At 69.7% G+C, this 226276-nt stretch carries 227 protein-coding genes, 1 tRNA gene and 1 riboswitch (2 of these 229 cut by a window edge); of the genes, 71 read left to right on the top strand and 157 right to left on the bottom strand.

The genetic code is table 11. From position 1 onward, the window contains the following. From QRN40_RS11990 to pstB, 5 genes are all read left to right on the top strand, one after another. On the top strand, positions 1 to 490 hold the 3' portion of the coding sequence (locus QRN40_RS11990; protein ID WP_285115873.1) for an NUDIX hydrolase. 449 nt of this gene lie to the left of the window's left edge; only the last 490 of its 939 coding nucleotides appear in the window; its start codon lies beyond the left edge, outside the window; the stop codon is at positions 488 to 490. Between the two features lie 155 nt (positions 491 to 645). Next, a complete protein-coding gene (gene pstS / locus QRN40_RS11985) occupies positions 646 to 1740 on the top strand; it encodes a phosphate ABC transporter substrate-binding protein PstS (RefSeq protein ID WP_285115872.1) in 1095 nt (364 codons plus the stop codon). 99 nt (positions 1741 to 1839) lie between these two features. Then, positions 1840 to 2787, top strand: a complete 948-nt coding sequence (pstC, locus tag QRN40_RS11980; protein WP_285115871.1) for a phosphate ABC transporter permease subunit PstC — start codon at positions 1840 to 1842, stop codon at positions 2785 to 2787. Further along, the gene (gene pstA, locus QRN40_RS11975) at positions 2787 to 3881 is read left to right on the top strand and encodes a phosphate ABC transporter permease PstA (protein ID WP_285115870.1); all 1095 of its coding nucleotides are present in this window, start codon (positions 2787 to 2789) and stop codon (positions 3879 to 3881) included. Before pstC ends, pstA begins: the two co-directional genes overlap by 1 nt. Positions 3882 to 3915: 34 nt before the next feature. Further along, entirely contained in the window at positions 3916 to 4695 is a 780-nt protein-coding gene (pstB, locus tag QRN40_RS11970) for a phosphate ABC transporter ATP-binding protein PstB (protein ID WP_285115868.1), read from the top strand. A gap of 119 nt (positions 4696 to 4814) precedes the next feature. Here the strand turns inward: pstB and QRN40_RS11965 are convergent, their stop codons facing one another. From QRN40_RS11965 to QRN40_RS11955, 3 genes are all read right to left on the bottom strand, one after another. Further along, the gene (locus QRN40_RS11965) at positions 4815 to 5609 is read right to left on the bottom strand and encodes an anti-sigma factor (protein WP_285115866.1); all 795 of its coding nucleotides are present in this window, start codon (positions 5607 to 5609) and stop codon (positions 4815 to 4817) included. Continuing rightward, positions 5606 to 6184: an ECF RNA polymerase sigma factor SigK gene (gene sigK / locus QRN40_RS11960; RefSeq protein ID WP_285115865.1), complete on the bottom strand. Its 579-nt coding sequence runs from the start codon at positions 6182 to 6184 to the stop codon at positions 5606 to 5608. Before sigK ends, QRN40_RS11965 begins: the two co-directional genes overlap by 4 nt. 219 nt (positions 6185 to 6403) lie before the next feature. Beyond that, entirely contained in the window at positions 6404 to 7033 is a 630-nt protein-coding gene (locus QRN40_RS11955) for a DNA-directed RNA polymerase subunit beta (protein ID WP_285115864.1), read from the bottom strand. A gap of 57 nt (positions 7034 to 7090) precedes the next feature. On the opposite strand from QRN40_RS11955, the gene QRN40_RS11950 reads away from it, so the two are divergent. Beyond that, a tRNA-Lys gene (locus QRN40_RS11950) sits at positions 7091 to 7163 on the top strand. 299 nt (positions 7164 to 7462) lie between these two features. On the opposite strand, the gene QRN40_RS11945 is transcribed toward QRN40_RS11950, so the two are convergent. Continuing rightward, the gene (locus QRN40_RS11945) at positions 7463 to 8740 is read right to left on the bottom strand and encodes a chloride channel protein (protein WP_285115863.1); all 1278 of its coding nucleotides are present in this window, start codon (positions 8738 to 8740) and stop codon (positions 7463 to 7465) included. Between the two features lie 196 nt (positions 8741 to 8936). On the opposite strand from QRN40_RS11945, the gene QRN40_RS11940 reads away from it, so the two are divergent. Continuing rightward, positions 8937 to 9398: a transporter gene (locus QRN40_RS11940; RefSeq protein WP_285115862.1), complete on the top strand. Its 462-nt coding sequence runs from the start codon at positions 8937 to 8939 to the stop codon at positions 9396 to 9398. A gap of 16 nt (positions 9399 to 9414) precedes the next feature. Here the strand turns inward: QRN40_RS11940 and QRN40_RS11935 are convergent, their stop codons facing one another. Further along, positions 9415 to 10026 (bottom strand): DUF4232 domain-containing protein, encoded by a 612-nt coding sequence (locus QRN40_RS11935; RefSeq protein WP_285115861.1) that lies wholly within the window; start codon positions 10024 to 10026, stop codon positions 9415 to 9417. A 108-nt stretch (positions 10027 to 10134) separates the two neighbouring features. Here QRN40_RS11935 and QRN40_RS11930 point away from each other — a divergent pair, with 108 nt between their 5' ends. Continuing rightward, entirely contained in the window at positions 10135 to 11229 is a 1095-nt protein-coding gene (locus QRN40_RS11930; RefSeq protein ID WP_285115860.1) for a calcium:cation antiporter, read from the top strand. Positions 11230 to 11267: 38 nt separating this feature from the next. On the opposite strand, the gene QRN40_RS11925 is transcribed toward QRN40_RS11930, so the two are convergent. Beyond that, positions 11268 to 11846, bottom strand: a complete 579-nt coding sequence (locus QRN40_RS11925) for a TetR/AcrR family transcriptional regulator (RefSeq protein ID WP_285115859.1) — start codon at positions 11844 to 11846, stop codon at positions 11268 to 11270. A gap of 91 nt (positions 11847 to 11937) precedes the next feature. Between QRN40_RS11925 and QRN40_RS11920 the strand changes: the two genes are divergently transcribed. Then, the gene (locus QRN40_RS11920; RefSeq protein WP_285115858.1) at positions 11938 to 12642 is read left to right on the top strand and encodes an SDR family oxidoreductase; all 705 of its coding nucleotides are present in this window, start codon (positions 11938 to 11940) and stop codon (positions 12640 to 12642) included. Here QRN40_RS11920 and QRN40_RS11915 read toward each other — a convergent pair. Together QRN40_RS11915 and QRN40_RS11910 are read right to left on the bottom strand one after the other, a co-directional pair. Beyond that, the gene (locus tag QRN40_RS11915) at positions 12621 to 13556 is read right to left on the bottom strand and encodes an aldose 1-epimerase family protein (protein ID WP_285115857.1); all 936 of its coding nucleotides are present in this window, start codon (positions 13554 to 13556) and stop codon (positions 12621 to 12623) included. The genes QRN40_RS11920 and QRN40_RS11915 overlap by 22 nt on opposite strands. Positions 13557 to 13572: 16 nt before the next feature. Beyond that, entirely contained in the window at positions 13573 to 14358 is a 786-nt protein-coding gene (locus QRN40_RS11910) for a DeoR/GlpR family DNA-binding transcription regulator (protein WP_285115856.1), read from the bottom strand. Between the two features lie 81 nt (positions 14359 to 14439). Between QRN40_RS11910 and galT the strand changes: the two genes are divergently transcribed. The 3 genes from galT (at position 14440) to QRN40_RS11895 (ending at position 17725) form a co-directional block, all read left to right on the top strand. Beyond that, on the top strand, positions 14440 to 15657 hold the full coding sequence (galT, locus tag QRN40_RS11905; RefSeq protein ID WP_285115855.1) for a galactose-1-phosphate uridylyltransferase: 1218 nt from the start codon (positions 14440 to 14442) through the stop codon (positions 15655 to 15657). Further along, positions 15654 to 16814, top strand: coding sequence for a galactokinase (gene galK / locus QRN40_RS11900; protein ID WP_285115854.1), 1161 nt, complete (start codon positions 15654 to 15656; stop codon positions 16812 to 16814). The genes galT and galK overlap by 4 nt, the downstream gene beginning before the upstream one ends. 104 nt (positions 16815 to 16918) lie before the next feature. Then, entirely contained in the window at positions 16919 to 17725 is an 807-nt protein-coding gene (locus QRN40_RS11895) for an MBL fold metallo-hydrolase (protein WP_285115853.1), read from the top strand. Between the two features lie 3 nt (positions 17726 to 17728). Here the strand turns inward: QRN40_RS11895 and QRN40_RS11890 are convergent, their stop codons facing one another. The 3 genes from QRN40_RS11890 to glyA all read right to left on the bottom strand — a co-directional run bounded on the left by QRN40_RS11890 (position 17729) and on the right by glyA (position 20527). Continuing rightward, entirely contained in the window at positions 17729 to 18229 is a 501-nt protein-coding gene (locus QRN40_RS11890; RefSeq protein ID WP_502878914.1) for a YbaK/EbsC family protein, read from the bottom strand. Then, positions 18226 to 19107 (bottom strand): bifunctional methylenetetrahydrofolate dehydrogenase/methenyltetrahydrofolate cyclohydrolase, encoded by an 882-nt coding sequence (locus tag QRN40_RS11885; RefSeq protein ID WP_285115852.1) that lies wholly within the window; start codon positions 19105 to 19107, stop codon positions 18226 to 18228. Before QRN40_RS11885 ends, QRN40_RS11890 begins: the two co-directional genes overlap by 4 nt. Before the next feature lie 94 nt (positions 19108 to 19201). Then, positions 19202 to 20527 (bottom strand): serine hydroxymethyltransferase, encoded by a 1326-nt coding sequence (gene glyA, locus QRN40_RS11880; protein WP_285115850.1) that lies wholly within the window; start codon positions 20525 to 20527, stop codon positions 19202 to 19204. A 32-nt stretch (positions 20528 to 20559) separates the two neighbouring features. After that, positions 20560 to 20658: riboswitch (ZMP/ZTP riboswitch) on the bottom strand. 133 nt (positions 20659 to 20791) lie between these two features. On the opposite strand from glyA, the gene QRN40_RS11875 reads away from it, so the two are divergent. Further along, positions 20792 to 22309, top strand: a complete 1518-nt coding sequence (locus tag QRN40_RS11875; RefSeq protein ID WP_285115848.1) for a beta-N-acetylhexosaminidase — start codon at positions 20792 to 20794, stop codon at positions 22307 to 22309. A 28-nt stretch (positions 22310 to 22337) separates the two neighbouring features. On the opposite strand, the gene QRN40_RS11870 is transcribed toward QRN40_RS11875, so the two are convergent. The 4 genes from QRN40_RS11870 to QRN40_RS11855 all read right to left on the bottom strand — a co-directional run bounded on the left by QRN40_RS11870 (position 22338) and on the right by QRN40_RS11855 (position 26839). Beyond that, complete coding sequence (locus QRN40_RS11870) at positions 22338 to 23582, bottom strand: glycosyltransferase family protein (protein ID WP_285115847.1); 1245 nt, start codon at positions 23580 to 23582, stop codon at positions 22338 to 22340. A 159-nt stretch (positions 23583 to 23741) separates the two neighbouring features. Next, on the bottom strand, positions 23742 to 24635 hold the full coding sequence (locus QRN40_RS11865) for a carbohydrate ABC transporter permease (RefSeq protein ID WP_285115846.1): 894 nt from the start codon (positions 24633 to 24635) through the stop codon (positions 23742 to 23744). Beyond that, positions 24632 to 25588: a carbohydrate ABC transporter permease gene (locus tag QRN40_RS11860; RefSeq protein ID WP_285115845.1), complete on the bottom strand. Its 957-nt coding sequence runs from the start codon at positions 25586 to 25588 to the stop codon at positions 24632 to 24634. The genes QRN40_RS11865 and QRN40_RS11860 overlap by 4 nt, the downstream gene beginning before the upstream one ends. Before the next feature lie 6 nt (positions 25589 to 25594). Continuing rightward, complete coding sequence (locus QRN40_RS11855; RefSeq protein WP_285115844.1) at positions 25595 to 26839, bottom strand: extracellular solute-binding protein; 1245 nt, start codon at positions 26837 to 26839, stop codon at positions 25595 to 25597. A gap of 358 nt (positions 26840 to 27197) precedes the next feature. Between QRN40_RS11855 and QRN40_RS11850 the strand changes: the two genes are divergently transcribed. Genes QRN40_RS11850 through nagA (QRN40_RS11825) form a run of 6 tightly spaced genes read left to right on the top strand, consistent with a single transcriptional unit; the run spans position 27198 to position 32879 of the window. Further along, entirely contained in the window at positions 27198 to 28076 is an 879-nt protein-coding gene (locus tag QRN40_RS11850) for an SIS domain-containing protein (protein ID WP_285117485.1), read from the top strand. Between the two features lie 59 nt (positions 28077 to 28135). Next, a complete protein-coding gene (locus QRN40_RS11845; RefSeq protein ID WP_285117484.1) occupies positions 28136 to 29125 on the top strand; it encodes an ROK family protein in 990 nt (329 codons plus the stop codon). Beyond that, entirely contained in the window at positions 29122 to 30033 is a 912-nt protein-coding gene (locus QRN40_RS11840; RefSeq protein WP_285115843.1) for a 1-phosphofructokinase family hexose kinase, read from the top strand. Before QRN40_RS11845 ends, QRN40_RS11840 begins: the two co-directional genes overlap by 4 nt. 49 nt (positions 30034 to 30082) lie before the next feature. Then, positions 30083 to 30943, top strand: a complete 861-nt coding sequence (locus tag QRN40_RS11835) for a class II fructose-bisphosphate aldolase (protein ID WP_285115842.1) — start codon at positions 30083 to 30085, stop codon at positions 30941 to 30943. Further along, positions 30940 to 31725, top strand: a complete 786-nt coding sequence (locus QRN40_RS11830) for a DeoR/GlpR family DNA-binding transcription regulator (RefSeq protein WP_285115841.1) — start codon at positions 30940 to 30942, stop codon at positions 31723 to 31725. Before QRN40_RS11835 ends, QRN40_RS11830 begins: the two co-directional genes overlap by 4 nt. Continuing rightward, on the top strand, positions 31722 to 32879 hold the full coding sequence (gene nagA, locus QRN40_RS11825; RefSeq protein ID WP_285115840.1) for an N-acetylglucosamine-6-phosphate deacetylase: 1158 nt from the start codon (positions 31722 to 31724) through the stop codon (positions 32877 to 32879). Before QRN40_RS11830 ends, nagA (QRN40_RS11825) begins: the two co-directional genes overlap by 4 nt. A 7-nt stretch (positions 32880 to 32886) precedes the next feature. Here the strand turns inward: nagA (QRN40_RS11825) and QRN40_RS11820 are convergent, their stop codons facing one another. The 3 genes from QRN40_RS11820 to QRN40_RS11810 form a co-directional block, all read right to left on the bottom strand. After that, the gene (locus QRN40_RS11820) at positions 32887 to 34122 is read right to left on the bottom strand and encodes an MFS transporter (protein WP_285115839.1); all 1236 of its coding nucleotides are present in this window, start codon (positions 34120 to 34122) and stop codon (positions 32887 to 32889) included. A 141-nt stretch (positions 34123 to 34263) separates the two neighbouring features. Continuing rightward, positions 34264 to 34812 (bottom strand): cysteine hydrolase family protein, encoded by a 549-nt coding sequence (locus tag QRN40_RS11815; RefSeq protein ID WP_285115838.1) that lies wholly within the window; start codon positions 34810 to 34812, stop codon positions 34264 to 34266. Further along, a complete protein-coding gene (locus tag QRN40_RS11810) occupies positions 34809 to 36320 on the bottom strand; it encodes a purine-cytosine permease family protein (protein ID WP_285115837.1) in 1512 nt (503 codons plus the stop codon). Before QRN40_RS11810 ends, QRN40_RS11815 begins: the two co-directional genes overlap by 4 nt. A 100-nt stretch (positions 36321 to 36420) precedes the next feature. Between QRN40_RS11810 and purU the strand changes: the two genes are divergently transcribed. From purU to nagA (QRN40_RS11795), 3 genes are read left to right on the top strand one after another with little or no spacing between them, the layout of a single operon-like run. Then, positions 36421 to 37284, top strand: coding sequence for a formyltetrahydrofolate deformylase (gene purU, locus QRN40_RS11805; protein ID WP_285115836.1), 864 nt, complete (start codon positions 36421 to 36423; stop codon positions 37282 to 37284). Positions 37285 to 37343: 59 nt separating this feature from the next. Beyond that, positions 37344 to 37706, top strand: coding sequence for a YrdB family protein (locus QRN40_RS11800; protein WP_285115835.1), 363 nt, complete (start codon positions 37344 to 37346; stop codon positions 37704 to 37706). Further along, the gene (gene nagA, locus QRN40_RS11795) at positions 37703 to 38866 is read left to right on the top strand and encodes an N-acetylglucosamine-6-phosphate deacetylase (RefSeq protein ID WP_285115834.1); all 1164 of its coding nucleotides are present in this window, start codon (positions 37703 to 37705) and stop codon (positions 38864 to 38866) included. The genes QRN40_RS11800 and nagA (QRN40_RS11795) overlap by 4 nt, the downstream gene beginning before the upstream one ends. Positions 38867 to 38881: 15 nt before the next feature. Here the strand turns inward: nagA (QRN40_RS11795) and nagB are convergent, their stop codons facing one another. The 8 genes from nagB to QRN40_RS11755 all read right to left on the bottom strand — a co-directional run bounded on the left by nagB (position 38882) and on the right by QRN40_RS11755 (position 47654). Next, complete coding sequence (gene nagB / locus QRN40_RS11790) at positions 38882 to 39667, bottom strand: glucosamine-6-phosphate deaminase (RefSeq protein WP_285115833.1); 786 nt, start codon at positions 39665 to 39667, stop codon at positions 38882 to 38884. Further along, positions 39667 to 40563, bottom strand: a complete 897-nt coding sequence (locus QRN40_RS11785) for an ROK family protein (RefSeq protein WP_285115832.1) — start codon at positions 40561 to 40563, stop codon at positions 39667 to 39669. The genes nagB and QRN40_RS11785 overlap by 1 nt, the downstream gene beginning before the upstream one ends. After that, positions 40560 to 42137, bottom strand: coding sequence for a beta-N-acetylhexosaminidase (nagZ, locus tag QRN40_RS11780; RefSeq protein WP_285115831.1), 1578 nt, complete (start codon positions 42135 to 42137; stop codon positions 40560 to 40562). Before nagZ ends, QRN40_RS11785 begins: the two co-directional genes overlap by 4 nt. Beyond that, positions 42134 to 43042 (bottom strand): carbohydrate ABC transporter permease, encoded by a 909-nt coding sequence (locus tag QRN40_RS11775; RefSeq protein ID WP_502878913.1) that lies wholly within the window; start codon positions 43040 to 43042, stop codon positions 42134 to 42136. The genes nagZ and QRN40_RS11775 overlap by 4 nt, the downstream gene beginning before the upstream one ends. After that, positions 43039 to 43995, bottom strand: a complete 957-nt coding sequence (locus QRN40_RS11770; protein WP_285115830.1) for a carbohydrate ABC transporter permease — start codon at positions 43993 to 43995, stop codon at positions 43039 to 43041. Before QRN40_RS11770 ends, QRN40_RS11775 begins: the two co-directional genes overlap by 4 nt. A gap of 94 nt (positions 43996 to 44089) precedes the next feature. After that, positions 44090 to 45442, bottom strand: coding sequence for an extracellular solute-binding protein (locus QRN40_RS11765; RefSeq protein ID WP_285115829.1), 1353 nt, complete (start codon positions 45440 to 45442; stop codon positions 44090 to 44092). A gap of 80 nt (positions 45443 to 45522) precedes the next feature. After that, positions 45523 to 46707 carry an ROK family transcriptional regulator gene (locus QRN40_RS11760; protein WP_285115828.1) on the bottom strand — a complete coding sequence of 395 codons (1185 nt, stop codon included), beginning with the start codon at positions 46705 to 46707 and terminating at the stop codon, positions 45523 to 45525. 71 nt (positions 46708 to 46778) lie between these two features. Then, positions 46779 to 47654, bottom strand: a complete 876-nt coding sequence (locus QRN40_RS11755; protein WP_285115827.1) for a serine hydrolase domain-containing protein — start codon at positions 47652 to 47654, stop codon at positions 46779 to 46781. A 64-nt stretch (positions 47655 to 47718) separates the two neighbouring features. Between QRN40_RS11755 and QRN40_RS11750 the strand changes: the two genes are divergently transcribed. Continuing rightward, on the top strand, positions 47719 to 48510 hold the full coding sequence (locus QRN40_RS11750; RefSeq protein ID WP_285115826.1) for an SDR family NAD(P)-dependent oxidoreductase: 792 nt from the start codon (positions 47719 to 47721) through the stop codon (positions 48508 to 48510). A 95-nt stretch (positions 48511 to 48605) separates the two neighbouring features. On the opposite strand, the gene QRN40_RS11745 is transcribed toward QRN40_RS11750, so the two are convergent. Beyond that, entirely contained in the window at positions 48606 to 49820 is a 1215-nt protein-coding gene (locus QRN40_RS11745) for an NADP-dependent isocitrate dehydrogenase (RefSeq protein ID WP_285115825.1), read from the bottom strand. Between the two features lie 146 nt (positions 49821 to 49966). On the opposite strand from QRN40_RS11745, the gene QRN40_RS11740 reads away from it, so the two are divergent. From QRN40_RS11740 to QRN40_RS11730, 3 genes are read left to right on the top strand one after another with little or no spacing between them, the layout of a single operon-like run. Next, positions 49967 to 50419 carry a GNAT family N-acetyltransferase gene (locus QRN40_RS11740; RefSeq protein WP_285115824.1) on the top strand — a complete coding sequence of 151 codons (453 nt, stop codon included), beginning with the start codon at positions 49967 to 49969 and terminating at the stop codon, positions 50417 to 50419. Then, positions 50416 to 50796, top strand: coding sequence for an MGMT family protein (locus tag QRN40_RS11735; protein WP_285115823.1), 381 nt, complete (start codon positions 50416 to 50418; stop codon positions 50794 to 50796). Before QRN40_RS11740 ends, QRN40_RS11735 begins: the two co-directional genes overlap by 4 nt. A gap of 60 nt (positions 50797 to 50856) precedes the next feature. Continuing rightward, on the top strand, positions 50857 to 51279 hold the full coding sequence (locus QRN40_RS11730) for a hypothetical protein (protein ID WP_285115822.1): 423 nt from the start codon (positions 50857 to 50859) through the stop codon (positions 51277 to 51279). A gap of 28 nt (positions 51280 to 51307) precedes the next feature. On the opposite strand, the gene QRN40_RS11725 is transcribed toward QRN40_RS11730, so the two are convergent. The 5 genes from QRN40_RS11725 to QRN40_RS11705 form a co-directional block, all read right to left on the bottom strand. Then, positions 51308 to 51607, bottom strand: a complete 300-nt coding sequence (locus QRN40_RS11725) for a hypothetical protein (protein ID WP_285115821.1) — start codon at positions 51605 to 51607, stop codon at positions 51308 to 51310. 2 nt (positions 51608 to 51609) lie between these two features. Next, the gene (locus QRN40_RS11720) at positions 51610 to 52773 is read right to left on the bottom strand and encodes an inorganic phosphate transporter (protein WP_285115820.1); all 1164 of its coding nucleotides are present in this window, start codon (positions 52771 to 52773) and stop codon (positions 51610 to 51612) included. A 119-nt stretch (positions 52774 to 52892) separates the two neighbouring features. After that, the gene (locus tag QRN40_RS11715) at positions 52893 to 54707 is read right to left on the bottom strand and encodes a histidine kinase (protein WP_285115819.1); all 1815 of its coding nucleotides are present in this window, start codon (positions 54705 to 54707) and stop codon (positions 52893 to 52895) included. A 34-nt stretch (positions 54708 to 54741) separates the two neighbouring features. Further along, positions 54742 to 55425, bottom strand: coding sequence for a LuxR C-terminal-related transcriptional regulator (locus tag QRN40_RS11710; RefSeq protein WP_285115818.1), 684 nt, complete (start codon positions 55423 to 55425; stop codon positions 54742 to 54744). Between the two features lie 4 nt (positions 55426 to 55429). Further along, a complete protein-coding gene (locus tag QRN40_RS11705; protein ID WP_285115817.1) occupies positions 55430 to 55777 on the bottom strand; it encodes a response regulator in 348 nt (115 codons plus the stop codon). A gap of 182 nt (positions 55778 to 55959) precedes the next feature. Between QRN40_RS11705 and QRN40_RS11700 the strand changes: the two genes are divergently transcribed. Further along, entirely contained in the window at positions 55960 to 56835 is an 876-nt protein-coding gene (locus QRN40_RS11700; RefSeq protein WP_285115816.1) for a type III PLP-dependent enzyme domain-containing protein, read from the top strand. An 87-nt stretch (positions 56836 to 56922) separates the two neighbouring features. Here QRN40_RS11700 and QRN40_RS11695 read toward each other — a convergent pair whose 3' ends face one another. The 10 genes from QRN40_RS11695 to sucC all read right to left on the bottom strand — a co-directional run bounded on the left by QRN40_RS11695 (position 56923) and on the right by sucC (position 70553). Continuing rightward, complete coding sequence (locus tag QRN40_RS11695) at positions 56923 to 58737, bottom strand: ABC transporter ATP-binding protein (protein WP_285115815.1); 1815 nt, start codon at positions 58735 to 58737, stop codon at positions 56923 to 56925. Then, complete coding sequence (locus tag QRN40_RS11690) at positions 58734 to 60572, bottom strand: ABC transporter ATP-binding protein (protein ID WP_285115814.1); 1839 nt, start codon at positions 60570 to 60572, stop codon at positions 58734 to 58736. Before QRN40_RS11690 ends, QRN40_RS11695 begins: the two co-directional genes overlap by 4 nt. Positions 60573 to 61008: 436 nt before the next feature. Beyond that, positions 61009 to 62208 (bottom strand): dimethylargininase, encoded by a 1200-nt coding sequence (gene ddaH / locus QRN40_RS11685; protein ID WP_285115813.1) that lies wholly within the window; start codon positions 62206 to 62208, stop codon positions 61009 to 61011. 23 nt (positions 62209 to 62231) lie between these two features. After that, positions 62232 to 63287 (bottom strand): Glu/Leu/Phe/Val dehydrogenase family protein, encoded by a 1056-nt coding sequence (locus tag QRN40_RS11680; protein ID WP_285115812.1) that lies wholly within the window; start codon positions 63285 to 63287, stop codon positions 62232 to 62234. Between the two features lie 104 nt (positions 63288 to 63391). Continuing rightward, a complete protein-coding gene (gene purH / locus QRN40_RS11675) occupies positions 63392 to 64972 on the bottom strand; it encodes a bifunctional phosphoribosylaminoimidazolecarboxamide formyltransferase/IMP cyclohydrolase (protein ID WP_285115811.1) in 1581 nt (526 codons plus the stop codon). Beyond that, entirely contained in the window at positions 64969 to 65562 is a 594-nt protein-coding gene (gene purN / locus QRN40_RS11670; RefSeq protein ID WP_285115810.1) for a phosphoribosylglycinamide formyltransferase, read from the bottom strand. Before purN ends, purH begins: the two co-directional genes overlap by 4 nt. Positions 65563 to 65594: 32 nt before the next feature. Then, entirely contained in the window at positions 65595 to 66893 is a 1299-nt protein-coding gene (locus QRN40_RS11665; protein ID WP_285115809.1) for a cell division protein PerM, read from the bottom strand. Positions 66894 to 66948: 55 nt separating this feature from the next. Next, positions 66949 to 68334, bottom strand: coding sequence for a bZIP transcription factor (locus QRN40_RS11660; RefSeq protein ID WP_285115808.1), 1386 nt, complete (start codon positions 68332 to 68334; stop codon positions 66949 to 66951). 150 nt (positions 68335 to 68484) lie between these two features. Beyond that, positions 68485 to 69372 (bottom strand): succinate--CoA ligase subunit alpha, encoded by an 888-nt coding sequence (gene sucD, locus QRN40_RS11655; protein ID WP_285115807.1) that lies wholly within the window; start codon positions 69370 to 69372, stop codon positions 68485 to 68487. A 17-nt stretch (positions 69373 to 69389) separates the two neighbouring features. Further along, positions 69390 to 70553: an ADP-forming succinate--CoA ligase subunit beta gene (gene sucC, locus QRN40_RS11650; protein WP_285115806.1), complete on the bottom strand. Its 1164-nt coding sequence runs from the start codon at positions 70551 to 70553 to the stop codon at positions 69390 to 69392. A gap of 235 nt (positions 70554 to 70788) precedes the next feature. Between sucC and QRN40_RS11645 the strand changes: the two genes are divergently transcribed. Both QRN40_RS11645 and QRN40_RS11640 read left to right on the top strand, forming a co-directional pair. Beyond that, the gene (locus QRN40_RS11645; protein WP_285115805.1) at positions 70789 to 72381 is read left to right on the top strand and encodes a hypothetical protein; all 1593 of its coding nucleotides are present in this window, start codon (positions 70789 to 70791) and stop codon (positions 72379 to 72381) included. A gap of 48 nt (positions 72382 to 72429) precedes the next feature. Then, positions 72430 to 73275, top strand: a complete 846-nt coding sequence (locus QRN40_RS11640; RefSeq protein ID WP_285115804.1) for an oxygenase MpaB family protein — start codon at positions 72430 to 72432, stop codon at positions 73273 to 73275. On the opposite strand, the gene QRN40_RS11635 is transcribed toward QRN40_RS11640, so the two are convergent. From QRN40_RS11635 to QRN40_RS11625, 3 genes are all read right to left on the bottom strand, one after another. After that, positions 73272 to 74318 (bottom strand): FUSC family protein, encoded by a 1047-nt coding sequence (locus QRN40_RS11635; RefSeq protein ID WP_285115803.1) that lies wholly within the window; start codon positions 74316 to 74318, stop codon positions 73272 to 73274. The genes QRN40_RS11640 and QRN40_RS11635 overlap by 4 nt on opposite strands. Continuing rightward, positions 74315 to 76840, bottom strand: coding sequence for an ATP-dependent helicase (locus QRN40_RS11630; protein WP_285115802.1), 2526 nt, complete (start codon positions 76838 to 76840; stop codon positions 74315 to 74317). The genes QRN40_RS11635 and QRN40_RS11630 overlap by 4 nt, the downstream gene beginning before the upstream one ends. A gap of 91 nt (positions 76841 to 76931) precedes the next feature. Further along, a complete protein-coding gene (locus QRN40_RS11625; RefSeq protein ID WP_285115801.1) occupies positions 76932 to 77999 on the bottom strand; it encodes a glycerophosphodiester phosphodiesterase family protein in 1068 nt (355 codons plus the stop codon). Positions 78000 to 78062: 63 nt separating this feature from the next. On the opposite strand from QRN40_RS11625, the gene QRN40_RS11620 reads away from it, so the two are divergent. Then, on the top strand, positions 78063 to 78608 hold the full coding sequence (locus QRN40_RS11620) for a hypothetical protein (RefSeq protein WP_285115800.1): 546 nt from the start codon (positions 78063 to 78065) through the stop codon (positions 78606 to 78608). A gap of 38 nt (positions 78609 to 78646) precedes the next feature. After that, on the top strand, positions 78647 to 79438 hold the full coding sequence (locus QRN40_RS11615) for a Bax inhibitor-1/YccA family protein (protein ID WP_285115799.1): 792 nt from the start codon (positions 78647 to 78649) through the stop codon (positions 79436 to 79438). A gap of 66 nt (positions 79439 to 79504) precedes the next feature. Here QRN40_RS11615 and QRN40_RS11610 read toward each other — a convergent pair whose 3' ends face one another. Then, on the bottom strand, positions 79505 to 81337 hold the full coding sequence (locus tag QRN40_RS11610) for a DUF4012 domain-containing protein (protein ID WP_285115798.1): 1833 nt from the start codon (positions 81335 to 81337) through the stop codon (positions 79505 to 79507). Between the two features lie 235 nt (positions 81338 to 81572). On the opposite strand from QRN40_RS11610, the gene QRN40_RS11605 reads away from it, so the two are divergent. The 4 genes from QRN40_RS11605 to QRN40_RS11590 all read left to right on the top strand — a co-directional run bounded on the left by QRN40_RS11605 (position 81573) and on the right by QRN40_RS11590 (position 86660). Then, positions 81573 to 82841: a nucleotide sugar dehydrogenase gene (locus tag QRN40_RS11605; RefSeq protein ID WP_285115797.1), complete on the top strand. Its 1269-nt coding sequence runs from the start codon at positions 81573 to 81575 to the stop codon at positions 82839 to 82841. A 101-nt stretch (positions 82842 to 82942) separates the two neighbouring features. Further along, a complete protein-coding gene (locus QRN40_RS11600) occupies positions 82943 to 84358 on the top strand; it encodes a hypothetical protein (protein ID WP_285115796.1) in 1416 nt (471 codons plus the stop codon). Continuing rightward, on the top strand, positions 84355 to 85578 hold the full coding sequence (locus QRN40_RS11595) for an MATE family efflux transporter (RefSeq protein ID WP_285115795.1): 1224 nt from the start codon (positions 84355 to 84357) through the stop codon (positions 85576 to 85578). Before QRN40_RS11600 ends, QRN40_RS11595 begins: the two co-directional genes overlap by 4 nt. Positions 85579 to 85586: 8 nt before the next feature. Continuing rightward, a complete protein-coding gene (locus QRN40_RS11590; RefSeq protein ID WP_285115794.1) occupies positions 85587 to 86660 on the top strand; it encodes a glycosyltransferase in 1074 nt (357 codons plus the stop codon). Here the strand turns inward: QRN40_RS11590 and QRN40_RS11585 are convergent. The 13 genes from QRN40_RS11585 to QRN40_RS11525 all read right to left on the bottom strand — a co-directional run bounded on the left by QRN40_RS11585 (position 86627) and on the right by QRN40_RS11525 (position 101193). Further along, positions 86627 to 87793 carry a glycosyltransferase family 4 protein gene (locus tag QRN40_RS11585; RefSeq protein WP_285115793.1) on the bottom strand — a complete coding sequence of 389 codons (1167 nt, stop codon included), beginning with the start codon at positions 87791 to 87793 and terminating at the stop codon, positions 86627 to 86629. The genes QRN40_RS11590 and QRN40_RS11585 overlap by 34 nt on opposite strands. After that, positions 87790 to 88731 carry an NAD-dependent epimerase/dehydratase family protein gene (locus QRN40_RS11580; protein WP_285115792.1) on the bottom strand — a complete coding sequence of 314 codons (942 nt, stop codon included), beginning with the start codon at positions 88729 to 88731 and terminating at the stop codon, positions 87790 to 87792. Before QRN40_RS11580 ends, QRN40_RS11585 begins: the two co-directional genes overlap by 4 nt. A 13-nt stretch (positions 88732 to 88744) precedes the next feature. Further along, complete coding sequence (locus QRN40_RS11575) at positions 88745 to 89383, bottom strand: acetyltransferase (protein ID WP_285115791.1); 639 nt, start codon at positions 89381 to 89383, stop codon at positions 88745 to 88747. Continuing rightward, a complete protein-coding gene (locus tag QRN40_RS11570; RefSeq protein WP_285115790.1) occupies positions 89380 to 89997 on the bottom strand; it encodes a sugar transferase in 618 nt (205 codons plus the stop codon). Before QRN40_RS11570 ends, QRN40_RS11575 begins: the two co-directional genes overlap by 4 nt. Continuing rightward, the gene (locus QRN40_RS11565) at positions 89994 to 91139 is read right to left on the bottom strand and encodes a DegT/DnrJ/EryC1/StrS family aminotransferase (protein ID WP_285115789.1); all 1146 of its coding nucleotides are present in this window, start codon (positions 91137 to 91139) and stop codon (positions 89994 to 89996) included. Before QRN40_RS11565 ends, QRN40_RS11570 begins: the two co-directional genes overlap by 4 nt. Then, on the bottom strand, positions 91136 to 93001 hold the full coding sequence (locus tag QRN40_RS11560) for a polysaccharide biosynthesis protein (protein ID WP_285115788.1): 1866 nt from the start codon (positions 92999 to 93001) through the stop codon (positions 91136 to 91138). The genes QRN40_RS11565 and QRN40_RS11560 overlap by 4 nt, the downstream gene beginning before the upstream one ends. Before the next feature lie 164 nt (positions 93002 to 93165). Continuing rightward, positions 93166 to 94713 (bottom strand): glutamine-hydrolyzing GMP synthase, encoded by a 1548-nt coding sequence (gene guaA / locus QRN40_RS11555; RefSeq protein WP_285115787.1) that lies wholly within the window; start codon positions 94711 to 94713, stop codon positions 93166 to 93168. Positions 94714 to 94804: 91 nt separating this feature from the next. Further along, positions 94805 to 95254: a DUF3817 domain-containing protein gene (locus tag QRN40_RS11550; protein ID WP_285115786.1), complete on the bottom strand. Its 450-nt coding sequence runs from the start codon at positions 95252 to 95254 to the stop codon at positions 94805 to 94807. Between the two features lie 4 nt (positions 95255 to 95258). Continuing rightward, the gene (locus QRN40_RS11545) at positions 95259 to 96059 is read right to left on the bottom strand and encodes an SURF1 family cytochrome oxidase biogenesis protein (protein WP_285115785.1); all 801 of its coding nucleotides are present in this window, start codon (positions 96057 to 96059) and stop codon (positions 95259 to 95261) included. A 56-nt stretch (positions 96060 to 96115) separates the two neighbouring features. Continuing rightward, complete coding sequence (locus tag QRN40_RS11540) at positions 96116 to 97483, bottom strand: cation:proton antiporter (protein ID WP_285115783.1); 1368 nt, start codon at positions 97481 to 97483, stop codon at positions 96116 to 96118. A 6-nt stretch (positions 97484 to 97489) separates the two neighbouring features. Continuing rightward, entirely contained in the window at positions 97490 to 98023 is a 534-nt protein-coding gene (locus QRN40_RS11535) for a cation:proton antiporter regulatory subunit (protein ID WP_285115782.1), read from the bottom strand. 130 nt (positions 98024 to 98153) lie between these two features. Further along, complete coding sequence (locus QRN40_RS11530; protein ID WP_285115781.1) at positions 98154 to 99974, bottom strand: glycerol-3-phosphate dehydrogenase/oxidase; 1821 nt, start codon at positions 99972 to 99974, stop codon at positions 98154 to 98156. A 100-nt stretch (positions 99975 to 100074) separates the two neighbouring features. Beyond that, complete coding sequence (locus tag QRN40_RS11525; RefSeq protein WP_285117482.1) at positions 100075 to 101193, bottom strand: GuaB3 family IMP dehydrogenase-related protein; 1119 nt, start codon at positions 101191 to 101193, stop codon at positions 100075 to 100077. A 70-nt stretch (positions 101194 to 101263) separates the two neighbouring features. On the opposite strand from QRN40_RS11525, the gene QRN40_RS11520 reads away from it, so the two are divergent. Continuing rightward, positions 101264 to 102424 (top strand): MalY/PatB family protein, encoded by a 1161-nt coding sequence (locus QRN40_RS11520; RefSeq protein WP_285115780.1) that lies wholly within the window; start codon positions 101264 to 101266, stop codon positions 102422 to 102424. Here QRN40_RS11520 and QRN40_RS11515 read toward each other — a convergent pair. The 4 genes from QRN40_RS11515 to groES all read right to left on the bottom strand — a co-directional run bounded on the left by QRN40_RS11515 (position 102408) and on the right by groES (position 106735). Next, entirely contained in the window at positions 102408 to 103679 is a 1272-nt protein-coding gene (locus tag QRN40_RS11515; RefSeq protein ID WP_285115778.1) for an Ig-like domain-containing protein, read from the bottom strand. The genes QRN40_RS11520 and QRN40_RS11515 overlap by 17 nt on opposite strands. Before the next feature lie 35 nt (positions 103680 to 103714). Further along, positions 103715 to 105217, bottom strand: coding sequence for an IMP dehydrogenase (gene guaB / locus QRN40_RS11510; RefSeq protein WP_285115777.1), 1503 nt, complete (start codon positions 105215 to 105217; stop codon positions 103715 to 103717). 84 nt (positions 105218 to 105301) lie between these two features. Continuing rightward, positions 105302 to 106246, bottom strand: coding sequence for an EamA family transporter RarD (rarD, locus tag QRN40_RS11505; protein WP_285115776.1), 945 nt, complete (start codon positions 106244 to 106246; stop codon positions 105302 to 105304). A 192-nt stretch (positions 106247 to 106438) separates the two neighbouring features. Continuing rightward, positions 106439 to 106735, bottom strand: a complete 297-nt coding sequence (gene groES, locus QRN40_RS11500) for a co-chaperone GroES (protein WP_285115775.1) — start codon at positions 106733 to 106735, stop codon at positions 106439 to 106441. A gap of 133 nt (positions 106736 to 106868) precedes the next feature. Between groES and QRN40_RS11495 the strand changes: the two genes are divergently transcribed. Further along, positions 106869 to 108056 carry a class I SAM-dependent methyltransferase gene (locus tag QRN40_RS11495; protein WP_285115774.1) on the top strand — a complete coding sequence of 396 codons (1188 nt, stop codon included), beginning with the start codon at positions 106869 to 106871 and terminating at the stop codon, positions 108054 to 108056. A gap of 26 nt (positions 108057 to 108082) precedes the next feature. Here the strand turns inward: QRN40_RS11495 and QRN40_RS11490 are convergent, their stop codons facing one another. From QRN40_RS11490 to glmS, 8 genes are all read right to left on the bottom strand, one after another. Further along, positions 108083 to 108673, bottom strand: a complete 591-nt coding sequence (locus QRN40_RS11490; RefSeq protein ID WP_285115773.1) for a DUF4190 domain-containing protein — start codon at positions 108671 to 108673, stop codon at positions 108083 to 108085. A 123-nt stretch (positions 108674 to 108796) separates the two neighbouring features. Continuing rightward, on the bottom strand, positions 108797 to 109879 hold the full coding sequence (gene tsaD / locus QRN40_RS11485) for a tRNA (adenosine(37)-N6)-threonylcarbamoyltransferase complex transferase subunit TsaD (protein ID WP_285115771.1): 1083 nt from the start codon (positions 109877 to 109879) through the stop codon (positions 108797 to 108799). Continuing rightward, complete coding sequence (gene rimI / locus QRN40_RS11480) at positions 109876 to 110310, bottom strand: ribosomal protein S18-alanine N-acetyltransferase (protein ID WP_502878938.1); 435 nt, start codon at positions 110308 to 110310, stop codon at positions 109876 to 109878. The genes tsaD and rimI overlap by 4 nt, the downstream gene beginning before the upstream one ends. Before the next feature lie 62 nt (positions 110311 to 110372). Further along, the gene (tsaB, locus tag QRN40_RS11475; protein WP_285115769.1) at positions 110373 to 110993 is read right to left on the bottom strand and encodes a tRNA (adenosine(37)-N6)-threonylcarbamoyltransferase complex dimerization subunit type 1 TsaB; all 621 of its coding nucleotides are present in this window, start codon (positions 110991 to 110993) and stop codon (positions 110373 to 110375) included. A 9-nt stretch (positions 110994 to 111002) separates the two neighbouring features. Next, positions 111003 to 111557 (bottom strand): tRNA (adenosine(37)-N6)-threonylcarbamoyltransferase complex ATPase subunit type 1 TsaE, encoded by a 555-nt coding sequence (gene tsaE / locus QRN40_RS11470; RefSeq protein WP_285115768.1) that lies wholly within the window; start codon positions 111555 to 111557, stop codon positions 111003 to 111005. Beyond that, positions 111554 to 112675 (bottom strand): alanine racemase, encoded by a 1122-nt coding sequence (alr, locus tag QRN40_RS11465; RefSeq protein WP_285115767.1) that lies wholly within the window; start codon positions 112673 to 112675, stop codon positions 111554 to 111556. Before alr ends, tsaE begins: the two co-directional genes overlap by 4 nt. Then, entirely contained in the window at positions 112672 to 113028 is a 357-nt protein-coding gene (locus QRN40_RS11460; RefSeq protein ID WP_285115766.1) for a holo-ACP synthase, read from the bottom strand. Before QRN40_RS11460 ends, alr begins: the two co-directional genes overlap by 4 nt. Before the next feature lie 4 nt (positions 113029 to 113032). Next, positions 113033 to 114883, bottom strand: a complete 1851-nt coding sequence (gene glmS, locus QRN40_RS11455) for a glutamine--fructose-6-phosphate transaminase (isomerizing) (RefSeq protein ID WP_285115764.1) — start codon at positions 114881 to 114883, stop codon at positions 113033 to 113035. A 63-nt stretch (positions 114884 to 114946) separates the two neighbouring features. On the opposite strand from glmS, the gene coaA reads away from it, so the two are divergent. Beyond that, positions 114947 to 115885 carry a type I pantothenate kinase gene (gene coaA, locus QRN40_RS11450; protein ID WP_285115763.1) on the top strand — a complete coding sequence of 313 codons (939 nt, stop codon included), beginning with the start codon at positions 114947 to 114949 and terminating at the stop codon, positions 115883 to 115885. Positions 115886 to 115980: 95 nt separating this feature from the next. Beyond that, positions 115981 to 116289, top strand: coding sequence for a helix-turn-helix domain-containing protein (locus QRN40_RS11445; RefSeq protein ID WP_285115762.1), 309 nt, complete (start codon positions 115981 to 115983; stop codon positions 116287 to 116289). Between the two features lie 93 nt (positions 116290 to 116382). Here the strand turns inward: QRN40_RS11445 and glmM are convergent, their stop codons facing one another. The 38 genes from glmM to rpsL all read right to left on the bottom strand — a co-directional run bounded on the left by glmM (position 116383) and on the right by rpsL (position 141986). Beyond that, a complete protein-coding gene (glmM, locus tag QRN40_RS11440; protein WP_285115761.1) occupies positions 116383 to 117744 on the bottom strand; it encodes a phosphoglucosamine mutase in 1362 nt (453 codons plus the stop codon). Positions 117745 to 117771: 27 nt separating this feature from the next. Beyond that, positions 117772 to 118269 (bottom strand): 30S ribosomal protein S9, encoded by a 498-nt coding sequence (gene rpsI / locus QRN40_RS11435; RefSeq protein WP_285115760.1) that lies wholly within the window; start codon positions 118267 to 118269, stop codon positions 117772 to 117774. A 55-nt stretch (positions 118270 to 118324) separates the two neighbouring features. Continuing rightward, positions 118325 to 118771: a 50S ribosomal protein L13 gene (gene rplM / locus QRN40_RS11430; protein ID WP_285115759.1), complete on the bottom strand. Its 447-nt coding sequence runs from the start codon at positions 118769 to 118771 to the stop codon at positions 118325 to 118327. Between the two features lie 175 nt (positions 118772 to 118946). Continuing rightward, positions 118947 to 119816, bottom strand: coding sequence for a tRNA pseudouridine(38-40) synthase TruA (truA, locus tag QRN40_RS11425; protein ID WP_285115758.1), 870 nt, complete (start codon positions 119814 to 119816; stop codon positions 118947 to 118949). Then, complete coding sequence (locus QRN40_RS11420) at positions 119806 to 120840, bottom strand: GNAT family N-acetyltransferase (protein ID WP_285115757.1); 1035 nt, start codon at positions 120838 to 120840, stop codon at positions 119806 to 119808. The genes truA and QRN40_RS11420 overlap by 11 nt, the downstream gene beginning before the upstream one ends. An 84-nt stretch (positions 120841 to 120924) precedes the next feature. Further along, the gene (gene rplQ, locus QRN40_RS11415) at positions 120925 to 121497 is read right to left on the bottom strand and encodes a 50S ribosomal protein L17 (RefSeq protein WP_285115756.1); all 573 of its coding nucleotides are present in this window, start codon (positions 121495 to 121497) and stop codon (positions 120925 to 120927) included. A 54-nt stretch (positions 121498 to 121551) separates the two neighbouring features. Further along, a complete protein-coding gene (locus tag QRN40_RS11410) occupies positions 121552 to 122550 on the bottom strand; it encodes a DNA-directed RNA polymerase subunit alpha (RefSeq protein WP_018191943.1) in 999 nt (332 codons plus the stop codon). Positions 122551 to 122673: 123 nt separating this feature from the next. Next, positions 122674 to 123072, bottom strand: coding sequence for a 30S ribosomal protein S11 (gene rpsK / locus QRN40_RS11405; protein WP_018191944.1), 399 nt, complete (start codon positions 123070 to 123072; stop codon positions 122674 to 122676). Between the two features lie 38 nt (positions 123073 to 123110). Further along, positions 123111 to 123485, bottom strand: a complete 375-nt coding sequence (gene rpsM / locus QRN40_RS11400) for a 30S ribosomal protein S13 (protein WP_285115754.1) — start codon at positions 123483 to 123485, stop codon at positions 123111 to 123113. Between the two features lie 140 nt (positions 123486 to 123625). After that, positions 123626 to 123739 (bottom strand): 50S ribosomal protein L36, encoded by a 114-nt coding sequence (rpmJ, locus tag QRN40_RS11395; RefSeq protein WP_018191946.1) that lies wholly within the window; start codon positions 123737 to 123739, stop codon positions 123626 to 123628. A gap of 80 nt (positions 123740 to 123819) precedes the next feature. Beyond that, positions 123820 to 124041, bottom strand: coding sequence for a translation initiation factor IF-1 (gene infA, locus QRN40_RS11390; protein ID WP_011186713.1), 222 nt, complete (start codon positions 124039 to 124041; stop codon positions 123820 to 123822). A 172-nt stretch (positions 124042 to 124213) separates the two neighbouring features. Beyond that, positions 124214 to 125044 carry a type I methionyl aminopeptidase gene (gene map / locus QRN40_RS11385; protein ID WP_285115750.1) on the bottom strand — a complete coding sequence of 277 codons (831 nt, stop codon included), beginning with the start codon at positions 125042 to 125044 and terminating at the stop codon, positions 124214 to 124216. 15 nt (positions 125045 to 125059) lie between these two features. After that, the gene (locus QRN40_RS11380; RefSeq protein WP_285115749.1) at positions 125060 to 125674 is read right to left on the bottom strand and encodes an adenylate kinase; all 615 of its coding nucleotides are present in this window, start codon (positions 125672 to 125674) and stop codon (positions 125060 to 125062) included. After that, positions 125671 to 126993, bottom strand: a complete 1323-nt coding sequence (gene secY / locus QRN40_RS11375) for a preprotein translocase subunit SecY (RefSeq protein ID WP_285115748.1) — start codon at positions 126991 to 126993, stop codon at positions 125671 to 125673. The genes QRN40_RS11380 and secY overlap by 4 nt, the downstream gene beginning before the upstream one ends. A 75-nt stretch (positions 126994 to 127068) precedes the next feature. Then, on the bottom strand, positions 127069 to 127752 hold the full coding sequence (rplO, locus tag QRN40_RS11370; RefSeq protein ID WP_285115747.1) for a 50S ribosomal protein L15: 684 nt from the start codon (positions 127750 to 127752) through the stop codon (positions 127069 to 127071). Beyond that, positions 127752 to 127937 (bottom strand): 50S ribosomal protein L30, encoded by a 186-nt coding sequence (rpmD, locus tag QRN40_RS11365; RefSeq protein ID WP_064109770.1) that lies wholly within the window; start codon positions 127935 to 127937, stop codon positions 127752 to 127754. Before rpmD ends, rplO begins: the two co-directional genes overlap by 1 nt. Then, positions 127937 to 128650 carry a 30S ribosomal protein S5 gene (gene rpsE, locus QRN40_RS11360; RefSeq protein WP_018191952.1) on the bottom strand — a complete coding sequence of 238 codons (714 nt, stop codon included), beginning with the start codon at positions 128648 to 128650 and terminating at the stop codon, positions 127937 to 127939. The genes rpmD and rpsE overlap by 1 nt, the downstream gene beginning before the upstream one ends. Then, entirely contained in the window at positions 128647 to 129018 is a 372-nt protein-coding gene (rplR, locus tag QRN40_RS11355) for a 50S ribosomal protein L18 (protein ID WP_285115746.1), read from the bottom strand. The genes rpsE and rplR overlap by 4 nt, the downstream gene beginning before the upstream one ends. A gap of 2 nt (positions 129019 to 129020) precedes the next feature. After that, a complete protein-coding gene (rplF, locus tag QRN40_RS11350; protein WP_285115744.1) occupies positions 129021 to 129557 on the bottom strand; it encodes a 50S ribosomal protein L6 in 537 nt (178 codons plus the stop codon). A 6-nt stretch (positions 129558 to 129563) separates the two neighbouring features. After that, entirely contained in the window at positions 129564 to 129962 is a 399-nt protein-coding gene (gene rpsH / locus QRN40_RS11345) for a 30S ribosomal protein S8 (protein WP_285115743.1), read from the bottom strand. A gap of 98 nt (positions 129963 to 130060) precedes the next feature. After that, complete coding sequence (rplE, locus tag QRN40_RS11340) at positions 130061 to 130648, bottom strand: 50S ribosomal protein L5 (RefSeq protein WP_285115742.1); 588 nt, start codon at positions 130646 to 130648, stop codon at positions 130061 to 130063. After that, positions 130648 to 131007: a 50S ribosomal protein L24 gene (gene rplX / locus QRN40_RS11335; RefSeq protein ID WP_285115741.1), complete on the bottom strand. Its 360-nt coding sequence runs from the start codon at positions 131005 to 131007 to the stop codon at positions 130648 to 130650. Before rplX ends, rplE begins: the two co-directional genes overlap by 1 nt. Before the next feature lie 3 nt (positions 131008 to 131010). Further along, positions 131011 to 131379, bottom strand: coding sequence for a 50S ribosomal protein L14 (gene rplN, locus QRN40_RS11330; protein WP_021759574.1), 369 nt, complete (start codon positions 131377 to 131379; stop codon positions 131011 to 131013). Continuing rightward, positions 131376 to 131681, bottom strand: coding sequence for a 30S ribosomal protein S17 (rpsQ, locus tag QRN40_RS11325; RefSeq protein WP_285115740.1), 306 nt, complete (start codon positions 131679 to 131681; stop codon positions 131376 to 131378). Before rpsQ ends, rplN begins: the two co-directional genes overlap by 4 nt. Continuing rightward, on the bottom strand, positions 131681 to 132013 hold the full coding sequence (gene rpmC / locus QRN40_RS11320; protein WP_285115739.1) for a 50S ribosomal protein L29: 333 nt from the start codon (positions 132011 to 132013) through the stop codon (positions 131681 to 131683). The genes rpsQ and rpmC overlap by 1 nt, the downstream gene beginning before the upstream one ends. Next, a complete protein-coding gene (gene rplP / locus QRN40_RS11315) occupies positions 132013 to 132432 on the bottom strand; it encodes a 50S ribosomal protein L16 (RefSeq protein ID WP_018191961.1) in 420 nt (139 codons plus the stop codon). Before rplP ends, rpmC begins: the two co-directional genes overlap by 1 nt. Before the next feature lie 2 nt (positions 132433 to 132434). Next, positions 132435 to 133202 carry a 30S ribosomal protein S3 gene (gene rpsC, locus QRN40_RS11310; RefSeq protein ID WP_285115738.1) on the bottom strand — a complete coding sequence of 256 codons (768 nt, stop codon included), beginning with the start codon at positions 133200 to 133202 and terminating at the stop codon, positions 132435 to 132437. Further along, positions 133202 to 133594, bottom strand: coding sequence for a 50S ribosomal protein L22 (gene rplV, locus QRN40_RS11305; RefSeq protein WP_285115736.1), 393 nt, complete (start codon positions 133592 to 133594; stop codon positions 133202 to 133204). Before rplV ends, rpsC begins: the two co-directional genes overlap by 1 nt. Before the next feature lie 25 nt (positions 133595 to 133619). Further along, on the bottom strand, positions 133620 to 133901 hold the full coding sequence (rpsS, locus tag QRN40_RS11300; protein WP_018191964.1) for a 30S ribosomal protein S19: 282 nt from the start codon (positions 133899 to 133901) through the stop codon (positions 133620 to 133622). A 12-nt stretch (positions 133902 to 133913) separates the two neighbouring features. Then, positions 133914 to 134753 (bottom strand): 50S ribosomal protein L2, encoded by an 840-nt coding sequence (rplB, locus tag QRN40_RS11295; protein WP_285115735.1) that lies wholly within the window; start codon positions 134751 to 134753, stop codon positions 133914 to 133916. A 24-nt stretch (positions 134754 to 134777) separates the two neighbouring features. After that, on the bottom strand, positions 134778 to 135077 hold the full coding sequence (rplW, locus tag QRN40_RS11290; RefSeq protein WP_285115734.1) for a 50S ribosomal protein L23: 300 nt from the start codon (positions 135075 to 135077) through the stop codon (positions 134778 to 134780). After that, complete coding sequence (rplD, locus tag QRN40_RS11285) at positions 135077 to 135727, bottom strand: 50S ribosomal protein L4 (RefSeq protein WP_285115733.1); 651 nt, start codon at positions 135725 to 135727, stop codon at positions 135077 to 135079. The genes rplW and rplD overlap by 1 nt, the downstream gene beginning before the upstream one ends. Before the next feature lie 4 nt (positions 135728 to 135731). After that, positions 135732 to 136391, bottom strand: a complete 660-nt coding sequence (gene rplC / locus QRN40_RS11280; protein ID WP_285115732.1) for a 50S ribosomal protein L3 — start codon at positions 136389 to 136391, stop codon at positions 135732 to 135734. Positions 136392 to 136405: 14 nt separating this feature from the next. After that, the gene (gene rpsJ / locus QRN40_RS11275; protein WP_018191969.1) at positions 136406 to 136714 is read right to left on the bottom strand and encodes a 30S ribosomal protein S10; all 309 of its coding nucleotides are present in this window, start codon (positions 136712 to 136714) and stop codon (positions 136406 to 136408) included. A gap of 900 nt (positions 136715 to 137614) precedes the next feature. After that, on the bottom strand, positions 137615 to 138808 hold the full coding sequence (tuf, locus tag QRN40_RS11270) for an elongation factor Tu (protein WP_285115731.1): 1194 nt from the start codon (positions 138806 to 138808) through the stop codon (positions 137615 to 137617). A 115-nt stretch (positions 138809 to 138923) separates the two neighbouring features. Then, complete coding sequence (fusA, locus tag QRN40_RS11265; protein ID WP_285115730.1) at positions 138924 to 141038, bottom strand: elongation factor G; 2115 nt, start codon at positions 141036 to 141038, stop codon at positions 138924 to 138926. A gap of 103 nt (positions 141039 to 141141) precedes the next feature. Further along, positions 141142 to 141612 carry a 30S ribosomal protein S7 gene (gene rpsG, locus QRN40_RS11260; protein WP_090035893.1) on the bottom strand — a complete coding sequence of 157 codons (471 nt, stop codon included), beginning with the start codon at positions 141610 to 141612 and terminating at the stop codon, positions 141142 to 141144. Beyond that, positions 141612 to 141986 carry a 30S ribosomal protein S12 gene (gene rpsL, locus QRN40_RS11255; protein ID WP_011186743.1) on the bottom strand — a complete coding sequence of 125 codons (375 nt, stop codon included), beginning with the start codon at positions 141984 to 141986 and terminating at the stop codon, positions 141612 to 141614. Before rpsL ends, rpsG begins: the two co-directional genes overlap by 1 nt. 451 nt (positions 141987 to 142437) lie before the next feature. Between rpsL and QRN40_RS11250 the strand changes: the two genes are divergently transcribed. Then, entirely contained in the window at positions 142438 to 146955 is a 4518-nt protein-coding gene (locus QRN40_RS11250; protein ID WP_285115725.1) for a type VII secretion EssC family protein, read from the top strand. Between the two features lie 6 nt (positions 146956 to 146961). Here the strand turns inward: QRN40_RS11250 and QRN40_RS11245 are convergent, their stop codons facing one another. The 17 genes from QRN40_RS11245 to QRN40_RS11165 all read right to left on the bottom strand — a co-directional run bounded on the left by QRN40_RS11245 (position 146962) and on the right by QRN40_RS11165 (position 170548). Continuing rightward, positions 146962 to 147453: a DUF6121 family protein gene (locus QRN40_RS11245; RefSeq protein WP_285115724.1), complete on the bottom strand. Its 492-nt coding sequence runs from the start codon at positions 147451 to 147453 to the stop codon at positions 146962 to 146964. A 12-nt stretch (positions 147454 to 147465) separates the two neighbouring features. Beyond that, the gene (locus QRN40_RS11240; protein ID WP_285115723.1) at positions 147466 to 148629 is read right to left on the bottom strand and encodes a cation:proton antiporter; all 1164 of its coding nucleotides are present in this window, start codon (positions 148627 to 148629) and stop codon (positions 147466 to 147468) included. A 90-nt stretch (positions 148630 to 148719) separates the two neighbouring features. After that, positions 148720 to 149481, bottom strand: coding sequence for a hypothetical protein (locus tag QRN40_RS11235; RefSeq protein ID WP_285115722.1), 762 nt, complete (start codon positions 149479 to 149481; stop codon positions 148720 to 148722). Positions 149482 to 149483: 2 nt separating this feature from the next. Further along, complete coding sequence (locus tag QRN40_RS11230) at positions 149484 to 150194, bottom strand: hypothetical protein (protein WP_285115721.1); 711 nt, start codon at positions 150192 to 150194, stop codon at positions 149484 to 149486. After that, positions 150191 to 151240, bottom strand: a complete 1050-nt coding sequence (gene pilM / locus QRN40_RS11225) for a type IV pilus assembly protein PilM (protein WP_285115720.1) — start codon at positions 151238 to 151240, stop codon at positions 150191 to 150193. The genes QRN40_RS11230 and pilM overlap by 4 nt, the downstream gene beginning before the upstream one ends. A gap of 21 nt (positions 151241 to 151261) precedes the next feature. Further along, a complete protein-coding gene (locus tag QRN40_RS11220; protein ID WP_285115719.1) occupies positions 151262 to 152113 on the bottom strand; it encodes a prepilin peptidase in 852 nt (283 codons plus the stop codon). Next, complete coding sequence (locus tag QRN40_RS11215; protein ID WP_285115718.1) at positions 152110 to 153867, bottom strand: hypothetical protein; 1758 nt, start codon at positions 153865 to 153867, stop codon at positions 152110 to 152112. Before QRN40_RS11215 ends, QRN40_RS11220 begins: the two co-directional genes overlap by 4 nt. Then, positions 153864 to 154598, bottom strand: a complete 735-nt coding sequence (locus QRN40_RS11210) for a type IV pilus modification PilV family protein (protein ID WP_285115717.1) — start codon at positions 154596 to 154598, stop codon at positions 153864 to 153866. The genes QRN40_RS11215 and QRN40_RS11210 overlap by 4 nt, the downstream gene beginning before the upstream one ends. Continuing rightward, positions 154598 to 155989, bottom strand: a complete 1392-nt coding sequence (locus tag QRN40_RS11205; protein WP_285115716.1) for a prepilin-type N-terminal cleavage/methylation domain-containing protein — start codon at positions 155987 to 155989, stop codon at positions 154598 to 154600. Before QRN40_RS11205 ends, QRN40_RS11210 begins: the two co-directional genes overlap by 1 nt. A 114-nt stretch (positions 155990 to 156103) precedes the next feature. Then, entirely contained in the window at positions 156104 to 156532 is a 429-nt protein-coding gene (locus QRN40_RS11200) for a type II secretion system protein (RefSeq protein WP_285115715.1), read from the bottom strand. A 178-nt stretch (positions 156533 to 156710) separates the two neighbouring features. After that, positions 156711 to 157937, bottom strand: coding sequence for a type II secretion system F family protein (locus QRN40_RS11195; RefSeq protein ID WP_285115714.1), 1227 nt, complete (start codon positions 157935 to 157937; stop codon positions 156711 to 156713). After that, complete coding sequence (locus QRN40_RS11190; protein ID WP_285115713.1) at positions 157937 to 159499, bottom strand: type IV pilus twitching motility protein PilT; 1563 nt, start codon at positions 159497 to 159499, stop codon at positions 157937 to 157939. Before QRN40_RS11190 ends, QRN40_RS11195 begins: the two co-directional genes overlap by 1 nt. An 8-nt stretch (positions 159500 to 159507) precedes the next feature. Continuing rightward, on the bottom strand, positions 159508 to 161169 hold the full coding sequence (locus QRN40_RS11185; protein ID WP_285115712.1) for a GspE/PulE family protein: 1662 nt from the start codon (positions 161167 to 161169) through the stop codon (positions 159508 to 159510). A 265-nt stretch (positions 161170 to 161434) separates the two neighbouring features. Then, the gene (locus tag QRN40_RS11180) at positions 161435 to 161659 is read right to left on the bottom strand and encodes a hypothetical protein (protein ID WP_285115711.1); all 225 of its coding nucleotides are present in this window, start codon (positions 161657 to 161659) and stop codon (positions 161435 to 161437) included. Positions 161660 to 161770: 111 nt separating this feature from the next. Beyond that, the gene (gene rpoC, locus QRN40_RS11175) at positions 161771 to 165646 is read right to left on the bottom strand and encodes a DNA-directed RNA polymerase subunit beta' (protein ID WP_285115710.1); all 3876 of its coding nucleotides are present in this window, start codon (positions 165644 to 165646) and stop codon (positions 161771 to 161773) included. 48 nt (positions 165647 to 165694) lie between these two features. Next, positions 165695 to 169192: a DNA-directed RNA polymerase subunit beta gene (gene rpoB, locus QRN40_RS11170; RefSeq protein ID WP_285115709.1), complete on the bottom strand. Its 3498-nt coding sequence runs from the start codon at positions 169190 to 169192 to the stop codon at positions 165695 to 165697. Between the two features lie 285 nt (positions 169193 to 169477). Further along, complete coding sequence (locus QRN40_RS11165; RefSeq protein WP_285115708.1) at positions 169478 to 170548, bottom strand: SDR family oxidoreductase; 1071 nt, start codon at positions 170546 to 170548, stop codon at positions 169478 to 169480. A 57-nt stretch (positions 170549 to 170605) separates the two neighbouring features. Between QRN40_RS11165 and QRN40_RS11160 the strand changes: the two genes are divergently transcribed. Beyond that, positions 170606 to 171487, top strand: coding sequence for a spermidine synthase (locus QRN40_RS11160; RefSeq protein WP_285115707.1), 882 nt, complete (start codon positions 170606 to 170608; stop codon positions 171485 to 171487). Between the two features lie 28 nt (positions 171488 to 171515). On the opposite strand, the gene QRN40_RS11155 is transcribed toward QRN40_RS11160, so the two are convergent. The 4 genes from QRN40_RS11155 to QRN40_RS11140 are packed head-to-tail and all read right to left on the bottom strand — an operon-like array spanning position 171516 to position 174545. After that, on the bottom strand, positions 171516 to 172421 hold the full coding sequence (locus QRN40_RS11155) for a 5-oxoprolinase subunit C family protein (RefSeq protein ID WP_285115706.1): 906 nt from the start codon (positions 172419 to 172421) through the stop codon (positions 171516 to 171518). Beyond that, a complete protein-coding gene (locus QRN40_RS11150) occupies positions 172418 to 173035 on the bottom strand; it encodes a 5-oxoprolinase subunit B family protein (RefSeq protein ID WP_285115705.1) in 618 nt (205 codons plus the stop codon). The genes QRN40_RS11155 and QRN40_RS11150 overlap by 4 nt, the downstream gene beginning before the upstream one ends. Beyond that, positions 173032 to 173790 carry a LamB/YcsF family protein gene (locus QRN40_RS11145; protein ID WP_285115704.1) on the bottom strand — a complete coding sequence of 253 codons (759 nt, stop codon included), beginning with the start codon at positions 173788 to 173790 and terminating at the stop codon, positions 173032 to 173034. Before QRN40_RS11145 ends, QRN40_RS11150 begins: the two co-directional genes overlap by 4 nt. After that, complete coding sequence (locus tag QRN40_RS11140; protein WP_285115703.1) at positions 173787 to 174545, bottom strand: CGNR zinc finger domain-containing protein; 759 nt, start codon at positions 174543 to 174545, stop codon at positions 173787 to 173789. The genes QRN40_RS11145 and QRN40_RS11140 overlap by 4 nt, the downstream gene beginning before the upstream one ends. Positions 174546 to 174642: 97 nt before the next feature. Between QRN40_RS11140 and QRN40_RS11135 the strand changes: the two genes are divergently transcribed. Next, entirely contained in the window at positions 174643 to 175251 is a 609-nt protein-coding gene (locus QRN40_RS11135) for a GNAT family N-acetyltransferase (RefSeq protein ID WP_285115702.1), read from the top strand. A 4-nt stretch (positions 175252 to 175255) separates the two neighbouring features. Here QRN40_RS11135 and QRN40_RS11130 read toward each other — a convergent pair whose 3' ends face one another. From QRN40_RS11130 to QRN40_RS11105, 6 genes are all read right to left on the bottom strand, one after another. Beyond that, positions 175256 to 175753: a SprT-like domain-containing protein gene (locus QRN40_RS11130; protein WP_285115700.1), complete on the bottom strand. Its 498-nt coding sequence runs from the start codon at positions 175751 to 175753 to the stop codon at positions 175256 to 175258. Positions 175754 to 175801: 48 nt separating this feature from the next. Then, on the bottom strand, positions 175802 to 176332 hold the full coding sequence (locus tag QRN40_RS11125) for a hypothetical protein (protein WP_285115699.1): 531 nt from the start codon (positions 176330 to 176332) through the stop codon (positions 175802 to 175804). Between the two features lie 83 nt (positions 176333 to 176415). Next, positions 176416 to 177582 (bottom strand): PQQ-dependent sugar dehydrogenase, encoded by a 1167-nt coding sequence (locus tag QRN40_RS11120; RefSeq protein ID WP_285115698.1) that lies wholly within the window; start codon positions 177580 to 177582, stop codon positions 176416 to 176418. A 15-nt stretch (positions 177583 to 177597) separates the two neighbouring features. After that, complete coding sequence (locus QRN40_RS11115; RefSeq protein WP_285115697.1) at positions 177598 to 177900, bottom strand: DUF427 domain-containing protein; 303 nt, start codon at positions 177898 to 177900, stop codon at positions 177598 to 177600. Between the two features lie 42 nt (positions 177901 to 177942). After that, positions 177943 to 178539, bottom strand: coding sequence for a 2-phosphosulfolactate phosphatase (locus QRN40_RS11110; protein ID WP_285115696.1), 597 nt, complete (start codon positions 178537 to 178539; stop codon positions 177943 to 177945). Further along, positions 178536 to 179033: an EVE domain-containing protein gene (locus QRN40_RS11105; RefSeq protein WP_285115695.1), complete on the bottom strand. Its 498-nt coding sequence runs from the start codon at positions 179031 to 179033 to the stop codon at positions 178536 to 178538. The genes QRN40_RS11110 and QRN40_RS11105 overlap by 4 nt, the downstream gene beginning before the upstream one ends. Before the next feature lie 99 nt (positions 179034 to 179132). Here QRN40_RS11105 and QRN40_RS11100 point away from each other — a divergent pair, with 99 nt between their 5' ends. Genes QRN40_RS11100 through QRN40_RS11085 form a run of 4 tightly spaced genes read left to right on the top strand, consistent with a single transcriptional unit; the run spans position 179133 to position 182054 of the window. Beyond that, positions 179133 to 179456 carry a YciI family protein gene (locus tag QRN40_RS11100; protein WP_285115694.1) on the top strand — a complete coding sequence of 108 codons (324 nt, stop codon included), beginning with the start codon at positions 179133 to 179135 and terminating at the stop codon, positions 179454 to 179456. Further along, positions 179453 to 180754 carry an RNA polymerase sigma factor gene (locus QRN40_RS11095; protein ID WP_285115692.1) on the top strand — a complete coding sequence of 434 codons (1302 nt, stop codon included), beginning with the start codon at positions 179453 to 179455 and terminating at the stop codon, positions 180752 to 180754. The genes QRN40_RS11100 and QRN40_RS11095 overlap by 4 nt, the downstream gene beginning before the upstream one ends. 50 nt (positions 180755 to 180804) lie before the next feature. Further along, positions 180805 to 181374, top strand: coding sequence for a hypothetical protein (locus QRN40_RS11090; protein ID WP_285115691.1), 570 nt, complete (start codon positions 180805 to 180807; stop codon positions 181372 to 181374). Then, complete coding sequence (locus tag QRN40_RS11085) at positions 181371 to 182054, top strand: DUF1684 domain-containing protein (RefSeq protein WP_285115690.1); 684 nt, start codon at positions 181371 to 181373, stop codon at positions 182052 to 182054. The genes QRN40_RS11090 and QRN40_RS11085 overlap by 4 nt, the downstream gene beginning before the upstream one ends. An 87-nt stretch (positions 182055 to 182141) precedes the next feature. On the opposite strand, the gene QRN40_RS11080 is transcribed toward QRN40_RS11085, so the two are convergent. Further along, complete coding sequence (locus tag QRN40_RS11080; protein ID WP_285115688.1) at positions 182142 to 184373, bottom strand: HelD family protein; 2232 nt, start codon at positions 184371 to 184373, stop codon at positions 182142 to 182144. Positions 184374 to 184643: 270 nt separating this feature from the next. On the opposite strand from QRN40_RS11080, the gene QRN40_RS11075 reads away from it, so the two are divergent. Next, positions 184644 to 186281 carry a DEAD/DEAH box helicase gene (locus tag QRN40_RS11075; RefSeq protein WP_285115686.1) on the top strand — a complete coding sequence of 546 codons (1638 nt, stop codon included), beginning with the start codon at positions 184644 to 184646 and terminating at the stop codon, positions 186279 to 186281. 331 nt (positions 186282 to 186612) lie between these two features. Here QRN40_RS11075 and QRN40_RS11070 read toward each other — a convergent pair whose 3' ends face one another. From QRN40_RS11070 to QRN40_RS11060, 3 genes are all read right to left on the bottom strand, one after another. Further along, complete coding sequence (locus tag QRN40_RS11070) at positions 186613 to 187197, bottom strand: TetR/AcrR family transcriptional regulator (RefSeq protein WP_285115685.1); 585 nt, start codon at positions 187195 to 187197, stop codon at positions 186613 to 186615. Continuing rightward, entirely contained in the window at positions 187190 to 188053 is an 864-nt protein-coding gene (locus QRN40_RS11065) for an alpha/beta fold hydrolase (protein ID WP_285115684.1), read from the bottom strand. The genes QRN40_RS11070 and QRN40_RS11065 overlap by 8 nt, the downstream gene beginning before the upstream one ends. 75 nt (positions 188054 to 188128) lie before the next feature. Next, on the bottom strand, positions 188129 to 188710 hold the full coding sequence (locus QRN40_RS11060; RefSeq protein WP_285115683.1) for an NUDIX hydrolase family protein: 582 nt from the start codon (positions 188708 to 188710) through the stop codon (positions 188129 to 188131). A 115-nt stretch (positions 188711 to 188825) separates the two neighbouring features. On the opposite strand from QRN40_RS11060, the gene QRN40_RS11055 reads away from it, so the two are divergent. The 3 genes from QRN40_RS11055 (at position 188826) to QRN40_RS11045 (ending at position 195146) form a co-directional block, all read left to right on the top strand. Beyond that, on the top strand, positions 188826 to 189476 hold the full coding sequence (locus tag QRN40_RS11055; protein ID WP_285115682.1) for an alpha/beta hydrolase: 651 nt from the start codon (positions 188826 to 188828) through the stop codon (positions 189474 to 189476). Positions 189477 to 189539: 63 nt separating this feature from the next. After that, positions 189540 to 194285, top strand: a complete 4746-nt coding sequence (locus QRN40_RS11050) for an ATP-dependent helicase (RefSeq protein WP_285115681.1) — start codon at positions 189540 to 189542, stop codon at positions 194283 to 194285. An 84-nt stretch (positions 194286 to 194369) separates the two neighbouring features. After that, positions 194370 to 195146, top strand: coding sequence for a DNA-formamidopyrimidine glycosylase family protein (locus tag QRN40_RS11045; RefSeq protein ID WP_285115680.1), 777 nt, complete (start codon positions 194370 to 194372; stop codon positions 195144 to 195146). A gap of 40 nt (positions 195147 to 195186) precedes the next feature. Here the strand turns inward: QRN40_RS11045 and QRN40_RS11040 are convergent, their stop codons facing one another. Further along, a complete protein-coding gene (locus QRN40_RS11040) occupies positions 195187 to 195783 on the bottom strand; it encodes an NADPH-dependent FMN reductase (protein ID WP_285115679.1) in 597 nt (198 codons plus the stop codon). A gap of 79 nt (positions 195784 to 195862) precedes the next feature. Here QRN40_RS11040 and QRN40_RS11035 point away from each other — a divergent pair, with 79 nt between their 5' ends. From QRN40_RS11035 to QRN40_RS11025, 3 genes are all read left to right on the top strand, one after another. After that, positions 195863 to 196408, top strand: coding sequence for a hypothetical protein (locus tag QRN40_RS11035; RefSeq protein WP_285115678.1), 546 nt, complete (start codon positions 195863 to 195865; stop codon positions 196406 to 196408). 40 nt (positions 196409 to 196448) lie between these two features. Further along, on the top strand, positions 196449 to 196955 hold the full coding sequence (locus QRN40_RS11030; protein WP_285115677.1) for a MarR family winged helix-turn-helix transcriptional regulator: 507 nt from the start codon (positions 196449 to 196451) through the stop codon (positions 196953 to 196955). Between the two features lie 130 nt (positions 196956 to 197085). Continuing rightward, positions 197086 to 198849 (top strand): LCP family protein, encoded by a 1764-nt coding sequence (locus QRN40_RS11025; RefSeq protein ID WP_285115676.1) that lies wholly within the window; start codon positions 197086 to 197088, stop codon positions 198847 to 198849. A 22-nt stretch (positions 198850 to 198871) separates the two neighbouring features. Here the strand turns inward: QRN40_RS11025 and poxB are convergent, their stop codons facing one another. Then, on the bottom strand, positions 198872 to 200605 hold the full coding sequence (poxB, locus tag QRN40_RS11020; RefSeq protein WP_285115675.1) for a ubiquinone-dependent pyruvate dehydrogenase: 1734 nt from the start codon (positions 200603 to 200605) through the stop codon (positions 198872 to 198874). 104 nt (positions 200606 to 200709) lie between these two features. Between poxB and QRN40_RS11015 the strand changes: the two genes are divergently transcribed. Both QRN40_RS11015 and QRN40_RS11010 read left to right on the top strand, forming a co-directional pair. Beyond that, the gene (locus QRN40_RS11015) at positions 200710 to 201339 is read left to right on the top strand and encodes a ScbR family autoregulator-binding transcription factor (protein WP_285115674.1); all 630 of its coding nucleotides are present in this window, start codon (positions 200710 to 200712) and stop codon (positions 201337 to 201339) included. 234 nt (positions 201340 to 201573) lie between these two features. After that, on the top strand, positions 201574 to 201954 hold the full coding sequence (locus tag QRN40_RS11010) for a DUF3566 domain-containing protein (protein ID WP_285115673.1): 381 nt from the start codon (positions 201574 to 201576) through the stop codon (positions 201952 to 201954). On the opposite strand, the gene QRN40_RS11005 is transcribed toward QRN40_RS11010, so the two are convergent. Beyond that, the gene (locus tag QRN40_RS11005) at positions 201935 to 202492 is read right to left on the bottom strand and encodes a TetR/AcrR family transcriptional regulator C-terminal domain-containing protein (protein WP_285117481.1); all 558 of its coding nucleotides are present in this window, start codon (positions 202490 to 202492) and stop codon (positions 201935 to 201937) included. The two genes, QRN40_RS11010 and QRN40_RS11005, sit on opposite strands and share 20 nt — an antisense overlap. Before the next feature lie 116 nt (positions 202493 to 202608). Between QRN40_RS11005 and QRN40_RS11000 the strand changes: the two genes are divergently transcribed. From QRN40_RS11000 to QRN40_RS10985, 4 genes are read left to right on the top strand one after another with little or no spacing between them, the layout of a single operon-like run. Beyond that, positions 202609 to 203268, top strand: a complete 660-nt coding sequence (locus tag QRN40_RS11000) for a biotin transporter BioY (protein WP_285115672.1) — start codon at positions 202609 to 202611, stop codon at positions 203266 to 203268. After that, positions 203265 to 203957: an energy-coupling factor ABC transporter ATP-binding protein gene (locus QRN40_RS10995; protein WP_285115671.1), complete on the top strand. Its 693-nt coding sequence runs from the start codon at positions 203265 to 203267 to the stop codon at positions 203955 to 203957. Before QRN40_RS11000 ends, QRN40_RS10995 begins: the two co-directional genes overlap by 4 nt. Next, positions 203951 to 204562, top strand: a complete 612-nt coding sequence (locus QRN40_RS10990) for an energy-coupling factor transporter transmembrane component T (RefSeq protein ID WP_285115670.1) — start codon at positions 203951 to 203953, stop codon at positions 204560 to 204562. Before QRN40_RS10995 ends, QRN40_RS10990 begins: the two co-directional genes overlap by 7 nt. Continuing rightward, positions 204559 to 204879, top strand: a complete 321-nt coding sequence (locus QRN40_RS10985; protein ID WP_285115669.1) for a CHY zinc finger protein — start codon at positions 204559 to 204561, stop codon at positions 204877 to 204879. Before QRN40_RS10990 ends, QRN40_RS10985 begins: the two co-directional genes overlap by 4 nt. A gap of 222 nt (positions 204880 to 205101) precedes the next feature. On the opposite strand, the gene QRN40_RS10980 is transcribed toward QRN40_RS10985, so the two are convergent. Next, the gene (locus QRN40_RS10980) at positions 205102 to 209877 is read right to left on the bottom strand and encodes an ExeM/NucH family extracellular endonuclease (protein WP_285115667.1); all 4776 of its coding nucleotides are present in this window, start codon (positions 209875 to 209877) and stop codon (positions 205102 to 205104) included. 165 nt (positions 209878 to 210042) lie between these two features. On the opposite strand from QRN40_RS10980, the gene QRN40_RS10975 reads away from it, so the two are divergent. Together QRN40_RS10975 and QRN40_RS10970 are read left to right on the top strand one after the other, a co-directional pair. Next, the gene (locus QRN40_RS10975; RefSeq protein WP_285115666.1) at positions 210043 to 210918 is read left to right on the top strand and encodes a LysR family transcriptional regulator; all 876 of its coding nucleotides are present in this window, start codon (positions 210043 to 210045) and stop codon (positions 210916 to 210918) included. A gap of 115 nt (positions 210919 to 211033) precedes the next feature. Further along, on the top strand, positions 211034 to 211519 hold the full coding sequence (locus QRN40_RS10970; protein ID WP_285115665.1) for a DUF805 domain-containing protein: 486 nt from the start codon (positions 211034 to 211036) through the stop codon (positions 211517 to 211519). A 19-nt stretch (positions 211520 to 211538) separates the two neighbouring features. Here QRN40_RS10970 and QRN40_RS10965 read toward each other — a convergent pair whose 3' ends face one another. After that, a complete protein-coding gene (locus QRN40_RS10965; RefSeq protein ID WP_285115664.1) occupies positions 211539 to 212018 on the bottom strand; it encodes a nucleoside/nucleotide kinase family protein in 480 nt (159 codons plus the stop codon). A gap of 153 nt (positions 212019 to 212171) precedes the next feature. Here QRN40_RS10965 and QRN40_RS10960 point away from each other — a divergent pair, with 153 nt between their 5' ends. The 3 genes from QRN40_RS10960 to QRN40_RS10950 all read left to right on the top strand — a co-directional run bounded on the left by QRN40_RS10960 (position 212172) and on the right by QRN40_RS10950 (position 213995). Further along, positions 212172 to 213341 carry a toxic anion resistance protein gene (locus tag QRN40_RS10960; RefSeq protein ID WP_285115663.1) on the top strand — a complete coding sequence of 390 codons (1170 nt, stop codon included), beginning with the start codon at positions 212172 to 212174 and terminating at the stop codon, positions 213339 to 213341. 9 nt (positions 213342 to 213350) lie between these two features. Next, positions 213351 to 213728 (top strand): DUF2200 domain-containing protein, encoded by a 378-nt coding sequence (locus QRN40_RS10955; protein WP_285115662.1) that lies wholly within the window; start codon positions 213351 to 213353, stop codon positions 213726 to 213728. A gap of 93 nt (positions 213729 to 213821) precedes the next feature. Next, entirely contained in the window at positions 213822 to 213995 is a 174-nt protein-coding gene (locus QRN40_RS10950) for a hypothetical protein (RefSeq protein WP_285115661.1), read from the top strand. A 10-nt stretch (positions 213996 to 214005) separates the two neighbouring features. Here the strand turns inward: QRN40_RS10950 and QRN40_RS10945 are convergent, their stop codons facing one another. The 7 genes from QRN40_RS10945 to QRN40_RS10915 all read right to left on the bottom strand — a co-directional run bounded on the left by QRN40_RS10945 (position 214006) and on the right by QRN40_RS10915 (position 218998). Next, positions 214006 to 214416, bottom strand: a complete 411-nt coding sequence (locus QRN40_RS10945) for an ATP-binding protein (protein WP_285115660.1) — start codon at positions 214414 to 214416, stop codon at positions 214006 to 214008. After that, positions 214409 to 214741 carry an STAS domain-containing protein gene (locus tag QRN40_RS10940; RefSeq protein WP_285115658.1) on the bottom strand — a complete coding sequence of 111 codons (333 nt, stop codon included), beginning with the start codon at positions 214739 to 214741 and terminating at the stop codon, positions 214409 to 214411. The genes QRN40_RS10945 and QRN40_RS10940 overlap by 8 nt, the downstream gene beginning before the upstream one ends. Next, positions 214741 to 215916, bottom strand: coding sequence for a PP2C family protein-serine/threonine phosphatase (locus tag QRN40_RS10935; RefSeq protein WP_285115657.1), 1176 nt, complete (start codon positions 215914 to 215916; stop codon positions 214741 to 214743). The genes QRN40_RS10940 and QRN40_RS10935 overlap by 1 nt, the downstream gene beginning before the upstream one ends. Before the next feature lie 56 nt (positions 215917 to 215972). Next, entirely contained in the window at positions 215973 to 216638 is a 666-nt protein-coding gene (locus QRN40_RS10930) for a class I SAM-dependent methyltransferase (protein WP_285115656.1), read from the bottom strand. 63 nt (positions 216639 to 216701) lie between these two features. Then, entirely contained in the window at positions 216702 to 217739 is a 1038-nt protein-coding gene (locus tag QRN40_RS10925; RefSeq protein ID WP_285115655.1) for an alpha/beta fold hydrolase, read from the bottom strand. 48 nt (positions 217740 to 217787) lie between these two features. Continuing rightward, the gene (locus QRN40_RS10920; protein ID WP_285115654.1) at positions 217788 to 218855 is read right to left on the bottom strand and encodes an NAD(P)H-dependent flavin oxidoreductase; all 1068 of its coding nucleotides are present in this window, start codon (positions 218853 to 218855) and stop codon (positions 217788 to 217790) included. A gap of 14 nt (positions 218856 to 218869) precedes the next feature. Further along, a complete protein-coding gene (locus QRN40_RS10915; protein WP_285115653.1) occupies positions 218870 to 218998 on the bottom strand; it encodes a hypothetical protein in 129 nt (42 codons plus the stop codon). A gap of 243 nt (positions 218999 to 219241) precedes the next feature. Between QRN40_RS10915 and QRN40_RS10910 the strand changes: the two genes are divergently transcribed. The 4 genes from QRN40_RS10910 to QRN40_RS10895 all read left to right on the top strand — a co-directional run bounded on the left by QRN40_RS10910 (position 219242) and on the right by QRN40_RS10895 (position 221148). Continuing rightward, the gene (locus tag QRN40_RS10910) at positions 219242 to 219529 is read left to right on the top strand and encodes a hypothetical protein (RefSeq protein ID WP_285115652.1); all 288 of its coding nucleotides are present in this window, start codon (positions 219242 to 219244) and stop codon (positions 219527 to 219529) included. 4 nt (positions 219530 to 219533) lie between these two features. After that, entirely contained in the window at positions 219534 to 219800 is a 267-nt protein-coding gene (locus QRN40_RS10905; protein ID WP_285115651.1) for a LapA family protein, read from the top strand. A 63-nt stretch (positions 219801 to 219863) separates the two neighbouring features. Next, positions 219864 to 220406: a sigma-70 family RNA polymerase sigma factor gene (locus tag QRN40_RS10900; protein ID WP_285115650.1), complete on the top strand. Its 543-nt coding sequence runs from the start codon at positions 219864 to 219866 to the stop codon at positions 220404 to 220406. Further along, positions 220396 to 221148, top strand: a complete 753-nt coding sequence (locus tag QRN40_RS10895; RefSeq protein ID WP_285115649.1) for an anti-sigma factor — start codon at positions 220396 to 220398, stop codon at positions 221146 to 221148. Before QRN40_RS10900 ends, QRN40_RS10895 begins: the two co-directional genes overlap by 11 nt. Positions 221149 to 221188: 40 nt before the next feature. On the opposite strand, the gene QRN40_RS10890 is transcribed toward QRN40_RS10895, so the two are convergent. From QRN40_RS10890 to QRN40_RS10875, 4 genes are all read right to left on the bottom strand, one after another. Then, complete coding sequence (locus tag QRN40_RS10890) at positions 221189 to 221422, bottom strand: hypothetical protein (RefSeq protein WP_285115648.1); 234 nt, start codon at positions 221420 to 221422, stop codon at positions 221189 to 221191. Then, the gene (locus QRN40_RS10885) at positions 221419 to 221838 is read right to left on the bottom strand and encodes a hypothetical protein (protein ID WP_285115646.1); all 420 of its coding nucleotides are present in this window, start codon (positions 221836 to 221838) and stop codon (positions 221419 to 221421) included. The genes QRN40_RS10890 and QRN40_RS10885 overlap by 4 nt, the downstream gene beginning before the upstream one ends. Positions 221839 to 221847: 9 nt before the next feature. Continuing rightward, complete coding sequence (locus QRN40_RS10880; RefSeq protein ID WP_285115645.1) at positions 221848 to 222582, bottom strand: DUF4397 domain-containing protein; 735 nt, start codon at positions 222580 to 222582, stop codon at positions 221848 to 221850. A 99-nt stretch (positions 222583 to 222681) separates the two neighbouring features. Next, entirely contained in the window at positions 222682 to 223707 is a 1026-nt protein-coding gene (locus QRN40_RS10875; RefSeq protein WP_285115644.1) for an SLAC1 family transporter, read from the bottom strand. Positions 223708 to 223918: 211 nt separating this feature from the next. Here QRN40_RS10875 and QRN40_RS10870 point away from each other — a divergent pair, with 211 nt between their 5' ends. From QRN40_RS10870 to QRN40_RS10860, 3 genes are all read left to right on the top strand, one after another. Beyond that, on the top strand, positions 223919 to 224650 hold the full coding sequence (locus QRN40_RS10870) for an alpha/beta fold hydrolase (RefSeq protein ID WP_285115643.1): 732 nt from the start codon (positions 223919 to 223921) through the stop codon (positions 224648 to 224650). Continuing rightward, entirely contained in the window at positions 224650 to 225012 is a 363-nt protein-coding gene (locus QRN40_RS10865) for a cupin domain-containing protein (RefSeq protein WP_285115642.1), read from the top strand. The genes QRN40_RS10870 and QRN40_RS10865 overlap by 1 nt, the downstream gene beginning before the upstream one ends. A gap of 157 nt (positions 225013 to 225169) precedes the next feature. Next, complete coding sequence (locus QRN40_RS10860) at positions 225170 to 225994, top strand: alpha/beta fold hydrolase (RefSeq protein ID WP_285115641.1); 825 nt, start codon at positions 225170 to 225172, stop codon at positions 225992 to 225994. 63 nt (positions 225995 to 226057) lie between these two features. On the opposite strand, the gene QRN40_RS10855 is transcribed toward QRN40_RS10860, so the two are convergent. Further along, a protein-coding gene (locus tag QRN40_RS10855; RefSeq protein ID WP_285115640.1) for a metallophosphoesterase family protein crosses the window boundary here: on the bottom strand, positions 226058 to 226276 show its final stretch. 969 nt of this gene lie beyond the right edge of the window; only the last 219 of its 1188 coding nucleotides appear in the window; the start codon falls outside the window, past its right edge — the gene reads right to left on this strand; its stop codon occupies positions 226058 to 226060.

Raw genomic sequence — 226276 nt, 5'->3', positions numbered from 1 at the left:
CCGGCACGGCAAGGCAGCGCCTCGGGAGCGGTGGGACGGCTCGGATGCCGCCCGGCCGCTCACCGAGCGCGGCGTCAAGCAGGCCGCCGCCGACGTCGCGACCCTCGAGGCGTGGCGCCCCAAGCGAATCGTCACGAGCGACGCCGTCCGCTGCGTGACCACGGTCGCGCCGCTGGCCGCGGCCACGGGGATCAAGCCGGTCCGAGACCATGGCATCAGCCAGGAGGCCTACGAGGAGGGCCAGGGCGACGTGCGCAGCGTTGTCGGCAAGCGCATCCGCTCCCGCAAGACCGCCGTGCTGTGCAGCCACGGCCCGGTCCTCCCGGAGATCATGCGCGAGATCGCCCTCGCCACGGGGACGATGCCCGGCGCCTATCTGAACGACGCGGCCGACCTCGAGACCGGAGGGTTCTCGGTCGTCCATCTCTCCGCGACGAATCCCGCCTCGGGGATCATCACGATCGAGACGTACGCGCCCGCCGAGGCGTGAGTTGCGCGGATTCACAGGACCACAGGACGAAGAGAACACCCGGCGTTAACCTTCCGTTTACCGCTGCGGGGGACTCTGGACAGACATCGGGAATAGCGTCACACGCGGGTCGCACCGGCCCCGTCCTGTTGTTACTGATCCCCGAAGGGACAACTGTGAAACTCAAGCGCATCGGCGCTCCCGTGGCTCTCCTTGCCGCCGCCGCCATCTCTCTCACCGCGTGTGCGGCGAACGAAGGCAGCACTCCGTCGACCACGACGGCAAAGGCCTCCAACCTCTCCGGCACGTTGAACGGCATCGGCTCGTCCGCCCAGGGCGCGGCGCAGACCGTCTGGGCCGCCGGCTTCCAGCAGGCCAACCCGAAGGTCACCATCAACTACGACCCGCAGGGCTCCGGCGCGGGCCGCAAGAGCTTCATCTCGGGTGCCGCGGACTTCGCCGGCTCGGACGCCGCGCTGAAGGACGAGGAGCTCGCCTCCACGTTCGCCGGCTGCGCCGCCAACAGCAAGGGCATCGACCTCCCGGTCTACATCTCCCCGATCGCCATCGCGTACAACGTGGACGGCGTGAAGGACCTCAAGCTGGACGCCGCGACCATCGCCGGCATCTTCTCGGGCAAGATCACCACCTGGGACGACGCCAAGATCAAGGACCAGAACTCGGGCGCCACGCTCCCGTCGGCCCCGATCACGGTCGTGCACCGCTCCGACGACTCGGGCACCACGCAGAACTTCACCGACTACCTCGCGGCGAACGCCCCCGACGTCTGGACCGCTCCGGCCGGACAGACCTTCCCGTTCCAGGTCGGTGACGCAGCCAAGGGCACCTCGGGTGTCGCGGACGCCACCAAGAACGCGAAGAACTCGATCACCTACATCGACGAGTCGGGCTCGGCGGGCCTCAGCATCGCCCAGCTCAAGGTCGGCGACAACTACGAGAAGATCAGCGCCGACGGTGCTGCCGCCGTGGTCGCCGCCTCCCCGATCGCCGACGGTCGCGAGGCCAACGACCTGGCGATCAAGATCAACCGCAAGGACACCTCCAAGGGCGCCTGGCCGCTCGTGCTGGTCTCCTACGTGATCGCCTGCCAGCAGTACAAGGACGCCAGCAAGGCGGAGCTGGTCAAGGGCTACGTCGACTACATCATCTCGGGCGACGCCCAGAAGGCCGCCGCAGAGCAGGCCGGCTCGGCCCCGCTGTCGAGCGACCTGTCCGACAAGGTCTCCAAGGCCGCGGCCAGCATCAAGTAACAACGGACCGCTCGGCCTGGGCTGCACCACAGCCCGGGCCGAGCGGCGCTTCCGTCCTCAGCCGCCCTCGCGGGCGCACCCGATGAGAGAAAGCAAGGAATGACCGCCGGAACCGCAGGAGCCATCAGGCCGAAGGCGAAGGTCCGCCTCGGCGACCGCGTCTTCTCCAGCAGCACGATCGTCGCGGGGTCCCTGATCCTCGCCACCCTGGCCGCTGTTGCGATCTTCCTGGTCGTCCAGAGCATCCCGGCCCTCTTCGCCGGCGCCGGCGAGCTCCCCAACAACGCCACGAACTTCTGGTCCTGGGTGTGGCCGCTCGTCTTCGGCACCATCTGGGCCGCCATCATCGCCCTCCTCATCGCGACGCCGCTCTCTCTCGGTATCGCCCTCTTCATCTCGCACTACGCGCCCCGCCGGGTCGCCTCGGTGCTGGGCTACATCATCGACCTCCTCGCGGCCGTTCCGTCGGTCGTCTTCGGCCTCTGGGGCATCGCGACGCTCTCCTCGTTCGTCCAGCCGTTCTACGTCTGGCTGGGCGACAACCTCGGCTGGATCCCCCTCTTCGCCCCGCCGGTCTCCGGCACCGGGCGCACCATCCTCACCGCCGGACTCGTCCTGGCCGTCATGGTCATCCCGATCATGACCGCGATCTGCCGAGAGATCTTCCTGCAGACCCCGCGCCTCCACGAGGAAGCCGCCCTCGCCCTCGGTGCGACCCGCTGGGAGATGGTGAAGATGGCCGTGCTGCCCTTCGCCCGCAGCGGGATCATCTCGGCCGCGATGCTCGGCCTCGGCCGCGCCCTCGGCGAGACGCTCGCCATCGCGATGGTGCTGTCGCCGGCCCTGATCGTCAAGATCGCGGTGCTGCAGGCGCAGAGCCCGAACACGATCGCGGCGAACATCGCCCTGCAGTTCCCCGAGGCGACCGGCATCGGCGTGAACGCGCTCATCGCCTCCGGCCTCGTGCTGTTCGTGGTGACGCTGCTCATCAACATGCTCGCCCGCTACATCGTCAGCCGCCGCAAGGCCTTCTCTGGAGCGAACTGATGGCCACCACGACCGCGACCGCCGCCCCGCGTCCCCTCGCGAACTCCTACACCGCCGGCAAGCTGCCCGGCTGGGCACCGTGGACGATGCTCGTCGCCTCCTGGGTCGTCTTCGTGGCGATCTTCGCCATGCTCGCGGCGAGCGGAGCCACCAAGGACTTCAACATCGTCGGCGCCGTGTTCTTCGGAACGGTGCTGTTCGACATCGCGATCTACACCACCTCCCTGCTGGTCGAGGGGCGCCGCAAGGCGGCGGACCGGCTGGTCACCTCGCTGGTGGCCACCGCGTTCATCATCGCGCTGCTCCCGCTCATCTCGCTCGGCTGGACGGTGGTCGCCCAGGGCCTCGCGCGCTTCGACATCGCGTTCTTCTCCGAGTCGATGCGCAACGTGATCGGTGACGGCGGCGGCGCCCTCCACGCCATCGTCGGAACCCTCGAGATCACCCTCATGGCTGCGGTCATCTCCGTCCCGATCGGCCTGCTGACCTCGATCTACCTCGTGGAGTACGGGCGCGGGATGCTCGCACGCGGCATCACGTTCTTCGTCGACGTCATGACGGGCATCCCGTCGATCGTCGCCGGACTCTTCGCCTACGCGCTGTTCGCCCTGTTCTTCGGCCCGGGCATCCGCAACGGCTTCATGGGCGCCGTCGCGCTGTCGGTCCTGATGATCCCCGTGGTCGTCCGCTCCTGCGAGGAGATCCTCCGGATCGTCCCCAACGAACTGCGCGAGGCATCCCTCGCCCTGGGCGTCCCGAAGTGGCTGACGGTGCTCAAGGTCGTCCTGCCGACGTCGATCGCCGGCATCGTGACCGGTGTCATGCTCGCGATCGCCCGCGTCATCGGCGAGACGGCTCCCCTGCTGATCGTCGCCGGCTTCACCACCAGCATGAACTACGACCTCTTCAACGACCGGATGATGACGCTCCCGGTGTTCGTGTACACGCAGTACACGCAGGCGGCCGGGCTGCACGCGCAGGCCTCCATCGACCGGGCCTGGACCGGGGCGCTCGCCCTGATCATCATCGTGATGCTCCTGAACCTGGTCGGCCGCATCATCGCCAAGGTCTTCGCTCCCAAGTACGGCCGCTGACCCGCGACCGCCACCCGAAAAGTCAAGGAAAAAAGTGTCCAAGCGCATCGAAGTCAACGACCTCAACGTCTACTACGGCAACTTCCGTGCCGTCGAAGGCGTGTCGCTCACCATCGAGCCCCGCACCGTCACCGCATTCATCGGTCCGTCGGGATGCGGCAAGTCGACGTTCCTCCGCACGCTGAACCGCATGCACGAGGTCATCCCCGGCGCGTACGTCGAGGGCGAGGTGCTCATCGACGGCAACAACCTCTACGGTGCCGGCGTCGACCCGGTGCTGGTGCGCCGTCAGGTCGGCATGGTCTTCCAGCGGCCCAACCCGTTCCCGACGATGAGCATCCGCGACAACGTCCTCGCCGGCGTGAAGCTGAACAACCGGCGGATGTCGAAGAACGAGGCCGACGAGCTGGTCGAGTCGTCGCTCCAGGGTGCCAACCTGTGGAACGAGGTCAAGGACCGCCTGAACCTCCCGGGCTCCGGCCTTTCGGGCGGCCAGCAGCAGCGTCTCTGCATCGCCCGCGCGATCGCTGTCTCCCCCGACGTCCTGCTGATGGACGAGCCGTGCTCGGCGCTCGACCCGATCTCCACCCTCGCGATCGAGGACCTGATCGAGGAGCTCAAGAACGATTACACGATCGTGATCGTGACGCACAACATGCAGCAGGCGTCGCGCGTCTCGGACCGCACCGCGTTCTTCAACATCGCGGGCACCGGCAAGCCGGGCAAGCTCATCGAGTACAACGACACGAACCAGATCTTCTCCAACCCGACCGTCCAGGCCACCGAGGACTACGTCTCCGGCCGCTTCGGTTGATCCGCCTCGGGCCCGATGCGTCGGGCCCGCGAGCACAGGGAAAATGCCGCCTCAGCACGTGCTGGGGCGGCATTTTTCCTGTGCTCGGGGGCTAGTCGGCGGGGCCGGTCGGGGGCCTGCTAGGAGGCGATGGTGACGAGGGGCTGGGTCGTCGGCTTGTCGGAGCCGCCGCGCGGCTCGACGGTCACGCCGACGGTGTCGCCTGCGGCCATGTCGCCGGTCAGGACGCGCCAGCTCGATCCGGAGGCGGCAGGGTCCAGGGTCCCGGCGGGGATCGCGGTTCCGTCGCGCATGTACCAGAGCTCGTACGTCTTGTTGTCCGGGAGGGCCGGGAGGTCGTTGGCAACGAGGGCGGAGCGCCCGAGCTCGCCCGACCACACGAGGGTGGCTGTTCCGCCGCCGGCGACCTCCGCGGTCGCTCTCTGAGCGTCCGGCGCTGCGTTGATCTCCGCCAGCGCGGACGCCTGCTGCGATTGGTAGGAATTGGTGCCCGAGAGGGTCGAGCCCACGAACGCTCCGCCGACGAACAGGACCACGGCTGCAGCGGCGGCGGCCAGGATCAGCCCCGGGCGCTGGAACCAGCGGCGCTGCGCGGCGCGCTCGGCACGGCCGGGCTGCGCGGCCGCAGGAGCCTGCTGCTCCGGCAGCGGGTCGGGCTGTTCTTCGACGCTCTGTTCTCCGACGCTCTGTTCTCCGACGCTCGACGCCGCATCCTGAGCCGGCAACTGCGGGGTGTCCGCAAGCCGGGCGAACAGAGCGGCCTTCAGTTCGGGGCGCGGTTCGACCGGTTCACTCGAGAGGGCGAGCTGGGCCGCGACGTCTTCGAACACGCGAGCCTCCTGCTCATCGTCCGCCCCGAGGCGGTAGCCGAGGCGTGCGTCGTCGTGCGCGCTCAGGCGCTCGTCGTCGGTCATGTCGTCACCCCCAGTTCCTCTCGCAGCCGTATCATCGCATCGCGCAGCCGAGTCTTGGCTGTGCCTAGCGGGATCCCCAACTCCGCTGCGACCTCCGACTGGCTCAGACCGCCGTAGTAGGCCAGGGTGACGGCTCGGCGTTGCGGCTCACTCAGTTTCGCCATCGCCACCTCCACCCTCTCGTGCTCCACACGAACCTCCACTGTCTCGGCCACCTGGTCGTAGGCGGTCGGCAGATCACGGATGCCCACGGCCGTATCCCGGTCGCGCGACGCCTGGGAGGCGCGGATCCGGTCCACGGCGCGCCGGTGTGCCATCGTCATGATCCACGTCTGCGCTCGACCCTTATTCGGATCGAAACGGGTAGCGGATTGCCACGCCTCGAGGAAGACTTCCTGGGCCACTTCCTCGGACTGGGCCGCGTCGATGAGCAGGCGACGGATGAGGCCGAGGACCCGCGACGCGGTCAGGTCGTAGAAGCGTGAGAACGCCTCCTGGTCGCCGGTCGCCGTGCGGACGAGGAGAGCGTCGAGATCGACCGCAGGGGCGTCGTCCACGTCGTCTCCGCTTCTCATCCGGTCTGCCGGCGCATCATGCGCTGTTCCTGACAGAAAAGTGCCGGGCCGCAGAACGCCTCTCGGCGCGAGGCCGCTCGGAGCGGCTAGTTTTGGAGCCCGGGGTTACTGCGGCCCGGCGACATCCAGTGTACAGGAGCGGTTCCGCGAGCGCCGGGCGTGGCGTTCGCAGCCCGAGAACGGGAAATCCGGGCATACCCGGTTGACGGCCGGCCGTGGTCAGTCGAGGGAGTCGGAGCGCCACAGCCGTGCGCACGCGGCCAGCTCCTCCGCCGTGCGCGTGAAGCGCAGCGCGCGCGTCGTGAGTTCGCTCGCGCGTTCCGGGTCGAGGACGTCGCGATCGTCGGCCACCGACGCAGCACCGGCGGCGGCGACGCGGCAGAAAGCGGCGGCACGATCGAGCGCCACGGCGAAGTCGCCCTCGAACAGCCCGCGCAGGATGCGGTCGGCCAACTCGGTGATCTCCGTCGGGCCGGTCGGGTTGGGCGCCCCCGCAACGACGGCATCGATCGACCCGAGCACCTCGCTGCCGCGCTGGTACAGGTAGGCGGTGCCCTCCGCATCCTGCCGGATCAGAAGTCGCAGCAGGTAGATGCGCCACAGGGCGCCGGGCAGGGTGCGTGGATTCGACCGCGACCACAGTTCGGCGAGCGCGTCGATGCCGTGCGCGTCGGTAAAGGCGACCAGGCGGTCCACGACCTCCGGATCCGGGTTCTCGCGGACGCGCGCCAGCAGAGCGCGCGCCGTCTCGTGCGCCACTCGGGTGATCTGCGCAGGATCCTCGCCGCCCATGAAGGCCTCGAACATCCCGCTCGTGAACAAGGCGGGCTTGTGGAAGCGGTCAGACATCCTCCCATTCTGCCCCTGCGACCAGACCGGGTGAATCCACGCTAGATTGGACAGCGAGGGCCTGTAGCTCAGTTGGCAGAGCATCGGACTTTTAATCCGCGGGTCGTGGGTTCGAGCCCCACCGGGCCCACCCTTCCCCGCGTCTGGCACTTCACTGAACGGTGACGTAGGAAGATCGTCTTGGATCTCCAACGGACTGCGGTAGGGCAGGAGAGTCGGGCCAGGGGCGACGGATCTCCGACGTCCGGCGCGGGATCTCCGACGGAAGCGGGCGGGCGCCTGTGCGACTCGTTACGTCGGAGGATCGGCCGCGAAACTCCGACGGACCGCGGTGGGGCAGGAGATTTAGGCGTGCGGGCGGCGGATCTCCGACGATGGGGGCGGGATCTCCGACGGAAGGCGGGCGCGCCGGCACGCGGGGGCGCGCGCCTACGCGACGCCGGTGACCCTCGTGCGCTCGAGCAGGTAGCCGACGCCGACCGCCCCCGTGATGCAGAGCATCACGGGGACGAGCAGGTCGGGGCCCTGGTTCGTGAACTCCATGGTCAGCAGTAGCGCGGTGAGGGGGGCTCGCATCGTCACGGCGAGGAAGGCGGCCGCGCCGATCAGCGCGAAGGCGGGGAGCTCGGCGCCGGGCCAGAGGAGGTTCCAGGCGGCGCCGCCGGCGAGGCCGAGGCCGGCTCCGATCGCCAGGGACGGGGTGAGGGTGCCGCCCGCGGCGCCGGCGCCGATGGTGCCGACCGTCGCCGCCGCCTTGACGACCGTCATCAGCAGGATGAGCAGCACCGGTACGGACGCTGCGAACGCCAGCTGACCGAGCGCGCGCCCGTTGCCCAGGATGGCGGGCAGCCAGAGGGAGGCGACACCGACCGCGACGAAGGTCAGCGGCATCACGATCAGGATGCCCCACGACTTCGGGCGGTGATCCTGCGCGAAACGGGCGGCACGGACGAAGCCGATGGCAGCGAGCCCGAGCAGCGGGCCGGCCAGCACCGACCAGACGACCACCGTCGGGGTCAGGTGCATCTCTTGCACCAGGTACAGCGGGTTCGCGGGCACCCAGATGCGCGCGACCAGCGCCGCGATCGCGGACGCGGCGAACGCGGGCAGCACGGTCGCGAAGCTGATCTCGGCCAGCAGGATCTCCACGGCGAACACGGCCCCGCCGAAGGGGACGTTGTACACGGCGGCGAGGCCGGCACCGGCGCCGCAGGCGACCAGGATGCGCCGCTCCCGCGCCGATACGCCCGCGCGCTCCGCCAGCCAGCCGGCCCACAGCGCCCCCACCTCGCGCGGCGCGACCTCCCGGCCGATGGAGGCGCCCAGCCCGACGATGATCACCTGCAGGGCGGCGTTGAGGAGGGTGACCACGGGAGGCATCCTGCGGCCGTTGACCGCCTGCTCCACGGACACCACGGCGTGCGCCGGAGCGCGCCGTCCCCAGCGACGCAGCGCCCACCATCCCACACCGCCCAGGACGCCCGCGACGGCGAGCGCGACGACGCGATTGACGGGCGGCGCATCCAGGAGGCCCTCGAAGAAGTCGCCCTCGGAGTAGCCGAAGGCGAGGTGCTGCAGCGCGTGGAGGCCCAGGTACACCAGACCGCCCCCGACGCCCGCGCCGACGCCGACGAGCGCGGTCACCACGACGAGGCGGATGACCCAACGCGGCGCAACGGAGCCGGGCGCGAATCGGGCGGAGGGCACCAGCCCAGCGTATCGGGAGGAGGAGCCGCAGGACCGGGGGCGGAAATTCGGCAAACAACCGTTCACCTGTGACCGCTAGCGTGTCGCCGTGGCCATCACTCAGGACGGGACTCCCGAGCTCGAGCGCGAGGCGCCCCTCGCCCCGGTGCCTCGTCCTGCGTCACATTCGCCGCGTCGGTCCGTCGTCATCCGCGGAATGACTTCTCTGACAGCCCGCCTCTGGCCCGCGTTGCTCGCGCTCGCGCTCGGCTGCGCGGCGGCGATCGCCATGCTGACCGTGGCGCTGAATTCCGAGTTCCCCCTGTTCGCGGAGGCGTCCGCGGCGCGCGGGCGGGACTGCGCCACGATCCGCAGCGCGCGGCATGCGCTCGACCCGGCGCTGCAGATGCACCTGGCGGCCCTGGCCCCGCATCCCGTCGAGGCGGGGACGGGCATCCAGGACGCCGTGGCGGCATTCGAGTCGGAGACCAGCGACATCGGCACCGCCTCGGTCGCGACGGCGCTCGGCGAGGTCGACCGCCGGCTCGACGAGCTGGCCACAGCGGTCGGAGGAGCGGCGCTCGCTCAGGACCCGGCCGATGCGATCGCAACGGCCACGCGCGCACAGGCCGACGTGCAGGCCGCGTGGGAGGGCGCGATCGCCCGCGTCTGCGCCTGAACCCGGACCTCCCGGGTCAGCTCCCCGTCAGCGCTCCGACGGTGAGGAGCGAGATCGACTCGGACGTGCACGCGGTCTGCCCCGGGTACGCGATGAAGAGCGACGCCGTGGACCCGGGCGGATACACGCGGAAGCCGTCGGCCGGCTTCGGCTTGCAATCCGCATCGGGGTAATTGAGCGCCTGGGTGATCTTCAGCGGCGCCTGCGCGGTCCCGCCCGGTTTCAGCACGACGGTGGGATGCGGCGTGCTGCGGTCGAACTGCGCCGCAGCCCCCAGCTGCGTTCCGTTGCCGTCGCCGACGAAGGAGACGCCCGGCCAGCCCTGCAGGGAGCACTCGGCGGAGCCGTTGTTGGTGAGCACGAGGGTCACCTCGACGCTCCCCGCCGCTCCGCCGCTGCCCTGTGCGATCGAGCCCGCGAGGTTGCCGGTGTCGCACTGGCCCTCGATCGGAACGGCGGTGCTCGTGCCGGTGGGGCGCGGCGACGACGTGGGAGTCGCGGAACCGGACGCCGACGCGGTGCCGGTGGTCGGTGCCGAGCCGGGCGTCGCGCATCCCGCCATGGCGAGGGCGAGCGTGAGAGCGACGGCGGCCGGGCCGGCGACGCGGAGGGTCCTCATCCTGGTCATGAGCCCATCCAACAGGGCGTGCGGCGCAAACGCACGCGACCCGCCGAAGCGGCCCGCGTGAGCCGCTACCGCCTGCCTGTTCCCCCAGGCGGCTGGCAGGATGGAGGCATGAGGTCGATCGGAAGCTGGATTGCGCGGTGGTGGACGATCGTGGTGCCAGCCATCGGTGTCGTCGTGCTGGTCGCTTTCTGGGCGGTCGAACTGAATCCGGTCGCCGTGGCCGTCATCGCGATCGTCCTGGCGGGAACCGTCCTGGCGGCGGTGCAGCACGCCGAGGTGGTGGCGCACCGGGTGGGCGAGCCGTTCGGTTCCCTCGTGCTCGCCGTCGCGGTGACGGTCATCGAAGTGGCTCTGATCGTCACGCTGATGACGACGGGCAAGGACTCCCCCGAACTCGCCCGCGACACCGTGTTCTCCGCAGTCATGATCACGATGAACGGCATCGTGGGGCTGTCGCTGCTGCTCAGCGCATCCCGGCACGAGTCGACGAAGTTCAACGCGCAGGGCAGCGGAGCCGCTCTGGCGACGGTCACGGCGCTGGCGACCCTGACGCTGGTGCTGCCGTCCTTCACCTCCAGTCCCGGGCCGGTCTTCTCGGCGCCGCAGCTCGCGTTCGCCGCCATCGCCTCCCTCGCCCTCTACGGGATGTTCGTGTTCACGCAGACCATCGCCCACCGCGACTTCTTCCTCCCCGTCGGGAGCAAAGGGCAGCCCCTCACGGAGGACGACCACGCGGACGCCCCCTCGAACCGCACGGCGCTGATCAGTCTCGGGCTCCTCGTCGTCTCCCTCGTCGCGGTCGTCGGTCTGGCCAAGCTGGAGTCGACCCCGATCGAGCGGGCCGTCACGGGACTCGGCCTTCCGCAGTCGTTCGTCGGCGTGGTCATCGCGCTGCTCGTGCTGCTCCCGGAGGGCATCGCGGCGTCGAAGGCGGCCGTCCGCAACCGCGCGCAGACGAGCCTCAACCTGGCGCTCGGCTCCGCGATCGCGAGTATCGGGCTCACCATCCCGGCGATCGCCGTCGCCTCGATCTGGCTGCCGGGCGCGCTGCACCTCGGACTCGGAGCGAGTCAGATCGTGCTGCTGGTGCTGACGGTCCTGGTCAGCATCCTCACCATCGTGCAGGGACGAGCCGTCCGGCTGCAGGGCGGCATCCACCTGGTGCTGTTCGCGGCCTTCATGTTCCTGTCGGTCGCGCCCTGAACGCGGGCAGACCGCGGCGGGGTTAGACCGCGCCGGGATCAGGCCGCAGCGGTCGCCGCGTCGAAGAGCAGTTCGGCCGCGCGCCGCGCGGCGTCAGGCGTTCCGCCGCGCATGGCCGCGCTCGCGGACGCACCGTCGAACAGCAGCGTCAGCTGCACCGCGAGGAGGTGCGCATCCCCTGCGCCCGCGGCGACGGCCTGGCGCTCGAAGTACGCGGTCAGCTCCTCTTTGAAGTGTCGCGCCACGACCGCGGCGGGATGCTCCCGGTCGCGCAGTTCGGTCGCCACGTTGACGAATGGGCAGCCGAAGAAGTCGGACACCTGCGCGGCTTCATGCAGGGCGTCGAAGACGTGGAGGACACGTTCACGCGGCGTTCCCTGGTCATCGTCGGCGAAGTAGCCGGCGACGACGCGGGGTCCGTACTCCTGGAGCATGGTCGCCACGATGGCGTCCTTCCCCTCGAAGTGCTGGTAGATCGAGCGCTTCGAGACCTCGGCCTCCTGAGCCAGGCGGTCGACGCCGACGGCGTTGACGCCCTCGCGCACGAACAGCTCCGCTGCCGCGGCGAGCACACGCTCGCGCGGCTTGGGCTTCGGAAGGGCGGCTGCGGACGTCACGGTATCGATTCTAGAGAATCGGCTGCGAAAAGTAAACCGATCTGTGTACATTGCTGATACACCGATCGGTGTACTTTTCGGAAGGATCCTCATGACCGACATCACCGGACGCGTCGCCCTCGTCACCGGCGCCAACCGCGGCCTCGGCGCCGCATTCGTCACCGCCCTCCTGGAGCGCGGCGCGAGCAAGGTCTACGCCGCCGCCCGCCAGCCCGAGTCCGTCGTCTTCGACGACCCGCGCGTCGTCCCGCTGGCCCTCGACGTGACGGATGCTGACAGCATCCGCCGTGCAGCGGAGGCGGCCGCGGACGTCACAGTGCTCGTCAACAACGCGGGCATCGCGGCCGGCCAGTCGCTCGTGACCGGCGACCTCGACGTCATCCACCGCGAGTTCGACACGAACTTCTGGGGTCCCGTGCTCCTCGTCCGCGCGTTCGCGCCGGTGATCGAGGCGAATGGAGGCGGTGCCGTGGTCAACATGCTCTCTGCCCTCAGCTGGCTGGCATTCGACTCGTACAGCGCGACCAAGGCCGCCCTCTGGTCGGCCAGCAACTCGGCACGACTCGAGCTGGCACCGGCCGGCATCCAGGTGGTGGGAGTCCACGTCGGCTACATCGACACCGACATGGCCGCAAGCGTCGACGGCGACAAGGTCCAGCCGCGCGAGGTCGCCGCGGAGGCGCTCGACACGGTGGCCGACGGCGGGGCGGAGGCGATCGTCGGCGACACCGCGAAGCACGTCAAGGCGCGGCTGAACGAGGACGTCCGCGCGCTCTACCCCCAGCTCGCCAGGTAAGCCTCGCCGCCGAAGCCCTCGGGCCGGATGCCCCAACTCACGTTCCAGGTCTCGCCCGGCTCCAGCCAGCGCAGCCCGCGACCCGAGTTGAGGGCGTCGGCCGGGGCGGTCATCGGCTCGATCGCGAGCGCCACACCCCCGGGCTTTGTGGCGAACGAGCGGTGGGTGAAGACTTGCACGTAGCGGAACGCCTCGTCGCCCCAGAGCACGACACGGCGTCCGTCATCGGCGGCGAGCGCGTGCTCGACCGGCCCGTCCGGCAGGTCGGCGTACCCGGTGTCGAGGTCGAGTTCGCTGACCCGGCGGCCTCCGGAGAGGTCGAACGGCGTGTCCTGCACCGGGAGCTCGGCGGTCGGGTTGCTCCGCGCATCCACCTCGAACCGGGTCCGCGCGGAGACAGTAACCGTCAACTGCTCCGGCGGGACGTCGGCGATGCGGAGGTACGGATGCGCCCCTACCGCCACCGGCGCAGGGGTGTCGCCGACATTGGTGACGCCGTGGGTCACCTGCAGCCCCTCGGTGTGGAGCTCGTGGGTGACGCTCGTGTCGAGCAGGAACGGGTACCCCGGCTCCGGGTAGATGGTCGCCGCCTGCGTGACCGTCGAGTCCGTGCGGTCCACCAGGTCGTAGGGGCGGCGACGCAGCAGGCCGTGGATGGCGTTGCGCTTCGCCGGCTCGGTGAGGTCGAGCTGGCGCGGCTCGCCGTCGTGCACCCAGCGGCCGTCCGCGACGCGATTGGGCCAGGGCACGAGCACGATCCCGCACGCCGACGGCGGCTGTGCCTCGGCCGGGTAGGGCTCCGTGAGGTCGGATTCGGCGAAGCGCAGCGAGCGGATGCCCGCGCCCACCTGGACGATGGTGGCGCTCAGGTCACCGAAATCGAGTTCGTACTGTTCACCGGTCGCGGGTCGCATGGCACCAGGTTAGGCCTCAGGCGACACTCACCGGGAGTCCGGCTTCGCGCAGTGCGGAGACGGCTGCCGGAGAGGCGGATGCGCCCGTGATCAGCTCGGCCACGTCATCCACGGCGGCGATCCGCCCCAGGTGCGTACGGCCGAGCTTGCTGCCGTCGGCGACGACCACCGCGCGCTCCGCCGAGCCCACCATCACCCGCTTGAGGTCGGCTTCCGGCAGGTTGACGTTGGTGATGCCGCCGGAGGGATGCACTCCCGTGCAGCCGATGAACGCAAGGTCGGCGTGCACCCGCTCGAGCAGGACGGCGGCGAGAGGTTCGACCAGCGAGTGCTGAAGCGGGCGGAGGGTCCCGCCCGTCACCACGACCTCGAAACGCGGGATGGCGCGCTCCAGTTCCAGGGCGATGGTGAGGCCGTTGGTGATGACGGTCACACCATCCAGGTCGTCGCGCTCGACGAGGGCTCGGGCGATGGCCGCCGTCGTGGTCCCCACATCCAGGAGGACGCTGCTCCCGGAGGACACCATCGCCGCTGCCGCCTGTCCGATGCTGCGCTTCTCCTCGGCGGAGGACTCCATCGCCTCCTCGAAGCTGGGCTCGCGCATCCCGGCGGTCAGCAGCATCGCGCCGCCGTGGACGCGACGGATGCTCTGCTGGCGGTCGAGCGCGTCGAGGTCGGTGCGGACCGTGACGTCGGACACCTGGAACGCCTCGCTGAGGTCGGACACGCGGGCGAACCCCGCCCGGCCGATCAGCTCGAGCATCCGTTCGCGGCGCAGCGCAGCCGGCAGCGGTTCGCTCATGACCCCATCGTGAGGCGCTTGCGATTGCTTGTCAATACGAAAGCTGATGCGTATCCTGGCTTTCGTAATCGAAAGGAACCCATGGCCGCGATCACGAAGCGTCCCACCCGGCTCTCCGACGGGCGCGACCTCATCTACTACGACGACGCCGACACGACGCTGGGCCCGGAGCGCAAGCCGGACCTGCGTGAGCCGGCGCCGCGTCCCGCCACCGCGACGATGCGGATGGACCCGCTCACCGGAGAGTGGGTCTCGATCGCGGCGGCGCGCCAGAACCGCGTGATGCTTCCGCCGGCCGAACTCGACCCGCTGGCGCCGGCCAGCCCCAGCAACCCCTCGGAGATCCCCGACCTGTACGACGTGGCGGTGTTCGAGAACAAGTCGCCGTCGTTCGGTCCGCTGCTCGAAGACCCGAACGCGCCCGAGGGACTCGACGACCTGGCGCAGGTCGGACTCGAGCGCACCCGCACGTCCGTCGGCCGCTGCGAGGTCGTCTGCTTCAGCCCGGCGACCACCGGTTCGTTCGGCAGCCTCACGCCGTCCCGCGCGCGCACGGTGATCGAGGCCTGGGCCGACCGGACCGCCGTGCTCTCCGCGCTGCCGGGTGTCCGCCAGGTGTTCCCGTTCGAGAACCGCGGTGAGGCGATCGGCGTGACGCTGCACCATCCGCACGGGCAGATCTACGCGTACCCGTACATCACCCCGCGCACGTCCGCGCTCATCCGTTCGCTCGACTCGTATGGCCCGACGCTCTTCGCCGACATCCTGGAACGGGAGCGCGCGTCGGACCGCGTCGTGCTCGCCGGCGAGCACTGGACCGCGTACGTTCCGTTCGCCGCGCGCTGGCCCATCGAGATCCACGTTTTGCCGCACCGCCACGTCGCCGACCTCACCGAGACGAACGCCGCGGAGCGCGACGAACTGGCCACCCTGTACCTGCGGGTGCTGCGCGGAGTCGACGCACTGTACGACTCCCCTACCCCGTACATCGCGGCCTGGCACCAGGCGCCCGTCGGCGTGCGACGTGACGAGATGCGGCTCATGCTGCAGCTGACCTCGCCGCGCCGCGGCGCGGATAAGCTGAAGTTCCTGGCCGGCTCCGAAGCCGCCATGGGCGCGTGGGTCGGCGACATCCCCCCGGAGCAGGCGGCAGCCGCCCTCCGCGAGGCGGTCGCCCGCGCCGACCGGGACAACCCGGTGGGCGCGCTGCCGGTCGCGGTTTCGGGACTCGTCACCGAGCCCGCTGCCGCCACCGACTCCCCTACCGCCCTCCCCGACCACCGAGAGGCAGACCGATGACCGACATGCGCACCGGCGTCCGCGACGACTTCACCGCCGTGTTCGGCCGCGAACCCGACGGCGTGTGGTCCGCTCCCGGCCGCGTGAACCTGATCGGCGAGCACACCGACTACAACCTCGGCTTCGTCCTCCCGTTCGCGATCAACCGCCGGACCGTCGCCGCGCTCGGCGCGCGCGACGATCGCACCATCCGCGTCGGCAGCACCTTCGCCGACGAACTGGTGGAGGTGTCCCTCGACGAGCTGACGTCGGACGGACTCAGCGGGTGGTCCGCGTATCCGCTCGGCGTCGCCTGGGCTCTGAGCGAGTTCGGCGCCGACCTCGCGGCGGTCCCGGGCGTCGACATCCTCATCGACTCGAACGTGCCCGTCGGCGCCGGACTGTCGTCGTCGGCCGCGATCGAGAGCGCGGTCGCGGTCGCCCTCAACGAGATCTGGCGGCTGGGTCTCGACCGCCGCACGCTCGCCCGCGTCGGTCAGCGCGCCGAGAACGTCGCTGTCGGCGCGCCGACCGGGATCATGGACCAGTCCGCGTCGCTCCTCGGCGAGCGCGACGCCGCGGTGTTCCTCGACTGCCGGTCGCTGGGCTCCGAGGTGGTGCCGCTCGGACTCGAGGCGGCGAGTCTCGAGATCCTCATCATCGACACGGGTGTCACCCACGACCACGCGACGGGCGGGTACGCGGACCGTCGCGCGTCCTGCGAGAAGGGAGCGCGCATCCTGGGCGTCGAGGCGCTGCGGGATGTGTCGGTCGACGACCTCGGCCGCGCCCGCGAGCTGCTCGACGACGTGACCTTCCGCCGCGTCCGCCACATCGTGACGGAGGACCAGCGCGTGCTCGACACCGTCCGGACCCTGCGCGAGCAGGGGCCGGCGGCGATCGGCGAACTGCTGGACGCCTCCCACGTCTCCATGCGCGACGACTTCGAGATCTCGGTCCCGGAGCTCGACCTGGCGGTCGAGACCGCGCAGGCGAACGGGGCGATCGGCGCGCGGATGACGGGCGGCGGCTTCGGCGGCTCGGCCCTGGCGCTCGTGCCGAGCGACGCGCTCAGCCGGGTGCAGGTGGCGCTCGACGGCGCCTTCGCGGAGCACGGTTTCGGCCAGCCGGACGTCTTCACGGTGAGCCCGTCGGAGGGCGCGCGCCGCGAATCCTGACGCCGAGGTGCTCGTTGTTGCGGCGGCCGACGGCGTGTCGAGCGCAACGACGAGCACCTCACGCGTTCATCTGCGGTTTACCCGGCGGCGCGAGGATGTGACGCGTGAGTGGACAGCGCGTGAACGACCCTGTCGTCGACTGGCTGGATGCGGACACCGTGCAGATCCGGCAGCCGAAGGCATCCCACTGGGAGGCGCCGTTCCTCTACCTGCTGTTCGGGCGTGAGCGCGCGCTCCTGATCGACACCGGCGCCACCTCGGACGAGGCGGTGTTCCCGCTGCGGGCGACCATCGACAGTCTGATCGCCGACTGGCTGCGGCGCAGGCCGGCGGTGTTCGTGCGACCCTACCCGCTGGTCGTCGCGCATTCGCACGCGCACGGCGACCACATCGCCGGGGACGCCCTGCTGCGCCGGCGACCGGGGACGCGGGTCGTCGGCACCAGCCCGGCGGAAGTCATCGGGTACTTCGGGTTCCGCTCCTGGCCGGATGAGACGGTCACCTTCGACCTGGGACGCCGGCTGATCGACGTGATCGGCGGACCCGGCCACGAACCGTCCGCCGTCGTCTTCTTCGACCGGCAGACGGGCATCCTGTTCACCGGCGACACCGTTCTCCCCGCGCACCTGTACGTGCGCGACCTGCCGCAGTTCCGCGCGACCATCGAGCGGCTGATCCGGTTCCGCGACGACCCGCCCGCGCCGGTGCGCGAGCTGCGCGGCGCCCACATCGAGATGTCGAGCGCGCCGGGCGTCCACTACCCTCCGGGGACGGTCGACCAGCCGGACGAGGCGCCCCTCCCGCTGCGCCCGGGGATCCTCGACCGGGTGCTGTCCGCGCTCGACGACCTCCGCGGCGAACCCGGCGAGCGGGTGGTGCGCCGCCGCTTCATCGTGGTGCTCGACCGCTAGCGGTCAGCCCGCGGAGGCCGGCCCTTCGACCGGAGTGGGCTCGCCGCCTGTGAGGCGCAGGAGCTCGTCGAACGTCGTGGGGAAGACGGTGTGGGCGTGGCCGGCGGCCGCCCAGATCTCCGGGTAGTCGGCGAGGGCCTCATCCACCAGGGTCCGCAGCGGCTCGGGGTGGCCGACCGGGGCGACGCCGCCGATCGTCTGGCCGGTCGCCGCCCGGACGGTGCCGGCGTCGGCCCGGCGGATGCGGCCGCCGAGGCGTTCGCCGAGGAACGCCGTGTCGACGCGGTGGGCGCCGGAAGTCATGACGAGCAGCGGCTCACCGTCGAACGTGAAGACCAGCGAGTTCGCGATCGCGCCGACCTCCACGCCGAGCGCCTCCGCTGCGGCGACGGCGGTCGGAGTGGCCGTCTCGAACCAGCGCACGCGCGGCTCGACGCCTGCCGCACGCAGGGCGGCCTCGACCCGCTCCACAGCGGGATGGGTCCGGTCGCCGGTGTCCGTCACGCCCGTTCCCGCTCCGCCGACTCCACGACGTTCTGCAGCAGCAGCGCGCGGGTCATCGGGCCGACGCCGCCGGGGTTCGGCGACACCCACGACGCGACCTCGGCCACGTCGGGTGCCACGTCGCCCGCGACGACGCTCTTGCCGGTCACCGGGTCCTCCACGCGGCTGACGCCCACGTCGAGCACGACGGCGCCCGGCTTGACGTTCGCCGCGGTCACGAGCCCCGCGACGCCTGCCGCGGCGACGATGATGTCGGCGCGGCGCAGGTGCGCATCCAGATCCCGGGTCCCGGTGTGGGTCAGAGTGACGGTCGCGTTGAACTCGCGCCGGGTGAGCAGCGCGCCGATGGAGCGGCCGACGGTCACCCCGCGTCCGACGACCACGACGTCCTTGCCGCTGATGTCGATGCCGTGCCGCAGCATCAGCTCGATCACCCCGCGCGGAGTGCACGGCAGCGGCGACGTGATCGGACGGTTGACGTTGAGCACGAGGCGACCGAGGTTGGTCGGGTGCAGGCCGTCCGCATCCTTCGCCGGGTCGACCAGCTCGAGGATCGCGTCGGTGTCGAGGTGCCCGGGAAGGGGCAGCTGGACGATGAAGCCGGTGCAGTCCGGGTCGGAGTTGAGCTCCTCGACCACGGCCTCGAGTTCGGCCTGCGAGATGTCGGCCGGGAGGTCGCGGCGGATGGATGCGATTCCCACCTCGGCGCAGTCGCGGTGTTTGCCGGCGACGTACCACTGCGAGCCCGGGTCGTCGCCGACGAGGATGGTGCCCAGTCCAGGGACGATCCCCTGCTCGCGCAGGACGCTCACGCGCTCCTTGAGTTCCGCCTTGATCTCGGCGGCGGTCGCCTTGCCGTCCAGAATCCGTGCCGTCACGGGTCGTCCTTTCGCTGAGCCCGCGAGCACAGGGAACACGCCGCGTATCCGTGGATGCGGGGCGGTTTCCCTGTGCTCGGCGGCTACGGGGTGGTCAGATCGAGGAGGGAAGCTCGACGGGGAAGCCCTGCTGGCCGGACGGGGTCAGGCCGGGGTAGAGCGGGAAGGCGGCGGTCAGCGCGTCGACGCGGGCGCGCAGCGCCTTCGTGTCGGCGCCGGGGCGCAGCGCGAGGGCGATGATGTCGGCCACCTCGGTGAACTCGGTGTCGCCGAAGCCGCGGGTCGCGAGCGCCGGGGTGCCGATCCGCAGGCCGGAGGTCACCATCGGCGGGCGCGGGTCGAACGGCACGGCGTTCCGGTTCACGGTGATGCCGACCTCGTGCAGCACGTCCTCGGCCTGCTGGCCGTCGAGCTCGGAGGTGCGCAGGTCGGCGAGCACCAGGTGCACGTCGGTGCCGCCGGTGAGCACATCCACGCCCGCCGCGCGCGAGTCGTCGGCGGTGAGCCGCTCGGCGAGCAGCTGCGCGCCGCGGATGGTGCGCTCCTGGCGGTCCTTGAACTCCTCCGTCGCCGCGAGCTTGAACGCGGTCGCCTTGGCGGCGATCACGTGCATGAGCGGGCCGCCCTGCTGGCCGGGGAAGACGTTGGAGTTGAGCTTCTTCGCCAGCTCCATGTCACGGCTGACGATGAAGCCGGAGCGGGGGCCGCCGATGGTCTTGTGGACGGTCGAGCTGACGACGTCCGCGTGGGGCACGGGCGAGGGATGCAGCCCCGCGGCCACGAGGCCGGCGAAGTGCGCCATGTCCACCCAGAGCTTCGCTCCGACCTCGTCCGCGATGGCACGGAAGGCGGCGAAGTCGAGCTGGCGCGGGTAAGCCGACCAGCCGGCGATGATGACCTGCGGCTTGTGCTCTAGCGCCTTGTCGCGCACGACGTTCATGTCGACGAGGAAGGTCTCGGGGTCGACGCCGTACGAGACGGCGTTGTAGAGCTTGCCGGAGAAGTTCAGCTTCATGCCGTGGGTCAGGTGGCCGCCGTGAGACAGCTCCAGGCCCAGGATGGTGTCGCCGGGCGTCGCGATGGCGGAGAGCACCGCGGCGTTCGCCGACGCACCGGAGTGCGGCTGGACGTTGGCGTACTCGGCGCCGAAGAGGGCCTTGGCCCGGTCGATCGCCAGCTGCTCGGCGATGTCGACGTACTCGCAGCCGCCGTAGTAGCGACGGCCCGGGTAGCCCTCGGCGTACTTGTTGGTGAGCACCGATCCGACGGCTTCGAGCACCGCGCGCGGCACGAAGTTCTCGGACGCGATCATCTCGAGGTAGTCGCGCTGGCGGCCCAGCTCGAGCTGCAGCACCTCTGCGATCTCGGGATCGACCTCGGAGAGTGGGGCGGTGAAGGTGGAGGGCAACGTGTCGGTCAAAACCGGCTCCTTCGTCAGGGGTGGACCATCTGCGTATCGACCCAGGCGCGCGGCCGAATCCACCCGTGTACAAGGAGGTTGCGTGTCGCTCCCCGATGGTGACCATCTGAGCGCCAGTTGCGACGAGGGCAAGCATAGCAAAGGGTGCTCCGACCGGAACCCTTGCCCATAAGTTAGGACCCCTGCAATACTCGCTGTGGCCGACCTACGCGGGGCGGGCGGTGTCGGCCCATCCGCACTCCCCCGACGTCGAGGAGCCCCACCGTGGTCGTGCCCCGCCCTGTCCGCGCCGAGTCATCGGACGGTTCGCCCTTCGTCCTCTCCCCGGCCGCCCGCATCAGCGTCGCCGGTCCCGGGGCCGACGGTGTCGCCCGGCTGCTCCGCGCCGAGCTCGCCGCCGACTGCGACCGTGTGCTGGCCATCGTCGACGAGCCGCCCGCCTACGGCGACATCATCGTCGTCATCGCGCCCGGCGAGGGACCGCACGCCGACGGCTCGGACAGCGACGAGGGCTACACGCTGGAGATCTCGGCCGAGAGCGTGCGCATCGGCGCAGCGACCGGCGCCGGCGCTTTCTGGGGCGTGCAGACGCTCCGTCAGCTGATCCCGGCCGCGTGCGACGGCAACCCGCTGACGATCGAGCCCGTCCGCATCCACGACCACCCGCGCTTCGCCTACCGCGGAGCGATGCTGGATGTGGCGCGCCACTTCTTCACGCCGGCGGAGGTGAAGCGGTTCATCGATGCGATCGTGCTGCTCAAGGTCAACCACCTCCACCTGCATCTGACCGACGACCAGGGCTGGCGCATCCAGATCGAGTCGTGGCCGGACCTCACCCGCGTCGGCGGCTCGACCGGGGTCGACGGCGGTCGGGGCGGCTTCTACACGCAGGACGAGTTCCGCGACCTGGTCGCGTACGCGGCCGAGCGTCACGTCACGATCGTCCCGGAGATCGACATGCCCGGGCACACGAACGCGGCGCTCGCGTCGTACCCCGGGCTGAACGCCGACGGCGTGGCTCCCGCGCCCTACACGGGCACGGAGGTCGGCTTCAGCACCCTGCAGACCGGGGATGCGCTGACCGAGCGCTTCGTCCGCGACGTCATCCGCGAGCTCGCGGACCTGACCCCCGGTCGCCTGCTGCACCTCGGCGGCGACGAGTGCCTCAGCACACCTCCCGCCGACTTCGTCGCGTTCGTCGAGGACGCCGCCCGGGCCGTCACCGCGGCCGGCAAGACCCCGGTCGGCTGGCACGAGATGGGCAGGGCGGCCGGCCTGCCCGCCGGCACCGTCGGACAGTACTGGGACTTCACCACCCCGCGCGGACACGCCGCCGAACACGCACTGGCCTTCGTCCGGGGCGGCGGCTCGCTCATCATGTCCCCGTCCGACGCGGCCTACCTCGACATCGTGTACGAGGAGGGGGATGAGCTCGGGCAGGACTGGACGGGAAGCCCCACAACCCTCCGCCGGTCCTTCGAGTGGGACCCGGCACGGGTCGTCCCCGGCGTGGGCGACGCACACATCCTGGGCGTCGAGGCGCCGCTCTGGACCGAGACCGTGACATCCATCGAGGATGTGGAGGTCATGGTGTTCCCGCGCCTGGCCGCCGTCGCCGAGATCGGCTGGTCGACGGCTCCCGCGGACACGGAACCCGTCGAGGCCGCGCGCGACTTCGCGGACTTCGCCGAGCGCGTCGCGGAGCTCTCCGAGCACTGGGATGCGGCGGGCACCCGCTACCGGCGCGTGCCGGAGGTCGGGTGGCCCGAGAAGGTCGGTTGACGTTCACGCAGACACGCGAGCGCCCGACTCACGGGTAGCCGATGAACCACAGCAGCACGATGCAGACCGGCTGCAGCGCGATGCACGCGATGAAGGCCGCCTTCCGCACCCGCCGGTGACGGCCGATGCCGCGCGCTCCGGCGAGCGGTGCGAGCGGCAGCAGGAGCCGGAACGTGCTCTGCTGAGGCAGGAAGACCGCGAAGAGGTACAGCCCGTAGCTGACCGCGTACGCGACGACCTCGGTGCCCAGCGCACGGACCGACGGCCGGGTCACCACCCACGTGAAGCCGGCGACGATCGCGATGACGATGAGGGCGCCGAGGATGCTCAGGTACCGCCAGCTGAGCAGGAACCACGGCGTCAGCGGAACGAACGCGACCTTACCGATGAATCCTGTCCACCACGACAGCTCGGTGCTGATGTACGCGTCACCGGTGCCGGTCACCGCCGCCGCGATGATCGGCCAGGAGAGCCCCGCCACCGCCATCACCGCGCCGGTCAGGATCATCGACAGACGCTCGCGCGGCCGGAATCCGTCCTGACCGCGACGGGACCGGACGGTGCGGACGATGAGCATGATCGCCAGAGCGAGCGGGAGGGCGAGCGCGCCGGGACGCGTGAACGCGGCCGCCACGCCGAACGGCAGCATGAACCAGTAGCGCCGCTGGATCATCATCAGCAGGGCGGCGAACATCAGGAAGAAGAAGAGGCTCTCGGCGTACGCGATCTGCAGGACGAACGAGAGCGGTCCGAAGCAGAAGAACGCGGTCGCCCAGAACGCGCTGGACACGCCGGCGCGGGCCGCCACCAGCCGGAACAGCACGACGCTCGCGGCGGCGCCGAGCGCGATGGCGACGGCGAAGCCCGCCGGGTAGAAGCTCATCCCGGTGAGCAGCATCACCACCCGCACCACCATCGGGTAGAGCGGCAGGAACGCCCAGGGGTTCTGCTGCACCGAGCCGTCGCTGTCGAGCGGCAGCGAGGTCGGGTACCCCTGTTCGACGATCTGGCTGTAGTAGGCGCTGTCCCACGACCCCGAGAAGGTGAAGAAGGTCGGGTCCATGCTCGGGCTCGAGTAGTCCCAGTGCCCGACGCTCGCGGCGATGAAGAGGGCCAGCATGAGCAGCGTGGTGAGGATGCGCGAGACGGCGTACAGAATGAGCACGGCCGCCCACCACGGCACCTCGCGCCCGGCGAAGCGCAGCCGGCGGGGTACACCGAGAGGGGCGGCCGTGAGATCCGGTCGCCTGGTGCTCGTGGTCCCCGCTGTCATCGTCCCATCCGGTTGCCGTGCGCTGATCGCCCCTTGGATCGTACCCGTCGGAAACCCGGCCCGGGCAGCGGTTGACGCCGCCTGAGAAAGTCCTCATCCGGCGGGAGGCGACCGCATCGCGCCACACGCGCGGCGCCTCCCGCCAGCCTTGTCCGAGAGCTACTTCACACTGCCCGCCGTCAGTCCGCCGACCAGGCGCTTCTCGATGACCATGAACAGGATGACCACCGGGATGACGGCGACGACCGACACCGCGAACACGTACTGCCACGCGGCGTCGTACTGTCCGACGAACTTGGTGAGCGCCACCGACAGCGGCTGGTTCGCATCCGTCGACAGGATCACCAGGCTCGCCGCGAACTCGTTCCAGGACGCGACGAACGTGTAGATGATCGCCGTGACGATACCGGGCCAGACCAGGGGCAGCTGCACCCGGAAGAGCACCGTCCACTTTCCCGCGCCATCCAGCTGGGCCGCCTCGTCGACCTCCTTCGGGACGCCGGCGAAGAAGCTGTGCATGATCCAGATCGCGAACGCCAGGTTGAACGCCGCGTTGACGAGGATCATCGCCAGCCAGGTGTCGTTGATCCCGAGCGCCACCATCTCCTTGAAGAGGCCGGTAGCGAGCACGGTCGGCTGGAGCATCTGCGTGACGATCACGAGGAACAGGAAGATGCCGCGCCCGGGGAAGCGGAACCGGGCCGTGTAATAGGCCGCGGGCACGCAGACGATGATCACCAGCGCGGTCGCGAACACCGCGATCACGATAGTCGAGACCAGGTTGAACGGCAGCGGGGTCTCGGGCGTCGACCACATGGTGATGTAGTTCTCGGGATGCCACTCCGTCGGCAGGTAGGACGGGGGAACCGCGAGGATGTTGTTCCGGCTCTTGAAGGAGCCGACCAGCATGATCAGGTACGGCGCGATGAAGACCAGGGCGATGACGATCCCGGCGAGGACGCGGAGCGGCGTGCGCCAGGAGCGGGAGCGGCGCGAGCGGCCCGGGCGGACCGTCGGCGCGCCCGCGATCAGCGACGGGGCGGGGGCGGTCATGAGACCTCCTTCATCGGCTTCACGATCCACAGGTACAGGCCGACCACCACGAGCACGATCAGGAAGTTGATGACGCTGAGCGCGCTGGAGAGGTCGATCCGCTGCTCGTTCTGCAGCAGCTTGAACACGTAGGTGGTCGTCGTGTCCGCCTTGTAGCCCGGGATGGATCCGGTCATCAGTTTGAGGATCGGGAGCGAGTTGAACACGTTGATGATGTTGATCAGGGTCGCCAGCGCAATGGCGCCGCGCAGGTTGGGAAGCGTCACGCTGAAGTAGGAGCGGGGCGCGCTCGCGCCATCCATCTTCGCCGCCTCGAGCATGTCGCCCGGGATGCCGGCGAGACCGGCCAGGATCGTGTAGGTCGTGAACGGCAGCGAGACGAACACGGCGATGCCGATCGACGAGATGAACGCCGGCACCGGCTCCTTGGTGAAGCCGAACGGCTCGGCGATCACGTGGATGTCGACCAGGAACTTGTTGATGATCCCGTAGAAGGGGTCGAGGCCGTAGACGAAGACGGTCGTGGTCATCACCACGCTGGCGGCCCACGGCACGATGATCGCCATCCGGACCCAGCGCCGGCCGGGGAAGTTCGTGTTGAGGAACTGCGCGAGGGCGAGCGAGATGACGACGGTGATGACGACGACGGAGACGACCCAGACGAGGGTGTTCAGAAGGATGCCCGGGATCTCCGGACGCGACAGCACCGTGAAGTAGTTCTGCAGGCCGACGGATCCGTGGTCCACTCCGGCGAGGGAGATCTTGCGGGTGGAGTTGTAGACCATGTAGCCGGCAGGGAACAGGACGATGCCGAAGATCAGGATGAGGGCGGGCAGCGTCCACGGCACCGCGCGCCAGAGGTCCGACGCGTGGCCGGTGGGCTTGGGGGACGCCCCGCGGCGGGGACGGCCGGTGGCCGCCCCCGCGCGAGTCGCTTCAGTGGTGCTGGTCATCAGCGCCTACTGGCCGTCGGCCTTCGCCTGGATGGCCTTCAGCAGGTCTTCGGGCTTGGCGCCCTGACCGAGCTGACCGATCTGGCTCTGGATCGCACCCTGCGCGGCGGACCAGTTCGGGTTGGTGGACGGGTAGAACTTGGCGTTCGGCAGCAGGTCGAGGAACGGCTTGATGGTCTCATCCGAGCCCATGACATCCGCGCCGGACTTGGTGGTGGGCAGGAAGCCCTCCGCCTTGACCCACTTCGTGTAGACGTCCTTCGAGTAGAAGTAGTCGAGGAACTTCTTGATCGAGGCCGTCTTGTCGGTCTTGTTCTTGAAGGCCATCAGGTGGTCGGCGACACCGAGCGTGAACGGCGAGCCGTCCTTCGTCGGGATCGGCGCGATGCCGTACTTCAGCGACGGGTTCTTGTCCTTGATCTGCCCGACTGTCGGCGGGAGGCCGACCTGCATGCCCAGCTGGCCCTGGATGAAGACGTTCAGCAGCGGGGTGCGGTTGGTCGAGCCCGGGTTCGGCTCCGTGTAGCCCTGGTTGATGATCTTCTGCATCTCGGTCGCGCCCTCGACGTTCTCCGAGCTGTCGATCGTCAGCTTCTTCGAGTCCCCGTAGCCTCCGCCGGCGCCGTAGAACCAGATCGCGGTCTCGGCCTGCGCCTCTTCGCTTCCGAGCGGCATGCCGTAGGGAGTGACACCGACGGCCTTGAGCTTGCCGGCGTCCGCTTCGAACTCGGCCCAGGTCTTCGGCGGAGACGAGATCCCGGCTTTCGCGAAGTCGTCCTTGTTGTAGAACAGGCCGCGGGCCGAGGCGATGAACGGCAGCCCGTACTGGGTGCCGTCGATGCTGGCGTTCTTCTTGAAGGCGTCCTGGAAGTCGTTCAGCGTGGACGAGGAGACGATGTCCTTCGCCGGGTAGAGCAGGTCGTCGGCGGCGAAGCCGGCGAATGCGTCGATGTTCAGGATGTCCGGCTGCTTCTGAGCCTGGATGCGCGTCTTGATGACGTTGTTGATGTCGGTCCAGGATTCGACGTCGAGAGTGACCTTGATGTCGCTGTTCTTGGCCTCGAAGTCCTTGATGATCTGCTGCCACTCGGCCTTCGTGTTGTCCGAGTAGCTCGCCACCATCAGGTCGAGCGATTGAGCGCCGCTGGACGAGCCGCCGCCGGAGCCCCCGCTGAAGCCGCAGGACGCCAGAGTCATGGTGGCGACCGCCGCTGTCGCGACCGCCGCTCCCCACCGCAGTGACTTCTTCATAAACTTCCTCACTTCTCGAAGAACACGACCGTCACTGCTGATGAAGCTGATGCGCGACGATGCGTAGCTGTTGATGCTTAGTGATTTGTTTCTGCATGAAACAAGCACTTGCACTCATTGGATGATCGAAATCATGGCGTGCCCGCTCTCTGCCGTCAAGAACTGAGCGGAAGATCGTTACGTGGGGTTTACATGGGCGTCGAATGGCGGCCCCAGCGCGCACCGAAACGATTGAACTTGATTAGTAGACAGGACGAACGATCATCAGCGATCATTGTCCCGAAGTATCCCTGCACAAGACCGCCGAAGCGGAGAACAGGAGCGATCAGTGACGCACGCAGGCACGGGCGGCGCCCACATGGAGGCGGAGCTGCGCTCTCAGCCGGAGACGTGGGCGACCGCGGCCGGACTGCGTGAGGAGCAGTCGCTGCTGCCCGGTGCCGGTGAGCGCATCGCGGTCGTCGGCTGCGGGACGTCCTGGTTCATGGCGCAGTCGTATGCCGCTCTTCGTGAGGGTGCGGGGCACGGGGTCACCGACGCGTTCGCCGCCTCGGAGGCGTTCGTCGACCGCGACTACAGCGCGATCGTCGCGATCACCCGCTCGGGTACGACCACGGAAGTGCTCGAACTGCTGGACGCCCTGCGCAGGTCCGGGAACCGCGCCCGCACGGTCGGAATCGTCGGCGACCCCGACACTCCGCTCGTCGACCTCGTGGACACGGCCATCCGGCTCCCCTTCGCCGACGAGCAGTCCGTGGTCCAGACCCGCTTCGCCACGACGGCGCTCGCGCTGGTGCGGGCCTCCCTCGGCCACGACCTCTCCCCCGTGATCGACCAGGCCGCTGCGGCGCTGGAGGAGGAGCTCGACGACGAGCTCGTCACCGCCGGCCAGTACTCGTTCCTCGGCACCGGGTGGACCGTCGGCCTCGCCCACGAGGCCGCGCTGAAGATGCGCGAGGCGTCGCAGTCGTGGACCGAGTCGTACCCCGCGAAGGAGTACCGCCACGGACCGATCGCGATCGCGGCTCCCGGACGGGTCACCTGGATGCTGGGCGAGGCGCCCACGGGTCTCGCCGGCGATCTCGCCGTGACCGGGGCCCGCTTCGAGGACCGCCCGATCGACGGGATGGCGGACCTCGTCCGCGCCCAGCGCGTCGCCCTGGCTCGCGCCCGTCGCGCCGGCCTCGACCCCGACAGCCCCCGCAACCTCACGCGATCGGTCATCCTCCCCTCGTGAGCGCAGACCTCTCGAACCCGTCACCGGCCGCCGCCGCCCCGCTGGGCAGCGGCGCTCCGGTGCTGGCCTTCGACGTCGGCGGCACCGACATGAAGGCCGCCCTCGTCGACGCGGAGGGACGGCTGGCGCGCGTCGTCCGCATCCCGACCCCGCACGACGGCCTCGCGACGGCCGAGGCCGTGGTGGCGGCGACGGTCGACCTGGCCGCCCGGTTCCGGGCCGAGCATCCGGACATCGTGCCGCAGGCCGCCGGACTGCTGGTGCCGGGCCATGTCGACGACGACGCCGGGATCGGGGTCTTCGCGGAGAACCTCGGCTGGCGCTCCTTCCCCTTCCGCGACCGCGCCCGGGAGGCGCTCGGAATGCCGGTCTCCTTCAGTCACGACGTGCGCGGCGCCGGCGAGGCGGAACACCGGCTGGGGGCCGCTGCTCCCTACCGTGACGTGGTCGTCATGGCGATCGGCACCGGCATCGCCGGGGCGATCTTCATCGACGGCCGTCTCTACACCGGCGGCGGCATGGCGGGCGAGATGGGTCACTCCCGTGTGGCGGATGGCCCGCGGTGCGCGTGCGGCGGGATCGGCTGTCTCGAAGCCGTCGCGTCGGCTGCGGCGATCGCCCGGCGGTACAACGCGCTGACCGGAGCCCACGTGCCGGGGGCGCGGGAGGTGCTGGCGCGCGCGGAGGCGGGCGACGAGCAGGCCCGGCAGGTTTGGGACTCGGCCCTCGACGCCCTCGCGCTCGACCTGTCCCACACGGTCGCGCTGCTCGCTCCCGAGGCCATCGTCATCGGGGGCGGCCTGGCCCAGGCCGGCCCGGCGCTCTTCGGGCCGCTGGCGGAGAAGCTGGACGCCATCCTCACCTTCCACCGTCGCCCCGTGCTGCTTCCGGCGAGCATCGGCGAGAACGCCGGGGTGATCGGGGCGGCGCTGCGCGCCCGGGACCTGCTGGCGCAGACGCCCGGAACCCGGTCGGCGGTCGAGGCCGCCGTACCCCAGGAGGCTGCGCCTCAGGATGCCGTGCCCCAGGATGCGGAGGCCGCGTCATGATCCTCACCGTCACCCCGAACCCGGCCCTCGACCTCACCTATCGGGTGCCCGCGCTGCAGCCCGGAGAGACGCACCGCGCCGCTCCCCCGGCCGTCCGGGCCGGCGGCAAGGGACTCAACGTCGCCCGGGTCATCGGCCAGACCGGGGGCCACGCCTTCGTGCTGACCACGGCGGGCGGTCCGTCAGGACTGCGGCTGGCCGACGACCTCGAAGCGTCCCGGATGCCCGCCGAGGTCATCCCCGTCTCGGCCGAGACACGCAGCAGCGTCGCGATCGTCGACGACGAGGACGGCGAGACGACCGTCATCAACGAGATCGGCGGAGCGCTCACCCCGGCCGAGTGGATCGCGCTGCACGACGCAGTGCTGCGCCTCACGGTGCCGGCCGCCTGCGTCGTCGGCTCGGGCAGCCTGCCGCCAGGTGCTCCGGAGGACTTCTACGCGCAGCTGGTCGCCGCCGCCTCCGCACACCAGCGGCCCAGCGTGATCGACGCGACCGGCCACGCACTGCTGCTCGCCGCGGAGGCCGGCGCCTCCGTCGTGAAGCCGAACCGTCGCGAGCTGGCCGAGACCACCGGACGCGACGACCCCGTGGAGGGTGCGCGCATCCTTCTCGACGCCGGCGCAGGGCTGGTGCTCGTCTCGCTCGGCGCCGAGGGGATGCTCGCCGTCCCACGCGCAGGCGAGCCGCTGCATGCGCGGCTCGCCGAGCGGCTCACCGGCAACGCCACCGGTGCCGGAGATGCCGCGGTCGCGGCGGTGGCCACACTGCTCGCGGGCGGGGTCGAAGACCCGTCCGCCGTGCTCCGACGCGCCACCGCGTGGTCGGCGGCCGCCGTGCTCGCACCGCTCGCCGGCGACCTGCACCCGACCTACCCGGAGTTCGAGGCGCGCCTCGTGACCGGCTGACCCTTCCCCATCCACCTTCAGATCCTTTTTCACCTCCGGAGCCGCCGACATGCCCCTCGTCCCCACCGCCGACCTGCTGCACGCGGCCGTCGGCCGTCGCACCGGTCTCGCGGCGTTCAACGTCATCCAGCTGGAGACGGCGGAGGCGCTCGTGGAGGCCGCCGAGCAGACCGGGCTTCCCGTCATCCTGCAGATCTCGCAGAACTGCGTCGCCTACCACGGCTCCCTCGAACCGATCGCCGCCGCCACGCTTGCGCTGGCCGAGGAGTCGACCGCGCACGTCGCCGTACACCTCGACCACGCCGAGGACGAGCAGCTCGCCCGGCGCGCGGTCGAGGCGGGTTTCGGCTCGGTCATGTTCGACGGCTCCACACTCGACTACGAGCACAACGTCGCCGCTACCGTTCGCGTCGTCGAGCACGCCCACGCCCACGACGTTCTGGTGGAGGCCGAGCTCGGCGAGATCGGCGGCAAGGACGGCGCCCACGCTCCGGGCGTGCGGACGGACCCGGAGGAGGCCCGCCGCTTCGTCGACGAGACCGGGGTGGATGCGCTCGCCGTCGCGGTCGGCAGCTCGCACGCCATGAGCGAGCGCACCGCCGCGCTCGACCTCGAGCTGATCTCGCGACTCCGACACGCCGTGGCGGTTCCGTTGGTCCTGCACGGGTCCAGCGGTGTGGCGGATGAGACGATCGTGGCGGCGATCCGCGCCGGGATCACCAAGGTCAACGTCTCCACCCACCTGAACCGCTTCTTCACCGATGCGGTCCGGGAGTACCTCGCCGCCCACCCCGAGACCGTGGACCCGCGGAAGTACGTGCGGGAGGGACGAGCCGCCGTCGCGCGCGAAGCGGCACGGCTGATGACCCTGTTCGATGTGGCAGGCGGAACGGAGGAGGCGCAGCGATGAACAGAGCCGAGCGGCTGAACGCCGTGCTCGACCTCCTGGCCGAGGCAGGCCAGGTCGAGGTCGACGACATCGTCGCAAAGCTGGACGTCTCGGCGGCCACCGCCCGGCGTGACCTGGACGCGCTCGCATCCCAGCAGCTGCTGACCCGCACCCGCGGCGGAGCGGTCGGGCAGTCCGTGGCGTACGACCTGCCGATCCGGTACAAGCGCGAGCAGCACGCGCCCGAGAAGCTGCGCATCGCCCAGGCGGCGAGCGCGCTGGTGCCGCGCGGGGCGGTCATCGGGCTGTGCGGCGGCACGACGAGCACCGCCGTCGCGACCGTGCTCGGGTCGCGGCCGGACCTGATGGAGCCGTCGCCGCACCACAGCCTCACGGTCGTCACCAATGCCATCAACATCGCCGCCCAGCTGGTGATGCGTCCGCAGATCAAGACCGTGATGACCGGCGGCGTGGTTCACGCGCGATCGTACGAACTCGTCGGGCCGTACAGCGACGTCGTGCTCGAGAAGATCACCATGGACATCGCGTTCATCGGCGTCAACGGCATCGATCCGTTCGTCGGAGCCACCGTCCACGACGAGGGCGAGGCGAGCGTCAACTCGCTCATGGCCCGGCGCGCGACGCGTGCGGTCGTGGTCGCCGACTCGTCGAAGATCGGGCGGAAGGCGTTCGCGACCCTCGGCGGCCCGAAGGTGCTGACGACCCTGATCACCGACGACGGCATCACCGGCGAGCAGCGGGCGGCGTTCGTCGAGCAGGGCATAGAGGTGATCGTCGCGTGAGCGGCGGCCACATCATCCATTCGGCGCGACTGGTGGACGGCGGGACGGTCGTCGACGACGCGTGGGTGCGGTTCGAGGGCAGCCGCGTCGCAGCGGTCGGCTCGGGCGCGACCTGGCGGGAGGAGCACTCCGACGCCGCCGGCTCCGCCACCGATGCGGGCGGGCGCTGGCTGACCCCGGGCTTCCTCGACCTGCACGTGCACGGCGGAGGTGGTGCCAGCTTCGACGACGGCGCCGACGCCATCGCACAGGCGCTGGCCCTGCACCGGCGGCACGGCACGACGCGGTCGATGGTGTCGCTCGTGACCGCGCCGATCGACGACCTCGCCCGCCGCGTCCGTGAGGTGGCGGCGCTGAGCGCGGCCGACCCGCGCATCCTCGGTTCGCACCTCGAAGGTCCGTTCCTCGACGTCGGCCACAAGGGCGCCCACGCGTCGTCGCTGCTGCGTTCCGCCACTCCCGCCGACGTCGAGCTGCTGATCGAGGCCGCCGACGGCACCCTCCGCCAGATCACGATCGCGCCGGAGCTGCCGGGTGGGATGGACGCGGTGCGCGCGTTCTCGGCCGCCGGCGTCGCCGTGGCGGTCGGGCACACGGGTGCCGACTACGACCAGGCGCTCGCGGCATTCGATGCCGGGGCGAGCATCCTCACCCACGCGTTCAACGCCATGCGCGGGCTGCACCACCGCGCGCCGGGACCGGTCGCCGCAGCGGCCCGCACGGCCGGCGTCACCCTGGAGATCGTCAACGACGGCGTGCACGTGCACCCGGAGATGGTGCGGATCGCCTTCGCTTCCGCCCCGGGCCGGATCGCCCTGGTGACGGATGCCATGGCCGCCGCGGGCTCAGCCGACGGCGACTACCTGCTCGGCTCGTTGCAGGTCGAGGTGCGCGGGGGCGTCGCTCGGCTGGCGGGCGGCGGGTCGATCGCCGGCTCGACCCTCACCCTCGACGACGCGCTCCGGCGTGCGGTGCTCGAGGTGGGCATCCCCGTTGCCGAGGCGGTGCGGGCGCTCACGGCGACACCGGCCGCCGCCATCGGGCGCGCCGGGGATCTCGGCCGCCTGCTGCCGGGCTACGCGGCCGACGCGGTGCTGCTCGACGACGGATTCGCCGTTCAGCAGGTGTGGAGCGACGGGGAACCCGTCCTCTGAGTCCCGGTCAGACGGCCGCCGCTGCCGCTTGCGCGCGCTTCCGCGTCATCCGGCCCACCACGGCGACCAGTGCGACCGACACCAGCAGCAGCGCCACGTAGCACCACGGCAGCAGCATCAGGCCGCCCGCGTCGAAGATGAGCGACCCGACCAGCGCTCCCCCGCCGATCCCGACGTTGAAGGACGTCGTGTACAGCGCGCTCGCGGTGTCGCGGAAGGCCGGCGACGACGTGTGCAGCAGTCGCGTCTGCAGCAGCGGCGGGAGCGCCCCGAAGGCGAGGCCCCACAGCAGGAACGCGATCAGGGCCGGGATGGGCTGGCTCGCCAGCAGCGCGAGCGCCGCCACCGCCACGCCGGTGACCAGCAGCGCCAGCACCAGCCCGAGCTGCGGGCGCGGCCCGAAGACGGAGCCCGCGAGGATGAGGCCGCCCGCCCCGGCGATCCCGTAGATGAACAGCAGCGCACCCACGTTCCCCGCGGGAACCCCCATCGGGCCGGTCAGGAAGGGCACGACGAATGTGTAGAACGCGTAATGGCCGACCATCGTCACGGCTGCGATCAGGCACACCATGACCACGGCGGGGATGGTCCGGTCCTTGGGTTTCGGCAACGAGCGGTCGCGTGCGCGCACTCCACGCGCATCCGCGTCGCGCTCCACCGCGGGGAGGAACTTCCACACCACGAGCGCGCCGACGACCATGAGGACGGCGAGCAGGGCGAACGAGAGGCGCCAGCCGAAGACGTGACCGGCGAACGTGCCGAGCGGGACCCCGAAGACGAAGGCGAGCGTCCCGCCGCCGAGGGTGATGGACACGGCACGCCCGATCTGCTCCTTGGGCACCAGGTGGCCGGCGTACGCGCCGACGATCGACCAGAACATCCCGTGCGCGACACCGCCGAGCACACGCGAGCCGACCACGAACGCGTAGTTCGGCGCCAGGGCCGTCAGCGCGTTCGAGATGCCGAGCAGCACGAGGATGCCGATCAGCAGTCCGTGCCGCGGCCAGCGCCGCGTCAACGCGGTGAGCGGTGTGCTGGTCACCACGACGGTGAACGCGAACACCGTCACCAGCAGCCCGATCTGCGCCTCGCTCACGCCCAGGGAGGCGCTCATGTCCGGGAGCAGACCGGTCGGGATCATCTCGCTGGTGACGGAGAGGAAGGTGGCCGCGGCCAGGGCGATGAGCCCCACCCACGGGAATTTCGGTGCGACGCGCACCGGAGTCGGGGAAGTGACAGTCATACGGATTCGTCCAACGGACGGCGTTCCCCGGCCATTCCGCGCGGGAGGCGGCACCCCGGTGGTCCGGGAGGGAATGGCGGGTCGACTACGCGCCTGTGTGCGCGCCCAGGGCCGTGCGGGAACCGCCGACCGCTGACGATTCTACCGGAGGCCGCTCAGGACGGAAGAGCTGTCCGTGATCTCGATCAGCGGTGCGTACAGGGCCATGGCGTCGAGGGCCCGCTGGTGGTCGGCGTCCGACAACCCGGCGCAGGCGTCGGCGGCGACCCGGACGCGCACCCCGGCATCCGCGGCTCCGAGCGCCGTGCTGAGCACGCAGCAGTCGGTGGAGACGCCGGCGAGCACCACATCCTGCGCGCCGTCGAGGGCCGCACGGAGGTCCGGTCCCCACTTGCCGAAGGTCGGCTCGCTGACGACCGGGTGCCCGGTGTCGCGGAAGGCGAGCACCAGGTCGTAGATCGGGTCGTCGTCGGGCACCAGGGCGAACGGCCACTGCTGGTAGTAGGGCACCCAAGCGCCCTCCGGCTGTTCGGGCGCGATGAACCGGGTGAAGATCACGCGGTCGCCGAACGCGGGCACCATCCCGGCGATCACCGCCTCCGCGTCGGCGAACTTCGGCGTGAACCAAGGGCTCGCCGGGTTGCCGAAGACCTGCTGCATGTCGACGACGACGAGGACGGGACCGCTCATCGCCGGACGGCTCCCGCGTTCGCGGTCTCGCTTCCCGCGATCGGCAGCTCCTCCTGGCGGCGGACGGCGGCGCGGGAGAACAGCAGCGTGCCGAGGTAGCCGATCACCAGGGCGACCAGCACACCGAGGTTCGCGAAGGCCCAGTCGCCGTCCTTGCCGCCGATCGGGCCCAGCAGGTAGCCCTGCCAGCTCAGCCATCCGGCGTAGGTGTTCGTGACGAGTCCCCACCCGATGGCGGTGCCGATCACGATGAGTGCGATGGGCAGCCAGCGGACGGCGCCGTAGCGGCCGCGCCGGTCGTACAGCTCGGCTTCGGCATAGTCGCGGCGGCGGAGCTGGATGTCGGCGATGAAGATGCCGCACCAGGCGGCGATCGGCACGCCGAGGGTGATGAGGAAGCCCTGGAACGGCCCGATGAAGTCGGTCGCGAAGAACACCACGTACACGGCGCCGGCGGTCATGATGACCCCGTCGATTCCGGCCGCGACGTACCGGGGCACTCGGACGCCGACGCTGAGCAGCGCCAGTCCGGAAGAGTAGATGTCGAGCACCGCACCGCCGACGAGCCCCAGCACGGCGACGATCACGAACGGCACCAGGAACCAGGTCGGGAGCAGCGACGCCAGCGCGCCGATCGGGTCGGCCCCGATCGCCTGGCTGAGCTTCGTGGACGACCCCGCGAGCAGGATGCCGAAGATCAGCAGGATGACCGGAGCAAGCGACGAGCCGAAGGTCGTCCACCCGACCACTCCGCCGCTCCGCGACGACCGCGGGAGGTAGCGGGAGTAGTCGGCGGCCGCGTTGACCCAGCCGAGGCCGAAGCCGGTGAGCATGAAGACGAAGCCGCCGATCACGTGCGGGGCATCCCCCGCCGGGAGCGCGGCGACGGCGCCGAGGTCGATGTGGTTCAGCACCAGCAGGATGTAGACCACGGTGAGCACGCCGGTGACGATGGTGATGACCATCTGCATGCGCATGATCAGGTTGAACCCGATCACGCCCCCGATGATGACGAGGGCGACCACGACGATCAGCGCGACGAGCTTGGTGACGACCCCGCCCTCCCAGCCGAGCTGCTGGAACACCGTGGCGGTGGCGAGGGCGGCGAGGGAGACCAGCACGGTCTCCCATCCGACCGTCAGCAGCCAGGAGAGGAACGACGGCACGCGGTTGCCCTCGACGCCGAACACCGCACGGCTGAGCACCATGGTCGGCGCGGAGCCGCGCTTGCCGGCCAGCGCGATCACGCCGCAGAGGAGGAACGAGGCGATGATCCCGACGACACCGACGATCGTCGCCTGCCAGAAGGAGATGCCGAAGCCGAGCAGGAACGAGCCGTAGCTCAGGCCGAACACCGACACGTTTGCGCCGAACCACGGCCAGAACAGGTCGCGCGGGCGACCCTTCCGCTCGCTCTCGTGGATGGTGTTGAGCCCGTTCAGCTCGACGTTGAAGGCGGACGCGCTCCCCGTACGGGTATCAGGGGCGTCTGCACCGGTGCTGGTCATGCACCGATCGTGGTGCACCACGGTCTGCTCGTCAACCGCGGCGCGCGGCCAGGCGGGCCCCGGTCCGATCGGCCCGCCGCCCGCCCGCTACCCTGATCTGGTGACCGACTCCTCCCCCTCCAATCACTGGGTGCTCACCTTCAGCTGCTCCGACCGGCCCGGGATCGTGCACGCGGTGAGCGGCGCGATCGTCGCCGCACGCGGCAACATCACCGAGAGCCAGCAGTTCGCGAGCACCGACACCGGGCGCTTCTTCATGCGCCTGCAGGTCGAGTCGGAGGCGGGACGCGACGAGTTCGAGCGGGCGCTCGCCCCTGTCGTCGAGCAGTTCGGGATGACGCACCGGGTCGACAACGTCGGACGCCCGCTGCGGACGCTGGTGCTGGTGTCGAAGGCGGCGCACTGCCTCAACGACCTGCTGTTCCGTCAGCGTGCGGGCCAGCTCCCGGTGGAGATCCCGCTCGTGCTCTCCAACCATGACACCCTCAGCGATCTCGCCGGGTTCTACGGAGTGCCGTTCGAGGCCCACCCGGTGACGGACGCCGACGCCAAGGCGGCGTTCGAGGCGCGCATCCTCGAGGCGGTCGAGGAGCACGACATCGAGCTGGTCGTGCTCGCCCGGTACATGCAGATCCTCTCGCCCGAGCTGTGTGCGCGGCTGGCCGGGCGGGCGATCAACATCCACCACTCGTTCCTCCCCGGCTTCAAGGGCGCCAACCCGTACCGCCAGGCGCACGCGCGTGGCGTCAAGCTGATCGGCGCGACGGCCCACTTCGTGACGAGCGACCTCGACGAGGGGCCGATCATCGAGCAGAACGTCGTCCGGGTCGACCACTCGAACACGGTGCAGGAGCTCGTCGCGATCGGGCAGGACGAGGAGAGCCGCACGCTCACCCAGGCGGTCAAGTGGTTCGCGGAGGACCGCGTCCTGCTGGATGGGGCGCGCACCATCATCTTCCGGTGATGATCACCGCCCCTCCCACCTACTCTCGGCGCGAGGCTGCCCGACGATAGACTTCCCGGGTGACATCCGCGCCCGACCAGCACGCCCAGCTCAAGGTGGGACCGAACGACGTCCTCCGGTTCCTGCTGGAGCTGTTCGCCATCGTCTCCCTCGGCATCTGGGGCTTCCTCGCCTGGCCGCTGCCGTGGAACATCGTCGTCGGCATCGGCGCTCCGGTCGTCGCGATCCTGCTGTGGGCGCTGTTCCGCTCCCCGCGCGCGGTGCTGCACGTCGACCCCTTCGTGAAGGCGATCGTCGAGGTCGTCGTGATGGGGTCGGCCGCCTTCGCCTGGTGGGACCTCGGACAGCCGATCGTCGCGGTTGTCTTCGCGCTGATCGCCACCGTCAGCGGCGTCATCAACGGCCGGCGCGAGTTCGCATGACCGGCCTCGTCGTCCACAGCGCACGCAAGGTCGATGCGGACGGGCTGGTCGACGACTTCTGGCTCGTGACGGACGGCGCGCACATCACCGCGACGGGCACCGGCACGGGATGGCGTGACGCCACCCGCGACGCCGGCGCCGACCTCCGCGTCATCGACGCGCACGGCCACTGGCTCACTCCGGGCTTCATCGACCTGCACTGCCACGGCGGCGGAGGCCACCCCTACGACGACGGCATCGAGGAGATGCGCGCCGCCCTCGCGACCCATCGCGCCCACGGCACCACCCGCTCCCTCATCTCGCACGTCGCGAATCCACTCGCCTCCCTGCTGGAGAGCCTCGCCGTCGTCGCCGAACTGACGACCACGGACCCGCTCGTTCTCGGCTCGCATCTCGAAGGGCCCTTCCTCGCCGCCGAGCGACGCGGCGCACACGACGCGCGCTTCCTGCGCGACCCGGAGCCCGAGGCCGTGGAGCAGCTGATCGCCGCAGCCCGCGGCACCTTGCGCACGGCGACGATCGCACCCGACCTGCCGAACGCCCTGGAGGCGATCGGCGTCCTCACCGAGGCCGGGGTCGTCGTCGGCGTCGGGCACACCACCGCGGACTATGCGATGGCGGCACGCGCCTTCGAGGTCGGAGCCCGGCTGCTGACGCACGCGTTCAACGCGATGCCCGGCATCCACCACCGTGCCCCCGGTCCGGTGATGGCCGCGATCGACAACGCGGACGTGACCCTCGAGCTCATCCTCGACGGCCTCCACGTGCATCCCACCGTCGCCGCCCTGCTCTTCCGCGAGGCGCCGGACCGCGTCGCGCTCGTCACCGACGCCATGGCCGCTGCCGGCGCGACCGACGGGAACTACCGGCTCGGCGGCCTCAACGTGACCGTCCACGACGGGCTGGCCGTGCTGTCGGGCACCGACACGATCGCCGGCTCGACGCTGACGCAGGATGTCGCCCTCCGCAATGCGGTGACGCTGGCCGGCGTGGACCCGGTCCAGGCGGTCGCCGCACTCACGCGAACTCCCGCGCGGGTGCTGGGCGAATCGCACCGGCTGGGCCGGCTGCACGCCGGGTACGTCGCCGACGCCGTGATGCTCGACCACGAGTGGCGCGTCAGCGCCGTCGTCGCCGACGGCGCCGTCCTCACCGCCTGACCCGGGAGGCCGCCCCTACAGCGTCTGCCAGGACGGCTTGTTCGCGTACGCGTAGCGGTAGTAGTCGAGGTTCTTCAGCCGCGACGCCGCCGCCTCGTCCACGAGCACCGTGACGTGCGGGTGCAGCTGGATGGCCGACCCCGGGTTCGAGGCCGACACCGGTCCTTCGACGGCGCCCGCCAGCGCCTCCGCCTTGCCCTCGCCGAAGGCCAGCAGCATCAGGTGCCGCGCCTTGAGAATCGTCGACAAGCCCTGCGTGATGCAATGCATCGGGACGTCGTCCTCCGAGTCGAAGAAGCGCGCGTTGTCCTTACGTGTCTGCTCGGTCAGCGTCTTCACCCGGGTGATCGAGGCGAACGACGAACCGGGCTCGTTGAAGCCGATGTGCCCGTCCGTCCCGATGCCGAGCAGCTGCACATCCACGCCTCCGGATTCGGCGATGGCCTTCTCATAGTCCGCGCCCGCATGCTCGATGCCGTCGAGCGAGCCGTTGGGCACATGGATGAGCGACGGCGTCAGCCCCAGCGGCTCCACCACCTCGCGCGTGATGACCGCGCGGTAGGACTCGGGGTGACCGGGCGGGAGGCCGACGTACTCGTCGAGCGCGTACCCGCGGACGTGCGACACGTCGACGCCGCGCTCGGCGATGCCGCGCTCCAGCGCGCGGTACACGGCGAGCGGAGTGGAGCCGGTCGCAAGGCCGAGCACCGCCTCCGGCTTTGCCGCGATGAGGTCCAGGATGCTGTGCGCGGCGAGGTCGCCCGCGGCGTCCTGGTCGCGGACGACGACGATTTCGGCCATCAGTTCTCTCCTACGAGTGCCGCGCCCAGGGCGGCGACAGGGGTGCCTTCGGGGACGAGGCGCACGCGGCCCGGGAGGTCGAGCGACGCCAGGAACGGCGACGTGCGCTCCCAGTCGTGCAGCACCTCGTGGACGTCACCTAGCAGGCGCTCCCCCAGGTGGCTCAGTCCGCCGCCGATGACGACGGTGCCGACATCGACGGTGAGCACGAGGACGCGCACCGCGGAGGCGATGCCCGCTGCCAGCCTAGCCTTCACGGCCCGTGCCTCACGGTCGCCGTCGGCGGCCGCGGCGAACAGCGCGCGGACCGGGAGCGGGTCGTCCGTCGGCCACTGCCGGGCGACGCCGGACCCGCTCGCGACGGTCTCCAGGCAGCCGTGCTGACCGCACGCGCAGAGGGCGCCGCGCGGGTCGACCGGAAGGTGCCCGATCTCGCCGGCGATGCCCGTGCTCCCGCGCCAGAGGCGCCCATCGACGACGATGCCCGCCGCCATCCCCGTCCCGAGGTTGAGGAAGGCCATCGTGCCGGTCAGCCCGAGCAGGTGGTGGGCGCCGAGGGCGGCCGCCTTCACGTCGTTCTCGACCCGGACCCCGACGCCCAGCCGGCCCGCGAGCATCCCGCCGAGTGCCAGGCGTTCGAGTCCGAGGTTGACCGCGTGCGCGACGTCGCCCGAGGCAGTGTCCACCATCCCCGGCACGCCGATCCCGATGGACTGGAAGCCGCCGGGCGCCAGACCGGTGAGCTCGCCGAGTCGCGAGACGGCCGCCACCGCGGTCTCGACCACCGCGACGTCGCCGAAGCCCGTCGCGAGCCGCACCCGCTGCGCGAGCGCGCCGAGCTCATCGACGGCGACCGCGTCGGTCTTGGTGCCGCCGATGTCGATCCCGAGCCTCACGAGCCGCGCCCGAGCAGTTCGAGCAGGGCGCGTCCGACGAGGCGGGAGGCGCCGAAGGTGGCGATGTCCGCGTACGCGCGGTCATCGCTCGGCCAGCCCATATCCACCACGAGCACACGCTCCCGTTCCGCCCGGAGCCGGTCGATCGCGGCGCGTGCGAAGGCGTGCCGGTGGTTGTCCTTGCCGATGACGAGCACCGGCGACTGCGCCGCGAGGACGAGGTCCGGATGGTCGCCCTCGGTGAACAGCACCGCCGGGTTGGCGGTGAAGGCCGCCGCCCACGGGCTCGCCGGGTCGGCTTCCACGTCCGAGAACGGCCCCCACGGCGCGGTCCCCACGGCGATGTTCGCGACGGTGTCGATCCGGACCACGGAGTACGAACCGCCCGCGTACTCCTCCAGCCAGCCGCGAGCGTATGCGCTCACGTCGAACGCGCGCTCCGCCGCCGCGATGTCCTTCTCGGCAGCCGTCGACCACAGGAAATCGGTCGTGTCCGAGGGCGTATCGACGACGTTTTTCCTGTGCTCGGCGGCGGCGGCTGCGGCTGCGGTGGCGGCTGCGGAGCGGGCGAGGGTGAGCACGCGGGCGGAGGCCTCGGCGACGCGGGAGGGCGCAAGGCGTCCCGAGGACACAGCGGCGGCGATGGCGGCCTCGATGGCGGCCAGCTGCTCGTCGGTGTTCTCGGTGCCGATGCAGAGCAGGTCGCACCCCGCGGCGAGCGCCAGCACGGCGGCCTCTGGGATCCCGCGGTCGCCGCTCGCCCCGTGCATGTCGAGCGCGTCGCTGACGACGACGCCGCCGAAGCCGAGCTCGCCGCGCAGCATCCCCTCGATGATCGCAGGGCTGAGGGTCGCCGGGAGCGCGGCATCCAGCTGCGGGAGCAGGATGTGGGAGGTCATCACAGCCCGCGCTCCGGCCTCGATGACGGCCCGGAACGGCACGAGCTCCCGCTCGCGCAGCTGCGCGGCGGACAGGTCGACGACGGGAAGCGCGAGGTGCGAGTCCGTCCCGGTGTCACCGTGCCCCGGAAAATGCTTCGCCGCGACCGCGACGCCCGCCGACTGGAGCCCGCGCGTCCACGCGGCCCCGTGCTCGGCGACCACCTCCGGCGACGAGCCGAAGCTGCGCACGCCGATCACCGGGTTGTCCGGATTGGAGTTGATGTCGATGTCGGGCGCGAAGTCGAGGTTCACCCCGGCCCTCCGCAGCTCCTCCCCCACCCGCTGCGCGACCTGCTCGGTGTAGGCCGCGTCGCCGAGCCGGCCGAGGACGGCGTTGCCCGGGTACGGCGAACCGCTGCCGTAGTACAGGCGGGTGACGTCGCCGCCCTCCTCGTCGATCGCGACGATCGCGTCCGGATTGGCCGCGCGGATGGCGTCGGTCAGAGCACGGAGCTGCTCGGGCGAGACGATGTTCTGCCCGAACAGGCACACCCCGCCGAGCCCGTCGCGCAGGCGGGCCTCCAGCCAGCCGGGCAGCGTCGTCCCGAGGAACCCGGGGAGCAGCGTCGCGGCGATGCTGCGGCGGAGGTCCGGATCGGTGACAGCGGAAGCGGCGACGGACGCGCCGCTCACCCTTTCACCGCCCCGCTGACCAGCCCGCTCGTCATCCGCCCCTGCACGATGAGGAAGAAGATGATGACGGGGACGGCGACCAGAGTGGATGCGGCCATGACCTGGCCCCAGTCCGTCGCGCGCGAGGCGGACTGCTGCACGAAGCCGCGCAGCCACAGCGGAAGGGTGGCGCTGCTCGACTGCGGCAGGATGACGAGCGCGACCGTGAACTCGTTCCACGCCTGCAGGAATGCGTACACGCCCGAGGCGACGAGGCCCGGCGCGAGCAGGGGGAACGTGATCCGCAGGAACGCCTGCGTGCGGCTGAGCCCATCCACCATCGCGGCCTCTTCGAGGTCGGCGGGGATGCCGGCGACGAAGCCGCGCAGCATCCAGACGGTGAACGGCACGACGGCGGCGATGTACAGGATGCTGACGCCGACGACCGTGTTCAGCAGGCCCAGCGTGCCCATCAGCTTGTACTGGGCGATGAACAGCCCCTCCGCCGGCAGCATCTGGATGAGCAGCACGGCGAGCACGAACGACCGGCGGCCGCGGAAGCGGAACCGGCTGATCGCGAGCGCGGCCAGGAACGCGAACGCCAGGCAGCACACGACCGTGATCAGCGCGACGGCGACGCTCATCCCGAGTGCCGGGAAGAACGTCCCGCCGCCGACGACCGCGGAGAAGTTGTCGAACGACCCGCCGAACGGCAGCCAGGTGGGCGTGGAGTTCTGCAGGGTGACGTTCGGCAGCAGCGACGAGTTCACCATCCAGTAGACGGGGAAGACCCAGATCAGGGCGAGCACGATGCCGAGGGCACCGAGCAGGACGCGCGAGGTCCGGATGCGGCTACGGCGCGGCGGCCGGACGGTCGCCGTGGACGGGCGGGTGCCGGATGTGCGGAGCGGGGGCGCGGCGGTCACGATTCGTCCTCCTTGAGCAGGGAGCGCACGTAGAACCAGCTGAGTGCGACGGTCAGCACGAGCACGAAGACGCTGACAGCGCTCGCCATCGCGAAGTCGCTGGAGCCGACGCCGAGCTGGTAGATGTAGGTGCCGAGCAGGTTGGTCTCGCTCGCGATGGAGCCCTTGTCCTGCAGCAGCTTGATCTGGGCGAAGACCCGGAGGTCCCAGATGATCTGGAGCAGCAGCACGATGCCGAGCACGGGCCGGATGATCGGCAGGATGATGAAGCGCAGCCGCTGCCATCCCCGGGCGCCGTCCATCTGCGCGGCCTCGAGCACCTCGGTGGAGACCTGGGTCAGCCCCGCGTAGACGGAGAAGGCGACGAAGGGGACGCTCATCCACGTCACGATCACCATCGCGACGAAGAAGAAGGAGAGCGGGTTCTGCAGCCAGTTGTGGTCCTGGAAGTCGAGCCCCCACGAGGTGAGCACGTAGTTGACGACGCCGCGGCGCCAGTCGAACAGCCAGTTCCAGACGGTCATCGCGGCCACGACGGGCATGGCCCAGGCGAGCAGCAGCGAGACCTGCAGGATGATGCGGACGACCTTGTTCACCGCGTTCATCAGCAGCGCCATCCCGACGCCGATGACGACCGTGACGAGCGCCGTGACGAGGCAGAAGGCGATGGACCGCCCGACGACCACCCACGTGTAGGAGTCGGTGAAGAGGGTGATGTAGTTGTCGAACCAGACGAAGTCGGCGGGCTTGCCGAACTGCTGCGCCAGCCCGAAGTGCTGCAGCGAGGTGACGAGCTGCCAGACGATCGGGTAGCCGAGGGCGACGAGCAGGATGATGATGGCCGGCAGCAGCAGGGCGTACGGCGTGAACCTCCCGCGGCGCCGGCGCGGGGCGTCGCGCCTGGGCGCCGACGGCGGGGCCGCGGCGATGCGGGTGTCTTCGGTGGCGGTCACGTACGTCCTCCTTCCTTGATTGTGATCGAGTCGACGCAACACGCCGTGCCGATGCGTTCCGGCACGGCGTGTTGCGTCGATCAGGTGAGGATCGTCAGCTCTTGACGTTGAGCAGAGCGTCGATCTTCTTGTCGTACTCCTGCGCCAGCGCCTTCAGGTCGGAGGCGTCGCGGATCTTGGAGAAGAACTCCTCCATCACGTTGCCCGCCTCCACCGAGGCCCAGCCCGGCGCGGCCGGCGTGAGCTTGGAGTTGGAGGCCGACTCGATCAGCGCCTTGGCGAACTGGTCGTCGCCGAGCGACGAGGTGTACTTGGAGTTCGCCGGGCCGAGGCCGTTCTTGCCCAGCATCTCCTGGTACTCCTTCGAGAACATGATCTTCAGCAGCGTCTTCGACAGGCCCGGCTCCTTGGTCTTGGCCGAGATGCCGATGTTGGAGCCGCCCGCGAACACGGGAGCAGGCTTGCCGTCGTTGCCCGGGAGGACGTAGGTGCCGAAGGTGGCGTCGTTCCAGGTGCGGGTCGGCTTGCCGTCAGCGCCCTTGCCCAGGTCGCCGATCGACCAGTGCGCCCATCCCGGAGCCATGATGGTGGCGGCGGCCAGCGACGTGTCACCGGTCTTGTTGCCGTCGGCGTCCAGGGTCTGGTCGCTGTCGTTCAGGTAGATGTACTGGTTCGAGTCCTTGGCGTCGTTCGGCGCCTTGGATGCGTTCTTGTACAGGTCCTGCAGCTGCTGGAGACCCTTCAGCGAGTCCTCGGACTCGAGGGTCGCCTTCCACTTGTCGCCGTCCTTCTTGGCGATGTCCCCGCCGTTGGCGAAGATCCAGGAGATGCCGTCGCGCCAGTCCTGGCCCCCGAGGAAGAATCCGGAGAAGTTGGCGATCCCCTTCGGGTTCTTGGCGGTGATGTCGGCGACGCCGGTGTTGAACTGGTCGAGCGTCGTCGGTACGCTGACGCCGGCGGCCTGATAGACGTCCTTGCGGTAGAACATGTAGCGCGAGCCGAAGTAGTACGGCAGCGTGTAGTTCTTGCCGTCCACCTTTCCGGCCTCGACGAACGACTGGAGCAGGTCGCTTCCGCCGAGCTCCTTGTACATGTCGGAGATGTCGAGGAACGCGCCGACGTTCGTGAAGGTCGGCGACTGGGTGTTGCCCATCTCCGTCACGTCCGGCGTGTTGTTCGCGTCAGGGAGAGCGGTGGTGAGCTTGGTGACGATGTCGCCCCAGTCCTGCTGCTCGATCTTGAGGTTGGCGCCGGTCTCCTTGTTGAACTCCGTCTTGAGGTACGTGCGGAGCGCGTCCGGAGTGTCGGAGCCGACGAGCCACAGGGTGACCGTCTTGCCCTTGCCGTCGGTGCTGGCCCCGGTGGAGGAGCCTCCCGAGGCGCATCCGGCGAGCACGAGAGCGGAAGCCGTAGCCACTGCGGCGAGGCCGACGAGCTTTCTCTTCATTGCTGGTTCCTTTCGTGAGTGTCAGTGTGTGCGGGTGCACGACACCGTCGGTGCAGGGGTCGTATTCGGGTGGTGCTGTGTCACGAGACCCCGAGTTGTCCGGAGAGGACGAGTACGGCCGCGCCGCGGAGGACGATGTCCTGCCCCTGCGTGGTCATCCGGAGGGACAGATCGGCGTGGTTCTCGGCCATCGTCCGGTTCCGGAGCGTGTGGACGGTCGCCTCAGCGAGGGGTCCGTCGAGCAGTTCGGTCGGGCCGCTGAGCACGATCTCCGACAGGTTGAGGGCGCCGACGACCGGCGCGAGTGCGATGCCGAGCCGCTGGCCCGCTTCGCGCAGGATGGGCGTCGCATCCACACCGTCGGCCTGCGCCTGGTGGATGCCGCGCTGCAGCTGCGGGACGCTCAGCCAGTGCTCGAGCACCTGATCCCGGCTGTAGGTGGCGTCGAGCCCGAGGTCGGTCCCGACCATGACCTGCCCGATCTCGCCGGCCGCGAAGTGGCTGCCGTAGACGAGGGCGCCCGCGACGAGGAGTCCGGCCCCGATGCCGTGGCCGACCCGGATGAGCATCATGTCGCCCTGTGCGTCGCCGTACGTGTGCTCGGCGAGTGCTGCGACGTTGGCGTCGTTCGCGACGACCACGGGCAGCCCCGTCCGGATGCCCAGGCGCTGCTGCAGCGGGAGGTCGTCCCAGCCGAGGTTGGGGGCTGTGAGGATGGTGCCCGCCAGGTCGACGACGCCGGGCGAGCCGACGCCGACGCCGAGGATCGGCGCCGTCGCCGCGGCGACGAGGCGCTCGACGAGAGCATCCACCCGGGCCGCGGCGGCTTCGCCCGTGGCGGCCTCGGCGTCTTCGCTGTCGGCCAGCATGACCTCGGCACGCGCCAGGATCTCGCCGTCGAGATCCATCACTGCGCCGTGGAAGCGGTCGTGATCGCTGAGGTCCACGCCGATGATCTGGTGGGCCGTCCGGTCGATGTCGAGCAGGACGGCGGGCTTCCCCGGCCGGGCGGATTCGCGCTGGCCCAGCTCGATGACGAGCCCTTCGGCGAGCAGCTCGGCGACGAGGTCGGACACCGTCACCCGGGTCAGCCCCGTCTCGCGCGCCAGATCGGCGCGGCTCCGCTGACCGGACCGGTAGAGGGTCTGCAGCACGAGCGACCGGTTGTGGCTGCGCGCGTGCTCCGGAAGCACCTTGGCGCGCGGCCGGAGTGCCCGGCCCGGGGCCAGCCCTCCGGTGCTGCTCTGCACCTCGGTCGTCGTCATGTTTGTTAGTAAAGCTTACGAACAAATGAAATGCAAGAGACGAAACGAAGTCGTTACATGGACGGTCGGGGTCAGCCCAGAAGTGCCTCGTGGACAGCTTCCAGCAGGCGCCCGGTGCGGAACTCCTCGTGCGCCGTCACAGTGAGCGCGGCGCCGCGCTCGTCGTCGACGACGACGTACTGCCCATAGCGCCCGTCGAACCGCCAGAGCCCCGACGGCCCCTCCCAGACCGCGAGGCCGTAGCGGTCCGTCGCCGGGTCCTCCCCCGTGTCGCGCCAGTCCGCGTGCATCCCGTCGATCCACGCGGCGCTCACGATCCGTTCTCCGCGCCACTCGCCGCGATCGCGCAGCACGCGACCGATGCGCGCGAGCTCCCCGGTGCGCAGGTACAGCCCGCTCCCGGCGACGATCCAGCCCAGCGGGCACCGCATCCACTGCGGGTTGTCGATGCCGAGCGGCTCGAAGAGGCGCGGAAGCAGCCAGTCCCGCACATCGCCGACGGCCGCCCCCAGCATCCGCATGGCGACGTACGTGCTCGCGTCGGAGTACTGGAAGTGCTCGCCCGGCCCGCGAGTGGGGCGCCGCAGCATCTCCTGCGCGAGGTCGGGCCCGGGCACCGGCTGGTCGCCGAACCAGACGAAGTCGATCCCGCTGGACATGGTCAGCAGGTGACGGAGCGTGACGCGGTCGACCCCGTCGCCGAGCTGAAGGTCCGGAAGCGCCTCGGAGACGGTCGTGTCGAGGGTCAGGACGCCCTGGTCCACGGCGATGCCGGCCGCCAAGGCGCTGACGCCCTTCGACACCGAGAAGACGTTCTCGCGGTCGTCGCTGCGCCAGCGGTGCGCCGCCTCGTCCTCACCGACGAGGGCGTGCGCGCCGTAGGCGCCGAGCCCCTCCCGATCGACGGAACGGACGAAACGATCGAGAAGCGCATCCGCAGCGGTCATGGTCCCATTCTGGCGCGCCGGAAGTCGCCGCATCGCGCACGACGCCGGCGATTAGGCTCCAGGCATGACCGCCTCCCCCGCTCCCGCATCCACCCGCGCCCCGTTCTCGCTCGCCGGTTCGCGCGCGCTCGTCACCGCATCCAGCCGGGGGCTCGGCCGCGAGATCGCGCTCGAGCTGGCCGGTCAGGGGGCCGACGTGATCCTCGGCGTCCGCGATCCGGACGGCTCGGCCGCGCTGGTCGAAGAACTGCGCGGGTTCGGCGTCGCGGCGACCGCGATCCGGCTGGATGTGATGGATCTGGATGCGTGCCGCGCAGCCATCGACGCAGTCACCGAGGACCTGGGACCGATCGACATCCTCGTCAACAACGCGGGCGGCGGCGTCGACGCCCCGGCGCTCGAGGTCACCGAGGACGACTTCGAGCGCGTCTGGCAACTCAACACCCGCTCGACGTTCTTCCTCTCGCAGCACCTGGCGAAGAGCATGCTGACGATCGGGGGCGGCTCCATCGTCAACGTCGCATCCCAGGCCGGACTGGTGGCGCTGCCCGGCGAGTCGTCCTACTGCTCGGCGAAGGCGGCCGTCATCCACCTCACCCGGTGCCTGGCCGTCGAGTGGGGCCAGTACGACATCCGCGTCAACGCGGTGGCCCCGACGTTCATCGAGACCGACGGCACCGCTCCCGCACTCTCGGACGACGCCTTCCGCGCCGACACGATCGAGCGCATCGCGGCGCTGCACCGCATCGGCGTGCCGCGCGAGGTGTCCGGAGCGGTCGCGTTCCTGGCCTCCCCCGCCGCCTCCCTCATCACCGGGCAGACCCTCGCGATCGACGGCGGCTGGACCGCCCGCTGACCCTGCGACGCCTGCCCCTTAACGATTCGTGCCGAATGCGCACTATTCGTCACGAATAGCGCACATTCGGCACGAATGTCGCGGAGCGCGGGGACTCAGCCCATGCGCGTCTTGAGGTTCTCGCTGATCGCGTCGAGGAACTCCTCGGTGGTGAGGAACTTCTGGTCCGGGCCGACGAGGAGCGCGAGGTCCTTGGTCATCTTGCCCTCCTCGACCGTCTTCACCACGACGTCCTCGAGGGTGTGGGTGAAGTCGATGAGCTCCTGGTTGCCGTCGAGCTTGCCGCGGTGCGCGAGGCCGCGCGTCCAGGCGAAGATCGAGGCGATCGGGTTCGTCGAGGTCGGCTTGCCCTGCTGGTGCTGGCGGTAGTGGCGGGTGACCGTGCCGTGCGCGGCCTCCGCCTCGACGACCGAGCCGTCCGGGGTGGTCAGCACCGAGGTCATCAGGCCCAGCGAGCCGAAGCCCTGCGCCACCGTGTCGGACTGGACGTCGCCGTCGTAGTTCTTGCACGCCCAGACGTAGCCGCCCTCCCACTTGAGGCTGGAGGCGACCATGTCGTCGATGAGGCGGTGCTCGTAGGTGAGGCCGGCGGCCTCGAACTTGTCCTTGTACTCCGCGTCGAAGACCTCCTGGAACAGGTCCTTGAAGCGACCGTCGTAGGCCTTGAGGATCGTGTTCTTGGTGGACAGGTACACCGGGTACTGGCGGTCGAGACCGTAGTTGAACGACGCGCGGGCGAAGTCGCGGATGGACGCGTCCTGGTTGTACATCGCGAGCGCGACGCCGCCGCCCGGAGCCTGGTAGACCTCGAACGACTGGGCCTCGCCGCCGTCGTTCGGCTGGAAGCTGAGGGTCAGCGTGCCCGGGCCGTCGAAGACGAAGTCGGTCGCGCGGTACTGGTCGCCGAAGGCGTGACGGCCGATGACGATCGGCTTGTTCCAGCCGGGGACGAGCCGCGGGATGTTGGAGATGATGATCGGCTCGCGGAAGACGACACCGCCGAGGATGTTGCGGATCGTGCCGTTCGGGCTCTTCCACATCTTCTTCAGGCCGAACTCCTCGACGCGGGCCTCGTCGGGGGTGATGGTCGCGCACTTGACGCCGACGCCGTGCTTCTGAATGGCGTGGGCGGCGTCGATCGTGATCTGGTCGTCGGTCTCGTCGCGCTTCTCGATGCCGAGGTCGTAGTACTCGAGGTTCACATCGAGGTACGGGTGGATGAGGGAGTCTTTGATGGCCTTCCAGATGATTCGTGTCATCTCGTCGCCGTCGAGTTCGACGACCGTTCCGTCAACCTTGATCTTGTCCATGGTTCTCCTGGGGTGTCTGCCGTTTCAAGCCGACGACAGCTTACCTGAGCGCGACAACTATCTTGACATCGAGACAATTTCTCTCGGCAGACGGTCGGCTGGAGCGCGACTATGCCGCGCTGGCCCGCGCACGTTACCCTTTCGTCATGGCTGAGTTGAGACTGGAAGAGTTGAGCGCCCGGACCGTCGTCGCGGCGAACGCGCTCACGCTGAAGCCCGGGCAGGAGCAGTTCATCGCTCCGGTCTCCTACTCGGCCGCCGCAGCGGTCGCCGACCCGAACACCTCGTGGCAGCGCGTCGTGCTCGACGGCGACGAGGTCGTCGGCTTCATCATGGGCAACTTCGATCCGAACGCCGAGCACGACGAGTTCAAGGCGATCCTCTGGCGCATCAACGTCGACGCCGACGACCAGGGTCGCGGCATCGGCACGTTCGCGGTTCGCGCTCTGGCCGACGAGGCGCGCGCCCGCGGCCACGAGCGTCTCTACGTGATCTGGGAGTCCGGCGAGCACGGCCCCGAGCAGTTCTTCATCCGCAGCGGGTTCCAGCCGATCGGCGAGACCCAGTACGGCGAGACGATCGGCGCGCTCGACCTGTGACCGGGGATGCGCCCGGCGGCGACGCGGGCGCGGACCGCTCGGACTCGTTCGTCGAACGGGTCCTCGAGGTGGTCGATGCGATCCCGCCGGGCCACGTTATGACCTACGGCGACGTCGCCGCGACCCTCGGGTCGCGCGCCGCCCGGATGGTCGGCCAGGTGATGGCGTACTACGGCGGCGACGTGCCCTGGTGGCGCGTGGTCCGGGCGAGCGGCCACCCGCCCGCGAACCACGAGCACATCGCGCTCCAGCACTATCGCGCCGAGGGGACGCCGTTGCTCCGTGCGGGCAACGGACCGTACCGCGTCGACCTGCGGGCCGCTCGCGTGGGCGCCGAACCGCCCGGCGACGCGCGGAATCATTCCTCCGACCGATGAACCGTTCAGTTAACTAGTGTTCACTCGTACCAGACCCTGTCCTCTTCCCCTGGAGCTGCCGTGCCCCGCATCCGTACCGCCGGAGTCATCGCGACGACGTCCGCCCTCGCCATGGCCCTGTCGGGATGCTCGGTTCTGACCGCATTCGAGCCGCACGTCGACTCCGCGATCTGGGACACGGCGAAGGAGATGAAGGCGTCGGGCACGGCGGTCTTCGGGTCACCCACGTTCGTGCCGGACGACGCGACGGTCATCCGGGTCGACTACGACACGCAGGACGGCTCCGCGATCATGACCTACACGTCGAAGGCCCACCTGGTGCCGGGCGTGTGCAAGAGCGAGGTGGATGTGCCCAAGCCGACCATCCAGGACAGCTGGTGGCCAATCGACGGGCTTCCTGCCAAGGCGGCCGGCTGCCCGGGCAACTGGTCGGCCTTCGCCATCGGCGACCAGGTCTGGGCCGCGAAGGCGCCGCACAAGTAGCTCGCCGCGCGGGTGAGTGGAGCCCGGCTCAGTGGAACTGCGGGACGATCAGCCAGATCCCGTAGAGCACTGCCGCGACTCCGATCGCGAAGCACACCACCGCGCCCACCGTCGCCACAGCCGGCCTGCGCCCGTCGCGCACCGACACCGCGCCGCCCTCCGCGTCGAGCGGCGCACCGACGGCGAGGAGCCGCAGGGCCAGCGCGTACGAGACGACGACCACCGACGTCGCCACGAACGCGACGAGCGACACGACGACGAACGAGCCCCAGTCGACGCCGAGGAACGACCCCTCCGGCGCCACAGCGTGCAGAATCAGCCCGCGCATCCTCACCCCTCCTGTCCGACGCCCACGGGCGCCGCTTCGCGCGGCTCGCCGGCGTCCTCGTTCTCGTTGACGTTGTGACGGTTCACCGGGTTGCGTCGCGAGAGTCCGTAGATCAGGAGTCCGGCCGCGAGCCCCACGACGGCTACGCCGATCAGCCCGATGACGCTCGCCGACGCGATCCATGCCGCGAGCCCACCGACCAGGGCAGCGGCCGGGAGGGTGATGACCCAGGCGGCCGCGATCCGTCCGACCACGCCCCACCGCACCGAGGCGAGCCTCTTGCCCAGCCCGCTGCCGACCACGGCGCCCGAGGTGACCTGCGTCGTCGAGAGGGCGAAGCCGAGGTGCGACGAGACGAGGATGGTGGCCGCCGACGACGTCTCGGCCGCGAAGCCCTGCGGCGGCTTGACGTCGGTGATGCGCTTGCCGACGGTCCGCATGATCCGCCAGCCGCCCAGGTAGGTGCCCAGCGCGATCGCCAGTCCGCAGGACACGATCACCCAGAGCGGCGGCGCGCTTCCGCCGGCCAGGTAGCCCGCCGAGATGAGCGTCAAGGTGATGACGCCCATCGTCTTCTGGGCGTCGTTGGTGCCGTGCGCGAGCGAGACGAGGGAGGCGGAGACGGTCTGCCCGTGCCGGAAGCCGGACTCCGCGCCGTGCACGCGCGCGTTGTGCGTGATCCGGTACGCGGCGTAGGTGGCCACGAGCGCGACCGCGCCGGCCACGAAGGGCGACAGCAGCGCCGGGATGATCACCTTGCTGAGCAGCACTCCCCAGTCGACGGCGCCGAACCCCGCGCCGATGACCGCTGCGCCGATGAGGCCGCCGAAGAGGGCGTGCGTGGAGCTCGACGGGAGACCGAAGTACCAGGTGACGAGGTTCCAGAGCACCGCACCGACCAGTCCGGCGAAGATCATCGTGGGAGTGATCGCCACGCCGGACGACCCCTCCTTGATGACTCCTCCGGAGATGGTCTGGGCGACGGCGGTCGAGAGGAACGCCCCCGCCAGGTTGAGCACGGCCGAAATGGCCACCGCCGTTCGGGGCTTCAGCGCGCCGGTGGCGACCGAGGTCGCCATGGCGTTGGCCGTGTCGTGGAAGCCGTTCGTGAAGTCGAAGACCAGTGCCACGACGATGACGGCCGCGACCGTGACGATCATGTCCATTCGGCGGTCCTTCCGTACTGAGGAGGTGGGCGCGATCGCGCCCACCTCCTGAGTACGCCGATCCGGAGCACCGCATTTGAACGGGAGGTGAATTCTGCGGCGCGACCGCCGCGGGCCACTCAGGCCGAGGTAACCGGGATGGTCAGCTCGATGATCGTGCCCAGCCCCTCGACCGAGCGCACGTCGGCGCGGCCGGACACCGCCTCCACGCGGTCGCGGAGTCCCTCCAGCCCGCCGCCGGGCTCGATCTTCGCGCCGCCCTGGCCATCGTCCTTCACCACGACGGTGACCGTCGAGTCGGTGCGGCTCACCAGCACCGTGCAGTTGCGGGCATTGGCGTGCTTGGCCGTGTTGGCGAGGCACTCGGACACGCAGTAGTAGATGGTCTCCTCGACCACCTCGGGCAGACGCTCCGTGAGCTCGACGTGGGTCTCCACCGGCAGGTGGCTGCGCAGCCCGAGCTCCTCGATCGCCGAGCGGAGGTCGCCGTCGCTGAGCACGGTGGGGTGGATGCCGCGGGCCAGCTCCCGGAGTTCGCGGAGCGCGTCGGCCAGTTGATCGGACGCCCGCTGAAGGTCGCCGGCGAGCTCCTCCTGCCCGCGCGCCTCGGCCTTCGAGATCGCGATGCGCAGGCTGATCGCCAGGGAGACGAGCTGCTGTTGGCTGCCGTCGTGCAGGTCGCGTTCCAGGCGCCTGCGGGCCAGGTACCCCTCCTCCACGATGCGGAGGCGCGACTCCCGCAGTTCCTGGATGGTGCGCTCCAGCCGGCCGCGCAGGCGGTCGTTGTCCACGGACAGCAGCAGCGCAGAGGACACCGCATCCAGCAGCCGGTCGTCCTGGGTCAGCGCGACGTCGTGCTCGATCAGGGCGATCGGACCCTGGTCGGAGTCGATCGCCAGGGTGGAGCGGCCGGGCCGCTGGGTGAGGCCCGCGTCGGCGACCGCCTGACCGTCGCTGGTCTGGTAGCGCTGCAGAGGCTCGTCCCACCAGAACACCCGCAGGGATCCGTCGTGCAGTGTGCGCGCGAGGCTCGACTCCCACAGCCCGCGGTCGACCTTGTCGCGGGCGACGATCACCAGGTCGGCCACACGCGACCGGAGCCCCCGCGCGTACATCACGCCGCCCACCCAGGCGGGAGGGATGAGAGCGATGGCGACGGGCGGGATGAACTGCAGCCAGCCGCCGTCCCAGCCGAGCGCGAAGCTCAGCGAGTCCTGCACCGTCCCGTAGCACCAGAGCAGGATGGCGAGCGGCATCACGAAGGCCACACGCCGTGCGGGCAGCGAGCTGGTGAACCACCGCGCGATCAGGCGCGCGGCGACCGTGAGCATCAGCGCCAGCCCGACGAAACGCCACGCCAGCCCCAGCCAGAAGTCGGCGGTGTCGCTGGGCATCACGGCGTACGGGTTCGACGCGCAGCCGCACTCGGCGACGTCGGGCGAGGAGAACAGCAGGATGCCCGCAAGACGGATCGAGAACGCCACCGACACCACGAGCACGATGGCGCGATCGAAGCGCGCCGCCAGGCGCCCGGACGGATAGCACAGCACGAGGATGCCGACGAGCACGGCCCAGAGGTCGGTGACCCCGGCCACCCACGGCCACGCCCATCCCCACTGGCGGACCAGCGGGTACCAGGCGCCCGCGGACCAGAACAGCGCGGCGCCGACCATCAGCCAGCCCGGGATGGGGCTGCGCACCAGACGCCAGGCGATGACCGCGCAGATGACGTAGTCGACCGCCACGGCGACGAAGACGATCGCCCAGCCGACTCCGGCCGGCCTCGGTCCGTAGTCGCCGGTCATCGCACTGATGACCTGGGCCAGCACGTTCGACGCGAGCGTCACCGTCACGGCGAGCGCGCGTAATCCCAGCCGCGCGAATCCGGGCCGCGCGACCTGCGGGTATGCGTCCTCCCGGCGCGGAGCGTTCACGCGCGCTACGTTCTGCGGCGCGGCGTCCATGCGCTCAGGCGTCCCGGCCGAGGAACCGCAGCACGGCGAGCACGCGACGGTGTCCCTCTGCGGAGTCCTCCACGCCGAGCTTCGCCATGATGTGCCCGATGTGCGATTCCACCGTCCGCAGGCTCAGGTGCAGCTCGCCCGCGATCCCGACGTTCGAGCGGCCCTCGGCCATCAGGCGCAGCACGTCCCGCTCGCGGGACGACAGTCCCTCGACGGCGGCCTCGGACGAACGCGCGGAGACGAGCAGCTGGACGACCTCCGGGTCGACCACCGATCCCCCGCGGGCCACGGTCCGTACGGCGGAGACGAGCGTGTCGGCGTCGGCCACGCGGTCCTTGAGCAGATACCCGGTCCCGCTCCCCGCGCTCATCGCACGGATCGCGTACGAAGCGGTCGTGTACATGGAGAGAAGCAGGATGCCGGCCTGCGACCCGTCGGCGCGCAGCCTCTCCAGCGCCCGCAGTCCTTCGTCGGTGTGCGTCGGGGGCATCTTGATGTCGAGCACGATCGCATCCACGTCGCCGTCGGATTCGACCGCGCCGAGGAGTTCCTCGGCGGTGTCCACCGAGGCCACGACATCCATGCCGCCCGCACGCAGGATCTGGCCGATCCCTTCGCGCAGGAGCACTGCGTCGTCGGCGACGGCCACCCTGAGTGCGCGAGAACCCTCAGTCTGTCCCCCGCTCACGCGCTTACCTTAGCAGGGTGCGGATCGCCTCACCGGTCAGCTCTTCTTTGTTGATGAATCCCTCCGCACCGCTGTCCGCGACGCGTCTGCCGTAGTCGTTGGCGGACCGGCTCGAGGTGAGCACGACCGCCGCGCCCGTCGCGCGCATGGCGGACACGATGTCGAACCCGCTCGCGTCCGGCAGCCCGATGTCGAGCAGCACGATATCGGGCGAGAGCCGCCTGCTGAGTTCGACCCCGCTCGCGGCCGTGTCCGTGTCCCCGACGACGGTGAAGCGCTCCAGGCGCAGCAGTTCGGCCGCCTGTGCGCGGAACCGTTCGTGGTCGTCGACGATCACAACACGGAGGGACATGTGGTCCATCATCTCCGCACAGTCCCCGGTGTTCATCCGTGCCTCCACGCAATCGGAATGAGGTGACCCCCCTGATGCGGGTCATCACGGCCGGGACGACGATATGAGACAACCTCGCCGACCCGAACGGCGAAGTGGCCCGCCCGCGAGAGCGAGCCGATGGTCCACCCGAGGAGATGGCGATGTCCACCGTGACCCGAACCGCCGACCCGACCGGAGGCGCAGCGGTTACGACCGCGGCCGCCGGGGCGGTCACGGTGGACGGCCCCTCCTCCCGCTCCCTCACCGGCGACGGGCTCCCCGACCAGCCCGTCGTGGTGATCGACCTCGTACGCGCAGCGCACCGGTTCCGGGAGCTTCGCGAGGCCGTGCCGTGGGCCGACCCGCACTTCGACGTGAGCGCGCTCGCGCATCCCGAGCTCATCCGCGCGTTGGCGGCCGACGGTGCGGGGTTCACCGTCTCGCACCCGGCCGCACTGACAGCCCTGCGCCGAGCAGGTGCCGATCCCGAACGGATGCTCTACGCCGTGCCCGGAGCGCCGTGGCACGACCGGCGTGAGGCGTGGGATGCCGGGATACGCCGGTTCGTGGTGGAGGACCTGCACGAACTGGACCCCTTCGCCGCAGCACCAACGGGAACCTCCGTGCTCCTCGCGATGCCGGCCGAGTCGGCCCCGGCCGCCGCGCGTCGCGCCGACGCGCTGGGGATCCGGGCAGCGGGACTCCTCGTCCGCCTGGATGAGCCGGGCGCCCCGGGCACCGTGCTGCAGCAGGCGGTCCGCACCGCCGGTGCGATCGCCGCGGAGACGGGCCGGCCGTTCGACGTGGTCGCCACGGCAGGGCAGCGGCTCGTCGCCGACTGCATCACGATCGTCTTCGGCCTGAGCGAGCGTTCGATCGATGCGCTCTCCGCGAGCGCATGCATCGACGCCGGCGCCGAGGTCGTCGTCCTCCGCGACGGGCTCTCGGCCCGTACCCGATCCGCGCGCACGCGCCCGGTCCTGCGCGGCGCCCCGCGCCCCTCGCGGGCGCGCATCACCTGGTCCCCGGTCGGCTGACTCGACCCCTCGCCGCCCGGAGACAGGCGACGGGGACCACGGGAGGGCTTCCCCGTGGTCCCCGTCGGAAGGCCGTCGGCCTCCCCGCTACACGAGCGAGTCGCGCCAGGCGGCGTGGAGCTGCGCGAAGCGGCCCGTACCGGCGATCAGGTCGTCCGGCGTGCCGTCCTCGACGACGCGTCCGTGCTCCATCACCAGGACCCGGTCCGCGATCGCGACCGTCGATAGACGGTGCGCGATGATCACGGCCGTCCGGTCGGCCAGCAGCGTCTGCAGCGCCTCCTGGACCAGTCGCTCGCTCGGGATGTCGAGCGAACTGGTGGCCTCGTCCAGGATGAGCACCGCCGGGTCGGCGAGGAACGCGCGCGCGAACGAGATCAGCTGGCGCTGACCCGCGGACACGCGACCGCCGCGCTTGTTCACGTCGGTGTCGTACCCGTTGGGCAGACCCTGGATGAACTCGTGCGCGCCAACGGCCTCCGCCGCCCGCACGATCTCCTCGCGCGTCGCGTCCGGCTTGCCGAGCGCGATGTTGTCGGCCACCGACCCGCTGAACAGGTAGGCCTCCTGCGTCACCATGACGATGGCGCGGCGGAGATCCTTCGGGTGCAGGTCGCGCAGGTCCACCCCGTCGAGCTGGACGGAGCCGTCGGTCGGGTCGTAGAACCGCGAGATGAGCTTCGCCAGCGTCGACTTGCCCGCTCCGGTGGAGCCGACGAGCGCGACCGTCTGCCCGGCCGGCAGATCGAGCGTGAACTCGGGCAGGATGACGCGGTCCTTCTTGTAGGCGAAGGTGACGTCGTCGAACCGCACGTGTCCCTTCGCCGACCACAGGTCGACGGGCGTGACGGGATCCGGCACGCTCGGCTCCTCCTCCAGGACGCCGGAGATCTTCTCCAGAGCCGCGGCGGCCGACTGGTAGGAGTTGTAGAACATCGCCATCTCCTCCATCGGGTCGAAGAACCGGCGCGTGTACAGCAGCACCGCGAGCAGCACGCCGATCGCGAGCTGGCCGTCGGCGACGCGGAAGCCGCCCACGAGCAGCACGACGCCGACCGTCACGTTGCCGATCATCACGAGTCCCGGGTCGAAGATCCCGAACAGCTGGATGACGCGGGCGTTCACATCCCGGTACTCCTCGACCAGTCCGCCGAACTCCTTCTCGTTGCGCTTCTCCTTGCGGAACGCCTTGACCGCGCGGATGCCGGTCATGGTCTCCACGAAGTGCACGATCAGCTTCGCCGACGCCACCCGCGAGATGCGGAACAGCACCTGCGAGCGCTTCTGGAACCAGCGGGTCAGCAGGTACAGCGGCACGAGCGAGGCGAGCAGCACGACACCGCTGATCCAGTCGATCGAGAACAGGGCGATCGCGATGAACAGCATGTACAGGAAGCCCTGCACCAGCTGGTTGATGCCCGAGTCGAGCAGCTCCCGGATGGAATCGAGGTCGCTGGTCTGGCGCGAGATGATGCGGCCCGACGTGTACGACTCGTGGAACTCCAGCGACAGCTTCTGCGTGTGCAGGAACACCCGCTTGCGCAGGTCGATCAGGATGGCCTGGCTGATCCGCGCGCTCAGCACCGTATACCACGCGATCAGCACGGCGCCGATGATGCCGGTGAACAGGTACGCGATGCCGGCGGCGGCCAGCGGGAACCAGTCCTGCTTCATCAGGGCGGGCAGTCCGTTGTCGATGCCGAATGCGATGATCGCCGGCCCCGCCACCTGCGCGGCGGTGCTCACCACGACCACCACGGCCGTGAGCACCAGCCGCATCCGCAGCGGGTGCATCAGCGAACCGAGCAGGCGCAGCGAGCGGCGCCGGACCTGCCGGCTCTCCTCCTTGCTGAGGTCGTTGCGCTCTTCGCCTTCGACGCCCAGCACCGTCGTCGTGCTCACAGGTTCACCTCCTCGAGGATCTCGTCGTTCTCTTCGTCCTCCAGGCTGGAGATGACGAATCGGTAGTGCTCGCTGGTGGCGAGCAGTTCATGGTGGGTGCCGACCGCCGTGATGCGCCCGTCTTCGAGCAGCGCCACCCGGTCGGCCAGCATGACCGTGGAGGGGCGGTGCGCGACGATGAGCGCGGTGGTCGCCGCGAGGACCCGCCGCAGCGCAGCCTCGACGAGTGCCTCCGTGTCGACGTCCAGAGCGGACAGCGGGTCGTCGAGCACCAGCACGCTGGGGTTCGCCGCGACCGCTCGCGCCAGCGCCAGACGCTGGCGCTGTCCGCCCGAGAGGCTGAGGCCCTCCTCGCCGACCTTCGTCTCCACGCCCTCGGGGAGGTCGTAGACGAAGCCCGCCTGCGCGATCTCGAGCGCCTCGGTCAGGACGCGCTCCGCTTCGGCAGAGTTCGGGTCGAGCTCGTCCCGGCCCAGCAGGACGTTGTCGCGCACGGACGCCGAGAACAGCGTCGCGTCCTCGAACGCCATGGCGAGCGCCTTGCGGAGGTCGTAGCGGGTCAGGTCGCGCACGTCGACGCCGTCGACCCGGACCGCTCCCCCGGTCACGTCGTACAGACGCGTGGTCAGGGCGGTGAGCGTCGACTTGCCGGATCCGGTGAGACCCACCAGCGCCATCGTCTCGCCCGGCCGGACCGTCAGCTGGATGCCGTCGAGCAGGTCCGGGAAGCGCTCGGGCGAATCCTGGTACCGGAAGTGCACGTCATCGAAGACCAGCTCTCCGCGCGGGTCGGTGATCTTCTTCGGCTCGGCGGGGTCGGTGATCGTGTTGACCTCATCCAGCACCTCGAAGAACCGGTCGGCGGCGGTCCGCGTGTCGAAGGTCATCGACAGCAGGAATCCGATCGACTCGATCGGGAACCGGAGCACCGTGGCGGTGGCGAAGAACGCCACCAGCTCGCCCACCGACAGCTGCCCCTGCGACGCCAGCCACACGCCGACGACCAGGCTGATGCCGAACGCGATGTCCGGGACCATCAGCAGCCACAGCCAGATGCCCGCGATCGCCTTGGCCTTCTCGATCTCGGTGCCGCGCAGCTGCTCGGCCTGCGACTCGAAGCTCTTCAGCGCGTGCTTGCCGCGGCCGAACGCCTTCAGGACGCGGATGCCGTGCACCGACTCCTCGACCGCCGTGGCGAGGTCGCCGGCCTGGTCCTGACTGCGGCGCGCGATGACCGAGTACTTGTTCTCGAACACGAAGCCGTAGATCCAGAGCGGGATCGAGCACACCAGGAAAATGAGCCCGAGGATCCAGTTCCACCCGATCAGGATGGCGAACCCGACCACGATCGTGACCACGTTGACCACGAGCAGCACGATGCCGAACGACAGCCACCGGCGGATCATGCTGAGGTCGCTGACGGCACGCGAGAGCAGCTGGCCGCTCGGCCAGCGGTCGTGGAAGGCGACCGGAAGATCCTGCAGCTGGGCGTAGAGCGCGTTGCGCATCCGCGCCTCGACGTGGGTGCCCGGGGTGAGCACGAACCAGCGCCGGAGCGAGATGAATACGGCCTCGGCGGCACCGAGCCCGACCACCAGCAGCGCGGCGGGCCACACCGCCGACGGGTCGCCCGTCGACAGCGGGCCGTCGACCAGCCAGCGGAGCACCTGCGGGATGGTCAGCGCGACCAGGCTGGCGAGCAGCGCGGCGACCATGCCGAGGATGATGCGCGGCGCGGCGGACTTGGCGAACGGCAGGATGCGCAGCAGCGTGCGCGCGGTGCTCGACCGCTTCGTCGAATCGGTGTTCGTGGACTGCGTCTGAGCGACAGACATGGGTGTTCCGTTTTCTGTGAGTGGTCCGACATCGTGGGTCGGCGGCGAGCACGCGAAGGAGTCGCCGAAGTCCTGCCTGCGTCGGCAGGTCTGGTGTGGGATGCGCGTGCGCGCCCGCCGGCGCGCACCCTGTTGCGCGCGAAAGGCGCGCAGCGTGGGACGGGAGCTACCGCCCGGACGGTCGGGCGTCGGCCACGAGGGCGGCGACGAACCCGGGCACGGTGAGCTTTCGTGCGGTCTCGATCGTCGTCATGGCTTCCTCCCAGCCTCGATGAATGCATCCGTTGTGCTGCAACAAGGCAGCCCTACAGGATATTGCCAGCTTGCAGAAATCCGCAAGACATTTCTGGTGGTATCCACGAACACCACCGCCTGGTTGACGCAACATGCCGCCCGGGAGCGGTCCCGGGCGGCATGTCGTGTCAACTGGATGCGGTCAGCGGATCCGGATCGAAAGACAGGTGACGCATCCTTCGAGCTTCTCGAACTCGGAGATGTCGACCTGGACGACGGTGTAGCCGAGGTCTTCGACGAGCGCGACCGACTGGGGGGCGGACGACGACATCAGCACGGTGTCGTCGGCGAGGACCACGACCGCGGTCCCGTGGGCCTCGGGCACCGGCAGGAAGCGCTCGAACACGCGGGTGTCGTCGACGATGGGCTCGTAGCCGATGACCGTGCCGTCGGGCAGGGCGGTCACGGCGGTCTTCAGGTGCAGGGCCTTGGTGACGGGCACCGCGACGACGGTGTACCCGAGCGGCGCGACGATCGCGCGCAGCTGGCGGATGCCCTCGGCGTTGGTGCGTCCGCCGCGGCCGACGTAGACCGTGGACCCGACCTTCAGCACGTCGCCGCCCTCGAGCGTTCCCGGAGCCTCGATGCGCTCCAGGCGCAGGCCCTGCGCGCGCAGCGCGGCCTCGGTGCCCTCCGTCTCGCCACGACGCGACTCGGCGCCGGGGAGCGTGATGACGGCGGTGTCGCCGAAGACCACGGCGGTGTCCTCGACGAAGACGGAGTCTGCCATGCGGTCGGCGCTCGCGACCTCGACGGTCTGCCAGCCGGCCTCGGAGAGGGCGGCGACGTAGGCGTCCCACTGCTTGTCAGCGAGCTCCGTGTCGACCGGCTGCGGATCGATGTGCGTGATGAGGCCCTCGGCGACATTCGCGGCCGGGATGCGCACCAGCGCGACACGGCGCTCGGTGCGCTCCCCGTTGTCCACCGCGCGGTACACGGCGTAGCCCGCCGTCGGGAACGCGATCGCGACCGACAGCCAGAACGGCAGGTTGATCCCGATGAACGAGCCGAACAGCTGGCCCCACGCATCACCCGACAGCGTCACCTTCAGCACCGTGAAGAGGATCAGCGTGCCGAGCACCGTGCTCACCAGAGCGATCACGATGCCCGACACCACGGCGATCCACCGCCGGTCGAAGGCGCCGAGCAACGCTGCTGCGAAGCCCAACACCAGGGCGACCAGCGCGTTCCATCCGACGTACGGCGTCGTTGTGGCGAGCGCCGCCGAGTTGAGCTGGCTGGCGACCAGGATCACGACCGTCGAGGCGACGAACGCGATCGCTGCGACAGCGACAGCGGCGGAGATGGATGCGGCGAGCCGGCGGCCCCAGGAAGACGTCATGGGATCAACCTATCGGAGCAGCGCTATGCGTTTGCTGGCTCCCGCAGTCGCTCGAGCGCGAGCTCCTCGGCGGCCTGCAGCGTGGTGACCCCGCGCTCCTCCGCCACCCGGAAGATCTCGGCGACCGAATCGCCGATGCGCTCCACCCGCTCCTGCGTCGCCTCCGCGGTGACGCCCGGCTCGCCGGCCATCGAGAGGAAGATGACGCCGCCCGCGTTGACGACGAAGTCGGGCGCCCAGAGGATGCCGCGAGCCGCGAGCCGCTCGGCGCCGTCGCGCGCGGCCAGCTGGTTGTTGGCCGGGCCGACGACCGCGGCGACGCGCAGCTCGTCGATGACACTGTCGGTCAGCGCCCCGCCGACACCGGCGGGCACGAAGAGGTCGCCTTCGACGCGGTGCGCCTCGTCCGGCTCCACCCAGGTGGCGCCCAGCGCATCCGCCAGCGCGCGCTTCGCGGGATTGACGTCGGTCGCGGTCAGCACGGCGCCCTCGCTCGCCAGGCGCATCGCGATGAGCGAGCCCACGTGCCCGAGCCCGAGGACGGTCACCCGACGGCCCTCGACCGAGCGCGATCCGAAGACGCGCTCCAGGGTGGACTGCAGGCCCGCGTAGACACCGGCTGCTGTGGCGTCGCTCGGCTCGCCCACACCGCCCTCCGACGGCGGGAGGCCGCACACGTGCGAGGTGCGGGTGGCGACGACGGACATGTCCTCGGCGCTCGTGCCCACATCCTCTGCGGTCATGTAGCTGCCGCCGAGCGTCTCGACCGCGTCGCCCAGGTCGAGCATCGCTTCGAAGCGCTCGGTCGGCGAGAGCACCGTTCCGCGCGGGAGGTACACCACGGCCTTGCCGCCGCCGCGGTTGAGTCCGGCGGCGGAGTTCTTGAGGGTCATCCCCTCGGCGAGGCGCAACGAGTCTGCCACCGCCTCCTGCCAGGAGTCGTAAGTCCAGACGCGGCAGCCGCCGAGGGCGGGGCCGAGGACGGTGGAGTGGACCGCGATGCTGATGGTGAGCCCGCTCCGCCTCCCCTTCACGACGTGCAGTGTTTCGTGCGGCAGGTCTGTGGGCAGGACGGACATCGGTGTCTCCTCGTGGGATCGCGGTGAAAAGTGTTCAGCGGTCTTGTGGACCGCCGTCCATACTCCCCTGCGCCGGGAGACCCCGCAATGTCAGTGGACCACCCTCAGTGGAAGAAGTGCCGTTCCCCGGTGAAGTACATCGTCACGCCGGCCGCCTTCGCCGCCTCGACGACCTCCTCGTCGCGGATGCTGCCGCCCGGCTGGACGATGGCGCGCACGCCCGCGTCGATCAGGATCTGCGCGCCGTCGGCGAACGGGAAGAACGCATCGGAGGCTGCGACCGAGCCGCGCGCACGGTCCCCCGCGCGCGTGACCGCGAGGTGGCACGAGTCGACGCGGTTGACCTGTCCCATGCCCACGCCGACCGAGGCGCCGTCGTGGGCGAGGAGAATGGCGTTCGACTTGACCGCGCGGCAGGCCTTCCAGGCGAACTCGAGGTCGGCGCGGGTGGCGGCGTCCGCCTCCTCGCCCGCGACGAGGGTCCAGCCGTCGCTGGTGAACTCGGTGAAGCGGTCGGTGTCCTGCACCAGCACGCCGCCCGAGATCTGCCGGAACTCGGTGAGCGCGCGGGCGTAGTCGGCGGGCAGCTGCAGGATCCGCAGGTTCTTCTTGGTCTGCAGCAGCTCGAGCGCCTCCGGCTCGAAGGCCGGCGCGATGAGCACCTCGGTGAAGATGCCCTTCACCGTCTCGGCCATGGCCAGGGTGACCGTGCGGTTGGCCGCGATCACACCGCCGTAGGCCGAGACGGGATCGCACTCGTGCGCCTTGCGGTGCGCCTCGGCGATGTCGTCGGCGACCGCGATCCCGCAGGGGTTGGCGTGCTTGATGATCGCGACGGCGGGACGGTCGAAGTCGTAGGCACTGCGCAGAGCGGCGTCCGCATCCACGTAGTTGTTGTACGACATCTCCTTGCCGCCGAGCTGCGTCGCCTGCGCGATGCCGCGTCCCGCCGGGTCGGCGTAGAGCGCCGCCGCCTGGTGGGAGTTCTCGCCGTAGCGCAGCGTCTGCTTGAGCTCGGCGCGGGCCTCCCAGCGCTCGGGGAAGTCGTCGGTCGAGGGCGCCTCGCCCGCGAACCAGGCCGCCACCGCGCCGTCGTACGAGGCGGTGTGCGCGAACGCCTTGGCGGCGAGCGCACGGCGCTGATCGAAGGTCGTGCCTCCCGCGGCGACCGCCTCGACCACGTCGGCGTAGTCCGCCGGCGACACCACGATGGCGACGTTGGCGTGGTTCTTCGCGGACGCGCGCACCATCGCCGGTCCGCCGATGTCGATCTGCTCCACGACATCGTCGCCGACGGCGCCGGAGGCCACCGTCTCGACGAACGGGTACAGGTTGACGACGACGAGCTCGAACGGCTCGATGCCGAGATCCTTCAGCTGCTCCTCGTGCGAGGCCAGCCGCAGGTCGGCGAGCAGCCCGGAGTGGATGGCCGGATGCAGCGTCTTGACGCGGCCGTCGAGCGACTCGGGGAAGCCGGTGACGCTGGCGACGTCCGTGACCGCGTGGCCCGCGTCGCGGATGGTCTGGGCCGTCGAGCCGGTCGAGACGATCTCCACGCCGGCGTCGGCCAGGGCTTTCGCCAGGTCGAGGAGTCCGCTCTTGTCGCTGACCGAGATCAGCGCTCGGCGGATCGGGACGAGGTCCCGCTCGCGGTACAGGCTGGGGTCGTGGCGGGGTCCGCTCATGCTCGGGCAAGCTCCTCGAGGTCGATGTGTCCGTTGGCGATGTCGAGCACGGCGTCGATGAGCAGCCGTCGCTCCACGGGTTTGATGCGTTCGTGCAGGCTGGCCTCGGTGTCGCCGGGCAGCACCTCGACGCGTTCCTGGCTGATGATCGGGCCGGCATCCACGCCGTTGTCGACGACGATCAGGCTGGCGCCGGTCTGGGTCACTCCCGCGGCCAGCGCATCCCGAACGGCATGGGCACCGGGGAACTCGGGCAGGTAGGCGGGGTGGGTGTTGATCAGGTCGGGCGAGAGCGCATCCACGACCCGCGGCGGCACGAGGCGCATGAAGCCGGACAGGATGGTGAGGTCTGGCTCCCACTGCCGGATCTGCTCCAGCAGCGCGTCGCCCCACTCCTCACGGCTCGGGTACGACGTGTACGGGACCGTGAAAGTCGGGATGCCGAACCGCTCGGCGTGCTCGAGGCCGTCGGCCTCGCGGTCGGCACCCACTGCGACGACACGGGCCGGGAACTCGGCATCCTCCGACGCCTCCAGCAGTGCACGCAGGTTCGAGCCGCCACCGGAGATCAGCACCACAATCGAGAGCACGCCACCAGCCTACCGGCGTCCGACCGGCCGCCTCACCGCCGGGATCGGCTCCCCGCGGCCAGTCCGATCGCCGCAGCGACGGCGACCTCGGCCGCCGCGAGCGCGCCGACCAGCCAGGCGTTCGGTCCGACGTCGTGCAGTCGTCCCGGGCCGAGGGACCCGGAGGACCACCAGGCCAGCAGTCCGAGCTCGATGCCCGCGACCACTCCGATCCCCGCTGCGGTGAGCAGCAGAGAGCGGACCCCGTCCGCGAGAGTCGAGCCACCCGCACCCCGGCGGCCGCGCAGCAGCACGCCCGCCACGAAGCCCGCGAGCACGGGCACCAGGACACCGATCAGGCCGAAGGGGACGCTGCCGGACGGGATGATGCCGAACAGCGGCAGCCCGGGCAGCGGCCCGAGCGCAGTGCCGAGCGGGCTGACCGACGAACCGGTTCCGAGGGCGAACCCGGGGCCGACCAGCCACGACGCCATCCAGATCACCAGGTTCGGGAGGAGCGCCAGCTGCCCGATGGTCAGCGCCGCTCCACCGGCGACACCGGTCTGCAACTGCTCGTACAGGCTGATGATGGTGCCGTAGCCGCCGAAGATCAGCAGGGCGAGAAGGAGAGCCGCGATCCCGATGACCATGGCCGTCGCCGCGGTGCCCGCGCGGACGGCCGCCATCGCGCCGACCCGGAGGCTCTCCGGCAGGTCGACCGCCCGGCTCCGCAGGGCGGTCAGGGAGATCGGCGCCGCACTCGTCCCCGGGGCGGAATCCGGCCGCTCCGAGGCGATCCCGTCCACCGGACGCGAGCCGCGCATCCCCTCGTCCGGCGCCCCGCCACGCAGCGCATCGAAGCCGAACCCGGCGGCGATGCCGATCGCGTACACGAACGGCGGGAGGAGGATGCCCTGCCACACCGACGGCTGCACCACCGCGGAGCCGGCCGACAGCACCACCAGCGCCGAGATCGCCGCGAAGGCGGCGAGCGCGCTCGACGCACCCACCCAGCGCTGATCCGTCTCGGCCGCACGCATCCCGGTGCGGACTCCGAGGCCAGCGGTCAGGGCGGCGAAACCGAGCAGGGCGATCGTCACCTGGAACGGCACCGCCGCGCCCGGCAGCCCCAGCCGGCCCACCGTCTGCGGGTCGAGGCTCACCGTGAGGTTGACGCCGTGACCCACGAGCCAGATGTCCGCCGCGGACCGCCACACCACCGCGAAGTCGGCGCCGAGCTGGTACTGCGCCGCCCAGAGGATCGTGATCGGGACCAGGCAGATGCCGAGGCCGATCGCGGCGATGATGAGCGCCTCCAGCGCGGCGAGCAGGGCGACGGTTGTGCGACTCATGACCGAACGGAGCCTACCGGCGCCGGACCGGCCCGGGCCGACGACACTTCGGGGCTCAGGAGACCGTCACGACCGGCGTCTCGTCGTCGGCCGATTCCGGCACGGTCACGGCAGGTCGTTGCACCAGTTCGAGGATCGCCACGGCCAGCGCGGCGAGCACCAGCGTCCAGATGATGAGGGAGGGCGTGAGCGGTCGCACGAAGAGCACGACGGCGGCCGCGATCGCGGCGACGATGGCACGCAGCAGCGTGCGCTGGGTGTACATCCACACGCCCGCGCGTCCGGTCGTGATGCCGTGGCGCTCGGCCGACTCGCGCACCCAGGCCACGCCGGAGCCGAAGAACCCGCGCAGTCGCCGGGGCACCGCGAACGGTCCGGAGTACCAGGCGACGAGAGCGACGACGACGGCGAGCACGAGCACCGCGACGGCGGTGTCGATCATCGCCGTCGTCACCGTGGTGAACAGGGTGCGGGCGAGACCCGACGGAATCAGCGACGGCGACGCGGATGCGACGAAGACGACGCGGCCGATCCCGATCGCGCCGAGCACCACGGCCATCCCGAGCCCCAGCGCCACGGCCGCCCACACGAGTGCGACCGCCCGCCGCCGTGCGACCAGGACACCCAGCGCGAGCAGCCCGAGCGCGACCCAGGGCAGCCACGCCCCCGCCGCCAGCGCAAGCCCGTAGACCACCTGCAGCGTCGGGATGGAAGAGTTCTGCGCGATCGTCACCGTGCGGTCGACGGTGGGTATCCGCGAGGCGAAGGTGAGTCCCTGGTCGATCAGCAGCTGTTTGACGCGATCGATGATCGGGGCGAGCTGGATGCCGACCGAGCCGTCCGCACCGACGGCGATGGCGGCCTTCGGGTTGTTCTGCATCGTCGCGATCAGCTGCTCGTGGCTGGTGCGGAGCGCCTGCTGCCAGACCTGGGCGAAGGCGTCCGACGCGACGAACCGCTGCACCGTGGAACGCATGAGGGAGACGATGCCCTGCGCGAGCGGGCCCTTCAGCGACTCCAGCGCCTTGGTGGCGACCGGGCCGGTGCCGAGCCCGGTGATCCCGTCGATGACCTGCGAGGTCACCTGCGGGATGTCGACGTTGTCCTGCACCGCCTTGACCGCTTGGTCGGTGACGAAGCTCTGCACGCCAGGATCGTGTGCGAGCGGAGCGTAGGTGGCGACGAACGAGTCGGTGTCGGTCAGCTGCACTTTCGCCCAGGAGGCCACGACGGCGAGAGGCGCCAGGATGGCGCCGAGGACGATGAGCACCGTCGCCAGCAGGGTCCAGCCCCAGCTGCGGCGTTTGCGGACGGCGGGTGCGGCGGCCGCATCGACCGGGAGGACCTCGGTGTCCGAACCGACCTGGGCGCGCAGGGCGGCGTTCTCCGCCTCCAGCTCGGACAGGCGTCGCTCGAGTTCCGAATTCGACAGACGAGCCATCGCGTTCCCCTCACGCTCTGCCGGTGGGCCCCGGCTGGGGTCACTGTAGCGCCGGGGGGCGGAGCGCGGACAGGGGCTTTCTTCTGCGGCCTCCAGACACGGAAGAGGGCCGGATCCGTGCACGGATCCGGCCCTTCTTCGGGATGCGATCTAGAGCGCCGCGTAGACCTCGCGCAGCAGCGCGGCCGTCTCGGACGGCGTCTTGCCGACCTTGACGCCCGCGGCCTCCAGCGCTTCCTTCTTGGCCTGGGCTGTGCCCGCCGAGCCCGACACGATGGCGCCGGCGTGGCCCATGGTCTTGCCCTCGGGGGCCGTGAAGCCCGCCACGTAGCCGACGACCGGCTTCGTGACGTTCGCCTTGATGAAGTCGGCCGCACGCTCCTCGGCGTCGCCGCCGATCTCGCCGATCATCACGATGGCCTTCGTCTCGGGGTCGGCCTCGAACGCGGCGAGCGCGTCGATGTGCGTCGTCCCGATGACCGGGTCGCCGCCGATGCCGATGGCCGTGGAGAAGCCCAGGTCACGGAGCTCGTACATCATCTGGTACGTCAGGGTGCCCGACTTCGACACGAGCCCGATCGGGCCCTTGCCGGTGATCGTGGCGGGGGTGATGCCGACGAGCGACTCCCCCGGGGTGATGATGCCGGGGCAGTTCGGGCCGATGATCCGGGTCTTGTCGCCCTTCTCCTTCGCGTACGCCCACGCCTCGGCGGAATCCTGGACGGGGATCCCTTCGGTGATGACGACCAGCAGCGGGATCTCGGCGTCGATCGCCTCGACCATCGCATCCTTCGCGAACGCCGGGGGCACGAAGATGATCGACACATCGGCGCCGGTCTTCTCGATCGCCTCGACGACGGTGCCGAAGACCGGCAGCTCGACATCGCCGTGCGTGACCGTCGTGCCCGCCTTGCGGGCGTTGACGCCGCCGACCACCTGGGTGCCGGCCTTCAGCATCAGCGCCGTGTGCTTGGTGCCCTCGCCGCCGGTGATGCCCTGGACGATGACCTTGGAATCCTTGTTGAGGAAGATAGACATTGTTGTTTGTCCTTCGCTTACTTCGCGGCCAGCTCGGCGGCCTTGTCGGCGCCCTCGTCCATGGTGAGCGCCAGGGTCACCAGCGGGTGGTTCGCATCCTTCAGGATGCGGCGGCCCTCGTCGACCTTGTTGCCGTCCAGGCGCACGACCAGCGGCTTGTTCGCCTCGTCGCCGAGGATCTCGAGCGCCTTCACGATGCCGTTCGCGACCGCGTCGCACGCGGTGATACCGCCGAAGACGTTCACGAACACGCTCTTCACCTGCGGGTCGTTCAGGATGACATCCAGACCCGCCGCCATCACCTCGGCGGACGCGCCGCCGCCGATGTCGAGGAAGTTCGCGGGCTTGACGCCCTGGTGCTTCTCGCCCGCGTAGGAGACGACATCGAGGGTGGACATGACCAGGCCCGCGCCGTTGCCGATGATGCCGACCTGGCCGTCGAGCTTGACGTAGTTGAGGTTCGCAGCCTTGGCCTTGGCCTCCAGCGGGTCCGCCGCGGCCTTGTCCTCGAGCGCCTCGTGCTCCGGGTGGCGGAACTCGGCGTTCTCATCGAGGGTCACCTTGCCGTCGAGGGCGATGATGTCGCCCTCCTCGGTGAGCACCAGCGGGTTCACCTCGACGAGGGTGGCGTCCTCACCGGTGTACACCTCGTACAGCTTGACGAAGACATCGGCGACCTTCTCGACCAGGTCGTCGGGGAAGCCGGCCGCCGTGGCGATCTCGACCGCCTTGGCGTGGTCGATGCCGCCGCGCGGGTCGACCTCGACGCGCGCCAGCGCCTCCGGCTTCTCGACAGCGAGCTGCTCGATCTCCATGCCGCCCTCGACGCTGGTCAGCGAGAGGTAGGAGCGGTTGGCCCGGTCGAGGAGCACCGAGAAGTAGAACTCGCGCGCGATCCGGGCGCCGCCGGCGACCATGACACGGCGGACCTCGTGGCCCTTGATGTCGAGCCCGAGGATGGCCTTCGCCGCCTCCTCCGCCTCGTCCGGGTTCTTCGCGACCTTGACGCCGCCGGCCTTGCCGCGGCCTCCGACCTTCACCTGCGCCTTGACGACGGTCACGCCACCCAGCTTCTCGGCCGCGGCGCGCACCTCCTCGGGAGTGTCGGCGACGATGCCCGGAAGCACCGGGACCCCGTACTTCTCAAACAGGTCTCTGGCCTGGTACTCGTATAGATCCACGGTTATCCAATCCGCTGCTGGTCCGGTGCGCTTGGTGAGCTTCCGGCTGATTTCTCCTGGCGGTCCGACGCGAGAATAGCTCGACGCCGAGACAAATTCGCCAGGAAGAACTGTAGCCCCTCCGCCTGAACGGGCCGAAACCGGGATGCTGTCCACAGGCCGGTCGGAAAGGTCTCTGTCCACCGATCCGGCCGCTGCCGGGGCGGCAGCCGGATCCTCCGACGACGGTTGGGTCATGACTCAACGACCCTTCACCCTGATCACCGCCGTGAGCCTCGCGGGGCTCGCCGTCTTCCTCGGCGTACTGCAGAGCCTGTTCGGCGCCGCCGGGCCGGCGCGAGCCCTCGCCGGCGACGGCCATGGGCCCGGCTACCTGTCCTCCGACGGCTGGTGGCTGGGCGCCTATCACTTCGACGACGGCGCCCTCGGCTTCTGTCTCAACCCCGGCAAGCTGGCCCCGACGGGGCTGACGTACACCTATGCCGACCCCGCTGGGATGGGATGGTGGACGCCCGAGCAATCGGCGATCTTCGCGTACATCGCGCGGACGTGGGCGGGCAGCCCGGACCGCCTGACGGCCGCGGCGGGTCAGCTGGCAACGTGGATGTACGCCGGCATGTCCGATGTCGATGCGCAGAACCATGCCGGGCGGGCCGGAGCGGACACCGACGCCGTCTATGCCCGGGCGCTCGACATGCTCGCCGAGGCCCGCAGCCGCGCGTCGACCGGAGTGCGCGCCGCCGCCGTCGTCGAGCTGGCCGAGAGCGGTCCCGGCCGCGTGCGGGTCGAGCTGACGGTCGATCGGATCACCGGTGCGGAGGTCCTGCCTCCCGGCGCGCATCCCGTCTCGGTGACCCTCACCGGGGCTGCTTTCGCGGGCGGCTCCTCGACCGCGACGATCCGCTCGGGGACGGATGTGGACATCACCCCGACCGGGCGGGACGCGAGCGTCTCGGTGACCGCGACCGCGCGAAGCGGAGACCTCCCCTACGGCAACCGCCTCACCGTGGCGCTGCCGACGGTCGATGCGCAGGCGGTGCTCATCGCGCAGTCCGCGACCGCCGCGACGCAGGCCGAAGCCCACACGACCGGCCCATCGCCGCTTCCGTTCCAGCCGCGGGTGCAGACCACGACGTCGGATGCGGAGGCGCGCCCGGGCGCCGAGATCACCGACCACCTCACCGTGACCGTCGACGATGCCGAGGGTCTGCTCCCGGCCTGGGGCGTGCAGTCCGCCAGCGACGGCTTCACGCCCGTGACGGTGGTGGTGGAGAGCACGCTGTACGGGCCGTTCGCCGAGCCGATCGTCCCGGCAGCGGCTCCCCCGCCGGACGCACCGAGCGTGTGCACCGTGGAGACGGTGGTGGACGGTGCGGGCGACTACACCACACCCGCATGCGCCGTACCCGAAGACGGTTACTACGTCTGGACGGAGCGCATCGATCCTGCGCGCACAGGGCCGGCCGCGGTCGCCGGTCGCGTGCGGCCGTGGGTCTCGGAGTTCGGGATCGCGTCGGAGGTCACCCACGTGCAGACGGCGGTGGTCGAGACGCACACACCTCCGACCTCGACTCCGGCTCCCACGCCGCCTGCGGCGGTCGTTCCCGCCCCGACGGCTCCGCCGACCGGTACGGCCGCAATGACCCCGACCGCGCTCGCCGAGACGGGATCGGACGTTCTCGCGCCCGCTCTGGGAGGCGTCGGCGCTGGTGCCGTGGGCGTGGCCCTCCTGGCCTCACGGCGGCTTCGAGCGTGGCGATCCGGCGACCGGAGTTCGCGCCGCCTCAGCGGACCCCGTCGTGCCCGGACCACCTGGATCCGGCTGTGAGCGCCCGTCTCTGCGCTGCTTCGCAGCGGACGGCGGCAGGATGGTCACGTGCGCCTCTTCCGTCGGATTCGACCCGTCGCTGTCTCGGACATCGCGGCCGAGGCGCTGACGCTCGCCGGTGGAGGCTGTGCTCTCCTCCTGCAGATCGCCCATCCGGCGGTCGGCCGGGGCGTCGTGGAGCACTCGGACTTCGCGCAGCGTCTGATGGACCGTCTCGACGGCACGATGCTGTACCTGACGGCCACCATGTTCGGTTCGGCGGAACAGCAGACCGCTCTGAGGCGCATCGTGAACCGCGCCCACGCGCCCGTGCGGAGCAGGGGAACCTCCACGGCTCCGGCGTACAACGCCTACGACCCCGACCTGCAGCTCTGGGTCGCCGGCACGCTCTACTGGACGATGATGGACCTGCACCGGCGGGTGTTCGGCGCCCTCACGCCCTCGCAGGCGGAGGACGCCTATGGGCAGCTGTCCCGCGCGCTCTCCAATCTCCAGCTCACGCACGATCGCTGGCCCGCTACGGTGGCCGCGTTCGGCGAGTACTGGGAGCGGACGGTCGCGACACTCGCTGTCGACGCCGAGGTTCTGGCGCTATCACGACAGATCCTGTACCCGCGGCGCGCGGCGTGGTGGCTCCGGCCGTGGCTGCCGTTGGTCCGGCTGATCACCGCCGGGCTGCTGCCCGACGCCGTTCGGCAGCAGTTCCGCCTCGACTGGGACGAACGCCGGCAGCGGCGATTCGATCGGACGATCCGGATGCTGACGGTCGTCTATCCCCGGCTCCCGATGTGGCTCCGCACCCTCCCGCGCAACCGGTACCTCGCCCAGCTGCGACGCATGGTTCGACCACGCGAGCCACGGCCGTCGGTGAGCGGCCGCGCCGCGGCCGACTAGGGCGCGAGCCCGCGGCTGCGCTGCACGCCACGGGCGAGCAGCACGAGGACGATTCCGATCCCCGCCCCCAGCACGGTCTCCAGCACGCGATCGACGACCAGGGCGTTCAGTGGCGTCGGTGCGGCGAGGTGCGAGACCGACAGCGCCAGCGGCGTGATGAAGACGAGCGCGGCGCCGTAGTGGCGTGCGACGAGCACCTCGGTGAAGAACTGGCACACGACGATGACGCAGATCAGGAACACGGGCGGAGGCGACCAGGCGAGGAGGAGCGCGGTGACGGCGACACCCACGATCGTGCCGACGATCCGGTGCAGCGATCGCGAGATGGAGTGCGCCGCACGAGCGGGAGGGATCACCGCCACCAGACTCACGATCGCCCAGTAGGCATGCCCGAATCCGAATGCGAAGGCGATGCCTCCCGCGACCAGCACTCCGACGACGTTCTGCGCGACGGTGAGCCAGACGCGAGGGTCGCGGAGAGCGGACGGGTCCGTCACGGGACGACGACGCAGTTCCGGGACGAGCCCCGAGCGGGCGAGCACTCCACGCGATGGTCCGGTGATGCGGCGGATCGCCCATCCCGACATCGTGACCAGCCAGGCGAACGCCGCGGAAACCGCGGCGAGGCCGAGCCGCGGAAGGGCGTCGGCGGCCGGCGTAGGAACGGCCGCGCACACCAGGAGCGCGAAGACGAAGAACAACGCCTGCGGAGGCACGATCTGGAACACCGTAACGAACAGCGTGCCACCGCCCACCACCACGACCAGGGCCACAGCAACGAGGGCGAGCGGCTCCCCGAGCACGGCGAGCGCGATGCCGATGGAGATGCTCAGGAGCAGCGCGAGAGCAGCCACCGTGATCGTACGGACGCGCACACGATACGGCTCATTGCGTCCGTACACGGCGGTGAAGGCGCCGAAGGTGGCGTAGGCCGTCAGGTCCAACCGCCCGGCCGCGAAGAGAACGAAGAGGGGGACGGCGACAGCCACAGCCGCCCGCAGCCCCACCTCGAGGTTCCGCGGCGCCGAGAAGCCGGCCCTCACAGTTTGTCGATCGGGGCGATCTTGATGAGGAGCTTCTTCGCGCCCACCTTCTCGAACTGCACGTGGGCCACCCGCTTCGCACCCTGGCCGGTCACCTGGGTGACGCGACCATCGCCGAAGTCGGCGTGGCGGATGCGGTCGCCCGGCGCGAGCTCGAGGTCGCCGTTGTCGCGCACCTTGCCGGTCACGCGATTGGGCCACTCCGCCTTCGGGCGCTCCTGCCGGAACGTGTCGGCGGCAAGGCTGTCGTTCCAGCCGGACCCGCCCGATCCGGCGCCGAGCCCAGGACGGCGTGCGTTCAGCGCCCGCGACTGCGTGCCGCCGCGGCCGTTCGCCGATCCGGGCGACTGTCGCCAGTCGATCAGGTCTGCGGGGATCTCTTGCAGGTAACGACTGGGCATCGCCACGGCGGTCTCGCCGAACTGTGCACGCGTCATCGCCAGCGACAGGAACAACCGCTTCTTCGCACGGGTGATGCCGACGTAGAAGAGCCGGCGCTCCTCCGCAGGGCCGCCGGGTTCATTCGCCGACATGCGATGCGGAAGGAGGTCTTCCTCGATGCCGGTGAGGAAGACCGCGTCGTACTCCAACCCCTTCGCGGTGTGCAGGGTCATCAGCGACACGGAACCGCTCGAGTCGTCGATCTCGTCGGCCGCGGCGACCAACGAGACCTCGGTGAGGAAGTCGACCAGACCGCCGTCGGGATTGTTGCGTGCGAACTCGCGCGTGACGGCCACCAGCTCGTCCACGTTCTCGGCGCGCGCCTCGTCCTGAGGGTCGCGGCTCTTACGGAGTGCCTCCAGGTAGCCGCTGCCGTCGAGCAGGAACGTGAGCACGTCGGCCACCGGCGAGACGCCCGCCGGGTTCGACGGGTCGACTTTCGCCGCCGCCTCATCGAGAAGGTTCGACAGCTGAAGGATCGCGCTGGTCACCTTCGGTCCGAGGCCGAGCGATCCCGCATCCCGCATCGCGCCCCGGAAGGTGAGGCCGTTGTCCTCCGCGTAGCTGGCGAGTTGCGTCTCGGTGGCCGGCCCGATCCCGCGCTTCGGCGTGTTCAGGATGCGCCGGAGCGCCAGGAAGTCATCCGGGTTGGCGACGGTGATCAGATACGCCATCGCGTCCTTGATCTCGGCCCGCTCGTAGAACTTCGTGCCGCCCATCACCTTGTACGGCAAAGCGGACCGGATGAAGATCTCCTCCAGCGCACGGGTCTGGGCGTTCGTCCGGTAGAACACCGCGATGTCCTTGTACGCCATGCCGGCGCTGTGCAGCTTCTCGATCTCGTCGGCGACGAACTGGGCCTCGTCGTGGCCCGAGTACCCGGTGTAGCCGACGATCTTCTCGCCGTCTCCGACCGCGGTCCACAGCTTCTTGTCCTTGCGGTCGAAGTTGTTCGAGATGACGGCATTGGCGGCGCTGAGGATGTTCTGCGTCGAACGGTAGTTCTGCTCGAGCAGCACGACCTTCGCCCCGGGGAAGTCGCGCTCGAATTCCACGATGTTCCGGATGTCGGCCCCGCGGAAGGCGTAGATCGACTGGTCCGAGTCGCCGACCACCGTCAGCGAGGCGGCCGGGATGATCCCCGCCGCATCGCGGAGAGGCCGGACGTTGCGACCGTGCGCCTCCAGGTCGTCCACGATGTCCGGCGCGACGGGCATCGTCAGCTCGCGGATGAGGGAGTACTGGGCATGGTTCGTGTCCTGGTACTCGTCGACCAGGATGTGACGGAACCGGCTCTGGTACAGGGCGGCGATGCGCGGGAAGGCGCGGAACAGGAAGACGGTCTCGGCGATCAGGTCGTCGAAGTCGAAGGCGTTCGCCCGGCGCAGCTCACGCGTGTACTGGCGGAAGATCTCGAGGAACATCACCTCCTGCGGATCGCTGAGGTTCGCCGAGCGTGCGTGGGTCTCGAGGTCGGTCAGCTCGTTCTTCAGCTTGGAGATGCGGTTCGCCGCGCTCCCGACCGTGAAGCCGAGAGTGTCCGCATCCAGCTCCTTGATGATGCGCTTGAGCAGCGCACGCGAGTCGCCGGAGTCGTAGATGGTGAAGCTCGGCGTCTTGCCGATCGTCTCCGCTTCACGGCGCAGGATGCGGACGCACGCCGAGTGGAACGTCGAGATCCACATGCCCTGGGCCTTGCCGCCGAGCAACTGCTCAACGCGCTCGCGCATCTCGTTCGCCGCCTTGTTGGTGAACGTGATGGCGAGGATCTCGCTCGGCCACGCCTCGCGGCTCTCGATCAGCCCGGCGATGCGGCGCGTCAGCACGCTCGTCTTGCCGGAACCGGCGCCGGCCACGATCAGGAGGGCCTGCCCGCGATACTCCGCCGCCTCGCGCTGCTGCGGGTTGAGCCCCGCGAACAGCCGTTCGCTCGGTCCGCGCCAGCGACCCGAGCCGTCGTTCCCGGAGTCGCCGGATGCCCCGCCTTCCGCCGGGCCGTTCGCGCCGTCGCCCTGCCACCCGTCCAGGATGATCGGGACGGAGGAAGGGGTGGTCTGCGGGGCGTCGGGGAGGCTCGTCATGTCTCAGACGATTTTAGTCGCTGCCACCGTCATTCGGCCGGGAGCCCGTCGGCAGGCGCGACGCGTCCGTTCGCCTGGGGCATGCAACCGGTCAGCGACCATCGCGAACGGCGACCGCGAGGTCCGGATGATCCGCGAAGACCCCATCCACCCCGGAGTGCAGCAGGATCGAGAAATACCGACGCCAGTCCCCCCACGCAGCGTCGACCTCGCCGGTCCGGAACTCCGCCGGGAGCATGCCGTTCTCGGGCCGCAGCGTCCAGCAGAACACCGCGAGGCCCGCCGAATGGGCCAGGTCGACGAGGTCAGAGGTCACCGCGCCGACGTCCGCCGAGTCGTCCTCGCCGAACAGCGCCATCGAGACGGAGCCCGACGAGAGCACCTGCGAGGTCTCCACGCTGATCCCGTCGACACGGGCGGCGGGAGACGACGCAGCGGAGCCCAGGGCGTACAGGCCCCGCAAGGTCACGTCGCTGTCGTACCCGGGAGCGCTGGAGCCGAGCGCCGCAACCCGGTCGGCCGGGGCGCCCGAGTCCTCGAGCAGATAGACACGTCGGCTGCGGAAGCCGCGCTCGTGCAGCTTCACGAGAACCGTGTGCTCGAAGCTCTCGACCACGACGCCCGCCGCGTCCGTCCATCCCGCCTCCGAGAATTCTGCGAGGAGCAGTTCGTCCAGTGGCAGGCCCGCCGCCTCGAAGTACGTGGCGTGCTTCAACTCGGCGACGAGACCGGGCGCTCGTCCCGGGCCGTCCCCCGCCCGCTCGACGATCTCCAGCAGATCGCGCAAGCGGAGCAGCGGGTAATGCCCGTCGAAGGTAGAACTGTTCTGCCGAAGAGCGGGGATGCGCTCCCGCGCGCGCAAACTGGACAGCTCGTCCCAGGTGAAGTCCTCGGTGAACCACCCGGTCTGGACCACGCCGTCGACCTCCTTGGTCGTCCGGCGGTCGGCGAACTCGCCACGCTCGGCGACATCCGTCGTGCTCGAGATCTCGTTCTCGTGGCGCAGGACGAGGACGCCGTCCTTCGTCGCGACGATGTCCGGCTCGACGGCGTCGGCGCCCAGCTGGAACGCGAGCTCGTACGATCCGCGCGTGTGCTCCGGCCGGTAGCCCGGGGCGCCGCGGTGCCCGATGACCATCGGAGCCGTTCGCGCGCGCATGGCCCGATCCTAGCTGGCGCCACATGCGCCCCTGGGGAGGCCGGGAGGTGTCAGAATCGACGGGTGTCCGCCCTCGATACACGCACCCGCTGGCACGAGCCGGCTTCGCGCCTCCCGCTCCGCTGGGGCGCCTATCGTCCTCGGCTCATGACCGGCCTCGGGATGATCGTGGTGGGCACCGCGTGCGTCCTGGGGACCACGACCTACAGCCTCCCGCTGCTCCTGGTCGGGTCGCTGATGCAGCCGGCCGGCTGGGCCGTGCTCCCCTCGACCATCGGACGACGGATGGCCGCCCCGCTCCCCGTCCTCGGCTTCACGTGGCTCATGCTCGGGGGCTCCGGCTTCGCCTGGTGCTACGCGGTGATCCTCGCGGCCTGGTTGCTGGTGCGTATGCGCCCCCTCCCGTCCTTCGCCGTGCTCCTGCTCCCCGTGCTCTGGAGCATCGTCCTCCCCCTCTTCGTGCACGACTACCAGCACGGCTGGATCACCGTCCTCACGTGCACCGTGGTCATCGTCGCGGCCGCCTGGCTGGCGAGATGGATCGCCGAACGGTTCGATTCATGGCAATCTGTCAGAACTCTCAGAAAAGAACCCCGTAGATTTGAATGAACACGACCGCAACGCGGTCCACACAGAATGAGGAGCTCATGGCACTCAGCAACCCGGCCTTCTCCACGAACCCGGCGTTCTCCAGCAACGGCCAGGCTGCAACCGTCACGGCCGAGAACCTGGAGCAGATGTACCAGTCGCCGTCCGCGACGGCGGTCGACACCGACCGGATGACGGTCGAGGACACCATCACCAAGACCGCGATCTGCTTCGTCCTGCTGCTCGCAGGCGCCGCCGTCGGCTGGTTCGTCCCGGTCCTTGCGATCCCTGCCGCGATCGTCGGCTTCGTGCTCGCCCTGGTCAACATCTTCAAGCGCCGCCCGGTGCCCGGACTCATCCTCGGCTACTCGGCCGCGCAGGGCGTCTTCCTCGGCGCGATCTCGATGTTCTTCGAGTCCCAGTGGTCCGGAATCGTCATCCAGGCGGTCATCGCGACGTTCGCCGTCGTCGGGGTGACTCTCGCGCTCTTCGCCTCGGGCAAGATCCGCGCATCGGCCAAGGCGACCAAGGTCTTCCTGATCGCGATGTTCGGCTACCTCGCCTATTCGCTCGTCAACCTCGTCCTGATGTGGACGGGCGCGACCCCCGGCAGCTTCGGCCTCAACAGCGTCGAGCTCGGCAACACCGGCATCAAGCTCGGTCTCATCGTCGGCCTCCTCGTGGTCGTCCTCGGCGCCTACTCGCTCGTGCTCGACTTCGACGCGATCAAGCAGGGCGTCGCCAACCGCGCCCCGCGCATCTACGGCTGGTCGGGCGCCTTCGGCATCATGGTCACCGTCATCTGGCTGTACCTCGAGATCCTGCGCATGCTCGCGATCTCGCGCGACTGACCCGTCGGAACCGCGAAAAAGGGACGGCCCGGGAGCGATCTCCCGGGCCGTCCCTTTTTCCGTGCGTCACCCGGCCTTGAGCCCCAGCAGGGTGCAGTCGAACGGCGTGTACGTCGTCACGCTCGGGTTCACCATGGGCGTCACGTCGGCGTGCATCTTCTTGGTCGCGGTCGTGCCGGCATCCCACAGCGTGTCGAAGATCATCGTCTGCCCCGGGGCCATCTGCTGCACGCCCTGTGAGACCACGTAGTCGCCGTCGGTCCCGGTGACCGGGGTCTCCGCCACCTGTCCGTCGATGGCGGTCTTGAGGACCGTGTAGCCCTTCGGCGCGTACACGCTCGTCCCGACCTGGACGTTGCCCTGCGTGACGAGCACGCCGTTGCCCAGCACGTACGGGGGAAGGATGTTGCCCGCATTCGCCGGCGCTGTGCTGTTGAGCGAGACGCGGGTGAAGACGTACCGGTGCTTGTCGGAGCACACCGCCTGCTGCACCTCGATCTTCGCCTTCAGGAAGTAGTCCAGCTTCGAGGGGGTCTGATCCATGAAGTAGACGCCGAGCGCGTCGGTCTCCTTCGTGGTCACCGGAGGCTCAGAGTAGAACGGGGTCAGCTTGATCAGGTCCTGCTCCGACTTGTCGTCGGTCCAGACCTTGACGCGTCCCTCCTCCCCCATCTTCAGGAGGGTCTTGAGCAGCACCTTCGGGTCCGCCGCGCCGCCGAGCATCTTCGAGAACGCGGTGATCGCGATGGTCTCGTTGATCTTGTCGACGGTGACCGGATCCGGATACATCGCGTAGATGTCGATGAGCAGGATGCGCGCCGCGTTCTCGGCGGTGATCTGCAGGTTGGGAAGCACATCGATCGGGCCGGTCGCCTTCAGCAGGTTGGCCATCGTCACGGTGTCCATGGCGACCACGCCGTTGATCTCGTCGCCCTTCGCGGTCTTCCACATGGCTTTCGCCATGTCGAACGTCAGCGAGAACCGCGGCGTGATCGTCAGGTCCTGCACCTGCTTGCCCAGGCCGTACGGATACAGCTTCTTCACGTCCTCCGGGATGGGGATGATGTAGTCGTTGAATCGGGGGAAGTCGCGGATCGACGCCGAGGACTGCTTGACCAGGCTGATCTTGCCGTTGTCGATCTGCAGCAGCGCCATCGACCCCGTCGTACCGCCGTTCGGCAGCAGCTCACCGCTGTTCTCGAAGATGACGAGGTAGTTGCGCACGCCCTTCGACCCGAGAGCCGGAGGCAGCGCGTGCACGGCCTTCTTCGCATCCTGCATCTGCGCCGACACTTTGCCGAGCATTCCATCGAGCTGGGCGGTGGCGGAACGGACGGGCCCGATGGTCGAGCTGACGTCGATGTCCGCGACCCGCTGGTGGGCGGCGTCGAGGGCCGCGGCGGCCTTGTCGACGACCGGTGTCGCCTCGACGATCGGCTTGAGGTTGAGTGCGCCGTTCACCGGCTTCAGGCCGGCCGGCGAGACCGAGCCCAGGACTCCGACGAGCGGCTTGATGGCCTGGGTCACGACGTCGTCGGTCGCGCCGGCGAGCCCGCGGACCGCGGTGAGGTTCGGTCCGACGAACGGGATGATCTCTCCAGCCCGCCAGATCGGGTCGCTGGTGTCGCTGCGAGCCGACGCCACCTTCGGCTCGAGCTTGGCGAGGGTCGCTTTGGCACCCGTGACGTCCTGAGCGACGACCTGCGACTTGAGGGTGTTGACGAGCGGGATGGCGGCTTCGAGCGCCGATTTCGCGGCGAGCGCGCGGAAGCCGATCCAGAGTCCCGCCAGGACCACGATGGCGACGACGATGCCGACACCGACGAGCCACCGGAAGCTGCGGGAGCGAGTACGCCGGGCATGCGAGATCGAGACACGCGTAGGTCGGGAATCAGGCATTCGACCATTGAAGCAGACCAGGGTTGGGAGACCCGCCACCGCCGCGGCGCCCATCGGACCCCTCTCCCCCGAAGGAGGGACACGGGCCGCGCGCCGTTCTGCGCCGCCCGCGCCCGGAATGCAGGCTCTGAGAATTCTCTGTAAATTGGGTCTCTGTCTGTATCGGGACCGCCGTTCCTGGCCGGTCCCCTCGCCCGTGTGCCCGCAGGGCCGCGCCGTCGTTCGGAATCCGAGAATGAGTTCACTCAACAAGCACGCCGTCATCGTTGGTCAGGGCTACGTCGGCCTCCCCGTAGCGATGCGAGCGGTGGAAGCGGGCTACACCGTCGTGGGTCTCGACGTGGATCAGCGCCGCATCGACGGGCTGCGCCGCGGCGAGTCGTACGTCGACGACATCTCGTCGGCCACGCTCACCGCAGCGATCGAGTCCGGCAGCTACACACCGAGCGACGACTACGCGGACGCCGAGGGCTTCGACGTGGCCGTCATCACCGTGCCGACGCCCTTGAAGGAGGGCATCCCGGACCTCACCTACATCGAGGACTCCGCACGCGCGCTGTCCACCCGCCTGACGCGCGGCGCGACCGTCATCCTCGAGTCGACCACGTACCCGGGCACGACCGAGGAGCTCCTGGTCCCGATCCTCGAGGAGGGTTCCGGACTGACCGCGGGCACCGACTTCCACGTCGGCTACAGCCCCGAGCGCATCGACCCCGGAAACCCGACCTGGGGCTTCACCAACACCCCGAAGGTCGTCTCCGGCATCGACGCCGCCTCCCTCGAGCGGGTGAAGGGCTTCTACGACGACCTCGTCGAGCGCACCGTGCCGGTCAGCGGCACCAAGGAGGCGGAGCTCACCAAGCTCCTCGAGAACACGTTTCGGCACGTCAACATCGCGCTCGTGAACGAGCTCGCCATCTTCGGCCACCAGCTGGGCGTGGATGTGTGGGAGTCGATCGACGCGGCCTCCTCCAAGCCGTTCGGCTTCATGAAGTTCACCCCGGGCCCCGGTGTGGGCGGACACTGCCTCCCGGTCGACCCCAGCTACCTGTCGTGGCAGGTGCGCCGCAAGCTCGGCCAGTCCTTCCGCTTCGTCGAGCTGGCGAACGACATCAACGACCACATGCCCGATTACGTCGCCCAGCGGCTCATGGTGCTGCTGAACCGCGCGGGCAAGGCGCTGAACGGCGCGCGCGTCGTGCTCGTGGGCCTCTCCTACAAGCGCAACACGGGCGACATCCGCGAGTCCCCGTCGCTCCGTCTGATCGATGTCCTGCGGGAACTCGGCGCGGAGATCGTCGGCATCGACGACCGCGTGGAGGACCACCGCTGGCCGGCAGGTGTCGAGCGGGCGCCCTACACCGCGGAGACGCTGGCCGGGGCGGACGCCGTGGTCCTGGTCACCGACCACGAGGAGTTCGACCTGCAGCTGCTCGCCGAGACCTCCGCCCCCGTCCTCGACACCAAGAACCGGGTCAGCGGCCCGACCGTCGAGCGGCTCTGAGCGCCGCGATGCTGGAGCGGGCCTTCGATAGCGTGGCCGTGAAGCAGCCCGTAGACCGTGCGGTAGATTAGTCGCGCCCTTCGTCCATAAGGAATCTCCCCATGTCTGAGTCATCGCGGATCCGCGACCCGTGGACCATCGCCGTGACGGCATGGTCCGTCGTGGCGATGGCGTACGTGTTCCTGGTGCCGGTCGGCAACAACCTCCTGCTGTACCCGCTCATCCTCAGCTTCGCGCTGCTCGCGGGGATCGCCATCCTGCGGAACAAGCTGCGTCCCGACCGGTCGCTGCTGCTCCCGGCTGTGCTCTGGCTCGCGTTCCTGGTCCTCGGGATCGTCACCGGCATCGCGCGGGATGCAGAGTCGTGGCAGCGCACGCTGGTCTTCTTCCTGGTGTGGCCCGCGGTGTTCAGCGTCATCGTGGTGGGGTTCGACCGCCGCCTCATCCGCGTGATCTTCACCGTCGGCGCCTGGGTGACCGTCTTCATCGGCCTGCTGTTCATCGTGGATGCGCTCGCGATCACCGGGCACCTGCCGTTCAGCACGCTTCCGACCTGGCTGACTACGCCGCTCCTGCTCCGCGGGGTGACCGACGCGAGCGGGATGGTGTCCCTCTCGTCGAGCTCGCTGCCACCGCTGATCTGGTGGGGCGCCATGTGGGTCGCCTCCCTGTTCTGCGACCCGCGCGACCGGTACCTGCCTCCCGTGTGGCTGCGGACCGCCGCCGCTTCGCTGGCGATCGCGGGCGCCGTCGTCTCCTGGCGCCGGGCGATCGTCATCATCCTCGTGGTGTCGCCGATCATCGCGATCCTCGCCCTGATCGCCCTGCGACTGCGGAACGCCCGCTCGACCAACCCCCGGTTCTCCGGTCGCGCCTTCCTGCGCCTCGGGATCGCCGCCGTCATCGCGATCGCTCTGAGCTTCATGGCGCAGCCGCACTTCGCGTCGATGTTCGGCTCGGCCGTCGGCGCATCCTCCACGATCGTCGAAGGCCAGAAGGCCGATCTGCCGACCAAGGACCTCGCGACGTACGACGACAAGAAGCTGAGCGTCACCGCCGACGATGCTCTCGCCGATGAGATCCGGAAGAACGAGAGCCAGAACCTCCTGTCCCCGCGGTCGCCCGCCGACCTGCTCGTCGGACGGGGCTTCGGGGCCACCATCGACCGCGGCGAGGTCGTGCGCGACATGAAGCCGTGGCAGACCGAACTGCAGTATCACGCGATCTTCTACTGGACGGGCATCCTGGGCATCCTGCTCCTGCTCGCCACCTTCGTGACGGCGTTCCTCGCCGTGCGCAAGGCGTTCCGCTTCGACCAGGGGATGCGCGCGCCGCTGTACGTGAGCACCGTCGGCGCGCTCGCCGCGCTGGCCGCCAACGCGACCAACCCCTACCTGCAGGCGCCGGGGCACATGTGGCCGGTCTTCCTGCCGCTGATGATCGCCAGCGCGATCTTCGTCGCGCGCAGCCGTGAGCGTGAGCCGCTGGAGCCGCGGCTGGCGGAGCAGTACACGTGAGTCCCGGCTCCTCGCGCCAGCACCTCTACTGGATCTCGCTGGGCACGGTCTTCTCCTCGGCGGCGATCGTCCTCCTCCAGTTCCTCGCGCTGGTCAGCCTGGAGCCCGCCGCCTTCGGCCGCTTCTCGGCCGTATACCTGGCGTTCGCCCTCGCGTCGTCCGTACTGCTGTCCGTCGTCTGCGAGGCCTGGCAGCGGGTGCGGCCGGTGGCCGACTGGCGGCAGTTCAGCGCGCCCCTGCTCGCGCACTCCGTCCTGTCGGGAGTGGTGACAACGCTCATCCTCGCCCTGATCCCGGGATACCAGGGGCTGGCCGTCTTCAGCGGCGTGGCCGTCGGAACAGCGACCTACCGGGTCGGCGCCCGCTATTTCGCCATGCACCACCGCGAATACCGCTGGGTCGTCCCGGCGGACTTCGCGAACGTCGTCGTCCTGGTCGTGGGCTGGGCGCTGTTCCTGTTCGCCCGCGACAGCTTCTCGATCACGACGGTCATGATCGTCTGGGCGGCGAGCTCGGTCGTCAGCGCGGCCCTCTCCAAGCCCGCCACCGGATACGCGCCCTCGCTCGTTCCGTCGTGGCTCAGGACCCACAACCACGAGATCAAGACCCTTCTCGGTGACTCGGTGCTGCTCGACGCCTCCGGCATCGGGACGCCCTATGCGCTCATCCCGATCCTCGGAGTCAACGGCTTCGGCGTCTACCGCGCCCTGTCGAACGTGTCGGGCCCGGTCAAGCTGCTCCTGACTCCGGTGCGCCCGCTGTTCGCGGGGGTGGATGCGAAGCGGTTCGCGCGGGCCCGCTCGGTCGCGCTCTTCGTCGGCCTCTCGGCCGTGATCGGCGCAGTCTGCTACGCCGCGATCGTCCTGCTCAAGCTGACCGGCCTGGAGATCGGAACGCTGACGGCGCTCACCGACTACGCCTGGGAGGCCGGCGTCTTCGTCGGCGCGACGTTCCTCAACGGCGTGTACTACCTGCTGGCCCGCACGCACTTCACCCGCCGCCGCCTGCTCAGCGCGCGCGCCGTCACGTCGCTCGCCGGCATCGTGCTGCCGATCGCCGGCGGACTGCTCTTCGGCATCAAGGGCGCGATCGTCGCCGTCACGCTGGCCACCGTCGTCATCGCGGTCGTCTGGATCGTCCTCCTGTTCGGGCAGACGAAGAACGTCTCCGAGCCGGTCGATCTCGACCTCGGGTCCGACGCCGACGTCGACGTGATCTGAGGCAGCCGGTGCGCATCGTCCACGTCATCAACTCCCTCGCCACGGGCGGTGCGGAGACCCTGGTCGTCGACCTGACGTCGTCCATGCGTGATGCGGGACACCAGGTGACCATCGTCACCATCGGAGGTGCAGCGGGCGTCCCGCTCGCGGCCGCCGAGCGCCAGGGCATCCGGGTGGTCACCGCCGGGCGCTCCCCGTACGACCCTCTCTCGCTGTTCCGGATGCGCCGGTGGCTGCGGAGCGCTGACATCGTGCACGTCCACCTCTTCCCCGCGCTCTACTTCGCGCCGCTGAGCGCCGGCAGGCGCCCGCTGGTCTACACCGAGCACTCGACCTGGAACCGGCGACGCGAGAGCCCGGTCCTGCGCCGGACCGACCGCCTCTTCTACCGCCGCTACGCCCGCCTGGTCGCCATCAGCGCCGGAGTTCGGGATGCGCTGCTCGCGCACCTCGAGAGCCTCGGCGTGCGCAGCGAGGTCGACCTCATCCCGAACGGCATCTCCGACGCGTTCTTCGACCGGCGGCGGGACCGCGAGCTGACCACGCCGACGAAGGTGATCGCCGTCGGCAATCTGGATGCGCGCAAGAACTTCGCGGACGCCGTGCGCGCGATCGCAGCCCTGCCGGAGGCGACGCTCACCATCGTCGGCCAGGGCGACCAGCGGGACGCGCTCGCCGCGCTCATCCAGGAACTCGGCGTCTCGGACAGGGTGACGCTGGCCGGGCAGTCCGATGATGTCGGCGCACTGATGGACGAGCACCACCTCCTGCTGTCCACCTCGCGTTTCGAGGGTTTCTCACTGGTGGCTGCGGAGGCGATGGCGATGGGGCTCCCGGTCGTAGGCCCCCGAGTGGACGGCTTCCGCGACTCGGTCGCAGACGGAACCGCCGGCATTCTCTTCGACCAGGCGGACGGCGTCGAGGGCATCGCCCGTGCGATCACCACCGCCACCCGGAGCGCTGAGGCGTACCACGAGCTTGCCGAGGGCGCAGCGAATAACGCAGAGCGGTTCCGCGTCTCCGACAGTGCGCGGGCGTACCTGGAGCTCTACGAGCGCGTGCGCTCCACCAAGCCCCGGTAGAACTCCTCCTGCGCTGCCCAGACGGTGCTCCGCGCGAAGCGGGTGCGGGCGCGCTCGCGCGCGGCGTCGCCCAGACGTGAGCGCAGAGGCGCGTCGCTGACCATCCTCGACAGCGCCGCGGCGAGCGCGGCCGCGTCCCGGACCGGCACGATGAGCCCCGTCTCCTCGTCCACCACCGAGTCGACCGCACCGGTGGCGTCGGTCGTCACGGTCGGCACACCGGCCGCTGCAGCCTCCAGTACGACGTTCGGGAAGCCCTCCCGGAAGGTTGGCAGGCACAGCACGTCCATGAGTGCGTAGTAGCGCTCCGGGTCGGCGACGAAGCCCGTGCGGGCGATCGTCAGGCCGTCCACGTCGAGGATGGAGGCGTCTCCCCCCGCTTCGATCGCGCCGACGACCAGAAGCTGCAGCTCGGCAGCCTGGGCCCGGAGGCTCCGCAGGGCCTCCGCCAGCACGGCGACGCCCTTGTCGACGGTCAGGCGCCCGACGAAGCCGACGACGGGTCGTCCGTCCAGCCCGAGGCTGTCACGCAGGGCGGCCTGTTCTCCGCCGGCCGGCAGCGCCCGTTCGATCGCCTCCAGGTCGACACCGTTGGAGGAGCCGTCGCCGAGCACGACGAGACGGTCCGGCTTACCGAGGCGCAGCTCCGCGGTGCGGGCGGCCAGGCTGCGGCTGACGGCCACCGTGACGGTGGACGACCCGATGGAGAGACGCTCCAGCGCGGCGAGGATGCGCCGGCCGAGACCGCCGGCCGTCTCCAGCCGCAGGCCACGCAGCAGGTACACGCGCGATCGGACGCGCGTCAGGCGCGCGGCGAGCATCCCGAGCAGGCCGGCCTTCGGGGTTCCGGCGCTGACGACGTCCGGGCGCAGGCGGCGCAGCAGACGGATCCAGGCGAACAGCGACCGCAGGTCGGCGAACGGCGCCGGATCGCGTCGCATCGGGAGCGGGTGAACCGTCACCCCGGCGACGGAGGCCAGAGCATCCAGACCCGCTCCGGGCGAGCACACCACGTGGACGTCCCAGCCGCGCGAGACGAGGAACGCCGGGAACCCGGTCATCAGTCGCAGGGACAGGTCGACGGTGACGCCGAGCACGATCACCGGACGGCGATCGCGCGTCTCTGCGGTCATCGACCGTCCCGCTGCGCGCGGTACCAGTCGATCGTCCGGGTCAGGGCGGTCTCGAACTCGACCGGCTGGACCTCCGGGAAGAGCTCGCGGATGCGCACACCGTCGGCCTGGGAGGCGCGCACATCCCCCACGCGCGGCTCGACGTGCTCCACGGTGAGCTCCATGCCCAGGTGGTCCTGCATCAGGTCGATGACGCGCAACAGCGGAGTGCTGGTGCCGAAAGCCAGGTTCACCGGGTGCACGTCGCTGATCCGGCGCTCGATGGCAGTGGTCAGGGCGGCGCACACCGTCTCGACGTAGGTGAAGTCGCGCGACTGCAGTCCGTCGCCGTGCACGGTGAGCGTCTTCCCGTCGAGGGCGGCCTCCACGAACTTCGGAATGACCGCCGCGTACACGTGGTCGGCGGCCTGACGCGGCCCGAACACGTTGAAGAAGCGGAAGGCGAGCGTCCGCATCCCGTACGAGTGGTTGTACGCGATCGTGTAGCCCTCGGTCGCATGCTTGCTGACCGCGTACGGGCTCATCGGCCGCGTCCAGTCGAACTCGGTCTTCGGCAGCTTGGTGTTGCTCCCGTACACCGAGCTGGAGGAGGCGACCACGACGTGCTCCACACCGGCGAGGCGCGCGGCTTCGAGAACGTGGAGCGTGCCGGTGGCGTTGGCGTGGTGCGAGGGGATGGGCGCCGCGACCGAGCGGGGAACGCTTCCCAGGGCGGCCAGGTGCACGACCGAGTCGACTCCGTCGACCACCGACTGCAGCAGCTCGAAGTCGAGGATGCTGCCCACGGTCACGTCGGCGCGGGTGCCCTCCAGGTTCGCGAGGTTGCCGGTGCTCAGGTCGTCGAGGACGCGGAGCTCCGCCTCCGGATGCACCGCGTTGAGGTGACGGACCAGGTTGGACCCGATGAAGCCGGCGCCGCCGGTGATCAGAATTCTCATTGCTCTCTTCGGTTCAGCGGGCGGGAACGCCCTTGACGACAACGGAGTCGGGAACGTCGCGCGTGACGCACGCGGCTGCGCCGACCGTGCTCCCCGCTCCGACCCGCAGACCTTGCAGGACCACGCTCCCGGCGCCCAGGAGGCTGCCACGCCCGACGCGGACCTCGCCGGAGACGATGGCCCCCGGGTTCACGGACACGAAGTCCTCGAGCACGGCATCGTGGCCGACGATCGCACCGGGATTCAGGTGGACGCTGCGGCCGAGGATCACGTTCGTGGAGAGCTGCACGCCGCCGCAGACGACGCTGCCGTCTCCGATGCGCACGCGGCTGCCGATGACGGCGCGGGGATGCACGACGGTCGCGGCGGTGAGACCCGCAGCGGTCAGCCGGGCGTCGAGTCGCTCGCGCACGGCCGGCGAGCCGACCCCGAGAAGGTAGGCGGCATCCGGGCCCGCGCCGAGCCACTGGTCGACCGTGCCGAGGTAGGCGATGTCGCGTGCCGCCAGGCGTTCGAGCGCAGTCTCCGACGGCGCGTCGTCCACGACGCCGAGCACCTCGAAACGGCCGGGCTGCTCTCGCTCCGCCGCCTCCAGCACATCCAGCGTCTCGCGACCGAAGCCTCCGGCGCCGACGACCACGACGGCCGTCACGCGGGGCTGCCCGGCTTGAACTCGGGCATCGTCGCGTGGCCCTCGGCGGAGATCCCTTCGCGCGCCACGGCGGCCCGGATCGTGCGGAACAGGATCCAGGCGTCGAGCCGGAAGCTCCGCTTCTCGACGTATTCGACGTCCAGGTCGAACCGACGGGACCACTCGACGGTGTTGCGGCCGCTCACCTGCGCGAGGCCGGTGATCCCCGGACGCACGTCGTGGCGGCGGGCCTGCTCGGGGCTGTACCGCTCCAGGTACGACACCAGGAGGGGCCGTGGGCCGACGACGCTCATGTCGCCCCGGAGCACGTTCACGAAGCTCGGCAGCTCATCCAGGCTCGACGAGCGGAGGGCGCGGCCGAACGAGGTGAGCCGCTCCTCGTCGGGAAGCTCCTCCCCCGGCGGGTTGGTCCGCATCGTCCGGAACTTCAGCAGGGTGAACACCCGTCCGCCGCGACCGGGCCGCGGCTGGGTGAAGAGCACCGGCCGGCCCAGCTTCCGCGCGACGAGGAGCGCGACGACGAGGTAGACCGGCGAACCCAGCGCCAGCACCACCACTGCCGTGACGACGTCGAGCACGCGCTTGACGGCGTCGTAGGGCCGGGCGGGGCTCATACAGGCAGGCCCGTCCGCGATCCGATGAACGAGTGGATGCGGCCGGTCACCCGCTCCAGCTGCTCCTCGGTCAGCACCGAGCCGCTGGGCAGGGTCACGCCGGTCTCGAACAGCCGCTCCGCACTGCCGTCGACGAGTCGGCGGGCGTCGGCGAACACCGGCTGCAGGTGCATCGGCTTCCACAGCGGGCGGCTCTCGATGTCATCCTCGGCGAGCCAGGCGCTCAGCTCGGCGGCACGCCAGCCGGCGACCTCCGGGTCGACCAGGATCGAGGTCAGCCAGCAGTTGTCCTCGGCGTCGTCCGCTCCCTGGAAGATCGTGACGCCGGAAACGCACGCGAACAGGTCGCGGTAGCGCTCGCGGATGGCACGACGCCGGGCGATCATGCCATCCAGGCGCGACAGCTGGGCGCGACCCAAGGCAGCGAGCAGGTTGCTCATCCGGTAGTTGTAGCCGATGTCGACGTGCTCGTAGTGGGCCACGGGCTGGCGCGCCTGCGTCGCCAGGTAGCGCGCCCGCTGAGCCAGAGCCTCGTCGGCCGTCAGCAGCATCCCGCCGCCGGACGTCGTCATGATCTTGTTGCCGTTGAACGAGAGGGCGGCCGCGACGCCGAAGGACGCGGCCGAGCGGCCGTGACGCGACGCACCGAGCGACTCGGCCGCATCGGACACCACCGGCACGCCGTAGCGCTCCGCCAGGGGCTGGATGCGCTCGTAGTCGGCCACGCGACCGAGCAGATCGACCGGCAGCACCGCGGCGACCCGCAGGCCTTCGACGGCGGCGTCCTGCAGCGCGCGCTCGAGCAGCTCTGGCGACAGGTTGCCCGTCACCGGGTCGCAGTCGACGAAGAACGGTTCGGCGCCCGTGTAGACGATCGCGTTCGCGGTCGCCGCGAACGTCATGGTCGAGGTGATCACGACCGACCCAGGTCCCGCTCCGACACCGAGCAGCGCCAGGTGCAGAGCGGCGGTGCCCGAGCTCAGAGCCACCGCGTACGGCACTCCTACCCGGTCGGCCAGCTCCCGCTCGAAGGCGTCGACGTCGGGTCCGAGCGGTGCGATCCAGCCCGACCGCAGTGCTCCGAGGACGGACTGCTCCTCCAGCTCGCCGACATCCGGCGAGGACATGTAGATCCGGCTCACGCCTCGGCACCCCTCGAAACGCCGTCGACCACGCCGACCATCGCGGTGTCGCTGTGGCCGAGCTCCCAGCGGCGCAGCCACTCCCCGCGGTCGAGACGAGCCGGGTCCATCGGGCGGATGCGGGCGTGCGAGATCAGCTCGTGGTGAGGGCGCCGGTCGACCTCGCCTTCGCCGATCAGCTCCTCGTGCAGCTTCTCGCCGGGACGCAGCCCCGTGAAGACGATGTCCAGGTGCCGTCCGGACTGCGCGATCATGCGGTGCGCCACTTCGAGGATGCTCACCGGCTGCCCCATGTCGAGGATCAGCACCTCGCCGGCCGAGCCGATGGCCCCGGCCTGCATGACCAGCTGGCACGCCTCCGGGATCGTCATGAAGTACCGGGTGGCGTCCGGGTGCGTCACCGTCAGGGGCTTGCCCTCGTCGATCAGCCGCTTGAACGTCGGGATGAGCGACCCGCGGCTGCCGAGCACGTTGCCGAATCGCACCGACAGGTAGTCGCGACCGGACGACTCCGCCGCCCATGCCGTCAGCCGCTCGGCGACGCGCTTGGAGTGACCGAGGATACTCGTCGGGCGTGCCGCCTTGTCCGTCGAGACGTTGATGAACTGCTCGACCCCGGCGTCGAGGGACGCCCGGATGACGTTGAGCGTGCCGAGCACGTTCGTCTTCCAGGCCTCGTCGGGGTACCGCTCCAGCATCGGCAGGTGCTTGAGCGCCGCCGCGTGGAAGACCACATCGGGACGACGGCGGCGGAAGATGTCCTTCAGCAGCTCCCCGTCGCGGATGTCGGCCAGGATGAGCGAGTCGGAGTCCAGAAGGCCGTTGCCGACGATGTTGAGCTGCGCGTGCTGCAGACCCGTCTCGTCCCGGTCGAGCATCATCAGCTCGCTAGGGCCGAACTTGGAGATCTGCCGCACCAGCTCCGAGCCGATGGAGCCTCCGGCGCCGGTCACCAGGATGCGACGGCCGGTGAGGTAGCCGGCGATCGACTCGATGTCGGTGTCGACCGGTCGGCGCCCGATGATGTCCTCGATGGACACATCACGGACGTCGCTGAGTCGCGTGCGTCCTTCCAGCACCTCGTCGAGCTCCGGCAGGACCTTGACCCGCAGCGCTGCGGGCTCCGCCAGGTCGGAGATACGGGCGAGGAACGGCGCGTCGGCGCGTGCCACGCACACCAGGACGACCGTCGCGCTGGTGGCGGTCGCCACGCGCTGCAGGTCGTCGACCTCGCCGAGCACCGGAACGCCGAGCAGCCGGAGGTTGCGCTTACTCCGGTCGTCGTCGAGCATGCCGACGGGCAGGTACTGCGAGTCCGGGTCGGTGAGCATGCGGCGGACCATGATGCTGCCCATGAACCCGGCGCCGACGAGCAGTGCGCGCTCGGCGTTGGGGTTCACCTTGAGACGGCGGATGACGTACTGCCGCTTCAGATAGCGGGCGACGCCCATGAGCCCGAACGCGATCGGTCCCGCGATCAGTGCCAGACTGCGGGGCAGTCCGAACGCCGGGCCGACCAGCGCGAGCGGAATCGTCATCAGCAGGGCGACGGTGAGCACCGTCAGGGCGACCGCGGTCGCCTCCTCGAAGCTCCCGTAGGTGTAGCGCCCGCGGTAGACCCAGTACAGCCACCCCAGCACCAGCTGCAGCAGCAGAACCGCGATCGCGAACACGAGCACGGGCACCCAGTGGATGCGGTGGAGCGCGAAATCGTAACGCAGAACGACGGCCACGACGATGGCCACGATCCAGGCGAGACTGTCAGCGAAATACTGGCCGCCGAATCGCGCGACGATCGATTCGCCGCGCGCTCGGGTCTCGTCCTGGACTCTGGTCGTCCAGAGCCAGTCCTTCAGGGCCATGCACAACTTCCTTGCTGGATGTTAACGAGTAGATGCTAGCGGAGCGCCGCAGGAGCAGACGGTCCCGTCTACGACAATACCGCACGGCACTTTTCGGCCCGTGCACCGGAAAGGCCCGGGTCGCTCACAGGGCGGTCCGGGCCTTCTCGGTCACGGGAGCGGGATCACTCCCACTCGATGGTTCCCGGCGGCTTCGACGTGACGTCGAGCACGACGCGGTTCACTCCATCCACTTCGTTGGTGATCCGGTTCGAGATCCGGGCCAGGAGGTCGTACGGCAGGCGCGTCCAGTCCGCGGTCATCGCGTCCTCGCTGGACACCGGCCGCAGCACGATCGGGTGACCGTACGTACGCCCGTCGCCCTGAACGCCGACCGAACGGACGTCCGCGAGCAGCACCACCGGGCACTGCCAGATCTCGGCGTCCAGTCCCGCGGCGGTCAGCTCGGCGCGCACGATCGCGTCGGCATCCCGCAACAGGTCGAGCCGCTCCTGCGTGACCTCGCCGACGATGCGGATGCCGAGCCCCGGCCCGGGGAACGGCTGACGGGAGACGATCTCCTCCGGGAGCCCCAGCTCGCGGCCGATCGCGCGCACCTCGTCCTTGAACAGGGTGCGCAGCGGCTCGACCAGCTCGAACTGCAGGTCCTCCGGCAGGCCGCCGACGTTGTGGTGGCTCTTGATGTTCGCGGTTCCCGAGCCTCCGCCCGACTCCACCACGTCCGGGTACAGGGTGCCCTGCACCAGGAAGCGGATCGGGTCGCCCTCGTTCGCCGCCTCGGCGATCAGGTCGGCCTGCGCCTGCTCGAAGACGCGGATGAACTCGCGCCCGATGATCTTGCGCTTGGTCTCCGGGTCGCTCACGCCGGCGAGCGCGTTCAGGAACTGCTCCTGCGCGTTCACCGTCACCAGGCGCACGCCGGTCGCCTTGACGTAGTCCTCCTCGACCTGACGCGCCTCGTCCTTGCGGAGCAGACCGTGGTCGACGAACACGCACACGAGCTGGTCGCCGACCGCCTTGTGCACGAGGGCCGCCGCGACGGCCGAGTCCACGCCGCCCGACAGGCCGCAGATGACCCGGCCGGATCCGACCTGTTCGCGGATCGCGGCCACCTGGTCGGCGATGACGTTGCCGCTGTTCCAGTCGGCCGGGATGCCCGCGGCGCGGTGCAGGAAGTTCTCGAGCACGGCCTGGCCGTACACCGAGTGCTTGACCTCAGGATGCCATTGCACCCCGTACAGCTTGCGCTCGTCATTCGCGAAGGCGGCGACCTGGGTGCCCTCCGTCGAGGCGAGCACCTCGAAGCCCTCAGGCGCGCGCGAGACGGCGTCGCCGTGGCTCATCCACGCGGTCTGCTCCTCCGGCTGGCCCTCGAGGAGGACGCCTGCGTCGGAGATGCGAACGGCCGTCGAGCCGTACTCGCGCTGACCGGTCCTCGCGACCTCGCCACCGAGCGCGGTCGCCATGTACTGGAAGCCGTAGCAGATGCCGAGCACCGGGACGCCGAGGTCGAAGATCTCCTCGTCGAGGTGCGGCGCACCCTCCTCATACACCGACGACGGTCCGCCGGACAGCACGATGCCGGAGGGACGCTTCTCGGCGATCTCGGCGGCGGTGACCGTGTGCGGCACGATCTCGGAGTACACGTTGGCCTCGCGCACGCGACGTGCGATCAGCTGCGCGTACTGCGCACCGAAGTCGACAACGAGCACGGGACCGGACGGATTGGCCGCCTCGGCTCCGGCGAGCGTGCCGGTGCCGGACTCCGCGTCGGACGCCGGCGGTTCGGGGTTGAGGGAATCGCTAATTTGTCGCCTCCACAGGGATCACGGCTTCGGCCTCCCGGCCGGCCAGGTAGGTCTTCACCTGCTTGGTGATGCGCGCCTCCACGAAGAACGAGAGGAACGGCACGACGCCGCCGAGGGCGATCATCACGAACTTCGTGAAGGGCCAGCGCATCAGACTCCACAGGCGGAAGTCGGAGATGAGGTACACGACGTAGAGCCAGCCGTGCGCGATGAGGATGCCCGTGCTCAGGTCGACTCCGGTGGGTGCGACCGCGGTCTGCACCGGCACGAACGTCAGGGCGCCGTAGTTGCTGAACGCGAAGAGCTCGTAGCCGAGCCCGTACTTGACGATCATCTCGGCGCACAGGAGCAGCAGCATGATGCCCGTGACGTACGCGAACACCTGGTAGAACCGGAGCGCCCCGCGGATCTTCGGGAAGTCTTCGAGCTTGGGAGCGAGGGGCATGCGCCTATTCTAAAGGCTCGCCCTGCACGTTCCTCCCGGCCGCAGCCTCTAGCGCTTCGAGCTCTCGCAGCTCGTCCTCCTTCTCCTTCGCGTCCTTCACGAGGCGGTACCAGAGGAAGACGGCGAAGCCGGCGAAGATGATCCACTCGGCGGCGTAGAAGACGTTGAGCCAGTTCAGCTCGGTCTGAGCGATCGGCGGCGGGGAGTCGATCTGCTGGAGGCCCTGGGGCGCGCCGCGCTGGACGACGTACGCCGCGTAGACCGGCTCGCTGTCGACGCCGGTCCACAGGTTGACGAGCGCGCCGACGCCGAGGGTGCGCATGGCCGTCGGATCCTTCTTGTCCTGGGGAACCTCCGGCTGCTCGTCCGGCAGGATGCGTCCGACGATCCGCTGCTGCTCCGCCGGCTCCTGCAACAGCCGTGCCACGGCGGCTTCGGCGCTCGCCTTATCGGGAGCCCAGCCGCGCGCGACGGCGAGCGCGACCGGCTGCCCGTCGCGCTGGACCGTGGCGTGGCCGACGACCCACCAACCGCTCGTGCCGTAGTTCAGGCGACCGTGCAGCAGCTGGTAGTCGGTCGGGACGAAGCTCCCGTCGAAGTCGACCAGCTGTCCGACCGCGACGTCGCGCAGCGGCGATGCGGGCTTCGCCACCTGGGCGAGCGGCAGCACGGTCTCGCTGGGCGCCTCGACGGCCTTGCCCGATTCGACCGCACGCTCGAGCTGCCACTGCCCGAGCCACGCGAAGCCGGCCGCAAGCAGGAGGGCGAAGAGCAGCGCGCCGATCCAGCGCGGGCGCAGCATCATCCGGAAGAGGGTGGTCTCGCCGGTCGTCGACGAGGGCCTCGTGGTCGTTTCGATGGTCAGTCCCGTTCCCGTTCGCCGCGTGTGTCCTGCTGCAGCATGGCCTGCTCGACCATCCGGTCGACGACCTGCTGCCTCTCGTCCGCGACCGCGTCGCGCTGCGCGTCGGAGTCGGGGTCGGCGGTGGCCGCCTCGACGAGCGCGATCTCCTCGTCGAGCATGGGGTCGCGCGCGACCTTCTTCCGTGCTCGGCGGCGTTTCGGGCCGGACCGTAGGATCATCGCACCGATCTTCTCGGAGTTCGCTGCGAGGATCGGCCCGATCACCGCCATGATCAGCACGTAGAGGCCCGCGAACGGCTGGATGCGCTCATCCAGCCCGGCCGCCAGCGACAGCGTCGCGAGGATCAGCGCGAACTCGCCGCGGTTCTGCAGGATCACCGTCGTGTTGATGCCCGCCTGGACACCGAGCCCGTTGATCCAGGCGACGAACTGCCCGGCGCCGATGTTGAGAACGATGGTGATCAGCACCGCGACGAGCACAGGGACGAGGACCGAGGGGAACTTCGCCGGGTCGAGGGCGAGCCCGAAGTTGAGGAAGAAGAACGCCGCGAACACATCCCGCAGCGGGGTGGCGATCTGCTCGATCTTCTTGCGGTACTTCGTCGCCCCCAGCACGAGTCCGATGAGGAACGCGCCGATCGCGTCGGTCACTCCGAGGATCTCGCCGATCCCGGCGAAGAGCACCGCGAAGCCGAAGAACAGGATGGTGAAGAGCTCGTCGTCCTTCGTCCGGAACAGGCGCGAGACGAAGCGGCCGCCCCACCGGGCGATCGTGAACATGATGACGAGGAACGCGAACGCGACGGCCAGCTTGCCGACGACCGGCCAGAAGTCGGTCTCGCCGCTCAGGACGACAGACACGATCGCCAGGTAGATGGCGATGAAGATGTCCTCCACCACCGTCACGCCGAGGATCATCGGCGTCTCGGTGTTCGCCAGCCGTCTCAGCTCGATCAGGAGCTTCGTGACGATGGCCGAGGACGAGGTCGCCGTCATGCCGGCGATGATCAGTGCCTCCCTGGTCCCCCAGCCGACCATGAAGCCGAAGATCAGTCCGACGCCCATGTTGATGGCGATGTACGAGCCGCCGGAGATGATCAACTTCCCGAAGTTGCCGAAGAACTCGTCCTGGTCGAACTCGAGCCCGAGGTTGAACAGCAGGAGGATGAGCCCGAAGATCGCGATGAGCTCGATGTAGCGGCTGTCGAAGTTGAGCGGGAACCAGCCGGTGTGCGGGCTCGCCAGCAGTCCGACGATCATGTAGATGGGGATCGCGGGGAGACTCACCAACCTGCCGAGACGCCCGAGCACGTACGCGACGAGCAGCAGGAGGCCGAGAACGATGAGGTCTTCGCCGAGATGCATCGCGGATCAGCCTCCGGGCGGGGCGTCGGCGGTCATCCGGTGGGCGATCTCGCCCGTGCGGAAGAACGAGAACGCCTTGGCGACCTTCTCGGGCGTTCCCGCGACGACGAGCGTGTCGCCGGGGAAGACCTTGAAGTCGGGAGCCGGAGCCGGGTTGGCAGAGTCGCCGCGCACTACGGCCACGACCGTCAGCCCGACGAAGCCGCGATCGCCGGGCGCACCCAGCTGCTGACCGGCGATGTAGTCGTCGTAGTCGACGGTGAACCAGTCGATGCTCAGTCCCGGGATCTGGTCGAGCGCCGTGAGCGCCTCGGTGATCTGGGTCCCGCCCAGGAGCTCGGCGAGCGTGTGCGCCTCGTCCTCGTTGAGCCGGAGCGACACCTTGGTGACGTCGGCGCCGTCCTCGTGGTCGGAGAACGTGATCAGGTCGCTGTGCCCTGACCGATGTGCGATGACGCCGACTTTGCCGCCATCGTCGGTCACGAAGGTGTGCAGCACCCCGACCCCGGGCAGTTTGACCCGTCGAACGTCTACCATCATCCGTCTCCAACCGCCGGGTTCGCCGGCATCAGGGGAGTGAGCTTCCAGCCTACCGGAGGCGCACGAAGGCCCTCCCGGAGATCACTCCGCGGGAGGGCCCTCTGCGCTGCTTCCCAGGCTTGCGGGAGGCTCAGCCGTCCGTCCGGGGCGCGTCCTCCGCTCCGGCTCCCTGCACCTCCTTGGGCGCCTGGTCGGCGCTGGTCGGGGTTCCGGCCCGCGACTCGGCTTTCGCCGCCGCCGCGTCCGCCTCGACGATGTCGGGCGCCTCGAGACGGATGCGATCGGCCGACTCGTCGTCGGGCTGCAGCTGGCTGGCGCGCTCGGCCTCGACCCGCTTGAGGTACGTTCGGACCTCGCGCTCCTCCCGCTCGTTGTCCCAGCCGAGCACACCGGCCAGCAAGGATGCGGCCACGGGCGCCGCGGAGACGCCACGGTCCCAGGCCTCGATCGAGATGCGCGTACGGCGAGCGAGCACGTCCTCCAGGTGCAGTGCGCCCTCGTGCGTCGCCGCGTAGACCACTTCTGCGCCGACATAGTCGTCGGCTCCGGGCAGCGGGTCGGCGAGCGACGGGTCCTCCCGGATGAGCGCGAGGATGTCCTCGGCGAACGTCCCGTACCGGTTGAGCAGGTGCTCGACGCGCGCGACGTGCAGCCCGGATTCCGCAGCAATGCGGTGCCGGCGGTTCCAGGCGGCCTGGTAGCCCTCGGCGCCGACCAGGGCGATGTCCATCGTCGTGGACGCCGCGATCTTGCCATCGAGGGCGCTGACCGCCGCATCCACCGCATCCTTCGCCATCACGCGGTACGTCGTCCACTTGCCGCCGGCGATGACGACGAGGCCCGGCACCGAGTGGGCCACCAGGTGCTCGCGCGACAGCTTGGAGGTCTGCTCGGACTCGCCGGCGAGCAGCGGCCGGAGTCCGGCGTACACGCCCTCGACGTCCTCGCGCGTGAGCGGAACGTTCAGCACCTCGTTGACGTGCGCCAGCAGGTAATCGATGTCGGCGGCGGTCGCGGCGGGATGCGCCTTGTCGAGGTGCCAATCGGTGTCCGTCGTGCCGATCAGCCAGTGCCGGCCCCACGGGATCACAAACAGCACGCTCTTCTCGGTGCGGAGGATCAGGCCCATCTTGGACTGGAACCGGTCGCGCGGCACCACCAGGTGGATGCCCTTGGAGGCGCGCACCTTGAACTGCCCGCGCTCCCCCACCATCGACTGGGTGTCGTCCGTCCACACGCCGGTCGCGTTGACGACCTGCTTGGCGCGGATGTCGAAGCGCTCGTCGGTCTCCAGGTCGTGCGCACGCACGCCGACCACACGCTCCCCGACCTTGATGAACCCTTCGACGCGCACCCGCGACGCGATGTGCGCGCCGTAGTGGGCCGCGGTGCGCACCAGGTTCGCGACGTAGCGGGCGTCATCCACCTGGGCGTCGTAGTAGGTGATGCCGCCGACCAGGGCGTCCTTGTTCATCGACGGGATGGCGCTCAGCACCTGCCGCTTGCTCAGGTGGCGGTGGTGCGGGACACCGGGCGGGCGGCCGCCGCTGTACGAGAAGATGTCGTAGAGCAGCATGCCGGCGCCGATGTAGAACCGCTCGTAGATCCGCTTGTGCAGCGGGTACAGGAAGCGCACCGGCTTGACCAGGTGCGGGGCGATGCGCTGCAGCAGCAGACCGCGCTCGATGAGCGCCTCGCGGACCAGGCGGAAGTCGAGCTGCTCCAGATAGCGGATGCCGCCGTGCACCAGCTTGGACGACCGGCTCGAGGTGCCGGAGGCGAAGTCGCGCGCCTCCACCAGGCCGGTGGAGAGACCACGCGTCGCCGCATCGACCGCAGAGCCTGCGCCGACGATGCCGCCGCCGACCACCAGGATGTCGAGCTCGGTGTCCTTCAGCGCGGCGATCGCGGCGGCGCGCTCGGCCGGACCGAGCCGTGACGGGTACGTCACGGCCGGATTCGACGCCGGCGTGGCGTGGCGATCGCCACCCGGGGCGGATTGGGACTTCACCATGGTTCTCTCCCTCCCCGGCCGCCTTCGGCCGGCGCTTCTACTGCGTACGGTACGGCGCGACAACCACTTCGACGCGCTGGAACTCCTTCAAGTCCGAGTATCCCGTCGTGGCCATGCTGCGGCGCAAGGCTCCCACGAGATTCGCAGAGCCCTCGGCCACCGGTGCCGGGCCGTAGAGGATCTCCTCCAGCGGCGCCACCTGTCCGACGGCGACACGGTTTCCGCGCGGCAGCTGCGAGTGGTGCGCCTCGGCGCCCCAGTGCCAGCCTGCGCCCGGAGCGTCGGTCGCTCGGGCGAGAGTCGTGCCGAGCATGACGGCGTCGGCGCCGCACGCGATCGCCTTGACGATGTCGCCCGAGCTGCCGAGGCCGCCGTCGGCGATGACGTGCACGTAGCGTCCACCCGACTCGTCCATGTAGTCGCGGCGAGCGCCGGCGACGTCGGCTACGGCGGTCGCCATGGGCGCGTGGATGCCGAGGGTCGAACGCGTCGTGGATGCGGCGCCCCCGCCGAAGCCGACCAGCACGCCGGCCGCGCCCGTCCGCATCAGGTGCAGGGCCGCCGTGTAGGTGGCCGCGCCGCCAACGATGACCGGCACATCCAGCTCGTAGATGAACTTCTTGAGGTTGAGCGGCTCGACGTTCTTCGAGACGTGCTCGGCAGACACGGTGGTCCCGCGGATGACGAACAGGTCGACGCCGGCCTCGACGACCGTCTCGTACAGCTCCTGGGTACGCTGCGGCGACAGCGCGCCGGCGACCGTCACGCCGCCCTCGCGGATCTCGGCTAGACGCCGGGTGACGAGCTCCGGCTTGATCGGCTCGGAGTAGATCTCCTGCATGCGGCTGGTCGCGCGCTCGGCCGGCAGCTCACGGATCTCGGCGAGCAGCGGCTCCGGGTCCTCGTAGCGGGTCCAGAGACCCTCGAGGTCGAGCACACCGAGGCCGCCGAGCTGCCCCATCATGATCGCCGTGGTCGGCGAGACCACGGAGTCCATGGGCGCCGCGATGAATGGGATGGCGAACTGGTACGCGTCGATCGTCCACGAGACCGAGACGTCCTCCGGGTCGCGGGTGCGCCGGCTCGGAACCACGGCGACGTCGTCGAAGGCGTACACACGGCGGGCGCGCTTGGCGCGACCGATCTCGATCTCCATACTCACGCGCTTCAGTCTAGGCCGCACGAGACTCTGGGCCAGTGTCCCCGGCGCGTGGGAAGGTGGTGGGGTGACCGTCGAAGCCGAACCCCTCAGCCGCCTCCGCCAGCGCACGAGCGAGAAGTGGCGCGCCTATCCCGACGACGTGCTCCCCCTCTTCGTCGCCGAGATGGACTACCCGCTCGCGCCGCCGATCGCCGAAGCGCTCCATGCCGCCGTCGACCGCAGCGACACCGGGTACATCGGCCCGGACGACCGGACGCAGCGCGCCTTCGCCGCGTACGCCGGGCAGCGCTGGGGATGGGAGGTGGACCCTGCGAAGACCCGCACCACGACCGATGTCGGTGTCGTCATCGTGGAGTCGCTGCGGATGCTGATCGAGCCCGGCGACCGGGTCGTCGTCACCACGCCCGTCTATCCGCCCTTCTTCGACTTCATCCCGGAGGCCGGCGGGGTCGTCGAGGAGGTCCCGCTTCTCGAGGGCGGCACCGACGGCCGGGGCTGGGCCATCGATCTGGCGGGGCTCGAACGGGCCTTCGCCGGCGGCGCGAAAGCATTCCTGCTCTGCAACCCGCACAATCCGCTGGGGCTCGTGCATCCGCGGGAAGAGCTGGAGGCGGTGGCCGCGCTGGCGGCACATCACGGCGTCCGGGTGGTCAGTGACGAGGTCCACGCTCCGCTCACCCACTCCGACGCGACCTTCACGCCCTTCCTGTCGGTCTCCGACGACGCGCGCCGGGTCGGGATCGCCGCGCACGCCGCGAGCAAGGCGTGGAACCTCGCCGGGCTGAAGTGCGCGCTCTTCGTCACCGCCGCTCCCGAGCTGGCCGAACGCATCCACTCGCTGCCCATCGAGGTGGAGGTGCGCACCAGCCTGTTCGGCCGCATCGCGACCGAGTCCGCCTACCGCTCGGGCCAGGAGTGGCTCGACGGCGCGCTCACCGCGATCGAGTCGAACCGCGAACTGCTGGCGATCCTGCTCACCGACCGCCTCCCGCGGGTCCGCTACCGCGAACCGCACGCCAGCTACCTGGCCTGGCTCGACTTCCGCGAACTCGGCTGGGGCGACGATCCGGCCGCGCGCATCCTCGAGGAGGCGAAGGTCGCGGTGAACCCGGGAACCGACTTCGGCGCGCAGGGCGCAGGTTTCGTCCGCCTCAACTTCGCGTGCTCGCCCGAGGTGCTGACCGAGGCGATCGACCGCATCGAGGCGCTCACACGGAGGGCCTGAGCCGGCGCCGCCGCACGACGCCCGCGAACACGAGTCCCGCGAGCACGATCAGCGCGGCCGCAGACACCGCAACGCCCCCGATCCAGGGTTCGGCGGCGGGGACAGCGCGCGGCATCACCACCTGGAAAACGACGGTCGCGGTCGTCGGGACTCCGCCACCGGCGGTCTGAGTCGCGGTGAGCCCCGCTCGACCGGCAGGAAGCGCTGCGGTGATCACCGACCAGACGCCTCCCGCATCGACGGCCGTCGTCCCGACCACGCGGCCGCTGACGTCGGCCAGCGTCACAGTGGCGCCCGGCTCACCGGTTCCGGAGACAGCGGGGGTCGCCGTGCTCACCGATGCCGAGCCGGCGGGCGAGGTGAGCGTGACCGGGACCACGTGCGCCACCTCGGCGAGATAGGCCGAGAACATCGTGATCGCCGCCGTGCGCTGATCGGTGAGCGAGGAGAGCCCGCGGCGGTACTCCAGGAGGGAGATGTACGCGTTGGACGTGTACGCCGACTCCACGGCTTCGCGGAGGTCGGCGGGGGTTCGCGGCGTCGCCGGGAAACGGTTGGTCAGGAAGGCGTCGACGCGCTTCCGTTCGGTCAGGTTCGCGAAGTATCCGGTGAGCAGGTCCGCGTACGGCGTCTGCGGGGCGGCGGCGCGGAGCGCGGTCAGATTGACGGCGTCGAGGTCGGCGCGGAGGTCCTCGTCCGAGAAGCCGCCCGCCGGGCTCCGGAAGTCCGCGGCGGCTGCCGCCTGGACCGCCGCCGGGCCGCCGGTGACCGAGTCGATGTCCGACATCAGGTCGGTGATGTCGCCGGCGAAGCCGCCGAGGTCGGCCGCGGCCGAGTTCGGCGTCCTGCTCAGGTTCATCGTCGCGAACATATGGACCGCGTCGGTGACCTCGCCGTTCGGCAGGGTCACGTCGCGGAGCTGCTTGAGGCCGGCCGCGGACGTCCCGTTGCGCGCATCCTGACTCTCGACGTACGCCTCGAAGTCGGGGTCGCGCTCGCCGCCGACCGTCGCCCAGGTGGAGTCGTCGTAGTGCGGATTCGCCGTACGGAGGTACACCAGCACCAACTCGTCCGCTGTCTCGCCGGGGTTCGCGGCGGCGTACTGCCGTGCGTACGTCTCCAGCGGGCGCAGGTCGCCGAGCATCCGATCGAAGGACGAGGGTGACGCGGCCTCCGCTGGACCGGCGGAAACGCCGACCGCAGCACCGGCCAGGATGAGTCCGGCCAGCGCTGCGGTGAGGAATCGGGCGATCATCGGGTGCTTTCGGGTGGCGCGCCCGTGGCTTCGGCTCAGCGCCGGTAGTTGGGCGCCTCGACGACCATCTGCACGTCGTGCGGGTGCGACTCCTTGAGCCCGGCGGCCGTGATGCGGACGAACTTGCCGTTCGCCTTGAGCTCCGGGATCGTGCGTGCGCCCACGTAGAACATCGACTGGCGCAGGCCGCCGACGAGCTGGTACGCGACGGCGGAGAGCGGGCCGCGGAACGGCACCTGCCCCTCGATGCCCTCGGCGATCAGCTGCTCGTCGCTCGGCACGTCCGCCTGGAAGTAGCGGTCGCGGGAGTACGAGGTCTTCTTGCCGCGCGTCTGCAGGGCGCCGAGCGACCCCATCCCGCGGTAGTTCTTGAACTGCTTGCCGTTGACGAAGACGAGCTCGCCCGGGGACTCGGAGGTCCCGGCCAGGAGCGAGCCGAGCATGACGCTGTCCGCTCCGGCGACGAGTGCTTTGGCGATGTCGCCCGAGTACTGCAGGCCGCCGTCCGCGATGAGCGGGACGTTCGCCTCGCGCGCGGCGAGGGAGGCCTCGTAGACCGCGGTGACCTGGGGCACGCCGACACCCGCGACCACGCGCGTGGTGCAGATGGAGCCCGGGCCGACGCCGACCTTGATCGCGTCTGCGCCGGCATCAATCAGCGCCTGCGCGCCGGAGCGGGTCGCGACGTTGCCGCCGATGACGTCGACGTGCGATGCACGCGGCTCAGCCTTGAGACGACGGATGATGTCGAGCACGCCGACGCTGTCGCCGTTCGCGGTGTCGACGACGATCAGGTCCACACCCGCGTCGACCAGTGTCATGGCACGGTCCCACGCGTCACCGAAGAAGCCGATCGCCGCACCGACGCGCAGCCGGCCCTCGTCGTCCTTGGTGGCGTCCGGGTACTTCTCGCTCTTGTCGAAGTCCTTGACGGTGATGAGGCCGCGGAGCTTGCCGTCCGCATCCACCAGGGGAAGCTTCTCGATCTTGTGCTCGGCGAAGATGGCGACCGCGGAGTCGGGGTCGATTCCGACCGGAGCCGTGATGAGCGGCTGGCGGGTCATCACGTCGCGGACCTTGGTGGTCGACCGCTCGAACGGCGAGACGAAGCGCATGTCGCGGTTCGTGATGATGCCGACGAGGGTGCCGTCGGGTTCCACGACGGGCAGGCCGCTCACCCGGAACTGGCCGCACAGCGCGTCGACCTCTTCGACGGACGCATCCGGAGTCGTGGTCACGGGATTCGTGATCATGCCCGACTCGGAGCGCTTGACCTTGTCGACGTGCGACGCCTGGTCCTCGATCGAGAGGTTGCGGTGGATGATGCCGATGCCGCCCTGGCGCGCCATGGCGACGGCCATGCGCGACTCCGTGACGGTGTCCATCGCGCTCGACAGCAACGGGGTCGCCATCGAGATGCGCTTGGTCAGGCGTGTCGAGGTGTCGGCCTCGCTCGGGATGACGTCCGTGTGCCCTGGGAGCAGCATGACGTCGTCGTAGGTCAAACCGATGAAACCGAACGGATCGGGCTGATCCATTTCACCCCTATCAAGAAGATGCGCGACTGTGGATGCTCAATGGTAACGGCAGAACCTGACCGGGTATTCCGAGCATCACAGGGGTCATTCGACCGGGGCCAGATCGAGCTCCGCGGCCCGCTTGCCCTGCCGCGCGGCGACGATCATGTCGATGCTCAGGATGAGCAGCGCCAGCCACACGATCGCGAATCCGAGCCACCGCTCCGGCGGCATCGCCTCGTGCAGCACGGCGACGCCGACGATGAACTGGATGAACGGGGCGAAGTACTGGATGAAGCCCATGTAGACCAGCGGCAGGCGGCGCGACGCGGCGGCGAAGAACAGCAGGGGTACGGCCGTGATGACACCGGCACCGATCAGGAGCACCGTGTGCCAGGGGCCGTCGGATCCGATGGTGAGCCCTGCTGTGACACCCACCACGATGAGCTGGATGACGGCCACCGGCGTGAGCCACATCGTCTCGAGGGTGAGGCCGGAGAGCGCATCCACCCGGTTGCCGACGCGCTTCTTGATGAGCCCGTAGAGCCCGAACGAGAAGGCGAGGATCAGCGCGATCCACGGCACCGAGCCGTAGCCCACGGCGAGCACGATGACGGCGACGATGCTGACGCCGACCGCGACCCACTGGGCGACGCGCAGCCGCTCGCGCTGCACCACGACGCCCAGGAAGACGGTGACGATCGGGTTGATGAAGTAGCCGAGCGCGGCCTCGACCACGTGCCCGCTGACCGTCGCCAGCACGTAGGTCTGCCAGTTGACGTAGATCAGCGCGCCCGCGAGCCCCATCGTGAACAGCACGCGCTTGTCCCGGAGCAGGGCGCCGAAGGTGCGCCAGGTTCGGGTGACCGAGAGCGCGATGGCGCAGAACGCCAGCGAGAAGATCACGCGCCAGGCGACGATCTCCCATGCCCCGGCCGGGGCGAGCGCCAAGAAGTAGATCGGGAGGACGCCCCAGAGCACGTAGGCGGAGACCGCGTAGACGAGCCCGGAGGTGCGGTGCGAGGTGAGGTCGTCGGAAGGTGCTGCCACTCGTCCGACTCTACCGCCGAGATTTGCGCCAATTCGTCGTCCTGCCGCCCACCCCCTTGCAAGATTTGCGCCAATTCGTGGCAATGCAACGGTCATTAGCGCGATTTGGCGCAAATCGCGAGCGGAGGCGGCCGAAAACGACGACGGCCCGGATGCTCAGAGCATCCGGGCCGTCGAGACGAGCGGTTCGCGTCAGCGGACGACGACCGCCAGAACGTCGCGAGCCGACAGCACGAGGTAGTCCTCGCCGCCGTACTTGACCTCGGTGCCGCCGTACTTGGAGTAGATGACCTTGTCGCCGACGGCGACGTCGAGGGGCACGCGGTTGCCGTTGTCGTCGATGCGACCCGGACCCACGGCGACGACCTCGCCCTCCTGCGGCTTCTCCTTGGCGGTGTCAGGGATGACCAGACCGGAAGCAGTGGTCTGCTCAGCCTCGACCTGCTTGATGACGATGCGATCCTCGAGCGGCTTGATGGAGACCGACACGTTGACCCCTTTCCTGTGAAGAACAGTGTCTCTACTAAGACTGGATTAGCAACCTCGCAGTGAGAGTGCTAACCCGAGTCTAGGGGGTGCGTTAGCAGTCACGCAACGTGAGTGCCAGGGTAGCGTTGAGCCCATGGAACGGTCCGAGCTGGTTGCCCTGCTGAGCCCCGAGGGACTCCGTCTGCTCGACTCGTTACCGCCCTACGAGAGCGAGCGCGACGTGCTGCGGATCGTCAGCGACCTCCGCAAGCAGGGCCACTCCCCCGCCCTCGTCGCGGCCGTGCTCACGCAGTCCAAACTGCGGCGGAAGGCCGTGGCGAAGTTCGGCGACTTCGCCTCCAGCATGCTGTTCACCGAGGCTGGACTGGAGCAGGCGACGCGGCTCCCCGTCGCGGCCCGGCACGCCGGCCGTTTCCGCGCTGCGGGCATCCGGCGGGTCGCCGACCTCGGCTGCGGGATCGGTGGCGACGCCCTCGCCCTCGCCGCGCTCGAGCTGGAGGTCACGGCCGTCGAGGCCGACGAGGTCACCGCCGCCATCGCCTCATTCAACCTGGCGCCGTTCCCAACCGCTGTCGTCGAGCACGGCCGCGCGGAGGATGTGGACCTGCGCGAGATCAACGGCGTCTTCCTCGACCCGGCCCGGCGGACGGCGGGGCACACGCAGACCGAGCGGCTGACCGACCCCGACGACTACACGCCGTCCCTCGGCTTCGCGTACGAGCTGGCGACCGGCCGGTCGGTCGGCCTCAAGCTCGGTCCCGGATTCGATCGCGACCTGATCCCGTCCACGGCGGAGGCGCAGTGGATCTCGGCCGACGGTCAGGTCGTGGAGCTGGGACTGTGGTTCGGCGCGCTCGCGCGCCCGGGGATCCACCGGGCGGCCCTGGTGCTGCGCGGCGATCGCGCAGACGAGCTGACCGCGGACGCGGACAGCCCCGACGAGGAGACCGGCCCGCTCGGCGAGTACCTCTTCGAGCCGGACGGCGCGGTCATCCGCGCCCGGCTCATCGGCGACCTCGCACGCCGCATCGACGGCCGGATGCTGTCGGACCAGATCGCCTACATCACCGCCGATTCGCCGGCGGAGACTCCGTTCGCGTCCGGCTTCCGCATCCTGGAGACGCTCCCGTACGGCGAGAAGGACCTCAAGCGCGCGCTGCGCCAGCGCGGGATCGGGACCTTGGAGATCAAGAAGCGCGGCGTGGACGTCGACCCTGCGGCGCTCCGCCGTCGCCTCGGGCTGAACGGAGACCGCCCGGCGACCCTGATCCTCACCAGGGTGGCCGGGCGGCACACGGCGCTCCTCGCCGAGCGGCTCTGACGCCGCCGACGAGTCGCGGAGAACGCTCAGTACGTGTTCGAGTAGTTCGCGAGGCTCGCGAAGATCACCGCGAGGATGATCCAGTAGATGATCGCGATCGCGATGCTGACGAATCCCAGGATGATGCCGGTCAGCCAGAACCCGCGGGCGTGCGGCTCCTTGTTGCGGCCGATGAAGCCGAGCACGATCGCCGCGACGCCGAACAGGAAGCCGATGCCCCAGGCGAGGTTGATCACGATGCCGACGATGCCGCCGACGAGCGAGAGGATGCTCAGGATGGGCGACTTGGCGGCCGGCTGGCCGTACGGCTGCGCGTATCCCGGTGCCGGCTGACCGTAGGCGGGCTGGCCGCCGTACGGCTGCTGACTGTACGGCTGCTGACCGTATCCCGGGGCCGGTGGCTGCTGACCGTATCCGGGCGCCGGCGGCTGCTGGCCATAGCCCGGCGCGGGCGGCTGCTGACCGTAGCCCGGCGCCGGCGGCTGCTGGCCGTAACCCGGAGCGGGCGGGGGAACGGCGCCGTTATGCTCCGTGGGCGGTGCCGGCGGCGGAGGAGGAACCGAGCCGTCCTGCGGGTTGGGCTCCACCGGGTCGGTGGGGGCGTTCGGATCGGTCATGGGACCCATCTCCTTCAGTACTGGAAGCTGATCGTCGGCGCCTCCCCGGAAGGCGCTTCCTGAAAGATCGCTGTATTGATTCCCATGGTGACAGCGCGTGCGCGCGAGTGTCAACGCACCATGTCAGCCGGTGACCTGAATCTCGGTGACGGGAAGGGTGGAGTCGGCCGAGAATGTGAGGTCGCTCGGCGCGTGTCCGGCCATGATCAGCTGCGCACCCAGAGCTGCGATCATCGCCCCGTTGTCCGTGCAGAGCGAGAGGGCGGGGATGCGCAACTCGACGCCCGCCTCTGCGGCGCGGGCCACGGCCAGCTGGCGTACGCGCGCATTCGCGACGACGCCTCCGCCGAGGAGCAGCCGCGGCACGTCGTGATCACGGCACGCGGCGAGCGCCTTCGTGATGAGCACGTCGGCGACGGCTTCGCGGAACGACGCCGCGACGTCGGCCACCGGCACCTCTTCTCCGGCGTCCTGGCGCTGTTCGACCCAGCGGGCGACGGCCGTCTTGAGCCCGGAGAACGAGAAGTCGTACCGGTGCTGTTCGATGTCCTTCGGCCGGGTGAGACCTCGCGGGAAACGGATGGCTTTCGGGTCGCCGTCCACTGCGACCCGGTCGATCTGCGGTCCTCCCGGATACGGGAGCCCCAGCACGCGGGCCACCTTGTCGAACGCCTCCCCCGCGGCGTCGTCGATCGTCTCGCCGAGGAGCTCGACGTCCGACACGAGGTCGCGGACGAGCAGCAGGGACGTATGACCGCCCGACACCAGCAGCGCGACCGTGGGGAGTTCAACGGGATGGCCGGGGCCGCCCTGCGCGTCGAGCAGGTCCGCTCCGACGTGGCCGACCAGGTGGTTCACCGCGTAGAGCGGCTTGCCCAGCGCCACAGCGAGCGCCTTCGCCGCGCCCACTCCGACCATGAGTGCGCCCGACAGCCCCGGTCCGCTGGTCACCGCGATGGCGTCCACGTCCGAGAGCTCGATGCCCGCATCGGCCACGGCGGTCCGCAGCGTCGGCTCGAGCGCCTCCAGGTGCGCCCGCGCGGCGACCTCCGGCACCACTCCGCCGTAGCGGGCGTGCTCCTCCATCGACGACGCGATCGTGTTGGAGAGCAGCGTCGTCCCGCGCACGATCCCGATGCCGGTCTCGTCGCAGGAGGTCTCGATCCCGAGGACCAGGGGCCCGTTCGAGGAGTCGTGGTCGGTCATGCGATCGTGGTCTCCGGTCTCGGGACGGCGAGGCGCATGACGACCGCATCCACGCCGTCCGGCTGGTAGTACTTAGGCCGCACGCCGATCTCCGAGAAGCCGAGCTCACGGTAGAGGGTCTGGGCGCCCGGGTTGTCGGCGCGGACTTCGAGGAAGACCTCCGTCGCGCCGCGCTTGCGGGCCTCGCCGATGAGCGCTTGCATGAGCACCCGCCCGAGGCCGCGGCGGCGCGCATGCGGCGCCACCGCGATGGTCTGGATGTCGCCCTCGGCTCCACCCCGTGGGGCCAGGAGGCCCGCGTAACCGTCGATCCGCTCGGGCGTCTCCGGCTGGAACGCGACGAGGTAGTAGCCGTGCTCGCCGGTCACCTCCGACGTCATCGAAGCCTCGGACCACGCGTCGTTCACGAAGATGGAGCGTTCCAGCCCCATGATCGCGGGGACGTCGTCGAGGGCCGCCCGCCGCAGCTGGTAGGCGCGGTGCACGTCCTCGGTCACGCCGTCACCCGCTTCGGGCCGGCGGAGAGCGTCACGTCGGGCGAGCGCAGGTAGAGGGCATCGTCCGGGTCCATCGGCAGCTTGTTCGCGTATCGGAGTTCGGCCAGCATCCCCAGACGTCCGGCCGGGACGACCTCCGCGTCGAACCGGGAGAGATCGGGATGCGGCAGGTCGTCGGGCTTCGCGAGCCCGGGACCGTCGAGGCGGACCGGCAGGCCGAATCCGTCGACCCCGGAGTACGCCGTCCAGTACCGCTCGCGGCGCCGTGCGTCCGTGACGACCAGCAGTGGTCCCTCGTGACCGGCCAGGTAGCGGTCGTACGCGACCGCGTCGTGGCTCACGACGGGGACGAGCGGCTTGCCCGCACCGATCGCAAATGCCTTCGCCGCGGCGATCCCGACCCGCAGGCCGGTGAAGGGCCCCGGACCCATCCCCGCGACGACGCCGGAGAGCGCACGCACCTCGATGCCGGCCACGGTCAGGGCTTCGTCGATGAGCGTCCCGATCACCTCGGCGTGCCGCATGGTGTCCGTCTCGATCACCTCGGAGAGGACGCCGCCGTCGCGATCCACGACGGCCACGCTGGTGCCGGCGGACGTGTCGATGGCCAGAAGCATGCGTCCAGCCTATTCGCGATCGCCGGCCGGCGAACCCGTGCCTGCGGCCCAGCGCGGGCCGAAACCGGTAAGGGTGACCGTCCGCGGTTCGTCGGTCTCTTCGACCTCGTCCGTCGCAGAGACCCCGTCACGGTCCTCCCCGGCGGCGCGCTCCTCCGCGCCCGTCGGCCGCTCGATCGCGACCTCCAGCCACGAGTCCGCGACGCCGTCGAGCATCCCGGTGCCCCACTCCACGACGACGACGGAGCGGGCGAAGTCGATGTCGAGGTCGTCGAGTTCGAGCGCACTGGACAGCCGGTACGCGTCCACGTGCACCAGCGGCGCGCCGCCGGAGAGACGGGGATGCGTCCGGGCGAGCACGAACGTCGGGCTCGTGACCGGCCCGCGCACGCCGAGCCCCTCCCCGATGCCTCGTGTCAGCGTCGTCTTCCCCGCGCCGAGCGGTCCCGACAGGATCACCAGGTCGCCGGCCCGCAGAGCACCGGCGAGCTCCCGGCCGAGAGCATGCATGTCGTCGGCGGTGGCGACCCGGCGAGTCGACGGCAGCGACAGCGCGACCGTCATCGCACTCCCCCGATATAGCTCCGCTTCAACCGGCCGCCCAATCGCGTGACGATCTCGTAGTTGATGGTGTCCGCGGCCTCGGCCCAGTCGTCCGCGCCCGGCGCACCGGTCCCCGGATCGCCGAACAGCACGACCTCGTCGCCGACCTGAACGTCCAGATCGCCGACATCGACCACGAACTGGTCCATGGCGACCCGGCCGCTGATGCGGAAGGTCCGGCCGCCGATGGACACCGGCCCGCGGTTGGAGGCGTGCCGCGGGATCCCCTCCGCGTAGCCGAGCGGGACGAGCACCAGGGTCGTCTCCCGCTCGGTGCGGTAGGTGTAGTCGTACGAGACGCCCTTGCCCGCCGGAACGCGGCGCACGGCCGCAATCCGGCCGCGCAGGGTCATCGCCGGTCGCAGTCCCAGTTCCGCCGCGGACTCCCGGCCGAACGGCGACAGCCCGTAGGCCGCGATCCCGATGCGGACCAGATCGAACCGCGCCTCGGGCAGGGTGAGTGCCGCGGCACTGGCCGCGATGTGCCGGAGCTCGGGCGCGAGCCCGGCTGCCGCGGCGCGCTCGAGGGCCCGCTCGTAGACGGCCACGGCCGCACGATCGTCTTCGACCGAGGCGTTCGACAGGTGCGAGAAGATGCCGCGTACGACGACGCGGCCGCGCTCCTCGAGCTCCCGGGCGCGCGCGAACACCGCATCCCACTCGGATTCCGGGATGCCGTTACGGCTCAGCCCCGTCTCCACCTTCAGCTGCACGAAGACCGGCCGCCCGCTGCCGCCGGCGAGCGCCGCGGCCTCCAGCTGGGCGAGCGACGACAGGCCGAGGTCGACATCGGCCTGAACAGCCGCTGCGAAGTCCTCGTCCGGGTCGTGCAGCCAGGCGAGGATCGGTGCGGTGATCCCGGCCTCGCGCAGCGCGAGCGCCTCGGGGATCTCCGCGACACCGAGCCAGTCGGCGCCGCCGGCGAGCGCAGCACGCGCGCACTCCACCGCTCCGTGCCCGTACGCATCCGCCTTGACGACCACCATGGCGTGTGGCGTGCCCACCAGCTCACGCAGGCGAGCCACGTTCGCGCTCACCGCATCCAGATCGACGACCCGCTCCCGGAACGCTGCGGTCACGACGCGTTCTCCGTCACCACGAACGCCGTCGCCACCCCCGCGTCGTGCGACATCGACACGTGGATGCGCACGATGCCGCGTTCCCGCACCTGTGCCTCGACCACGTTGTGCAGCACGAAACCGGGGTTCCTCTCCTCGTCGGGGACGATCTCCATGTCGTGCCAGCGCACGCCCTCGGAGCCGCCGAGCGCCTTGATGAGCGCCTCCTTCGCGGCGAACCGCGCCGCCAGCGAGTGCACCGGCAGCGGGCGCTCCGCCTCCGTGAACAGCCGCTCGCGCAGCTTCGGGGTGCGGGCGATCGACCGCTCGAAGCGAGCCAGATCGACCACGTCGACCCCGATGCCGGCGATCACGGTGTTACTCGACGGTGACGGACTTGGCCAGGTTGCGCGGCTGGTCGACGTCGAGCCCCTTGGCCGCGGACAGCTCCATCGCGAAGATCTGCAGCGGCACGACCGCCAGCAGCGGCTCGAAGAGCGGCGCAGCGAGCGGGATGCGGATGACCTCGTCGGCGAACGGCAGCACGGCGGCGTCTCCGGCCTCGGCGATCGCGATCACGCGGGCGCCCCGGGCACGGATCTCCTGGATGTTCGACACGACCTTCTTGTGCAGTTCATCCGACCAGCGCGGGCTGGGCACCACGACGAAGACCGGCTGGCCCGGCTCGATCAGCGCGATGGGGCCGTGCTTCAGCTCGCCGGCGGCGAAGCCCTCCGCGTGGATGTACGCGAGCTCCTTGAGCTTGAGCGCACCCTCGAGCGCGATCGGGTAGCCGACGTGACGGCCGAGGAACAGCACCGAGCGGGTGTCCGACATCCAGCGCGCGAGCTGGGCGATCTCGGCGTGCGACTCGAGCACCGTCGCAATCTTCGCGGGCACCTCCTGCAACTCCTCGATGGAGTCGCGCTGCTGCGCGGGCGTCAGGGTGCCGCGGACGCGGGCCAGGTGGAGGCCGAACAGGTAGAGCGCGGTGATCTGCGCGACGAAGGCCTTGGTCGAGGCCACGGCGACCTCCGGGCCGGCGTGCGTGTACAGCGCGGCGTCCGACTCCCGCGGGATGGTCGCGCCCTGGGTGTTGCAGACCGAGATCGCCTTGGCGCCGGCCTCGCGGGCGTACTTGACCGCCATCAGCGTGTCCATGGTCTCGCCGGACTGGCTGATCGAGATGACCAGCGTTCCCTCGGTGAGCACCGGCTCGCGGTAGCGGAACTCGTGGCTGAGCTCGACGGTGACGGGCACGCGGGCCCACTTCTCGATCGCGTAGCTGCCGACGAGGCCGGCATAGGCGGCCGTGCCGCACGCGATGATCGTGATGCGGTCGATGCCCGCGAAGAACGCGTCGCCCAGGGCGTCGAGCTCGGGGATGTGCACCGTGTCGTCGACCAGGCGGCCGCGGAGCGTGTTGGCGACCGCATCCGGCTCTTCGGCGATCTCCTTGGCCATGAAGGACGACCAGCCGCCCTTCTCAGCGGCCGAGGCGTCCCACGCGACCTCGAACGGCTCGACCTCGACCGGCGCTCCGGCGAAGTCGGTCACGGTGACGGTGTCCGGCGTGATGGTGACGATCTGGTCCTGCCCGATGGCCATGGCACGACGGGTGTGCTCGACGAACGCGGCGACGTCGGAGCCGAGGAAGTTCTCGCCCTCGCCGAGCCCGATGACGAGCGGGGAATTGCGGCGCGCGCCGACGACGACGTGCGGCTGGTCCTTGTGCATGGCCAGCAGGGTGAAGGCGCCCTCCAGGCGCGAGACGACGCTCTGGAACGCCTCGGGGAGGTCGCCCGTCCGGCGGTACTCGCGGCCGAGCAGGACGGCCGCGACCTCGGTGTCGGTCTCCGACTCGAAGGCGAAGCCGTCAGCGAGCAGCTCGTCCTTCAGGGTCGAGAAGTTCTCGATGATGCCGTTGTGGATGACGGCGAGGCGACCCTCGTCACCCAGGTGCGGGTGCGCGTTGACGTCGGTCGGACCGCCGTGCGTCGCCCAGCGGGTGTGACCGATTCCGGTCTGCCCGTTCGGGATGGGGTGCTCCTGCAGATCCTCGGTCAGCGCCGAGAGCTTGCCCGCCTTCTTAGCCGTGCCGAGGGACCCGTCCGGGCCGATCACGGCGATGCCCGCGGAGTCGTATCCGCGGTACTCCAAGCGCTTCAGACCGCCGAGAAGCACCTCGAGGCTCTTGTCGGTACCGACGTACCCCACGATTCCACACATGCACCCGAGTCTATCGTGGGGCCGGATGGGAAGCCGCTCGGAGGCCCCTAGACTGGGTTCCCTATGGTTGAGAACGGCGACTCGTCCACCCCTTTCGTCGAGTTGAGCCGGGCCGACTGGGCCGAGCTGGCCGAGAACACGCGGCTGCCGCTCCAGGAGACGGAGATCGTTCAGCTCCGCGGTCTGGGCGACCCGCTCGACATGCGCGAGGTGGAGCAGGTCTACCTGCCGCTCAGCCGCCTCCTGAACCTCTACGTCGGCGGCACCAAGCAGCTGCATCGCGTCACCAACGACTTCCTGGGTGAGCGCGCTGCGAGCACCCCTTTCGTCATCGGCGTCGCCGGATCGGTCGCCGTGGGCAAGTCCACCATCGCCCGCCTGCTGCGGGAGCTGCTGTCCCGCTGGGACGACACGCCGCGCGTGGAACTGGTGACCACCGACGGCTTCCTGCTCCCCAATGCGGAGCTCGAGCGGCAGGGACTCATGGAGCGCAAGGGCTTTCCCGAGTCGTACGACCGTCGGGCCTTGCTGCGCTTCGTCACCGCGGTCAAGAGCGGAGCCCCGGAGGTGCGCGCACCCTTCTACTCGCACCTCAGCTACGACATCGTCCCCGACGCCGAGATCGTGGTGCGGCGCCCGGACGTGCTCATCGTGGAGGGGCTCAACGTGCTCCAGCCGGCCGGCGGAGGAAACCGGCTCGCCGTCAGCGACCTGTTCGACTTCAGCGTCTATGTGGATGCGCGGACGCGCGACATCGCCCACTGGTACGAGGAGCGCTTCCTGAAGCTGCAGCGGGGGGCCTTCGCCAATCCCAAGTCGTACTTCCACCGGTATGCGGAGCTCACCGAGGAGGAGGCCCGCGCCCGGGCCGCGACCATCTGGTCGCGGATCAACGAGCCGAACCTCCTGCAGAACATCCGGCCGACACGCTCCCGCGCCAAGCTCGTCCTCCGGAAGGACGTCGACCACGCGGTGAGCTCGGTCCTGCTGCGCAAGCTCTGACGAGTCAAACGCCGCAGGGCTTTCCGACCTCAGGCGCAGGGGCGCGTGGCTGTCAAGCTCTGGCCGGGCATGCGCACATCCCGTAGTCATGAGGCATGTCAGCACCACGTTCGCGCGCCGCGCAGGTCTTCGGCCGGCGCGTGCGCGAGGCGCGGATCGCCCTCGGCATGAGCCAGGAGGACATCGCGAACCTGGCCGACATGCACGTCACCAACTTCGGCCGCGTCGAGCGTGGCGAGGCGAACTCCGAGCTGCATACGATCGTGCGCATCGCGACGGCGCTCAACATCGACCCCGGCCAGTTGATGGCCGGCCTGTACGGCTCGGAGATGCTGCCAGACCGCTCGCACGCCTACTCGGTCGCGGACTTCATCGCCGCCCGTCGGGAGCACGAGTCGCGCTGACGCGGCACGCCTCCCCCGAATGGTGACATCACGTCACCATTCGACGGGAATTCGAGCATCTGCTCACCACTCGGCGAAGGCCGAAGGGCGACGTCAGAGCGCCAGACGCTCCCGGACGACATCCGCGAGCTCGTTCGCGAGGCGCTCCGCGGTGACCTGGTCCGCCGCCTCGACCATGACGCGGACGAGGGGCTCGGTGCCCGAAGGGCGCAGGAGCACGCGGCCGCTGTCGCCGAGGGCGCTCTCCGCGGTCGCCACCGCGGTGCGGAGCTCCTCGTCGGTGTGGACGGCGTGGTGGTCGACGTTCTTGACGTTGACCATCACCTGCGGGTACACGGTCATGACGCTGGCGAGTTCGGCCAAGGTCTTCCCGGTGCGCGCCATCTCGCTCAGCAGGTGCAACCCGGTGAGGATGCCGTCGCCGGTGGTGGCGAACTCGCGCATGATGACGTGGCCCGACTGCTCACCTCCGAGCGAGTAGTCGTTCTGGTTCATCTCCTCGAGCACGTAGCGGTCGCCGACGGCGGTCTCGACGACGCGGATGCCGTTGTCGCGCATCGCGAGCTTCAGCCCGAGGTTGCTCATCACGGTGGCGACGAGTGTGTCGTCGCGGAGCTTGCCGCGCTCCTTCATTCCGACCGCGAGGATCGCCATGATCTGGTCGCCGTCGACGATGTTGCCGGCGGCGTCGATCGCGAGGCAGCGGTCCGCGTCGCCGTCGTGGGCGATGCCGACGTCTGCGCCGGCGGCCAGCACCGCCTTGGCGAGGTTGTCGAGGTGCGTCGATCCGACACCGTCGTTGATGTTCATCCCGTCGGGCGCGTCACCGATGACGGTCACACGCGCTCCGGCGTCCGTGAACACCTCGGGCGAGACGCCCGCTGCAGCGCCGTGCGCGCAGTCGAGCACCACGTGGATGCCGTCGAGCCGGTGCGGGAGGCTCGCGAGCAGGTGGAGGACATAGCGGTCCTCGGCGTCCGCGAAGCGACGGATGCGGCCGACGTCGGCGCCGGTCGGGGTCAGCTTCTCGAGGTCGAGGTGCTGCTCGATGCGGTCCTCGACCACGTCGGGCAGTTTCGTCCCGCCGCGGGCGAAGATCTTGATCCCGTTGTCCGGCGCGGGGTTGTGCGAGGCGGAGACCATCACACCGAAGTCCGCGTCGAAATCGGAGATCAGGAAGGCCGCTGCCGGCGTGGGGATGACTCCCGCGTCGTACACGTCGATGCCCGAGCTGGCGAGCCCGGCCGCGACGGCGGCGGAGAGGAACTCGCCCGAGACCCGGGGGTCGCGGGCGACGATGGCCGACGGGCGCTTGCCGGCGGCGCGGCGCGCCTCGGCGCTTCGGCCTTGCGTCAGTACAGCAGCAGCTGACTGCGCAAGGCCGAGCGCCAGGTCGGCGGTGAGACCGCCGTTCGCGAGACCACGAACGCCGTCGGTTCCGAAAAGACGGGGCATGGACCGAAGCCTAAACGCTCGCGAGCGTCAACGCTTGGAGAACTGCGACGCCTTGCGGGCCTTCTTGAGACCGGCCTTCTTGCGCTCGGTGACGCGGGCGTCACGGGTGAGGAAGCCGGCCTTCTTCAGGGTCGGGCGGTTGTTCTCGCGGTCGATCTCGTTGAGCGCGCGCGCGATGGCGAGACGCAGGGCGCCCGCCTGGCCGGAGGGGCCACCACCGGTGATACGGGCGACGACGTCGTAGGAGCCGAGGAGCTCGAGCACCTTGAACGGGTCGTTGATGAGCTGCTGGTGCAGCTTGTTCGGGAAGTAGTCGGCGAACTCACGGCCGTTGACCGTGATGGTGCCGGAACCCGGGACCAGGCGCACACGCGCGATGGCCTCCTTGCGGCGGCCCACGGCCGCGCCGGGAACGGAGAGGACGGCGCGCGGGGCGGCCGGGGCCTCAGAGGCCGGGGTCTCGGTCGAGTAGGACTCGACGTTGTCGGCCTGGGCCGACTCGATGCTGTCTGCGATCTTCGCCACGGTGGTGATAATCCTTTGTCTCTTTAAGTCGTGAAGGTCTTCGTCGCCGGTGCGATTACTGGGCGACCTGGCCGAGCGTGTACGGCTTCGGCTGCTGGGCGGCGTGCGGGTGCTCGCTTCCGGTGTAGACCTTCAGCTTGCGGAGCTGGGCGCGGCCGATGGAGTTCTTCGGCAGCATCCCGCGGACAGCCTTCTCGACGGCGCGAGCCGGGTTCTTCTCGAGGAGCTCCGCGTACGTGGTGGCCTTGAGGCCGCCCGGGTAACCCGAGTGGCGGTACGCCTTCTTCTGCAGGGCCTTCTGGCCGGTCAGGGCGACCTTGTCCGCGTTGACGATGATGACGAAGTCACCGGAGTCCATGTGCGGGGCGAAGGTCGGCTTGTGCTTGCCGCGCAGGAGGGCGGCGGTGTGGCTGGCGAGGCGGCCGAGCACGACGTCGGTCGCGTCGATGATGACCCAGTCGCGCTGGATCTCGTTCGCCTTCGGGGAATAGGTGCGCGTCACAGTAGTGGCTGCTTTCTGTCTCGAACGGAGGTGTTCGTGAATCCCGCTCCGTGGGGGTTCGCGTCCCGAGGGGACCGAACCGGGCCGGTGGAGGGCTCACGTTCGCATGTTCCGCCGCAGTCGGCGGACACCAAAGATCAATCGTACGCGAGAGGGCTACGCCCGGTCAAACCGGCTACAGCTCCCGCAGCGCCCGCGTCCGCTCGGCGCGCAGTGCCAGCTCCGCACCTTCGGGGTAACCGACCTCCAGCAGCGTCAATCCGCGCGCCGGCATCACCTTGAAGGCGCTGGTCCGCTGCTTCTCGTCCCGCAGGGACACCAGGTCGCCGGGGCCGAGCTTGCCCTCCCCCACCTCGACACACGCGCCCACCAGCGCGCGGACCATGCTGTGGCAGAAGGCGTCCGCGGTCAGGTCGGCGATCAGCACGCCGTGCGGCTCTCGCCGCCAGGAGAAGGACTGCAGCGTGCGGATGGTCGTCGCGCCCTCGCGAGCCTTGCAGTAACTGGCGAAGTCGTGCAGCCCCAGAAGGCCGTGGGCACCCATGTCCATGGACACCTCGTCGAGGTCCGACGAGACCCATGCGGTCCGGTGCCGCTGCAGCGGGTCCCGGAGAGACGTGCGGTCCGCTACGCGGTACTCGTAGTGCCGCCACAATGCCGAGAAGCGCGCGTCGAACCCCTCCGGTGCGATGGATGCGGAGAGCACCACCACATCGGACACCGGACCCAGGATGCCGTTCAGCCGTCGGCCCAGCGCCTCCTCCGCGGACAGCGGCGGACGCTTGCCGTGCGGCTTCCGCAGCACCGCCTCCTGCGCCGGACTGAGGTCGACGTGGGCCACCTGACCCACGGCGTGCACCCCCGCATCCGTCCGCCCGGCGACGGTCAGGAGCGGCGGGTCGCCCGCGCGCCGGAAGATCGTCGCGAGCGCATCTTCCAGTGTCCCCTGGACCGTTCGCTGGTCGGGCTGCCGACCCCATCCGTTGAAGTCGGTTCCCTGATACGCGATGTCGAGCCGATAGCGGCGAGACGGCTCAGTAGACACGGACCAGCCCCGTCTCCGCCTGCGTGGAGACGAACCCCATGCCTGTGTACAGCCCCAGGGCGCCGGTCGGGTTCTCGGCGTCGACGTCGAGCACCACCTTGTCCCAGCCACGCGCGGCGCACGCCTCCAGCACCGCCCTCAGCAGTGTCGGTGCGATGCGTCGTCCACGGAACGGCCGCGTCACGGCCACCGTCGAGACATACGCTCCTGTGAAGCCCTGCCCGGGCCAGTCGTCCTCATTGACATCCGTCAGCAGGACGCCGGCCACCTTGTCCCCGGCGAGGGCGATGAAGGAGAGCTCCGGCACGAACACCCCGGAGACCAGCCCCGCGAACTGCTCGTCGCTGAGCGGCTGGCTTCCCCAGTGGTCGCGGAACGCGTCGTCGCGCGCCGCGTGCACCGCCTCGGCGTGATCGGCCGTGTACGAGACGATCTCCACGTCCATGGTCGGGACGACCTCGGGGATGGGGTCCCCAAGGTCCCGCTCCATCGTGCGGAAGTAACGGGCGACCTCGAATCCACCGGCGAGGAGGAGGCGCGCACGGTCCGGTGCGCGGTCGTCGGCGTATCCCACCAGCCACCCGGGGACCTGCTTCTCCGAACCGGAGAGCTTCTGCTCCCCGCGCGTGCGTTGCCAGGCGAGCAGCTCCCGTCCGATGCCGCGCCGGCGGAACTCGGGATGCACACCGCCGTTCATGAACTCCCGCACCAGCGTCTCCTGCCGCGGCGGCTCCATCACGATCCCGACCGCGGCGACGCGGCCGTCCGCGGTGACGGCGAGCAGGGAGTCCGTCTCGAGGTCGATGAAGCTGAAGCCGAGCTCCTCGTCGACCTCTTCGCGCGTCGTCACGTAGTTCGGGTGGTCCTGGACCGCGATGGCGCGGTACACCTCGTGCACCGCGGCCGCGTCGTCTGGCGTCACCGGACGCCATTCCGCGATCTCCGGGTGCTGTGGTCGGTGCAGGGCCGGCCGTGACACACGGGCGCTCAGCGGCGGCAGGGGAACGGCGTCGGGCGAACTCATGCCTTCCACCCTAGAAGAAGGCGGGAACGCAGAAGGCCCCGCATCCGTTCGATGCGGGGCCTTCTAGCGTGGGAAGGAAGGGTGTTACGCCTTCTCCGCCTCGGTCTCGGCGTCGGTCTCACCGGCGGCGTCGGCGTCAGCGGTCGCGTCCTCGGCGACCTCGGCCTCAGCAGCGGCGGTCTCGGCGCTGGTCTCCTCGGCCGGGGTCTCCTTGACCGCGGTCTCCTCGGTGCTGGTCTCCTCGACCGGCGCAGCCTTGGGGGCGGCGGAGGTCTTGGTGGACTTCACCTTCGGGGTGACCGGCTCGAGCACGAGCTCGATCTGCGCCATCGGCGCGTTGTCGCCCTTGCGGAAGCCGAGCTTGGTGATGCGGGTGTAGCCGCCCTCACGCTCGGCGACCAGCGGAGCGATCTGGGTGAAGAGCTCGTGAACCACGGTCTTGTCCTGAATCACGGCGAGGACGCGACGGCGGGCGTGCAGGTCGCCGCGCTTCGCGAACGTGATCAGACGCTCGGCCACGGGACGCAGGCGCTTGGCCTTGGTCTCGGTGGTCTTGATGCTCTTGTGGGTGAAGAGCGCAGCGGCCAGGTTGGCGAGCATCAGGCGCTCGTGCGCCGGGCCGCCCCCGAGGCGGGGGCCCTTGGTGGGCTTAGGCATGATCGGTTATCTCCAGTGTTGAAAGCCAGATGGCGTCAGTCGAGGCGACGGGCCTCAGATGGTGGTGGACTCGTCCTCGTCGTAGCCGCTGTAGAAGTGGGCGCCGTCGAACCCGGGAACCGAGTCCTTCAGCGACAGGCCCATCTCCGTCAGCTTGTCCTTGACCTCATCCACCGACTTCTGACCGAAGTTGCGGATGTTCATGAGCTGCGTCTCCGACAGCGAGACGAGCTCGCTCACGGTGTTGATGCCCTCGCGCTTGAGGCAGTTGTACGAGCGGACCGACAGGTCGAGGTCCTCGATCGGCATCGACAGCTCGGAGCTGAGGACGGCGTCGACCGGCGCGGGGCCGATCTCGATGCCCTCGGCTGCGCTGTTGAGCTCGCGAGCCAGACCGAACAGCTCGACCAGCGTGCGGCCGGCCGAAGCGATGGCGTCGCGCGGGCTGATCGCGGGCTTGGTCTCGACGTCGACCACCAGGCGGTCGAAGTCGGTGCGCTCGCCGGCACGGGTGGCCTCGACGCGGTAGGTGACCTTGAGCACCGGCGAGTAGATCGAGTCGATCGGGATCTGGCCCGCCTCGCTGTACTCGTTGCGGTTCTGCTGGGCCGACACGTAGCCGCGGCCGCGCTCGATGGTCAGCTCGACCTCGAACTTCGCCTTGTCGTTGAGGGTTGCGATGACCAGCTCGGGGTTGTGGATCTCCACACCCGCCGGAGCCGAGATGTCCGCGGCGGTGACCTGGCCGGCGCCCGTCTTGCGGAGGTAGGCGGTGATCGGCTCGTCGTGCTCGCTGGAGACGACCAGACCCTTGATGTTCAGGATGATCTCGGTGACGTCCTCCTTGACACCCGGGACGGTGCTGAACTCGTGCAGCACGCCGTCGATGCGGATGCTGGTGACCGCGGCGCCGGGGATGGAGGAGAGCAGGGTGCGGCGCAGGGAGTTGCCGAGGGTGTATCCGAAGCCGGGCTCCAGCGGCTCGATGACGAACCGCGAGCGGAACTCGGAGATGTTCTCTTCGGTGAGCGTAGGACGCTGTGCAATGAGCACTATTGATTCCTTTCGGCTGAATGTCCGCTATATGACATTCGCTTCTGATGGGGTGGGGATCGTCACGCCGTCAGGCGGCGGCCCGGGAGGACCGCCGCCTGCGGCGGACGTGAAGAGAACTGCTTAGACGCGACGGCGCTTGGGCGGGCGGCAACCGTTGTGCGCCTGCGGGGTGACGTCGTTGATCGAACCCACCTCGAGGCCGGCGGCCTGAAGCGAGCGGATCGCCGTCTCGCGGCCCGAACCCGGGCCCTTGACGAAGACGTCGACCTTCTTCATCCCGTGCTCCTGCGCCTGACGAGCAGCCGATTCGGCGGCGAGCTGCGCCGCGAACGGGGTCGACTTGCGGGAGCCCTTGAAACCGACGCCGCCGGACGAAGCCCAGCTGATGACCGCACCGGTGGTGTCGGTGATCGAGACGATGGTGTTGTTGAAGGTGCTCTTGATGTGGGCCTGGCCCACAGCGATGTTCTTCTTTTCTTTCTTGCGCGGCTTGCGTGCGGCCGACTTGGGTGCTGCCATTTCTTCTCCTGAATCCTAAGAGCGTGGGGCCGCGGGCCTTAGCGCGCCTTCTTCTTGCCGGCCACGGTGCGCTTCGGGCCCTTGCGGGTACGAGCGTTCGTCTTGGTGCGCTGTCCGCGGACCGGGAGGCCCTTGCGGTGGCGGATACCCTCGTAGCTGCCGATCTCAACCTTGCGGCGGATGTCGGCCGCGACCTCGCGGCGGAGGTCACCCTCGACCTTGAAGTTTCCTTCGATGAAGTCGCGCAGTGCGACCAGCTGCTCGTCGGTCAGGTCCTTGACGCGGATGTCGCCGGAAATACCGGTCTCGCGCAGGGTCTGCAGCGCACGGGTGCGCCCGACGCCGTAGATGTAGGTGAGTGCGACCTCCACGCGCTTTTCGCGCGGGATGTCGACGCCTGCTAGACGTGCCATGTGTTGGCTTCTCCTGTGATGAGTGGAGGTCTGCAGCAATCCCGGTGCCCCGGCCTCCTCCGAGGGTGTCCCCCGCCCTCCTGTGTAAGGGAGCGGGATCTGGGATTGCCTTCTGTTATTCGGTTATACGTTCTCGGCGATCAGCCCTGGCGCTGCTTGTGGCGCGGGTTCTCGCAGATGACCATGACCCGGCCGTTGCGACGGATGACCTTGCACTTGTCGCAGATCCTCTTGACGGAGGGGTTCACCTTCATGATGTTTCTTTACCTTTGTTCGCTGTCCTCGTACCTCGCCGGGGGCAACCCATGGCGTGGCCGTTACTTACAGCAGACCTTTACTTGTAGCGGTAGACGATCCGGCCGCGGGTCAGATCGTAAGGGCTCAGCTCGACGATCACGCGGTCCTCGGGGAGGATGCGGATGTAGTGCTGGCGCATCTTGCCGGAGATGTGGGCAAGAACCTTGTGACCGTTGGTCAACTCAACGCGGAACATCGCATTGGGAAGAGCCTCGATCACGGATCCTTCGATCTCGATGACACCGTCTTTTTTGGCCATAGCCTCACTGTCGCTAAAAGTCGTGGTTTGCTGGTCGTGCGTTACTGGCGGAAGACACGTGAGAACGCGCCTAAGACACCAAGGATCTATCTTATGGGAAAGGGCGCGACTTCGCCAATCGGAGTGTATGATCCTCCGTCGCCCTGAGCGAACGCCGCCGCCGTCCGCACCATCACGCGATGGGGACGGGCGTCACGCCGAACCGGGCGAGGCCGGCGGCTCCGCCATCCTGCGCGGTCAGCACCCAGATGCCGTCCGCGTGCACGGCAACGCTGTGCTCCCAGTGCGCCGCTGCTGATCCGTCTTCGGTGGCGACGGTCCAGCCGTCGTCCTTCACGTAGGTCTCCTGCGCACCGCGCACCACCATCGGCTCGATCGCCACGACGAGGCCGGGGCGCACCTCGGGCCCCTTCGCGCGGACGCGGTAGTTGAAGACCGGCGGCTCTTCGTGCATCCGGCGGCCGATTCCGTGACCGATGTAGTCGGTCAGGATGCCGTAGTCGCCCTGCGCCAGGATGTAGTCCTCGATGGCCTCGCCGACCTCGTTGAGGTATCGCGCGGACGCCAGGGTCGCGACGCCGCGCCACAGCGACTGCTCGGTCACGTCGGACAGACGCTGCCGCTCGGCGACCTCCTGCGGGCGTGCGGGGTCCGGGAGGACGAACGTCCGCGCCGCGTCGCCGTTCCAGCCGTTCAGGATGGCGCCGCTGTCGACGGAGAGGATGTCTCCGGGCTCGAGGATGCGCGCCCCGGGGATGCCGTGCACGACCTCGTCGTTCACCGACGAGCAGATCGTGTGGTGGTAGCCGGCCTCCAGCTTGAAGTTGGAGGAGCCACCCGCCTCGATGATCGCCCGCTCGGCGATGCCGTCGAGCTCGAGGGTCGAGATGCCGGGAGCCACGGCGGCCGCCACTGCCTCCAGGGATGCGGCGGTCGCCCGACCGGGCGCGACCATGTCACGCAGCTGGGCGGGCGACTTGTAGATCGACCTCTTCAACTTCATCGGTTGAGCGTGCCGCTACGCGACGGATTCGTCGGCGGAGGCGCCGGCGACGGGGTGGATCCCGCGCTCGCTCAGAGCGGCCGTGATGCGCTCGGCGACCTCGTCCATGCCGCCGAGTCCGTCGACCGGGACGAGGAGCCCGCGCTCGCGGTACACGTCGATGAGAGGCGAGGTCTCGCGCACGTAAACCTGCTGACGGTGCCGGATCGCCTCTTCCGAGTCGTCCGCGCGACCCTGCTCGTGGGCGCGCTTGCTCAGCCGCTGCACGATCTCGTCCTGGTCGGCCGTCAACTGGATGACCGCATCCAGCGCCTGCCCCTTGCCTGCCAGGAGCTCGTCGAGGTAGTCGACCTGAGCCAGCGTGCGCGGATAGCCGTCGAGGAGGAAGCCGTTCTTGGCGTCGTCCTCGTCGAGGCGGTCAGCCACGAGCTGGTTGGTGAGGCTGTCCGGGACGTAGTCGCCGGCATCGACGATCGCCTTGACCTGGGTGCCGAGCGGCGTCTCGTTCTTGATGTTGGCCCGGAAGATGTCACCCGTGGAGATGTCGGGGATCCCGTAGGTGGAGGTGATCCGGGCGGCCTGAGTGCCCTTGCCCGCTCCGGGGGGACCGACGATCAGCATTCGGGTCAACGCAGAAGCCCTTCGTAATGCCGCTGCTGGAGCTGGGAGTCGATCTGCTTGACCGTCTCCAGACCGACACCGACGATGATCAGGATGGACGTACCGCCGAACATGAAGTTCTGACTGGCGCCGATCAACGCGAAAGCGATCAAGGGGATCAGCGCGATGATGCCCAGATAGAACGAACCGGGCAGGGTCACCCGCGTGAGCACGTAGTCGAGGTACTCGGCCGTCGGACGGCCCGCACGGATGCCGGGGATGAAGCCGCCGTACTTCTTCATGTTGTCTGCGACCTCCTCCGGGTTGAAGGTGATCGCCACGTAGAAGTACGTGAAGCCCACGATCAGGAGGAAGTACAGCAGCATGTAGAGCGGGTGGTCGCCCTTGGTCAGGTAGTTCGTGATCCAGGTGACCCACGGCGCCGGGGCCTTGCCCGCTGCCGGCTGGTTGAACTGTGCGATCAGGGCCGGCAGGTACAGCAGCGACGAGGCGAAGATGACGGGCACGACGCCGGCCATGTTGACCTTGATCGGGATGTAGGTGTTGTTACCGCCGTAGGTCCGGCGTCCCACCATCCGCTTGGCGTACTGCACGGGGATGCGCCGCTGCGATTGCTCGACGAACACGACGCCCATGACGATGAGCAGTCCGATCGCGATCACGACCAGGAGGATCTCGATGCCCTGCGACTGGCCGACGGCCCAGAGGGAGGTCGGGAACTGCGCGGCGATCGAGGTGAAGATGAGGAGCGACATGCCGTTGCCGATGCCGCGCTCGGTGACGAGCTCGCCCATCCACATGATGAGGCCGGTGCCGGCGGTCATGGTGATGACCATGAGCATGATCGCGTACCAGGAGTCGTCCGTGATCAGCTGCGTGCACTGCGAGACGGCGGTGGTGCCGAAGAGTGCGCCGCTGCGGGCGACGGTGATGAGGGTCGTCGACTGGAGGACGCCCAGCGCGATGGTGAGGTAGCGCGTGTACTGCGTGAGCTTGGCCTGACCGGCCTGGCCCTCCTTGTAGAGGGTCTCGAAGCGCGGGATGACCACGCGCAGCAGCTGCACGATGATCGACGCGGTGATGTACGGCATGATGCCGAGCGCGAAGATCGAGAGTTTGAGGAGAGCACCGCCGGAGAACAGGTTCACCAGCGAATACAGGCCGGACGTGTCCTGGTTGGCGTTCAGACAGGTCTGTACGTTGCCGAAGTCGACGAACGGCGCCGGGATGAAGGACCCCAGCCGGAACAGGGCGATGATGCCCAGCGTGAAGAAGATCTTCCGGCGAAGATCCGGGGTGCGGAAGATCCGCCCAACGGCGCTAAACAATGCTGCGTCCTGCTTTCCTAAGAGTCAGTCGGGTGGCCGGTCGCCCGGCCACCCGACGTGGCTGCTCGCGGGTGGCTACTTGACGGAGCCACCTGCGGCGACGATCTTCTGCTCGGCAGAGCCGGAGACCTTGTCGACCGCAACGTTCAGCTTAACCGCAATGTCCCCGTTGCCGAGAACCTTGACCTTCTCGTTCTTGCGAACGGCGCCCTTGGACACGAGGTCGGCGACGGTGACGTCACCGCCGGACGGGTACAGCTCGGCGAGCTTCTCCAGGTTCACGACCTGGTACTCGACCCGGAACGGGTTCTTGAAGCCGCGCAGCTTCGGCGCACGCATGTGCAGCGGAAGCTGACCACCCTGGAAGCCCGGGCGCACCTGGTAGCGCGCCTTGGTTCCCTTGGTACCACGGCCGGCCGTCTTACCCTTCGAACCCTCACCGCGTCCGACGCGGGTCTTGTCCTTCTTGGCACCCGCGGCGGGGCGGAGGTGGTGCACCTTCAGGACCTGCTCGCGGGGCTCCGCGACGTCCTTCTTGGCCGACGACTTCGCGGACGCCTTTGCGGCCACGGTGTCGTTCTTGGAGGCGGCGACCTTGTCGGCGTCGGCCGAAGCCGTTGCCTTCTTGGCCGGAGCCTTCTTCGCGGTGCTCGTCTTCTCGGTGGTCGCCTTGTCGGCGGCCTTCGTGCTCGCGGCCTTGGTCGCGGGCTTCTTGGCCGGCTTCTCAGCGGCCTCTGTGGTGGCCTTGTCTTCAGCCATTAGTCAATCTCCTCGACCTTCACCAGGTGGGCGACGGTGTTCACGTACCCGCGGTTCTGCGGGTTGTCCTCGCGGACGACGACGTCACCGATGCGCTTCAGACCCAGACTGCGAAGCGTGTCGCGCTGGTTCTGCTTCTCGCTCACTTTCGACTTGATCTGCGTGATCTTCAGACGCGCAGCCATCAGGCACCTGCCTTCGCGGTCGCGGCGGCCTCAGCCAGCGCTGCCTCGGTGCGAAGCAGGCGAGCCGGAGCCACCTGGTCGTAGTCGAGGCCACGACGTGCGGCGACGGCGCGGGGCTCCTCGAGCTGCTTCAGCGCCTCGACGGTCGCGTGCACGATGTTGATCGTGTTCGACGAGCCGAGCGACTTGCTGAGGACGTCGTGGATCCCGGCGCACTCGAGCACGGCGCGGACCGGGCCACCGGCGATAACACCGGTACCGGCAGCGGCCGGACGCAGGAGGACCACACCGGCAGCGGCCTCACCCTGCACGGGGTGCGGGATGGTGTTGCCGACGCGCGGGACGCGGAAGAAGTTCTTCTTCGCCTCCTCGACGCCCTTCGAGATCGCCAGCGGCACCTCGCGGGCCTTGCCGTAGCCGACGCCCACCAGACCGTTGCCGTCGCCGACGACCACGAGAGCGGTGAAGCTGAAGCGACGACCACCCTTCACGACCTTGGAGACGCGGTTGATGGTGACGACGCGCTCCAGGAACTGGCTCTTGTCGGCGTCACGGCTGCCACGGTCGCGGTTGGGGTTGCGCTCGCGGCCACCGCGGCGCGGCTCGCGCTCGCTCCGCGTGTTGTTGTCGGTGCCCGCAGCCGTCTCGACCGGCTGCGCGCTGTCCGTTACCTGATCGGCCACGGTCTGCTCCTTGTTGTTCTCGTCGCTCACAGGTTCAGTCCGCCCTCTCGAGCGCCCTCGGCGACAGCGGCGACGCGGCCGGCGTACTTGCTGCCTCCGCGGTCGAACACGACGGCCTCGACACCGGCGCTCTTCGCGCGCTCGGCGACGAGCTCTCCGACCTTGCGGGCCTTGGCGGTCTTGTCACCCTCGAAGGTGCGCAGGTCCGCTTCCATGGTCGACGCGGAGGCCAGCGTGTGACCCTGCGCGTCGTCGACGACCTGCACGAAGACGTGGCGGGCCGAGCGGGTGACGACCAGGCGCGGGCGAACCGCGGTGCCCTCGATCTTCTTGCGAAGGCGGGTGTGACGGCGGTCGCGAGCGGCCGCCTTGCTCTTTCCTCTGGTACCCAGAGCCATGATTACTTACCAGCCTTTCCGGCCTTGCGACGAACGACCTCGCCGGCGTAACGCACACCCTTGCCCTTGTACGGCTCGGGCTTGCGGATCTTGCGGATGTTCGCGGCGACCTCACCGACGGCCTGCTTGTCGATTCCGGCCACGGTGACGCGGTTGTTGCCCTCGACCGTGAACGTGATGCCGGCAGGCGGCTCGACGGTGACCGGGTGCGAGAAGCCGAGCGCGAACTCGATGGCCGCACCCTTCTGGGCGACGCGGTAACCGGTTCCGACGATCTCGAGGCCCTTGGTGTAGCCCTGGGTCACGCCGATGATCTGGTTGTTGATGAGGGTGCGGGTGAGGCCGTGCAGCGAACGCGAGGCGCGCTCGTCGTCCGGACGGGTCACGAGCACCTGGTTGTCCTCGAGCTTGACCTCGATCGGGTTCGCGACGGTGAGGCTGAGCTCACCCTTCGGGCCCTTGACGGTGACGGCCTGGCCGTCGATCCTCACATCGACTCCGGTGGGGACGTCGATGGGCAGTCTTCCAATACGCGACATGGCGGGTTACCACACGTAGGCGAGGACTTCCCCACCCACGCCCTTCTTCTCAGCCTGACGGTCCGTGAGCAGACCGGAGGAGGTGGACAGGATGGCGACGCCGAGCCCGCCGAGCACCTTGGGGAGCTCCGTGGACTTCGCGTAGACGCGAAGGCCGGGCTTCGACACGCGCTTGATACCGGCGATGGAACGCTCGCGGTTCGGACCGAACTTGAGCTGCAGGGTCAGCGTCTTCCCGACGCGTGCGTCGGCGACGTCCCACCCGGCGATGTAACCCTCGTTGGTGAGGATCTCGGCGATGTGGGCCTTGAGCTTCGAGTGCGGCATCGACACGGTGTCGTGGTGAGCCGAGTTCGCGTTGCGCAGTCTGGTCAGCATGTCTGCGACCGGATCTGTCATGGTCATTGCGGTTTTCCTTCGTTCACCAGGTTTCGTTCAGCCGTTACACGACTGACGACCTGTGGTGGAGGCGGGCCGGCCGGTTGGCCGGCCCGCGGGTGGGCCTAGTTGGCCGCGTCGTTGGAACGGAAGGGGAAGCCGAGCTGTTTGAGCAGCGCGCGGCCCTCTTCGTCGTTCTTCGCGGTGGTCACCACAGTGATGTCCATTCCGCGGACGCGGTCGATGCGGTCCTGGTTGATCTCGTGGAACATCGACTGCTCCGTGAGACCGAACGTGTAGTTGCCGTTGCCGTCGAACTGCTTGTCCGAGAGGCCGCGGAAGTCGCGGATTCGGGGCAGGGCGAGCGACAGCAGGCGGTCGAGGAACTCCCACATCCGGTCGCCGCGCAGCGTGACGTGCGCGCCGATCGGCTGACCCTCGCGCAGCTTGAACTGCGCGATGGACTTGCGGGCCTTGGTGACCTGCGGCTTCTGGCCGGTGATCAGGGTGAGGTCGTTGACCGCACCATCCATCACCTTGCCGTCGCGGGCCGCCTCGCCGACACCCATGTTGACCACGATCTTCACGAGACCGGGCACCTGGTGCACGTTCGTGAAGCCGAAGTCTCCCTGGAGCTGCTGGGAGATCTCGTTCTTGTACTTCTGCTTCAGGCGCGGCTGGATTTTGCCAGCAGCGGTTGCAGTGTCGGTCATTACAGGTCCTTACCAGACTTCTTGGCGTAACGAACGCGGACCGTCTTGGTGACGCCGTCCTTCGTGACACTCTCGGTACGGAAGCCGACGCGCGTCGGCTTCTTGGTCTCGGGATCGACCAGGGCCACGTTGGAGACGTGGATCGAGGCCTCGTGGGTCTCGATGCCGCCGGTCTTCGTGCCACGCTGCGTCTGGCCGACGCGCACGTGCTTGGTCACGAAGTTGACGCCCTCGACGATGACGCGGTTCTTCTCGACGAGAACCTCGATCACGCGACCCTGCTTGCCACGGTCACCACCGCGGGCCTGCGAGCGGCCCGAGATGACCTGGACCAGGTCGCCCTTCTTGATGTTCGCCATGGGTTACAGCACCTCCGGTGCGAGCGAGATGATCTTCATGAACTTCTTGTCGCGGAGCTCGCGGCCGACCGGTCCGAAGATACGAGTGCCGCGGGGGTCACCGTCGTTCTTCAGGATGACAGCGGCGTTCTCGTCGAACTTGATGTAGGAGCCGTCCGGGCGGCGGGTGTTCTTGCGAACACGCACGACGACCGCCTTGACGACGTCGCCCTTCTTGACGTTCCCACCCGGGATCGCGTCCTTGACCGTGGCGACGATGACGTCGCCGAGGCCTGCATAGCGACGGCTGGAGCCACCGAGCACGCGGATCGTGAGGAGCTCCTTGGCGCCGGTGTTGTCGGCGACCTTGAGTCGGGATTCCTGCTGGATCACTTGGCCTTCTCCAGAATCTCAACCAGGCGCCAGCGCTTGCTGGCGCTCAGGGGACGGGTCTCGTTGATGAGAACGAGGTCGCCGATGCCGGCGGCGTTGTTCTCGTCGTGCGCCTTCACCTTGGAGGTGCGGCGGAGGACCTTGCCGTACAGGGGGTGCTTCACGCGGTCCTCGACCTCGACGACGATGGTCTTGTCCATCTTGTCGCTGACGACGTAACCGCGACGGGCCTTGCGGTACCCGCGGACGAGGGCCTCGTCGGCCGCCGACTCCGCGGCCGTGGCCTTGGTGGTCTCAGCCATTACTTGGCCTCCTCATTCGTGGTGTCGACCTCGGCTGCCTCGGCGGCCGGGGCCGCCTTCTTGGCACGGGTCTTCTTCTCCTTGGCCGGCGCAGCCTCGGTCGCAACCGGGGTCGGCCGGATCCCGAGCTCACGCTCGCGGATCACGGTGTAGATACGAGCGATGTCGCGCTTCACGGCGCGCAGGCGGCCGTGGCTCTCGAGCTGGCCGGTGGCCGACTGGAAGCGCAGGTTGAACAGCTCTTCCTTGGCCTTCTTCAGCTCGTCGACGAGACGCTCGTCTTCGAAAGTGTCGAGCTCGCTCGAGGCAAGCTCCTTGGATCCGATCGCCATTACGCGTCGCCCTCCTCGCGCTTGATGATGCGTGCCTTGAGGGGCAGCTTGTGGATTGCACGGGTCATGGCCTCGCGAGCGAGCTGCTCGGAGACTCCGGAGACCTCGAAGAGGACGCGACCCGGCTTGACGTTGGCGACCCACCACTCCGGCGAACCCTTACCGGAACCCATGCGGGTCTCGGCAGGCTTCTTCGTGAGCGGACGGTCGGGGTAGATGTTGATCCACACCTTGCCGCCACGCTTGATGTGACGCGTCATGGCGATACGAGCGGACTCGATCTGACGGTTGGTCACGTAAGCGGGCGTCAAGGCCTGGATGCCGAACTCGCCGAAGGAGACCTTCGTGCCACCGGTCGCCTGGCCGCTACGGCCGGGGTGGTGCTGCTTGCGGTGCTTGACTCTGCGTGGGATCAACATGGTTATGCCTCAACTCCTGCTGCGGCCGGCGCGTTCGCGGTCTCGGGGGCGTTGCCCCGGCCACCACGGCGCGGACGGTCGTTGCGGTCGCGAGACGGCTTCTGGTTGGCCTGCTCGCGAGCCAGTTCCTTGTTCGTGATGTCGCCCTTGTAGATCCACACCTTGACACCGATGCGACCGAAGGTGGTCTTGGCCTCGTAGAAGCCGTAGTCGATGTTGGCGCGGAGCGTGTGCAGCGGCACACGACCCTCGCGGTAGAACTCGGAGCGGCTCATCTCGGCGCCGCCGAGACGGCCGGACACCTGGATGCGGACACCCTTGGCGCCGGCACGCTGCGCGCCCTGCAGACCCTTGCGCATCGCGCGGCGGAAGGCCACGCGGGCGGAGAGCTGCTCGGCGATGCCCTGTGCGACGAGCTGGGCGTCGGCCTCGGGGTTCTTGACCTCGAGGATGTTCAGCTGGATCTGCTTGCCCGTGAGCTTCTCGAGGTCGGAGCGGATGCGCTCGGCCTCGGCGCCACGACGACCGATCACGATGCCCGGGCGGGCGGTGTGGATGTCGACGCGGACGCGGTCACGGGTGCGCTCGATCTCGATGCGGGACACGCCCGCGCGGTCGAGCGACGTCTGAAGCAGACGACGGATCTTGACGTCCTCAGCGAGGTAGTCGCTGTAACGCTGACCCGGCTTCGTGCTGTCCGAGAACCACCGCGACACGTGGTCGGTGGTGATGCCCAGACGGAAGCCGTACGGATTGACTTTCTGACCCATTACTTGCTCGCCTTCTTGCTGACGGGGGCGGCCTCTGCCTCATCCGGCGTCGCGAGGACGATCGTGATGTGGCTGGTGCGCTTGTTGATGCGGAAGGCCCGGCCCTGTGCACGCGGCTGGAACCGCTTGAGGGTGGTCCCCTCGTCCACGAAGGCGCGGCTCACGTACAGGTCCTGCTCGTCCAGGTAGGTGTTGCTCTGGTCGGCCTTGACCCGCGCGTTGGCGATGGCCGAGGCGACGAGCTTGTAAACCGGCTCGCTCGCGCTCTGGGGGGCGAACTTCAGGATGGCCAGGGCCTCCTGAGCCTGCTTGCCGCGGATCAGGTTGACGACGCGGCGGGCCTTCATGGGGGTAACGCGGATGTGTCGCACTCGGGCGATCGACTCCACCATTTTTCTCCTCCTTACGCCACCGCGGTCAGCGGCGGCGACCCTTCTTGTCGTCCTTCACGTGTCCACGGAAGGTGCGCGTCGGCGCGAACTCGCCGAGCTTGTGACCGACCATGGTCTCGGTGACGAACACCGGGATGTGCTTGCGACCGTCGTGCACCGCGATGGTGTGACCCAGCATGGCGGGGACGATCATCGAGCGGCGCGACCAGGTCTTGATCACGTTCTTGCTGTTGGCCTCGTTCGCGGCGACCACCTTGCGAAACAGGTGCTCGTCGACGAAGGGGCCCTTCTTGAGACTGCGTGGCATCTTCTCGAACTCCTACTTGCGCTTCTTGCCGGCGTTACGACGGCGGACGATGAGCTTGTCGCTTTCCTTGTTGGGGTGGCGCGTACGGCCTTCCTTCTGACCCCACGGGCTGACCGGGTGGCGTCCACCGGAGGTCTTGCCCTCACCACCACCGTGCGGGTGGTCGATCGGGTTCATCGCGACACCGCGGACGGTCGGGCGGACGCCCTTCCAGCGCATGCGGCCGGCCTTGCCCCAGTTGATGTTCGACTGCTCGGCGTTGCCGACCTCGCCGACGGTCGCGCGGCAGCGCGCGTCGACGTTGCGGACCTCGCCCGAGGGGAGGCGCAGCTGGGCGTAGGGGCCGTCCTTCGCGACGAGACGGACCGAAGCACCGGCGGAGCGGGCCATCTTGGCGCCGCCGCCCGGCTTCAGCTCGATCGCGTGCACGACGGTACCGGTCGGGATGTTGCGCAGCGGCAGGTTGTTGCCGGGCTTGATGTCCGAGCCGGCACCCGACTCGACGACGTCCCCCTGCTTCAGTCCGGCCGGAGCCAGGATGTAGCGCTTGGTGCCGTCGACGAAGTGCAGGAGCGCGATGCGCGCCGTGCGGTTGGGGTCGTACTCGATGTGCGCGACCTTGGCGTTGACGCCGTCCTTGTCGTTGCGACGGAAGTCGATCACGCGGTACTGGCGCTTGTGGCCACCACCGATGTGACGGGTCGTGATGCGGCCCTGGTTGTTGCGGCCACCGGTCTTCGACAGCGGACGGAGAAGGGACTTCTCCGGCGTCGAGCGGGTGATCTCGGCGAAGTCGGCGACCGAGGAGCCGCGACGACCGGGGGTCGTGGGCTTGTAATTACGAATAGCCATGTCTGTCTTCCTCTAGTCCTTCGCTCAGCCGACGGCCGTGAAGATGTCGATGGAACCGGACTTCAGCGTGACGATGGCGCGCTTGGTGTCCTTGCGCTTGCCGGTGCCGAAGCGGGTGCGGCGGGTCTTGCCCTGACGGTTGAGGGTGTTCACCGACGCGACCTCGACCTTGAAGATCGACTCGATCGCGAGCTTGATCTCGGTCTTGTTCGAGCGCGTGTCGACGACGAAGGTGTACTTGCCCTCGTCGATCAGGCCGTAGCTCTTCTCGGACACGACCGGGGCGATGATGATGTCGCGCGGGTCCTTGTTGACGGCGGCCATTACGCGTTCACCTCTTCCTTGTTGCTCTTGCTTGCGATGAACGCCTCGAGGGCGGCCTGCGAGAAGACGATGTCGTCGCTCACCAGGACGTCGTACGCGTTCAGCTGGTCCTGGGTGAGCACGTGCACCGTCGGTACGTTGCGGACGCTCTTGAAGGCCAGCTCGTCGTCGCGCTCGAGCACGACGAGGACGTGCTTCGAGGTCGCGATGCCGCTGAGCAGCTCGACGACGGCCTTGGTCGAGGGCGCGTCACCGGAGGTGAAGGCCTGGACGGCGTGGATGCGGGAGCCGCGTGCGCGGTCCGAGAGAGCGCCGAGCAGAGCAGCGGCGATCATCTTCTTCGGGGTGCGCTGCGCGTAGCTGCGCGGCGTCGGGCCGTGGACGATGCCACCACCGGTCATCTGGGGGGCGCGGATCGAGCCCTGACGAGCGCGACCGGTTCCCTTCTGCTTGAACGGCTTGCGGCCGGCGCCGGAGACCTCGCCACGACCCTTGGTCTTGTGCGTGCCCTGGCGCGCCGCAGCGAGCTGGGCCGTCACGACCTGGTGGATCAGCGGGATGTTGGTCTGTGCGTCGAACAGGGCCTCGGGAAGCTCGATGGAGCCGGCCTTCTTGCCCTTGAGGTCGACGACGTCAATCGAGGTAGCCATTTACTCAGGCCCCCTTCACTGCGTTGCGGACGAAAACGATGCGGCCACGAGCACCGGGAACGGCACCCTTGACCAGCAGCAGGCCCTTCTCGGCGTCGACGGCCTGAACCTTGAGGTTGAGGACGGTGACGCGCTCGCCTCCCATGCGACCGGCCATGCGCATGCCCTTGAAGACACGGCTCGGGGTCGAGGAGGCGCCGATGGAACCCGGCTTGCGGTGGTTGCGGTGCGCACCGTGCGAAGCGGAGACGCCCTGGAAGTTGTGGCGCTTCATCACACCGGCGAAGCCCTTACCCTTCGACGTGCCCACGACGTCGACCAGCTGGCCGGCCTCGAAGGTCGCGTCGACGGTGAGTTCCTGGCCGGCCGCGTACTCGCCGGCGTCGGCGGTGCGGACCTCGGTGAGGTGGCGACGAGGCGTCACGCCCGCCTTGTCGAAGTGACCGGCGGACGGCTTGTTGACCTTGCGCGGGTCGATCTGGCCGTAAGCGATCTGGACGGCGTTGTAGCCGTCGGCTTCGGGGGTGCGGACCTGGGTCACGACGTTCGGCGTGATCTCGATGACGGTCACGGGGATGAGCTTGTTGTTCTCGTCCCAGACCTGGGTCATTCCGAGCTTCTTGCCGAGGAGGCCGCGCGAAGTCTTGGTCTCGATGTTGGACATGCTGGCACTCCCCCTTAGAGCTTGATCTCGATGTTGACGTCGGCGGGCAGGTCGAGACGCATGAGCGAGTCGACGGCCTTCGGCGTCGGGTCGATGATGTCGATCAGCCGCTTGTGCGTGCGCATCTCGAAGTGCTCGCGGCTGTCCTTGTACTTGTGGGGAGAACGGATGACGACCACCACGTTCTTCTCGGTGGGAAGCGGCACCGGGCCGACGACGGTCGCGCCTGCACGGGTCACCGTGTCGACGATCTTGCGCGCCGAGGTGTCGATGACCTCGTGGTCATACGACTTAAGCCGAATGCGGATCTTCTGTCCCGCCATGTCTGACTCTCTCTCTTGTTATGGCGTCGTACGAGACGGCTCTCTCGAGCTGTTCTTCGCATTGGACGCGGTGCGACGTACGCGTGGGGAACGCCACTATTCTTCTGTCAACTCTCTCGGCCAGGCCTCCCGGAGGCACAGGGATAGCCCCTGGCTTCTGAGGTGGTCGAATTGAGCGTGTCCTGCTGCCTGCGGCCTAACCTCGACCCGCCGATCTCGCTGTGGACCCGTGCGGTGGGCTATGCACTGCCTGGCAGTGATCCGGTCGAAGCACACGTAGGCGTACTCGTTCCGAAATGTTGAACTAGACAAGTTTGCCAGATCGGGAGCGATGCTGCAACCCGGGCGTGTCGCGCAGGGAATCCGCTAGTGCCACCACCCCGGTCGGTGCGGCACCATGAGCTTGCACGTTCGTCACCAGCTGCAGTCATGCCAGGGGGAGGAGCAGGGGATGCGAGACGAAGAGGACGGGGGCTCGCCTCAGATCGATTCGTGCACACTCATCGTGCGTCTGACGTCGGGCATCGAGCTCGAGTACGACCTCGATCCGCGGAGGGTCATCACCCTCTGACCGTCGCGGAGCCCGGAGACAGAGGAGCGGGGCCGGCTGTGCCGACCCCGCTCGAGTGGCGCCTCGCGCCGCCACTCAGCTGAATGTTGCACGACCGCTAGGCGGTCCCCGAACTTCCGTTGCGAGAATCTGTCAGCGGCGTGTGCTGGTTTGCGAGGCCGTGGGAATCCATAGGCGCTCCTCTCATCGACGGAACCGTCCGGTTGAAACGGTGCCTCAATTGTGCGACCGCGAAGCCGAGAGGTAAAGCTCTGACGCGGGACTGCCAGGAACGCGAAAGAGGGCCGGGCCATAGGCCCGACCCTCTCACGAGTGAAGTCGCGAAGGACTTACTTGCTGATCTTGGTCACCGTACCGGCGCCCACGGTGCGGCCACCCTCACGGATGGCGAAGCCGAGGCCCTCCTCCATGGCGATCGGCTGGATCAGCTCGACCGACATGTCGGTGGTGTCGCCGGGCATGACCATCTCGGTGCCCTCGGGCAGCGAGATGACGCCGGTGACGTCGGTGGTACGGAAGTAGAACTGCGGACGGTAGTTCGTGTAGAAGGGGTTGTGACGTCCACCCTCGTCCTTCGAGAGGATGTAGGCAGTGCCCTCGAAGTTGGTGTGGGGGGTCACAGAACCCGGCTTCGCCACGACCTGACCGCGCTCCACGTCCTCGCGCTTGGTACCGCGGAGGAGCAGACCACAGTTCTCGCCGGCCCAGGCCTCGTCGAGCTGCTTGTGGAACATCTCGATACCAGTGACCGTGGTCTTCTGCGTCGGGCGGATGCCGACGATCTCGACCTCGGAGTTGATGGCGAGGGTGCCACGCTCGGCGCGGCCGGTGACGACCGTGCCACGACCGGTGATCGTGAAGACGTCCTCGATCGGCATCAGGAACGGCTTGTCCTTGTCGCGGACCGGGTCCGGGATGGAGTCGTCGACGGCCTCCATGAGGTCGAGGATGGACTGGGTCCACTTCTCGTCGCCCTCGAGAGCCTTCAGGCCCGAGACGCGGATGACCGGGGCGTTGTCGCCGTCGAAGTCCTGGCTGGAGAGCAGCTCACGGACCTCGAGCTCGACGAGCTCCAGGATCTCCTCGTCGTCGACCATGTCGGACTTGTTCAGCGCGACGAGCAGGTACGGCACGCCGACCTGCTTGGCGAGCAGAACGTGCTCACGGGTCTGAGCCATCGGGCCGTCGGTGGCGGCGACCACGAGGATCGCGCCGTCCATCTGAGCAGCACCGGTGATCATGTTCTTGATGTAGTCGGCGTGACCCGGGGCGTCAACGTGCGCGTAGTGGCGCTTCGGCGTCTCGTACTCGACGTGGGAGATGTTGATCGTGATACCACGCTGACGCTCTTCCGGAGCCGAGTCGATCGACGCGAAGTCGCGCTGCACGTTGGTCGCCGACGGGTACTTGTCAGCAAGCACCTTGGAGATCGCCGCGGTGAGCGTGGTCTTGCCGTGGTCGACGTGACCGATGGTTCCGATGTTGACGTGCGGCTTAGTCCGCTCGAACTTGGCCTTAGCCACTGTGGGTCCTCCTCAGGACTCTCGTGCAGGTCCCCCGGTCGATGGGTTTCGACCGGAGGTTCTGCGGGATTGGTTTCTTATGTTACGGGATGTTGCCTGGAAGCAGCGACCGAGGTCACTCGCCCTTGCTCTTCTGGACGATCTCGTCGGCCACAGCCTTCGGGACCTCCGCGTAGCTGTCGAACTGCATCGAGTACACCGCGCGGCCCGAGGTCTTGGACCGCAGGTCTCCGATGTAGCCGAACATCTCCGACAGCGGGACGTTGGCACGCACCACCTTGACACCGCTGGCGTCCTCCATGGACTGGATCTGCCCGCGACGGGAGTTCAGGTCGCCGATGACGTCGCCCATGTACTCCTCCGGCGTACGGACCTCGACCGCCATGAGCGGCTCGAGGAGCACCGGGTTCGCCTTACGAGCAGCCTCCTTGTAGGCCATCGAGCCGGCGATCTTGAACGCCATCTCCGAGGAGTCGACGTCGTGCGCTGCACCGTCGACGAGCGTCGCCTTGACGCCCACCGTCGGGAAGCCGGCGAGCACGCCGACCTGCATCGCGTCCTGGATTCCGGCGTCCACCGAGGGGATGTACTCGCGCGGGACGCGACCACCGGTGACGGCGTTCACGAACTCGTACGAGGTCTCCGGGGTGACCTCCATGGGCTCCAGGCTGATCTGCACCTTTGCGAACTGACCAGAACCACCGGTCTGCTTCTTGTGGGTGTAGTCGTACTTCTCCACCGGGCGGCGGAGGGTCTCGCGGTAGGCCACCTGGGGCTTGCCGACGTTCGCCTCGACGTTGAACTCGCGCTTCATGCGGTCGACGAGGATGTCGAGGTGGAGCTCGCCCATGCCCTTGATGACGGTCTGGCCGGTCTCCTGGTTCTGCTCGGTGCGGAACGTCGGGTCCTCTTCGGCCAGCTTCTGGATCGCGGTGCCCAGCTTCTCCTGGTCGGCCTTGGTCTTCGGCTCGATGGCGACCTCGATCACCGGCTCCGGGAAGGTCATCGACTCGAGCACGACCTGGTTGTCCGGGTCGCTCAGGGTGTCACCGGTGGTGGTGTCCTTGAGGCCGATCACCGCGTAGATGTTTCCGGCGGTGACGTAGTCGACCGGGTTCTCCTTGTTGGCGTGCATCTGGAAGATCTTGCCGATGCGCTCCTTCTTGCCCTTGGTCGAGTTGACGACCTGGGCACCGGAGTCGATGCGACCCGAGTAGACGCGCACGTAGGTGAGACGACCGAAGAACGGGTGCACGGCGACCTTAAACGCCAGAGCCGAGAACGGCTCGGTGGCGTCCGCGTGACGCATGATGACCTGCTCCTCGTCGCGCGGGTTGTGCGCCTCGATGGCGGGCACGTCGAGCGGCGACGGAAGGTAGTCGATCACGGCGTCGAGCATCGGCTGCACGCCGCGGTTCTTGAACGCGGAACCACAGAGAACGGGGTAGATCTCGTTGTTCACGGTGAGCTTGCGGATGGCCGCCTTGATCTCCGGAACGGTGATCTCCTCGCCGCCGAAGAACTTCTCGAGCAGCACGTCGTCGGTCTCGGCGACGGTCTCGATCAGCTTCGCGCGGTACTCCTCGGCCTTGGCCTGCAGGTCGGCGGGGATCTCCTGGACCTCGTACTTGGCGCCCATGGTGACATCACCCTTGGCGTCGCCCGGCCAGACCAGCGCGCGCATCTCGATCAGGTCGACGACGCCGATGAAGTCGGACTCGGAACCGATCGGGAGCTGCATCACCAGCGGCTTGGCGCCGAGGCGGGAAATGATGGTGTCGACCGTGAAGTAGAAGTCGGCGCCCAGCTTGTCCATCTTGTTGACGAAGCAGATGCGCGGAACGTTGTACTTGTCGGCCTGGCGCCACACGGTCTCCGACTGGGGCTCCACGCCCTCCTTCGCGTCGAAGACGGCGACCGCGCCATCGAGCACACGGAGCGAGCGCTCCACCTCGACGGTGAAGTCCACGTGACCCGGGGTGTCGATGATGTTGATCTGGTTCTTGTTCCAGAAACAGGTGACGGCCGCGGACGTGATGGTGATGCCGCGCTCCTTCTCCTGCTCCATCCAGTCGGTGGTCGAGGCGCCGTCGTGCGTCTCGCCGATCTTGTGGTTGACGCCCGTGTAGAACAGGATGCGCTCGGTCGTGGTGGTCTTGCCGGCATCGATGTGGGCCATGATGCCGATGTTGCGGACCTTGTTCAGGTCAGTGAGCACGTCCTGTGCCACAGGGTTCCTCCGAAAAGTAGAAAGTGGAAGGTGTGCCGCCCGGGCGCGGCACCTCTGAGAGATGCAACGCCCGGACGGCCAGCCATGTTCCGGTAAACGCGGTTTACCAGCGGTAGTGCGCGAAGGCCTTGTTCGACTCGGCCATCTTGTGCGTGTCCTCGCGGCGCTTGACAGCGGCGCCGAGGCCGTTGGAGGCGTCGAGGATCTCGTTGGTGAGACGCTCGGTCATCGTCTTCTCACGACGACCCTTGGCGTAGCTGGTCAGCCAGCGGAGCGCGAGGGTGTTCGCGCGGTGCGGCTTGACCTCGACCGGCACCTGGTAGGTCGACCCACCGACACGGCGGGAGCGGACCTCGAGGGTCGGGCGGATGTTGTCGAGAGCCTTCTTCAGCGTGGTGACCGCGTCCTGACCGGACTTGGTGCCGACGCCCTCGAGCGCGTCATAGACGATGCGCTCGGCGAGGCCCTTCTTGCCGTCGAGGAGGATCTTGTTGACGAGCTGGCTGACGACCGGCGATCCGTAGACCGGGTCGGCGACGACGGGGCGCTTCGGAGCGGGACCCTTGCGAGGCATTACTTCTTCTCCATCTTCGCGCCGTAACGGCTGCGAGCCTGCTTGCGGTTCTTGACGGCCTGGGTGTCCAGGGCGCCGCGAACGATCTTGTAGCGGACACCCGGGAGGTCCTTCACACGACCGCCGCGGACGAGCACCATCGAGTGCTCCTGCAGGTTGTGGCCCTCACCGGGGATGTAAGCGGTGACCTCGGTCCCGTTCGACAGCTTCACGCGGGCGACCTTGCGGAGCGCCGAGTTCGGCTTCTTGGGGGTGGTGGTGTACACGCGGGTGCACACGCCGCGCTGCTGGGGGTTGGCCTTCAGGGCGGGAGCCTTGGTCTTGGTGACCTTCGGCGTCCGTCCCTTGCGGACCAACTGCTGAATGGTTGGCACTGAACTTCTCCTTTTATGGACTGCACGGTGACAGTTGTTGCCTTTTTCCCCATGAGCGACCAACCCGCTTCGCGGGCTTCTCGTTCCTGGGGGATCGGCCGACAGGCGTTGTCCGCCAGCCGATATGCCGTGGGGGCGGGGATCCCGTGCGGTCTCCCTGCCCATCGGATGAGTACGTGCCTACCCGCCTGCCTCTGGCCCGAAATGCGGGCACGAAGCAGGCGCGCGACAGAGCGCACACCCGATAAATACTATCCGCCGGCCACCCCCCGGTCAAATGAGGTGAGGGCCGCAGGGGCCTTGTCCGCGCACGGCGAAACGGCCCCTCCGGCGAATCCGGCCGGGGATGCGGCCACTTTGCGATTCCGTAACGCCGTAGCGGCCTGACGGGGCCCCGGTGGGCCGCGTCAGTCGTCATTTCGGCGTCGGGGGACTGGCTATCGTGCTGACCGTGCGCCTCAAACTGACCCTGGTCCGCAGCTCTGGGAGCAGCGACGACATCGTGGTCACCGCCGACGCCTCCACAGCGATCTCCGAGGTCGCGGAGACGCTCGCCCGGGTCGATCCTCGCCCTGCCGGCCCCGTCGCGTCGCCCGATTCGCTGACCGTGCGTGCGCTCCTCCCCGGCCAGGCGCGCGCGGTGGTCCTACCGCCGGATGCGCCCGTGGGCGAGGCATGGATCGGCGACGGCGCCACGGTCGCGCTGACCGACGCTCTCCGCGAGCGCTGGCCTGCCTATCGCCACGGTCTGCCGGTGGTGGCGACCCTGCGCGTGCTGAGCGGCCCGCAGGCCGGGAGCGAATACGCCCTGCGTGCGGGAACGACGCTGCTGGGCCGCGAGGACTCCTGCGACATCGTCCTGCGGGATCCCCTGGTGTCCAAGCGCCATGTCCGCTTCCGGGCGGGCGACGGCGTCGAGGTCGTCGACCTCGGGTCGGCGAACGGCGTTGTGGTGGACGGCGGTCTCGTCAGCCGATTCACCGTGCGCCACTCGGAGACGCTGCTGCTGGGCGACACGGAGGTCTCCATGGAGGTCCACACCGCATCCGGGCTCAGGGCGACTGCGACAGCCGGTCCCGTGCTGTTCAACCGTTCGCCCCGCGTCGAGCGGAGGTATCCCGGTCAGGTCTTCCGGGCGCCCGAGGTCCCTGCAGAACCGGACGACCCGCCGTTCCCGCTCATCGCCATGATCACCCCGCTGCTCCTCGGCGGGGCGATGTTCGCACTCACCCGGCAGCCGTCGACGCTCCTCTTCATCCTGCTGTCCCCCGTCATGCTCATCGGGACCTACCTGAGTGGACGCACTCGGGGGAAGCGCAAGCTGAAGAAGCAGACCGCGATCTTCGAGGAGCGGCTCGCGGCTCTCTCCGCCCAGTTGGAACAGGAGCGCCGGGCGGAGGCGCAGTTGCGCCAGGCGGAGACGCCCACGACGACGGATGCGCTGGCCGCGGCGGTGCGCCGCGGCCCATTGCTCTGGACCCGGCGGCCGGAGCACCGCTCGTTCCTCACTCTTCAGCTCGGGCGCGGCAGGATGCCGTCGCGCAACAGCGTCGCGGTCGTCGACCGCGGCGGACTGATCGCGCAGTTCCAGGAGCGCTTGGATGCGGTCATCGCCGCGAACGCGCGGGTGGACGACGTTCCCGTCCTCGCCGACCTCTACGAATCCGGCGCGCTCGGGATCGCCGGTGCTGCCGACCGCATCGCGGATTCCGTCAACTCGATACTCGTCCAGCTCACGGCGCTGCACTCCCCCGCCGAACTCGCGGTGGCGGCCCTGGTGTCGCCCCGCTGGTCACGGGAACTCGACTGGCTCAAGTGGATGCCGCACACCTCCTCCCCGCACAGTCCGCTCGACGGCGGCCACCTCGCGGACAGCGCCTCCAGCGCTGAGGCCGTGCTGAGCGCACTCGAGAGTCTGGTGGAGGCGCGCATCGCCGCAACGAGGGACGGGCCGCGGCGCCGCGGCACGAAGGAGGAGCGGGACGCAGCACTGGAACGCGGTGCCGAGGTCGGCCGGTCGCAGAACACCGACGGCACGCTGTCCCCTGTCCCCGCGGCCGTCGTCGTCATCTCGGACGACGTCGCGGTCGACCGTGCGCGACTCGTGCAGTTCGCGGAGGCAGCGGCCGACGCGGGCGTCTTTCCCGTCTGGCTCTCGGACGACGTCGGCCGGCTCCCGGCCGTGTGCCGGACGTTCCTCCAGCACACGGACGAGCCGAACCGGGCTCGCGCGGGATTCGTGCGCAGCGGAGAGACGGTGGACGAGGTCGTCACCGAGGCCGTCAGCGCCGCGACCGCGCTCGACTACGCCAAGCGCATGTCACCGGTCATCGACGCCGGTGCGCCGGTCGCCGACGCGTCCGACCTTCCCCGAGCGACCTCTCTTGTCACGCTCCTCGGGCACGAGATCGCCGCATCGTCGGCTGCCGTGGTGGACCGCTGGCGACAGAACGCCTCCATCCACGACCGCACCGTCGGTGCCGCGCCCGGACGGCGACGGCCCGGGACGCTGCGCGCCACCATCGGCTCCGCCGGCGTCGACACCATGCACCTCGATCTGCGCACTCAGGGCCCGCACGCGCTCGTCGGCGGCACCACCGGCGCCGGCAAGAGCGAGTTCCTGCAATCGTGGGTGCTCGCGATGGCCGCCGAGTACAGCCCGGACCGGGTCACCTTCCTCTTCGTGGACTACAAGGGCGGCTCCGCCTTCGCCGACTGCGTCAGCCTTCCGCACTGCGTGGGGCTCGTCACCGATCTGAGCCCGCACCTGGTTCGCCGGGCGCTGACCAGCCTCCGAGCCGAGCTGCGCCACCGGGAGCACCTGCTCAACCGGAAGAAGGCCAAGGATCTGATCGAGCTCGAGAAGCGCGGCGACCCCGACAGTCCCCCTGCGCTCGTGCTCGTCATCGACGAGTTCGCTGCCTTGGTCAACGAGGTGCCCGAATTCGTGGACGGTGTGGTCGACATCGCACAACGCGGACGCTCGCTCGGCATCCACCTCATCATGGCGACGCAGCGACCGGCCGGTGTCATCACGGACAACCTCCGCGCCAACACCAACCTCCGGATCGCGCTGCGCATGGCCGACGAGTCGGACAGCCAGGATGTGGTCGGCGTGGCCGACGCCGCCCACATCGATCCCGGCATCCCCGGCCGCGGCCTGGCGAGGACAGGTCCCGGCCGGCTCGTACGGTTTCAGTCCGCATACGCGGGCGGGTGGACGCCGCGGGAGCAGGAGCCGGAGGCGGCGACCGTCGACGTGGCCGAGTTGCGGTTCGGCGGCGAGGCGCGCTGGGAAGAGGAGCGTCCCGTCGAGGAGCCGGAGCGGGACCTCGGGCCGACGGACCAGCAGCGGATGATCGCCTCGATCGTGCGCGCACGGGCGGAAGCGCAGCTCCCGCCACCCCGTCGTCCCTGGCTCGACGAACTCGCCGCGGCCTACGATCTACGGCTGCTGCGGCAGCGAACAGACGCCGAGCTGCTGCTCGGAATTGCGGACATCCCCGACCGGCAGGAGCAGCGGCCCGTCTCTTTCCAGCCGGACGTCGACGGCAACATCGTCGTCTACGGCACCGGCGGCTCAGGGAAATCGACCGTGCTGCGGACACTCGCGTCGGCTGCGGGGATCTCGCGGCGCGGCGGACCCGTGCACGTCTACGGGCTGGACTTCGGCGCCGGCAGCCTTCTCATGCTCGAGAAGCTGCCGCATGTCGGGTCGGTCATCGGCGGCGACGACCCGGAGCGCATCATCCGGCTGTTTCGGGCGCTGAAGCAGACGCTCGACGACCGGGGACCGCGCTTCGCAGCGGCGAACGCCTCGAACATCACCGAGTACCGTGCGCGCACCGGGCAGCAGGACGAGCCGCGCATCCTGCTGCTCGTCGACGGCTTCGCCCGCTTCCGCGAGGACTTCGAGATCACGGCCGGCCGGTCGGAGTGGTACGACGTGTTCCGGAACCTCCTCGCCGACGGCCGACGTCTCGGGATGCACGTCGCGCTGACGGGCGACCGCCCCGGTGCCGTCCCGACCGCGATCACTTCGCTGGTGCAACGCCGCGTGGTGCTGCGGCTCGCCGACGACGGCTACGGGCTGCTCGACGTGCCCGGTGACATCCTTTCCCCTGCTTCGCCGCCGGGGCGCGCCATCGTGGACGGGCACGAGACCCAGATCGCCGTGCTCGGAGGCTCGGCCGCCGCAGCGGACGAGTCGGAGGCGGTGAGACGGCTCGCGGAGGCGATGGAGCGCGCGGGGGTCCGGTCCGCGCCCGTCGTCGGATCGCTGCCGAAGAAGCTCATGCCGACCTCTCTCCCCGACGAGATCGGCGGCCTTCCGGTGCTCGGCATCGGCGACCTCGACCTCGGTCCGCTCGGGTTCGAGCCGTCCGGCACCCTGCTGGTCGCCGGGCCGCCGGCGAGCGGGCGCACCACGGCGCTGGCGGCGCTCGCGAACGCGGTGGCCCGATCCGATGCCGATACCCGTCTGTATTACGTCGGGAACGCTCGGTCGGCGCTGGCGGCGTCGAGCGTGTGGACCGACCGCGCGCTCACAGCTGCGGAGGCAGCGGACCTGGCGAAGGAACTCGCGGTCGCCCTCGCCGATCCCGACACCGCGGGGCGCGTCGCGGTGTTCGTCGAGAGCATCGCCGACTTCCTCCAGACGTCGGCGGAGTCCCCTCTCGTGGAACTGGTGCGGGCGGCCCGCCGCAGCGAACACCTGCTGGTCGCGGAGGCGGAGACCAGCGCATGGGGCAGCTCGTGGCCGCTGCTCGGCGAGGTGAAGAACGGCCGGCGCGGGCTGCTCCTGCAACCGGATTGGATCGAGGGCGACGTGCTGTTGAAGACGCCGCTGCCCCGGTCGAACCGATCCGAGTTTCCCCCGGGACGCGGGGTGTTCATCCAGAAGGGCGGCTTCGCGCGGGTGCAACTGCCGCTGGTGGATGCGCCCCTCCCCGCCCGCGTGCGGGTCTGAGCGGGCTTACTCCTCGTCGCGCTCCCACGGCCAGCGGGGGCGGCCGCGCTGGCGGAACCGGCCGACGAGGACGAGCTGGTACAGCAGGGTGACGAGGAACGCGAGGATGCCCGCGGTGATAGCGGGCCAGCGGAGAAGCTGCGCCAGCGCGAACAGAAGGTAGTGCAGGGGGTCGCGCGGGTCGCCGAAGGCACCGGCGATGCCGCCCGCGGCGATGAAGACCGCGTAACAGGCGACGCCGACGCCGAGGGCCGCGCCCGGCGACAGCTTCTGCCGCTCGCCGGGCACGCGCGTCCCGAGCACGATGAGGAGGACGAGGAGCATGAGCGTCGCTGCTATGACCATCGTCGGGCCCACGAGGGGACCGACGGCGGGATCGGTCACGACGTCCGTCTCGGCGGCGAGCGAGATCAGCCCGAAGGCGGCGATCAGCAGCGCGGCGTACAGCCCCGCCGCGAAGAACGCGACGACGGTGGCGTAGGCCCGCTCGTCACGCATGCGTCACCCGGGTCAGTATCCCTGCTGCGTGTACGCCGCGGCGGCCTGATTCTGGGCGTCGGCGACCTGCTGCTCGTAGTCCGCCTGCGCTTCGGCATTGCGTGCCTTCAGCTTGCGGCCGCGCGCGGCCAGCCAGGCGCCGGTCCAGATGGACACCTCGCGAGCGATGACACCCGCGAGCACGGCGAACGGGTTCACCCAGGCGCTGCGGATCAGGATCGCGAACTCGTCGGGCGTGCGCCGCCAGTACTGCGCGTCGATGAGGCCCGCGCCGATGTAGACGAAGTACACGAAGATCGCGACGAACAGGCCGCCCAGGATGTAGGCCCACCAGCGCGCCCGGTTCAGGATCTGGATGAGCACGACCATCCCGATGAAGAACGCCAGGATCGGCGCCCAGCCCCGCAGGCCGAACGCGACGCCGCCCGTGAAGAACTCGCGCAGCGCGGGCAGGAACTCGTCGCTCGGCGTCAGCAGCGAGCCGACGATGAGGACCGCTGCCGCCCACAGAATGGCGAAGGCGATCGTCCCGACGAGGGCGATCAGGATGCCGACGCCACGGTTGCTCTTCTTCTTGGGCGGCTCGGGGCGCTGGAGGTAGATGGGCGCGACCGGCTGCGGGCCCGCTACCGGGACGGCTGCTGGGGCGGCGGCGGTTGCGGTCGCCGCAGTCGCTGCGGCGGTCGCCTCGCCCGTGTGCGCGGCGGAGGCGCCGGCGGTCGCGTCCGTCTGGCGCAGGTTGGCGGCTTCCGCCGCGACGATGACCGGAGTGGCCGCCTCGACGGGCGAAGCGGTGTCGACGGTCGCGTCTCCCCCGGCCGTCGCGCCCGGCTGGGCGCTGTTGCGCGCCACGGCGGCGGCGACGTCGTCCTCGCTCGAAACGACGGGCTCGGGCTCGGAGATGGCGGCGGGACGCTGCGGCTCCGCCGGCTCGGCGGGAACGGCGGCAGGTGCCTGCTCCTCCTCCGCCGGGCTGTTGATGTGGCCGCGGGCGGAGACGGGGTTCGACGGCGGCGCCACGACCTGCGAGTCGGTGTCCGTGGGCTCGGCGGCGGCCGATGCTGCCGGAGCGGTCGCGGGCGCCTGCTCGGCAGCCACCTGCTCGGCGTCCGCTCGCTCAGCGTCCGGCCCCGGCTCGTAGGTCGCGCGCTTCGGCGCGTCCGGCGTGTCGCTCATCGTGGCTCCTCCATCGGCCCGGCGGGCCCGTCGGGTGCCACTGTAGCAACGGGGGTGCCGGAGGGCCGGGAGGCGGGACCGGGGCGGCCGCTACTTGGAAGCCTCCGCCGTCGTTCCCGACGATGTCGTCCCCGCCGCCGACGCCGCCTGCGCCTGGGAGGAGGTCAGCGAGTAGATGTACCCGGCGATTTTGCCGTCGAGCGATCCCGGTGCCGCGTTGGTCCCCGTCGTCGGTGCGGTGCTGAGCGCAGTGACCAAGAACAAGCGCGGACCGGTCTGCAGGCCGTGCACGAAGTTCAGGATGTCGGCGTACTGACCTCGAACAGTGATCGTCACCGGTTGGGCGGCGAAGTTCTGCGATGTGATCAGGGCGTTCGCAACCGGGGGGACACCGGCCGGCGCGGCCGTCGGCGCCGGGGCCGGTGTAACGGCCGGCGTGGGCGAAGGGCTCGGCGACGACGAGGAGGTCGCCCCGGAGGCCGGAGGCGCCGCGACGGGGGTCACCGGCTTGTAGGCCACAGCATCCGCGAATGCCTGATCGACGCAGATGACGTTGCTGCTGGTGTACAAGGCATTCAGCTGATCGGTGAACGACGGGATGCTGGAGCCGTCGGGCACCGAGGCCGCCAGCTGGGCGAGCTTCGCCTTGAGCGCAGGCAGGTCGGCCGATTCCTTCTTCAGCTGCGCGAGCACCTGAACGTTGCGGGCGTTCGTGTCGTCCACGGCCGCCTTCTGCGTCGCGGCGTCTGCGATGGCAGCGAGCTGCGGCTGGATGCCCACCACCCAGCCGCCTGCCACGACCAGGGCCATGACGAGGATGCTGCCGATCATCCAGAGCCTGTTCTTGTCCACGGTCACTTCCCCTTCGGGTCGAACCGCTTGTCGAACGCGGCTTCGTTGATGTGCATGGTGATGGTGACGGTGTAGAGCTTCGTGGTGTCATCGAGCGAAACGGAACCCGGTGTCGCGTCGGAGAACCCGGGCAATGTCGCGAGCGACGTCAGCCACGCGGGGACCACCGGGAGCACGGGACTCGTCGCCTCGAACGTCAGCGTCGCGACCCGGGCGCCCTGGAGCGGCGCGGTCGGCTGCTCGTACGTCGCGAGCGGCGTCGCGGAGTCGACGGTGACCGAGGTCATGGCGGCATCCGAGGGGAGCGTCGCCTGGACCTTCTCGAGGTAGTCCTTCCAGTCGATCTCGGTTGAAGCACCCACCTGCTGCGCAGCCTGCGTCAGTGCGACCTGGTCCTGGAACTTTCTGACGTCGACGAATTTGTGCTGCTCGGCGAGCAACTCCCCTGTCTGCGCCTGGGCCGATGCCAGCTCGAGCTGCGCCTGCAGCCCGAGCACCGCCGTCCCTCCGATCGCCGCAATGGTGACAGCCACCACGCCGAGCACCCCCCACACCAACGACCGCCGGACCGCCTTGGCCTTTCGACCGGCGAGGACCTCCGGCGGAATGAGCGAGACCCGCGGATCGAATCCGACCGCGAGCGACGGAGCCGGCCCCGCGGTCTGCTCCCGTTTCGGCGCCGATTCCGGCGCCGCCTTCTTCTTGCCGTTCATGCTGCCCGTCCCATCGTGAGCCCGAGCGCGACGGCGAGGCTCGACCGCTTCACCCGGAGTTCATCCGCGTTCAGAGCGCGCGACAGACCGAACCCGAGGAATGGATCCCCCGTCACCACCTGCAGTCGTGTCATCTCGGCCAGCGCCTCCGGCAGTCCGGGCAGCGCTGCACCGCCACCCGTGAGGACGACACCGTCGATCCGCGCTTCCGCTCGCGTGTTCATGAAGTAGTTGATCGTGTTGCGCAGACTCGTGAGGAGCTCGTTGGCGCTCTGGTAGATGATCTCGACGGCGCGCTGCTCCTCCGGGCTCGATACCTGGGCGGCGAGCCCGAGGGATCGCTTGAGGCCCTCCGCCTCGTGTGGTGCGATCTCCAGGCCGCCGCGCAGCGCCTCGGTCAGATCGGCGCCCCCGGTGGGGATGATGCGGACGAACTGGGGGACGCCGTCCGTGGAGATCACGACCGTCGTCGTGTTGCTCCCGATCTGGACGAGCGCGATGCTCCCTGTGAGCCCGCGACGAGTGACCAGCACACGATTGAGCGCGAACGGGATGAGGTCGACATCCACCGGCGTGAGACCCGCCAGTTCGGCGGCTCGCACGTTGGCGAGCACCGCCTCTTTGACGGCCGCCACGAGGAGTCCGTGCACCACGGGCCCGCTCTCGGATTCACCCTGCGACACCGGATAGAAGTCGAGGAGAGCCTCCGCCACGGGCACAGGCAGCATGTCCTGCACATGGAAGGGCAACGACTCCTTGATCCGCTCGAGCGACATCGAGGGGACGGACAGATCGCGGGCGAGCACCCGCTGGTTCCCCATCCCCAGCATCACGTTCTTGGTCTTGAAGCCGCCTGCGCTCCACAGCTGCCGGAGCGCTGCGGCGACAGTGTTCGGCTCCAGCACCTCCCCCCGGCTGACGGCTCCGTCCGGCAGGGGCACCTCCGCGTGCCGGAGCAGCGTCGGCTTCGCCTTAGCCCCGTCCGCCACCTCGACAGCGCGGACGACACCGTTGCCGATGTCGACTCCTACGATGCTCTTCGCCATGATTCCTCCATCTCCCGGCCGTCAGCCGAGACCGATCACTGCCAGATATCCGGCCCACAGCGGGCCGCCGACCAGGATTCCGATCCACGCTCCCGCGAGCATCCAGGGCCCGAACGGGATCCCGGCGGTACGCGTCACCCTTCGCGCGACGACGAGCACCAGGCCGAAGAGGCCGCCGAGCACGAACGCGGCGAAGGCGCCGATCGCCAGTTGCGCCCAACCGAGCGACCCGAGATACAGGCCGATCACGCCGGCGAGCTTCACATCGCCGTATCCCATACCGCCCGGACGCACGAGAGCGAGCACCAGATAGAACGTGAAGAGAGCCACCGCGCCCACCGCTGCCGAGACCAGGTGAGCGACGTCTCCGCGGAGCGCGAGCGCGCCGCCGAGAAGGACGGTCCCGACCGCGTATGACGGCAGGACGACGGCATTCGGAAGAGTGCGTGTGTCCAGATCGATCAGGGCGAGGGTCACGCTGATCGCCGCAAGATAGAGAAAGGCGAGCAGCATCAGCACTGCCGCGCTGACCGCCAGCGCCGATGCGGCCGCGAGGACCGGCGGCACGAAGACGAGGGCCACGATGACGAAGAGAACCCCGGTGAGTCCCTCGACCATCGGGTAGCGCGAGCTGATCGGCTCGCGGCAGTCGCGACAGCGCCCTCTCAGCAGCAGCCACGAGAGCACCGGGATGTTGTCGTACGAACGGATCGCCGATCCGCAATCGGGGCATGCGCTCGGCGGCGCTACGACCGAGCCGCCGGCGGGGAGCCTGTAGACGACGACGTTGAGGAAGGAGCCGACGGCGAGACCCACTACGCCGCCGAGCGCGACGAGCAACCACAGCAGCGCGGCATCCGGTGCGGCGATCATCCCGCGCTCCCGTCGGGCTTGAACGCCTTGGGGACTTCCACCAGAGTGCTCACACCGTAGGTCGTGGACACCGGCGAGAGGAACTTGGGTGGCGCCGTGTACTTGAAACGCGGATCGTAGTTGTAGTTCTTGATGTAGCCGTTGCCCGCCGCCGTGCCGACCGTTCCGCGGTATTCCTGGGCGATGGCGCCGTAGATGTTGAGGTTCCCGCGTGCCGGGCCGATGTCGTAGTTCTGGACCATGAAGGTGTGGCCGACTGAGAGGATGGCGGCGTAGATGGTGCGGTCGCTGCCGAGCAGTGGTGTCGACGAGTCCTTGAACGGGTTCCACACCCACACGGCGTTGTTGCCGACGAGTCCGAGCATGTCCTTCGTGTTGTCCTGGTACGTGAGATCGCCGGTGATGTAGACGTAGTTCTGCGCGGCGACCGTCACCTGCCCGTGCACCGTGCCCTGGACGAACACGTCCCCGTTCCGGCAGCCGTAGTGCGCCGGGTTGGCCGTCGGGACCACCTCGTTGGCCATCGGATAGGCAGACCCGCCGAAGGTCCAGCCGTTGCCCGAGGAGTTGCACGTGAAGCCCGTGGGCCACGTATTCTGCGCGGTGTAGTTCTTGTCGTTCGAACCGGGCACGTTCTGCACGTAGACGAGGTTCTGGGGAATGACGTCGATGGTGGCGCCCCCAGCCGAACCCAGCTGATTGAGACCGGTTCCGGCGACACCGCACATGGCGACGGTCCCGTCGCCGCCGGTCGCCGGATCGCCGACGACCTGGGTGAGCTTCGTGAAAGGCGACTTCACGTTCATCTTGCCGTCTCCGGTGAAGGTGATGACCGTCGGGCCGGTGTACAGGCAGCCGGGTCGCTTCACCGAGTCGGGCAGGTCTGTCCGCGTCTCCGTCTTCATCTGCAGATTCGTCTGCGGCATCCCGATCGAGGAGTCGGGGGTCGGCACGCCCTGCTTGAACGTCGGATCAGCGCATCCCGACGCTTTTTTGAAGTACGGCGACTTCGTGTTCGCCGTCGTCACGCGACCGTTGAAGGTCGAGCCGCAGATGAGCAACGTGTCGTTGGAGTGCAGCGGCCCATTGATGACGTCGTTCGGGCCGAACTGGATCTCCGTGCAGTTACTGTCATGCGTGTTGCTCGAGTAGAACCAGGCGTAGTTCGGCTTGCCGCTCGAGGTAGCACAGCTGGCCTTCGACTGCGCCGGATCCTTCACCTCGAAGTCGGTGAAGTAGAGGAAGTCGATGAATCCCGTCTGCTTGACGTTCACGACGATCGAGCGGACCTCGGAGCCGACCATCCCCGTCGACCGCAACCGCACCACACCGGTAGTGGCGTACTGCGAATTGTCGACTTCGTACCTGAAGTACGCGCGGGACGGTTGAGCCGCGTCTCCGGGCACCTGCGCCCAGCTTCCGCCCTTGTCGAGTCCGAACGCCGGGTTCGTCGTCGGCGGCAGCGCGCCCGTCCCGCCGGCGCCGAAGGTCGAATTCGGATTGCGATACTGCACGTACGTCGTGTCGTTGGCCAGCCTCGCCTGGTAGTCCTCGAGGCCGGCGTAAGCGGCGGCCATCGCGGCGTTCCAGTCGTCGTCGGTTCGCGATTTCGTCGCACCGCTGCTGGCGAAGGCGGCAGCCGTCGCGACCAGCATCACGAGCACGGTGCCGAAGATCACGACAGTGAGGAGCGCCATCCCATCCGAGCGACCCTCGCGGATGGCGCGGAACCAGCGCCCAGTGGTGGTCATCATGAGATCGTCCTGTTCAGGCCGAGATTCGGAAGGCCCACCGTGTTCTGCAACGTGACCTGGTGGTCGGCGACGCCGAGACGGGAAAGCACAGTGACGGTGAGCTGTACGGACGCGATGGACGCCAGAGTCGTCTTGACGTTGGCCACACCACCGCCCGTGCCGGCGCCGGTCGGTATCGGGGTGTTGGTCACATCGAGGTAGGTGAACGTCCACGACGAACCGGTCGTCTTGGGTGCGATGACGTCGGCGAGGATGCGCGTGCGCTGGGGGGCCGTCGTCTCAGCCGGAAAAGACCAATAGCCGTTGCCGAGGCTCGTCGCCGGCCAGGTGTCCTCCAGCAGCTGCCGGGTCGCGCTATCGATCCTCAGTCGGACCTGGATCGGCTGCTGCGTCGTTCCCGTCAGATTGACGAACGCGTAGAACAGCACGGACTCATTGCGCGCATACACGAACGCGGGGTCGTTGGGAGGCGGTGCGCCGAAGCCGGTGCTCGACACGGGATTGTCCGTTCCAGCGCGGAGCATCCTCGCCATCTCGTTCATCGCGTTGGAGGCCGAGCGTGTGTTCTGGTTGGTGTTCTGGGCGTTGTCCATGGCGCGGGTGGTGCTCACGTACAGATTCGCGATCAGCGTGATGACGATGCCGAACACGAACATCGCGACCAGCCACTCGATGAGGCTGATACCGGACTGATCCGAGCTCAGGCGACGGACGACGGAACGGAACGGCATCACTGCACCGCCCGGGGATCCAGGGTGACCGTGCCGGTTCCGGTCGGCCCCACCGTGATGCCGGTGACGCCCGCCGGAGCGGAGATCCAGTTGGCGGGGGCGACGGTCGTGGGCGTGGATGTCGTGCCATAGGTGATCTTCCAGGCGCCGTAGGGCAGCTGGATGGTCACCTTGCTGTTCGCCGACTTGCCCAGAATGGCGCTGGCACCGAAGTCGAGGGTCTGCGTGAGGCCCGTGCCGAAGCACCCCGGGTCGCCGGCCACCCAGGAGGCGACGTTCGTGGCGCGGAGGAACAGGTTCGCGGTGGTTCCCGGGACGTTCGTGACCGTCACGCTCTTGACGGGCAGCGTCCCGATGCTCGCCGAGCCCCCGGGCCCGAACGACGCCGTCGGCGCAGCAACCGGGACGAGGTTCTTGCCCCCACCTGCCGGCGAGACACCCCAGTCCGCCGGGTTCGGTGACAGGCATCCGGAACTGGAATCGGTCTTGGGCGAGTAGGCGCCGGCGACGACGTTGTACTCGGTCGACGGGAACAGATTGGCCGCGGTCGGCGAATTCGCCGTCGTTTTGAACACGCCGTACGTGCTGAGCACACTGACGGCCAGGTTGCTGGGCTTCTGGGTGCCACCGGAAGGGTACGCCCAGTTCGCGGTTCCGTACTGGTCGTAGGTGAACCCCGCGGAGGCGCTCTGCCCGGCCTTCACGGTCACGGTCGCCGACGGCGTGGCGTTCTGGTTGGGGTCGAGGTAGTTCGTCTTCGAGACACTCACCGTGTATGTCCCCGGCGGGACCTTCAGCACGTAGCTGCAGCCCATCGAATCGGTGGCGGACGGTACGGAGCCCGGGTCGGGTGAGACCGAGACAGCGGCTCCGGCCACGGGGGTCCCGCCGGAGTTCCGCGTGGAGACGAGGATCGTCCCCAGGGAGTCCACACTGATCTTGGTGGACGGGGCGATGACTGTGTCGGCTACGACGGCCTGACCGATCATCTTCGGCCAGGTGACGGCGATGTGGATGCGCTTGTACAGCATCGAACTCGGCGCTGACGCGTTGCAATTGACGTCGCTACCGCTGTTGTAGACCAGGCTCACGGAGCGGGTGATGCTGTAGGTGAGGCCGGTACTGCTCGGCACCTGCACGAGCTTGGGGCTACCGGCGGGGGTGGACTGCAGAGCGAAGAAATCGGCGGCCGAGCGGTCGAGGTCGACTTCTTGGGCCGCGAGGTTGGTGGCGACGGCACGGGCACGCGAGTCGCCGGTGAGGGTGAACGCTGAAAGCAGGGAGTATGCAACGCCGACGGAGATGATGGCGAAGATCATCATGGCGACCAGCACCTCGATCAGGCTGACGCCAGACTCCGAGGTGCGGAGTCGCTGCAGAAGAGCTTTCATTGTTCACCTCCCCTGAGTCGGGTGTTGGGATGGTGGGGCGGAGCGGTAGAAGCGGTCGCCTGCTTCAGAGCGAAGGGGCGCCGCGTGCGCGGCGCCCCTTCGCGAGGAATCGATTTACGGGCACGCGTCCTTGGCGACGGGGCCGTTGCTCGTGACGTGGAAGATGTGCGTGGTGTCGCGGCTTCCCGTGATGCAGAAGTCCGACCCCGAGCCCGTCGGCGGCGTCGTCAGCGTCAGCGTGACTCCGTCGGTCGTCGAGTAGCCGTACTTGCCCAGTGCGGCAGTCGTGAGCGCCGGCGCTGCCCCGTTGGGGTTGTCGGTGTAGTAGCCGACGATTGCCGTCTTGGCGTTGGTGAGGTCCGACTTGATCGCCGAGTCCTTTGCGTTGTCCTGGATGCCCAGGTACACCGGGATGGCGATCGCGGCCAGGATGCCGATGATGATCACCACGACGAGGAGCTCGATCAGGGTGAAGCCCTTTTCGTCCTGCTCCAACAGGCCCTTGCGGCGGGCGTTCAGCTTGCCCATGAGGCGGAAGTACATTGCGGTTCCAATCGGTCGGGATATGCGGGACGCCGATCGGTGCGAGTTTCCGTCCGGCTGTTTGGATGGTATTTCTCTTAAAATTCCCTGCAGAATCCCACAAAAGGGGGCAATTCGCGTGATATTGCGCCCCAGTTGTGGGGATTCCCCGAACGAGTGACAAATCGCATGTGAACGCTCACTTCACGAGACTGGAGATCTGGAAGATCGGCATGTACAGGGCGATCACCATGCCGCCGATCACAACTCCCAGGAACGCGATCATGAGCGGCTCGATCATGGCCGTGAGCTGTTCGGTGGCGGCAGCCACCTCCTGGTCGTAGAAGTCGGCGATCTTGTTCAGCATGGTCTCCAGCGACCCGGAGTCCTCGCCCACGGCGATCATCTGCACCACCATCGAGGGGAACACCGGCTGCTCGGTCAGCGGGCCCGCGATCGACTCCCCCTGGCGGACCGACTCCGCCACGTTGGTCAGAGCGTTCTCGATCACCCAGTTCCCGCTCGTCTCGCCGACGATCTTCAGGGCCTGCAGGATCGGGACTCCGGCGCCGATCATGTTCGCGAAGTTACGGCTGAAGCGGGCGACGGCGATCTTCTTCATCAGCGATCCGAACACGGGAAGCCTCAGCTTGATCGGATCCACTCGTCTCCGGACGGTCTCCGTGTTCTTATTGCGGGACCACCAGATTCCACCGACGACCGCCGCCACCACCAGAACCGGGGCGACCCAGACCATCTGGTGAGAGATCTCGACGAGCACCATCGTGGGCAGGGGGAGCTGGCCGCCCAGACCCTTGAACATGTTCTCGAAGACCGGGACGATGAACAGCAGCATGCCGATGACCGCTACCAGGGACATCACCAGCACGATGACCGGATAGGTGAGCGCCGACTTGATAGTGCCGCGGAGCTTCACCTCTTTCTCGAAGTTGTCTGCAATCGATTCCAGCGAGGAATCGAGGAAGCCGCCGGTCTCGCCCGCCCTGATCATGTTCACCATGAGCGGCGGGAACACGTCCCCGTACTTCTTCATCGCATCCGAGATGGCGATTCCGGACTCCACGTCGTCGCAGACGTGGCGCATGATGTCCGCGAGCTTCTTGTTCTCGGTCTGCTCCGCGATGATGTTCAGCGTCCGGAGGATCGAGAGGCCGGAGCCGATCATCGTCGCCATCTGGCGGCTCATGATGGCCAGATCCTTGAGCTTGACGCCGGAGCCGAACCCGAGATTGATCTCCCGGTTCAGACCCGTCCCCTCGGGCGCCTCTTCGATGGAGATCGGAGACAGCCCCATCGTCCGCAGCCGGGCCGCAACGGCGGACTCCCCCGGAGCGTCGACGCGGCCCTTCACGACCTTCCCGTCCGCGTTCCTGCCGCGGTAGACGAAGGTGGCTGCGCCGGCCATCAGCGGACCTGACCCGAGAAGCTGTCGCCGAAGTCCGGCTCGCTGGCCGCGAATGCCTGCGCGGAGGTGTCGGTGTCCGCACGTTGAATCAGGCGGGTGATGCTCTCCAGGTCGTGCGCTTTCTCGAGAGCCGCCGTCCGGGTGATGACGCCCGAGTCGACGAGGTCGGCGAGATGCTGGTCCATGGTGTGCATGCCGTCTCCGGCGCCTGCCTGCATGGAGGAGGCGATCTGATAAGTCTTGCCCTCGCGAATGAGGTTCGCGATGGCCGGCGTCATCATGAGCACCTCGGTGGCGACCACCCGGCCCTTGCCCGATGCGCGCTTGACGAGGGTCTGACACACCACGCCCTGTAACGTGCCGGCGAGCTGTGCGCGCACCTGCCCCTGCTGGTGCGGCGGGAAGACGTCGATGACGCGGTCGATCGTCTGCGGGGCGTCCTGCGTGTGCAGGGTCGCGAAGACGAGGTGGCCGGTCTCGGCGGCAGTGAGCGCGACGGAGATCGTCTCGAGATCGCGGAGCTCACCGATCAGGATGACGTCCGGGTCCTGGCGGAGGACGTGTTTGAGCGCGTTGTTGAAGCTGTGGGTGTCGTGTCCCACCTCGCGCTGGTTCACGATCGATCGCTTGTGCGTGTGCATGAACTCGATCGGATCCTCGACCGTGACGATGTGGTCGGCCCGGGAAGAGTTGACAAGATCGATGAGGGCGGCGAGCGTCGTGGACTTGCCGGAACCTGTCGGACCGGTGACCAGGACGAGTCCGCGCGGGAGGGACGCGAACCGTCCGATCGACTCGGGCACGCCGAGTTCGCGCAGCTGCTTGATCTCTGTCGGGATGAGACGGAAAGCCGCCCCGACCGAACCTCGCTGCTGGTAGAGGTTGACGCGGAAACGGGAGTTCGCCGAAATGGTGAACGCGAAGTCCAGTTCCAGCTCGCGCTTGAACGTCTCGCGCTGTCGTTCGGTCAAAAGGCTCATCAGCGCGGACATGGTGCGCTCGGTGCCCCAGGGCGCGCTCGGGCCGGCGGGGGTCAGGGCGCCGTCGATGCGCACCATCGGAGGGGCACCGACGGTCACATGCAGGTCGGACGCCCGCTGCAGGACCACTTCTCGCAGTGCGGCCACGAGTTCCGGATCGGCAGCGTCGAGGGCCTCGCGCTCGGCGGGCGTGAGGACGCTGGTGTCCTCGGTGAAGGCCGGCTTTTCGCGACCGCCTGCTGCGCCGGGAGCCGCCGCCTCCTGCTGGAGCGCGGCCCTGCGTCCTGCGGGCACCAAGCGCGTGACGGCGGCAGTGTGGTCGTTCAGATCCCACACCGGAGCCGGAGCCGCGGCCGCAGGCTCGGCCGGTGGCTCGGCGTACGGGGGCGGGTTCAGCGGCTGGGTCTGGGCCGCCGCCGGCGTCTCCGAGGCCGGGGGCGTCCACGTCGGCGGCGCGCTCAGCGGCGCACCGGGATCCGGCGCCCATCCACCGGCCGTCGACCCCGGTCCGGTCACCGGGATCTCATAGACCGGCTTGGCTGTGGGCGCCGGAAAGCCGCCCCAGCTCTCGTCGTTCGTCATGTGCCCTCCTAGGCGACCACTCTCAGGATCTCTTCGATGGATGTCAGGCCGAGCTTGACCTTCTCCCAGCCGTCCTCGCGAAGCGTGAGCATGCCCTGCGCGCGTGCGGCGCGGCCGATCTCGGCGCTCGACGCACGCTCGACGGCGAGACGCTCGATGTCCTCCGTCACCGCCATCACCTCATGAACGGCGATGCGGCCGCGGTAGCCGGTGTTGGAGCAGGCGGGACAGCCGATCGGGACGAACATGAGCGGCTGCGTCTCCTCGGGGATGGTGAACCGGAGCCGTCTCAGGTCGTCCGGCGAATAGACACCCGGCTGCTTGCAGCGGTCGCAGAGGCGGCGGGCAAGGCGCTGGGCGACGACGCAGTCGAGCGCAGAACCGACGAGGAACGGCTCGATATCCATCTCGGTCAGGCGGGTCACTGCGCTCGGAGCGTCGTTGGTGTGCAGAGTCGAGAGCACGAGGTGGCCGGTGAGCGACGCCTCGATGGCGATCTGCGCCGTCTCGTGGTCGCGGATCTCACCGAGGAGCACCACGTCCGGGTCGGAGCGGAGGATGCTGCGCAGCGCGCTCGCGAAGGTCAGGCCGGCCTTCGGGTTCACCTGCACCTGGTTGACCCCCGGCATCCGGTACTCCACCGGGTCCTCGACGGTGATCACGTTGATCTCGGGTCGCGCGACAGCGTTCAGCGTCGTATAGAGAGTGGTCGACTTGCCCGAACCGGTCGGTCCCGTGACCAGGATCATCCCGTACGGCTTCGAGTACGAGGCCCGGTAGGTCTCGAAGTTGCGGTCCAGCAGGTTGAGGTCGCCCAGCGTCATCCCGGTGTTGGTGTTGTCCAGGATGCGCATGACGACCTTCTCGCCCCACACGGTCGGCAGGGTGGCCACGCGGAGGTCGATCTGGCGGCCGCCGTGGACGACGGACATGCGGCCGTCCTGCGGCTTGCGCCGCTCGGCGATGTCGATGTCCGACATGATTTTCAGCCGCGAGATGACACCGTTCTGGATGCTCTTGGGGGCCGACTGCATGGCATGCAGCACGCCGTCGATGCGGTACCGGACGCGGACGTCGTGCTCGGCCGGTTCGATGTGGATGTCGGACGCGTGATCCTGGATGGCCTGACTTACCAGGAGGTTCACGAACCGGACGATCGGAGCGTCGTCGTCCGACGACTCCATCACCGACGTGTCCTCCGACGCCGCCGTCTCCTCCTCGAGGGTGGACGTCAGGTCGCTGAGCTCGTCGTCGGCGCGGATGTACCGGTCGATCGCGGTCCGCAGGTCCGCCTCCTCCGCCACTGCGGCGGCGACATTGAGTCGGGAGGCTGCGCGAACGTCGTCGATGGCGAAGACGTTTCCGGGGTCGGCCATCGCCAGCACGATCATGCCGTCGGCGGTGCCGATCGGCAGGACGGTGTGCCGCCGGCAGATCGCGCCGGGGATGAGGGCCACCGCCGTCCGGTCGACCGGGTAGTCGGCCAGTTCGACGAACGGGAGTCCGGCCTGGGTGGCGCGGGCGCGGGCCAGTTGCGTGGCGGTGATCGCGCCACGGGAGATGAGTTCGCGCACGACGGACTCGTCCGCCGCGGGCTCGGTCTCCACGCGGTCGAGGTATTCGATCGGGAGGTGGCCGTGGAGGATGAGGATCTCGGTCATGGACGCCACGGGGACCTCCTACGGATACGCGGCTGCCGACGGGTCGGGTGGACGGCAGGCCCCATCCGCTCAGGGGCGAGAATTCCCTGGTCGGCGGGGCGTAGTCACCCTATTGAGCGGCTGGAACGGAACGACAGTCCCGCGTGAGGGTGCCACACCCGTGGGGGGCACCCGCTCGCGGGGCGTGCATCCATCGTCGAACGGGGTCGCCGCACCGGCCAGAGTGCCGACGCGCGATAATGCCAGCCGCGGCAGACGCCCGGCCGGCGGGCCCTCAGCGCAGCTTGCCTCGACGGCTCGCCAGGTACACCAGGACGCCCGCCACTACCGCGCATCCCATCGTCGTCAGCCAGTACGGGAGCGTCGTCGCCGCGCGGCCGGAGGCCGCCTGCGCCACCCCCACGATGAAGCTGACGACCGCGACGACCAGCAGCACGGCGGCGAAGCCGACCATCGCACGGCCGGCGGTGTCGGTGTACTGGAGGAGCTGACGCCACATGCGTCCATCCTCCCAGACCCCGCCGGCGGCGGTATTCGTGCCGAATCGCGGCCCGAGAACGACGAAAGCCCCCGGCGCAGTGCGCCGGGGGCTCGTCGTACGGGTACCTGCTTAGTTGTAGGTGCCCGGGGTGTAGTCGTCAGAGCTGAAGCTGTCGAAATCGACGAAGCTCAGGTCGCTCTCGCTGAACGCGGAGTCGTCGGCGAAGATGCGGTTGGGGTACCGCTCTGCCTTGGCCTCCTCGGTCGCCTCGACGGAGACGTTACGGTAGCGCGCCAGGCCGGTACCGGCCGGGATGAGCTTACCGATGATGACGTTCTCCTTCAGGCCGATCAGCGGGTCGGACTTGCCCTCCATGGCCGCCTGCGTCAGGACGCGGGTGGTCTCCTGGAAGGACGCGGCCGACAGCCACGACTCGGTCGCCAGCGAAGCCTTGGTGATACCCATGACCTCCTGACGTGCGGAGGCCGTCTTCTTGCCCTCCTGGAGCGTGGCGCGGTTGATCTCGTTGTACTTCGACCGGTCGACCAGCTCGCCCGGCAGCAGGTCGGTGTCGCCGTGGTCGACGACGGTGACCTTGCGGAGCATCTGACGGACGATGACCTCGATGTGCTTGTCGTGGATCGGCACACCCTGCGAGCGGTAGACGCCCTGCACGCCGCCGACCAGGTGCTTCTGCACCTCGCGGACACCCTTGACGCGAAGGACTTCCTTCGGGTCGACGGTGCCGACGATCAGCTGCTGACCGAGCTCGACGCGCTGTCCGTCCTCCACCAGGAGGGTCGAACGACGCAGAACCGGGTACACGTGCGGCTCGTCACCGTTGTCCGGGGTCAGGATCACCTTGCGGGACTTGTCGGTCTCCTCGATGGTGATCCGTCCGGCGGCCTCGGCGATCGGGGACGCACCCTTGGGGGTACGAGCCTCGAACAGCTCCTGGACGCGCGGCAGACCCTGGGTGATGTCATCCGCGGAAGCGGAACCACCGGTGTGGAACGTACGCATGGTGAGCTGCGTTCCGGGCTCGCCGATCGACTGGGCGGCGATGATGCCGACCGCCTCGCCGATGTCCACCAGCTTGCCGGTCGCGAGCGAACGGCCGTAGCAGGCGGCGCAGACGCCGACCGCCGACTCACAGGTCAGCACGGAGCGGACCTTGATGTCGGTGACGCCGGCGGCGACCAGCTTGTCGATGAGCACGTCGCCCACGTCCTCGCCCGCCTTCGCGACCACGGAGCCGTCCGTGCCCACCGCATCCGCGGCCAGGGTACGAGCGAACACCGAGTTCTCGACGTTCGGGTCGCGGGTGAGGGTGCCGTCCGCACCGACCGTGGCGATCGGCAGGTCGAGACCCTTGGTCGTGCCGCAGTCGTCCTCACGGATGATGACATCCTGCGAGACGTCCACCAGACGACGGGTCAGGTAGCCCGAGTCCGCCGTACGGAGGGCCGTGTCGGCCAGACCCTTACGGGCACCGTGCGTCGCGATGAAGTACTCCGCCACCGACAGCCCCTCGCGGTACGAGGAGATGATCGGACGAGGGATGATCTCACCCTTCGGGTTGTTCACCAGACCACGCATACCGGCGATGTTGCGGACCTGCAGCCAGTTACCACGGGCACCGGACGTCACCATGCGGTTGATGGTGTTGTCCGCCGGGAAGTTGGCGCGCATGGCCTCGGCGACCTCGTTGGTCGCCTCGGTCCAGATCTTCACCAGCTCCTGGCGACGCTCGAGGTCGGTCGTCAGACCCTTCTCGAACTCGGAGGTGATCTTGGCGGCCTTCTTCTCGTAGCCGGCCACGATCTGCGCCTTGTTCGGCGGGGTCAGGATGTCGCTCAGCGACACCGTGACGCCCGAGCGGGTGCCCCAGTAGAAGCCGGCGTCCTTGATCCGGTCGAGCGCCGCAGCGACCTCCACCTTCGGGTACCGCTCCGCCAGCGCGTTCACGATCGACGAGATCGTGCCCTTGTCGGCGACATCCTCCACGTAGGGGTAGTCCGCCGGAAGCGTCTCGTTGAAGAGCGCGCGACCGAGGGTGGTCTCCACGATGGCGGTGATCGGCGTCGCACCCGTGTCGGCGGCATCCGACGGCACGTAGTTGTCGAGGCGGATCTTCACCTTGGCGTTGAGGTGCAGCGAACCCTGGTCCTTCGCGAGGATCGCCTCGGAGACCGAGGAGAACGCGCGACCCTCGCCCACAGCGCCCTCGCGGACGGTGGTGAGGTGGTGCAGACCGATGATCATGTCCTGCGAGGGCAGGGTGACCGGGCGGCCGTCGGACGGCTTCAGGATGTTGTTCGAGGCGAGCATCAGGATGCGGGCCTCGGCCTGGGCCTCCACCGACAGCGGCAGGTGCACCGCCATCTGGTCGCCGTCGAAGTCCGCGTTGAACGCGGCGCAGACGAGCGGGTGGAGCTGGATGGCCTTGCCCTCGACGAGCTGGGGCTCGAACGCCTGGATGCCCAGACGGTGCAGCGTAGGTGCACGGTTCAGCAGCACGGGGCGCTCGCGGATGATCTCCTCGAGCACGTCCCACACCTGCGGGCGCGAACGCTCCACCATCCGCTTCGCGGCCTTGATGTTCTGAGCGTGGCTCAGGTCGATCAGGCGCTTGATGACGAACGGCTTGAACAGCTCCAGCGCCATCTGCTTGGGCAGACCGCACTGGTGCAGCTTGAGCTGCGGACCCACGATGATGACCGAACGGCCCGAGTAGTCCACGCGCTTGCCGAGCAGGTTCTGGCGGAAACGACCCTGCTTGCCCTTCAGCATGTCGCTGAGGGACTTCAGGGCGCGGTTGCCGGTACCCGTCACGGGGCGACCACGGCGGCCGTTGTCGAACAGCGCGTCGACGGCCTCCTGCAGCATGCGCTTCTCGTTGTTCACGATGATCTCGGGGGCGCCGAGATCGAGCAGACGACGGAGACGGTTGTTGCGGTTGATCACGCGGCGGTACAGGTCGTTCAGGTCGCTGGTGGCGAAACGGCCACCATCGAGCTGGACCATCGGGCGAAGCTCCGGCGGGATGACCGGGACCACGTCGAGGACCATCGCGGCCGGCGAGTTGCCGGTCGCCAGGAACGACGACACCACGCGCAGGCGCTTGATCGCGCGGATCTTCTTCTGACCCTTGCCGTTGGCGATCTGGTCGCGCAGCAGCTCGGCCTCAGCGGCCAGGTCGAAGGCCTGCAGGCGACGCTTGATCGCCTCGGCGCCCATGTACGCCTCGAAGTACAGGCCGTACCGGTCGAGGAGCTCGTTGAAGTCCGCGTCCTCCGGCTTGAGGTCGCCGACCTTGAGGGTGCGGAAGGACTCCCACACGCGCTCCAGACGGGCGATGTCCTCGTCGAAGGACTTGCGGATCTGGCCCATCTCCTTCTCCGCCGTGTCCTTGACACGACGCTTCTGGTCGGCCTTGGCGCCCTCCTCCTCCAGTGCGGCGAGGTCGGTCTCGAGGCGCTGCAGACGCTCGGCGACGCGGGCGTCGCGCTGGTCGGACAGCGTCTTGATCTCGAGGCGCAGCTCGTTCTCGAGGCCGGGGAGGTCGGCGTGACGGCCGTCCTCATCCACCTCGATCACCATGTACGCGGCGAAGTAGATGACCTTCTCGAGGTCCTTCGGCGCCATGTCGAGCAGGTAGCCGAGACGGCTGGGCACACCCTTGAAGTACCAGATGTGCGTGACCGGGGCGGCCAGCTCGATGTGGCCCATGCGCTCACGACGGACGGAGGACTTGGTGACCTCCACGCCGCAGCGCTCGCAGACGATGCCCTTGAACCGGACGCGCTTGTACTTGCCGCACGAGCACTCCCAGTCGCGGGACGGTCCGAAGATCTGCTCGCCGAACAGCCCATCCTTCTCGGGCTTCAGGGTCCGGTAGTTGATGGTCTCCGGCTTCTTGACCTCGCCGTAGCTCCAGCGACGGATGTCGTCAGCGGTGGCCAGGCCGATACGCAGCTCGTCAAAAGTTGTTGACTCGAGCAATGTTCCTACTCTCTACAGAAAAGATTCGTCAGTTGGTCTGGCTGCCGCTTAGATCTCGTCGATCGACGACGACTCGAAGCGCGAGGAGATGTTGATGCCGAGCTCTTCCGCAGCGCGGAAGGCCTCGTCGTCCGAGTCCCGCAGGCTGACGGTCTGACCGTCGGCCGAGAGGACCTCCACGTTCAGGCAGAGGGACTGCATCTCCTTGATGAGGACCTTGAAGGACTCCGGGATGCCCGGCTCCTGGATGTTCTCACCCTTGACGATGGCCTCGTAGACCTTGACGCGGCCGAGGATGTCATCCGACTTGATGGTCAGGAGCTCCTGCAGCGCGTACGCGGCACCGTAGGCCTCGAGGGCCCACACCTCCATCTCACCGAACCGCTGACCACCGAACTGCGCCTTACCACCCAGCGGCTGCTGGGTGATCATCGAGTACGGACCGGTCGAACGGGCGTGGATCTTGTCGTCGACCAGGTGGTGCAGCTTCAGGATGTACATGTAGCCGACCGAAACGGGGTCCGGGTACGGCTCGCCGGAGCGGCCGTCGAACAGCTGCGTCTTACCGGAGGAACCGATCAGGCGGTCGCCGTCGCGCGTCGGGAGGGTCGCGTCGAGCAGACCTGCGATCTCCTCCTCCTTCGCACCGTCGAACACCGGGGTCGCGACCTTCGTGTTCGGCGCGGCGCTGAACGCGGCCTCGGGGAGCTCTGCGGCCCACTTCGGCTTGCCCTTGATCTCCCAGCCGTTCTTGGCGATCCACCCGAGGTGGATCTCCAGGACCTGACCGAAGTTCATGCGACCAGGAACACCCAGCGGGTTCAGGATGACATCGACCGGCGTCCCGTCGGCGAGGAACGGCATGTCCTCGACCGGGAGGATCTTGGAGATGACGCCCTTGTTGCCGTGACGGCCGGCGAGCTTGTCGCCCGCGGTGATCTTGCGCTTCTGGGCGATGTACACCACCACGCGCTGGTTCACACCGGAACCGAGCTCGTCGTCGCCGTCCTGCGAGTCGAAGACCTTGACACCGATGACGGTGCCCTCCTCGCCGTGGGGCACCTTGAGGGAGGTGTCGCGCACCTCGCGGCTCTTCTCGTTGAAGATCGCGCGGAGCAGGCGCTCCTCGGCCGACAGCTCGGTCTCGCCCTTCGGCGTGACCTTGCCGACGAGGATGTCGCCGGGGCGCACCTCGGCGCCGATGCGGATGATGCCGCGCTCGTCGAGGTCGGCCAGGAGGTCCGGGCTGACGTTCGGGAGGTCGCGGGTGATCTCCTCCTTGCCGAGCTTGGTGTCGCGGGCGTCGACCTCGTACTCCTCGATGTGGATCGAGGAGAGGGTGTCGTCCTTCACCAGGTTCTGGCTGAGGATGATCGCATCCTCGAAGTTGTGACCCTCCCACGGCATGAACGCGACCAGCAGGTTCTTGCCGAGCGCGAGCTCGCCGTTCTCGGTCGCGGGACCGTCGGCGACGACCTCACCCTGCTCGATGCGGTCGCCCTCGTCCACGACAACACGGTGGTTGTAGGACGTGCCCTGGTTGGAGCGGTCGAACTTGCGCAGGTAGTAGGTGTTGATCGTGCCGTCGTCCGCCTGGACGGTGACAGCGTCGGCCGAGACCTCGGTGACCACACCGGCCTTGTCGGCGGTGACCACGTCACCGGCGTCGATAGCCGCGTAGCCCTCCATACCGGTTCCGACGACCGGGCTCTCCGAGCGGAGCAGCGGCACCGCCTGGCGCTGCATGTTCGCACCCATGAGGGCTCGGTTGGCGTCGTCGTGCTCGAGGAACGGGATCAGGGACGTACCGACCGACACCATCTGGCGCGGCGAGACATCCATGTAGCCGATCTCGTCGGCGGGGATCAGGTCGACCTCGCCGCCCTTCTGACGGGCGAGAACGCGCTCCTCGACGAAGTGGCCGTTCGGGTCGAGCGGGGCGTTGGCCTGCGCGACGACGAAGTCGTCCTCCTCGGAAGCGGTCAGGTAGTCGATCTGCTCGGTGACGCGACCCTCGACGACCTTGCGGTACGGGGTCTCGATGAAGCCGAACGAGTTGATCCGCGCGAACGATGCGAGCGATCCGATCAGGCCGATGTTCGGGCCTTCCGGGGTCTCGATCGGGCACATGCGGCCGTAGTGCGACGGGTGGACGTCGCGGACCTCGACACCGGCGCGCTCACGGCTCAGACCACCGGGGCCGAGCGCCGAGAGGCGACGCTTGTGCGTCAGACCGGCGAGCGGGTTGTTCTGGTCCATGAACTGCGACAGCTGCGACGTTCCGAAGAACTCCTTGATCGCGGCGACGACGGGTCGCACGTTGATCAGGGTCTGCGGGGTGATCGCCTCGATGTCCTGCGTGGTCATGCGCTCGCGGACGACGCGCTCCATGCGGGACAGACCGGTGCGGACCTGGTTCTGGATGAGCTCGCCGACGGCGCGGATACGACGGTTGCCGAAGTGGTCGATGTCGTCGACGTCGAGGCGGATGTCCGTCTCGACTCCGTTGCGGAGGCCCTTGAACGTGGTCTGGCCGTCGTGCAGGGCGACCAGGTACTTGATCGTCGCGATGATGTCCTGAACGGTCAGCACCGAGTCCGACAGCGGAGCCTCGAGGCCCAGCTTGCGGTTGATCTTGTAACGGCCGACCTTCGCGAGGTCGTAGCGCTTCGGGTTGAAGTAGAAGTTGTCGAGGAGCGCACGCGCCGCCTCGGCAGCGACCTGCTCGCCCGGACGCAGCTTGCGGTAGATGTCCTTGAGCGCCTCCTCCTTGGTGAGGATGGCGTCCTTCTCGAGGGTCAGCTCGATGGACTGGAAGCCGGCGAACTCGGAGAGGATCTCCTCGCTCGTGAGGCCCAGCGCCTTGAGGAACACGGTGACCGACTGCTTGCGCTTACGGTCGATGCGGACACCGACCTGGTCGCGCTTGTCGATCTCGAACTCGAGCCACGCACCGCGGCTCGGGATGACGCGTGCCGAATAGATGTCCTTGTCGGACGTCTTGTCGGCGGTCGCCTCGAAGTACACGCCCGGCGAACGGACGAGCTGAGAGACGACGACACGCTCGGTGCCGTTGATGATGAAGGTGCCTCGCTCGGTCATGAGCGGGAAGTCGCCCATGAAGACCGTCTGGGTCTTGATCTCACCGGTGAGGTGGTTCATGAACTCGGCCTCGACGTAGAGCGGGGCCGCGTAGGTCTTGCCCTTCTCCTTGCACTCGTCGATCGAGTACTTCTTCTCCTCGAGGAACGGGTTCGTGAACGAGAGCTGCATGGTCTCGCCGAGGTCCTCGATGGGAGAGATCTCCTCGAAGATCTCCTCGAGGCCCGTGTTGGCGGGAAGATCCTGACGGCCCTGGGCCTCGGCCTCGGCGACGCGTGCCTTCCACGCATCGTTTCCGACCAGCCAGTCGAAGCTCTCGGTCTGCAATGCCAGCAGATCGGGAACGGTCAGGGTGTCTGTGATCTTGGCGAAGGAGAGTCGGGATGCGGCTCGTCCGTTCTTGGGTGTCTTGTCGGTGTTGGTTGCGTTGCGCGCAGCAGCCAAGGAAATAACCTCCGGGGCCCCGTCGGGCCAGTTACTTACGGTCGTGGTGTCTGGACGAGAACTCCCAGTCGCATCGCGCCGCCGTATTTGATCCGAAAGAACGGACCCAGGCGCGCGCGGAGAAAGTCAGAGCCGACCGCAATATGAAGGCAGAAGTTTGACTGGGAGCGCAAAGAACAACTATATGTCAAACAGACGCGCCGTGTCCAGTCTTTTCTTGACCCGGGACGCGTCCTGATGTATAACGCGAGGTCACCGCCCCTATTCCCGGCCTTCCGGACCGCCTCACCGCCGCCGCGGATGGTAGGTCGGGAGCGTGTCGACGGTCGCGATGACGGCTTCCTCGCGGGGCCGCGGCGACCAGCCGAGCACCGCGATCGCCTTCTCCGACGTCGCACGACGGACGGTGCCGATGTCGGGGAGCGAGTCGCGCACACGTCGGCTGAACGGAGCGGCCGCCTTGAGCATCCACATCGGCATGAGCCTCGTGCTGACCCTGCGGCCTGCGGCCTCGCCCAGGTGGCCGCGGATGAGGAGGGCGACCTCCTGCGCGCTCATCACGTCTCCCGCGATAGCGAGGAAGCGCTGGCCGGCCGCCTCGGGGCGGGTCATGGCGAGAAGGTGCAGGGCGGCGACGTCGCGCGCATCCACGACGCCGAAGTGGACGTCAGGGAGGCGCGGGAGGCGTCCCTCCTTCACCAGCCGCACGAGCTCGACCGAACTGGAGAAGTCTGGGCCCAGCACTGGGCCCAGGATGCCCACCGGGTTGACCGTCGCGAGCTCGAGCGCTCCTCCTTCTTCCCGCACGAACCGCCAGGCCGCGCGCTCGGCGATCGTCTTCGACTGCACGTACGCGCTGACGGGGCGTCCGCTGTCGAGGTCGGTCCAGTCCTCCTCGGTGAACGGCCGGTCGGTCGGCGCGTGGCCGTAGCCGATTGCGGCGAACGACGAGGTCAGCACGACGCGCTCGACACCGGCATCACGGGCGGCGCGGAGCACGCGCAGCGCGCCGTCGCGGGCGGGCACGATGAGCTCGTCCGGGTCTTTGGGCTGCGTGGTGGGGAACGGCGAGGCGACGTGCAGCACGAAGCGGCAGCCGGCGGCCGCGTCGACCCAGCCGTCGTCGGAGGTGAGGTCGGCGATCGCGAACTCGAGGCGGTCCCCCGGGTCGTCGATTCCGCCGGCCGCGAGCTGCGCCCGCACGTCGGCGGCACGCGCCGGGGTGCGGATCGTGGTGCGGACGCGGTAGCCGGCCTGCAGCAGGGCGAGGACGCAGTGCGCGCCGAGGAAGCCGGAGCCGCCGGTGACGAGGACGAGGTCGGGGGACGGGGTGGCCGGGGGGTTCGGGTCGCTCACGGCCCCATCCTTCCCCGGCCCGGGCGATCAGGGAAGGCCGCGACTAGGCTGCCGGTTGTGTCGCCGAACCCGCCTTCGCCCCTCCCCGCCGTCGTCCTCTCGGAGAGCGGGTATCTGGCGACGGTGGAGCCCGACCGGTTCGTCCCGGGGGCGTACCAGCTCGTGGTGGACGGCACACCGCAGTCGCACGTGAACCTCGACGACCCGTCGCAGCTGTTCTTCGAGTACGTGCAGCGGATGGGCAACGTGATCGACCTGATCGGCGAGCCGGGCGAGCCGATCACCGCCGTGCACCTCGGCGCCGGAGCGCTCACACTCCCCCGCTATGTCGCGTATACCCGGCCGGGATCGCGCCAGCAGGTGGTCGAGCTGGAGAGCCGGCTGGTCGACCTGGTGCGGGAGCAGCTGCCGCTCCCGCGCTACGCGCAGATCCGCATCCGCCACGGCGACGCCCGGGAGGTCGTCGGCAAGCTGCCGGCCGGACTCCGTGGCGCGGTGGATCTGCTGGTGATCGACATCTTCAGTGGGTCGCGCACGCCGGCGCACGTCACCAGTGTCGAGTTCTACCGCTCCGCCGTCTCGCTGCTGAAACCGGACGGGATCGTGCTCGTCAACGTCGCCGACGGGCCACCGCTGACGTTCGCGCGCAGCCAGGTGTCGACGCTCGGCGCGGTCGTCGAGAACGTCGCGGCGCTGGCCGAGACGCAGGTGCTCAAGGGGCGCCGGTTCGGCAACGTCGTGCTGGTCGGCTCCAACTCGCCGCTCCCCCTGGAGTGGCTGCCGCGCCTGCTCGCCAGCGGTCCGCATCCCGCGAAGGCGGTCGCCGGGGAGGAGCTGCGCACGTTCGCGGCCTCGGCGCCGATCGTGACGGATGCGACCAGCGTTCCGTCGCCGCCGCCGGCGCGCAGCATCTTCCAGACCGGGAACCGCAGGGACTGACCCGGCGCTCTGCTCTCCTCGTCCGTCCTCAGGCGTGGCGGAAGGTGAGCGACTGGCCCGGTCGCAGCTGGGCGAAGGCGTCGAGCGAGGCGTCCGCGACGACAGCGATGACCGGGTAGCCGCCGGTGACGGGATGATCGGCCAGCAGCACGGTCGGGCGCCCGTCGGGCGAGACCTGCACGGCGCCCGCGACCATCGGCTCGCTGGGCAGTTCGCGTGCGACCGCCCGCTCGAGCAGCGGGACCGGGTGCCGCGCCGAACCGGCAGCGTGGGCGGGCACACGGACCGCGTCGAGGCGGACCCCGATGCGGTCGCTCTCCGCGGCGGCGCGCCACTCGACCGAGAAGAACGCGTCGAGCGCGGCCGGGGTGAACCAGTCCGCGCGCGGACCGCGGTGCGCGCGCACCTCCACGGCGGCGAGCGCGGGGTCCAGGACCGGGACGAAGTCGAGCAGCGGCAGGTCGGAGCCGGGATGGTCCCCCAGCTCGACGACGTCTCCCGCCTGCAGCGGCGCGGGCCCGAGGCCGGCGAGGGTGTCGCGCGAGCGGGAGCCGAGCACCGCAGGGACCGCCACCCCGCCGCGCACGGCCAGGTACCAGCGCGCACCGGAGGTCGCCGTGCCGATGCCGAGCACCTGGCCGGCGCGGGCGCGCACGGCCTGGTGCGCATCCACGTCGCGTCCGTCGAGGGTCAGGCCGCCCACGGCACCGGTCACGGCGAACCAGGCGTCGCCGTCGAACCGCGCCTCGAAGCCGCCCAGCAGCACTTCGATCCCGGCCTCGCCCTCGTCGTTGCCGACGAGCCGGTTGCCGAGACGCAGCGCCCCACGGTCGAGGGCGCCGGAGCGGCCGACGCCCATCGCAGCGAAGCCGGGCCGTCCGAGGTCCTGGACGAGTGAGAGAGGTCCCGGATTGAGGACATGGAGGGTCGTCACGGCACCTCCCGGAACCGCACGACGGTGCCCGGCTGCAGGAGCGCAGGAGGGTCGGCCGCCTCGTCCCAGAGCACGGCGTCCGTGCGCCCGATCAGCTGCCAGCCCCCGGGGCTGGAGCGCGGGTAGACGCCGCTGAACGTGCCCGCGAGTCCGACGGAGCCCGGAGGGACCGAGGTGCGGGGCGTCTCGCGGCGCGGGACGTCGAGGGACGCGCCCTCCCGCACCAGGTAGGCGAACCCGGGCGCGAAGCCGCCGAAGCCGACGCGCCAGGTCGAACCGGTGTGGAACTCCACGACATCCGACTCGGTCAGTCCGGTGAGGTGGGCGACATCGGCGAGGTCGTCGCCGTCGTACCGGACCTCCACCTCCACGAGGCGATCGTCGACGGCGCCAGGATCGAGAGGGTCTGTTCTCTCGATCCACGCGCGGGCAGCGCTGAGCGGCAGGATGCGCGGCTCGACCATGACCGCGATCGTGCGGGCGGCGGGCACCACGTCGGTCACACCCGCGGGGCGTGAGGACGTGAGTCCGCGGAAGAGGGCGAGCACCGCATCCAGGCCCTCCAGTTCCACGAGGAGGGCCCGGTCGCCGTACGGAAGGACGCGGCGGCTCACGCGAACGGCTCCACCTCGATGCCCGCTGCCGTCAAGCCGTCGCGGACGGCCCGCGCCATCGCCACGGCGCCGGGGGTGTCGCCGTGCACGCACAGCGAGTCGACCTCCACCCGGAGGTCCGTGCCGTCGGCGGCCGTGACCACGCCCTCGGTGACCATGCGAACGGCCCTCGCGGCGATCTCGTCGTCGCCGTCGAGCAGGGCGCCGGGTTCGGTGCGCGGCACCAGGGTGCCGTCGGTCCAGTAGCCGCGGTCGACGAAAGCCTCGCGCACGAAGCGGAGTCCGGCCTCCTCGGCGGCGCGCTCGACGGCGGAGCCGGCCAGCCCGAGCAGCGCGAGGCCGGGGTCGAAGGCGGCGACCGCATCCACCACCGCGCGCGCCTGCGTGGCGTCGGCGACGATGCGGTTGTACAGGGCGCCGTGGGGCTTGACGTATTTCACCGCTGTTCCGGCGACGCGGGCGAGGCCGGAGAGCGCGGCGAGCTGGTACAGCACCTCATCGCGCAGCTCGCCCGGCGGCACCTCCATCGCCCGGCGCCCGAAGCCGGCCAGGTCGCGGTACGAGACGTGGGCGCCCACGACGACCCCGTCGGCGGCAGCCTGCCGGCAGGTGGCCAGCATGGTGGAGGGGTCGCCGGCGTGGAAGCCGCAGGCGACGTTGGCACTCGAGACGAGGCGCAGCAGGGCGGCGTCGTCCCCCATCGACCAGGCGCCGAACGACTCGCCCAGGTCGCTGTTGAGGTCGACGGTGGTCATCTCGCTCCTTTCGTGACCTCGGTCGCAGGCTCCCTCGGCGCTGGGGTCGCGGCACCGCTCCGCGCTGCCCCCGAGCTCCACCGCGCGGTCGCAGGCTCCCTCGGCGCTGGGGTCGCGGCATCGCTCCGCGCGGCCACCAGCTCCACCGCGCGCACAGCGCGAGCCCGGTGCGCTCGGACCTTCGCCCGGTTGCCGCAGCGCTGCATCGAGCACCAGCGCCGGGTGCCGCTGCGCGAGGTGTCTAGGTAGACGAGGTCGCAGTCGTCCGCGGAGCACTCCCGGATGCGGCCGTCGACGTCCGGTCCGAACAACCGCACAGCGTCGCGCGCGATCGACCCGAGCGCCTGGTGCGGCCGCGCATTGGTGCGCCCGGCCTGCCGTCCCCCGCCGGCGAGGACCGGTGGGATGTCGGGCGTCGCGGCGAAGAGGTTCACGACATCCACGTCGTCCGGAGACAACGCCTCCCCCAGGCTGGCCTGCCGTGCCAGCCGCCCGATCGCCGTGCGCAGTGCGCGGGCATCCCGGAACTCGCGCTCCCCGGCCGTCGGCGCGACCTCGGGGAACCGCTCGGTGAGCCAGGCGTTCAGCGCAGCAGCGTCGCCCACGGAGTGGAGCGGCCCGGCGTCGGGCTGGTCGAGGCCGCCCGTGTAGGCGAAGTCGAGGGCGAGCGAGCCGGAGTCGAACCACCAGCGCTGGCCGTCGCCCGGCTCCATCCACTGTCCGGTGCCTCGGGTGAGTATCGCTTCGGTCGCCATGTAACCAACATAGTCGGTTAGCACACGTGGCTTCGGCGCCGCGCGTCGTCACGACTTTACCGGACCGCCGGAGCGGCTCCGCTGGCATACTGGGCGGATGATCGCGACCCGCCCGGACCCGCACGCACAGCTGGAAGGGGCGACGATCCGGCTGCGCGCCCTGACCCTCGACGACCTTCCCGACCTGTTCGACGCGATCGGGCATCCCGAGGTCTTCGCCGGCGGCTGGGGCGGCGGACCGGCTGCCTACCGCGACACCTACGAGGAGTGGCGGGAGTTCATCCTCGGCTACCTCGCGTGGGACACCGCCAATGTGACCGCCGTCGTGCTGCGCGACGGCGACCGCCTGGTCGGCACCACCACGCTCGGCGACTTCGACCTCAACAACGGCTCCGCCCACATCGGCTGGACGGCCTACGCGCCGGAGGCCTGGGGCGGCAGGGTCAATGCGGAGGCCAAGCGGCTGCTGCTCGGAACGGCGTTCGACCACGGGTTCGAGCGGATCAAGCTGCAGGCCGACGTGCTCAACGAGCGCTCCCGAGCGGCCATCACGCGCCTCGGCGCGCACTTCGAAGGCGTCCTGCGGCACACGCAGCTGCGCGCCGACGGCACCTGGCGGGACACGGCCGTGTACTCGATCCTGAGCGAGGAGTGGCCGACCGTCCGGGATGCGCTCGACGCCCGGCTCGGCGTCGCCCACGCCTGAGCGGCTACTCGGTCGCGGCCGCGGCGGCCACTCGCCGCTGGGACGACGACACCTCGCGGTGCTGCCAGGAGATGAGGTTCGCCGCGTCGAAACGGCGGCTGCACGCGCCGCAGGCGAGAGCACGGCCCGGCTTGCGGTAGCGGTAGTGGGTGTGGCCGTTCGGGCAGGTGCCGACCCACGGCGCGAGGTCGTCGGCGATCGCACCGCCGTGCAGCCGCTTGCCCTCGTAACCGAGGTCGAGGGCGATCGCACGCCAGCGCGGACCGTGACCGGCCCGGGACCCGGCGCGCGCATGCGCGACCTCGTGCAGCAGGATCTGGTGGATCTCGTCGTCCTCGTACCGGGCGGCGAGATAGCGCGACACCGTGATGCGCTTGGAGGTGTAGTTGCACAGGCCGGCGCGGGTCTTCGCATTGTCGAAACCGAAGCTCCACACGGCTGGATCGAGGTGGAGGACGATCAGCGCTTCCGCCCACCGGCGCACGCGGTCGAGCTCGGCCATCAGCGACGAGTCCCGCCCGGGCCGCTCCGATCCTCCATGCCGAGCATCCTACGCGTGATCGGTGTCGCCCTCACGCTGCGGGGCGGGAGCCGTGCCGCGCTGGGCGTCGAAGGCCGATTGCACCACGGCCACCGCGGTCAGCGCCGCCTGGATCTCTGCCGGCGACGCGCCCAGCTTCTCCCGCAGGAACACGGCAGCAGTCATGTCGGCCAGGGCGTTCTCGTAGTCGCCGGTGTCGAAGTAGACCTTGCCCCGGTTCTGCACGGCGAACGCTTCGAGCGCCGTCCACTCCCGACCGCGCGCCTCATCGGCGCACCCGGTGAGCTCGACGACGGCCTCGTCGGTCTTGCCCTGGTACTGCAGGACCTGGGCGCGACGGATGCGGGCGCCGAGCAGCTGCTCGCGGTCTCCGGTGAAGCGCGCCTGGCGGACCGCCTCGTTGCCCACCTCGATCGCCTCATCGAGTCGGCCGAGGAGGCGCAGCAGCACCGTCTTCTCATTGAGCGCGCTGAGACTGCGCAAGCTGCCGAGCTCATCCAGACGCTCGCCGGCAGCGCGCAGATCAACGCGTTCGCGCAAGGTGGTCGGATCGTATCCGAGGATGATGCTCAGGGTTCTGCTCCCGATCGGTGATTCCCCACCAGACTACCCGCAGCAGGACATCACCCCGGGCGCTTGACAGCCTGGGCCGGCGTCAATGCGGCCTCGATGAGCGTGTCGTCGCCGTCACGCGGCGATCCTCTGCCGTCGGTGTTGTTGGTCAGCAGCCAGATGCGGTCACCGACGGCCACCACATCCCGCAGCCGGCCGAACTGGCCGTCGAAGAAGGGCGCGACCGTGACGGGGGCTCCGCCGTCGGTGGGCCAGGCGGTCCACAACCGCTCCCCGCGCAGTGCGGCAAGGAAGATGGTGTCGCCCACGATGGCCAGACCGCTCGGGCTCGCTTCGTCGGTGGGCCACTGGTAGACGGGGTCGGTGTACTTCGGATCGCCGCCGACGCCCTCCACGACGGGCCAGCCGTAGTTCGAGCCCGGGCGGATGATGTTCAGCTCGTCCCAGGTGTTCTGACCGAACTCGCTCGCCCACATCGTTCCGCGCGAATCCCAGCCGATGCCCTGCGGGTTGCGATGACCGTACGACCAGACCGGCGAGCCGGGGAACGGGTTGTCGCCCGGGACCTGACCCTCGGGCGTGATGCGCAGGATCTTGCCGCCGAGCGACGCGACGTCCTGCGCGTTGCCCGGATCGGAGGCGTCCCCGGCGGTGATGTACAGCATGCCGTCGGGGCCGAACGCGATCCGTCCGCCGTCGTGGTTCGACGCCTTCGGGATGCCCGTGATGACCGGCTCGGGAGCGCCGAGGGCGTAGCTGCCCGGGACGCCGGTCAGCGCCATACGGACGACGCGGTTGTCGTCGGCGGTGGTCAGGTAGGCATAGAGAAAGGGAGGGGCGGACTGCTGCTGGACGGCGAGCCCGAGCAGTCCGCTCTCGCCCTGGTGCACGACACCGGGCACCGTCGTGACCTCGCGCAGACCGCCCGACGGCAACCGTTCGAGGATCGTGCCAGAGTCGCGCTCGCTGAGGAACGCCGACCCGCTCGGCAGCGGCACCACCGACCAGGGAGCCTCCAGACGGGTCTCGAGGACCGTCGTCCGGCCGCTCGGCTGCCAGGGGATCGCGGCGACCGCCGCCGATGTTCCGGTGGGCCGCGGGGTCGAGGTCGGCGTGCGCGTCGCGGTCGGCGTCGGGGTGGGAGCCGAACACCCCGCCAGAACGAGCGCGGCCGCCGCCAGAGCCGTGAGGCTCAGGCGGCGGCCGTTTCGCGCCATGGTGGCCTCCGGTCGTCAGTCGACGACCTGGACGTCCTTCCAGAAGGCGACGTAGTTGCTGTAGTCCTTGCCGACCCGGTCGAAGGAGCTCGGGTACGGGGTGGGGTAGCTCCACGCGCGGTCCTGCAGCAGGCCGTTGTCAGACTTCACGGAGAAGTACTGGCACTCGCCCTTCCACGGACAGGTGTAGGGCGTCGCACTCTCCTCGAGGTACTCGGACTTCACGCTCGCGGGCGGGAAGTACCAGTTGCCCTCGATGCGGATGAGGTCCTCCTGCGGGGCCTCGGCGATCACGGTGTCGTTCAGCACGGCTTTCATCGAATAAACCTCCTGTGCTGCGAAACGTACGCCGGCGGCCGATCATTCCGCGCCGGGCGCACCGTTCTGCCGGGGAGCTCGGAGCACCGTCACAGCGTCGGAGGTTCCGAGGCGACCGGAGGCGGCGATCTCGGCGGGGACGGCACCGGCTGCGATCCGCTCCTGACCCGAGACGGAGGCGGTCAGGAGGTGGGCCACGGCGCCGCGGAGACCGGTGAACGTCCCGCAGGCGGCGGCCGCCTCCGGTGACGCGTAGTCGATCCCGACCGCGGCGAGCGCATCCACGACGGCCCCGGCCGCAAGAAGGTCCTCGACGGCGAAGCGGGTGGAACCGCCCGGGGTGGTGGCGCCGGCGGCGACCAGCGCGATCATCGCGCGGCGGCCCAGCCGCACCTGCTCGTCCAGAATCCAGCGCGCCACGGCGGGGGCGTCCGTCAGACCGGCGGCGACGACCGCACCCTCCCCGGGAAGGTGCGGGACCTCTGCGGTGTCGGGGAGCGCATCCACCCACACCAGCACGTCGGCATCCCCGGCGATGGCGGCGAGTCCGTCTTCAGCCCAGTCGAAGCGCACCTGGTACTTCGCCTGTCGGTGCGCGGCGGGGACGATGTCGATCTCGGGAGCGGTCGGCTGGGTCACTGGGCCATCGTAATGCGGTCGTCACCGCGGGCCGGCCGTGTTTCGCCCGGTGACGGCCGCATCTGCCGGCGGATGAGCTCGAAGTCGTGACGAGACAGCTCGATGAGTCCCCGACGCAGCTGGTAGCCCCAGTCCGGACGGTCGCGGGTGAAGTCGAGCGCCCCCAGAAGCGGTCGGATGGGCGTCGCCACCGCGTCGTGATCCCACTCCACCCGGCGACGCCACGGAAGGAAGTCGCCCTGCGGACCCCGCATCGCCGGGCCCTGTGTCACTTGGAAGACGTCGTCGTCGGCCAGACGTCCCACGGCCGTGAACTGCTTCAGCGGCTCGCCGTCCGGGTAGGACGCACGCGGGGAGTAGAAGACGAAGCCGTCGGCAGAACCCATCCGCTCGAGCGGCGCGCGGGCGCCATGGTTGACCTGGGCGAAGCCGCCGGCGACCCCGCGCAGCACGTGGTCGAGCTGCACCACGCCCAGCCAATAACGGATCGCCATGCTCCCGTTGTAGCGCACACCGCCGACACGGTGTCGAAACCACGGCGTCCGGTTCGACGTATCCGTGACGGAAGACCCGTTCGAGGAGAGGATAGGACCATGCGTTTCGTGCTGATGGCGCTCGCGGACGACGGCGACCCGGCCGCGCTCGACGGCTACGAGCGGGAGCTCGTCCGCGCCGGTGTGCTGCTGGCGGCGGAGGCGCTGGAGCCCGCGGACGCCGGCGCCTGCCTCCGCTTCGAGGGCGAGGAGCGCATCCTGAGCCGCATCCCGAGCGGACACCAGCCGACAGCGGGCGATGTGACCGGGATCTGGATGCTGCAGACCGCGGGAGAGGACGAGGCACTGGAGTGGGCGCGCCGCCTGCCGCTGACCCGCGGGACGGTGGAGGTGCGGCGCGTGGCCGGTGACGCAGGCAGATGACGCAGGAGGAGCAGGCGGCGCGCATCCCGTCCGCCGAGGAGACCCGGCGGACCATCGACTCGGTGTGGCGCATCGAGTCCGGTCGGCTGATCGCGGGGCTGGCGCGGGTGGCCGGCGACGTCGGGCTGGCGGAGGAGCTGGCGCAGGATGCGCTGGTGGCCGCCCTGGAGCAGTGGCCCGAGACCGGAGTCCCCCGCAACCCCGGCGCGTGGCTGACGACGGTGGCCAAGCGCCGCGCGGTCGACGGCTGGCGGCGACGCGAACGCCTGGACGACCGGTACGCGGCGATCGCCCACGACCTCGAGCAGGAGATCGGCGCGGACGACCCGGCGCGCGTCGCGCAGGAGCCGATCGGCGACGACCTGCTGCGACTCGTCTTCGTCGCCTGCCATCCCGTGCTGCCGCAGGGGGCGCGCGTCGCCCTCACGCTCAAGCTGCTCGGCGGACTGTCCACCGACGAGATCGCGCGCGCGTTCCTCGTCCCGACCGCCACGATCGCGCAGCGGATCGTGCGGGCCAAGCGCACGCTGAGCGCGGCAGGCGTTCCCTTCGCGGTGCCGGAGCGGACCGAGTTCCCTGAGCGCCTGGCGTCGGTGCTGGAGGTCATCTACCTGATCTTCAACGAGGGGTACTCGGCGACGGCGGGCGACGACTGGATGCGTCCCGACCTGTGCCGGGAGGCGCTGCGTCTCGGCCGCGTGCTCGCCGAGCTCACTCCGCGCGAACCGGAGGTGCACGGCCTCGTCGCGCTGATGGAGTTCCAGGCGTCGCGGTTGGGCGCCCGTGCAGCGGCGGACGGGTCGCCCATCCTGCTGCAGGATCAGGACCGCGCCCGCTGGGATCAGCTGCTGATCGGGCGCGGCGTCGCCGCGCTGGAACGCTCGGACGCCCTCCGGCTCAGCAGGCGGCCACCAGTGAGCCGCGGCCCCTACGCACTGCAGGCGGCCATCGCGGCCCGGCACGCCACGGCAGCCACCCCCGAGGCGACCGACTGGGAGGAGATCGTCGCACTCTACGGAGCCCTCGGCGAGCTGCGGCCGTCGGCGGTCGTCGAGCTCAACCGTGCGGTCGCGCTGTCCATGGCCTACGGCCCGGAGGCGGGGCTGGAGGTCGTCGACCGGCTGGCGATCGACGGCGCGCTGGAGTCGTACCACCTGCTCCCGTCGGTGCGCGCCGACCTGCTGATGCGGCTGGGGCGCCGCGCCGAAGCCGGGCACGAGTTCCGCCGCGCTGCCGCGATGACGGGCAACCTCCGGGAGCGCGAGCTGCTGCTTGCGCGAGCCGAGGAATGCCTCTGAGTCGTGCATCCCCGGCTTCCCGGACGCGCGATCGGGGTGAGACTGGGGTCATGCGCGTGCTCCTCAAGCTGACGCTCGACTGCGACCCGGATGCGGCCTGGCGCGCCCTGCAGAGCCCCACCGCGTTCCGCGAGGTCGCGATGCCGTGGCTCGACTTCCGGTCCGACGAGCCCGCCGGGTTCCCGACGACCTGGGGCTCCGAGCACCGGGTCCGGGTGAAGGCGCTCGGCGCATTCACCGTCGGTACGCAGGCGATCAAGCTCGATACCCTGCGGTCGACCGATCCCCGCGAGCAGGCGACCCGCATCCTCCACGACACCGGCGGCGGGACGGGCGGCGTGCTCTCCGCGATCCCCCACCTCGACCACCGAATGGCGATCGCTCCCGACCCGGCAGGCCCGGACGAGAACGGACGGCTCCGGACGCTCTACCGGGACCAGCTGATCGTGCGCGCCGGCGCCCTGACGCCGTTCGCCTGGTACGCCTTCTGGGCGTTCTGGCAGTGGCGCGGCGTGCGCCTGCGGCGCCTGGCGCCCACCTGGGCCTACGATCCCGAAGTGCGGGAGGTCGGCGACGACGCTCCCGCGACCCAGCAGAGCAGCACCGTGGAGGAGACATGACGCACGCGGAGCCGGTCACGACCGGAGACACGCAGGACCGGCCGGCGCGCGCCGTCACGGCGGTGCAGACGGCGGACTGGCGGCGGCGCGTCTTCGCGCTGTACGCATCGGTGCGACGGCTCGCCGGTCACGACCCGGCGGAGGCGCACGCGCACTGGATCTCGTGTCGCAACGACCTGTTCTCGTCGCATCCCGCGTCGCCGCTGCTGCCGGAGGACCGCGACCGCTTCACCGGGCTGCCTGTGGTGCCGTACGACCCGGACTGGCGGTTCGAGCTGCCCATCCACCCTGCCGCCGAGGCCAGGCGGATGGACGTGGAGACCGGCACGGACGGCGTGGTGCCCTTCGAGCTGCTCGGCACGGTGCGCATCCCCCTCGCCGGGACGCTCGACGTGTGGCGGCTGTCGTCCTACGGCGGCGGGCTGTTCGTGCCGGTGAAGGATGCGCTGGCCGGGCGGCCCGGCGGGACCTACGGCGGAGGCCGCTACCTGATCGACACGATCAAGGGCGCCGACCTGGGGCTCGACACGGACGACGGCGAGGCGTCCCTCGTGCTCGACTTCAACTTCGCCTACAACCCGTCGTGCGCGTACGACCCGGCGTGGGCGTGCCCGCTCGCGCAGGCCGGCAACACGCTCGGGGTCGAGGTGCCCGTCGGGGAGCGCTACGCCGGGGAGTGACCTCGGCGAGGTGCTCGTCGTTGCGTTGCCGGGCGGCGTGTCAGGTGTATTTGCGAGCACCTCACGGGATGCGGCGGGAGCGGCGCGTCAGCGGGAGACGAGGGTGAGGCGCTGTGTGGGGCGGGTCATCGCGACGTAAAGGGATGCGGCCCCGCGCGGAGACTCGGAGGCCAGCGCGTCCGGGTCGGCCAGCACGACGGCATCGAACTCGAGGCCCTTCGCCTCGAAGCCCGTCAGGACCGCGATCGGCCGTCCGAGCCCGTTGGCGCCGCGACCGGCCGCATCCCCGAATCGCTGCAGCACAGCATCCGAGACGGCAGGGAGGTCGGCCTTCGTCGTGATGACGGCGAGCGTTCCGCCGTCATCGATCGCCCGGTCGCCCGCGACGGCCTCGGCGACGGCATCTCCCAGGGCGTCCGGCCCTGCGGTCGCCGCCTGCACCCGTCGGATCGGCCACTCCCCCTCGCGCACCGCACGAGTGGGCGTGATCGGCAGGCCCGCCTCGGAGGCGATGCGCTCGGCCTCGCGGGTGATCTGAGCGGGCGTGCGGTAGTTGACCGTCAGCTCCTCCAGGCGCCAGGCGTCCTTGAACACCGGGTCCAGCGCATCTTGCCAGCTCGTGGCGCCCGCGGCCGACGCGACCTGGGCGATGTCGCCCACGATCGTGAACGACTTCATCGGGCACCGGCGCACCAGCACCCGCCACTGCATCGGCGAGAGCTCCTGCGCCTCGTCGACGACGACATGGCCGTACGTCCAGCTGCGGTCGGCCGCTGCCCGCTCGGCGGTGGTCCCGCGGTCCGGCTGCTCGGCGAAACCGTCCGCGAGCTGCTCCGCGCTGACCAGGCCCTGGACGCCCATGTTCCGGATGGCCGCCTTGGCGTTCTCGAGGTCGCGCTTCCGCTGCCGGTCGCGCTCGCGATCCGCCGCATCCGCCCGGCCGGGGAAGTCTCCGAGCAGCTCGGCGGCCTCGTCGAGCAGCGGGACGTCCGAGACCGTGAACGGCTCGGTGCGGTCGCGGCGCAGCGCATCCCGCTGCTGCTGCGACCAGCGCGGCGCCAGTTCGGCGAGCCACGAGGGCCGTGCGTACAGGTCCTGCAGGAGCTTCTGCGGGGTCAGCGGAAGCCAGGCCGTGTTGAGCAGCACGCGGACGTCGTAGGAGGTGCGGAGGTCCTCCCGCAGCACCTTCATGTCCGCCTCATCGATCGTCGAACCGGATGCGCGCAGCTGCGCCGCGAGCTGATCCGTCAGCTCGGCGAGCGCGTGCTTCACGAACGTCACCCGGGCGACGTTGTGCGGCTTGCCGGTGCGCTGCGCCCGGGTGATCGCGCGGTGGACGAGTTCGGGCGACACGACGAGGCGTTCGTTGTCGACGACGATCGTCTGCTCCTGCTCCGGAGCCTTCTGCCGCGACTTCACCGCCCGTGAGAGCAGCCGCGCCATCTGCGCCGAGCCCTTCAGGACGGCGGCCTCCGGCGCATCCTCCGCCGTCGCCTCCACACCGGGGAACAGCTCGCCGAGCGTGGACATGACGACACCGGTCTCTCCGAGGGAGGGCAGCACGGCCTCGATGTACCGCAGGAAGGCCGTCGACGGCCCGACCACCAGGACACCGGATGCGCTCAGCCGCTGGCGGTTGGCGTAGAGCAGGTAGGCCGCGCGGTGGAGGGCGACCGCCGTCTTGCCGGTACCGGGACCGCCCTGCACGACCAGCGCGCCGCGGAGGTCGGAACGGATGATGCGGTCCTGCTCGGCCTGGATGGTCGCGACGATGTCGTGCATCCGGCCGGTGCGCTGCGCCGTCAGAGCAGCCAGCAGCGCTCCCTCGCCCTGAACCCGCTCCCCGCCGCGATCGCCCTCGAGCAGCGCCTCGTCGAACACCTCGTCGTCGATCCGGGTCACCTGGCGCCCCGACATGGTCAGGTGGCGCCGCGCCCGGACGCCCATCCGCTCGCTCGCCGTCGCCTGGTAGAAGGCACCCGCCTGCTGCGCGCGCCAGTCCACGAGCAGCGACCGCTGGTCCTCATCCCGCAGGCCCACGCGGCCGATGTAGCGGTGGTCGGAGCCGTCCACGGGCTCCTCCAGCAGCAACCGCCCGAACACGAGTCGCGCATCCACGTCGCGGAGCTGCGTCAGCTGATCTTCGTAGAGCCTCGCGAACGCATCCCGCTCGCTGCGCGCCTGGTGGTTGCTTCCGACGCTGTCGCGACGCACCCGCGCGAGCCGTTCCTCCGTCTCCGCACGCAGTTCGTCGAGCCGCTGATACAGCCCCGACACCACGGCGCGCTCGCGTTCGAGCTCCGACTCCAGCACGCCCATGGCCACCTCTCGATTCCGGGCCGACAGTCTACGACCTCCGGTTGTGAACGCGCTCACAGCACTCGCACGGCGGTATGCCCTAGGCTGGAGGCTGCGGGTCATGTTGCCCGCTGCGTCGTAGAACGCTTCGCGTCGCGCAGGGCTCTGTCGTTTCGACCCCCGCCCCGCACGCTTCTCTTCATACGGCGAACGATCGCGCCGCTCGGTGCGCTCGCCACCCAGCCCGGTCCGCCGTATGCCGACCGGGACGATGCCCGAAAGGCACCCCCCTTGACTCAGACTTTCGCCGAACTCGGCGTACCCACCCCTCTCGTCGCGGTCCTCGCGGCCGACGGCAAGACCACGGCGTTCCCCATCCAGGCCGACACGCTCCCCGACGCCCTCGCGGGCAAGGACGTGCTGGGCCGCGGCAAGACCGGCTCCGGCAAGACCATCGCCTTCGCCCTCCCCCTCGTCGCGCGCCTCGGCACCGTGCTCGCCGGTGGCCGTCGCCGCCCCGGACGCCCGCTGGCCCTGGTGCTCGCACCCACCCGCGAGCTCGCCACGCAGATCGCTGCGACCTTCCGCCCGCTGGCCGACGCGTACGGGATGCGCGTCTCGACCGTCTTCGGCGGCGTCTCGCAGAACAAGCAGGTCGCCGAGCTCAAGGCCGGCGTCGACGTGCTCGTCGCCTGCCCCGGCCGCCTCGAAGACCTGATGAAGCAGGGCTTCGTCTCCCTCGACGCGGTCGAGATCACCGTGCTCGATGAGGCCGACCACATGGCCGACCTCGGCTTCCTGCCGGTCGTCACCCGCATCATGTCCGCCACCCCGAAGGACGGCCAGCGACTGCTGTTCTCGGCCACCCTCGACAACGGCGTGGACAAGCTCGTCACCCGCTTCCTGCACTCCCCCGTTCTGCACTCCGTCGACGACGAGAACAGCCCGGTCGAGGCGATGACCCACCACGTGCTCCAGGTGGACAGCGCCGACGAGAAGAAGGCCCTGGTGGAGGCGCTCGCCTCGGGCACCAGCCGCCGCATCCTCTTCACGCGCACCAAGCACCAGGCGAAGAAGCTCGCCAAGCAGCTGACCGCGTCCGGCATCCCGGCCGTCGACCTGCACGGCAACCTTGCGCAGGGCGCCCGCGACCGCAACCTGGCCGCCTTCGGCGACGGAAGCGTGAAGGTGCTCGTCGCAACGGACGTCGCCGCCCGCGGAGTCCACGTCGACAACGTCGAACTGGTCGTCCACGTCGACCCGCCGGCGGAGCACAAGGCGTACCTGCACCGCTCGGGCCGCACGGCTCGCGCCGGCAGCGCCGGTGACGTGGTCACCGTCATGATGTCGTCGCAGGCCGACGACGTGAAGACCCTGCTGCGCAAGGCCGCGATCGCGGCCACGCCGCAGCGGGTCACCGCCTCCTCCGCCGCCGTCGTCACGCTCGTCGGCGATGTGGCACCGCGCGTCGCGCCGTCGCTGCAGGAGCAGCGTCCGGCCACCGGCGGCGGAACGTCGCAGGGCGCCAACGCGCAGCGCAAGCGCGCTCGGCGCGGGGGCGGCAACGGCGGCGGCAACGGCGGCGGCGCCGCTGTCGGCAACGGCGGCGGTTCGGGTCGGGGCGGCTCGGGTCGTGGCGACGGTGGTCGCGGCGACGGTGGTCGGGGCGGCCAGGGCGGCTCGGGCTACGGTTCGCGCGGAGGCGACTCGGCGACCGGTGCGACCGGCGGTTCGCGTCGCCGCGGGGGCCAGCGCCCCGCAGGCGCAGCGCAGGGCGCGGGTTCGCGCACCGGCGGCGGCCAGCGCAGCGCGCAGCCCGCGGGCCAACGCGACGGCGGCGCCCGCTCGGGCGGCGCTCCGCGCGCGACCGCAGCGCGCGGCGACGGCTCGGTGCGTCGCGGCAACGGTTCGCGTCGCGCCCAGGGCTGAGGCCCTACCCTTCCGGCGAGCGTCCGGCCCTTCGGGGCCGGGCGCTCGTTTGCGTTTCGGGGGCGGCGGGTGAATGGATGTGGGCGGTGCGGCGCGGCGCGATCGTCGGAGATCCGCCACACAACGTCGGACGGATGCGCGTCTCCGCCCCAAAACACCTGCCACACCGCGGTACGTCGGAGGATCGGCGGCCATGCTCCGACGCAACGCCCATCCCGAGCCACCGTCGGAGATCCGCGACCCAACGTCGGAGGGATGGGCTCGTTCGCCGCGAGACTCCTGCTGTGCCGCGGTGGGTCGGAGGGCGGCGGTCCTGCCGAACGTCCGCTGGTTACGCCGCCAGGCGCTCGACGCCGGCGATGATGCCCTCGATCAGGACGGCGTAGCTGCGGTCGAGGTCGTCCGGGAGGCCAAAGCCGCCGCCGAGTTCGAGGGTGACGAAACCGTGGACGGCGCTCCGCAGCATCCGGATCGCATCGACCAGCTCGTCTTCGGGGAGGCCGAACCCGCGCAGGACGCCGGACAGCACGGTGAGCGTTTCGGCCGCACGGGCGCGCAATTCGGCATCGGCGGGGTCGTCCGGGTCGGGCGCCACCTGTGTCGCCGCATAGCGGCCGGGATGCTGGTGGGCGAATGCACGCATGGCGTCCGCCGCCGCGCGCACCGCGTCCGGCCCGGCGCGGCCGATCGTCGCCGCGGCCAGGACCCGGGTCAGCTCCGTGATCGCCTCGGTCGACACTGCGCGACGCAGGTCCCCCAGCGACGCGACGTGCTTGTACAGGCTGGGGACGGCGACGCCCGCCCGCCCGGCGACCGCCGCGAGGGTGAGCCGGTCGAACCCGTCCGTGCCGCCCTCGTCGACCAGCTCGACGGCGACCGAGGCGACGGCCGCCCTCGTCAGTCCGGCCCTAGGCACGAGCCGCCCACGCCGAGCCGTCCGACGTGCGGCGCTTCGCGAGGTACGCGAGCGTGCCGGGAACGGTGACATCCGGGCGCTGCGTGTGCGGGTAGTGTGCGGCCTCGGCGACCGGGACGACCTCGACGCCGACGGACCGCATCCACTCGCGCTCGGCCGCGACGTCCCGGTAGTCCGGGTCGAGATCGCCCACGAAGGCGAGCATCGGGACCTTCACTTCGGCCAGCCGGGGCTCGACCACCGAGTGGGTGAGCTGGAGGGTCAGGTGCCGGAAGCTGCGCAGCCGGCCCGGTTCGGAGAGCGACGCACGGATGCTCGCGGTGTGCGCATCCAGCCACGGCGCCGTCCGCCCGCGGTTGAGCGTCTTGCGGTAGTAGCCGGCCCAGGCCCCGGCGCCCCAAGGCTTCGCGAACATGCCCCGGTAGAGGAGGTGCAGCCCGCCGGTCGCGGCGCGGCCCATCGCGGGGTCGCGCAGGAGCGGCCCGTAGAACACCAGCCCGGCGACCAGGTCCGGTCGCTCCGCCGCGGCCCAGGCAGCGGCAGCCGAACCCATGGAGTTACCGAGCACGACGGCGGGGCCGCCGAGTTCCTCGATCAGCGCGATCAGGTCGCGCGCCGTGGCGATGTCGCCGAACTCGCGGAAGGTGGTGTCCGACTGGCCATGCGCCCGGAGGTCGGTGACGGCCACGCGGTAACCCGCCTGGAGCAGCGGGGCGACGAGCTCGCGGAAGCTGGAGCGGAGGTCGCCCATGCCGGGAACGGCGACCACGAGAGGGCCTGTGCCCTCGACGGTGTAGCTCACGCGCCCTTCCGGGCGCTGCAGGAAGTGGACCTGCGACTCGACTGACGTGTTCATAGCCGTAAAGCTAATACCATTAGCCATAAAGCACAAGACATTTCCCAAAACCCGGGAGACGTCGCGGGAGGCCCGTCAGGCGATGCGGCCGAGCGAGGCCATCGCGGCCTTCACGAGCGCGCCGCGGCCGCCCTCCAACTCCTCGGAGACCGTCAGCGACGTCGCCTCCTCCGGCGTCATCCAGGTCAGCTCGAGAGCGTCCTGCCGGGGGTCGCATGTGCCGGTCACCGGAACGACGTAGGCCAGGGACACGGCGTGCTGGCGCTCGTCGGTGTACTGGGAGACGCCCGGCATGGGGAAGTACTCGGCGACCTGGAAGGGGACGGGGCTCGCAGGAAGCTGCGGGAACGCCATCGGCCCGAGGTCTTTCTCGAGGTGGCGGAAGAGCGCCTCCCTCAACGTCTCGCCGTACAGCACACGCCCGGACACCAGAGTGCGGGTGATCTGGCCGACGGCGTTCGCGCGCAACAGGATGCCCACCTCGGTCACCTGCCCGAGTCCGTCCACCCGCACGGGCACCGCTTCGACGTACAGGAGCGGAAGCCGACGGCGGATCTGCTCCAACTCGATGTCGGACAGCCACGCGGGACCCGGCTGGGGGCCGTCGCCGGGCAGCGGGTCGGGAGTCGGGTCCGGATCCGGGGTGCGAACGCTCATGCATGAATCCTACGGACGTCCACCGCTGGGGCCTACGAAGGGCGGAACGATCTGTGGATGAGCGCCACTCCGACGGGGGCTGTGGACGGTTCGGCATCCAGGGACAGAATGGAGGGTGCCGTTTCCCGCTCCCGACCTGCGTATCGACCGCGACGCCGTCCTCTGGTCCGCCTCAGAACGCGACCGCGTAGGCCGGCCCCTCCTCGTCCTCCTGCACGGCTACGCATCCGACGAGGCCGACCTCTTCGGCATCGCCGCCTACCTGCCGCTCGAGCCGGTGATCGCCTCGTTGCGGGCGCCCATCCCCGAGGGCCCGGGCTTCGCGTGGTTCTCGCGCTTCACCAACGTGCCGGGCGACCCTCTCGCGGGCAATGCCGACGCGGCGGCTCGGGCGGTCCTGGACTGGCTCGACGAGCAGCCGAACGTCCCCACCGGCCTGCTCGGCTTCTCCCAGGGCGGCGCGATGGCGCTGCAGCTCCTCCGGCTCGCCCCCGAGCGCTTCGACTACGCCGTGCAGCTGTCCGGCTTCGTCGTGAAGGGCGCGCAGCCCGGCGACGCCGAACTCGCGGACGCCCGCGTCCCGGTGTTCTGGGGCCGCGGCACGCTCGACGACACCATCCCCGTGGCGTCGCTCGACCGGACCAGCGAGTGGCTGCCCGACCACACCGCCCTCGACGCGCGGATCTACGAGGGGATGGGGCACGCGATCTCGCCGCTCGAACTGGGCGACATCTCGACGTTCATCCGCGGCAACCTGCCTCGCTGAGCGTTCTCCACAGGTCTGCACCCGGCCCCTGACAGTGTCGGTGGCCGGGTGCAGGATGGAGGGATGGGCGACGTCCTCGATCGGTTCTCCCCGGCGACCAGAGAATGGTTCCGTGGGGCGTTCGCCGCGCCCACGGCCGCGCAGGAAGGCGCCTGGGAGGCGATCTCTCACGGCAAGCACGCGCTCGTCATCGCCCCCACCGGCTCGGGCAAGACGCTGGCGTCGTTCCTCTGGGCGATCGACCGGCTCGCAAACGAACCGCGGCCGGCCGACGGCAAGCCCGGCACGCGCGTGCTGTACATCTCGCCGCTGAAGGCGCTCGGAGTCGACGTCGAGCGCAACCTCCGCGCCCCGCTGGTCGGCGTCACGCAGACGGCGAAGCGCCTCGGAGCCGAGCCGCCGCATGTGAGCGTTGGCGTCCGCTCCGGAGACACCCCCGCCTCCGACCGTCGCGCGCTGGTGTCGAACCCCCCGGACATCCTGATCACCACTCCCGAATCGCTGTTCCTCATGCTGACGTCGCAAGCGCGGGAGACGCTCACCTCCGTCGAGACGGTCATCGTCGACGAGGTGCACGCCGTCGCCTCCACGAAGCGCGGGGCGCATCTGGCGCTGTCGCTCGAACGCCTCGACCAATTGCTCGAGCGGCCGGCGCAGCGCATCGGCCTGTCGGCGACGGTGCGGCCACCGGAGGAGGTGGCCCGATTCCTGGCCGGAAGTGCGCCTGTGGAGGTGGTGGCGCCTCCCGCCGGGAAACGGTTCGACCTCCGCGTCGTCGTCCCGGTGGAAGACATGAGCGAGCTCGGCACCTCGACGTACGCGAGCGAGAACCCCGGCGACGGCTCCCCGCCGCAGGCCGGCTCGATCTGGCCGCACGTCGAAGAGGCCATCGTCGACCGGGTGCTGGAGAACCGCTCGACGATCGTGTTCGCGAACTCCCGGCGCCTCGCCGAGCGGCTGACCGCGCGACTGAACGAGATCTACGAGGAGCGGGTGCTCGGCGGAACCGCCGACGACGCACCTCGCCGCGCGCCCGCCGAACTCATGGGCGGCTCCGGGCAGACCCAGGGATCGCGGACCGTCGCCGACGCCGACGCCGACGCGCTGGTGCTCGCCCGCGCTCACCACGGCTCCGTGAGCAAGGAGCAGCGGGCCCTCATCGAGGACGACCTCAAGTCCGGGCGGCTGCGCTGCGTCGTCGCGACCTCCAGCCTCGAGCTCGGCATCGACATGGGGGCGGTCGACCTGGTCGTCCAGGTGGAGGCGCCGCCGTCCGTGGCGAGCGGACTGCAGCGGGTCGGCCGCGCCGGCCACCAGGTGGGCGAGATCTCCCGCGGCGTGGTGTTCCCGAAGCATCGCGCCGACCTCATCCACTCGACGGTCGCCACGGAGCGGATGACGGCCGGGCTGATCGAGTCCCTGAAGGTGCCCGCCAACCCACTCGACATCCTGGCGCAACAGACGGTCGCCGCGACGGCGCTCGAGCCGATAGACGCCGACGACTGGTACGACACGGTGCGGCGCAGCGCGCCCTTCGCGACGCTGCCGCGGAGCGCGTACGACGCCACGCTCGACCTCCTAGCCGGTCGCTATCCGTCTGACGAGTTCGCCGAACTGCGTCCTCGTGTGGTCTGGGACCGCGACACCGGGGTGATCACCGGTCGGCCCGGTGCGCAGCGGCTCGCCGTGACGAGCGGCGGCACCATCCCGGATCGCGGGATGTTCGGCGTGTACATGGTCGGCGAGAAGGCCAGCCGCGTCGGCGAACTCGACGAGGAGATGGTCTACGAGTCGCGGGTCGGTGACGTCTTCGCGCTCGGCTCGACCAGCTGGCGCATCCAGGAGATCACCCACGACCGCGTGCTCGTCACGCCGGCGTTCGGCGAGCCCGGGCGTCTGCCGTTCTGGAAGGGCGACGGGATCGGCCGGCCCGCCGAGCTCGGCCGGGCGGTCGGCGCCTTCGTGCGCGAGCTGAGCACCGCATCCCCCGCCGACGCCGAACTGCGCTGCGTCGAGGCCGGGCTGGATGCCTGGGCGACCTCGAACCTGCTCGCGTTCCTGCGGGAGCAGAAGGAGTCGACCGGCCACGTCCCGACCGACCGAACGCTGGTGGTCGAGCGCTTCCGCGACGAGCTCGGCGACTGGCGGGTCGTGCTGCATTCCCCCTTCGGCATGCCGGTTCACTCGCCGTGGGCGCTGGCGGTGCAGGCGCGGGTACGAGAGCGGTACGGGATCGACGCGGGCGCGATGGCGGCGGACGACGGCATCGTGGTGCGCATCCCCGACACCGAGGCGCAGCCCCCGGGCGGAGAGTTGTTCGTCTTCGAGCCGCAGGAACTCGACGAGCTCGTGACCGCCGAAGTGGGTGGTTCCGCGCTGTTCGCGTCGCGCTTCCGGGAGTCGGCCGCACGGGCGCTGCTGCTGCCGAAGTACAACCCGGGGAAGCGGTCGCCGCTCTGGCAGCAGCGGCAGAAGGCCGCCCAGCTGCTGGATGTCGCACGCAAGTATCCGAGCTTCCCGATCATCCTCGAGACCATCCGCGAGGTCCTGCAAGACGTCTACGATCTTCCCGCGCTGACCGAGGTGGCGAAGCAGATCGAGCAGCGCAGCATCCGGATCGTGGAGGCGGCGACCGAGACGGCGTCGCCGTTCGCGCGGTCGCTCCTGTTCGGATATGTCGCTGCGTTCATGTACGAAGGCGACAGTCCGCTCGCCGAGCGACGGGCCGCCGCACTGTCGCTCGACGCCGGCCTGCTGGCCGAGTTGCTGGGCCGGGCGGAGCTGCGCGAGCTGCTCGACCCGGTGGTGATCGAACGCGTTGAGCTGCAGCTGCAGCGGCTCGCTCCCGACCGGCGCGTGCGCGGAGTCGAAGGGGTCGCCGATCTGCTGCGCCTGCTCGGGCCGCTGACCGTGGACGAGGTGGCCGAGCGGCTGCAAGGGGATGTGGCGGTGGAGGCGGCCGCCCAGGCCGGGACGGACGACGCCACGAGCGACGAGGCGCTGCTCTCCGCGCCGCACGCCGACCGTGCGACGGCCGGGGCGCACCTCGCGACCCTGGTCGACACCCGGCGTGCGCTGGCCGTCACGATCGCCGGAGTGGAGCGCTTCGCGGCGATCGAGGACGCCAGCCGGCTCCGTGACGCGCTGGGCGTCCCGCTTCCGATCGGCGTGCCGATCGCCTTCGTCGAACCGGTGGACGACCCCCTCGGCGACCTGGTCAGCCGGTACGCGCGCACGCACGGTCCGTTCGAAACGGCCGACATCGCCTCGCGGCTGGGGCTCGGTCCCGCGATCATCCATGACGCTCTGCGCCGTCTGGCCCGGGACGGCCGGGTGGTCGAGGGGGAGTTCCGTCCGCATGCGCACGGCAGCGAGTGGAGCGACGCCGAGGTGCTGCGGCGCCTCCGGCGGATGTCGCTCGCCGCCCTGCGTCACGAAGTCGAGCCGGTCGACACGACCACCTTCGGGCGGTTCCTGCCCGAGTGGCAGCACGTCGGCTCCACTCTGCGCGGGGTGGATGCGGTCGCCTCCGTGATCGAGCAACTGGCCGGCGCGCGCATCCCGGCGTCGGCGTGGGAGTCGCTCATCCTTCCGAGCCGGGTCGCCGATTACAGTCCGGCGATGCTCGACGAGCTCACCGCGACCGGCGAGGTGATCTGGGCGGGCGACGGCAGCCTCCCCGGCGACGACGGGTGGATCAGCCTGCACCTGGCCGACTCGGCCCCGCTGACCCTGGCCCCGCCCTCCGATCACGAGCCCGACGAGCTGCAGCGCGGCATCCTGGAAGCACTCGCGCGCGGCGGCGGCTACTTCTTCCGGCAGCTCTCCGACACGCTGGGCAGCGAGCGCGGCTCGGCGATCGACGACTCCGAACTGGTCACCGCGCTGTGGGACCTGGTCTGGGCCGGGCGCGTCACCAACGACACCCTCGCGCCGCTGCGCACGCTGACGGCCGGTGGGTCCGGCGCGCACAAGCGTCCCCGCCAGCCGACCCGGGCGCGGATGTACCGGGGCCGGGCCGCGACGCGGTCGGCGATGGTCACGCGCATGGGTCCGCCGACGGTCGCCGGGCGCTGGTCGCTGCTGCCCGAGCGCGACCTCGAGTCCACCGTCCGCGCCCACGGCCAGGCGGAGACCCTGCTCGATCGGTACGGCGTCGTCACGCGCGGCTCGGTCATGAACGAGGGCACGCCCGGCGGGTTCGCCCTCGCGTACAAAGTGCTCAGCGGATTCGAGGAGACCGGACGCGCCCGTCGCGGCTACTTCATCGAGACGCTCGGCGGCGCGCAGTTCGCCAGTGGTGCGACCGTCGACCGGCTCCGCTCCTACTCGCGCGACCACACGCAGGAGCGGCCCTACGAGGCGGTCGCGCTCGCGGCGACCGATCCGGCCAACGCCTACGGCGCGGCGCTCCCCTGGCCGGCCATCCCCGGTGAGGCGGGCACGGGGCACCGCCCTGGACGCAAGGCGGGAGCGCTCGTCGTGCTGGTCGACGGCGAGCTGGCCATCTACGTCGAGCGCGGCGGCAAGAGCCTGCTGTGCTTCGTCGCCGGGGCGGGCGGCGGAGCCGAGGCGGGCGTCGACGGTAGGAACGCTGCCGCCGACAACAGCCAGCCCGGCGAGGAGGACTCCGCCCAGGTGCTTCGGGCGGCCGCACGCGCCCTCGCGGCCCTCGTCACCTCGCGCCGCGTGGACAAGGTCGCCGTCGAGACCGTCAACGGCGGCTTCGTGCTCGGCTCACCGCTCGGCGACGCGCTCTCGGAGGCGGGCTTCCTGGCGACACCACGCGGGCTGAGGTTGCGCGGATGACAGCCGCGATCGCACGGCCCGCGAGCCGGGAAAGCGCGAGCCGGGGAGCCGCCAGGCGGGGAGCCGCGAGCCGAGGAGGCGCGGGTGCCTGAAGGCGACACCGTCTACCAGGCGGCGCAGCGCCTCCACCGTGCGCTCGGCGGCCGCATCCTCACTGAGACCGACTTCCGTGTGCCCGCCTACGCGACGGTCGACCTCTCCGGCCAGCGGATGGACGAGGTGGTGAGTCGCGGCAAGCACCTGCTGATGCACGTCGGCGACCACACCATCCACAGCCACCTCAAGATGGAGGGCACCTGGGAGGTGTACGCGCCGGACGGCCGGTGGCGGCATCCCGGCTACCAGGCACGCGCGGTGCTCCGGACGGAGGACGCCCAGGCGGTCGGATTCCAGCTCGGCGTGCTCGAGGTGATCCCGCGCGACCGGGAAGACGACGTGGTCGGGTACCTCGGTCCCGATCTGCTGGGCCCGGACTGGGACGCCGACGAAGCGCTTCGCCGGCTCGCCGAGCACCCGGACGTCCCCATCGCCGTCACCCTGCTCGACCAGCGCAACCTGGCCGGCCTCGGCAACGTCTACGCGAACGAGCTGTGCTTCCTGCGCGGGATGCTGCCCACGCGCCCGACGCGGGAGGCGGACCTCCCGGCGGCCGTCGACCTCGGGCGTCGCCTCATCACGGCGAACCGCGACCGCAGCCTGCGGGTCACCACAGGCGACACCCGTCGCGGACGGAACACCTGGGTCTACGGAAGACGTGGACAGCCCTGCCGCCGCTGCGGCACGCCCATCCAGAGCGGCTCGCTCGGGCGCACCGAGCTGGAAGAGCGGGTGACGTACTTCTGCCCGGTCTGCCAGAAATAGCAGACCGGGCAGAAACGACGCTATGACGGTAGAGGGCGCCTTAGGCGGCGGCCTCCTCCTCGTCCTGGTCAGCGAGCTCGGCATCGGCGCGAACCGTCTGCAGGGCGGCGGACCACGACTCGACCTGGTCGAACAGCGGGGTGAGGGCCGCGGTCTGCTGGTCGGTCGGCTTCAGCTGCCAGTTCTCGAAGTCGTGTGCGAGGCTCAGGCCCACGTGGGCGCTGACCGTGGCGACCTGCAGCTGCGAGAGAACGAGGCGCAGGTGCTCGACGGCGCGTGCGCCACCGAAGACGCCGTAGCTCACGAAACCGGCGGCCTTGTTGTACCACTCGGCGCCGACGTAGTCGATCGCGTTCTTGAGCGCGCCAGAGGTGCTGTGGTTGTACTCCGGCGTCACGAACACGAAGCCGTCGAACTCGGCGATCTTCGCCGCCCACGCCTTGGTGTGCTCGCCCGCGTACTGGCCCATGGCGGCAGGCATGGCCTCGTCGAGGTGCGGGAGGTCCCAGTCCTTCAGGTCGACCAGCTCGTACTCCACGCCGTCGCGCTTCGTGGCGTTGTCGTAGACCCAGCGGGCGACAGCCTCGCCGTTGCGCCCGGGGCGCGTGCTACCGATGATGATGGCGATCTTCGTCATGTCAGCCTTTCCGATTTGATGACGTGTCACCCACCTGGAACCACGCCGGGGCGTGGATCATTCCCGCTAGGCTCGCCGCATGTCCGACGAGCGAGCTCACCGCAGCGACGACATCCATCTCCCGGTCGACGCCAGCGAGGAGGAGCGGCGCCAGGCCGGCGACCGGCTGCGGGAACGCATCTACGTCACCTTCACCGCCCTGGCGATCCTGATGGCGATGAACTCCCACGGCGAAGCGCTCGACTCCCCCACCGTGCTGTGGACGCTCGTCATCTCAGTCATCGGCGTGCTGCTGGCGGGCCTCGCCTCCGACCTCGTCTCGCACATGATCGTGCACAACACCCTCCCCTCCGCCGCAGAGTTCCGGCACATGCTCGCGGTGTCATCCCGCGCCCTCGGCGTACTGGTGGTGCCGCTGATCGCCGTCGGGCTGGCCGTGTTCGACGTCATCGAGGACCGCACCGGGCTGATCGTCGCGATCGCGGCTCTCATCGCCTCCCTCGCCGTGATCGCGCGCATCGCCGTCGCACGAACCGGGCTCTCGGGATGGCGGCAGCTCGCCGTCCTTCTCGTCCTCGTCGCGCTCGGCGTGCTCGTCGTCTTCCTCGAAGCACTCGTGCACTGAGCCTCCTCGTGCACCCCTCCCGGGCGTGTCAGGATGAAGTATGGCCACCGTGCGCACCCGTCCCGATCCACGGAAGCTCTCGGATGACGAGTTGGAGCTGTTCCGCGCCTTCCACCTGATGCGCCGTGGCTTCGATCGCACGCTGGATGCGCAGCTGCAGCACGACGAGGGCATCTCCATCTCCGAGCTCGAGGTGCTGATGGCGTTGGTCCGCTCGCCGGGCCGGCGGCTGCGGGTGCGCGATCTCGTCGACTCGACCGGCTGGGAGAAGAGCCGCGTGTCCCACCAGGTGACGCGGATGGCGGCGCGCGGTTTCGTGGACCGGCAGGAGTGCGCGGAGGACCGCCGGGCCAGCTGGGTCCACCTCACCGGCGAGGGCCGCCGAGTCGTGGTGCGCGCGCTCCCCGAGCACTCGGCCACGATCCGGCGCATCCTGTTCGACGCCCTCACACCGGACCAGCAGGAGGCGCTGCTCGGCATCGCCCAGACAATGAACGCGGCGATCGACGGCGAGGACTGCGCACCACCGGAGGACTGCGACGACTGAAGGTTCTCGCAGGGCCGGGGCGACCGCATCCGAGGTTCCGCTGGGAGACGGACACGGAAATCCTGGCGATTCGTCGGGAACACCGCGGGAAACCAGGCCCTTCCAAGGCGGCGCCGCCTAGCGTTTCCGTGTGCGACGCCCGAATATCCCCGCCCCAGAACCCGGTGCAGGCGGCAGCGATGAGCAGCTGCCCCCGACCGAGGTCTTCGGACGTGTGCCGTCCGCGGACCCGCGCCGCCCCGTGCGCGCCACCCGACCGGCCTCGGGAGTGCCGACCGGCGGAGGCGCAACGGGCAGAGGTTCAGCGGGCGGCGGCGCAGCGGGCAGCGGCGGCGCGCCGTTCGACCCGTTCGGCCTCGGCGGCGATGCCCCGGGGCTCGGCGGCGACGGCGCGGGCCGGCGCGGCGGCAACGGGAGCGGCGGAAACGGCGGCGGCAACGGAAACGGCGGAAACGACGGGGACACCACCGGCGGCCCCGGCACACCCGGTGGCCGCGGCACGGCCCCGCGCAAGCGCCGTCGCACCAAGCGCATCATCGCCTGGACGGCCGGCGCGCTGGCGGTGCTGCTCATCGTCCTCGGTGGGTACGCCGCGTACAGCTACTTCCGGTTCGTCGGCGGCGTCAAGCACGTCGACGTGATCTCCAAGCCCGCGAACGACGTCGACGGGCAGGACCAGAACATCCTGCTGGTCGGCGACGACCACCGACCGGACGGCGCGAGCCAGGCCGAACTCGACCAGCTGAGCACGACCGACGACGGCGGCGGTACGAACACCGACACGATGATGGTGCTGCACATCCCCGCCAACGGGAAATCGGCGACGCTCATCTCGCTGCCGCGTGACTCGTGGGTGGATGTGCCCGGCCACGGCATGAACAAGCTGAACGCGGCCTTCTCGCTGGGCGGCGGCGGGACGGATGCGGCGAGCGGCGCCAAGCTGCTCATCCAGACCGTGCAGAATCTCACCGGGCTGAGCATCGATCACTACGTCCGCGTGTCGCTGCTCGGCTTCTACACGATCGCGCAGGCGCTGGGCCCGGTGCAGGTGTGTCTCAACAACGCCGTGGACGACCCGTACTCCGGGGCGAACTTCCCGGCCGGCGTCTCGACGCTCGATGCCAAGCAGGCCCTGTCGTTCGTGCGCCAGCGGCACGGCCTTCCTCGCGGCGACCTCGACCGTGTCGTGCGCCAGCAGTACTTCCTGTCGGTCGAGGCGCACAAGTTCCTGTCCGCGGGAACGCTGCTGAACCCGAGCAAGCTGACGAACGTGCTGGATGCGGTGAGCGGCTCCCTGGAGACCGACCCCGGACTCAACTTCCTACAGCTCGGCGCGCAACTGCAGGGGCTCACCGGCGGCAAGATCCAGTCGGCGACCATCCCGATCTCGGGGACTCCGACGATCACGGTGGACGGCGACGACATCTCGATCGTCGAGGTCGACACGGCGGCGATGCCTGCGTTCATCCAGAGCCTGATGGGCACGCCGAGCGCGTACGACAACGCCACGGCCGCGAAGCCGGCCGACACTACAGTCACGGTGCTGAACGGTGGCAGCGCGAACGGCGCCGCGACCACGGCGACGCAGGCCCTCGCGGCTGCGGGCTTCAAGACGGGTCCCGCGGGCGATGCGGACACCCGCGCCACGACGGTGATCCAGTACAAGTCCGGCCAGGAGGCGCAGGCCAAGGCGGTCGCGGCCTTCCTCCCGGGTGCGTCGGTTCAGCAGACGGACTCGGTGAGCACCGTCACCGTCGTGCTCGGCGACGACGGCATCATGCCCACCGCTCCCGCCGCGCCCGGCGCGGCCCCTGCCGCTCCTGCGGCGCCGGCCCCGAGCGCGACCCCGTCCGGCCCGGCCAGCAACTACAGCTCCCAGGTCTGCATCAACTAGCCCCGCGCCAGGCCCCGTGGCGTCAGTCGAAGAGGCGGCGGAAGACGTTCGTGTCGGCGAGGTCGATGAGCTCGTCGCCGCGGCCGTTCATGATGGTGCGCAGCGCGTACAGCGTGAAGCCGGCGACCTGCTTGGCGGTGATCGCCGGCGGGATGCTCAGCTCCTGACGCGCGGTCACCACATCCACCAGCGCGGGGCCGTCGTGCGCGAACGCGGTCCGCAGGGCGCTCTCGAGCTCATCCGGCTTCTCCACCCGCTGTCCGTGCAACCCGGCGGCCTGAGCGATCTGCGCGAAGTCAGGATTCTCGAGGCCCGTGCCGAAGGTCACGAAACCGGCGGCCTTCATCTCGACCTCGACGAAGTTGAGCGACGAGTTGTTGAAGACCACGATCTTCACCGGCAGCTTGTTCTGCCGCAGCGTCAGGAGCTCGCCGAGCAGCATGGCGAGGCCGCCGTCTCCGGCGAGCGCGACCACCTGCCGTCCGGGGAACGCCGTCTGGGCGCCGATCGACTGGGGCAGCGCGTTGGCCATGCTGCCGTGGGTGAAGGATCCGATCAGTCGGCGCCGGCCGTTCATGCGCAGGTAACGGGCGGCCCAGACGACCGGTGATCCCACGTCCGGGATGAACACCGCGTCCTCGGCGGCGAGCTCGCTCACCAGCCGGGCGACGTACTGCGGGTGGATCGGCGTGCGGTTGCGGTCGTTGACCGCGAGGTCGTCGAGGCTCTTCCGCGCCTTCGAGTAGTGCGAGAGCGAGGCGTCGAGGTGCTTGCGGTCCTTGCGCTCCTTCAGCAGCGGCAGCAGCGCCTCCGCCGTGTCCTTGACGCTTCCGACCAGCCCGAGGTCGAGCGGGACGCGGCGCCCGAGATTCTCGCCGCGGATGTCGACCTGGACGATCTTCGCCTTCGACGGGAAGAACTGCTGGTACGGGAAGTCCGTCCCGAGCATGAGCAGCGCGTCGCACGACTCCATCGCCCGGTAGCCGGAGGAGAAGCCGAGGAGTCCGGTCATCCCGACGTCGTAGGGATTGTCGTACTCGATGAACTCCTTGCCGCGCATGGCGTGCACGATCGGTGCCTGCAGCGCTGCGGCGAGGGAGACGAGCTGCGTGTGCGCACCCTCCGCACCGGCGCCGGAGAGGATGGTGACGCGCTTGGCGTCGTTGAGGATGTCGGCCGCCGCCTGCAGCTCGGGATCGGTCGGCCGGGTGACCCGCGGCGAGAACGTGATGGGCGCCGACTTGCGGCGGCCGGCGCTGTCGGCGAGGAAGATCTCGCCGGGGACGACCACGACCGCCACCCCGCGGCGCTCGATCGCGGTCCGCATGGCGATCTCGAGGATGCGCGGCATCTGGTCGGCCTGGCTGACGAGCTCGGTGTAGACGCTGGCTTCGCGGAACAGCTCCTGCGGGTGCGTCTCCTGGAAGTAGCCGCTGCCGATCTCCGCGCCGGGGATCTGCGCCGCGATGGCGAGCACGGGCACGCGGCTGCGATTGGCGTCGTAGAGCCCGTTGATGAGGTGCGTGTTGCCCGGTCCGCAGCTTCCGGCGCACACCGCGAGCTCGCCGGTCAGCGCAGCCTCCGCCGAGGCCGCGAACGCCGCCGCCTCCTCGTGCCGGACGTGCTCCCACGTCACGCCGTCGTTGCGGCGGATCGCGTCGGTGAAGCCGTTGAGCGAGTCTCCGGGGATCCCGTAGACACGGGTGACCCCCGCATCCCGCAATATCTCGACGGTCGTGTCGGCGACGGTGGGCATGGCGGTCTCCCCTCGAAAAGGCGGTGCGTGCAGGGGCAACGCTACGCCGGGGACGTGAATCGTTCATCCACCGCATAGCAACTGTGGGTTAACGTGAGCGCATCATGGTCAAGCAGGTGCGAGCGCAGGTCACGCGCGAGATGATCGTTGCCGGTGCCGCCGCCGTGTTCGGCCGTCGTGGCTACGGTCTCGCCTCGATCGCGGACATCGCCACGGAGTCCGGCGTGACCAAGGGGGCGCTGTACTTCCACTTCCCGTCGAAAGACGAGCTCGCCCGCGCGGTGATCGCCGAGCAGCACCGCAGGACGATGACCGCGTCGGCCGCGGTGATCGAGGAGGGGCGCCCCGGGCTCGAGACGATGGTCCTGCTCAGCGTCGTGCTCGCGCGGCAGCTGCTGAACGACCCGGTGGTGCACGCGGGCATCCGGCTGACGACGGACGTCTCGTCGTTCGACCCGCCGGTGACCGAGCCCTATCAGGACTGGTTGCGGACGGCGGAGGCGCTGTTCCGGCAGGCGGCGGACGAGGGCGACCTGCGTCCCGAGATCGACCCGGGGATGCTCGCCGGTGTCATCGTGCCGGCCTACACCGGCGTGCAGCTCCTGTCGGAGACGGTGTCGCGACGCGCGGATCTGATGGATCGGGTCAGGGACCTGTGGACGGTGCTGCTGCCCGGGATCGTGCCCGCGTCGCGCTTCGAGCGGCTGCGAAGTCTGCCGCAGCTGGTCCGCTGACCCGACGACGCAGACCGCAGACAACCGAACCGACCCGGCCGCAGCGCCCCCAATCCGCTACGGCCGCGTCGGAGGTTTACCTGCATTCTACGCCATAACCGGACGATCGGTATGGACTCTCGGCCGACGCCCAGCGCGCTCCGGCGCGGGCGGCGCGGGCGACCCGGTGCCGTCCCATAGACTTGCCCGGCGGGGAGCGCCGGCGACGGCGTAAGCATCATGGGGAGGGGCCGCATGCCGTCACGGGGCACGAAGCAGAAGAAGCGCGCGACGATGCGGCTGGTCTATGTCGACTTCTGGTCCGCATTGAAGATGTCATTCCTCGTCAGCATCATCGTGGCCGCCATCACCGTCGTGATCGGCCTCGCCCTCTGGGCGGCACTGGAGCGCTTCGGCGTGGTCGCGACCGCCAGCAGCTTCCTCGAGGACATCGCGGGCGCCCAGGGTGCCGACCTGGTGGCGGGGCTCACCTTCCCGAACGTGATGACCTTCACGCTCGTGGTGGCGCTGCTCGAAGTCATCGTCGTCTCGGCGCTGGGAGCGATCTTCGCCGCCCTGTTCAATCTGGCCGTCCACGTCGTGGGCGGCTGGAAGGTCACGTTCGGGAGCGACTGAGCTCCAGGCCGCCGACGAGCAGCCCGACGCCGAAGGCGAAGGCCGCAGCCGGGTCGTCCTCGTCCAGGGGCGAGGTCTCGCCGTCGGCGAGCACCCCGAGCGAGTCGTACTGGAGCCGCTGCTGCTCGTGCGAGACGTGCCCGAGCACGAAGTGGAGCAGCGCGGTCGCCGCACGCCGTGATGTCTCGGCGTCGAACCCGCCGCGGGCGACGGCTCGGGCCAGGCGGTCGACGGGCTCCGGCGAGCCGAGCCCCAGCGCGAGGGTGCTGGAGACCACCTCGGCGCCGTCGCGGTAGGCGAGCAGCGCATCCCGGAGCGCCGCCGCCTCGGCCCGAACGGCATCCTGCCAGTCGTCGGTTTCCACGGGCGCGGCCGGGCGCGCGGCCGCGATGCGGTCGGACAGCTCCGCGAGCAGGGTCTGCTTGTTCGGGAAGTGCCAGTACAGCGCACTGGGCTGCACGTCGAGGGAGGCGGCGAGGCGGCGCATCGTGAGGTCGGGCAGTCCGAGGTCGTCGAGGATGCGGAGGGCCGCCTCCACCACGTCGTCGCGGGTGTGCCGTCGTCCGGTTTCGTTCGCTGCCACGTTCTCACTATAGTGAACACCGTTCAGGTGAACACCGTTCAGGTGAACACCGTTCAGGTAAGGATGCTCGAATGACCCTCCCCGCTCCCTCCGCCCCGCGCCGCCGTCTCGACGCCACCGACCTCGCCCGCGTCGCGGTCTTCGCGGCCATCGTCGCCGTGCTCGGGCTGCCGGGCGGCATCAGCGTCTTCGGCTCGGTGCCCATCACGGCGCAGACCCTCGGCGTGATGCTCGCCGGCGCGATCCTCGGACCCTGGCTCGGCGCTCTCTCGATGGCCGTGCTCCTCGCCCTCGTCGCCCTCGGGCTCCCGCTCCTCTCCGGCGGGACGGGCGGCCTGGGCGTCTTCGTCGGCCCGACCGCCGGCTACCTCTTCGGCTGGATCGCCGGCGCCTTCGTCATCGGGCTCATCGTCCACGCAGGCAACCGCAAGCCGGTGTGGTGGCGGACCCTGGTCGGGATGATCGTGGGCGGCATCCTCGTCGTCTATGCGTTCGGGGTGCCGGTGACGAGCCTGGTATTGCGGCTGCCGCTCGACGTGATCGCGAAGTCCAGTCTCGTGTTCGTCCCCGGCGACCTGGCCAAGGCCGTGATCGCGACAGTCATCGTGATGACCCTGGTCCGGGCGTACCCGCGCGCGTTCCGGCGGACGTGGGCGAGCCCGCGCGGGGCGAACGGTGCGGGCGCCGGCGCGCCCGCCGCCCCGGAGCCGGCAGAGCGCCGGGTGCCGTGACGCAGCGGGCCCTGCTGCTCGACGAGGTCGGCGTCCGCCTGGGCGACGTCGATGCGCTGCGCGGCGTCGACCTCGACCTGGATGCGCGGACCATCGCCGTCGTGGGAGAGAACGGGTCGGGCAAGTCGACGTTCGCGCGACTGGCGGCCGGCCTGGTGCCGCCGACCGCGGGCACCACGCGCATCCTGGGCCTCGACCCGGTGCGGCAGGCGGCCGAGCTGCGGCGCCGTGTCGCCGTCGTGTTCAGCAATCCCGACGCGCAGATCGTCATGCCGACCGTCGCCGAGGACGTCGCCTTCTCACTGCGTCCCGACCGGCTCGGCCGGGACGAGACGCGCCGGCGCGTTGACGAGACGCTCGACCGCTTCGGCCTCAGCGGACTTCGTGAGCGGTCGTCGCACGAGCTGTCCGGCGGTCAGAAGCAGCTGCTCGCGCTGGCGGGTGCGTTCGTGCGCCGTCCGGACCTCGTGATCGCCGACGAACCGACGACGTACCTGGACGCCCGCAACGCCCGGCTCGTGGCCGACCACCTGCTGGCGGACGAGGGTCATCGGCTGCTGTTGGTGACCCACGACCTCGGCCTGGCGGCGCGCTGCGAGGTCGCGGTCCTGTTCGCCGGCGGGCGCGTGGAGGCGGTCGGCGGGCCCGCCGAGGTGATCGCAGAGTACGAGGCGGCGCTCGCGTGCTGAGCCTCTACCGGCCGGGCAACGGCCTCCTGCACCGGATGCCTGCGGGGCCCAAGCTGCTCATCCTCCTGGTGCTCGTCCTCGGCGTCTCACTGCTGCCGTCGCGCTGGTGGGCGGCGGCCGTGGCCGCCGCGGTCGTCGTGGTCGTCTACGCCGCGGCCGGGTTGCGGGACGGGATGCTCGGGATGCGGGAGCTGGCACGCCAGACGGTGGCGCTGCGTTGGCTGATCGTCGTCACCCTCGCCCTGCAGCTGATCTTCCTGGGGCCGGAGCCGGCGGTCGCCAATACGACCCGTGTGACGGCAGCGGTCCTGCTCGCCGGGCTGCTGTCCCTGACGACCCGGGTGACCGACCTGCTGGATGCGGTGGAGCGCGGCCTCCGCCCGCTCGACCGCCTGCGTTTCGACTCGGAGCGGGCTGCGGTCCTGCTCACCGTGACCATCACGACGGTCCCGGTGCTCGCCCGCCTCGCCGGTGAGGTGCGCGAGGCGCAGCGGGCGCGGGGCGTGCGCCCCGGCGTACGCTTCTTCGCGGTGCCGTTCCTCATCCTGTCGCTCAAGCACGCCGACCAGCTCGGCGAGGCGCTGTCCGCGCGGGGCGTCCGGTGACGCGACCGCGGGTGCTCGGGCCGGTCGTCGACGACGAGACCCGCTGCATCCACTACCGGTCGCCGCTCGACGTCATCGCGATCCGGTTCGCGTGCTGCGGCGAGTACTACCCGTGCCATCTGTGCCATGCGGAGGCGGCAGGGCACCCGGCGCAGCAGTGGCCACGCCACGACCGCGACCGCGAGGCCGTGCTCTGCGGCGTCTGCGGGAGCGAGCTGACCATCGCCGAGTACCTCGCCACCGACGACTGTCCGCGCTGCGCCGCCCCGTTCAACCCGGGCTGCAGCCTCCACGCCCACCTCTACTTCGAGGCCTGACTCCCGGCCGATAGGCCCCCGGATCCCCCTCCTCCGTTCCGTTCACGGTGACGCAGGGAGGAGAGGGTGCGTCGGCCGGCGGCATGTCGTGCGGAACGGAGGAGTTTCGCCATGGGGTCGGGCGGACCCTCCTCCATTTCGTTCGCGGCGACGGATGCAGTCGAGGGCGGACGCACGGATGCCGGGCACGCCCTCGCGTGCCCGGCATCCGTGTTCAGAGGGTCAGAACCAGCCGAAGATGCGGTCCAGCAGGTCGATCAGCCAGTCGATGACCGGGATGCCGGTGTGCGGCTTGTCCGCCTTGACCTTCAGGGTGGTCCAGCCGATCACGCCGTTGGAGGCGTTCTGGACGGACAGCTTGTGCTGGCCGTTGTCCGCGTCCTTCGGAAGCGTCAGCTTCACCACACCGTTGGCGGGCACCTGCACCCAGCCGCCGCTGATGTTCTGCGGCTTCGAGTACAGCCAGACCGAGACCCACTCACCGGCGTGCTTGGCTCCGACGGTGACCAGGACGGCATCGCCGGGACGGTACGTGTCCTTGTCGACGGTCACCACGTCCTGGAGCGCCTTCGTGAGCGCCGACTCCTTGGCCGCCTTCGGGTCGGTGCCCGGCTTCGGGTTCGACGGCGCGTCCGCCACGGTGAGCGGGACGCGGACCGTGGTCCCCGAGTCGGGAGCGGTCAGCACGAGGGTGCTGCCGCCCGCTGCATTCGCCGGGACGGTGAAGGTGACGGCCGCGTTGCCCGCGGCATCCACCGGCACCGAGCCGATCGCGGCCGAGCCGTTCCAGGAGAGGTCCAGCTTCGCGTTAGCCGGGCTGCCGAGGGAGGTGAGGTTCAGCTTGGACACCTGGAGGGTGACCTGCTGTCCGCGCTGCAGGGTGCCGGCCGGCACGCCGCTGACCCCGACGCCGCGCTTCTCGAAGCTCGGCGACAACGGGCTGTTCTTCTGGAGGTAGCTGATCCACGCGTCCCGGTCGATCAGGCCCGAGTCCTTGGTGTTGCTCCCGGCCGCGAAGGCCCGGAAGTTGTCACCGCCCTGGAGGAGGAAGGAGAACGAGCCGATCCGGTACGACTTCGCCGGGTCGATGGGCACGCCGTTCACGAGGATGCTCGTGATGCGGTCGCCCTCCGGCCGGGTCGCGTCGTAGGTGTAGCTGACGTTCTTCGACAGTCCCAGGTTCAGGAACGGGCGGCTCGGCACGGTGCCGTCGGCGTTCCGCTGCCACTGCTGCTCGAGCGCCTGCTTGAACTGCGCCCCGGTGAGGGACGTGGTCCACAGGTTGTTCACGAACGGCAGCACCGCGTTGGCCTGGGCGTAGGTGACGCTTCCGTCGGTGCCGTACAGCAGCTCCGCGCGCAGGCCGCCCGGGTTGACGACGCCGATCTCGGCGCCGCCGAGCTCCTGCGACGACAGGCTCGACAGCAGCGAGTCCGCGACGAGGTTGCCGAGGGTGGACTCGCTCATCCGGTCATCCCGCGCACCGTTGAGGTAGGCGGTGGTGATGTCCTTCGTCACCGAGCCGACCTTCTGGTTGCCGATGACCGCCGCGTCCGCGAGCGCCTTGTCGACGATCGTCTTGACGGCGGCGACCCGCGGGTATGCAGCGACCAGCGCACTGTCGGCGTCGGTCGTCCGGGCGACGTTGCGGGCCGTGTACGCGGTGACCGTGTCGGTCTCCGGGTCCACCGTCAGCTTCACCTGGCCGATGTTCTCGCCGTAGCTGCCGGTCTGCAGGACGGGGCGCGTCTTGCCCGCGACACCGGGAACCGGGCCGTCCCACGCGTACTGCTTGTGCGTGTGACCGGTGAAGATGGCCGAGACCTTCGCGCTCGTCTTGGTGACGATGTCGGCGAAGGCGCCGCCCGCGGCGACCTCCTGCTCGAGGGTCGCACCCTCGGGAGTGCCGAAGCCGGCACCCTCGTGGTACTCCGCGATGAGCACGTCGGCCTCGCCATTGGCGGTGTCGCCGTCGGTGAGCTCACCGGCGACGCGGTTGACCGCCGCCACCGGGTCGCCGAAGTCGAGCGTCGAGACGCCGGCCGGCGAGACCAGGGTCGGGGTCTCCTGCGTGACCGCGCCGATGACGCCGACCTTCAGGCCGTCCACGTCGAAGAGCGCGTACTCCGGCAGCGCCGGGGTCGTGGTGCCCTTCTGGTAGACGTTCGCTCCGAGGTAGGAGAAGTCGGCCGCATCCTTCACTCGTCCGGTGAGATCGGCGTATCCCTTGTCGAACTCGTGGTTGCCGACCGCGCTCGTCTTGAGCTCGAGGGCGTCCAGCACGTCGATCGTTGGGATGTCGCCGGCCGTGGCCGAGGCGAACAAGGAGGCGCCGATGTTGTCGCCGCTGGAGAGGAACAGCGAGTTCGCCTCGCCGCCGTCGGCGCGCAGCTTCTCGATCGTGCCGGCGAACTTCACGGTGTTGGCGTCGATCCTGCCGTGGAAGTCGTTGATGTTCAGCAGGTTCAACGTCACCGGCTTTGCGGCGAGGCCGAGGCCCACGACGATCGGGTCGTGATCGCTCGACCGGTACTGGTCGGCCGCGTAGAGGTTCGTGACATTGTAGTTGTAGCGGCTGTACTCCAGCGCCACCGACTCGCCCGAGTTGATGTTCCAGACGTCGGCGCCGGTGATCGCGCTGTTCAGCGCCGGCGAGGCGAGCACGTGGTCGAGCGAGCCGACCGTGCCGCCGAAGGAGTAGGTCGCCTTCGACGTACGCGTGCTGACCTGGTCGACGTAGCCTGCGTCGGTGAGGACCTTGATCGGGTCCTCCTTGAGGTAGGCGTTGAAGTCGCCGATCAGCAGAACCTTGTCGGTCTTGAGCGCGGCCTTCCGCTCGTCGGCGAAGGCCACGAGCGCGTTCGCCTGCTTGACGCGCGAGGCGTTTGATGCGCCTTGCCCGTCGCCCTGGTCCGCGTCTGCGCCGGTGCCGGATCCCTTGGACTTGAAGTGGTTGACGATCGCGAGGAACGCCGACGAGTCCTTGGTGCCGACCTTCTTGAAGGCCTGCGCGAGCGGCTGGCGGGCGTTCGAGAACGCCGGGTCGTCGAGGATCTTCGCGTCGCCGACCGGGACGGCGTTCGCCTTCTTGTAGATGAACGCGGTGCGGATGACGTCCTCCGTCGCCGGGAGCGTCGAGGGCGACTTCACGTACGCCCACACCTCGGAGCCGGCGGCGGCATTGAGGGCGCCGACCAGCGTGGCGAGAGCGGAGTCGCGGTCCTCGCCGAAGCGGGCCGAGTTCTCGATCTCCTCGAGCGAGACCACGTCGGCGGTCAGGCCGTTGATCGCCGCGACGATCTTGTCCTGCTGGCGCTTGAGGTTCTCCGCGTTCGCGGCGCCGCGGGCGTCGCATCCCGTGTTGACCGTGATCGGGTTGCCGTCGCGGTCGGTGTAGAACGTGCAGCCGCTGAGCTGGTCGCCCGTCGTGGTGAAGTAGTTCAGCACGTTGAAGGTCGCCAGGCGCAGGTCGCCGCCGACGTTCTCGGGGGCGGCCGTCCGGGTGTTGGTGAACGTGACCGGCTGGACCGTCGCGGCGTTCGCGGGGGTGAGCTCGCTGGTGGGCTGGAACTTCCACGTGTTGTTGCGGTAGTCGAGCACGACCGGCTTGGTGAAGGCGACCGGCTCGCCGACCCGGACCGGGTTGCTCAGCGAGAGGTACGGGAGCGGCTTGGACTTGTTCGCCGCGCTCAGGAAGTTCGTCGAGGCGCCATCGTCCAGGGTGACCGCGCGAGCCGCGTTGTCCGCGAGGACCGCCGTGTACTCGGGCGTGCCGGGTCGCGCGCCCTCAGTCGGCTGCACGAGCGGCTTGTCGCCGGCCGCGAGCGCGATCTCGCCGTACTGGTTCGCCGAGTAGACATCCGTCACGGTGAAGGCGCCCTGCGGAGCCAGCAGCATCCCCTCGAGGCTTTCGCGCTGGGCCGCCGTGGCCGGGAGAGCGACCGTCGCGGGGACCGGAGCGGTGACGGTGGAGGCGTCGAGCTTCGTCACTCCCGTCGCCGTGACCTCGGTGAGGCCGGCGAACTCGCTGACCGCGCCGGTGACCTTCACGTAGTCGCCCACGGCGACCGTGCCCGCGAAGGACGATCCGTAGACGAAGACCGCGTCGGACGCCGTGTGCGTCGCGAGGTCGACCGCGCCGCCGGTGCCCGGGGTCTGGATGTAGAAGCCGTTGAAGCCGCCCGTCGCGTACTGCGCGGTGACGACTCCGGTCGTGGTGACCGTGGCCCCGGCCTTCGGGCTGGTGTCCCCCGTGCCCTGGATATCGGCGATCGGCGTAGTGGTGCCGTCACCCGGTGTGCCTGGGTCGCCCGTGCCGGGGTCGCCCGTGCCCGGGTCGCCGGGGGCGGACGCCGCGTTCTGCGGCGTGATCGTGGCGCTGAGCGTGAAGTCGGCGCTGTTGTCGTCGGCGTCCTTCGCGTTCGTGCGCACGAGCGACTTGACGTCGGTGTTGCCCGACGGCGCGGTGGCCTTCGCCGTCTCGAACGTGTTCGAGGTGCCGTAGCCGAGGAGGTCCGCGACGCTCGCGTTGCCGGTGACCGAGCCGGCCGGCAGGGTGAGTGCGGACGCGCTCTTGGCGAGGATCAGCGTGCCGGTCGTCCCGCTCGGGTTGAGCGCGTTGCTCGCCACGTCCGGCGTCGGCAGGGCCTGCCCGTTGGTACCGTTCGAGCCTCCGCCGACGAGGTAGTAGCCCTTCGCACCGATGGAGCCGGTCAGCGGGACGACACCCGTCGAGGCACCGGTCCCGGTCGCCGGTCGGTACTGGATGCTCCAGCCGGCCAGGCTGACCGCGCTGTCGCCCGGGTTGTAGAGCTCGACGAACTTGTTCGTGAAGGCCGCACCGGCGCTGCCGCCGGAGAGATAGGCCTCGTTGATGACGACACCGGTGCCGTCCGTGCTGGCGTATGCGGGGGTCGCGACGAGCGCACCGGCGGCGAGGCCGGCTCCCGCCACGGCGGCGGCGGCGACGCGCGCCAGCCTGCCGAAACTGATTGACATTGTTCTCCTCGGTCGGTGAGGTGCGGGATGAGTCCGCGCTCACGCTAGAGACGACATGGAACGGGACTGTTTCTCCTGTGTGAACGTACAGAAAACTCGTTCAGGGGTAGACCGCTCATTTGAGCACCGACGGGGGGTGTGCAGGGATGCGCCATGATGAGAGGCATGCGGATCGACGAGATCGCCCACTTCCGGGCCCTGGCCGCCGAGGGCCATCCCGCCCTCGCCGCCGAGACCCTCGGCGTCTCACAGTCGACCCTCACCCGCTCTCTCGCGCGGCTGGAGCAGGAGATGGGCGTCGAGCTGTTCGACCGCCGGCGCGGCCACCTCGAGCTGAACCAGTACGGCGAGATCCTGCTGGCCCACGCCGTCCGCGCCGAGTCGGAACTGGAGAACGCCCGCGCTCGCATCGAGGCGCTGCGCGACCCGTCGGGCGGGATCGTGTCCGTGGCGTACGTCTCGTCGTTCGGCGGCTGGCTCATCCCCCGCGTCATCAGCGAGTACCGCGGGCTCTTCCCCGACATCCGGTTCGTGCTCCGCGGCGGCACGGCGGACACGGTCCTGGATGCGCTCCGCGACGGTGCGGCCGACCTGGCGTTCCTGAGTCCCGACCCGCGCGACCCCGAGATCGAGTGGGAGCCCCTGACCGCGGAGAAGCTGGTCCTCGGAGTGCCGGAGGGGCATCCACTGGCCGGCCAGGATGCGGTGAGCGTTCCCGACCTGGAGCCGTACGACCTCGTCGCCCTGCGCACCGGCTCGGGCCTGCGTCACATCGCGGACGCCTACTTCTCAGCGCACGGCGTCGTCATGAACCCCGTCATCGAGGTCACCGAGCTCTCCACCCTGCGCGGCCTGGTGCGCGACGGCGTCGGGGTCGCTCTCATCCCCGACACCCCTGCCGAGCCGGGCATCGTCGCCGTACCGCTGCGCGACGAGGCGACGCGCATCATCGGGCTCGCCCGCAACCGCGCCCGTTCGCAGTCGGCCGCCGCCGCCCAGTTCGCACGCTTCGTCCGCGAGGAACTCGACTCGCTGGGGTGATCACCCGGTGGGCCACGCAGGACACGCCGCGTCACGAAAGACCCACAGCGGGCTTTCATGCGGTTGACTGTGGCCGCTCCACCTCACCGAACACGTGTCTGGGAAAGGACTCCTCGTGACGTCTCCGCAGTATCCGACCGCTCCCCCCGCCCAACCGGCCGGCGAGGCTCCCCTGTGGGCGCCGCTCTACGGCGCGTCGCTCGGGCAGGCCGTCCAGCGCTTCTTCAAGAAGTATGCGGACTTCACCGGCCGCGCCAGCCGCAGCGAATACTGGTGGTGGTACCTCGTCACCATCATCGTCGCCATCGTGCTCGAGGTCCTGGCGCTGACACTCGGCAACGCGGGCGCGACCGTGAACGCCGACGGCACCTCCACGCCCGGCCCGCTGTTCTGGCTGCCGGTGCTGCTGATCATCGTCTGGGGTCTCGCGACCATCGTCCCGCACCTGGCGCTCACCTGGCGCCGCCTCCACGACGTCAACCTGGCCGGGCCGTTCTTCTTCCTCGGCCTGATCCCGTTCGTCGGCGGCATCATCGTGCTGGTGCTGGTCCTGCTGCCCTCGAAGCCCGAGGGCGCGCGCTTCGACCGCCCCCGCGCCTAGCGCGCGAACGGCCGGCGCCTCAGCAGGAGTCGGCCCACAGCCGGCGCGGCCGCTCGGGGTCGGTGTCGTCCAGCAGGACGGACGCCACCTCGCGCGGCGCGCCGAGCGGATCCTTCTGCCCCGTGGTCACGAACGACCAGTCGGGACTCCGCTCCGGGTCGTGCTCGACCCACAGCGAGAAGTTCCAGAAGCCGCGGAAGTCCGGCCCGAGCAGGCCCGCACCGTCCACCACCAGGGCGGCGTCGCGGGAGCGGAAGGGCGCGACGACCTCCTCGCGGAACGCATCCGGCGTCGTCCCCGTCTCGACCGAAGCCCGCTCGGCCTCCTGGCCTGCGTCGCGCAGCGCCGTGGCGAACGACTCGGCCACGCGTGCCGGATCGGCGTCGGGCACGCCCGTCACGGCGACGAACCGCGGCCCGCGCACGTAGTGCTGCAGGAACTCGGCGGCCAGCCCCGCGTAGAACTCGCGCGTCTCCGCGTCCACTCCGGTGTCGGTCATGGTGCACCCCTTCTGATCCACTCGGGAGAACGCTACGCGCACCGCCGCGATTCCGTCATCCTCTCCTGAAGGTTCCCTGCGACCCCCTCCACCTTCGGCGTCTCGCGATATATCGTGTGAGGACCGACTGTCGCCGGGTGGGAGGAGCAGTTCATGAACGACACGTCCGAGGACGACCTGCGGCCACCGGAGGCCGTGCCCGAGTTGCCGGAGGACCAAGCGGTGAGCATGGTCGCCGTCTCCGCCGAGCGGGAACAGGAGCTCGCGAACCGGGCGCGGGACTTCATCCGCGAACTCGCCGCCGCCGAGCCCGGCACCGATGCGTTCACCCGCAAGATCACCGGATTCTCGCACCTCGGAGACGCCGAGATGCGCGCATCGAGCGACGCATCCCGCCAGCTGCTCAGCCGCCCCGCCTCCTCGCTCGCCGCGGCGCGCGGCAAGGTGGTGCGCAGCGACCCGCAGTACGGCGTGATCCGCACCCTGCAGGACCTCCGTGCGACGGTCAGCGACTTCGATCCGCAGCACCTGACCGGCCGCAACCGGATGCTCGCGCGGGTCCCCGGCGGCCGCCGGCTGCGGCAATACGTGCAGCGCTTCGAGTCGGCCCAGAAGCAGCTCGACGGCATCGTCTCGGCCCTCGACCACGGCGAGGAATGGCTCGCCCGCGACAACGTCGAGATCGAGAAGGAGCGGGCCTCGCTCTGGAAGACCACCGAGCGGCTGAACGAGTACGTCGTGCTCACCGCCGCCCTCGATCGCGCCACCGTCGACGCCGCCGCCGACATCCGGATGACCGATCCCGAGCGCGCGACACTGCTCGAGAAGGAGGCGCTGTACCCGATCCGTCAGCGCCGCCAGGACCTCACCGCGCAGATCGCCGTGAGCGTGCAGGCGTACCTGGCGCTCGACGTGATCAAGAAGAACAACGTCGAGCTGATCAAGGGAGTGGAGCGCGCCAAGACCACCACCGTCTCCGCTCTGCGCACAGCGGTCGTGGTCGCGCAGGCGCTCGAGAACCAGCGACTCGTGATCGACCAGCTCGCCGCGCTGCACGACAGCACGAACGCGCTCATCGGCCGGACCGGCGAGGTGCTGCGGACGCAGACCGAGCAGGTGCAGAAGGAGCAGACGTCGACCGCGGTCGACGTGGAGGTGCTGCAGCGCGCGTTCGACAACGTGTTCGCCACCATGGACAGCATCGACGCCTACCGCACCGGTGCGATCGCCAACATGGCGAAGACCGTGGACGCCCTCGACCACCAGGTCGCCCGCTCGCGCGACTACCTCAAGCGCTCGCGCCCGACTGAGCCCCGCTCCTAGGCTGATGTCATGACCCAGGACCGCCTCAAACGGATGCCCTTCGCCTCGATCCACCCGCTCTACGTGGCGAAGGTCGAGCGCAAGGGCAGGAGCCGCGACGATGTGGACACCGTGATCCGCTGGCTCACGGGCTACGACGAGGCGGGGCTCGCAGCGACGATCGCCGACGGCGTCGACCTGGAGGGATTCTTCGCCGCCGCCCCCCGGATGAACCCGAACGCATCGCTCATCACCGGCGTGATCTGCGGGATCCGGGTGGAGGAGATCGACGACCCGCTGATGCAGCGGATCCGGTACATGGACAAGCTCGTCGACGAGGTCGCGCGGGGTAAGAAGATGTCGTCCATCCTGCGCGGCGACGAGGTTCCGAGCCCCGCGCGGGGCTGACGCCCGGCGGCCATAGCCACACGGGCACCGGAGCACTACCCTCGGCAGGAGACGGTCCCAGGGGCCGCCGTGCATCGCAGGTGGGAGGACATCATGGACGACCTTCGCGGTTCGGCAGCAGAGCGCCTCGCGCAGCTCGACGCCATCACGGCGAGCGAGGAGGTGTCGAACGAGTGGCTGGCGCGGCACCTGCGATCGACACTGCAGGAACTGGCCGAGGCCGAGCCCGAGCTCGACGCGGAACGCGACCGGCGCGAGGACTACTGAAGCGTCCGGTTCACCCGACCGAAAGCGTCCACCGGTTGCCGCCGTCGACGGCCGCGTGCTCGAAGCGGTCGACGAGCAGGTTCACCAGCGCGAGGCCGCGGCCCGACTCGGTCATCGCCTCGGGATCGGGCGTGGTCGCATCGACGATGTCGACCTCGGCAGGAGGAGCGTCGTCGATGACGACCGCCTCCAGGCCACCCAGGTTCGTGCGGATGATCAGCTCGACCTGCACCGGGCGCTCGGCCTGACTGTGCGTCACCACGTTGGTGACGACCTCGACCACCGCGAGTTCGAACCCGCCGCGCAGCCGCTCGGGAAGGTCCGGCCGTCGCTCCCCCAGCCGTTCGAACACCTCGTGCACGCGCCCGATCGCCTCGATGTCGGCCGATGCACGGAAGGAGTCGCGGAAGGGCTCAGTCACGGTAGGTGTCGTCGGAGGAGGGGAAGACGCGGAGGATGCGGTCCAGGTTGGTCAGACGGAGCACCCTCGTGACGTGGTCCCCGGCCCCGGCGAGCCGCAAGTCCCCACCGGCGGCGCGGGCGGTCTTGAGCCCGCTGATCAGGGCGCCGAGCCCGGACGAGTCGATGAACGCCACGGCACTGAGGTCCATCGCCACCCGGGTGTGACCGTCGTCCACGACGCGCTGCACCTCCCGGCGGAGCTCCGGCGCGGTGACCAAGCTGATCCGTCCCTCCGCCGCAAGCACGGCGACTCCGTCGTCACGGATGCTCGTGGTGATGTTCATCACCTATCGCTCCGGCGCACGACCACGGCGGTCAGGTCATCGATCGGGACCCCCGAGCGCGCTGCGCCCACGATCCGCGACACCGCGCCTGCGGAGGTCGCGGACCCCCGCACGATCGCCTCCAGCCGCGACAGCGCCGAGTCGCCGCCCAGGGCATCCAGGATGCCGTCGCTGACGCAGAGCAGCGCATCCTTCGGGCCCAACTGCACCCGCCCGGGTTCGCGCGGACCGAACGATGGGACGCCGAGCGGCAGCGACGTCGCGGGGAGCCTCTCGAACCGTCCCGATGCACGCACGATGAGGGCGAGTCCATGGCCGGCGTCGACGTAGTCGACGGCTCCGTCCGGATGCACCCGGGCGTGGAACAGGGTCACGAAGGTGGCGAGCTGGTCGAGGTCCTCCTCGACCACACGGGAAGCGGCATCCACCGACGCCTCCAGGTCGGCGAGGTCCATCGCGCTGCGCAACGCCGTCCGGACGGAGGCGGCGACGATCGCCGCGGCCATCCCCTTGCCCATCACGTCGGCGACGGAGACGCAGAAGTCGTCGTCCACGTCGTACCAGTCGTAGAAGTCGCCGGACACTCCGCGGGAGGGCTCGCACGCCGCGGCGACGTCGTAGCCGGGGGCGCGCGGCTTGCGCCGGGGCAGGAGCCCCTTCTGAGCGATCGCGGCCCGGTCGAGCTCGTCGTCGCGCTCGAGTTCCGCCTGCACCCAATCGGCGAGATCGCGGAGCACGCGCGCCTGCTGGGGGGTGAGCTCCCTGGGCACCGTGTCGAGTACGCACAGTGTTCCGACGGCCTCGCCGCCTGGGGCGTGCAGCGGCTCGCCCGCGTAGAACCGCAGGTGCGGGTCGCCGACAACGAAGGGGTTGTCGCGGAACCGCTCGTCCGCGCTCGCGTCGGAGACGATCAGCGCGGCATCCTGCTGCACCGTCGCGTCGCAGAATGCGCCCTCGCGCGGCGCTTCGGAGGTGAGGCCGATGTGGGACTTCCGCCACTGCCGGTTGCCGTCGATCAGGGTGACGCTCACCATCGGCACTCCGAACAGCTGCTGGGCCAGCCGGGTGACCCGGTCGAACCGGGCTTCCGGCCCGGAATCGAGGATCCCGAGTCCCGTGAGCGCGCGTTGCCGACGCGATTCCGTGTGCTGCAGCGACTCCGTGTCGACGACCATGCTCACATCGTACTGAGTGGTCTACCCCGATCACGGATCGTGAGCCGCCGTGCGGCCTAGACGCCCGCGACTCCCGCGATGTGGGTGTTGAACGGGAGGAACGGGGTGTGCACCCGGTAGTGCTCGACCTCGACGGTCCGGAAGCCGGCGTCGCGGACCGCCCGTTCGAGGTCGCGCTCGCACGAGCATCCCTCGAAGGTCCAGGCCCACGGGCGCCGCAGCGCCCGCTGTGCGGCGCGGGTCGGAGTCCCTTCCGGCGCGCGCACGTGCTCCAGGAAGCGGAACGAGCCGCCGGGTCGCAGGATGCGGCGCACCTCCGCGAGCACCGCCTCCGGATCCCGCACCGAGCAGAGCACCAGTGAGGAGATGACCGCATCGGCGCTGCCGTCCGGCAGCCCGGTGCTCTCGGCCACGCGCTCCCGCAGGTCGAGTTCCACGCCGTGGCGCTCGGCCGCGGCACGCAACCCGGCGTGCATGTAGCGGTTGGGCTCGATCCCGATCAGGGTCGAGCCGTGCGGAAGGTACGGGAGGTTGGCGCCGACTCCGGGGCCGATCTCCACCACGGTGCCGCGCAGCCCGGCGAACACGCGTCGCTTTCGCGGGCCCATGGCCGAGTCGAGGACGGGCCCCATCGCTCCGAAGAACGCCGCGTTGAAGCGACCTCGGCCGGGATGGAGTTCGAAGCCCGTCGCCGCTGGGTCACCGGTGGTCGTGTCGCTCATTGCCGCTCCTTCGTGGATGTCCTTCCACTCTGCAGCGGCGCCTGCGGCACGTCAGGCGGGGAATCACCCCACTCCGCCCGCGTCCGTTCCCTCCCGCCCACCGGCGTACCAGGCGGCGATCTGCGCCCGCGAGCGGAAGCCGAGACGGAGCAGGATGCGCTCCACATGACCCTCCGCCGACCGTTCGTCGATGCCGAGGAGGGCGCCGATCTCGCGGTTGGTGCGTCCCTCTCCGATGAGCGCGGCGACCTCCCGTTGACGCGGGGTCAGCATCCCGGGCGCGGTCCGCGCCACCCGGAGGCCGAGGAACCGGCGGATGGCCGACGCCAGCTCGTGGGCGTCGCCCGCCCACGGCAGGTGCGACCGCCCGGGCAGCACGACCAGGCGCGCACCCTCGATTCCCGCGGCGAGCGCCTCCGCCTGCGCGACCGGCGCCGCGCGGTCGTCGGCCCGGTGGACGACCAGCGTCGGAGTGCGCACCTGCGTGAGCAGCGCGGACACGTCGAGCCGGTAGCTCAGCGCGAGCAGGGCCTGCGCGGTGGCGGCGTCGGAGGAGGCGCGCTGGTAGCGACCGAACCCGGCGCGTGTGGCGGCGGGCGCATCCGGCGCGAAGAGATCCGTGAGCAGGCCCGAGCCGAGCCCCCAGTGCGCGCCGACCAGCGCCAGGACATGCTCACGTGCGCTGGGCGGCGACACCTGCTCCCCCGACACCCAGCCGCCGTACAGCACCAGGCGGCGCACGGTCTCGGGATGCGCGGCGGCCCACGCGACGGCGACCAGCGCCCCCAGCGATGTCCCGATCAGGTCGACCGGGCCCGGACCCGCCGCCGCGACGACCGCGGCGAGCTGCTCCAGCTCGTAGTCGAGAGACGGCGGTCGCCGGGCCGGACCGGAGAGACCGCAACCGGCCCGGTCGTAGCGGATCAGCCGGGCACCGTCGGCCAGGCCTTCGTAGAAGGAGCGCTCCTCCCGCAACTCCCAGCCGAGCCGGAGGTGACTGAGCCAGCCGGAGACGTAGACAACCGGACGGCCCTCACCCACCGAGGCGACCGCGAGCTCGGTGCCGTCGGCCGTGGTGACGCGCGTGAGGTGCTGCTGCACGCCTCCATTGTGGCCGTGCCCTGCGCACACGTCATAGGAGGACGAGGGTCAGTGGCGTCGGCCCGGGACCCCCGCCGCGAGCTCGGCGAACACCTCCGCCGCGTCGTCGAACCGGGACAGCCCGGCGCTCTGGCCCATCCACAACGAGAGCAGGTCGGCGCGTCCGTCCTCTGCAGCCCGACGGCGGAACACGCCCGTGAGGATGTTCTGCAGCGGGAACGATGCCTGGCCGCCGCTCTGCTCGATCGCCCGCACCGCATGGTTCGGCAGCCCGCGCGCCGCCCGCCCGCTCATCGCCCGCGTGAGGACCGTCTCGTGCGCCTCGGCAGCACGGATCCGCTCGCGGTGCACCGGCGGAGCGACCGACTGCCGCGTCGCGAGGAACGCCGATCCGACCTGAGCGGCGCCGGCGCCGAGGGCGAAGGCCGCGGCAACTCCGCGCCGGTCGGCGATTCCGCCGGCCGCGATCACCGGAACGTCGACGGCATCGACCACCTGCGGGATGAGCGCCAGGGAGCCGACAAGACTCGACTCGGGCTCGGCGAGGAACGACGGCCGGTGCCCGGCCGCCTCCAGGCCCGACGCGACCACCGCATCCACGCCGCCGGCCGCCAGCGCCCGGGCCTCGGGAACGGTCGTCGCCGCGCCGAAGACGAGGATGCCCCGGCTGTGGGCCTCCTCGACGATCGCCGGACCGGGCACGCCGAAGACGAAGCTGAGGACGGCCGGCTCGGCGTCGAACGCCGCCTCGAGCTGCTCCGAGAAGTCGGGCAGCGGGGCGACCGGCCACGCGGACGGTTCGATGCGCGCCTCCGCGAACAGCTCGAAGAGAGCCGCGATCGCGCGGTCGAACTCGCCGCGGTCGAAGCCGTCACGGACGGCACGCTCTCCGGGACCCTGGAACGGCAGCCAGAGGTTGAGGTTGAACGGTCGCGAGGTGCGCTGCCGCAGCTCGGCCGCGACGGCGGCGATGCGATCGGGCCCGAGGCCGTAGAGCCCGAACGAGCCCAGTCCGCCCGCTTCGCTCACGGCCACGGTCAGCTCGACGGACGACATCCCGCCGAACGGCCCGAGCACGATCGGAGCGTCGATGTCCAGCAGGGTGCGCAGATCCATCCGAGACCTCCCACTCAGTCGTAGCCGAGGATAACCGCGTCGAGGCCGTCGGGGACACCCGCGAGCGGCGCCCACAACGGGTCGTGGCGGGGTTCGCGATGCGGGTGGTTCTGCATCGTCTCGGCGGTGACGCTCGCGGTCATGTCTCGGATGCTAGGGCGCTCCCGCGCACATCCGACTGGACACAGCGTCCAAGCGGCATGCCTCCCACCGACGCGCCGTACAAGCCGATCACGGCTGCGCAACATGTTCGGTAAACCGAATACCCCTCCCCTGCGCGGGGCGCGGGGCGTGATAGAACCGATGACGTCCGCCCCGATGGTCGTCACGTCCCGAACCGTCTCCGCCGCTCGAGGGGCCGGCCCCGCTGCCACCCGAAGGACCGATTGAGCGACGAGACCTGGCGTGCGGAGTTCCACCACCCGCAGCATCCCTGGCGCGACTTCGCGCATGAGTTCGCGAGCGGCCGCGAGTACCCGCCGGCCAGCATCCGCCGGCCCAGCTCGCTGGCGGGGATGCCCGCCCACGACGTATACCTGCTCAGCGATTCGGAGCCGTGGCCGGCCGCCGCGACCTACACCTACACGCAGTCGATCGTCGGAAGCCTCCGCGAGCACCCGGCGCCCGAGTACAACCTGGACATGGACGCGGCGGACGACGCAGCGCCATACTGACCCCATGAGCGACAGGGGATCCGCGCACGCCACCGGCGAGAGCGGATTCGTCCGCTTCCTGAAGCGCAAGTGGCTTGCGATCGTGCTGATCGCCGTCCTGGTGATCGTCGCCATCCAGAACGGGGTCGGCAACGATCAGGCGACCATCTACGTCCTCTGGGGTCAGCTGCAGCTGCCGACCTGGCTGCTCGTCCTCGTCGTGTTCCTGATCGGCGGCGTCACCGGCTGGATCCTCGCGCGCAACCGGGCGGCCCGGAGGGCGCGGCGCTGAGCGGGTGCTCCATCCTGACGCGGCGCTCTGGCTATCCGAAGCGCGGCGAGCGATGATGACACCGTGGATGACACCGAGCGTTCACTGATCACCGACCTCCGGTCGGGTGACGTGTCCGCGATCGAACGGCTGTACCAGCGCTGGGGACGCCTGGTCTACACGCTCGCGCTGCGGTCGCTCGGCAACGTCTCCGACGCGGAGGACGTGACGCAGCAGGTGTTCGTCGCCGCCTGGCAGGGTCGCGCGGGGTTCGACTCGGAGCGGGCGAAGCTGAGCACCTGGCTGATGGCGATCACGCGGCACAAGATCGTGGATGCGTACGAGGCGCGTGCGAAACGGCAGCGCGAACTCGAGGCGCTGATGGAGAGCGTCTACCTGCAGTCGCTGAGCTGGACCGACCAGATCGCCGACAGCGTCACGATGAGCCAGGAACTCGACCGGCTGGAGCCCGTCGCCCAGCAGATCATGCGCCTCGCCTTCTACGACCGGCTGAGTCATACCCAGATCGCAGCCAAACTGGACCTTCCGCTGGGTACGGTCAAGAGTCACATCCGACGCAGCCTGCTGAGACTGCGAGCACGATTGGAGGACGCCGATGACGCATAGCGACGCGGACGTCCTCGCCATGCTCGCCCTGGGTGACCCGGACGTGGACGACGCCGACATCGGGCACGTGGCCACCTGCCCGGAGTGCCGGGCGGAGCTCGAGCGCCTCACGCGGGTCACGCGTGCGGCCCGTGAGAACGGACCGGTCGACTTCGAGTTGCAGGAGCCCTCCCCCCGGGTCTGGGAGAGCATCCGCGACCAACTGACGGCGACGCCGCCGGCCGTCTCCGAAGCGGCCCCCGCAGCCGTCCCGGCGGCAGCCCTGACCGAGCTTCCGGTGCGCACGCCGGCGCGCGCCCGCCGCCGGTGGCCGGTGCTCGCGGCCGCCGCAGCGGCGCTGGTGATCCTGGCAGGCATCGCCCTGGTCGTCTCGTTCCGGCCGGGCGGGCCGGAGGTGCAGGCACAGGCGACGCTGTCCGGGCTCCCGGCCTGGTCGACCTCGAACGGTCAGGCCACCATGGAGCGCGAGTCGGACGGGACCACGGTCCTGGCCGTCCAACTCGACTCGCCCGCCGTGCACTCCGGGACCTCCGACTACCGCGAGGTCTGGCTGATGAGCAGCGACCTCACGAAGGCGATCAGCGTGGGCTTGTTGGATGGGGGAACCGGCCGCTTCACGATGCCGCCGAACATCGCCGCCGCCGACTACCCGGTCATCGACATCTCGCAACAGCCCCTGAACGGCGATCCCGCGCATTCCGGCGACAGCATCGTGCGCGGGACTCTGTCCGCGACCCGCTGATCCCGAGCAGTCCGCGCCACCGGGCGCCGCTCCCGGGGTGCTACCCGAAGATGTGGGCCGGCTGCTTCACGATCTCGAGCCGCGGCCGGCCTGACCCGGTCACCGGGTCGCCGTCCGCGCCGGCGAGACGTTCGAAGAACAGGGCGAGCACCGCGCGCTCCCGGCGGCTCAGTCGAGCGACGATCGGCACCACCTGCTCGGCGGTGGGGACGTCCGGCAGAGCGTCGGCCAGCAGGGAGACCGCCAGCGCGACGTCATCGGCAGTACGGGTCATGAGGTTCCTCTTTCATCGGGGTGCTTCGGGTTCACGAGCACCAGTCGGGTCCGCCCGGAATCGCACTGCAGGAAGGCGAGCCGGCCGGGGAGGCAGGAGATGAGCGCCCCCTCGCGGCTGAGGAACACGCGGTGCAGTGCCGACCGGAGGCCGGTGATCTCGTCGTCGACGAGTCCGTCCTTGACCAGCACGCAGCCGTCCGGAGCCCCGTGGGCGACGAGGAGCTCGTAGATCTGGTGCTCCGGGAGGCCGCCCACATCCAGGCAGCAGTCCTCCCGGAGCTCGACCGGACCCGTGAGCCGGCTCCGGAACTCCCGTCGGCCGCGCGTCGACACCCGGGCCGCGAGCGCCATCGTCCACTTCCGCCCGAAGAAGGCGTGGACCGCTGCACCGACGTGCTCCTCGACGACTCGCATCGCGTCCGATCAGTGCCGGCTCATCCAGGGGACGTCGAACAGGGTCCCCTGCCGGAGCGACTGCACGGCGACGGTCAGATTGCCGGCCGCTGCACTCCCCCAGGCGTAGACGATCGTGTCGGTGCCGGCCTTGACGGGAACGGCCGCCGGCCCGATGACCGGCGCGGTGGTCCCGGCGAGCGCGACCGCCGCGTTCACGGTGCCCGCCGGCAGCACGAGAGCCACCTGGTGGGGATTGGTCAGGTTCTTGATGACCGGCGCGCCGCCCGCCAGCACGTCCACCGCCGGAGCGGCTGCGGTGTGTCGCACGATCAGCCGTCCGGTGCCCTGGGGTGTCCGGGAGATGTCGTTCGTGAAGACGGTGGCGGTGGGTGCACCCGCCGGGGTGAGGTGCGCGGCGACGGTGTAGCTGGTGTTCCGGGCGAAGGAGACCGTCAGCGGGCCGATCACCGGGTTGCGGTCGTTGCGGGCGTCAGCGGCGGTGATCGCCAGCCGGTAGGTGCCGGACGGGAGAAGGTAGGGACCGGCGAAGGTGCCCGGCTGGAAGTCGTTCAGCACCCGGAGCCCGTTCACGTAGACGTCGACCGGTGTGGCCGGGACGCCGTGGAAGACCGACACCTGGGAGATCCCGAACGGACGCCAGGACTGCTGAGGCGACGCGTTCGCCGGAGTCGCGACCCCGATCAGCGCCGCTACCACGGCGGCGATCACCCCGATGCGCCACCACTGTGCTTTCTTCATCATGAAACCCCTTCGTCTCCGTGGAAGGACCGGGTGGACCTTCCAGAAGTGCATTCGCCCGAAAGGGGTCGATCGGATGCAGCGAAGAGGGAATCGGAAGGTTCAGCGTCCTTCCACCGCGTTGTCCGCGCGGCGCAGCACGCTCTCCGCACGGCGGGCGCCGCGCCGGACGCTCGTCACCAGCAGGAGGGAACGCACGCCTATTGCGGCGATCACGACCGTCACGAGGGCCACAAGAACCCACGCCACCGCCTGCCAGCCGGCGAAAGCGGCGATCGACAGCCACTCGATGCCGTACGCGACCGCCGCGGCCAGCGGGAAGGTGAACGACCAGAAGCCCAGCGAGAACGGCAGGACGCGGTACCGCGGGAGGAGGAACAGCTGCTGGAGCGTCATCAGCACGAGCAGGCCCAGCAGCGCGACGGACACCAGGTCCGGCTTCTCGCCGTTGATCGTGAACCACGCCGTCCCGGCGACCGCCGGCGGCGCGAGGAGGATCGCGCAGGTCGGCGTGAGGGCTGCGGGCAGCGGAGGGAAGAAGGCCAGGCGGGCGAGCAGCACCGTCGAGATCACGACCCAGAAGAAGACGCCGACCGCGAAGGCGCCGATCGCGACGACGGGAAGGCCGATCCGGAACGAGGTCGTCGCGGCGATCAGCCCGGCTCCGACCGTCGGCAGCAGGTACCCGCCGTGGAATGCCTCCGGGGTGAGGTTGCCCGCGTGCCAGTAGGCGAGGATCCACCCGGCGAAGAGCGCGGTGACGACGAGGGAGGCAAGGACGAGCACCGTCCCGGCCAGGGGGACGAAGCGATGCAGATCGGCGCCGAGAAGCATCCCGACCGTCGGCACGAGGGCAGCGATCGGGCCCTGAGCGGGATGGCGCAGCTGCTGGCTCAGCGTCTCCGCGCTGCGCGCGCCGCGCCGGAGGTGCGCGACGATCAGCCAGACCCAGGCGACGGCTGCGACGATCCACAGGACCTGGCCGACGACGTCGGACGCGCCGAGCAGCCGGCCGGCAGTGGTCCAGACCCCCGCGAGCCCCGCGAGGCCGAATGCGATGGCCAGGGTGTTGAGCGGGATGCGCGGGCTCGTGCGCCCGCGGCCGGGCTCGCTGGTCGTCTCGGTCATGGTGCCTCCCTGTTCCGTGAGGCAAGCTACTCCGCCCGGCAGAGGCCGCGCGACATCCGCGGAATCCGACCGTTCGTTCCTCTAGCCTGTCTAGCTTTCGTACCCCTACACTGACCGCATCGTCGACCGGTTCACCCGGCACCGGCGGGCGTTCAGCGGCGGCCCGTCAGCGAGCCGAATCCGCTGAGAACCCCACGAAATGGGTGACATGATGACCGACGGTCCGAACAGCGACATCACGGTCGTGCTGGTGCACGGCGCGTTCGCCGACGCAGGCAGCTGGGCTCCGCTGACGGAGATCCTTCAGAGAGAGGGCGTGCACGTCTTCGCACCGGCGCTGCCGATGCGCGGGCTGCGCTCGGACGCCGACTACATCCAGAGTGCGGTCGCCCAGGTCGACGGGTCGGTGCTCCTCGTCGGGCACTCCTACGGCGGCGCCGTGATCACGAACGCGGCCGCAGGCGTCGACCAGGTGAAGGGCCTCGTCGCGGTCTCCGGATTCCTCCCCGAGGAGGGCCAGACGCTCAGCGAGGTCGAGGGCACGTCCCGCGACAGCGCACTCGGGCCGGCCCTCGTGCAGCGGACATACCCCGTCGGAGACGGCGGAGACACCGCGGTCGAGCTGTACGTGAAGGAGGACGAATTCCCCCGCATCTTCGCCGGCGACCTCCCGGACGCGCAGGGGAAGGTGCTCGCCTCCGCCCAGCGGCCGATCGCGGCGGCGGCGTTCGACGAGAAGACGGCCGGCGCCGCCTGGAAGACACTGCCCACGTGGTCGGTCGTGGCGACGGGCGACAAGGCCGCGGGCTCGGACGTCCTCCTGCAGCTGACCGAGCACGCGGGAGCGAAGCTGACGACCCTCGAGGGATCGCACCTGATCATGATCTCGCAGCCGCAGGCGGTCGCCGACGTCATCCTCGAAGCCCTCCGATCGGTCGGCTGATGGCGGACGACACGGCCCAGCCGGACGCCCTGGCGGGGAAGCTCAAGCGCACCGAAGTGCAACGAGCGGAGTCGTCCATCCCGGGGCGGATCATCGTCCAGGTGCTCACCGAGATCCCGGAGGGCGTCGAATCCGGATGGCACATGCACCCGGGCGAGGAGGTCGGCTACATCGTCGCCGGCACGGTCGAGATGCGCATCCAGGACTCCGAGACGCTGCTGCTCCAGGCCGGCCACGGGTTCCTCATCCCGCCGGACACTCCGCACAACGCGCGCGATCTGGGTCCGGGCACCGGGCGGATGCTGTCGACCTATCTCGTCCGGCCGGATGCCGCTCTGGCGACGTTCGTGACCCCGGAGTGAACCGCGGATGAACGGAGACCGGACGCCGGCTTCGAAGAAGCGGCACGGGGCGCGGCGCCCCTGGCGTGGCGCCCTCCGCGCAGGCTAGCGTCGAAAAGCGCCACCTGTTCTGCAGCACGTCCCACAGCATCCCCACCCGCCACCCCCGGAAGGAATCATGGGCACCGTAACGACATCAGACGGCATCGAGATCTACTACAAGGACTGGGGAACCGGTCAGCCCATCGTCTTCAGCCACGGCTGGCCGCTCTCGGCGGACGACTGGGACAACCAGCTGCTGTTCTTCCTGCAGCAGGGCTACCGCGTCATCGCGCACGACCGGCGCGGCCACGGCCGCTCCACACAGACCGGCGAGGGCCACGACATGGACCACTACGCCGCCGACCTGCGTGCGGTCGTCGAAGAACTCGACCTGCACGACGCCATCCACGTCGGTCACTCGACCGGCGGTGGAGAGGTCGCGCACTACATCGGCACCTACGGCGAGGATCGCGTCTCGCGAGCCGTGCTGATCAGCGCGGTTCCCCCGCTGATGGTCCAGACGGAGAACAACCCGGGCGGGCTGCCGAAGAGCGTCTTCGACGACCTGCAGGCGCAGCTGGCCAAGAACCGGTCGGAGTTCTACCGCGCCCTCCCGGAGGGCCCGTTCTACGGGTTCAACCGGCCGGGGGTCGAGTCGTCGGAGGCCATCATCCAGAACTGGTGGCGCCAGGGCATGATGGGCGGCGCGAAGGCGCACTACGACGGAATCGTCGCCTTCTCGCAGACCGACTTCACCGAGGACCTCAAGAAGATCACGGTCCCGGTGCTGGTCATGCACAGCGAGGACGACCAGATCGTCCCCTACGCCGACGCCGGACCGCTCTCGGCGAAGCTGGTGCAGAACGGGACGCTGAAGACGTACAAGGACTTCCCGCACGGGATGCCGACGACGCAGGCCGACACGATCAACGCCGACCTCCTGGAGTGGCTGAAGTCGTAACGCCCCGCACGAGAACAGCGGCTCGGCTCCCTCGGGAATCGAGCCGCTGTTCTGTGCGGGCGATCAGCCGCGGCAGTCGCCGGAGCCGGAGTCGGAGTAGGCGAGGGCCGACGTGCCGAGCCCGGGGCCCTGCAGCGCGGGGGCGTACGAGAACGAGTAGCCGTGCTGCTTGAGCGTGAGCTTCATCGTCCCGAAGCCCTGGTCGTACCCGGTGACCACGTTCGGGTTGGCGAAGCTCCCGTCGGCGTTCTTGGCGAGGGTGTCGAGCGCCTCACCGCCGGT

Origin of the sequence: Leifsonia sp. fls2-241-R2A-40a (assembly GCF_030209575.1) — a bacterium.
In the GTDB taxonomy this organism is placed as follows: Bacteria; Actinomycetota; Actinomycetes; order Actinomycetales; family Microbacteriaceae; genus Leifsonia.
Note: the sequence above shows the minus strand (reverse complement) of the source record. Positions and strands in the feature narration are given on the sequence as shown.

Bases quoted from the DNA above. Each gene is read 5' to 3' on its own strand.
- rpsQ (WP_285115740.1), bottom strand. From the start codon at position 131,681: ATGGCTGAGACCACCAAGGCCACGGCCGCGGAGTCGGCGGCCGACGAG.
- QRN40_RS11085 (WP_285115690.1), top strand. From the start codon at position 181,371: ATGACGCACGCGGAGCCGGTCACGACCGGAGACACGCAGGACCGGCCG.
- QRN40_RS10980 (WP_285115667.1), bottom strand. From the start codon at position 209,877: ATGTCAATCAGTTTCGGCAGGCTGGCGCGCGTCGCCGCCGCCGCCGTG.
- QRN40_RS11245 (WP_285115724.1), bottom strand. From the start codon at position 147,453: ATGCGTGACGAGCGGGCCTACGCCACCGTCGTCGCGTTCTTCGCGGCG.
- infA (WP_011186713.1), bottom strand. From the start codon at position 124,041: ATGGCCAAAAAAGACGGTGTCATCGAGATCGAAGGATCCGTGATCGAG.
- rpsG (WP_090035893.1), bottom strand. From the start codon at position 141,612: ATGCCTCGCAAGGGTCCCGCTCCGAAGCGCCCCGTCGTCGCCGACCCG.
- QRN40_RS11135 (WP_285115702.1), top strand. From the start codon at position 174,643: ATGATCGCGACCCGCCCGGACCCGCACGCACAGCTGGAAGGGGCGACG.
- rpsK (WP_018191944.1), bottom strand. From the start codon at position 123,072: ATGGCAGCACCCAAGTCGGCCGCACGCAAGCCGCGCAAGAAAGAAAAG.
- QRN40_RS11745 (WP_285115825.1), bottom strand. From the start codon at position 49,820: ATGGACAAGATCAAGGTTGACGGAACGGTCGTCGAACTCGACGGCGAC.
- QRN40_RS10975 (WP_285115666.1), top strand. From the start codon at position 210,043: ATGCGGATCGACGAGATCGCCCACTTCCGGGCCCTGGCCGCCGAGGGC.
- QRN40_RS11035 (WP_285115678.1), top strand. From the start codon at position 195,863: ATGTCCGACGAGCGAGCTCACCGCAGCGACGACATCCATCTCCCGGTC.
- rplB (WP_285115735.1), bottom strand. From the start codon at position 134,753: ATGGCTATTCGTAATTACAAGCCCACGACCCCCGGTCGTCGCGGCTCC.
- QRN40_RS11810 (WP_285115837.1), bottom strand. From the start codon at position 36,320: ATGACCAGCACCGGTGCAGACGCCCCTGATACCCGTACGGGGAGCGCG.
- ddaH (WP_285115813.1), bottom strand. From the start codon at position 62,208: ATGACGTCTTCCTGGGGCCGCCGGCTCGCCGCATCCATCTCCGCCGCT.
- QRN40_RS11515 (WP_285115778.1), bottom strand. From the start codon at position 103,679: ATGATCGCCCGATTCCTCACCGCAGCGCTGGCCGGACTCATCCTGGCC.
- guaB (WP_285115777.1), bottom strand. From the start codon at position 105,217: ATGGATCAGCCCGATCCGTTCGGTTTCATCGGTTTGACCTACGACGAC.
- QRN40_RS11645 (WP_285115805.1), top strand. From the start codon at position 70,789: ATGACTCAACGACCCTTCACCCTGATCACCGCCGTGAGCCTCGCGGGG.
- QRN40_RS11765 (WP_285115829.1), bottom strand. From the start codon at position 45,442: ATGAAGAGAAAGCTCGTCGGCCTCGCCGCAGTGGCTACGGCTTCCGCT.
- QRN40_RS11115 (WP_285115697.1), bottom strand. From the start codon at position 177,900: ATGAAAGCCGTGCTGAACGACACCGTGATCGCCGAGGCCCCGCAGGAG.
- QRN40_RS11015 (WP_285115674.1), top strand. From the start codon at position 200,710: ATGGTCAAGCAGGTGCGAGCGCAGGTCACGCGCGAGATGATCGTTGCC.
- QRN40_RS10915 (WP_285115653.1), bottom strand. From the start codon at position 218,998: ATGACCGCGAGCGTCACCGCCGAGACGATGCAGAACCACCCGCATCGC.
- QRN40_RS11600 (WP_285115796.1), top strand. From the start codon at position 82,943: ATGTCTGAGTCATCGCGGATCCGCGACCCGTGGACCATCGCCGTGACG.
- QRN40_RS11915 (WP_285115857.1), bottom strand. From the start codon at position 13,556: ATGCGACCCGCGACCGGTGAACAGTACGAACTCGATTTCGGTGACCTG.
- QRN40_RS11130 (WP_285115700.1), bottom strand. From the start codon at position 175,753: ATGGCCGAGCTCGACCGCGTGCGCCGGTGGGCGGAAGCGCTGATCGTC.
- QRN40_RS11535 (WP_285115782.1), bottom strand. From the start codon at position 98,023: ATGATGGTAGACGTTCGACGGGTCAAACTGCCCGGGGTCGGGGTGCTG.
- QRN40_RS11180 (WP_285115711.1), bottom strand. From the start codon at position 161,659: ATGTGGCGTCAGCTCCTCCAGTACACCGACACCGCCGGCCGTGCGATG.
- QRN40_RS11660 (WP_285115808.1), bottom strand. From the start codon at position 68,334: ATGGCTCGTCTGTCGAATTCGGAACTCGAGCGACGCCTGTCCGAGCTG.
- QRN40_RS11690 (WP_285115814.1), bottom strand. From the start codon at position 60,572: ATGTCTGTCGCTCAGACGCAGTCCACGAACACCGATTCGACGAAGCGG.
- nagA (WP_285115834.1), top strand. From the start codon at position 37,703: ATGACCGGCCTCGTCGTCCACAGCGCACGCAAGGTCGATGCGGACGGG.
- QRN40_RS10960 (WP_285115663.1), top strand. From the start codon at position 212,172: ATGAACGACACGTCCGAGGACGACCTGCGGCCACCGGAGGCCGTGCCC.
- QRN40_RS10955 (WP_285115662.1), top strand. From the start codon at position 213,351: ATGACCCAGGACCGCCTCAAACGGATGCCCTTCGCCTCGATCCACCCG.
- QRN40_RS11100 (WP_285115694.1), top strand. From the start codon at position 179,133: ATGCGTTTCGTGCTGATGGCGCTCGCGGACGACGGCGACCCGGCCGCG.
- QRN40_RS11490 (WP_285115773.1), bottom strand. From the start codon at position 108,673: ATGACCGATCCGAACGCCCCCACCGACCCGGTGGAGCCCAACCCGCAG.
- tsaB (WP_285115769.1), bottom strand. From the start codon at position 110,993: ATGCTTCTGGCCATCGACACGTCCGCCGGCACCAGCGTGGCCGTCGTG.
- rplF (WP_285115744.1), bottom strand. From the start codon at position 129,557: ATGTCGCGTATTGGAAGACTGCCCATCGACGTCCCCACCGGAGTCGAT.
- QRN40_RS11010 (WP_285115673.1), top strand. From the start codon at position 201,574: ATGCCGTCACGGGGCACGAAGCAGAAGAAGCGCGCGACGATGCGGCTG.
- QRN40_RS11965 (WP_285115866.1), bottom strand. From the start codon at position 5,609: ATGACCGACGACGAGCGCCTGAGCGCGCACGACGACGCACGCCTCGGC.
- rplW (WP_285115734.1), bottom strand. From the start codon at position 135,077: ATGGCCGCCGTCAACAAGGACCCGCGCGACATCATCATCGCCCCGGTC.
- QRN40_RS10950 (WP_285115661.1), top strand. From the start codon at position 213,822: ATGGACGACCTTCGCGGTTCGGCAGCAGAGCGCCTCGCGCAGCTCGAC.
- rpsS (WP_018191964.1), bottom strand. From the start codon at position 133,901: ATGCCACGCAGTCTCAAGAAGGGCCCCTTCGTCGACGAGCACCTGTTT.
- QRN40_RS11215 (WP_285115718.1), bottom strand. From the start codon at position 153,867: ATGATGACCACCACTGGGCGCTGGTTCCGCGCCATCCGCGAGGGTCGC.
- QRN40_RS11935 (WP_285115861.1), bottom strand. From the start codon at position 10,026: ATGACCAGGATGAGGACCCTCCGCGTCGCCGGCCCGGCCGCCGTCGCT.
- QRN40_RS10905 (WP_285115651.1), top strand. From the start codon at position 219,534: ATGAGCGACAGGGGATCCGCGCACGCCACCGGCGAGAGCGGATTCGTC.
- QRN40_RS10870 (WP_285115643.1), top strand. From the start codon at position 223,919: ATGACCGACGGTCCGAACAGCGACATCACGGTCGTGCTGGTGCACGGC.
- rpmJ (WP_018191946.1), bottom strand. From the start codon at position 123,739: ATGAAGGTGAACCCCTCCGTCAAGAGGATCTGCGACAAGTGCAAGGTC.
- QRN40_RS11755 (WP_285115827.1), bottom strand. From the start codon at position 47,654: ATGACCGCTGCGGATGCGCTTCTCGATCGTTTCGTCCGTTCCGTCGAT.
- purH (WP_285115811.1), bottom strand. From the start codon at position 64,972: ATGAGCGGACCCCGCCACGACCCCAGCCTGTACCGCGAGCGGGACCTC.
- QRN40_RS11065 (WP_285115684.1), bottom strand. From the start codon at position 188,053: ATGAACACGTCAGTCGAGTCGCAGGTCCACTTCCTGCAGCGCCCGGAA.
- rpmD (WP_064109770.1), bottom strand. From the start codon at position 127,937: ATGGCTGCGCGTCTGAAGATCACGCAGATCAAGTCGAAAGTGAGCGAG.
- QRN40_RS11930 (WP_285115860.1), top strand. From the start codon at position 10,135: ATGAGGTCGATCGGAAGCTGGATTGCGCGGTGGTGGACGATCGTGGTG.
- map (WP_285115750.1), bottom strand. From the start codon at position 125,044: ATGAAGTTGAAGAGGTCGATCTACAAGTCGCCCGCCCAGCTGCGTGAC.
- QRN40_RS11495 (WP_285115774.1), top strand. From the start codon at position 106,869: ATGGAACGGTCCGAGCTGGTTGCCCTGCTGAGCCCCGAGGGACTCCGT.
- QRN40_RS11720 (WP_285115820.1), bottom strand. From the start codon at position 52,773: ATGGACATGATCGTCACGGTCGCGGCCGTCATCGTCGTGGCACTGGTC.
- QRN40_RS11625 (WP_285115801.1), bottom strand. From the start codon at position 77,999: ATGCGCGCGCGAACGGCTCCGATGGTCATCGGGCACCGCGGCGCCCCG.
- QRN40_RS11940 (WP_285115862.1), top strand. From the start codon at position 8,937: ATGACTTCTCTGACAGCCCGCCTCTGGCCCGCGTTGCTCGCGCTCGCG.
- QRN40_RS11870 (WP_285115847.1), bottom strand. From the start codon at position 23,582: ATGACAGCGGGGACCACGAGCACCAGGCGACCGGATCTCACGGCCGCC.
- rplE (WP_285115742.1), bottom strand. From the start codon at position 130,648: ATGACCGACACTGCAACCGCTGCTGGCAAAATCCAGCCGCGCCTGAAG.
- rplO (WP_285115747.1), bottom strand. From the start codon at position 127,752: ATGGCTGAAGACAAGGCCACCACAGAGGCCGCTGAGAAGCCGGCCAAG.
- QRN40_RS11220 (WP_285115719.1), bottom strand. From the start codon at position 152,113: ATGATCGCCGCACCGGATGCCGCGCTGCTGTGGTTGCTCGTCGCGCTC.
- QRN40_RS11140 (WP_285115703.1), bottom strand. From the start codon at position 174,545: ATGGCGACCGAAGCGATACTCACCCGAGGCACCGGACAGTGGATGGAG.
- QRN40_RS10895 (WP_285115649.1), top strand. From the start codon at position 220,396: ATGACGCATAGCGACGCGGACGTCCTCGCCATGCTCGCCCTGGGTGAC.
- rpsJ (WP_018191969.1), bottom strand. From the start codon at position 136,714: ATGGCGGGACAGAAGATCCGCATTCGGCTTAAGTCGTATGACCACGAG.
- QRN40_RS11920 (WP_285115858.1), top strand. From the start codon at position 11,938: ATGACCGACATCACCGGACGCGTCGCCCTCGTCACCGGCGCCAACCGC.
- pilM (WP_285115720.1), bottom strand. From the start codon at position 151,240: ATGGCGAAGAGCATCGTAGGAGTCGACATCGGCAACGGTGTCGTCCGC.
- QRN40_RS10935 (WP_285115657.1), bottom strand. From the start codon at position 215,916: ATGGTCGTCGACACGGAGTCGCTGCAGCACACGGAATCGCGTCGGCAA.
- QRN40_RS11200 (WP_285115715.1), bottom strand. From the start codon at position 156,532: ATGTACTTCCGCCTCATGGGCAAGCTGAACGCCCGCCGCAAGGGCCTG.
- QRN40_RS11705 (WP_285115817.1), bottom strand. From the start codon at position 55,777: ATGTCCCTCCGTGTTGTGATCGTCGACGACCACGAACGGTTCCGCGCA.
- QRN40_RS11605 (WP_285115797.1), top strand. From the start codon at position 81,573: ATGAGTTCACTCAACAAGCACGCCGTCATCGTTGGTCAGGGCTACGTC.
- rplP (WP_018191961.1), bottom strand. From the start codon at position 132,432: ATGTTGATCCCACGCAGAGTCAAGCACCGCAAGCAGCACCACCCCGGC.
- QRN40_RS11570 (WP_285115790.1), bottom strand. From the start codon at position 89,997: ATGAGCCCCGCCCGGCCCTACGACGCCGTCAAGCGCGTGCTCGACGTC.
- QRN40_RS11740 (WP_285115824.1), top strand. From the start codon at position 49,967: ATGGCTGAGTTGAGACTGGAAGAGTTGAGCGCCCGGACCGTCGTCGCG.
- rimI (WP_502878938.1), bottom strand. From the start codon at position 110,310: ATGGGGCTGGAACGCTCCATCTTCGTGAACGACGCGTGGTCCGAGGCT.
- rplX (WP_285115741.1), bottom strand. From the start codon at position 131,007: ATGGCGAACATCAAGAAGGGCGACCTGGTCCAGGTCATCTCGGGCCGC.
- QRN40_RS11760 (WP_285115828.1), bottom strand. From the start codon at position 46,707: ATGACGACGACCGAGGTGCAGAGCAGCACCGGAGGGCTGGCCCCGGGC.
- QRN40_RS11080 (WP_285115688.1), bottom strand. From the start codon at position 184,373: ATGGGCGTGCTGGAGTCGGAGCTCGAACGCGAGCGCGCCGTGGTGTCG.
- QRN40_RS11120 (WP_285115698.1), bottom strand. From the start codon at position 177,582: ATGGCGCGAAACGGCCGCCGCCTGAGCCTCACGGCTCTGGCGGCGGCC.
- coaA (WP_285115763.1), top strand. From the start codon at position 114,947: ATGGTTGAGAACGGCGACTCGTCCACCCCTTTCGTCGAGTTGAGCCGG.
- QRN40_RS11750 (WP_285115826.1), top strand. From the start codon at position 47,719: ATGACCGCCTCCCCCGCTCCCGCATCCACCCGCGCCCCGTTCTCGCTC.
- QRN40_RS10880 (WP_285115645.1), bottom strand. From the start codon at position 222,582: ATGATGAAGAAAGCACAGTGGTGGCGCATCGGGGTGATCGCCGCCGTG.
- QRN40_RS11445 (WP_285115762.1), top strand. From the start codon at position 115,981: ATGTCAGCACCACGTTCGCGCGCCGCGCAGGTCTTCGGCCGGCGCGTG.
- QRN40_RS11230 (WP_285115721.1), bottom strand. From the start codon at position 150,194: ATGAACGGCAAGAAGAAGGCGGCGCCGGAATCGGCGCCGAAACGGGAG.
- rpmC (WP_285115739.1), bottom strand. From the start codon at position 132,013: ATGGCGATCGGATCCAAGGAGCTTGCCTCGAGCGAGCTCGACACTTTC.
- galK (WP_285115854.1), top strand. From the start codon at position 15,654: ATGACCGACATGCGCACCGGCGTCCGCGACGACTTCACCGCCGTGTTC.
- QRN40_RS11815 (WP_285115838.1), bottom strand. From the start codon at position 34,812: ATGAGCGGTCCCGTCCTCGTCGTCGTCGACATGCAGCAGGTCTTCGGC.
- QRN40_RS11680 (WP_285115812.1), bottom strand. From the start codon at position 63,287: ATGTCCGTCCTGCCCACAGACCTGCCGCACGAAACACTGCACGTCGTG.
- QRN40_RS11865 (WP_285115846.1), bottom strand. From the start codon at position 24,635: ATGACCGCCCCCGCCCCGTCGCTGATCGCGGGCGCGCCGACGGTCCGC.
- galT (WP_285115855.1), top strand. From the start codon at position 14,440: ATGGCCGCGATCACGAAGCGTCCCACCCGGCTCTCCGACGGGCGCGAC.
- rpsC (WP_285115738.1), bottom strand. From the start codon at position 133,202: ATGGGTCAGAAAGTCAATCCGTACGGCTTCCGTCTGGGCATCACCACC.
- QRN40_RS11665 (WP_285115809.1), bottom strand. From the start codon at position 66,893: ATGAGTCGCACAACCGTCGCCCTGCTCGCCGCGCTGGAGGCGCTCATC.
- sigK (WP_285115865.1), bottom strand. From the start codon at position 6,184: ATGAGAAGCGGAGACGACGTGGACGACGCCCCTGCGGTCGATCTCGAC.
- QRN40_RS11850 (WP_285117485.1), top strand. From the start codon at position 27,198: ATGGAGGCGGAGCTGCGCTCTCAGCCGGAGACGTGGGCGACCGCGGCC.
- rpsM (WP_285115754.1), bottom strand. From the start codon at position 123,485: ATGGCACGTCTAGCAGGCGTCGACATCCCGCGCGAAAAGCGCGTGGAG.
- QRN40_RS10885 (WP_285115646.1), bottom strand. From the start codon at position 221,838: ATGCGAGTCGTCGAGGAGCACGTCGGTGCAGCGGTCCACGCCTTCTTC.
- QRN40_RS11545 (WP_285115785.1), bottom strand. From the start codon at position 96,059: ATGATGCTGCGCCCGCGCTGGATCGGCGCGCTGCTCTTCGCCCTCCTG.
- QRN40_RS11855 (WP_285115844.1), bottom strand. From the start codon at position 26,839: ATGAAGAAGTCACTGCGGTGGGGAGCGGCGGTCGCGACAGCGGCGGTC.
- rplV (WP_285115736.1), bottom strand. From the start codon at position 133,594: ATGGTGGAGTCGATCGCCCGAGTGCGACACATCCGCGTTACCCCCATG.
- QRN40_RS11615 (WP_285115799.1), top strand. From the start codon at position 78,647: ATGGCACTCAGCAACCCGGCCTTCTCCACGAACCCGGCGTTCTCCAGC.
- QRN40_RS10865 (WP_285115642.1), top strand. From the start codon at position 224,650: ATGGCGGACGACACGGCCCAGCCGGACGCCCTGGCGGGGAAGCTCAAG.
- QRN40_RS11725 (WP_285115821.1), bottom strand. From the start codon at position 51,607: ATGCGCGGGCTGATTCTGCACGCTGTGGCGCCGGAGGGGTCGTTCCTC.
- tsaE (WP_285115768.1), bottom strand. From the start codon at position 111,557: ATGACGGTCGCGCTGTCGCTGCCGTCGACTCGCCGGGTCGCCACCGCC.
- QRN40_RS11830 (WP_285115841.1), top strand. From the start codon at position 30,940: ATGAACAGAGCCGAGCGGCTGAACGCCGTGCTCGACCTCCTGGCCGAG.
- QRN40_RS11610 (WP_285115798.1), bottom strand. From the start codon at position 81,337: ATGCCTGATTCCCGACCTACGCGTGTCTCGATCTCGCATGCCCGGCGT.
- QRN40_RS11000 (WP_285115672.1), top strand. From the start codon at position 202,609: ATGACCCTCCCCGCTCCCTCCGCCCCGCGCCGCCGTCTCGACGCCACC.
- QRN40_RS11840 (WP_285115843.1), top strand. From the start codon at position 29,122: ATGATCCTCACCGTCACCCCGAACCCGGCCCTCGACCTCACCTATCGG.
- rplQ (WP_285115756.1), bottom strand. From the start codon at position 121,497: ATGCCTAAGCCCACCAAGGGCCCCCGCCTCGGGGGCGGCCCGGCGCAC.
- QRN40_RS10940 (WP_285115658.1), bottom strand. From the start codon at position 214,741: ATGAACATCACCACGAGCATCCGTGACGACGGAGTCGCCGTGCTTGCG.
- nagB (WP_285115833.1), bottom strand. From the start codon at position 39,667: ATGGCCGAAATCGTCGTCGTCCGCGACCAGGACGCCGCGGGCGACCTC.
- rpsH (WP_285115743.1), bottom strand. From the start codon at position 129,962: ATGACCATGACAGATCCGGTCGCAGACATGCTGACCAGACTGCGCAAC.
- glmM (WP_285115761.1), bottom strand. From the start codon at position 117,744: ATGCCCCGTCTTTTCGGAACCGACGGCGTTCGTGGTCTCGCGAACGGC.
- QRN40_RS11580 (WP_285115792.1), bottom strand. From the start codon at position 88,731: ATGAGAATTCTGATCACCGGCGGCGCCGGCTTCATCGGGTCCAACCTG.
- rplR (WP_285115746.1), bottom strand. From the start codon at position 129,018: ATGGCTCTGGGTACCAGAGGAAAGAGCAAGGCGGCCGCTCGCGACCGC.
- QRN40_RS11030 (WP_285115677.1), top strand. From the start codon at position 196,449: ATGGCCACCGTGCGCACCCGTCCCGATCCACGGAAGCTCTCGGATGAC.
- QRN40_RS10890 (WP_285115648.1), bottom strand. From the start codon at position 221,422: ATGACCCGTACTGCCGATGACGTCGCGCTGGCGGTCTCCCTGCTGGCC.
- tsaD (WP_285115771.1), bottom strand. From the start codon at position 109,879: ATGACCGACCACGACTCCTCGAACGGGCCCCTGGTCCTCGGGATCGAG.
- QRN40_RS11205 (WP_285115716.1), bottom strand. From the start codon at position 155,989: ATGAAAGCTCTTCTGCAGCGACTCCGCACCTCGGAGTCTGGCGTCAGC.
- pstA (WP_285115870.1), top strand. From the start codon at position 2,787: ATGGCCACCACGACCGCGACCGCCGCCCCGCGTCCCCTCGCGAACTCC.
- QRN40_RS11095 (WP_285115692.1), top strand. From the start codon at position 179,453: ATGACGCAGGAGGAGCAGGCGGCGCGCATCCCGTCCGCCGAGGAGACC.
- QRN40_RS11525 (WP_285117482.1), bottom strand. From the start codon at position 101,193: ATGGAGATCGAGATCGGTCGCGCCAAGCGCGCCCGCCGTGTGTACGCC.
- rplC (WP_285115732.1), bottom strand. From the start codon at position 136,391: ATGTCCAACATCGAGACCAAGACTTCGCGCGGCCTCCTCGGCAAGAAG.
- QRN40_RS11585 (WP_285115793.1), bottom strand. From the start codon at position 87,793: ATGACCGCAGAGACGCGCGATCGCCGTCCGGTGATCGTGCTCGGCGTC.
- QRN40_RS11560 (WP_285115788.1), bottom strand. From the start codon at position 93,001: ATGGCCCTGAAGGACTGGCTCTGGACGACCAGAGTCCAGGACGAGACC.
- QRN40_RS11630 (WP_285115802.1), bottom strand. From the start codon at position 76,840: ATGACGAGCCTCCCCGACGCCCCGCAGACCACCCCTTCCTCCGTCCCG.
- QRN40_RS10965 (WP_285115664.1), bottom strand. From the start codon at position 212,018: ATGACCGACACCGGAGTGGACGCGGAGACGCGCGAGTTCTACGCGGGG.
- QRN40_RS10875 (WP_285115644.1), bottom strand. From the start codon at position 223,707: ATGACCGAGACGACCAGCGAGCCCGGCCGCGGGCGCACGAGCCCGCGC.
- QRN40_RS10920 (WP_285115654.1), bottom strand. From the start codon at position 218,855: ATGGATCTGCGCACCCTGCTGGACATCGACGCTCCGATCGTGCTCGGG.
- QRN40_RS10930 (WP_285115656.1), bottom strand. From the start codon at position 216,638: ATGAGCGACACGACCACCGGTGACCCAGCGGCGACGGGCTTCGAACTC.
- QRN40_RS11210 (WP_285115717.1), bottom strand. From the start codon at position 154,598: ATGCCGTTCCGTTCCGTCGTCCGTCGCCTGAGCTCGGATCAGTCCGGT.
- QRN40_RS11820 (WP_285115839.1), bottom strand. From the start codon at position 34,122: ATGACTGTCACTTCCCCGACTCCGGTGCGCGTCGCACCGAAATTCCCG.
- QRN40_RS11910 (WP_285115856.1), bottom strand. From the start codon at position 14,358: ATGAGCGAACCGCTGCCGGCTGCGCTGCGCCGCGAACGGATGCTCGAG.
- QRN40_RS11050 (WP_285115681.1), top strand. From the start codon at position 189,540: ATGGGCGACGTCCTCGATCGGTTCTCCCCGGCGACCAGAGAATGGTTC.
- QRN40_RS11105 (WP_285115695.1), bottom strand. From the start codon at position 179,033: ATGGCGATCCGTTATTGGCTGGGCGTGGTGCAGCTCGACCACGTGCTG.
- QRN40_RS11060 (WP_285115683.1), bottom strand. From the start codon at position 188,710: ATGAGCGTTCGCACCCCGGATCCGGACCCGACTCCCGACCCGCTGCCC.
- QRN40_RS11540 (WP_285115783.1), bottom strand. From the start codon at position 97,483: ATGCATCTCGGCGAAGACCTCATCGTTCTCGGCCTCCTGCTGCTCGTC.
- QRN40_RS11145 (WP_285115704.1), bottom strand. From the start codon at position 173,790: ATGACCACCGTCGACCTCAACAGCGACCTGGGCGAGTCGTTCGGCGCC.
- QRN40_RS11955 (WP_285115864.1), bottom strand. From the start codon at position 7,033: ATGTCTGACCGCTTCCACAAGCCCGCCTTGTTCACGAGCGGGATGTTC.
- QRN40_RS11240 (WP_285115723.1), bottom strand. From the start codon at position 148,629: ATGAGCGACACGCCGGACGCGCCGAAGCGCGCGACCTACGAGCCGGGG.
- QRN40_RS11040 (WP_285115679.1), bottom strand. From the start codon at position 195,783: ATGACGAAGATCGCCATCATCATCGGTAGCACGCGCCCCGGGCGCAAC.
- QRN40_RS11420 (WP_285115757.1), bottom strand. From the start codon at position 120,840: ATGAGTTCGCCCGACGCCGTTCCCCTGCCGCCGCTGAGCGCCCGTGTG.
- QRN40_RS11195 (WP_285115714.1), bottom strand. From the start codon at position 157,937: ATGGCCGGCGCAGCCACCTTCGTCTACCGCGGCAGGAACGCGGACGGG.
- glmS (WP_285115764.1), bottom strand. From the start codon at position 114,883: ATGTGTGGAATCGTGGGGTACGTCGGTACCGACAAGAGCCTCGAGGTG.
- QRN40_RS11835 (WP_285115842.1), top strand. From the start codon at position 30,083: ATGCCCCTCGTCCCCACCGCCGACCTGCTGCACGCGGCCGTCGGCCGT.
- QRN40_RS11550 (WP_285115786.1), bottom strand. From the start codon at position 95,254: ATGCCCCTCGCTCCCAAGCTCGAAGACTTCCCGAAGATCCGCGGGGCG.
- QRN40_RS11190 (WP_285115713.1), bottom strand. From the start codon at position 159,499: ATGACGAACGACGAGAGCTGGGGCGGCTTTCCGGCGCCCACAGCCAAG.
- sucD (WP_285115807.1), bottom strand. From the start codon at position 69,372: ATGTCTATCTTCCTCAACAAGGATTCCAAGGTCATCGTCCAGGGCATC.
- QRN40_RS11090 (WP_285115691.1), top strand. From the start codon at position 180,805: ATGCGCGTGCTCCTCAAGCTGACGCTCGACTGCGACCCGGATGCGGCC.
- pstC (WP_285115871.1), top strand. From the start codon at position 1,840: ATGACCGCCGGAACCGCAGGAGCCATCAGGCCGAAGGCGAAGGTCCGC.
- QRN40_RS11860 (WP_285115845.1), bottom strand. From the start codon at position 25,588: ATGACCAGCACCACTGAAGCGACTCGCGCGGGGGCGGCCACCGGCCGT.
- QRN40_RS11700 (WP_285115816.1), top strand. From the start codon at position 55,960: ATGTCCACCGTGACCCGAACCGCCGACCCGACCGGAGGCGCAGCGGTT.
- rplD (WP_285115733.1), bottom strand. From the start codon at position 135,727: ATGGCTACCTCGATTGACGTCGTCGACCTCAAGGGCAAGAAGGCCGGC.
- poxB (WP_285115675.1), bottom strand. From the start codon at position 200,605: ATGCCCACCGTCGCCGACACGACCGTCGAGATATTGCGGGATGCGGGG.
- QRN40_RS10860 (WP_285115641.1), top strand. From the start codon at position 225,170: ATGGGCACCGTAACGACATCAGACGGCATCGAGATCTACTACAAGGAC.